The following is a 226,452-nucleotide window of genomic DNA, read 5'->3' on the forward strand; positions in this document are numbered from 1 at the left end:
ATGACGGATGATACGATTTCCGAAGTCGACCGCTTGCTTGCGGATAAGGAAAAGGAAATCATGCAGGTCTAACTTAGGCCTGGTTTGCCGCCATATTCCGGCGGCCAAAGGAGCCGCATAGAATATGGTGAACCCCGAGCTTGCAATCATCCCTCAACACGTTGCCATTATCATGGATGGCAATGGACGCTGGGCCAACAAGCGCGGGCTTCCTCGTACGGTCGGACACAGCAAGGGCGTCGAAGCGGTTCGCGAAACGGTGCGGGCTGCCGGCGACGCAGGCGTCAAATATCTGACGCTCTTTGCGTTTTCTTCGGAAAACTGGAGCAGGCCCGAAACCGAGGTGAGGGATCTCCTCGGTCTCCTCCGGCGCTTCATCCGCCAGGATCTGGCCGAATTGCACCGCGAGAATGTCCGCATACGGGTGATCGGCGAACGCGAGAAGCTGCGCAGCGACATCCTTCCGCTTCTTCTCGAAGCCGAGGAAACGACAAGGTTCAACACGGCACTGACGCTGGTCATCGCCTTCAACTACGGTGCGCGCGACGAGATCGCCCGTGCGGTCGCCATGCTCGCCCGGGACGTCGAGGCCGGTGTCCTCAAGGCTTCCGAGATCGACGCGGACAAGATCAGCGCAAAGCTGGATACCGCCGGTATTCCCGATCCGGACCTCATCATCCGCACCAGCGGCGAGGAGCGGCTTTCGAATTTTCTGCTCTGGCAGGCGGCCTATTCCGAACTTGTCTTCCTGCCGGACTACTGGCCCGACTTCGATCGGAAACTCTTCCTCGACGCCCTGAAGATCTATGCCTCCCGCGACCGGCGCTTCGGCGGCCTGTCGAACAAGACGATAGCAGTGGGTGGTTGATGAGCACTGAACTGAAGCGCCGCATCGCATCCGCGGTGGTTCTGGCGGCCGTGGTCCTGGCGGCCACCTGGTATGGCGGCCTGGCCTTCCGCATCTTGGCTGCAGCCATGGCGGTCCTGATCTATTACGAATGGTCAACGATCACGCGGGCCGCCGAGCGCGATTTTCGTGCGAACGCCTTCGGCTGGGCCGCGATTTTTCTGATCGCCATCGACCTGGTGGTCGACGAAGGTGCGCTCTCGGTGCCGATTCTCGGCGGCGCTGTAGTCACCGCCCTTCTTCTCGTGCTGCTGCGCAAGGGCAGCTGGTGGCTGCCGGGCGGCATCTTCTACGCAGGCTTGAGCGGGATCTCGCTGGCGGCGATCCGGGCCGAAGACCAGGCGGGGTTCGTTGCGACACTCTTTATCTTCGCGGTCGTCTGGGCGACCGATATCCTCGCCTATTTCGTCGGCCGGGCGCTCAAGGGGCCAAAACTTGCGCCGCGCATTTCGCCCGGCAAGACCTGGTCCGGTGCGATCGGCGGCACGGTGTCGGGCGTGGTCGCAAGCTCCGTCCTTACGCTCGGCGTCTTTTCCCGGCTGTCGATCTGGACGGTGGCGATCGCATTTCTGCTTTCCGTCGCGAGCCAGATCGGCGACCTGTTCGAATCCTTCATCAAGCGCCGGTTCGGCGTGAAGGATTCCAGCCACCTCATTCCGGGGCACGGCGGCGTCATGGATCGCGTCGATGGCCTCGTTTTCGCCTGTTTCGCGGCGTTTCTGCTGACGCTTGTTTATACGGCCATGACGGGCCATCTTGATGTATCGGTCGCAGGCTTCCTCTTCGGGTTTTGAGGCCTGGGCGGCCGGTACAATGTTGAAACGGAAATTTTGATGGCCATCCTCAGCTTCCTTACCGGCTATATCATCCCCTTCGTGCTGGTCCTGTCCCTGCTCGTCTTCGTGCATGAGATGGGCCACTATCTTATTGGACGCTGGTGCGGCATCCGGGTCACTGCCTTCTCTGTCGGCTTCGGACCGGAGCTTGTCGGCTTCACCGACAGTCATGGCACCCGTTGGAAGCTCTCGGCGATCCCGCTTGGCGGCTACGTCAAGTTCTTCGGCGACGAGGACGCCGCGAGCCTGCCGGATGCGAGCGGCCTTGCGGGCATGAGCGAGGAAGAAAAGGCTCAGACGCTGGCCGGCGCCAAGCTGTGGAAGAGGGCCGCCACCGTCGCGGCCGGCCCGATCGCCAATTTCATTCTGGCGATTGCCATCTTCGCCGTCCTCTTCAGCGTTTATGGCAAGGTCGTCGCCGATCCCGTGGTCGCCGAAGTCCAGCCGGGAAGTGCCGCCCTTGCGGCCGGCGTTGAGCCCGGCGATCGGCTGGTGGCGCTCGACGGCTCGCGCATCCGGACTTTCGACGATGTACGGCGTTATGTCAGCATCAGGCCGGATACCCCGATCGTCGTGACGGTCGAGCGGAACGGCCAGGACCTCGATCTGCCGATGGTGCCGAAGCGCTCCGAGGTCACCGACCAGTTCGGCAACAAGGTCGAGCTCGGCCTGATCGGCATCGTCACCAACGAACAGCGCGGCAATTTCCGCATCGAGATGTTCACGCCGCTGCAGGCGGTTGCCGAAGGCGTCACCGAGACCGGCCATATCGTCACCGGCACCTTCCGCTATATCGGAAACCTCGTGACCGGGCGGATGAAGGCTGACCAGCTCGGCGGGCCTGTCAGGGTCGCCCAGGCGTCGGGCCAGATGGCGACGCTCGGCTTTGCGGCGGTGGTCCAGCTGGCGGCGGTTCTTTCGGTCTCCATCGGGCTCTTGAACCTCATGCCTGTGCCAATTTTGGACGGCGGTCATCTCGTCTTCTACGCGATCGAGGCCATCCGTGGCCGACCGCTCGGCTCAGGTGCGCAGGAGATCGCCTTCCGCATCGGGCTTGCGATGGTTTTGAGCCTCATGGTCTTCGCGACCTTCAACGACATCAGCAATCTGATCGGTTGATGTCCTTCAAATCGTAAAAAGAAACTGTTTATTCACCATGTTTCCAACAGTTGCGTGGCCATTGGGTCACGCAAGGGAAGTAAGTAAACAGAAATTAACGCGATACCTTGCTTGTAGGTCAAAAGAAGGTAAAACGACACACGTGGCCGGAGTCGGGCACCACCCGCCGAGGGACAACGGGAAAAGGTAAGAATTGAAATGAAGGCTGGTTCAAAGTTTTTGAACGCAGTGTCGGCGTTTGCGCTGTCTGCTAGTGTTGTTGCATCGGGCGCAGGTGTACTGGTACTTGCTTCCGCACTTTCTGCCGAAGCGGCGGTTATCCGGAGCGTTCAGGTCCGCGGCGCACAGCGCGCCGGCGAGGAGGCTGTCCGTTCCAATCTGACCATCCGCCCGGGTGTCAACTTCTCCAATAACGACATCGATGAATCGGTCCGCAAGCTCTATTCGACCGGCTATTTCTCGGATGTCAAAATCAGTGTTTCCGGCAGCACGCTGGTCGTGTCGGTGAGCGAGAACCAGCTCATCAACCAGGTCGTGTTCAACGGCAACCGCAAGATCACGGACGACAAGCTTCAGGCAGTCGTTCAGACTCAGCCGCTCGGCCCGTACAATCAGGCATTGATCGACGCAGATATCCAGCGTCTGCGCGAAGCCTATCGCGCCATCGGCCGCAGCGACGTTCAGATCACCACCCAGACCGCTGATGTTGGCCAGGGACGCGTCAACCTTGCTTTCGTCATCAACGAAGGTGACCGCACCAAGATTGCCGACATCAGTTTCGCTGGCAATCAGGCTTATGGCGATGGCCGCCTGAAGTCGGTGCTGATCACCAAGGAATCCGGTCCGCTGTCCTTCCTGACCCGCAAGGACGTCTACAGCGAGGACAAGCTGCGCGCCGACGAGGAAGCGCTGCGCCAGTTCTATTATAACCACGGTTACCCTGACTTCCGCGTCATCTCGTCGGAAGCGGTGCTCGATGAATCGAGCAACAAGTACAATATCAGCTTCACGGTCGAGGAAGGCCAGCGTTACGAGTATGGCAATGTCTCGGTAGAATCCACGGTCGAGGGCATCAGCGGCCAGGACCTCGAAGGTCTGGTTCAGACCCGCGCCGGTAGCGTCTATAACGCCCGCGAAATCCAGAAGTCGATGGAAGCGATCTCCAAGCGCGTCGCCGCGGCCGGTTATCCGTTCGCTCGCGTCACGCCGCGCGGCGACCGCAACATGGAAAACCACACGATCGGTGTTTCCTACCTCGTCGACCAGGGCGAGCGCGCCTATGTCGAGCGCATCGAGATCCGCGGCAACACCCGCACGCGTGACTATGTCATCCGCCGCGAATTCGATTTCAGCGAAGGCGATGCCTTCAACCAGGAAATGATCTCGCGCGCCAAGCGTCGCCTTGAGGCGCTCGGTTATTTCACGACCGTCAATATCTCGACCTCGCAGGGCACTTCGCCTGACCGCGTCGTCATCGTTGTCGATGTCGAAGACCAGCCCACCGGTTCGTTCGGTATCGGCGCCGGTTACTCGGCGGGCGGCGACGGCTTCCTGCTCGAAGCTTCGATCGAAGAAAAGAACTTCCTCGGCCGCGGCCAGTTCATCCGCGTCGCAGTCGGCGGTGGTCTCGATGAGGCCCGCAGCTACAACCTTTCGTTCACCGAGCCCTACTTCCTCGGTTATCGTCTGGCGGCCGGTTTCGACCTGTTCAAGAGCAAGACCTCTTCGAACGAGTATTACGACTACGATGAGCAGGGCGTCACCCTGCGCGTAACGGCGCCGATCACCGAAGATCTGGCGACCACGTTCCGTTACACCTACAAGGAAATCCAGTACGATAACGACGGTGCCTTTGGTACCGATGGCGTCCCTGGCACCGCAGACGATAACCTTTCGTCGCCCTACATCTCGATGATCGACCAGGGCAAGTTCGTTCAGTCGTCGATTTCGCAGACGCTGACCTACAACACGCTCGACAGCCAGACGCTGCCGCGCGAAGGTCTCTACGCGACGATCACGCATGAATATGCCGGTCTCGGCGGCGACTCCGACTTCTACAAGATTTCCGGTCGTGCCCGTTATTTCCAGCTTCTGTCGACCGAAGCTGACCTGATCGGCTCCATCGCAGTGGGTGCCGGCCATGTGGTTTCCACCGGCGACAATCTGCATGTCTTCGACCAGTTCACGATCGGCGGTCGCCAGATCCGTGGCTTCGAGAACGATGGTATCGGTCCGCGTACCGCCGATCACGGCGATGCGCTCGGCGGCACGACCTACTTTACGGCCTCTGCCGAAATGTCGATGCCGATGCCGGCTATTCCGGAAGACTTCGGCCTGCGTGCTGCCGTCTTCGCCGATGCCGGTACCCTTTACGGCAATGATGTCCCGCTCGGCACCAGCACCGCGCAGGGCACCAGCATGAACTGGCGCGCTTCCGTCGGTGCGGGTATCATGTGGGCGTCGCCGTTCGGCAACATCCGCTTTGACTACGCGCATCCGGTCATGAAGGAAGACTTCGACGAAACCCAGGAATTCCGGTTCAGCATGGCGAACCAGTTCTGATCATTTCCGCTCGCGGTTGCGAGCGGAAATCTGTTCTGGAGCTTTAGCTTTATGGACCACAATGAATTCTTTCCGCCCCATGATGGCGTGAGCCTGCGCGAGTTGGCCGCCCTTCTTGGGGCTGAACTGCTTGATGGCAGCGCCGGCGATCGGTTGATCCGTTCCGTTGCACCCGTCGCGCGGGCCGGCGAGGGCGAGATTTGTTATATCCTGTCCCGGAAAAGCCGTCACGAACTGGAAAGCTGCAAGGCTTCCGCGATTATCTGTGATACTGCGATCCGTTCGATCATTCCGGCCCATATCCCGGTTCTGCTGACCAAGACGCCGCACACTGCGTTTGCCCAGGCCGGTGCTATCCTGCATCCGGTGGCGATGCGGCCGTCTCCGATCACTTCGTTTCCCCCGGGCATTTCGCCCGCCGCGTTCGTGGATCCGACCGCCAGGCTCGAACCCGGCGTCGAAATCGAGCCCATGGCCGTGATCGGCGCGCGGGCGGAGATCGGCACAGGCACCCGCATCGGCGCCGGAACCATCATCGGTGCCGACGTCAGGATCGGCCGCGATTGCACGATCGCCGCCGGCGCGAGCGTGGTCGCGGCTCTCATCGGCAACGGCGTGATCATTCACAATGGCGTCCGTATCGGCCAGGACGGCTTCGGGTTTGCGCCGGGTCCGCGCGGCATGCTGAAGATCGTCCAGATCGGCCGCGTCATCCTCCAGGACAATGTCGAGATCGGCGCCAACACGACGGTCGACCGCGGCGCCATGGACGATACGGTCATCGGCGAAGGCACCAAGATCGACAACCAGGTTCAGGTTGCACACAACGTGCGCATCGGCCGCCATTGCGGCATAGCCAGCGGCGCCGGCATAGCCGGTTCGACGCGGATCGGCGACGGTGTATTGATCGGCGGCGCATCCGGTATTAATGGACACATCTCGATTGGAGACGGCGTGCAGATCGCCGCGATGAGCGGTGTGGTGGGAGATATTCCCGCCGGGGCGCGTTATGGCGGTATTCCCGCCCGCCCGATGCCGGATTTCCTCCGCGATACCGCGGAAGTCTTGATGCGTTCGGATGAGCGGGCGAAACGCAGAGGAGAAAAGAAGAATGACTGATGAGACCAAGCCGGTGCTCGGCGCGGCCGATATTCAGGAAATCATGAAGCTGCTGCCGCACCGCTATCCTTTTCTCCTGGTCGATAAGATCGTCGAGATCGACGGGGACAATTCCGCGATCGGCATCAAGAACGTCACCGCCAATGAACCGCATTTCACCGGGCATTTCCCGGAGAAGCCGATCATGCCGGGCGTGCTTCTGGTCGAGGGCATGGCGCAGACTGCAGGCGCCATCTGCGCCAGGAAAGAAGGCGAGGGCGGCAATCTCGTCTACTTCATGACCATCGACAATGCCCGCTTCCGCAAGCCGGTTGTGCCGGGCGACCGGGTCGAATTCCACGTTACCAAGCAGAAACAGCGCGGAAATATCTGGAAATTCCATTGTGACGCAAAGGTGGACGGCGTACTTGTTGCCGAAGCCGATATCGGCGCAATGATCCGGCGCAAGGAAGAAGAATGAGCAGCATTGCAGCAAGCGCGCGCATCCATCCGTTAGCATTGGTCGAGGACGGCGCCGTCATCGGCGAGAACGTCGTCGTCGGCCCGTTTTCGCATGTCGGCCCGCGCGTAGTGCTGAAGGATGGCGTCGAACTGCTGTCGCATGCCGTGGTGAGCGGTCGCACCGAGATCGGCCGCAACTGCCGTATCTTTCCGATGGCGATCATCGGCGGTGTTTCTCAGAGCCTTCATGAGGCGGGCGAGGATTCGACCCTGACGGTCGGCGACAATTGCGTCATGCGCGAAGGCGTGACGATGAACTGCGGCACGGTCGGCGGCGGCGGCAAGACGGTGGTCGGCAACAACTGCCTGTTCCTCGCCAATTCGCACGTTGCGCATGACTGTCAGCTCGGCAACGATATCATCATGTCGAACAACGTCATGCTGGCCGGGCACGTCCACGTGGCGGATCGGGCGATCCTCGGCGGCGGCTGCGCCGTGCATCAGTTTACCCGCATCGGCCGCCAGGCTTTTATTGGCGGGCTTACCGCCGTCAATTACGACGTCATCCCCTATGGCATGCTGAACGGCAATCCGGGGGTCCTCGGTGGCCTGAACGTGGTCGGCATGACCCGGGCCGGCGTCGAGCGCGCGACGATCCATACCGTCCGCCGCGCCTTCAAGCAGATCTTCGAGGGCGAGAGTAACATCCGCGCCAACGCGGCGGCGATCCGCAACGACTACGCCGATTGCAAGGAAGCGATGGAAATCCTCGATTTCATCGCGGCCGAGAGCGATCGTGCCATTTCCTCGACCTTCCGCGGCAAGGGCTGATCCCACATGGCCGGCCTCCCGAGCCTTGCGCCGAAGGGCCGGCTGGCAATCATCGCCGGGAAGGGCTTCTTGCCTCTCTATGTGGCAAAAGCCGCACAGGCGGCCGGTGAAGCGCCTCTGATCGTAGCGCTCGCAAACGAATCCGATCAGAGCTTCGATGGTTTTGAAGCGGTCTCCGTCGGCGTCGGCGATCTTTCGGCGATCGAACGCCTGTTTCGCGACAAGGGCATCACCCGTGTCATCCTGTCGGGCGGCGTTGCCCGAAGGCCCGACTGGCGCGACATCCATCCGACCTTCCGCACGATCCTGAAAGTCCCCTCGGTTGTCCGCACGCTTCTTTCCGGCGGCGACGATTCGGTGCTGCAGATGGTCATCAAGCTCATCGAGGCGATGGGCTGCGAAGTGCTGGGCGCCCACGACATCGTGCCCGGCCTGCTTGCAAGGACCGGACCGCTTGGCGCCCATGCGCCCTCCGAGGACGATCGCCGCGATATCGACCGGGCGTCCGAAGCCGCCAAGCGTCTCGGCGAGCTCGATATCGGCCAAGGCGCGGTCAGCGTCGGCGGACGTGTCGTGGCCTTGGAAGGCGTCGAGGGCACCGACCGGATGCTGGAGCGGGTGACGGCATTGCGCGCCGAGGGCCGCATCTCCGCCCGCCGCAAGGGCGTGCTCGTCAAGCTCTGCAAACCGCAACAGGATATGCGTGCCGATCTGCCGACGATCGGCCCGTCGACCATCGAAAACGCCATCAAGGCCGGTCTCGCCGGCATCGCCGTGGAGGCGGGCCGCGCCTTGGTGCTGGAAGAAGCGAAGATGATTGCCGCGGCCGATGCTGCCGGTATTTTCGTCTGCGGCATCGATCCCGGCCTGCCGCAAGGAGGATTGTGATGGTCAAGACCTTGAAGGTCGGCGTCATAGCCGGCGAAGTATCCGGCGATCTTCTCGGCGGCGATCTGCTTGCGGCCCTGAAGGCAGCTCATGACGGCCCGGTCGAACTCGTCGGCGTCGGTGGCGAGGCGTTGGAGGCACAAGGCCTTACCTCGCTCTTCGACTTTTCCGAACTGTCGATCATGGGGCTGACACAAGTGATCGCCCGCTTGCCGAAGCTGATCAAGCGGATTAGCCAGACGGCGGCCGCCATGATTGCAGCCAGGCCGGATGTGCTGATCATCATCGACAGCCCCGATTTCACCCATCGGGTCGCCAAGAAGGTGCGCGCTGCGCTGCCGGACCTGCCGGTCGTCAACTACGTCTGCCCGAGCGTCTGGGCGTGGAAGGAATATCGCGCCAAGGCGATGCTTCCCTATGTCGACCATGTCCTGGCTGTGCTGCCGTTCGAGCCTGAGGCCATGAAGCGTCTCGGCGGGCCGGAAACCACCTTCGTCGGTCACCGTCTGACAGCCGACCCGTCGCTCCTCAAGGTCCGCGGCATCCGGGCCGGGCGCCCGGTGAAGGAGCCGGGGGAAGAAAAGACGATCATGCTTCTGCCGGGCTCCCGTTCGGCGGAGATCAAGGTGCTGCTGCCGATCTTCGGCGAGGCGGCCCGCGAGTTCGTTGCGCGCAACGGGCCGACCCGATTCGTGCTGCCGACGGTTCCACGGCAGGAAAAGCTGGTGCGCGAGATCGCCGCCGGTTTCGAGATCAAGCTTGAGATCACCGCCGATGCGGACGGCAAATGGGCGGCCTTTGCCGAGGCCGATGCAGCACTTGCAGCCTCCGGAACGGTGATCCTCGAACTCGGCCTGGCCGGAATCCCGGTGGTTTCGGCCTACAAGGCCGACTGGCTGATCACCATGCTCGCAAAACGCATCAAGACCTGGTCCGGCGCCCTGCCGAACCTGATCGCCGATTATGTCGTCGTGCCGGAATACGTCAACGAGGTGGTGCGGCCGGCAAGCCTCTGCCGCTGGGCCGAGCGGCTTTCGGCCGATACGATGCAAAGGCGCGCCATGCTGGAGGGCTTCGACCTCACCTGGGAGCGCCTGCAGGTGCCCGTGCCGCCGGGCGAAGCGGCCGCCGGCATCGTTCTTCAGGTTCTGGACACAAAAAAACCCGGTCGTCTCTGACCGGGTTTTTTTGTTGGGTGTCGCTTGCGGATTAACGCTTGGAAACCGGGATGTAGTCCCGCTGCGCTTCACCGGTATAGAGCTGACGCGGGCGGCCGATGCGCTGCTGCGGATCTTCGATCATTTCGGCCCACTGGGCGATCCAGCCGACGGTACGGGCGAGAGCAAAGAGCACGGTGAACATGGTGGTGGGGAAGCCCATCGCCTTCAGCGTGATACCCGAATAGAAGTCGATATTCGGGTAGAGTTTCTTCTCGATGAAATACTCGTCGGTGAGCGCGATGCGCTCGAGTTCCATCGCGACCTGCAGGAGCGGATCGTCCTTGTGGCCGAGTTCGCCGAGCACTTCATGCGTGGTCTTCTGCATGATCTTGGCGCGCGGATCGTAGTTCTTGTAGACGCGGTGACCGAAGCCCATCAGGCGGAACGGATCGTTCTTGTCCTTGGCGCGGGCGATGTATTCCGGGATTTTGTCGACCGAGCCGATTTCCGTCAGCATGTTGAGCGCTGCTTCGTTGGCGCCGCCGTGGGCCGGGCCCCAGAGGCAGGCAATGCCGGCCGCGATGCAGGCGAACGGGTTGGCGCCCGAGGAACCGGCGAGGCGGACCGTCGAGGTCGAAGCGTTCTGCTCGTGGTCGGCATGCAGGATGAAGATGCGGTCCATGGCGCGCGACAGCACCGGGTTGACCACATACTCTTCGCACGGAACGGCAAAGCACATGCGCAGGAAGTTCGACGCATAGTCCAGGTTGTTCTGCGGATAAACGAAGGGTTGGCCGATATGGTACTTATAGGCCATTGCGGCAAGCGTCGGCATCTTGGCGATCATGCGCAGCGAAGCGACCATGCGCTGGTGCGGGTCGGTGATGTCGGTCGAGTCATGATAGAAGGCGGACAGAGCCCCGACGCAACCGCACATGACGGCCATCGGATGGGCGTCGCGGCGGAAGCCGGTGAAGAAGCGGCTCATCTGCTCATGCACCATCGTGTGATGGGTCACGCGATAGTCGAAGTCCTTCTTCTGCGCAGCGGTCGGCAGTTCCCCGTAAAGCAGCAGATAGCAGGTTTCCAGGAAGTCGCCATGCTCGGCCAGCTGTTCGATCGGATAACCGCGATGCAGCAGGATGCCCGCGTCGCCGTCGATATAGGTGATCTTGGATTCGCAAGACGCCGTCGAGGTGAAGCCCGGGTCGTAGGTGAAGGTGCCGGTGTGTTTGTAAAGAGCGCCGATATCGACCACGTCCGGACCGATGGTGCCCGACTTGACCGGCAGATCGACTTTTCTGTCACCGATTACCAGATTTGCGCTTGTATCCGTCATGCTGATCCTCCAACCTTTTGGCGGCATGGCGCCCAAAAAGCGCCACAAGAATTAAGCGTCCACAGTTTAGCTATATGATCCGAAAGCTGATGCCAAGCTGTCGTGACGGCATTTTGTGCAGCGCGAAAAAATATTGGGCAGCGGCTTTTGCTTGGATGTCCAACTTCCTGTTGCAGGCCTTTTTCGCGCCTCGGAATTCCCGATATTTAACCGTTGGTTGACGGCCGGGGAGGAAGCGCGCAGGTTGCATTGCCGCATGTCTGGCGGTTGGGCGAACAGAGCGTTTCATGCCGGAGGAAGATGCATTTCCGACGCATGCCGAGGCAGGGAAGCTGATATCCCGGCCGCCGGATCTCCGCATAAACGGAGGAGCATCCGACTCGGTCAAGGTCCGGGACCTAGCCGAGCTTTTTCCCGCGATCGAACGCAGCCCGCCGGTTCACACGTCAGACGGGTCCGTTCGCCGCTCGACGATCCGACGCCTCGACCGGCTGCGGCGCCGTCTCCCGGTCATGCTGGAAGAGGAGACGGTCTATGGCCATGGCTTCCTTTTTCTGCCCGTTATCGTCGGGGCAGGGGCCGCCTGTTGGTTTGTGCTGCCGCAGACCCCGGCTTTCTGGCCGTATTTCCTTCTTTTTTGCGTCTGCGCGATCTTTGTTGTCGTCTCGCGCTACCGGTCCGGTGCCACGCACCTGTTGCCGCTCGCTCTCGCACTCTTTCTCGCAGGCATGATGCTGGCGCAGTTCGAGACCTGGAGGCGGCCCACCGTCATTCTCGATACGCCGGTGACCACCGAGCTTGCCGGCGTGGTCGAGCGCAGGGAGATCGACGCCCAAGGGCGATGGCGTTATATCGTCCGCATCGAGCGGACCTCCAATCCGCAAGTCAGGCGCCCACCGCAGCGTGTATCGCTGCTCGCAAGGTCCCGCCATGAGCCGGCCCAAACCGGCGAGACGATCAGCGGCCGCGCTCGCATTTCACCCCCGTCCGGACCCGCCTTGCCGGGCCTCAACGACTTTGCCTTTTCTTCCTATTTCGACGGCATCGGTGCGGTCGGATTTTTCTATGGAGCGCCGAAAAAGCAGGCTGCTGTCCAATCAACCCGGAGCTGGATTGCGGAGGTCGAAACCCGGCTTTTCGATCTGCGCAGCGCAATCGCAACCCATATCCGGGTGACCGTGCCCGGAGATCCCGGCGCCTTTGCCGCGGCGATCGTCACCGACGAGCGCCGGGCAATTTCCGAAGACACCACCGAGGCGTTGCGACTGTCGGGCCTCGCCCATATCGTCGCCATTTCGGGGCTGAACATGGCGCTCGCCGCCGGCATCTTCTTTGTCGGCGTGCGCACGGTGCTTTCCGTCTTCACGGGCTTCGCGCAGGCCTATCCGGTCAAGAAGATCGCAGCACTCGGCGCGCTGATGATGGCGACGGCCTATTACCTGATCTCCGGTTTCGGCGTTTCCGCCGAGCGGGCCTATATCATGATGGCGATCATGCTCGTCGCGGTGCTTTTCGATCGGCCATCGATCAGCCTGCGCAATGTCGCGCTGTCCGCCCTGGTCATCATCGCCATGTCGCCCTCGGAAATATTGGGGCCGAGCTTCCAGATGTCGTTTGCCGCCACCGCCGCCCTGGTCGCCGGCTACGCACTCTGGAAACACAGGGCAGAACGCCGCGATCCCGAACCTCTGCCACTCCATCACCCCGTGGTGACGCCGGTGCTGGCATCCTGGAATTTCGCGGCCGGCATCTTCGTGACGTCGCTGATCGGCGGCATCTCGACCGCCATGTTTTCGGTCGAGCATTTCCACCGTATCGCCACCTACGGCCTTGCCGCCAATCTCGCCGCCATGCCGATCATCTCCTTCGTGGTCATGCCGGCGGGGCTGGCCGGCATGCTGCTGATGCCGTTCGGCCTCGATGCGCCCTTCATGAAGCTCATGGGCCTCGGCCTGGAGTGGGTGATCGCCATCGCCAAACACGTCGCCGCCTGGGGCGGCGATGTCGGCATAGGGCGACAGCATCCCTGGTTCCTAGCTGTCTCGACGGCAGGTTTCCTGCTGCTGACGCTCATGAGGACGAGACTGAGGCTGATAGGCCTGCCGCTGTTGGTGACCGCTCTACTGCTTTCCTGGCAGGAGCGGTCGATGTCCCTGCCGGATATCCTGATCTCGGAAGACGGGGCGATGGTAGCACTTCTAGACGGAGAAGGGGTCGCCACCAATCGCGCCCGCCCGCCCGACTTCGTCTACGGCCAATGGAAAAGGGCGCTTCTGCTCGGCGATCCGACCAAGCCTGAAATGTCGCCATCCAGGGACAAGCCACCCGACGACAAGCCGCCCGGCGACAAGCCGCCCGGCGAGAGAACCAAAGAGCGCCCCGAACTGACCCCGCAGCAACTCGAAACGGCAAAGTCGAGGATAAAACAGGCGCCTGCCGGCCGCTTCACCTGCAAGCCGACGGCCTGGTGTGCGGCAAGCACGGGCAAGGGCATCGTTATCGTTGTCGAGGACGGCCGTTATGCGGGTGCCGCCTGCGACGCCGCCAGTCTTGTCATTGCGCCGCGTGCCCGCTTCGACCAATGCCGGTCCGGCGCCCTGATGATCAACGGTGCCACGCTTCGCAAGACGGGTGCCCTGGAGATCTCCCTCAACGGCGCGACCGACATTCGGCGCTGGCAGATCCGTGCCGCCATGGCGGGCGCAGATCGTCCCTGGAGCCGGCACCGCCACTATGATTGGCGAAGCCAGGGTTTCGATAGTTCATTGCCGGAACCGCTCCGGCAGATGATCAGTGATACCGGCGGATGAGGCCGACGAGCTTGCCCTGGATCTTCACCCGGTCCGGCCCAAAGATGCGGGTCTCATAGGCTGGGTTGGCGGCTTCGAGGGCGATGGAGGCACCGCGGCGGCGGAAGCGCTTCAGCGTCGCTTCCTCGTCGTCCACCAGCGCCACGACGATGTCGCCCGGATTGGCCGTATTGCTGTTGCGGATGATCACGGTATCGCCGTCGAGAATGCCGGCCTCGATCATCGAATCGCCCTTGACCTCGAGCGCATAATGTTCGCCGGAACCGAGCATCTCGGCAGGCACGGCGATGTCATGCGTGTTGTTCTGGATCGCCGAGATCGGCACGCCGGCAGCGATGCGGCCCATGACCGGAACGGTGGTGGCGTTCGGTGAATCGTCGTTGGCGGCGGGTTTCTGAGGCGCCGCGACCGGCTGCGGTTTGCCGAGGCTGCCCTCGATGACGCTGGGCGAAAAACCGCGCCGTGGCTGCATGCTCGGCGAGTAGGCTTCCGGCAGCTTGATGACTTCGAGCGCCCGGGCCCGGTTCGGCAGGCGGCGGATGAAGCCGCGCTCCTCGAGCGCGGTGATCAGGCGGTGGATGCCGGACTTGGACGCGAGGTCGAGAGCATCCTTCATTTCATCGAATGACGGCGGGATGCCGGATTCCTTCATGCGTTCGTGAATGAACAGAAGCAATTCCTGTTGTTTGCGCGTGAGCATCTTTTGGCACCCTCAGAGTCGGAAACAAATCCAGAACGGACACTATATGTTCCATATGTGTTCTGCAAGTCCCTAAATTTCTGTGAAGTATGATGATTTTTTCTTCATAGATGCGTGCCAGATATCTCGAGCCACACCACTTGCGCGGCGCGAGCCCGCTGCCAAAGTAGCTTTGCGATTCCAATTCCGGGGGCCCTCGCGTGAATGCAAGACCAATCGATCATCTCGTGCTGCCGGTGGCGGGACTTACCGCTGCGCGTTCCCGGCTCACGAAGCTTGGTTTTACAGTTGCGCCCGACGCTTTTCATCCTTTCGGCACAGCCAATGCTTGCGTGTTCTTCTCGGATGGCAGCTACCTGGAGCCGCTGGCTCTTGCCAATCGCCGTCATGCAAGCGCTGCCGCCAAACGTGGCAACGTTTTTACCGCACGCGATCTGGCCTTCCGCAAGGGACGCGACAGGCAGGGCTTCTCGGCGCTCGTTGTCGCCACGCGCGACGCGATGGCCGATCACGCGCGTTTCAAGATGCGCGGCGTCTCGGCAGGCGACGTGCTGGAATTTTCCCGCGGGATGACCTTGGCCGACGGTTCCGAAACCCAGGCGAGCTTCCGGCTGGCTTTTGCCGGTGATGACCGGGCGCCCGACTTCCTGATGTTTTCCTGCCAGCGGATCAATCCCCTGCCGGCCGATCGCGGCGAACTGGAGCACCATTCCAATGCGGTCATGGGGCTGAGCAAGATCATCCTGTCGGCATCGGCGCCCTCCGATTTCGCACCCCTGGCCGAGCAGGTGCTGATGACGAAGGCCAAGCCAGAGGCTGCTTCGCTCGAGCTTGCGGCGGCAAATGCCCACATTCGCATCCTGCAGGATCACGAACTCGAGGCGGAATTCGCCCTGCCGCCGACGCCGGGTGCCGAGGGGCTGCGCGGCCGGGTGATCATCTTCAAGACGGCCGATCTTGCCGTGACAGAGATCACCCTTGCTGCTAATGACGTCGCATTCGTCCGCCGGGAGGGCCGTGTTCTCGTCTCGGCGGCGCCCGGCCAGGGTGTTTTGTTCGGCTTCGAGGAATAGGTTCATGGAAGTTACCGCAAATTCCAGCGTCTCCGTCGGCGAGGGAGACGGCAAGGTGGTTTTCGCGCAGGACGCAAAACTGTCGCTGATCGCCGGTCCCTGCCAGATGGAAAGCCGCGACCACGCCTTCATGATGGCAGGCGCGCTGAAGGAACTCTGCGGCAAGCTCGGTATCGGCCTCGTCTACAAATCCTCCTACGACAAGGCCAACCGCACGTCGATTTCCGGCAAGCGCGGCATAGGGCTCGAAACCGCCATGGAAATCTTTGCCGACCTCAAGAAGGAGTTCGGCTTTCCGGTCCTGACCGACATTCACACGGAAGAGCAATGCACCGTCGTGGCGGAAACGGTAGACATCCTGCAGATCCCGGCTTTCCTCTCCCGCCAGACGGACCTGCTTGTCGCAGCCGCCAGGACCGGCCGCGTCATCAACGTCAAGAAGGGCCAGTTCCTGGCGCCCTGGGACATGAAGAACGTGCTTGCCAAGTTCACCCAGAGCGGCAATCCGAACGTGCTGCTCTGCGAGCGCGGTGCTTCCTTCGGCTACAACACGCTGGTCTCCGACATGCGCTCGCTGCCGATCATGGCGTCGCTCGGCGCTCCGGTCATCTTTGATGCGACGCATTCGGTGCAGCAGCCGGGCGGGCAGGGCGCTTCGACCGGCGGCGACCGCACCATGGTGCCGGTGCTGGCGCGCGCAGCCGTCGCGGTCGGTGTCGCCGGCGTCTTTCTGGAAACCCACGAGGATCCGGACAACGCGCCCTCGGACGGCCCCAACATGGTGCATCTGAAGGACATGCCACGGCTGCTCGAAAAGCTGCTCGCGCTCGATGCCATCGCCAAGGCGGCTTGAGCCCGCCCACAAAAAGCGCGCAAACTGCTTCGATTGTAATTTTCGTGTCATTGATTATGAGACATTTTCAGTGACCTCGTGACGTCAAGTCCAAACCCAGGGAGAGACCCTTGACCGCCATCACCGATATCATCGCCCGCGAAATTCTCGACAGCCGCGGCAATCCGACCGTCGAGGTCGATGTCTATCTGGAAGACGGTTCGATGGGCCGCGCGGCCGTTCCGTCGGGCGCCTCCACCGGCGCCCATGAAGCCGTTGAACTGCGTGACGGCGGCAAGCGCTATCACGGCAAGGGCGTCGAAAAGGCGGTCGAAGCCGTCAACACCGAGATCTTCGATGCGATCGGCGGTTTCGATGCCGAAAGCCAGATCCATATCGACAAGACGATGATCGCGCTCGACGGCACGCCGAACAAGTCGCGCCTCGGCGCCAATGCCATCCTCGGCGTCTCGCTCGCCGTCGCCAAGGCTGCCGCCGAAACGTCGGGCCTGCCGCTCTACCGTTATGTCGGCGGCCCCAACGCCCATGTCCTGCCGGTGCCGATGATGAACATCATCAACGGCGGCGCGCATGCCGACAACCCGATCGACTTCCAGGAATTCATGGTCATGCCGGTCGGCGCCGATACGCTGAAGGACGCCGTGCGCATGGGCTCGGAGATCTTCCACGTCCTCAAGAAGGAACTGGCGGCCCAGGGTCACAATACCAATGTCGGCGACGAAGGCGGTTTCGCACCGGGCCTGAAGAGCGCGTCGGAGGCCCTCGACTTCATCATGAAATCGGTCGAGAAGGCCGGTTACACGCCTGGCGACGACGTTTGCCTGGCGCTCGATTGCGCCTCGACCGAATTCTTCAAGAACGGCAAGTACGAAATGGAAGGTGAGGGCCGCACGCTCGAGCCGGAAGCCATGGCCGATTACCTGGCCGAGCTTGCAGCCAAGTACCCGATCATTTCAATCGAAGACGGCATGGCCGAAGACGATTGGGCCGGCTGGAAGTACCTGACCGACAAGATCGGCGCCAAGTGCCAGCTCGTCGGCGACGACCTGTTCGTCACCAACTCGGCGCGCCTGCGCGACGGCATCAAGATGGGTGTCGCCAACTCCATCCTCGTCAAGGTCAACCAGATCGGCTCGCTGTCGGAAACGCTCGATGCGGTCGAGACGGCACACAAGGCGAGCTATACCGCCGTCATGTCGCACCGTTCGGGCGAAACGGAAGATTCGACCATCGCCGATCTTGCCGTCGCCACCAATTGCGGACAGATCAAGACCGGCTCGCTGTCGCGTTCCGATCGGCTGGCCAAATACAACCAGCTCATCCGCATCGAGGAAATGCTGGGCCCGCAGGCCGTTTATGCCGGCCGCGGCATCCTGAAAGCCTAAGGCTTTTCGATCCGATATTTGCCATGAAAGCCCGCGCCAAAAGCGCGGGCTTTTTCGCGTCATGATTCTGGTCAACGATTGCTTAAGCAAGTTCTGCGAATTTGAAGCTCTGTTTCGGATCTGATTTGAGATCCCGTAAGCGTGACAAGGCGTTAGAGCGGCATGTGGACAAAGCATCATAAGAAAAGAAAATTCGGCCGTTTTGTCCTTCCCGCCATCACAGTCGCGTTTCTGTCCTACTTCGGTTATCATTCCATCCATGGCGACCTCGGTCTGATCGCCACGGAGGAATTCGAACGTCAGCGGCAGGCCCGCGCGGGCGAACTCGCCAAGCTGACCGCCCGGCGCGAAACGCTGGAGCGGCAGGTTCAACTGATGAGCGACGGTTCGCTCGACAAGGACATGCTGGACGAGATCGCCCGCTATCAGCTGAATATTTCCCGCGGCGACGAAATCGTCATCTTCAACAACTACTTCTAAATTAACCCGATTTCGGTTAATTTTACATTTCTGTAACCTATTCAATAGGTTGCGCGGAATGTGAGCCATGCATTTATGGCATTGCTGGGGCAGCTTTTCTTGCCTATGGTACGCCCCGACACCAGAGTGGGAATCTGGCGATACACGTCAGGGCGTAATCTCGCTCTCAACGCAGAACTCAAAGGGAGGGATGAATGGCGCCGACCAAGACCGCGTCTGTATCCGGCCGCAAACCAGCGGCAAAGTCTGCAATCAAATCGGCCTCGAAAGCCTCCGCCAAGGAGTTTACGGGCAAGAACACCCCGGATTTCGGCAAGGATCAGGATCTTCACGCCTATCGTGAAATGCTGATGATCCGTCGTTTCGAGGAAAAGGCCGGCCAGCTCTACGGCATGGGCTTCATCGGTGGTTTCTGTCACCTCTATATCGGCCAGGAAGCTGTCGTCGTCGGCATGCAGATGGCGCAACAGGAGGGTGACCAGGTTATCACCGCCTATCGCGACCATGGGCATATGCTGGCAACCGGCATGAGCGCGCGTGGCGTCATGGCCGAGCTCACCGGACGCAAGGGCGGCTATTCCCGAGGGAAGGGCGGCTCGATGCACATGTTCTCCAAGGAGAAGCATTTCTACGGCGGCCACGGCATCGTCGGCGCCCAAGTTTCGCTCGGAACCGGTCTCGCCTTCGCCAACAGGTATCGTGGTAATGACAGCGTCTCGGTCGCCTATTTCGGCGATGGCGCGGCCAACCAGGGCCAGGTCTACGAGAGCTTCAACATGGCGGCCCTCTGGAAGCTGCCGATCGTCTATATCGTCGAGAACAACCGTTATGCGATGGGCACCTCGACGGCTCGTGCGACGGCGCAGTCGAACTACTCGCTGCGTGGTTCCGGCTTCGGCATCCCTGGCATCCAGGTCGACGGCATGGACGTTCGTGCCGTGAAGGCCGCCGGCGACGAGGCGCTCGAGCACTGCCGCTCCGGCAAGGGCCCGATCATTCTCGAAATGCTCACCTACCGTTATCGCGGCCACTCCATGTCCGACCCGGCGAAATATCGCTCCAAGGACGAAGTGCAGAAGATGCGCTCCGAGCACGACCCGATCGAGCAGGTGCGCCTGCGCCTCATCGAAAAGGGCTGGGCCACCGAGGACGAGCTGAAGGCGATCGACAAGGATATCCGCGACGTCGTTTCGGATAGCGCCGATTTCGCCCAGGCCGATCCGGAGCCGGATCCGTCCGAGCTCTACACTGACATTCTGCTCTGATCGCGGGGAGGGAACCCAATGCCAATCGATATCCTGATGCCCGCGCTTTCTCCGACCATGGAGGAAGGCACGCTTTCCAAATGGCTGAAGCAAGAAGGCGACAAGGTCACGTCCGGCGATGTCATCGCTGAAATCGAGACCGACAAGGCGACCATGGAAGTGGAAGCCGTCGATGAAGGCGTGATCGGCAAGCTGCTGATCGCTGCCGGCACCGAAAACGTCAAGGTCAACACCAAGATTGCGGTGCTCCTGCAAGATGGCGAGAGCGCCGATGCGATGAGCGCGGAAAAGCCGGCGGCACCTGCCAAGGCTGACGCGGACACACCGGCTGCAACGTCCGACGCCGCAGGCGGCAAGGCCCGCGAAGCAAGTGAAGAGACGCCTGCCGCGGCCAAGGTCCCGGCCCAGCCCAGGGCCGAGGCTGCCGCCGATCCGGATATCCCGGCCGGCACCGAAATGGTCATGACCACCGTTCGCGAAGCGCTTCGCGACGCGATGGCCGAAGAAATGCGCCGCGACGAGAACGTCTTCGTCATGGGTGAGGAAGTCGCCGAATACCAGGGCGCCTACAAGATCACGCAAGGGTTGCTGCAGGAATTCGGACCCCGCCGCGTGGTCGATACCCCGATCACCGAACACGGCTTTGCCGGCGTCGGCGTCGGCGCCGCCATGGCGGGCCTGAAGCCGATCGTCGAATTCATGACCTTCAACTTCGCCATGCAGGCGATCGACCAGATCATCAATTCGGCCGCCAAGACGCTCTACATGTCCGGCGGCCAGATGGGTGCGCCGATCGTGTTCCGTGGCCCGAACGGTGCCGCCGCCCGCGTCGGCGCGCAGCACAGCCAGGACTATGCCACCTGGTACAGCCAGATCCCGGGCCTCAAGGTCGTCATGCCCTACACGGCTGCCGACGCCAAGGGCCTGCTGAAGGCCGCCATCCGCGATCCGAACCCGGTCGTCTTCCTGGAAAACGAAATCCTCTACGGTCACCAGTTCGAAGTGCCGAAGCTCGACGATTTCGTCCTGCCGATCGGCAAGGCGCGCATCCACCGCAAGGGTAACGACGTCACCATCGTTTCCTTCGGCATCGGCATGACCTATGCCGTGAAGGCGGTCGCCGAACTGGAAAAGGAAGGCATCGACGTCGAGTTGATCGATCTTCGCACGCTGCGCCCGATGGACCTGCCGACCGTCATCGAGTCGGTCAAGAAGACCGGCCGCCTCGTCACCGTCGAGGAAGGTTATCCGCAGAACTCGATCGGCACGGAAATCGCCACCCGCGTCATGCAGCAGGCTTTCGACTATCTCGATGCGCCGATCCTGACGATCGCCGGCAAGGACGTTCCGATGCCTTATGCGGCCAATCTCGAAAAGCTGGCGCTGCCGAATGTCGGCGAAGTCGTCCAGGCGGTGAAAACCGTCTGCTACAAATAAGGGGAGGATGTTTCGATGCCGATCAACATCACCATGCCTGCCCTGTCCCCGACCATGGAAGAGGGCAATCTTTCCAAGTGGCTCGTCAAGGAAGGCGACAAGGTCAAGTCCGGCGACGTGCTCGCCGAGATCGAGACCGACAAGGCGACCATGGAAGTCGAATCCGTCGATGAGGGCACCGTTGCCAAGCTCGTCGTTGCGGCCGGTACCGAAGGCGTCAAGGTCAACGCGCTGATCGCCATTCTTGCCGCTGACGGCGAGGATGTCTCGGCTGCCGCCTCTTCGGGCGGTGGTGCTTCTCCGGCTCCGAAGGCCGAGGCTGCTCCCGCCCCGAAGGCGGAAGCCGCTCCGGCTCAAAAGGCGTCCGAACCGGCTCCTGCAGCCGCAGCGCCGGCTCCGGCATCTTCGGGTGGTGCAAGGCCCTTTTCTTCGCCGCTCGCTCGTCGCCTCGCCAAAGAAGCCGGCCTCGATCTTTCCACCGTGTCGGGTTCCGGCCCGCATGGACGCGTCGTCAAGGCCGATATCGAAAAAGCTGTCGCTTCCGGTGGTGCCAAGCCTGCACCGGCCGCCGCTGCACAGGCTGCTGCCGCACCGGCGATCGCCAAGGGGCCGGCAGACGATACCGTCCTCAAGCTTTTCCCCGAGGGTTCGTACGAGCTTCTGCCGCATGATGGCATGCGCAAGACGATCGCCTCGCGCCTCACCGAGTCGAGCCAGACGGTTCCGTCCTACTTCGTCTCGATGGATTGCGAGCTCGACGCGCTGATGAAGCTGCGCGCCGAGATCAACAAGTCTTCGCCGATGAAGAAGACCGACAAGGGCGAGGTTCCGGCCTTCAAGCTGTCGGTCAATGACTTCATCATCAAGGCGATGGCGCTCGCGCTGCGCGATGTCCCGATGGCGAATGCTTCCTGGACCTCGACGGCCCGCGTGCTGCACAAGCATGCAGACGTCGGCGTGGCCGTGTCCATCCCCGACGGGCTGATCACCCCGATCGTCCGCAAGGCCGAAACGAAGACGCTCTCCGCCATCTCCAACGAGGTGAAGGATCTCGCCAGGCGCGCCCGCGACAAGAAGCTGAAGCCGGAGGAATACCAGGGCGGCACGACATCCGTGTCCAACCTCGGCATGTTCGGCGTCTCCAACTTCACCTCGATCGTCAACCTGCCGCAGGCTTCGATCGTCTCGATCGGCGCAGGCGTCGAGAAGCCGATCGTCAAGAACGGTGAGATCAAGGTCGGCACGGTGATGACGGCAACCTTCGCCTTCGACCACCGCGTCATCGACGGCGCGCTCGGTGCGGAACTCGCGTCCGCCTTCAAGCGCTACATCGAAAACCCGATGGCGATGCTGGTGTAACAGTTTTCTCTCGCCCTTGCGGAGAGGTATCCGCAAGGGAGGGGAAGCGGAGACATATCCATGAAAACGGTTCTGTGCTTCGGCGACTCGCTCACCTGGGGTTTCGACCCGGAAGGACCCGGCCGGCATGCGTTCGAGGACCGGTGGTCGAGCGTCCTCGCTGCTGCGCTCGGTCCCGGCGTGACGGTCATCGCCGAGGGCCTGAACGGCCGCACGACGGGTTATGACGATCATCTTGCCGACTGCGACCGCAACGGCGTCAAGAACCTCCCGACCGTGCTGCATACTCACATGCCGCTCGATCTGGTGATCATCATGCTCGGAACCAACGACATGAAGCCGATAATCGCCGGCACCGCCCATGCGGCGCGTGCCGGCGTTCAGCGTCTCGTGGGGCTGATCCGCCACCACGAATATTCGTTCGACTACGATGCGCCGGATATCCTGATCGTTTCGCCGCCGCCGCTCTGCGACACCGCCGATCCGATTTTTTCGGCGATCTTCAAGGGCGGCGTCGAGCAGTCTTCGATGCTTGCCTCGCTTTACCGCGACCTCGCCGACGACCTCGGCTGCGGCTTCTTCGATGCGGGTTCGGTCGCCAGAACGACGCCGATCGACGGCGTGCATCTCGATGCAGAAAATACCCGAGCCATCGGACGCGGCCTCGAGCCCGTCGTCCGGATGATGCTGGGGCTGTAGAACAAGATTTCCCGAGGCGGGCCGCTTGGAGCTGGCCCCCCAATGAGAAGGCAGGAAAGCAATGGCTCAATCCTACGACGTCATCGTTATCGGTTCCGGTCCCGGCGGTTATATCGCCGCCATCCGGGCATCCCAGCTCGGGCTGAAGGTCGCCGTCGTCGAGCGCGAGCACCTCGCCGGCATCTGCTCCAACTGGGGCTGCATTCCGACCAAGGCGCTGTTGCGCTCGGCCGACGTCATGCACACCGCGAGCCATGCGAAGGACTACGGCCTGACGCTGGAAGGCACGATCAAGCCGGACGTCAAGGCGATCGTCGACCGCTCGCGCGGCATCGCCCACCGCATGAACAACGGTGTGGGCTTCCTCTTCAAGAAGAACAAGGTCGATGTCATCTGGGGCGAGGCAAAGCTTTCGAAGCCCGGTGAGGTCGTCGTTTCGAAGACCACCAAGAAGCCGGTCGAACCGATCGGCCCGATCCCGAAGAATACGCTGGGCGAGGGAACATACACCGCCAAGCACATCATCATTGCGACAGGCGCCCGTCCGCGCGCGTTGCCGGGCATCGAGCCGGATGGCAAGCTGATCTGGACCTATTTCGAAGCGATGAAGCCGGAAGAGATGCCGAAGTCGCTGCTGGTCATGGGCTCGGGCGCCATCGGCATCGAATTTGCGAGCTTCTACCGCACCATGGGCGTCGAGGTCACCGTCGTCGAAATCATGAGCCAGGTCATGCCGGTCGAGGACGCGGAGATCTCTGCGCTCGCCAAGAAGCAGTTCGAGCGTCAGGGTATGAAGATCCTGCTCGAAGCCAAGGTCGCCAAGGTCGAGAAGGGCGCCAATTCGGTCACTGCGACGATCGAACTGAAGGACGGCAAGACCCAGGCGATCACCGCTGACCGGATGATCTCCGCTGTCGGTGTCCAGGCCAATATCGAAGGCATCGGCCTTGAGACCCTGGGTGTGAAGACCGACCGCGGCTTCATCGTCATCGACGGTTACGGCAAGACCAACGTGCCCGGCCTCTATGCGATCGGCGACGTCGCCGGCCCGCCGCTGCTCGCCCACAAGGCCGAACACGAAGCGGTCATCTGCGTCGAGAAGATCGCTGGCCTTCCCAACGTTCACCCGATGGACAGGCTGAAAATCCCGGGCTGCACCTATTGCCATCCGCAGGTCGCCTCGGTCGGCCTCACTGAAGCCAAGGCGAAAGAGCAGGGCCGCGACATCCGCGTCGGCCGCTTCCCGTTCGTCGCCAACGGCAAGGCGATCGCGCTCGGCGAGGACCAGGGCCTCGTCAAGACCATCTTCGACAAGAAGACCGGCGAACTCATCGGCGCCCACATGGTCGGCGCAGAAGTCACCGAACTGATCCAGGGCTTCGTCGTCGCCATGAACCTGGAGACGACGGAAGAGGAACTGATGCACACGATCTTCCCGCATCCGACCATTTCCGAAACGATGAAGGAAAGCGTTCTCGACGCCTATGGCCGGGCGCTGAATGCCTGATTGACGTTAGAGGTTTGGATATCCCCTCACCAACAAAATCTAAGACTTAGCTTCGCTAAGATCTTGATTTTGTAACCTCTCCCGCAAGGGGAGAGGTCGGGGCGCCGAGTTTGCGGCACGGTTATCTCTCCCCTTGCGGGAGAGAAAGCAATTTCGAAATCTTAGCGTAGCTAAGTTTCAGAAATTGCAAGTGAGGGGGTAGGCGGCATATCTGGATTCTGGATCAGGCCATTACCATATTTGAGTTTTCGAAACGGGGGTTCTCATGGGTGTAGGTTGGATTGCGGCGATCATCATCGGCGGCCTGGCGGGTTGGCTCGCCGGCAAGCTGATGGATGTCCGCTTCGGCATTTTCATGAACATCGTCATCGGCATTGTCGGCGCGGTGCTCGCCAACGGCATCTTCAACAGGTTCAACATCCATGTTGCAGACGGATGGCTGGGTTACCTGGTTGCGGGTTTCATCGGCTCCTGCATTTTGCTATTTATCGCCAAACTCGTCAGGCGCTGACGGTAGCCGCGCTTTAAGCGGTTGAAAGCAGGTATCTATGGTCACCATTCTCGACACGATCGCATCCGGCGATGAAAAGCGCGTCCGTCATCCGGAAAAGGCGCATCGTCCCGATACCGAGATCATGCGCAAGCCGGAATGGATCCGCGTTCGCGCCCCGGTTTCCAAGGGTTATCAGGAAACCCGCGCGATCGTGAAGGAAAACAAGCTGGTGACGGTCTGCGAGGAAGCGGGCTGCCCCAATATCGGCGAGTGCTGGGACAAGAAGCACGCCACCTTCATGATCATGGGCGAGATCTGCACCCGCGCCTGCGCCTTCTGCAACGTGGCGACCGGCAAGCCGAACGCGCTCGATATGGAAGAGCCCGAAAACGTCGCCAAGGCCGTCAAACAGATGGGCCTCTCTCACGTGGTCATCACCTCCGTCGACCGCGATGACCTGGCCGACGGCGGTGCCGAGCATTTCGAGAAGGTGATCTGGGCGATCCGTGCCGCGTCGCCGGCAACGACGATCGAGATCCTGACGCCCGACTTCCTGAAAAAGCCCGGTGCGCTGGAGCGCGTCGTCGCCGCCAAGCCGGATGTGTTCAACCACAACATGGAAACCGTGCCGGGCAATTATCTGACGGTGCGCCCCGGCGCCCGCTATTTCCACTCCGTCCGGCTGCTGCAGCGAGTGAAGGAGTTGGATCCGACCATGTTCACCAAGTCCGGCATCATGGTTGGGCTTGGCGAGGAGCGCAACGAAGTGCTGCAGCTGATGGATGATCTGCGCACCGCCGACGTCGATTTCCTGACGATCGGCCAGTATCTGCAGCCGACCCGAAAGCACCACAAGGTAGAAAGCTTCGTCACGCCGGAGGAGTTCAAGTCCTACGAGACCGTGGCCTATTCCAAGGGTTTCCTGATGGTGTCGTCCAGCCCGCTGACCCGGTCTTCGCATCACGCCGGCGACGATTTCGCTCGCCTCAAGGCTGCGCGCGAGAGGAAAGTCCTGGCCGCCGCCGAGTAGGGCGGCAGCCGGTTCCGGGCTCTTATTCGGCTGCCTGGATCTTTTCGCTTTTGTCCTGGCCGCGTCTTCGTTCGCGCAGCGTGAACCTGTGGCCGCGCGCTTCGGCCTTAGCCATTTCAATGAGATAGACGAGCATGGGGAGCTGGTTCATGTCTGCAAGCTGCTTTGCGGATTCGAGCAGCTTTATCATCTGCGAGAAATCGTCCATGGATGCCTCTTTCGGCTGCGCCCGGTCTGCTGTCGGTTGATTATACCAAATGTACGCAAGCTTGCGACTCTGGATCACTACAACCGGATGGATGCTACATTAAATCTTATTAATCTGAATGCCATCTGACATCAACAAATGACCGGTGGTTGAACCGGTCCCTCAGACTTCCGTGTCAAAACTCTGTCACAATCGCATTCGGCGATCTCTATAGCGCCGTCTGTTTGACATTGAAATCCTCCTGTCGTCATCGGAAGTTACCGCCAGTCACGATACTGAAAGCCTGATTCACGGGAGAGCATGATGGATATGGAATCCGGCGTGAATGCGATCCGTTACGTGGGAATTGCCGAGGCGGCAGACAAGATCCCCGAGGCCGATCGAATTCTGGTCATCGGCTGTTCCGGCGGCGGTAAGTCGACGCTGTCGCAGAAGATCGCCCGCCGCTACGGGCTGGCCTACATCTCGATCGATCGGGACGTGCTCTGGCTGCCGGGCTGGGTGCAGCGGGACAAGCCCGAACAGCACCGCCTCATCGCAGAGTTGGTCGCCGGCGAACGCTGGATCATGGACGGCACCAATACCTCCACCTTCGACATTCGCGTGCCGCGCAGTGACCTTGTCATCTGGGTGCGCATGCCGCGCTGGCTGTGCATCTGGGGAATTTTAAGCCGCTGGATCATGAACAGGGGCCGCACCCGTCCGGAAATGGCGCCGGGTTGCCCGGAAAAGATGGAGTGGCAGTTCTTCCGATTCGTATGGACCTGGGAGAAGGTCTATGGTCCGCGCGTGCTTGCGGGGTTGGCATCGCACGCGGCCGGAAAGCCGGTTCTGATGTTGAAATCGAGATCCGAGATGCGCGAGCTTCTTGATCTTATCGGACCGGACGCTTAACTCGGGAACATGCCAAAGTTTGAAATCCGCCGTCCCGTCAAGCACAGCGCTGAAAAGATGTACGCGCTCGTTGCCGATGTCGAAAAATATCCGCAATTCCTGCCGCTCTGCGAAGCGCTGACCGTACGTTCCTCCAAGGAGCGCGACGGCAAGACGCTTCTCGTGGCCGACATGACGGTCGGCTACAAGGCGATCCGAGAAACCTTCACCACCCAGGTGCTGCTCAACCCGGCCGAGCGGATCATCGACGTGAAATATATCGAGGGGCCGTTCAAATATCTCGACAACCGCTGGAGCTTCGAGCCGGTAGCGGGCGGTTCCCCGAATGCCGGCCCGGAGGGGTGCATCGTCCATTTCTACATCGATTACGAGTTCAAGAGCATGATCCTCGGCGCCCTGATGGGCTCGATGTTCGACCGCGCCTTCCGCATGTTCGCCGAAGCCTTCGAGACCCGGGCCGACAAGATCTACGCCTGAGCAGCCACCTCGGCCAGCATCGCGAGCGCGGTACGCACCGTCGCAAGCCTGACCTCCGTGCGGCCGATATCGCCGTACCGCATTTCCCGGTGCAGGATTTTCCCCGAACGGCTTTTCGCAGCTAGATGTACGAGACCGACCGGCTTTTCCGCCGATCCGCCGCCCGGACCGGCAATGCCCGTGACTGCAACCGCCACGCTCGCCTGCGAGCGATAGAGCGCCCCATGCACCATCTGCAGCGCCGTTTCCTTCGACACCGCGCCATGCGTCGCGAGCGTGGTCTCCGCCACCCCGAGCATGTCCACCTTCGCCTGGTTCGTATAGGTGACGAAACCGCGATCGACGACGGCGGACGATCCGGAAATCTCCGTCAGCGCCCCGGCGATCAGCCCGCCTGTGCAGGATTCGGCGGTCGCGACCATTTTTCCGCGCGCCGCGAAATCGGCAACGATCTGTCGGGCCTGGTCCTCGATATCGGCGGGAAACAGGCTCACGCGGCGTCTCCGCGGTAAACGACGGTCGCCGTGGCGATCGCGGCGATGCCCTCGCGGCGGCCGATGAAGCCGATCTTCTCGTTGGTGGTCGCCTTGACCGAGCAGCGGTCGATCGAAATGCCGAGAATCTCGGAGAGGGTTTCGCGCATCGCCTGGCGGTGCGGGGCGATCTTCGGCGCTTCGGCGATCAGCGAAATATCGGCGTTCATGATCGTGCCGCCGCGTTCGCGGACGATCTTTGCCGCATGGTCGAGGAAGATCTTTGACGGCGCACCGCGCCACTGCATGTCGGACGGCGGAAAATGGTCGCCGATATCGCCGGCGCCGCAGGTGGCCAGCAGCGCATCTGTCAGGGCATGCAGCGCGACATCCGCATCCGAATGGCCGCTGAGCTTCTGGTCGTGTGGAATGAACACGCCGCAGAGCGTCACCCCGTCGCCGGGCTCCAGCTGATGCACGTCATAACCATTGCCGGTGCGGACATCGGGGAGGGTGGTCGAAGACCCGGTCTGCGAGAGCTTTTCGTCGGCCATGGCGATATCCCGCTTCACGGTGAGTTTGATATTGTCGATCGATCCTTCCACCAGCGTCACCGGCAGGCCGGCCCATTCGGCGATCGAGGCGTCATCGGTGAAATCCTCGCGGCGCAGCGCCGCCGCCTTTTCATGGGCGGTGCGGATTTCGGAGAGAACAAAGCTCTGCGGCGTCTGCGCGGCATAAAGCCCGGCGCGGGGTACGGTTTCGTGCACCAGTCCGTCTGGACCGCCGCGCTTCAGCGTGTCGCTGACCGAAACGGCCGGCAGCACGCCGTCCTGCCCCTCGTCGAGCGCCTGCGCCACCCGCTCAAGCACGCCGTGGTCGATAAAGGGCCGCGCCGCGTCGTGGATCATCACGTGGGTCGCCTCTGTGCCGGACAGGGCGCGCAGGCCTTCATAGACCGAGCGTTGCCGTGTTTCCCCGCCGAACGTGGTGATCAGCCCGGCCGCTCCCTTGACGCCGACGGTTGCCGCCGCGAACAACGCCTCGTCGTCAGGGTGGATGACCACGACGATCGGGCCGCTGCGGGGCCAGGTCAGAAACCGCTCCAGCGTATGGGCGATGACCGGCTTGCTTCCGATCCGCCGGTACTGTTTGGGGCCGTCCTCAGGGGAACCGGCCCGTTCCCCGCGGCCCGCGGCGACGATGACGATACCGATTGTCTTGGGACCGATTGTCATGGCTTTGTCGTCCCCGACCCGTAATTCGTTTTGGATTGACAGGCGCAGAACTATAGGACCAAAAGCCTGAATTCCAGCATGGCGCTCAAAAATAACGCAGTTCCGGAATTGCTCTTGGCAAACGTCCGAGACATGAATAAAAATAGTGCAACTATCTCATGTGCCCGAAAGATCATCATTTGAGTTTCCAAGATCTTGCCAAGCCTTTTCAGATCGGGCCTGTCGCCATTCGCAATCGCGTCGTCCTGGCGCCGATGTCCGGCGTCACCGATCTGCCGTTCAGGCGGCTTGCCTGGCGCTATGGCGCCGGGCTCGTCGTGACGGAAATGGTCGCCAGCGGTGAACTCATTCTCAACCGCGGCGAATCATGGGCGCGGCTCAAGGGCGCCGGCATCTCGCCGCACATGGTGCAGCTTGCCGGCCGTGAGGCGCAGCCGATGGCGGAAGCCGCGAAAATCGCTGCCGACAACGGCGCCGATATCATCGACATCAACATGGGGTGTCCGGCCAAGAAGGTGACGGGCGGTTATTCGGGCTCAGCGCTGATGCGCGATCCCGATCACGCCCTGTCCATGATCGAGGCGACCGTCAACGCCGTCAGCGTGCCGGTGACGCTGAAGATGCGGCTCGGCTGGGACGAAAATTCCATCAATGCGCCCGAGATCGCCCGCCGTGCGGAACAGGCGGGCATCCAGCTGGTGACCATCCACGGCCGCACCCGCATGCAGTTCTATGAGGGCAGGGCGGATTGGGATGCGATCCGCCAGGTGCGCGACGCGATCTTCATCCCGCTGATCGCCAATGGCGACGTCGAATCGCCCGAGGACGCTCAAGCTATCCTGGCGCGCTCCGGTGCCGATGCGGTCATGGTCGGCCGCGGCGCCCAGGGACGGCCCTGGCATGTCGGCTGGCTCGCCGGCCACGCCGCGCCGTCGCAGGCCGAAATCGCCGACCTGGTCATCGAACATTACGAGGCGATGCTGGAACTCTACGGCCGCGAGGCCGGCCTCCGCCACGCGCGAAAACAGCTCGGCTGGTATCTCGACCGCTTCGCGGGCGACCTGCCCGCCACAGAAAAGGCCGCCATCATGATTTCGAAAGACCCGGCCGATGTCTCGCGCCGGATGATTGCAGCGCTCAGCGGCCAACCCGTCGACGCTCAGAAGGAGGCCGCATGAGCAAGTCCCCGGCGCAGGATGCCACGATTGGCAACGCGCTCGCCATGGCTGTCCTCAACTCGGTGCAGAACCCGGTGATATTGGTCGATGCGGCAGGCAAGGTCGCGTTCGCGAACTGGGAGGCGGAGGCTTTCTTCGGCGCCAGCGCCCCTCATCTCGCCAAGAACAAGATCTCCACCTTCATCCCGTTCGGCAGCCCGCTTCTCGCCCTGATCGACCAGGTGCGCGAGCGTAAAGCGCCCGTCAACGAATACCGTGTCGACCTGTCTTCGCCGCGTCTCGGCCAGGACAAGCTGGTCGATCTCTATGTCGCGCCCGTGGTCAGCGAACCAGGCTCGGTGGTCGTCGTCTTCCAGGAGCGGTCCATGGCGGACAAGATCGACCGCCAGCTCACCCATCGCGCCGCCGCGCGTTCGGTGACGGGTCTGGCCTCCATGCTCGCCCACGAGATCAAGAACCCGCTCTCGGGCATCCGCGGCGCCGCCCAGCTTCTGGAAAGCGTCGTTCCCGACGACGACCGGGCGCTGACCCAGCTGATCTGCGACGAGACCGACCGGATCGTCTCGCTGGTCGATCGCATGGAAGTCTTCTCCGACGAACGGCCGGTCGATCGCATAGCCCTCAACATCCATTCGGTGCTCGATCACGTGAAGGCGGTCGCCAAGGCCGGCTTTGCCCGCAAGATCAAGATCTCCGAAATGTACGACCCGTCGCTGCCGCCGGTCTTTGCCAACCGCGACCAGCTGGTGCAGGTCTTCCTCAACCTCATCAAGAATGCGGCCGAAGCCGTCGGCGATCAGCCGGACGGCGAAATCATGCTGACCACCGCCTATCGCCCCGGTATCAAGCTTTCGGTCGCTGGCACCCGGGACAAGATCTCCCTGCCGCTCGAATTCTGCGTCATCGACAACGGACCGGGCGTTCCGACCGATCTCGTGCCGCATCTTTTCGATCCCTTCATCACCACGAAGACGAACGGCTCCGGCCTGGGCTTGGCCCTGGTCGCCAAGATCATCGGCGGCCATGGCGGCATCGTCGAATGCGACAGCCAGGCGCGCCGGACGATATTCCGTGTTCTGATGCCCATGCACAAGGAAGAGGCCATGGACGGCCGCGCCTTGAACTCCACAGGAAACGTAAAATGACTGCCACGATCCTTGTCGCCGACGACGACGCGGCCATCCGCACGGTTCTGAACCAGGCCTTGACCAGGGCAGGCTACGAAGTACGCATCACCTCCAATGCCGCCACCCTGTGGCGCTGGATTTCGGCCGGCGAGGGGGATCTCGTCGTCACCGACGTGATCATGCCGGACGAGAACGCCTTCGACCTTCTGCCGCGCATCAAGAAGGCGCGGCCCGAGCTCCCGGTGCTCGTCATGAGCGCCCAGAATACCTTCATGACGGCCATCAAGGCCTCGGAAAAGGGTGCCTACGACTACCTGCCGAAACCGTTCGACCTGACCGAGCTGATCGCCATCATCGGCCGGGCGCTCGCCGAGCCGAAGCGCAAGCCCGCTCGCCTCGACGACGACATGCAGGACGGCATGCCGCTCGTCGGCCGTTCTGCCGCCATGCAGGAAATCTACCGTGTCCTCGCCCGTCTGATGCAGACCGACCTGACGCTGATGATCACCGGTGAGTCCGGCACCGGCAAGGAACTCGTCGCCCGCGCGCTCCATGACTATGGCAAGCGCCGCAACGGTCCGTTCGTGGCGATCAACATGGCCGCCATCCCGCGCGACCTGATCGAATCGGAACTTTTCGGCCATGAGAAGGGCGCGTTTACCGGCGCCCAGAACCGCTCCACCGGCCGCTTCGAGCAGGCCGAGGGCGGAACCCTTTTCCTCGACGAAATCGGCGACATGCCGATGGACGCCCAGACCCGTCTCCTGCGCGTCCTGCAGCAGGGCGAATACACGACCGTCGGCGGCCGGACGCCCATCCGCACCGATGTCCGCATTGTCGCGGCAACCAACAAGGATTTGAAGCACCTGATCAACCAGGGCCTCTTCCGCGAGGACCTCTATTACCGCCTCAACGTCGTGCCGCTGCGCCTGCCGCCCTTGCGTGACCGTGCCGAGGACATTCCGGACCTCGTTCGACACTTCATGCAGATGGCCGAGAAGGAAGGGCTGGATGCCAAGCGTTTCGACAGCGAAGCGCTGGATCTGATGAAGGCCTATGCCTGGCCGGGCAACGTGCGCGAGCTGGAAAACCTCGTTCGCCGCCTGATGGCGCTTTATCCGCAGGAGGTCATCAGCCGCGAGATCATCGAATCGGAGCTGCGCTCGGATGTTCCCGACAGCCCGATCGACAAGATGGGCACCCGCAGCGGTTCGCTCACCATCGCGCAGGCCGTGGAAGAAAACATGCGCAGCTATTTCGCGAGCTTCGGCGAAAATCTGCCGCCGCCGGGTCTCTACGATCGTGTCCTGACGGAGCTGGAATATCCGCTCATCCTGGCGGCGCTGACGGCCACCCGCGGCAACCAGATCAAGGCGGCCGATCTCCTCGGCCTCAACCGCAACACGCTTCGAAAGAAGATCCGGGAACTGGGCGTCTCGGTCTATCGCAGCTCTCGTGGCGCTTGATGGTTAGTTTGTTCCCGACTGCTTGACAGCTTCCGCTCATCGTTGCATTTTCGCCACATTGCGTTGCTTAAAGGTCACGCAGGGTTTGGTGAATGCTCGACGGAGTGGCGGCCGTCGATGGGGGTAGGCCAGCCCTTTTCTGGAAAGTGGCTGTCGCTTCGCCCGGTCTGACCGGGTTGGATCGATCTCCCGCGAGGGTTTTGGGGATCGGAGTGGATTCGATGACGGAAGGCGTAACAGCGCCGATGGCCGAAGACGAGCCAGCGGTGTCAGTGCAGGATCGGCGCGCGTCGTTTGCGCTCCCCGGCCTTCTGCTCGCCGGCGGAGCCTTGATCTGCGCGTCGGTGACGCTGTTCATCCTGCTCGGCCTGACGCCGATCGCCCCGACCACCAATGTCGTGATCGCCTCGGCTGCGCTGAATTCGCTTTTCATCCTCGGCCTGATGTATCTGATCGCCCGCGAGATCGTCCGGCTGGTGAAGGCGCGCAACCGCGGCCGTGCCGCCGCCCGCCTGCATGTCCGCATCGTCGTGCTGTTTTCGATCGTGGCGATCACGCCGGCAGTTCTGGTGGCGATTTTCGCGAGCCTCACGCTCAATGTCGGCCTTGATCGCTGGTTCTCGCTTCGGACGCAGTCGATCGTGCAGTCGTCCCAGGACGTCGCCCGCGCCTATATGCTCGAGAACGCCAGCTATCTTCAGGGTCAGACCGTGTCGATGTCGAACGACCTCGAGCGCAACCGGCCGATGTTCTATCTCGACCGTACGGGGTTCGTGGACTTGATGACCCGCCAGGCGCGGGGTCGCGGGATGCTCGGAGCCTTCCTGGTGCGCGAGGACGGTCAGGCGATCGTCCAGGCGGACATCAAGACGGAAAAGCCGTTGCCGGCGATCCCGGAGGATGCGCTGAAAACGGCGGCGGCCGGCCAGCCGACGCTGATCCCGCCAGGCGTCACCAACCTCGTTGGCGCCGTCATCAAGCTCGACGCCATTCCCGGCTCCTATCTCTATACGATCCGCGCCGTCGACCCGAAGGTCATCTCGGCGATGCGGCTGATGGAGGAGAACACCGCCGAATACCAGGCGATGGAAGCCGGCCGCACATCGCTGCAGATCGCCTTTGCGGTGCTCTATCTCGGCTTCGCGCTGATCGTGCTGCTCGCGGCGATCTGGACGGCGATCGCGGTCGCCGACCGCATCGTCCGGCCGATCCGGCTGCTGATCAGCGCCGCCGACAGCGTGGCGACCGGCAATCTCAATGTCGTCGTGCCGGTGCGCGCCGCCGACGGTGACGTCGGCAGCCTGTCGCGCACTTTCAACAAGATGATTTCGGAGATCCGCAGCCAGCGCGACGAGATACTCGAGGCCAAGGATGAAGTCGACGACCGCCGCCGGTTCATCGAGGCGGTGCTGTCCGGTGTCACCGCCGCCGTCATCGGCGTCGAGGAAGACCGCCGCATTACCATCGTCAATCCGTCGGCGGAGCATTTCCTTGGCGTTCCCGCCGAACAGCTGATGGGCGAGAAGCTTGAGGATGTCGCGCCCGAGATTGACCACGTCCTCACCGAGGCGCGCACCAGAGCGCGCGGCGAGTTCCGTAAGCAGGTGAACCTGATCCGCGGCGGCAAGGAGCGGACGCTGTCGGTTCAGGTCACCCGCGAGGAACAGCGCGCCGCGCACGATTCTTATGTGGTGACGCTAGACGATATCACCGATCTCGTCATCGCCCAGCGTTCGACCGCCTGGGCGGACGTTGCCCGCCGCATCGCCCACGAGATCAAGAACCCGCTCACCCCGATCCAGCTTTCGGCCGAACGCCTCAAGCGTCGCTACGGCAAGCAGATCGCCGAGGACGACCGCGCCGTCTTCGACCAGTGCACCGATACGATCGTGCGCCAGGTCGGCGATATCGGCCGCATGGTCGACGAATTCTCCTCCTTTGCCCGCATGCCGAAACCCGCCAAGGAAGAGGCCGACCTGCGCGATATCCTGCGCGACGCGATCTTCCTGCGCGAGATGGGCACGACCCATGTGGATTTCATCCGCGAGCTTGGCGACGAGCCGTTGAAGGGCATGTTCGATGCGCGCATGCTCGGCCAGGCCTTCGGCAACCTCATCAAGAACGCCGTGGAGGCGATCGAGGCGGTCCCGAGCGATCAGGAGCGCGACGGCCGCAAGATCAAGGTGCGCTCGGTCTATGACGAGGAGCGCGACACCTATGTCGTCGATATTATCGACAACGGCAGCGGCCTGCCGACCGAAAACCGGCACCGCATCCTCGAGCCCTACATGACCATGCGCGACAAGGGCACGGGTCTGGGGCTCGCCATCGTCAAGAAGATCATTGAAGAACACGGCGGGCAGCTCGAACTGCACGATGCTCCCGCCGATTTCGATCATGGCAAGGGCGCCATGATCAGGGTGCTGCTGCCGCATCTCGAACAGGTGGCGGTGCCGGGAACGGATAATAACAAGGAATTGGCTTATGGCGTCTGATATTCTGGTCGTAGATGACGAGGCGGATATTCGCGATATCGTTTCAGGTATTTTGTCCGATGAGGGCCATGAAACCCGCACGGCCCACGATAGCGACAGCGCGCTGGCAGCGATATCCGATCGCGTGCCGCGGCTGGTTTTCCTGGATATCTGGATGCAGGGCTCCAGGCTGGATGGTCTGGCGCTGCTCGACGAGGTCAAGAGCCGGCACCCCGATTTGCCCGTCGTGATGATCTCTGGCCACGGCAATGTCGAGACCGCTGTTTCGGCGATCAAGCGCGGCGCCTTCGACTTCATCGAAAAACCGTTCAAGGCCGACCGGCTGATCCTGATCGCCGAGCGGGCGCTCGAAAACTCCAAGCTGAAGCGCGAGGTGACCGAACTCAAGAAGCGCACCGGCGACGCGGCTGAGCTGGTCGGCACGTCGGTTGCCGTCTCGCAGCTTCGCCAGACGATCGAGAAGGTCGCGCCCACCAACAGCCGCGTGATGATCCTCGGCCCCTCCGGCTCCGGCAAGGAACTGGTGGCACGGATGATCCACAAGCGTTCGTCTCGCGTGACCGGTCCGTTCGTGGCGCTGAACGCTGCGACGATCACGCCTGATCGCATGGAGATGGCACTTTTCGGTACCGAGGGCGCTCCCGGCCAGGCGCGCAAGATCGGCGCACTGGAGGAGGCGCATCGCGGCATCCTTTATCTCGACGAAGTCGGCGAAATGCCGCGCGAGACGCAGAACAAGATTCTTCGCGTGCTTGTGGATCAACAGTTCGAGCGCGTCGGCGGTTCGAAGCGCGTCAAGGTCGATGTTCGCATCATCTCGTCGACCGCCTACAATCTCGAAAGCCTGATCGCCGACGGTTCGTTCCGCGAGGACCTGTACCATCGTCTCGCCGTCGTGCCGGTCAAGGTGCCGGCGCTGGCCGAACGCCGCGAGGACATTCCTTTTCTGGTCGACATGTTCATGCGCCAGATTTCCGAACAGGCCGGCATCCGCCCCCGCAAGATCGGCGAGGATGCCATGGCCGTCCTCCAGGCCCATGACTGGCCAGGCAATATCCGCCAGCTGCGCAACAATATCGAACGGCTGATGATCCTTGCCCGCTCCGATGGTCCGGATTCGCCGATTTCCGCCGACATGCTGCCGACCGATCTCGGCGACATGCTGCCGAAGGTTTCCGCCAAGGGCGATTACCACATCATGACGCTGCCGCTGCGCGAGGCCCGCGAAATGTTCGAGCGCGACTACCTGATCGCCCAGATCAACCGTTTCGGAGGCAACATTTCCCGCACCGCGGAATTCGTCGGCATGGAGCGCTCGGCACTCCACCGCAAGCTCAAATCGCTCGGTGTTTGACATATGAAGGTGATCATCTGCGGCGCGGGACAGGTGGGCTACGGCATTGCCGAGCGGCTCGCCCAAGAGGACAATGACGTCTCCGTCATCGATACCTCGGCGACGCTGATCGCTGCGATCACCGAGACGCTCGACGTCAAGGGCTACGTCGGCCACGGCGCTCATCCGGACGTGCTGGAAAAGGCGGGCGCCAAAGACGCCGACATGATCATCGCGGTGACCCTCTATGACGAGGTCAACATCGTTGCCTGCGAAGTCGCGCATGCCCTGTTTTCCGTGCCCACCAAGATCGCCCGCATCCGCGCCCAGAACTATCTGAAGCCGGAATATGCCGACCTCTTCAGCCGCCAAAACATGTCGATCGACGTGACGATCTCGCCGGAAATCGAGGTCGGCAAGATGGTGCTGCGGCGCATTTCCTTTCCCGGCGCCACCGATGTCGTAAAGTTCGCCGACGATCACATCACCATGGTGGCGATCGAGTGCATGGAGGACTGCCCGGTCGTCGCCACGCCCCTGCACCAGCTCTCCGATCTCTTTCCGGACCTGATGGCAACCGTGGTCGGCATCGTCCGGGGCGGCGTCCTGACCGTTGCCCGCTCCGCCGATGAGCTCGAAGTCGGCGATCTCGCCTATGTCATCTGCCAGCGCGAACACATCCGCCGCACGCTCGGCCTGTTCGGCCACGAGGAGCAGGAGGCCCGCCGCATCGTCATCGCCGGCGGCGGCAATATCGGATATTACGTCGCCCGCACTATCGAGGAACACCAGCCGAGGACGCGGCTGAAGATCATCGAGAGCGACCGCGAGCGGGCGCTGGTCGTCTCCGAGCAGCTGCGCAATACGATCGTGCTGCACGGTTCGGCGCTCGACCAGAATATCCTCACCCAGGCCGATATCCAGGATACCGACCTGATGATAACCCTCACCAACAGCGACCAGATCAACATCCTTGGCGCGGTCCTGGCGAAATCGCTCGGCTGCAAGTCGAACCTCGTGCTGATCAACTCCACCTCGTTCCATCAGGTCACCGACGCGCTCGGCATCGACGCGCAGATCAACCCGCGTGCGGTAACGATCTCGCGCGTGCTCCAGCATGTCCGCAAGGGCCGCATTCGTTCCGTCTATGCGGTGCAGAACGGCGCTGCCGAGATTATCGAGGCCGAGGCGCTCGAAACCTCGCCGCTGGTCGGCCGGCCGTTCCGCGAGCTCGACCTTCCGGACGGTATCCGTGTCGGCGCGATCTACCGCGGCGAGGCCGTCATCCGCCCGAACGGCGATACCAAGATCAAGGCGCGCGACCGGGTCGTGCTCTTTGCCACCGCCGAAGCCGTGCGCCATGTGGAGCAGCTTTTCCGCGTTTCCATCCAGTATTTCTGACCAGCATTTCCGAAAAGAGCAGGGGATATCGATGTCGAGAATTGCCTATGTGAACGGACAATATGTTCGCCATTCCGACGCCGCGGTGCATGTGGAGGATCGCGGCTTCCAGTTCGCAGACGGCGTCTACGAGGTCTGCGAAGTGCGCCACGGCATGATCGTCGACCTGACCCGCCACCTCAACCGCCTCGACCGGTCGCTGGGTGAACTGAGGATGGCCGCGCCGATGGGCCGCGCGGCACTCACCTTCGTCATCCGAGAAGTTCTCCGCCGCAACCGGGTGAAGAACGGCATCTTCTACCTGCAGGTAACCCGCGGCGCTGCCCGACGCGACCACTACTTCCCGGCCGAGGGCACGCCGCCGACCGTCACGATCACCGCCAAGAGCACCGATCCTTCGGCCGCCGCAAAAAAATATGCCAGTGGTATCAAGGTCATCACCCTGCCTGAGAACCGCTGGGACCGCGTCGACATCAAGACGGTCGGCCTGTTGCCGAACGTGCTTGCCAAGCAGCAGGCGAAGGAGGCCGGCGCTCAGGACGCCATCTTTATCGACCGTTCCGGCATCGTCATGGAAGGTGCCTCTTCGAACGTCTGGATCGTCACGCGGGATGGCGAGCTGGTCACCCGGCCGGCCGAACACGGCATCCTCAAGGGAATCACCCGCACGACCCTCATCGATGTCGCCAAAAAGCTCGGGCTCAAGGTGGTCGAGCGCGAGTTCAAGACGGAAGAGATGCTGGCGGCGCGCGAGGTCTTTTTCACCTCCGCCACCGGGATCTGCGTCCCGATCGTCGAAATCGACAACAAGCCGGTGGCCAATGGCCATCCGGGCACGGTATCGTCAAGTATACGCGACACCTTTTTCGACGTTGCGGAAAAGACGGCGATTTGATAGTCAAACATCGGGGAAGGGAAAGCACGGGGCGCTTTCCGCTTGTCTTTTATCAAGCTTGATCATGATCCGGCTCCGGGCCGGCAAAAAAGAAAGAAGCGGCGCTATGGCGGAACGTTCTCAGAACCTGCAGGATTTATTTCTTAATACCGTTCGCAAGCAGAAGATTTCCCTGACGATTTTCCTGATCAACGGGGTCAAGCTGACAGGTGTCGTGACCTCTTTCGACAACTTCTGCGTCCTGCTTCGCCGTGACGGCCACTCTCAGCTCGTGTATAAGCACGCGATCTCGACCATCATGCCGGGCCAGCCCATGCAGATGTTCGAAACCGAAGAGAATGCGGCCTAACAGGACAGAACAGATTTCAAATCGCGATACGTCTAAAGAATCCATGGTCCCGGAGGCTGAAAAGCGCCGGGACGATATGCGCGCACTCGTCATCGTGCCGGTCCTCAAGCAGGCACGGTCGAAGGCGGGGCAGGGCGACTCTAGCCAGGCACCCGCGCCGCAGCGCTCCAACGAAGCCCGCCTCGAAGAGGCGATCGGCCTTGCCAAGGCAATCGACCTGGAGATCGTACAGGGGCTGATCGTACCGATCAGCCAGCCGCGCCCGGGGACGCTGATGGGCAGCGGCAAGATAGAGGAAATCAAGGCGCTGCTCGACGAGCACGACGCCGGCCTCGTCATCGTCGATCATCCGCTGACCCCGGTGCAGCAGCGCAATCTCGAAAAGGAATGGCAGGCCAAGGTCATCGACCGGACCGGCCTGATCCTCGAGATCTTCGGCCGCCGCGCTTCCACGAAGGAAGGCACGCTGCAGGTCGATCTGGCGCATCTCAATTACCAGAAGGGCCGCCTGGTCCGCAGTTGGACCCACCTTGAACGCCAGCGCGGTGGTGCCGGCTTCATGGGCGGCCCCGGCGAAACCCAGATCGAGGCCGACCGCCGGCTGCTTCAGGAACGCATCGTCAAGCTGGAGCGCGAGCTCGAACAGGTCGTGCGCACCCGCCAGCTTCACCGCGCCAAGCGCCGCAAGGTGCCGCACCCGATCGTGGCGCTGGTCGGTTATACCAATGCCGGCAAGTCGACGCTGTTCAACCGCATCACCGGCGCCGGCGTGCTTGCCGAGGACATGCTGTTTGCGACGCTCGATCCGACGCTGCGCCGCATGAAGCTGCCGCATGGCCGTACGGTCATTCTCTCCGATACGGTCGGCTTCATCTCCGATCTGCCGACCCATCTTGTCGCCGCCTTCCGCGCCACGCTGGAAGAGGTGCTGGAAGCCGATCTCGTCCTGCATGTGCGCGACATGTCCGATCCGGACAATGCCGCTCAGGCCGGCGACGTCATGCACATCCTTGCCGATCTCGGCATCGACGAGAAGGAAGCGGCCGCCCGCATCATCGAGGTCTGGAACAAGATCGACCGGCTCGACCCGGAAGCCCATGAGGCGATCGCCGAACGCGCCATCGGCCGCGAGAACGTCATGGCGGTCTCGGCGATCACGGGCGAGGGCGTCGAGCCCCTGATGGACGAGATCTCGAAACGTCTCTCCGGCGTTCTCACAGAAACCTCGATCACCATTCCGCCGGAAAAGCTCGGCCTCGTCTCCTGGGTCTACAGCAATTCCGTCGTCGACGGCCGCGAGGACAACGAGGACGGCTCCGTCACCCTGGATGTCCGCATGTCCGAGGCCGAGGCAGCCGAACTGGAGCGCAAGCTCGGTAATGGCCTGAAACCGGACAAGGAAGACTGGGAACGATAGGAGCGCTCTGGGCGCAACTTCGCACTTGCCGGCAGCGTCATGATGTTGCCGGTTTTTTGCGGTGCAACATGAGCCGACGAGGACGGCCACGATTCTTGCGGTATTATCATCCGCGGGCCAGCAAAAACGGGTTTCGCGATGATACAAAATCCACCGAGGGAAGAGACCGGAGCACACCTGGACTACCTGGATGGGTGGAGAGGTATTGCGGTACTCTTCGTGATAGTGGGCCATTTCTGGATCGATGATTTCTGGCCTGGCGTCAGTACCTTCGGGGTGGACCTGTTTTTCGTTCTGTCCGGGCGGTTGATGTCGGAAATTCTGTTCGTCAAGCGGGCAGAACTGCCGACCTTCTTTTTCAGGCGTTTCTCAAGAATTTATCCGGCGCTCTTCGCGTTCGTCGTCATCACGACCCTTGCCTTCCAGGGCACCGAGATTTCGCACGGCCCTGTCGCGGCATTGCTGGCGCTGACGTTCACGATCAACTACGCGATGGTCTATACCCATCCGGTGGCGTTGCTTGATCACCTGTGGTCGCTATGCGTCGAAGAACATGCCTATGTTCTTCTGGCGGGCGTCGCCTTCCTGTCGCGCCGCAGACTGTTTCCGGTCGGGGCTCTGATCGTCGCACTCGGCGCTGCGGCCATGCTGAACGGCATCATCCGCACGGAACTCGGCGCAAGCGTTCTCTATACCCACTGGCGCAGCGACGTCTCCGTGGCAGGCATATTCATTGCCGGCGGTCTCTGGCTGTTCCTGCGCAACCGCCAGGCTCCCTGGTGGGTTTCGCCGCTGGCGCTGCTGGTTGCGGTCGTGGCGAAGGGGATGCCGTTTCACGTCCTCTCCTTCGGCCTGTCGACCGTCATGCTGGCACTATCGATCACCACGATCGACAGCGCGGCGCCGGTGTTCCGCAAGATGCTGTCGGCCAAGGTGCTCACCTATGCCGGACTGTGGTCCTATTCGCTTTATCTATGGCAGCAGCCCTTCTACAAGCTTTACCGCGAGGGCGCGGCACCGACCCCAATACTGCTTCTGGCCGCCGTGGCGACCGCACTGGCGAGCTTCTACCTCGTGGAGAAACCCTCACGGAGGGCGCTCAACCGCCTTTTCCAGGGCCGGGCGGCAAGACTCGCGGCCACCGAGCGGATAGCCTGATAACTCGGCGCTCCGTTCTGCGCTGCGGGTGACGCCAATTCTTCGGGATCGGGAGCGGTTGCCTCCCTGCCGCTTGCGGGATGGATATATCCGCCAGGCAGTGTGGACTCTTAAGCTACACGGACGCAGGAAACGTAGTTTCCTGCGACTTGGAAATGAGACGCCGCATGGACCTTGGCTAAGGTGCGAAGATCACGTTCGAAGATAGTCTTCAAGCGCCGGCCCCTGGGAACATTCCCGGCAAATACGTCCCGTCTTCCTGAAGCTCCATGGACCGTTCCTGAAGCCAGAACAGATATTCGGTAGCCGAGGTCGTCGTTCTGTCGCCATAGCCTGCCTGAAACGGATATTTGTCCGCCTCGCCGCTGCGGATCAGCAGGCTGATATAGTCGATCCGGGGTCTGATATCTTCCTTGAGAAGGGTCGCAACGTTGACCTCGTTGATCACGTTGTTCTTCACGACAGGGGCGTAGAGATCGGGATTTGTTTCGCTCCGCGCCCGCAGGTCGGCAAGCTCCTGCGCTGCGTTCGTCTTGAGCGCCGCGAGATCGGCCATCATTTCCGCGGTTGGCTCGATTAGAATGCCCCTTGCAATGAGCTCCTCTCTCGACAGGGCAAAAACCCAGCCCACCCCCTGCGGTCCCGGTTTCCATATTTCCGGATCAGGCGTCCAGCCGGAATGATCCTGGTTTTTCAGCTCCTCGATCGTAACGAAATTGACCTGCATTTCTCTTCTGGTGCGCATTCTCTGTTGCGCAAGCCGTTCACTCACCAGACCGTCCAATTGGCCACTCGCTTCCAGGGATCGCGCGAGCTTCAGCTTCTCCTCATCGGACCAGGGCCCGGGCGCCACGAGGGCCGCCTTGGCTTTCAGAGCTTCTTCCGGGTCGTCGATACCCTCCCGTAATCGCGCTTTGAGGACTTCCGCCGTTTCGATCCGCTGTTCGTCCGCAACGAGCTCCTCCTCGCTGTAGCGATTAAATGCCGCCTCCATGAGGGCGGCTTTCAGCTCGTTCTGCGAGGCACCGTTCGCGATTGCAGCATTGACTTTCTGATCTCTTTCTTCGCGAGATTGAGCGGAAGCGGACGGTGGCGGCGAACGGAGGTTCTGCCGATAATCGGTCGTCGCTGTAAACAAAGCTGTCAAGGCAACCAATGGATCGTCCTCCTGCGTGAAATGGTGGCGCCGGTGATTCCAGCGCCACTACCCTAGATGGAAACAACTTGCGCGAGACTTGACTCCATTTCCCGTTGCCGTGCGGAATCCTTCCGAATAACCCATCACGCGCCCAGAAATATCCGGTCGACAAACAACTTTATGCCCAATGCCACCCGATCGAATGCTGCTTGTCCAAGCTCAAACAGTTTCGCCGCGTTGCCACGAGATATGATAAAGACTGCCCGTAACTATCGAGCCGTGATCGCGCTCGCCGTAACAATCTTATGACTCAAATAAAGCTCCACACCTCCTAGCCGATCTGCCGCTCGATCGCCTTTGCCGCCTGCCAGAGCTCTTCCATGCGTTCCAGCGTGGCAGCTTCCAGCGTCTCATTCGATTGTTGAAGAGATGTTTCTATATAATTGAACCGTCGCCTGAATTTTGTATTCGTGCCGCGAAGCGCCTCTTCCGGATCGGCTTTCACATGCCGGCCGATATTGACCAGCGCGAAGATGAGATCGCCGAGTTCGTCGGTAACCTTGTCCTGGTTTCCGTTGCGCAGAGCTTCGCGCAGTTCCCCGATCTCCTCCTCGATCTTGTCGAGGATCGGTTCGGCCGCCGACCAGTCGAAGCCGACCTTTGCCGCCCGCTGCTGCAGCTTCAGCGCCTCGGTCAGCGCAGGCTGGGCGCGGTGGACGCTTCCAAGGTATCCGAGCTTGAAATCCTCGGTAATGCCGCGATGCGCCCGCCGTTCGGCTCGCTCGCGCTTCTCCTCAGTCTTGATGTCGTCCCACTGCACTTTCACCGCGTCCGGCGTCGCGGCATCCGAGACGGCGAAGACATGCGGATGCCGGCGGATCATCTTTTTGGTGATCGCCTGGACGACGTCGCCGAAAGAGAATTCGCCGGCTTCCTCGGCCATGCGGGCGTGGAAGACCACCTGCAGCAGCAAGTCGCCCAACTCCTCGCAGAGATCGTCCATGTCGTTACGCTCGATCGCATCGGCGACCTCATAGGCCTCCTCGATCGTATAGGGCTTGATGGTCGAAAAATTCTGTTCGAGGTCCCAGGGGCAGCCGGTGACGGGTGTCCTGAGCGCCGCCATGATCTCGATCAGCCGCGAAATATCCTTCGATGTTTCCATCTTCTTGTCCTTCAATGCCGGATGTCAGGCGAGCGGAATGGTGTTTTTGTCCTTGCCGGACTGGTAGACGCCGGAAAGCCCGTCATATCGGGCTTTGATCCGGCTGGTCTGGGTCTTGAGACCGGCACGGAGCGGCTCGTCTTCGCTCTCGACGAGATCGGCAATTGCGTAGGAATGCCAGAAGGCATTGTTGCGCCGGTAACCGCCGGGCTCCAGGCCGAAAACCTCTTTGAGGATCTTCAGGTCATGCGGGATGGCGAAGGCGTCGCGCGAATCTTCGTGGCTGAAAAAATAGTAGAAATTGTCGAAACCGGCCCAGGTGATCGCCGACATGCACATCGTGCAAGGTTCGTGAGTCGAGAGGAAAATCAGGTCTTTGGTGGGAAGATCTCGTGTGGTTTCGTAAAAGCGCTTCAGCGTGTGCACCTCGCCGTGCCACAGCGGATTTTCGAGCTCGTTGTTGGTTTCGGCAATCACCAGCGACAGATCGGATCTCTTGAGGATCGCCGCGCCGAAAACCTTGTTGCCGGCGGCGACGCCTTTTTCCGTCAGGGGCAGGATGTCGTTTTCGATGACGTCGAGAAGGCGGGCGGCGATTGTCATGGGAACTCTTTATGGCAAGGTGTCTAGGCAGTTTATGGCGCGGAACGAAAGGATCGGGGCAAAAAACACTGTAGTCTACAGAAATACTGGAGAAATATCGTCTGTGGTGGCTTTTGCTCAAGAACCGGTTGATCGTAAAACAGAAATACCGGCTCCCAATCCACTTCGCATATCCATTCCTTCAATTCCGCCGTCTTATTGTGGATATTGCTGTCATATGATTCAGGATACCCGCATGTCTCCAAGCCAACAACGCCTGTCGGTCTTTCCGGCATTCTTCCGCGTCAGCGGACGGAGCGTTGTCGTGTTCGGCAATGGCGACGAAGCCTATGCCAAAGCCCGGCTGCTGCGCAACACCGATGCGGAGATCGTTGCTTACGTCTCCGCACCCGATGAGGACTATGCCGGCTGGCTGGCCGCTCAGGGCATCAACACCATTCGTTCGGATTTTTCGCCGGATCAGCTCGCAGATCAGGTCAAGGGCGCGGTGATGGTGTTTGCTGCAACCGGCGATGCCGCGCTGGATCGTGCGATCGTCACTGCCGCCCGCGCCGAAAAGGTACCCGCCAATGCGGTCGATCAGCCGGATTTCTGCGATTTTTATACACCGGCCCTCGTCAACCGCGCACCGGTCGCCATCGCCATCGGCACGGAAGGTGCCGGACCGGTGCTCGCCCAGATGATCCGCGCCCGCATCGACCAGATGCTGTCGCCGTCGCTCGGCGTTCTCGCCCATCTGGCCGCTGAATATCGGGATGCCGCCGAACGTTTGGTGCCCCGCGGCGTATCGCGCCGGATCTTCTGGCGCCGCTTCTTCTCGGCCGATGTCGCAAGTGCCGTCGATGCCAACGATATCGCCGCCGCCCGCCGCTCGGCCAATGCGCTGCTGTCGACCACTGGACGCGCCGCTGGCCATGTCTGGCTGGTCGGCGCCGGTCCGGGTGCCGAGGACCTTTTGACGCTGCGTGCCCAGCGTGTGCTGATGGAAGCCGATGCGATCGTGTATGACGCGCTGGTCCCGCAGGCGATCGTCGACATGGGCCGCCGCGATGCCGAGCGCCTGTCGGTCGGCAAGCGCAAGAACTGCCATTCGAAATCCCAAGACGAGATCAACAGGCTGCTGGTCAGGCTCGGCCGCGAAGGCAAGCGCGTCGTCCGCCTCAAGTCCGGCGATCCGCTGGTCTATGGCCGCGCTGGCGAGGAAATGGCGGCACTCCGTGACGCCGGCGTCACTTACGAGATCGTACCGGGCATCACCTCCGCCTTTGCCGCAGCCGCCGATTTCGAACTGCCGCTGACGCTGCGCGGCGTCGCCTCGTCGCTGATCTTCACCACCGGCCATGACCTCACCGGCGACGTTCTGCCCGATTGGGCAAGCCTTGCGATTTCCGGCGCGACGATCGCCGTCTATATGGGCCGCACGGTTGCTGCCTCCGTCGCCGAACGGCTGATGGGCGCCGGCCTTGCCCCGGAAACCACCGTCGCCGTGATCGAAAATGCCAGCCGAGCCGACCGCCGGCTTTTCCACGGCGTTCTTCACGAACTGCCGGACCTGGAAGCCCGCGACGATCTTTCCGGCCCGGTCATGGTGATCATCGGCGAAGCCGTCGCCGGTGCGAATTTCGAAAAGTCCGAACCGCTTTCCCATGGTAAGATGCCGGTTCGCGAGGAAATGGAACAGACAAGATGACCGACAAGGTTCTGACCGCCAACCGCCTTTCCGATGGCATCGCCGTCTGGCTCGATGCGAACGGCCAATGGGTGGAAAACCTGCAGGACGCGATCGTCGCGCGCCATCCCGAGGCCGTGGCCTCGCTGGAAGCGATCGGCAAGCGCGATTTTGCGCAGAACCTGGTTGTTGACGTCGCCGTCATCGACGTGCAGGAGCAGGACGGCAAGCTCTGGCCGCTGCGTCTTCGCGAACGTATTCGTGCCCAGGGCCCGACCATGGAATATGCTGCCGGATATCGCCCCGCCGATCCGGCCTTCATCGCAGTTTGAGGAAGTCATGTACCGTTACGACGAATTCGACCACGCTTTTGTTTCGAGCCGCGTGGAGCAGTTCCGCGATCAGGTCGGCCGCCGCCTCGCCGGTGAACTGGCCGAGGATGCCTTCAAGCCGCTGCGCCTGATGAACGGGGTCTACCTCCAGCTTCACGCCTACATGCTGCGCGTCGCGATCCCTTATGGGACGCTGAATGCCAGGCAGATGCGGATGCTCGCCCATATCGCCCGCAAATACGACCGCGGTTACGGGCATTTCACCACCCGCCAGAACATCCAGTACAACTGGCCGAAACTCTCCGACACGCCGGATATCCTGGCCGAGCTCGCGAGCGTCGAGATGCATGCGCTGCAGACCTCGGGCAATTGCATTCGCAACGTCACCGCCGACCATTTCGCAGGTGCTGCCGCCGATGAAGTCGCCGATCCACGCCCTTACGCCGAAATCCTGCGCCAGTGGTCCTCCGTCCACCCGGAATTCTCGTATCTGCCCAGAAAGTTCAAGATCGCCGTCACCGGCGCCGAGCGCGACCGCGCCGCGATCCAGGTGCACGACATCGGCCTGCACCTGAAGAAGAACGAGGATGGCCAGATCGGTTTTGCCGTCTATGTCGGCGGCGGGCAGGGCCGTACCCCGATGATCGCCAAGAAGATCAAGGATTTCCTCCCCGAGGAAGACCTGCTCTCCTACACGACCGCGATCATGCGCGTGTACAATCTGCACGGCCGCCGCGACAACAAGTACAAGGCGCGCATCAAGATCCTCGTCCACGAGACCGGCGCCGAGGAACTGGCTCGCCAGGTGGAGGAGGAGTTCTCCCATCTGCAGGGAACCGAGCTGAAGCTCCCGGAGAAGGACATCCAGGCGATCGCCGCCTATTTCGCGCCGCCGGCTCTTCCCGACCGGGCCGAAGGCTGGCCGCAGCTTGCCGGCTGGAAAAAGACCGACGAGAATTTCGCCCGCTGGGTCGATCAAAACGTCAAGCCGCACAAGCATCCCGACTACGGCATGGTGACCATCTCGCTGAAGCCGATCGGCGGCATTCCGGGCGACGCCTCCGACGTGCAGATGGACGCGATCGCCGATCTGGCGGAAGAGTTCGCCTTCGACGAGATCCGCATCAGCCACGAGCAGAACGTCATCCTGCCGCATGTGGCGTTGGCCGATCTCGAGCCGCTTTACCGGGCGCTGGTCGCCCATAATCTCGCGACCGCCAATGCCGGGCTGATCACCGACATCATTGCCTGTCCCGGGCTGGACTATTGCGCGCTGGCGAACGCCCGTTCGATCCCGCTGTCGCAGGAGATCTCCACCCGCTTCGGGTCGCCGGAGCGCCAGGCCGAGATCGGCGAGCTGAAGATCAAGATTTCCGGCTGCATCAATGCCTGCGGCCATCACCATGTCGGCCATATCGGCCTGCTGGGCGTCGAGAAGAAGGGCGCCGAGCTCTACCAGATCACGCTCGGCGGTTCCGGCGACGAGAACACCTCGATCGGCGAGATCATCGGCCGCGGTTTCGAGCCGAACAAGGTGACCGACGCGGTGGAAACCATCGTCGATACCTATCTCGGCCTTCGCACCTCGAAGGAGGAGACCTTCCTCGAAGCCTATCGCCGCGTCGGGCCGCAGCCGTTCAAGGAAGCGCTCTATGGCGGCGCTGCGGCGGAGGCGGCGTGATGACCCAGGAGCCAAGAATCTGGAGAGAAACCGGCTTCGTCGACAACGACCCCTGGGTGATCGAGACCGAGGAGGTGAAGGCGACCGAGGACCAGAAGGTGCTGCTGCCGCTCGACGAGATGATCGCGCGGGCGGAAGAGAGCAACGATGTCGGCCTCGGCGTGCTGATCCGGCCGGCGGACGACGTGCGCAAGCTCGAACCCTATCTCTACCGCATCGAGATCGTCGCGGTGGATTTCCCGGCCTTCAATGACGGCCGCGCCTTTTCGCATGCCTCGCTGCTGCGCGACCGGCTTGGCTACAGGAACGAGCTGCGCGCGGTCGGCGACGTGCTGATCGACCAGGTGCCTCTGATGCTGCGCTGTGGCATCGACAGCTTTTCGGTGAAGAACGCCACCGCGCTGAAGCGGCTCGAGGAGGGCCGGCTGCCGGGCATCGCCGAACACTACCAGCCGACGGCCCGCCACGCCGAAAAGGGCGAGGGTTACAGCTGGCGCCGCCGCACCGTGACGGCCTGAGGCCGGGGAACGACCGGCCGAAAGGTGAATTTCCCGCACATATTTTCTGAAAGGCCCGCGACAAAGGCACGCGGATGCCTTCAAATGCGGGACCAGATGGTATATTTCGCTTTTGCGAAGAACGACGAGACGAAGAGACCGATAGGCATGAACGCTCCAGCAAAGACGGAAGAATTCGCAGTGGCCCAGGTTCAGGCAAAGATTCCGGACGGCGTTTATGCCGAGACGGTGCTCGCCGTCGAGCATTATACCGACCGCCTGTTCCGCTTCCGCATGACGCGGCCGGCCGGTTTCCGCTTCCGTTCGGGCGAGTTCGCGATGATCGGCCTGATGGTCGGCGACAAGCCGGTCTACCGCGCCTATTCGATCGCCAGCCCGGCTTGGGACGAGGAGCTCGAATTCTTCTCGATCAAGGTGCCGGACGGTCCGCTGACCTCGCACCTGCAGGCGATCAAGCCGGGCGACACGGTGCTGATGCGCAAGAAGCCGACCGGCACGCTGGTGCTCGACGCGCTGACGCCCGGCAAGCGGCTCTACATGTTCTCGACCGGCACCGGCATCGCGCCCTTCGCCAGCCTCATCCGCGACCCCGAGACCTACGAAAAGTTCGACGAGGTCATCCTCACCCATACCTGCCGCGATATCGCCGAGCTGAAATACGGTTTCGACCTGGTGCACGAGATCAACAACCACGAATTCCTGCACGAGATCGTCGGGGACAAGCTCAAGCATTACCCGACCGTGACCCGCGAGGATTTCAAATATCGCGGCCGCATCACCGACCTGATCGAGAATGGCAAGCTGTTCACCGATCTCGGCGTCCCGGCGCTCGACCCGGAAGTCGACCGCGGCATGATCTGCGGCTCGACCGCGATGCTGAAGGACACCAAGGACCTGCTCGAAAAGGCCGGCCTCGTCGAAGGCTCCAACAACAAGCCCGGCGAGTTCGTCATCGAACGGGCGTTTGTAGGGTGAGGAACGGTCGGGCGCAGCCCGAGCAATCGATCCAGTGAATCGATTGCAGTGACGAACGCCGCGAGCCAAAGCGAGTGGCCGGGGGGCGGTGCGGCATACGCGGCCCCTGCACCACCGGCGCGGCGCCGCTGGTTTCCTGATACAAGGACAGGACTGAGGGAGGCCCCGCCCGCGCCAAACCGCTCCCTACTGCCCCAGCAGGTCGCGAAGGCTCCAGGGTTCGTCGCCGGACTGGTCGGCGATGTCGTCCACCTTCCAGCCGCCGTTTTCGCGCACCAGCGTATAGAAGAGCGTTGCCGACAGCTTGCCGTTGCGGAAGGACACTTCCAGCTCCGCCGTGTTGTCGAAGACGATCGGCGGGGAAAGCTGGATATTGCTGGCGACGCCATCCTGCCCGGCAAGGATTGGATCGAAATCCACCGCCTCGCCATTCGCCGTCAGGCTCTCGTTGAGCGCATCGGAAAAATAGGCCGAATAGGGCGAGGGCGCATCGTCCTCGGCCGGGTCGATCGTGTCGGCATAAAGGGATTTGATCAGCGCCTGCGGCGACTTGTAGACCCGCGCCTCGGCGCCGGCCGCAGCCAGCAGGGAAAACAGCAGTCCAAAGACGATGGCCGGCATGCGCATGGATGGTTTCTCGTATTGTAGGTAAGACGTGCGACAGAGAGGTTAAGCCAATGTGTAGCGGCAATGAGCGAAGAAGCAATAACGTTTCCTCACACCGCTCATATCGTACGTCCCTTCGGTTTTGGTTTTCCACCAGGGGAGTAAAGAAGGCCCCTTGTATAAACGCTTTAGGCTGTGAAGATCATTCCCAGCCACCGCCCCGCGGTGCTATCCTCCTCAAGCTTCGTTTCCAGGGAGATTTAGCAATTGTCTTCAGTCAAGTGCTACGTGGGTATTATGTCGATCTCGTATTTCGAAGTAATAAGGTGAGTTAATATTATGGCAGTAGTTTTGCGCTCTTCTCCGGATCTTTCTACCAATTCAGCCAGCTTTGACGAAATCGCGCGTTGGCATTTGCACTGTCTGAATGCTCATTCGGAAGATATTTCTATAGATCTTTCTGCAGTTCGCTGGATTGACGCTCATTTGTCGTCAGCTATCCTCTGCGTCATTCGCAAGATGCAGTTGAGGGGCAACCGCGTTGTATTTACCAATGCCTCACCTCGCATAACGGACATCATGACCAGAAATGGATTATTTCAGTCTGACAAAAAAACTGACTCCGGAACGGTGATCCCGCTCACTTCCTTTGGGAAGGCGGAGGGGATTCAGTATTCAAACTTCATTCGGCAGCATATGCGCCGCATGAAGTTTCCTCAAATGACTGATGCTTTGCGGGGTAAAATTTACGAGGGGCTAGATGAGGTTTTTATCAATGCCTCGATCCATTCCCATCTCGATACCGAAATATTTACGTGCGGACAATTCTTTCCAAAGTATGATCGAATCGATTTCTCAATTACGGATGGGGGTATAGGTATTCGTGGCGCTTACATGCGTACGTTTGGCACCAACATAACAGCAGCCGCAGCCATTGATTGGGCAATGGCTGATGGCAACACCACTAGGATAGGAGACATCCCCGGTGGTCTCGGCCTAAAAATCTTGCGCCAGTTCATCAACCTAAATCAGGGAAGGTTTATTGTGGTGACAGGAAACGCATTTTGGACGGAGCAAAATGGGGTCACCGACCGAAAGCAGATGGCTTCAGATTTTCCGGGGACCGTGGTCACAATTGAAGTCAATACGGGTGATACAAAGACTTACGAGCTTGCGAAAGCTCCCGACCCTTTAAACCTATGGTGATTGAAATGGCCGACGTTACGATAAGGATATCGGAGATTGTAGGCTCGGGAGTGTGTGTTACAAGCGAGGACGGTCAGAGAGTTTACCTTGCGCTTTACGATGCTTTCAATGCTGGCAAGCGGGTGAAATTGTCGTTTTCTGGCGTGACGCGCATGACCACAGCGTTTCTCAACGCTGCCGTTGGACAACTTTACGGCGAATTTTCAGAGGCTGACATTAGGAGTAAGATGTTGCCCCCGCTGGACGCTGAATCGTGGCATCTTGTCCGGCTGAAGTTAGTAATTGACCGCGCCAAGCAGTATTTTTCCAACAAAGAAAAATATAATAAACTTCTTCACGCCGGTATGGGGTTGGTAGAGGATGACTATAGTTAGTTTTGAAGCGGCAAGAAATCTGGAAGGCGTTAATATATTTGTTGATACTAATGTATTGCTATTTGTAGATGGTGCGCATGCATTTGAGGACCGTGAAAGAGCGTATTCAGATATCTATTTTCATCTAGGGAAAAAGAATAAGCTATTTACATCGGAAAAATGTCTAGGCGAGTTTTCAAACAGGCTAACTAAACTCTATTACGATATGGACAAAGATTCCGATCCCCAAATTGGGGACTTCAAACGATATCGGAAATCAAAGGAATTTTCACAGTCTATGGAATGTATTTACGATGCTACGTGTCAGTTCCTTGATGATCTTGAGATAATAAAATCATACGAAAATATTGACATTAAAAACGCTTTTCTGAACGTTAAAACTGGGCTGATTGACTATCCAGATATAGTGGCGGCTCGAATTTGCTTAAAGGATGATATGTATTTTTTCTCCGACGATGGCGACGCAATATTTTGCAAAGGTCTTAAGGTGATTACAAATAACCGGTGGGCCTTATCCAAAATCAATACTAGACACAATATTGAGTGTCTCTAGTCTAAAAGACGGGAATATCTGATCTTGGGAGTAGTGACATACTACCGCCCAGGCCGCCCCGTCTTCCCCTTCGTCCGGCTCTTCCGCTTCTGCTCGCCCGCATCCTCATAACTTCCCGCGCCGACCTTGCCGCGCACGAGGGGGCGAGGGTCGTCGGTGGATCCTCGGGTCAAGCCCGAGGATGACGGCGTTGAGGTTGCCGATGACGGCGGAGAGGTTGAGGATGACGGTTTTGGCGGAACCTTGCCGGTGACCGGTTTTTCGGTGCGGCCGACGGTCATTTCGTCGAGGTCGTTCTTGCGGAACAGCGATGGCTTGGCGGGTTCGGCGATGTCGCGGCCCATGTCGTCGAGGTTGGGTTTGGCGAAGAGGGAGGTCGAGGGTGTGGTTTCCCCCTCATCCGCCCTTCGGGCACCTTCTCCCCCTTGGGTAGAAGGGGACTCGCGGCGAGGTTTTGCTCCGCTTTTGCCGTTCCCGGCCTTGCCACTGCCGCCTTCGACCGCCCTGGCTTCGTCTCTCGCGATCGGGTCGTCCATGACGGCGAGTTCGGCGGCCTTGAGGCGTTTGATTTCGTCGCGCAGGCGGGCGGCCTTTTCGAAGTCGAGGTCGGCGGCGGCGTCGCGCATCGATTTTTCGAGCGCGTTGAGATGGGCCTGCAGATTGTTGCCGACCAGGTGGCCGCCATCCGCAAAACCCTTGCCGGAGACGCCGGAAATGTCGGCGCGGACGTGGTCGCGCTCGTAGACCGAGTCGAGGATATCGGAGATCCTGGCCTTCACCGATTCCGGCGTGATGCCGTGCTCGATATTGTAGGCCATCTGCTTTTCGCGGCGGCGGGCGGTTTCGTCCATGGCGCGCTGCATCGAGCCGGTGATCTTGTCGGCATAAAGGATGACCTTGCCGTCGACGTTTCTCGCGGCACGCCCAATGGTCTGGATGAGCGACGTCTCCGAGCGCAAAAAGCCTTCCTTGTCGGCGTCGAGGATGGCGACGAAGGCGCATTCGGGAATGTCGAGGCCCTCGCGCAGCAGGTTGATGCCGACCAGCACGTCGAAAGCGCCCAGGCGCAGGTCGCGGATGATCTCGATACGCTCCAGTGTGTCGATGTCCGAGTGCATGTAGCGGACGCGCACGCCCTGTTCATGCAGGTATTCGGTCAAATCTTCGGCCATGCGCTTGGTGAGCACCGTGCACAGCGTGCGATAGCCCTTGGCGGCGGTCTCGCGGATTTCGCCGAGCACGTCGTCGACCTGGGAGCGGGCGGAACGCACTTCCACCGGCGGGTCGATCAGGCCGGTGGGGCGGATCACCTGTTCGGCGAACACGCCGCCGGATTGCTCCATTTCCCAGTTGCCGGGGGTGGCCGAGACGGCGACGGTGAGCGGCCGCATCGCATCCCATTCCTCGAAACGCAGCGGCCGGTTGTCCATGCAGGAGGGCAGGCGGAAACCGTATTCGGCGAGCGTCGCTTTCCGGCGGAAGTCGCCCCGGTACATGCCGCCGATCTGGCTGACCGAGACATGGCTTTCGTCGATGAACAGCAGGGCGTTGTCGGGGATGTATTCGAACAGGGTCGGCGGCGGCTCGCCGGGATTGCGGCCGGTGAGGTAACGCGAATAGTTCTCGATGCCGGCGCAGGAGCCGGTCGCCTCCAGCATCTCGATATCGTAGCGGGTGCGCTGTTCCAGCCGTTGCGCCTCGAGCAGGCGGCCGCCCTTTTCCAGCTCGGCGAGCCGGTGTTTCAGCTCCTCCTTGATCGACTTGATGGCGCCGTTCAGCGTCGGGCGCGGGGTGACGTAGTGCGAATTGGCGTAGATCTTCACGGATTTCAGGTCGCCGACCTTGTGGCCGGTGAGCGGATCGAACTCGGTGATCGCATCGATCTCGTCGCCGAACATCGAGATACGCCAGGCGGCATCTTCCAAGTGGGCCGGGAAGATTTCAATGGTGTCGCCGCGCACGCGAAAGGAGCCGCGCACGAAATTGATGTCCTGGCGCTTGTATTGCTGGGCGACCAGGTCGGCCAACAATTGACGTTGATCCAATCGGTCGCCGACCGACATCTGGAAGGTCATCGCCGTATAGGTCTCGACCGAGCCGATACCGTAGATGCACGAGACCGAGGCGACGATGATGCAGTCGTCACGCTCCAGCAGCGAGCGGGTGGCGGAGTGGCGCATCCGGTCGATCTGTTCGTTGATCGACGATTCCTTCTCGATGAACGTGTCGGAGCGCGGCACATAGGCTTCCGGCTGGTAATAATCGTAATAGGAGACGAAATATTCCACCGCGTTGTCCGGGAAGAAGTTCTTGAACTCGGAATAGAGCTGGGCGGCCAGCGTCTTGTTGGGCGCGAGGATCACGGCCGGGCGCTGGGTCGCCTCGATCACCTTGGCCATGGTGAAGGTTTTTCCCGAGCCGGTGACGCCGAGCAGCACCTGGGAGCGCTCGTTGTCGTTGATGCCCGCCACCAGGTCGCGGATGGCGGTCGGCTGGTCGCCGGCGGGCTCGTAATCGGAGGACATGCGGATGGTGACGCCGCCCTCGGACTTTTCCGGCCGGGCGGGGCGGTGCGGCGTCCACAGCTTGCCGTCCTTGAACAGCGGATTGCCGCTCTCGATCAGCGCCGACAGCGCTTCGACCGTGGCGGTGACCGCGCCGGCGGCGAGGTTCTCGGCATCCTCCAGCGACGTATCCATGCCGGCGACCGGATTGAGCCCGGCGCGGGCGCGCGTCTTCGGATCCGACGAGGCGCCGATCGACACGCCGCGGGCGGTCTTCGAGGCAGTGGTGTTCTTGGCCGTCGTCGGCGCGCTCTTCTGGGCGGCCTTGATGGCCTCCTCACGCGCCGCGATCTCTATTCTCTTGCGATGCTTGCCGGCCTTGGAGGCTATTTCTCGCTGCGTCTCGACGCCGGACGCTTCCGCCTCCGCCTCGAGCTGCTTCACCCAGTCGGATACGCTGCCTTGCAGAGGCGCGCCCTCGAACGACGATTGCGGGGCCTCCTCGAAACCGTTGTGATTTTTCGGGTTCGAGGCGGGCGATTTTTTCGGTGATCTGGCCATGCCGCGAATATGGAGAGACTCGTCGCGAAAGTGAAGAGGGGCAGGTCACAAAACGAGTACAAAAGGGAAACGGATTTTTGGGGCAAGACGGCAAGCCGCCGGCGTTCGTCGGCCCTGAAGCCTATTGCTTGAAGACATTCCCGCGGTGCCATTCAAGATAGTGCGGATGAGGCCGAAGCCGCTTCTCCGACGGAACTCTTGCTATCATGTCGCTGACAAGGAGATGGGACACATCCGCGTTCAGTTGCCGCGAGCAGAGTATCCGATACTCGTCCGAAAGCGACAACAGACCACGGTCGAACATCCAATGGACGGTGCCGGAGAGCGCGATGCCGTTCTGCACGGAATCGTTGCCTCCACGTTCTACCGGAATGATATGAGCTGCTTCAACTTCGGGGCGCCCACCGCCGTTGATGAGGCGTAGGCCGGTAAAAGCACATGTTCGGTCGTAGATTTTGCGTACATGTTGGCGGAACTTCGCCTCCCGGAATGGACGGTTGATGGTCTGCGAGATGATTGGGCGCTCATAGGCGCCTGCCAGATAGGGCGCTTGTTCCGGCTCTTCCATCGCGTCCGGTGAGTGGGCTCCATCGATCGAGTCGGTCCGTTGCGGCCATTCGTCTGGGTCAGACAATCCAGTTGCGACAATGGCTGCGAATTCTCGATCCTCAATAAGTCTTACGGCTTGGACACTTCGGCCGCTGTTGATCGAGCCGTCAGGCATGACGAGTTTTTTCTCGAAGCCGCCCTGCTCGACGTAGCCGATTGGCCTGTCGAAATCCATGTAGCCAGAGAGGAACGCATAGTGATGGTCAGGCGTATCCGGATCGGGTTCAACGGCAACGACCTGAGAAAGGCCGGAATAATAGCGGCTGCCCATCCTGGGGATCGGGCCGTAGTAGACAATCCAGTCCCCGACAGTTTGGAGCACCCTGGATAAGTACATCTTCGGAAAGTGATATTGGACTCCGGTTACATCCTTATAGGCGCTATCGGGCTTGTGATAGAAAATGGCTTTGACCATACCGTGTCCATACCTGATTGAGCCAAACCTATCGTTAGGTTCCGGCCAACCTCAAGGGCTTGTTATGAGGTTTGGACAGTTTTCCTACGCCACCTGGCGCTGGGTGACGGCGCGGCGGCTTTCGATCCAGCCGGGGATGCGTTCGGCGGGCATCGGGCGGCCGAAGAAATAGCCCTGGGCGAATTCGCAGCCGAGCGCTTTCAACGCCTTGGCCTCCTCCTCGCTCTCGACGCCCTCGACCACTACTTCCATCGACAATGCCCGGCCGAGCCCGGCCATGGCACCGACGATTTCCTGGTTCTGGCGGCTGAGATGGACGTTGGTGATGAAGCGCCGATCGAGCTTCAGCCGGTCGACCTTGAGCGCCACCAGATAGGCAAGCGAGGAATGGCCGGCGCCGAAATCGTCGACGGCGAGCTTGTAGCCGGATCGCTCGATGCGCTTCAGCTGCTCGCCGGCAACCAGCGTATCGAGGATCGCCTCCTCGGTGATCTCGATCTCGAACAGCGCCGGATCGATGCCATGGGCCGAGGTGATGCAGTCGAGCACGTCGGTGACCGAATAGAGGTCGAACTCGCGCGGCGAGACGTTGATCGCGACGGTCGCCCGCGGCAGGCCCAGCGCGGGCAGCCGGGTCAGCAGGCCGCAGGCGGCTTCGGCGATGGTCGCGGTCAGCCGGTCGGCAAGGTTGGCGGCCTGGGCTGCGGCGACGATTTCCGGCGGCGCGATCGGTCCGAGATAGGGATGGTGCCAGCGCACCAGCGCCTCGAAACCGGTGATCTCCTGGGAGGCAAGGTCGACCTGCGGCTGGAACCAGGCTTCAACGTCGCCGGCATCCAGCGCGTCGGCGAGTTCGTGTTCGATCTGGTTCTGGCGGTCGGCCTGGGAGCGGAAGGCGGGCTCGAATTCCCGCCACTGGCGCCGGCCGCCGTCCTTCGCCCTGTAGAGCGCCATGTCGGCGCTGATGAACAGATCTTCGGCGGTATCCGCATGCAGCGGGAAAAACGCAAGTCCGATCGAGGTGCCGACCACGGTCGGCTGGCCCTCGAGCATGACCGGCTGCCGGCTGCGATCGAGGATGCCTGCCGCCAGGTCACGCGCGAGTTTCCCCGCATCGGAGCCGCCGAGAATGATCGCGAACTCGTCGCCGCCGAGCCGGGCGATGGTGCCCCTGCCGTCGACGGCCGAGCGCAACCGGTCTCTGACCTCGACGAGGAGAGCATCGCCGGCGCTGTGACCGAGCGTATCGTTGACCGTCTTGAAGCGGTCGAGATCGAGGATGAGGAGGGCCAGTTGCTCCTCCGCGGCGCGGGCGGCGGAAATTCCGGTATCGAGGGCGGTATTGAAGGCGGCACGGTTGGCAAGCCCGGTCAGCGGATCGCAATTGGCCAGCACTTCCAGCCGGTAGTTGGCGCGCAGGATGTTCGAATTGGCACTGGAGAGGGAATCGGCAAGCGCCGTCGCCTTCAGTTTGCCGAGCACGTTGCCGACGAAGGTCGCCTCGCTGGTGCGGCTGCTGCGGATCAGCACCATCGTCAGCGCCACGACGTCGATGGTGAGGAGCCAGCCGCCGGCGCCGCCGCTGACGGCAAGCGAGGCCATCACCGAGATGTTGGGCGGTATCGCGAAGGCGAGGGAAACGGGGTTGTGTCCGACGCCCATCAGGACCGCGCCGGTCGCCATGCCGCACATGATCAGATAGAGGCCGCTATCTCCGCCGAGCGCATTGAAATCGGGCACGGTCAGCGGAAGAGCCGCCCAGGCGAGGCCGCTGACGAGCGCTCCGAAGGTCAGCACATCCAGCGCCTGCTGCGGAGCATGTTCCACGGTTTCCCAACGCGTCAGGATCGAGGCCAGGACGACGCGCAGGACCAGGCTTGCGATCACCGCCGTGAACCAGAGGCCGGCCGAAAAGGTCAGGCCACGGTCGATCGTGGTAACGAAAAGCGCCGAAGCGGATATCGCGGCATTGGTGGCGAGCGTCGAGGTCAGGCGCTCAAGCATGGTCGAAGCCTGTGCCCGCTTCACGTCCAGTGCGAGGGCCGGGTCGATTTGACCTGTTCTGAGTTCGGCTTCCATCGATCTGCTTGTGCTGGAGTTCCTATGCCGGCAGTATCCAATGGCGGCGATAAGAAAGTCTTGCATTCGAGGGATCTTCTTCAACCCAACCGGGTTATCCTGAATGAAAAGGTAATCGGCCGTTCGTCGCGCCTCAATATTGGGCGGATGCCCTTGGATTGTTCCGATAGCCCGGTAGTGCCGTAGATTCGATTTCTCCCGTAGCGCTGGAACTTCCGTCGCTGTCACGAATTACAAATTGTCCATGTCACGAAATGGCCGCAATTCCTGTTGGTTTCCACCACATTTTTTCGGGACTCTGAGGGGGTCCAACGAGGAGTGATTCAATGGCTCTTCCCACCCCGACCCTGGCCGCCATCCGGTACGGTTATGGTCTTCGTCCCGGCGAAGAGCCGCCCCGTGATGTCGAGGCGCTGCTGGGACAGATCGAGGAAGGGGCTTCCGGAAAGCCCCGTTTTCCGCGCGAGGGTATCGCCGGCCGGCTCGACACGGCAACCCGTGTCGTTTCGCTCCTCGCCGCCGAGGCGAAAGCCCGCAGGGCCGGCAATCCGAATGACGACGTCCGCAAGGCGACCCAGAGCGAGGCGCGGCGCATCTACCGGCAGGATGCGATGGCGCGGCTTGCCCAGGCGATCCATTCGCCGCTCGGCTTCTATGAGCGCCTTGCGAGTTTCTGGGTCGACCATTTCTCGACCAGCGTAATGAAGTCGCTGCCGATGCGGATGATCGTGCCGCTCTACGAAGCGCAGGCGATCCGTCCCAATCTCGGCGGTTCCTTCAGCAGGCTGCTGTCCGCCGCCATCCTGCATCCGGCCATGCTGATCTATCTCGACCAGGACCAGAGCGTCGGGCCTGACTCCGTTGCCGCCCGCAAGAACGGCCGCGGGCTCAATGAAAACCTCGGCCGCGAGCTGCTCGAACTCCACACACTGGGCGCCGGCAGCGGCTATACCCAGGAGGACGTGCGTGCCGCGGCGCTGATCCTGACGGGACTTTCCGTCGACAATCGCGCCATGCAGGTCGTCTATCAGCCGCGGTTCGCCGAGGCGGGCCCCGTCAACCTGCTCGGCCGGACCTATCGGGACGACGAAGGTGACGGTCAGGACCACGTGCTGATGCTCGAAGACCTGGCCGCCAACCCGAAGACCGCGCAGCATGTCTGCGGCAAGCTCGTCCGCCACTTTGTCGCCGACGACGCGCCGGCGGAAATGGTGGCGGCGATGGTCGCCGCCTGGACGAAGAGCCGCGGCAATCTGTCCGAGGTTTATCGCGCCATGCTCGCCCATCCGCGTGCCTGGTCGGATCCCGGCCGGAAGATCAAGCAGCCGTTCGAATTCGTGGTTTCCGGTTTCCGCGCGCTCGATCTGCCGGAGAGGAATTTCGGCAATCTGCTGCGCGACATGGACGACGGCGATGAAGACGAGAGCCCGGTCCAGAAAGCCATGGACCTGACCGGCATGGCGGCGAGGGAAGACACCAAGAAGAAGGCAGGGCGCGCCAATGCCCTGACGCTCGGCGCCCTGCAGCGCATGGGCCAGCCGATCTGGCAGCCGCCGAGCCCCGCAGGTTTTGCGGACGAAGCCGGCGTATGGCTGACCCCGAGCCAACTGAGCGAGCGGATTTCATGGTCGCGAATGGTCGCGCGCATCTTCGGGCAGAAGATGGAACCTTCCGTCTTCCTTCAGGCCGCACTTGCCGATGCCGCGCATCCGGAGACCAGCAGGATCATTGCGCAAGCGCCCAACAAGGTTCACGGCATCACGATGGTGCTGGCGTCCCCTGAATTCAACAGGAGATAGGAAATGAGCTTTCAACACGGCTTTCCTTTGTCTCGCCGCGGTTTTCTGGCCGGCGCCTGCTGCGCGGCGGGGGCCTCCATCATAACGCCGGTGAGTTTTGCTGCGATGCCGGGCGACAACCGGTTCGTGACGATCATCCTGCGCGGCGCCATGGACGGGCTCGATTTCGTCCAGCCATACGGCGATCCTGCCTATGCGGCGCTGAGGCCGAAGCTGGGCTTGAGGCCGGATACCGGCCTCATCGATCTCGACGGTTTCTTCGGGCTCAATCCGGCGGCCTCCGCGCTGATGCCGTTGTGGCAGGCGGGCGAGCTCTCCTTCGTGCACGCGGTCTCGACGCCCTATCGGGACCAGCGCAGCCATTTCGATGGCCAGGACATGCTGGAGACCGGCGGCAACGGCAAGGGCGAGCGCACCGGCTGGCTGAACCGCACGCTCGCGGTCATCCCACGCTCGAACGCCCGCAAGGCAATCGACATCAATACCTCGATGGAACTGATCCTCAGCGGTCCGAACGAGGCGGATTCCTGGTCGTCCCAGAGCAATTTCGCGCTTGCCGAAGACGAGATCGCCTTTCTAGACCGCCTCTATGCCGGCGATCCGGCGTTTGCGAAAGCCATGGAGGAGGCGAAGAAGACCGACATATCGGCGGACTCTCTTTACGCCGACAGCAAGCGTGGCGCGGGTATTGCCGACATCGCGCGGCTTGCCGGCGGCATGTTGCGCGAGGACTACCGGATCGCCAGCTTCTCGATCAACGGTTGGGACACCCATGTGGGCCAGCAGGGGCAGTTCAGGAAAGCCGTCGGCGATCTCTCGACCGCGATCCTCACGCTGAAGGCAGCGCTCGGCGAAGACGCCTGGAAGAAGACCGCCGTGCTGGCGATGACCGAATTCGGCCGCACGGCACGCGAAAACGGCACCAAGGGCACCGACCACGGAACCGGCGGGCTTGCGGTGCTCGCCGGCGGAGCGATCCCCGGCGGCAAGGTTTTGGGCAAATGGCCGGGGCTTTCCGAAGACAAGCTGCTCGACCGCCGTGACCTGATGCCGACCGGCGACGTGCGCGAGGTCGCTGCCGCCATGCTCTACAGGCAGTTCGGCATCGAGCCGGACACTCTCACCGCCAAGGTCTTTCCCGGCCTGAGTTTCGATACGTCCTCGGCCTATCTGAGGGGGTAGGCGGGCGGGGTTGCGCTATGTCAGGATGTCGTAGACGCGAAAGATCCAATAGAACTGGTAGGCGAGCGCGAAGATGACGAATGCCGCGTGGTAGCGCCGGTCGGTGGTGATCGCGGCGATGATGCCGAGCACGATATAGACCGCGGTGCGGGCTGGATATTCGTAGCCAAGCGACAGGAAATAATCCCATCCCTTCAGCGCCGTATCGATGATGTCGGTGACGAGCATTGCCGCCAGGAAACCGAAGAACCAGGTCCGCCGCGACAGGAAGTAATGTTCGTAGCTGTCGTAATCCTGCATCGAGGTCGGAAAGAGCAGGGCGCAGAGGAAGAAGAACAGCGCGCAAAAGGCGATCAGGAAGAGATAGGCTGCAAAACCGATGACCGGCAGGGCGTGCAGCCGGTATTCCCACCACCAGAAATGCACCAGAAACAGGAACAGGAACGCCACCCAGCCGAGATGGACGGGGTAGATGCGGGCGGCGCGCGGATGCTGGACGATGCCGGCGAGGCCGTTTAGCAGCCGCGCCAGGCTGAGGCTCACCACCATGCCCATGACCACGCGGATATGCGTGAAGGTTTCGGCGGCGGTTACGGCGGCGTCCATCGCTGTTCCTCGCTTTATTCCTCGGCCGGCACCGGAACCGGGCGGCCCTCCTCGTCGAGAGCCACCATGATGAAGGTCCCTGCGGTGACTTTCTCGATCATCCGGTGGCGCGCCCGCTGCGCCCAGGCTTCCACCATAAGGGTGATTGACGAGCGGCCGACGCGGGTGATCTCCGTGTAGATGTTCAGCGTGTCGCCGATCTTGACCGGCAGTTCGAACGCCATTTCCTTGACCGCCGCGGTGACCACGCGGCCGCGGGCGCGTTCGGCGGCGCGGATGCCGCTCGCCAAGTCCATCTGTGCCATCACCCAGCCGCCGAAAATATCGCCGGCCGCGTTGGCATCCGCCGGCATTGCCAGGGTGCGGAGCGTCAGTTCGCCGGTCGGCTTGGCTTTTTCGGTCATCGTCATCTCTCTTTCGAAGTGGTTTGCAGGGCGACTCCTCCCGCCGCGAGACTAACCGGACGCGAGGAGGAAGGAAACTCCGATAAAAAGCGCTTCAAGATCAATAATTTAGACTGAACTAATGCGCGTTCGCCGCGATTTGTGAGGGCTTCACCACCTGGTAACCAACGACCGTTAGAATTTAAGGCGAATTGCACATAAGGGGGGTCCCATGCAACGTCTCGCCATTTCCTGGCGCCTTTATAGTCTCGTGCTCCTGTCGCTCGTCATTCTTGGCGGCGCCATGACCTTCAGCCTGTTCCAGAGCTACGCCTCGTCGGAACGGGAACGGAAGGCGGGCCTTGCCCAGATGAACGATGTGGCGCTGACAGTGCTCAAGAAATACCAGGCTCTCGAGACTTCGGGTGCCATGACCCGCGAGCAGGCCCAGAGCGAGGCCAAGGCCGTCATCTCGGTCATGCGTTACGGCGAAGGCAGCGGCTATTTCTGGATCAACGACATGCATCCGCGGATGATCATGCATCCGATCAAGGCTGAGCTGAACGGCAAGGACCTGTCGAACGACAAGGATCCGAACGGCAAGTTCCTGTTCGTCGAGTTCGCCAATACGGTCAAGGCGCAGGGCAAGGGCTTCGTCGATTACTACTGGCCGAAGCCCGGCGCCGAGCAGCCGGTCGAGAAATATTCGCACGTCGCCGGTTTCGCCCCCTGGGGTTGGATCGTCGGCACCGGCGTCTATGTGGACGACCTGCACGCCATGTTCCGGCGCGACGCGATCAACTTCGCCTCGATGTTCGGCATCGGCGCGCTGGTGCTGATCGCCGGCGCCACCTTCGTGGTCAAGACGGTTACCGGCCCGATCGGCAAGATCAAGCAGGCTCTGCAGTCGATCGCATCGGGCGAGGCGCGTGTCACCGTGCCTTGCACCGAACAGAACAACGAGATCGGCGAAATGGCCCGGGCACTCTCCGTGCTGCGCGATTCGGTCGACGAACGCGCCCAGTTGCAGGCACGCGAGGCCGAACAGGCCCGCATGATCGCCAGCGAACGCTCCGACAACGAGCGCACGATGACGGCCGCCGCCGACCGCCAGGGACGCGCGATCAGCGAGCTCGGACGGGCGCTCGAGGCGTTGGCCGGGGGCGATCTTTCCGTGGCGCTCTCCGATATCGGCGAGGATTATGCGAAACTCCGCCACGACTTCAATGCCGCGGTCAGTTCGCTGCATCAGGCGATCGCGGCGATTTCCGAGACGAGCCTTGTCGTACGCGACAGCGCCTCGGACATTTCCGGAGCGACGGGCCATCTGTCCAAGCGCACCGAACAGCAGGCGGCGGCACTCGAAGAGACCGCAGCAGCGCTCGACGAGATCACCGCAACCGTCCGCACCGCGTCGGAGCGGGCGGTCGAGGCCCGTACCATGGTCAGCGAGACCAAGGACAGCGCCGGCCGTTCGGGCGAGATCGTCCGCAATGCGATCGACGCCATGGGCCGGATCGAGGAGAGCTCCAACCGCATCAACCAGATCATCTCGGTGATCGACGAAATCGCCTTCCAGACCAACCTGCTGGCGCTGAATGCCGGCGTCGAGGCGGCGCGGGCAGGCGAGGCGGGACGCGGTTTTGCGGTCGTGGCGCAGGAAGTGCGCGAACTGGCGCAGCGCTCCGCCAATGCGGCCAAGGAGATCAAGACGCTGATCAGCAATTCCGCCCGCGAGGTGGAAGGCGGCGTGGCGCTGGTGCGCTCCACCGGTGATGCGCTGGTCGAGATCGCCACCCTGGTCGAGCGGGTCAACGCCCATGTGGACACGATTGCGACGGCCGCCCGCGAACAGGCGACCGGGCTTCAGGAGATCAATTCCTCCGTCAACCATATGGACCAGATGACCCAGCAGAACGCGGCGATGGTGGAGGAAACCACCGCGGCGAGCCAGACGCTTGCCGAACAGAGCCTGCACCTGCAGGGCCTTCTTTCGGCCTTCAGGCTCGCGGACGGCGGCCGTGGGGCGACCTCCGGTCATGTGTCGCGCGCCCGCGCCGCCTGATCCGCACTGATCACTGCTAAGAAACAGAGGCCGCCGGCGCGACAAGCCCGGCGGCCTTTTGATGCCGGCCGCATTGACCTGGGTCAAATACGCGGGCCTCCGTTGTCCCTAACGCTGGGGCACCTTCAACGGAGAATATGATGACGAGGATCGTGATCATCCAGGGACACCCGGACGCCTCTGAGCCGCATCTCTGTCATGCGCTGGCCGACGCCTATGCCAGGGGAGCCGAGGCCGGCGGGCATACGGTCGAACGCATCGAACTCGCCCGCATCGGCGTGCCCTTCCTGACCTCCCAAAAGGAACAGCAACACGGGACGCTCAGTCCGCCGATCCACGACGCGCAGGTGAAGATCAGACGGGCGGATCATCTCGTCTTCGTCTATCCGCTCTGGCTCGGCTGCATGCCGGCGCTGGTCAAGGCGTTCCTGGAACAGGTGGCGCGGCCGGGCTTTGCCTACGATACGTCGCGGGGACCGTTCGACAGCGGCCTTCTGAGCGGCAAGTCGGCGCGGGTGGTGATCACCATGGGCATGCCCGCCTGGTATTACAGGGTCGTCTACGGCTGCCACAGCCTGAAGGCGCTGAAAATAGGCATCCTGCATTTCGCCGGCATCCGCCCGGTACGGGCGACTTTGGTGGGCAAGGTCAATGCCGGGAATTTCGATGGCGCGAAATGGGTCGCCGGAATGGCGGCCACGGGAAGGCGAGCGTCCTGAAACGATCGCAAATTGCATCGAAAGGTCACGAAAGGGCCTTGATTTCTCAAAGGTTCATTTACCGACTTTGCCTAAACTCCATGCGTGTGTCATTTCGGCACCGGAAGAGTGGCAACTGGTATGGCGTATGCTCCCCTTTCTCGGCGGGTGATCGGCTCGTTGATCATCCCGACAATGCTGGCTGCCTGTTCCGCCGGGGATCTCGTTCCGCCCGCGCCGATCGACAATGGCCGGGTCGGGGCGATCCAGCCGATGCGCGACATCCCGGGCGAGCGGGTTTCCCAGCAGGCTTATCCGACGAGCCCGGCCCCAGTTTCGCAGGCAAGCGGTGTCGACTACGCGAACACGCCAAACCTCGCCGGCACCGGTTACCCCAATTCGGCCTATCCGGGTTCCAGCGCCAATGACGGCAGCCATTACCTCCGGGCACCGGCCCAGGTGCAGTCCGCGCCCCCGAATGCGCCCTTGAACGCACCCATGGCGCAGCAGCCATCCGGCGCCCGCCAAGGCCGCCTGCCGATGATCGACAGCGACGAGGCGATGCAGCAGCAGGCATCAGTCGCAGGCCGCAACACGACCCGCAATGCCGGGCCGATGACCATTCCGGAAGGGGGCGTCAACATCGACGCCGAACTCGGTTTCGGCCCCGACGAGAGCGACGTGACGGGACTTGCCGAGGAGGAGGATTCCGATATCGCCGAAGGTGTCGGCGACCAGCCCGTCGTCGACGGCATCGGCACCGACAATCCGCGTGCTCTGCAGCCACGCCGCCAGCCGATCTCGCAGCAGATGCCCCAGTCCATGAACGACGACCGCGTGCTCGTGCCGCCGAAACGCCAGGGCGCCGGCCTGCAGGGCGACCTGACGAACAACGAGATGACGTGGAGCGATGGGTCGCGCGTCATTCCGCCAAGCAGGGCGCCTGCCGGCAACCAGCAGGTGGCGATGCTGCGGCCCAACAATCCGATGAACGACAGCGGCCCGATGAGCCAACGCGACATGCCCTGGCAGCGCGATGTGATGCCGCGGTCGGAGGTGAGCTGCCGCGCGGAACTGAAGCGCCTCGGCGTCGAATTCGACGACCGGCCGCCCATCGACGCAGGCCCGAGCTGCAGGGTGCCTTATCCGGTAAAGCTCTCCGGCCTGTCCGGCAATATCGACGTCAAGCCGGCGGTCACGCTGAACTGCCAGACGACGCTCGCCTTTGCCAAATGGGTCAGGAACGAGCTCGCCCCTTCCGCCCGTTACCGCTATCTCACCGGCATCCAGAAGATCGTGCCGATGGGCGGTTATTCCTGCCGCCGGATGAACAACAGCAATCAGCGCAACAACCCGATGTCCGAGCATGCCAAGGGCAACGCCATCGACATCGGCCAGATCGTGCTGAAGGACGGCCATGAGATCGACGTGCGCAAGAAGGGCCTGTTCTCGATGCGCGAAGGCGGTCTCCTGAAGGCGGTGCGCAACGACAGCTGCAAATATTTCAACACGGTGCTGGGTCCCGGCAGCAATGCGGAACACTGGAACCATTTCCACTTCGACCTGCGCTCCCGCAGGAGCGGCAAGCGCTACTGCAACTGAGGTTCGACGATGGCCGATGCCGACATGCTCCGCAATCTGGCCCTCTCCCTGGAAGGGACCTCCGAAGCGCCGCATTTCGACAGGGCGGCGTTCAAGGTCCGGCGCATCTACGTGACGCTGGCGGCCGATGGCCTGACCGCGAATTTCAAGTTCACGCCGGACGAGCAGCAGATCAAATGCGAGATGCTGCCAAACGCCTTTTCGCCGGTCCAGAACGCCTGGGGCCGTCAGGGATGGACGACGGCTGTCCTCTCGGAATTCGAAGAGCCGGATCTCCGCGATGCGCTGGAAACGGCGTGGCGGCATGCGCTTCCCGGCAAACGCCGCGCCTGAACTGCCCCGGCCCGATACACCCGAGACAAGGGGCAGCGGTTAACCTGTGGACATTAATCGACCATAAACCATATCCGGCAACGAAACTGGAACCATAAGCGGCGGCGACGCAAGAGTGACGACGCCGCAGTCCGCCCCCCGCGGCCTTACCCCTACTGCGGCAACGGGACCCGGCGCGCTGACCAAGCCCATGGCGCGCCGGGTCTCACTCGAGCACCATTCCGGGTCGGCTTGATCCACACTTCCAAAAAGAAAGCCGGCTCAGGGAGCCGGCGAGGGTGGAGGTGGGGCTCGCGGGGAGGAGCCGTGCTTCCGGTTACGCAAGAACTTATACTTGAAAACAGTACACATGCGGCAAGCGGAAATGAAAAGGACTAAAACGCTCTGGTCATGACGGTCGCGCGAGAGGTTACGTGCGGCGTAAAAGGCGGGACCGTTGCTTGCCTGGTGGGGACAATGCTGTAAGAACGTCACGGGAAAATGACAGCGGCAGTGGATGTGTCTCCCTCTTCCGACCCGATGTCCTTCCGACCGATGTCGGACCGGAGACCGAATTTGACGATCGCAGCGCTTTTCCCCTTCATCCTGGCACTTCTGGCCGGCGGCGCGGTTGCTGGAATTCTCGCCGGCATGTTCGGAATCGGCGGCGGTGCGATCCTGGTGCCGATCTTCTTTCATGTCTTCGGGCTGCTCGGCGTTCCCGAGGACGTGCGCATGCAGCTGGCGCTCGGCACGTCGCTGGCGATCATCGTGCCCACCTCGATCCGCTCCTATATGGCGCACCGGCAGCGCGGCGCGGTCGATACCGATCTCCTCAAGGGCTGGATCGTCGCGGTGCCCCTCGGCACGCTGGTTGCAACCGTTATCGCCGCCAAGGCGACCAGCGCGGAATTGCAGCTGATCTTCGCGGTCATCGCCCTGGTGCTCGCCTTCCGGATGATCTTCAATCGCGCCAGCTGGAAGCTTGGCGACGATCTGCCGGGCAATCCCGTCAAATTCCTGGTCGGCACCGGCATCGGCATCCTGTCCGGCCTGATGGGCATCGGCGGCGGCATCCTCAACAACACATTCATGACCCTCTACGGCCGTTCGATCCATCAGGGAGTGGCGACCTCCTCGGGCGTCGGGGTGCTGATTTCGCTGCCGGGGCTCGCCGGTTATCTCTGGGGCGGCTGGGGGAGGCCCGGCCTGCCGCCGTTTTCGACCGGCTATATCAACTGGCTGGCTGTGGCTCTGCTGATCTCGGTCACGCTCTACATGGCGCCGATCGGTGTGCGGCTTGCACATGTGATGTCGAAGCGGCAGCTCGAAATAGGCTTCGGCATCTTCCTGATCGTCATCTCGGCGCAGTTCTTCATGTCGATTATCCTCTGAAACCGTCAGCAATATTCTTCCACAAGGGATGGTTTCGAAGGTTTGCGTGCCTATATTCGCGGCGCATCCCGCAAATCGATTCCTTGAGAAGACCGTCCCGCATGGCCTCCGTTGTTTCCATAGATAAACTCACCAAGACCTACGAGAACGGGTTCCAGGCGCTGAAGGGCGTCGACCTGGAGATCGAGGAGGGCGAGATTCTCGCGCTTCTCGGCCCGAACGGCGCCGGCAAGACGACGCTGATCTCGATCATCTGCGGTCTCGTCAATCCTTCGACCGGCAAGGTGCTGGTCGGCGGCCACGACGTCATCAGGGACTTCCGCCAGACGCGTTCGCAGATCGGGCTGGTGCCGCAGGAGCTGACGACAGACATGTTCGAGACGGTCTGGAATACGGTGAACTTTTCCCGCGGCGTTTATGGCAAAAAGCCGAATCCGGCGCTCGTCGAAAGCATCCTCAAGGAGCTGTCGCTGTGGAGCAAGAAGGACAGCATGCTGCGCGAGCTTTCGGGCGGCATGAAGCGGCGGGTGATGATCGCCAAGGCGCTCGCCCATGAGCCGAAAATTCTTTTCCTCGACGAGCCGACCGCCGGCGTCGACGTCAACCTGCGCCGGGAGATGTGGCAGCTTGTCGAGAAGCTGCGCGCGAGCGGCGTCACCATCATCCTCACCACCCACTATATCGAGGAGGCGGAAGAAATCGCCGACCGGGTGGGCGTCATCAACGGCGGCAAGCTGCTGCTGATCGAAGAAAAAGCGGCGCTGATGAAGAAGCTTGGCCGAAAGCAGCTCCGGCTCGAACTGTCGGAGCCTCTGAAGACGCTGCCTGAAAGCCTGAGCGCCTACAACCTGACGCTTTCCGAAGACGGGACGGCGCTGGTCCACGAATACCAGGGCGAGGAAGGGCAGGGCACCATCGCCGCGCTGCTGTCGACGCTTGCCGCGCAAGACATCCATTTCCGCGATCTTTCCACGCGGCAGAGCTCGCTCGAGGACATTTTCGTGGCGCTGGTGGGACAGAAAGTCGGAGAAGACGCATGAATTTCGAAGCGATCAAGTCGATCTATGTCTTCGAGATGGCTCGCTTGCAGCGCACCCTGCTGCAGAGCGTCATCTCGCCGGTCATCACCACCTCGCTCTATTTCATCGTCTTCGGCACCGCGATCGGTTCGCGCATCCAGACGGTCGAGGGGGTTTCCTACGGGTCGTTCATCACGCCCGGCCTGATCATGCTGACGCTTTTGACGCAATGCATCAGCAATGGTTCGATCGGCATTTATTTCCCGAAATTCACCGGCACGATCTACGAGATTCTTTCCGCGCCCGTGGCGATGACCGAGATCATCATCGGTTATGTCGGTGCGGCCGCGACCAAGGGGCTGATCATCGGCGCGATTATCCTCGCCACCGCCTCCTTCTTCGTCGAAATCCGGATCGCACATCCGTTCATGATGGTGCTTTTCCTGGTGCTGACGGCGGTCACCTTCAGCATGTTCGGCTTCATCATCGGCATCTGGGCGAAGAATTTCGAACAGCTCAATATTATCCCGATGCTGGTGGTGCCGCCGCTGACCTTCCTCGGAGGGAGCTTCTATTCGATCAACATGCTGCCGCCCTTCTGGCAGACGGTCAGCCATTTCAATCCGGTCCTCTATCTCGTCTCGGGCTTCCGCTGGAGTTTCTACGAGATCGCCGACGTCAATCCGATGATCAGCCTCGGCATGATCGGCCTGTTCCTGGTCATCTGCCTGTCGATCCTCGGCTGGATCTTCAAGACGGGTTATCGGCTGCGCAACTGACCGCAGCCGATAACGGTTTGAAGCGGGCTCAGCCCTGGCTGAGCTGGACCTGGCGTCCTCCGCGCATGACCATCACCGATGCACCGAGGATGGATGCGATGCCGAGGAAGGTCATGACGCCGAGCGGTCCCTGGGCGTCGATCAGGAGACCGCCGAGCACGGCACCGCTGGATATGGCGATCTGGAAGGTCGTCAGCAGCAGGGCGCCGGCGCTTTCCGCCTCGTCGGGCGCGGCCCGGGTGATGTAGCTCTGGATGCTGACCGGCAGGGCGCCGAAGGCAAAACCCCAGAGCGTGATGGCAACCGCTGCCGCCGCCGTCGAGGCCCCGAGCGTGACGAGAAGCACGGCGGACACGGCGATCAGACTGGAGGCGAAGACGACCCCAAGCGTGGAACTGCGTTCGGTGATCATGCCCCCGGCGATATTGCCGAAGAAGCCGCCGATGCCATAGGCGAGCAGGACGAGCGAGACCATCTCGACGTCAAGCCGCGGAACGTCTTCCAGATAGGGGCGGATATAAGTGAAGCCCGCGAAATGGCCGGCGACGATGAGCAGCGTCGCGATTAGGCCGACCCGGATCTTCGGCCGCTTGAGGACCTCCGCCAGCGTGCCGAGCCCGGCATGGCCAGCAGGCGGCAGCGAAGGGACGGTAACGGCCTGCGCCAGCAACGCCAGCACGCCGACCGCGCCGGCGAGCACGAAGGCCGCCCGCCAGCCGAGGGTGGAGCCGATATAGGCGCCGAGCGGTGCGGCCATCACGGTCGCCACCGAGACGCCGGTGAAGATCATCGCCATGGCGCGCGGCAGGTGGTTCATCGGCACGAGCCGCATGGCAAGCGCCCCGGCCATGGCCCAAAAGCCGCCGAGCCCGACGCCGAGCAGGACGCGCGACACGAGCAGTACGGTCAGTCCGTTGGCAAGGGCGGCCAGTGCGCAGGAGAGGATGAGAAGGGCGGTCAGCCCGAACAGCGTCCAGCGGCGGTTGAAGCTGCGGGTGCCGATCACGACAGCGGGGCCGGCGAATGCTGCGACGACGGCGGTCACCGTCACCGTCTGGCCGGCGACGCCGGGACTGATGCCGAGATCTGCGGAGATGGGCGTGAGCAGGCTCGCCGGCAGGAACTCTGCCGTCACGAGGCCGAAGACGCCGAGGGTGAGCGCGATGACCGCGTCCCACCGGGCCTTGGCCGATGTGTTCGGGGACGATGTGTTGCGCACGACATCGTCCTCCTCGAAAGTGCTGTCAGTCATGGTCATGTCCTGTCTTGGGAGGTGGCACGGCGGACCGTACCGGGAGGATGGAGCAGACTTAGGCGTGACAGCCTGTACTTTCCATGCTAGAAAATCCGATATGCTTGACCGTTCGTCCAAAGAAACGCCATTAGGCGTCTCCGATCCGCTCACCGAGATGCTGCGCGGGTTAAGGCTCGACGGCGTCGAATACGGGCGCTGCCGGCTCGCCGAGCCCTGGGCGACCTCCTTCCCGGCGCAGGAGGCGGCACGGTTCCATTTCATTTCGTCTGGCAACGCATGGCTGCAGACGCCGTCTGGCGAATGGCTGCAACTGCGGCCTGGCGATGCGGCCCTCCTGCCGCGCGGCGATGCACATGTGATCGCAAGCCTCCCGGGCCTGGCCCCGCTGCCCTTCGACCGGTTCGGGCGCAAGGAAGTCTGCCAGGGCGTGTTCGACGTGCAATGCGCCGATGCCTGCGGCGGCACCGTGGCGCTGACCGCCTCGATGCGCTTCAACATCGACAAGCTGCATCCGCTGCTGCAACTGATGCCCGAGACAATGCTGACCAGCGATCTCGCGAGGAACGAGCCGTCGATCCCGCATCTTCTCGATGCCATGGCGCGCGAGGTGGACATGGACCGCGTCGGCGCCGGTGGTATTCTCGCACGGCTCGCCGACGTCCTGACCGCCACGCTGATCCGCACCTGGGTCGAACATGGCTGCGGCGACACGACCGGCTGGATTGCCGCGGTGCGCAATCCCGAAGTCGGCCGGGTGCTGGCCGCCATTCATCTTCAGCCCGACCGTGACTGGAACATTGCCTCGCTTGCCCGGCTGATTGGCGCTTCCCGGTCGGGTTTCGCCGAACGGTTTCTGCGCGTGGTCGGCGAAACGCCGGCGCGCTACGTGGCACGGGTGCGCATGCACCAGGCGCGGCAATGGCTGCGCGACGGGGAGCGCGTCGCGACGGTCGCCGAACGGCTCGGCTACGATGCCGAGGCCTCCTTCAGCCGCGCCTTCAAACGCATCATCGGAACGCCGCCGAGCCACTTTCGGAAGAATGGCGGCGAGGGCGGGGGCATCCGGGATTTCGGCTAACGTCAGTCCCGCAGCCTGAGCTCGTCGGTCTGCATCTGCAGGGAGCCGAGGGTGGAGAGGAAGCTCATGCCGAGCAGGCTTTCGCCGAGCCGTCCGTCTTCCGCCACCATCGCCCGGACGTTTTTGCGCACGATCGGGCCGATGGAGATCTCGTCGAGGCGGACGGGCGCTGCCATCGCCCGGCCGTTGGCGGTCATCACGCTCACTGAAAAATCGAGGCTCTGCGGATTGAGGCCGATGGCGCGGGCATCGTCGTAGGAAAGCACGACGGTGCTGGCGCCGGTATCGACCAGCATCGGCAGGACCTTGCCCTGGACGCTGACATTGGTCTGGAAATGGCTGCCCCGGGTCTTGTGAATGATGACTTCGTTGAAACCTTCGCTCGTCGTCGAAATCACGGCCGTTCCGGGCAGCAGGCCCGCGGTCACCCGGGCGGCAATATTGCGGGCGTCGGCGCGGTAGAGATAGGCGGTGACCAGCGCAAGGATGATCAGCAGCCAGAGGGCGATGTTGCGCAGCACCTCGCCGGCATTGCCGCGCCGGCCGGCGAGAATCCCCGCGGCGAGCAGGCCGGCGATCGGCAGGAGGTAGATGATCTGGCCGAAATCGCTGTTGTCGATGCCGAAGGTCTGCCCGGCATCGTGGTTGAAGATCAGGAACGCCAGGCCGATGCCGAGGACGATGAGGATGCCGGTCAGCGCGTTCATGCCGTATCGCGTTCCTTGGTTTTCCGCTGCGCCAAAAGCTGCCGGCGCGTCTCCCGCCTTGGCTTTCGCTCCACGGTTTCGAGCCGTGCGGGCAAGGCTTCCATCAGCGCACGACGCTCGATATCCGTATAGTCCATCCAGGCGGCGATCTCGTCGCGCGTCCGTCCGCAGCCGAAGCAATAGCCGGTCTTGAGGTCGATCGAGCAGACAAGGGTACAGGGCGAAATCATGCCTCAGTATATCGGGGTTTCACGCGGCAAGAGCAAGAGTGGCGAGCATGGCGATCTCGCTCAATTGTTGAGTAGCGCCGATCGTATCGCCCGTATGGCCGCCGAGTTTGCGGCGCACGAAACGGGTGAAACCGAACCCGGCGAGTGCCGCAACGATCAGCGACAATAGGACCTTCGGCAGGCCGAGAACGGGAACGAGCAGAACGAGAGCGATGGCGGCGCCGGTAAACAGCGCGATATTGCGGGCGCCATCCTCCGGAAAGCCGGCGCCGGCAGCGACGCCGCTTTCCCGCGCCGACGGCAACGCGCGCCAATGGGCGACCATCACCGCGCGGCTGACGGCGGCAACGGCAAGCACGGCGAGCGCCGCCGTGACGGCGTCCTGCCGAAACAGTGCCGCAAGCGCCGACGCGCGCAGGCCAAAAGACAGCACCAGCGTCACGACGCCATAAGCGCCGATGCGGCTGTCCTTCATGATCAGAAGCGCGTGGTCCTTGTCGCGCCCGCCGCCGAGACCATCCGCCGCATCCGCAAGACCGTCCTCGTGGAGTGCGCCGGTCAGAACCGTCAGCGCGGCAAACGAAAGCAGGCTGACGAGCAGCGGATCGCCGGACTGCAGGAGGAGGAGAACGAGCGCGGGCAGGGCCGCGACAATCAGCCCTGCGACGGGAAAGGCCCGCACGGCCCGCGAGATCGTGCCGTCATGGCCGCGGAAGAACCGGTCCGGGACCGGCACACGGCTGAGGAACCCGACCGATCGGGCGAGGTCCGCGATGAATTCCGTTGCGTTTGGCAGTTGTTCCTCCGTCTCGACCCGACTATGAGTTTGCTCACACAAGCGCGATTTGCGGGAAAAGACAAGTTTTCCCGCCGATATGCGAGACCGAGATACAAGAGAGACTTTCATGAGCGTGAGCGGCCTGCCTTTCGATGATTTCCGTGTCCTGCTGCAGAACCTTCCCGGACCGGATCCGCGGGCCTTGGTTGCGGCGCGCGAGCGCGATGCGCAGCTCACCAAGCCGCCGGGTGCTCTCGGCCGCCTCGAGGAAATCGCCTTCTGGCTTGCCGCCTGGACGGGCCGGGCGCCGGCCGTCAATCGGCCGCTTGTGGCAATCTTTGCCGGCAATCACGGCGTGACCCGCCACGGCGTGACCCCTTTCCCGTCGTCGGTGACCCAGCAGATGGTCGAGAATTTCGCAGCCGGCGGTGCGGCGATCAACCAGATCTGCGTCACCCATGACCTCGGCCTGAAAATCTTCGATCTGGCGCTCGACTACCCGACCGGTGACATCACCAGCGAGGCAGCCCTGTCCGAGCGCGACTGCGCCGCGACCATGGCCTTCGGGATGGAAGCGATCGCCGGCGGCACCGACCTTCTCTGCATCGGCGAAATGGGCATCGGCAATACGACGATCGCTGCCGCCATCAACCTCGCGCTTTATGGCGGCGAGGCGGAGGACTGGGTCGGTCCCGGCACCGGGTCGCATGGCGAATTCATGGAGCGCAAGATCGCCGCGGTGAAGGCTGCCGTCGAATTCCACAAGGACCACCTGAGCGATCCGCTGGAAATCCTGCGCCGCCTCGGCGGCCGCGAGATCGCCGCGATCGCCGGCGCCATCCTTGCCGCGCGGGTCGAAAAAATCCCGGTCCTGCTTGACGGATACGTGGTGACGGCAGCGGCATCGATCCTCAAGGCCGCCAATCCGGCAGCGCTCGACCACTGCCTTATCGGACATGTCTCCGGCGAACCGGGACATCTGCGTGCGATCGAAAGGCTCGGCAAGACGCCGCTTCTGGCGCTCGGCATGCGGCTCGGCGAGGGCACCGGTGCGGCACTTGCGGCCGGCATCGTCAAGGCCGCCGCCGCCTGCCATTCCGGCATGGCGACCTTCGAGCAGGCCGGCGTCAGCAACAAGAGCCACTGAGCTCCGATGGAAAAGACGCCGCTCGACAGCAATATCGAAAGGGCGACCGGCATCCGCCGGGTGATCGCGGCATTCCGCTATTCCATGCAGGGGCTGGTGCGCCTGTGGCAGGAGGAAGCCTTTCGCCACGAGGTGATCGCCTGCGCGGCGGCCATCGTCCTGTTTGCGATCGTCGGCGCCGGCGCGCTCGACTATTTCGTTCTGGCCATCCTGATGCTGGTGCTGTTTGCGGTCGAATCGCTGAACACGGCGATCGAGGAACTGGTTGACCGCATCTCCCCGGAAATCTCCACCGTCGGCCGCCACGCCAAGGATCTCGGCTCGTTCGCCGTGTTCTGCCTGCTCTGCGCCAACGGGTTTTTCGTGGTTTATGTGGTGGTCGGGAGCTTGTGGGGATAACCACCCGTTACAGTTGGTCCGGCATCGATGATGGGTCACGTGCAGCGTGGCGTATGCCGACCACAATGATCTCATCATCGCCGGGCAGATAAAATATGAGATATGGGTAAGGCGTCACCGCCACCCGCCGCATCGGTTCAAGGCTGGTGCGCATACCGGTCAGCGGATACTCAGAGAGATTGCTCAAAACCTGCTGAATCCGCGCGCCCACATTGCGGGCGCCTTCCGGTGAATGAGCGGCTAGATAACTGAGGACATCCTCAAGTTCGATGGCGGCTTCAGGGGTGAAGCGGATCGTCACTGCGCGTATTTCGACCAGATGGCCTGAACCTGCTCGGTTGGCGCAAATTCACCCCGAGCGGCCTGGTCCAGCGATTTGGCGAAACTGGCTTCCTCTTCGGGAGTGAGCTGATGCACCGGCTCGTCTTTGCTCACGAGCCTAAGCATGACGCGGGCGATCTCATCCTGCATTTCGGCAGGGAGTTCCTTGGCTGCTTCGATGGCGCGGTCGAGAAGTTTGGTCATGGCCGCATTATGCACCGAAACCAGCCGGTGCAAAAGAGGCCGCTCGCCTCAGGCGAGGCTCTTGCGGCGGCGGGCGACGGTCGGCAACGGCGGGCCACGCTTTACGTGTTTAGCGCGGTGACGATTGGCCATTACTAACTTTTGCGAGATGTGTGGCGGAAGCGCTGAATGATGATTTCGTCAGCACCAACCCGGTAATAGACCGTGTAAGGATAGGGTTTGAGAAAAAAGCGGCGGGTGTTTTTTCGCGAGGTGACGCTGCCCGCGAATGGCTGCTCGCTCAAAAACGTCAATGCTTCGCGGATACGCGCCGCGACGTTGTCTGCACCTTGTGGAGAATGGTTGCCGATATAGGAGATCGCCTCGTCGATTTCGCGGAGAGCTCTGGTCGTATAACGAAGCTTCACAGGCGGTATTTGGCCCACATCGCGCGGACGTCCTCTTCCGTCGCGATCTCTCCGCGCTCAATTTCGCGATCGGCCTCTTCCAGGTCGGCCTCTTCCTCCGGCGTAAGCTGATAGACCTCCCCGCCATCCTCACCCATGAAGCTCAGAAGAATCGCGGCGATCTCATCCTGCATTTCGGCAGGGAGTTCCTTGGCTGCTTCGATGGCGCGGTCGAGAAGTTTGGTCATGCTTCGCATTATGCACCGAAACCAGCCGGTGCAAAAGAGGTCGATCGCCTCAGGCGAAGCTCTTGCGGCGGCGGGCGACGGTCTGTGCGTCGGCAACCGCCGGCACGCTCTGCAGGACGCGTGTCGCTGGCAGGATGGCGATCGCTTCGGTGCCTTCGCGCAGCTTGGAGCGCAGGATGAACTGGCCGTCGTGCTTGGCAAGGATCGCCTGGACGATCGGCAGGCCGAGGCCTGTGCCCTGTTCGGCGCTCTTGATGGCAATCGAGCCCTGGCCGAAGGCCGAGAGCACGACCGGGATTTCCTCTTCCGGAATGCCGGGTCCGTTGTCCTTGATCGCCACATACTGGCCGCCGCCGGCGGTCCAGCCGACCTTGACGGTAACCTCGCCGCCCTGGGGCGTGAATTTGACGGCGTTCGAAAGCAGGTTCAGGAGAACCTGGCGCATCGATTTTTCATCCACCCAGACCTGCGGCAGATGGGGCTCGAACTGCTGGCTGATCGAGATGTTCTTGGCACTGGCGCGCAGCTGCACCATGCCGATGCAATCCTCGGCGATCTCCAGCAGCGACAGCGATTCTTCGGCGAGATCGTAACGGCCGGCCTCGATGCGCGACAGGTCGAGGATCTCGTTGATCAGGTTGAGGAGATGCTGGCCGGAACGGTGGATGTCGCCGGCATATTCCTTGTAGGTCGGATTGGCGAGCGGCCCCAGGACCTCCGAGCTCATGACTTCGGAGAAGCCGAGGATGGCGTTGAGGGGCGTGCGCAATTCGTGCGACATGGAGGCGAGGAACCGGGACTTGGCAAGGTTTGCCTCCTCGGCGCGGCGGCGGGCCTCGTCCGACATGGATTTGGCCACTTCCAGCTCTGCGATCAGGTCGTCCTTTTCGGACTGATAGGACATCAGCGTCAGGTTGGAGCGATAGAGCCGGTCGGCGATATAATGGAAGAAGACGACCGCGGTGGCGCAGATCGCCGTCATGCCGATATCGAGCACATTGCGCGACAGGACGGCGGTGGCGAGCAGCGCCAGGATCATCGGCAGGAAACCGAACAGCACGCCGAGCCGCAGCATGAAACTGCTCATCGCGGTGATCGAGATCGCAAAGAGGAGGACGGCGCCCTTGTAGAAATAATAGCTGTCGCCGGAACAGGCATTGCAGTTCTGCAGCGCAAACAGTGCCCAGCCGGCACCGACGATCATCTGCGCGGCGAGCAGCCTGCGGCGCCATTTCTGGACCTCGGTCGAGGCGATGTCCGCGCGGCTCGCACGGCGGGCGAGCAGCACATTGATCGCATGGACGCTGAACATCAGCAGCGCCCAAGCAAAGAGATTGGCGTTCGGATTGAGGTAGATGCCGATCGCCGTCACCACGACGATGAAGATCGGCATGACCGATGCGCCCTGCAGCACGGCATTGACGTGCATGGCAATCATATCGCGGTCGAAGATCTGATTGCCCTGGGAGCTGGACTGCAGGCGTTCACGCGTGGCGCGCACGGCTTTAGAGACGGCCTTGTTGCGGTGGCCGCGCGAGCGATCAACGATGTTCTTGTCGGTCGATGTGCTGACGCCGCTACTCATGGCCACTGAACTGATACCCCGGGTGTTGAGAGAGTATGTCCAAATCCTTAAGAGAGTACTGCCGGGAAAGGTTTTGTTTGCCATTTTCCTGAAGCTTCCGTTTTCCAATAAGGCTGGATTGTGGCTCGAACGTTCAGGGTTTTTCGCGATGGCGCGTTTCTCGTGGCCTTCTTCATCCTTCTGGTGCTGATCGCCGCCAAGCTGGACGAGGCGGCCGATAGCGTCGTGCATGGCCCGTTCCATGTGATCGACGGCGATACGCTGGCGGTGGGTGGCGAGCGCCTGCGGCTGCAGGGCATGGATGCGCCGGAACTCGACCAGACCTGCGAAGACGGTCGCGGCAGGCCATGGGCCTGTGGGGAAGAGGCGAGACGGCTGCTGATGCGCCTCGTCGCAGGCGGTGAGACGGAATGCCTCGGTCGCGAGCGCGACAAATATCGCCGGCTCCTGGTGCGCTGCCGTTCAGGCGCGACGAGCGTCAACGGCACGCTGGTGCGGCAAGGCCTCGCGGTCGCCTCGGGGCGTTATGCACAGGAACAGGTGGCAGCGCGGCGCGAACGGCTGGGGCTGTGGGCCGGCCCGTTCGAAAGCCCGCGCGATTGGCGCACCAGCCGCGGCATGATGGACGATTCAAGCGTGGTGGAGGCATTTTGGGATTGGATGAAACGGGTGACAGGCTGGCAGTGAACAGGGATGATATCGCCGACGGCGAGGAGGATATCGGCGGCCTGGCCGGCGCAATCGCTGCCTGTCGCATCTGTCGCGACGCGCCCGCGAAAGGCGAGGGTGACCGGCTGCCGCATGAGCCGCGGCCGGTCGCCGTGCTGTCGAAGACCGCGAGGGTGCTGATCGCCGGCCAGGCGCCGGGGCTTCGGGTGCACGAGAGCGGGCTGCCGTTCAACGACGCTTCCGGCAACCGCTTGCGCGACTGGATGGCAGTGACCCGCGAAGAGTTCTACGATCCGCAGAAGTTTGCGATCGTGCCGATGGGCTTCTGTTTTCCTGGCTATGATGCCAAGGGCAGCGACCTGCCGCCGCGGCTCGAATGCGCGCCGTTCTGGCGCGCCAGGGTAATCGCCGCCATGCCGCAGATCGAACTGGTTCTGGCGGTCGGCAGCTACGCGCAGGCCTGGCATCTGGGGAGCCGGCGACGCAAGGGCATGACGGAAACGGTAGCGAACTGGCGAGACTATGTTTTCGCCAACCAGGGGCCGAGGATACTGCCGCTGCCGCATCCGAGCTGGCGCAATACCGGCTGGCTCAAAAAGAATCCGTGGTTCGAGGCGGATCTGCTGCCGGTGCTGCGACAGCATGTGGATAGCTTGATACGAGAAACAAATTTCGGTTAACTGCCGCGAATTCGGTGTATAACGAAAAATCATTTCGAAAGGACTCTGATGGACCGCCTCGACCGTAAGATACTGCGCATTCTGCAGGAAGATTCCACTCTCGCCGTCGCGGACCTCGCGAAGAAGGTCGGCCTGTCGACCACGCCTTGCTGGCGCCGCATCCAGAAGATGGAAGAGGATGGCGTCATCCGTCGCCGCGTGGCGCTGCTCGATCCGGTCAAGGTCAATACCAAGGTCACGGTGTTCGTCTCGATCCGCACTGCCAGCCACTCGATCGAATGGCTGAAGCGGTTCTCGGAAGTCGTCGTCGATTTCCCGGAAGTGGTCGAATTCTACCGCATGAGCGGCGACGTCGACTACCTGCTGCGCGTCGTCGTGCCGGACATCGGCGCCTATGATGCCTTCTACAAGCGCCTGATCGCCAAGATCGAAATCCGCGACGTTTCGTCGGTCTTTGCGATGGAGCAGATCAAGTACACGACCGAACTGCCGCTCGACTACATGACGCTGGACAACCAGAAGTCAGGCGAAGAATAGTTCGCCGTTTGGCGGATTGGGATCATTTTCTGGCAGGACGGGCTGAGTTGAAACGGCCCGTTTGGTTTTATCTGGGTTTCATCGAAACAGATGGAGCTCGACATGCAGGACCAGGCCAAGGCCAATAAAGCGATCATCCGCGGATATATCGAAGAGATCTGGAACCGCGGTCTGATCGAGCGCTTCGGGAATTTTTTCGCAGCCGACTATCAAGAGGCCGCCTATTCGCCGGCCAGCGCGGAAGGGCATTGCGCCATGGTGGCGGTGCAGAAGCGGATCATGCCGGATGCGGTCTGGGCGATCGAGCGGATGACTGCCGAGGACGATGGCGTCATGTGCGAGCTGACATTGCGCGGCACGCACCAGGCGGCTTTCAAGGGCGTCGAACCCTCCGGCAATCCCATCCGCGTGCGCGCCTACCGGACCTTCGTCCTGACGGACGGCAAGATCGTCCATCATTCCGCATTGCTCGACACCACCGAACTGCTAAAGCAGATGCGGGGACAGCAGGCGGCATAGGGCAAGTCCGGCGGCGATGGCGACGATTTCTCATGCCTATCATCGGGTGTTCGACGAGCCGTTCGAAATCGAACGGGCCTTCGATGCCGATTACCTGCTTTACGCCTCGACCGGCACCTTCGTTCTCGATATCGGCCACCGCCGCTGGATGCTGCCACCACAAAGGGCGGCGCTGATCGCAAGGGGAACGGTCATCGCGGTGCGCAGCAAGGGGCTGGCCACGGCGTCCTCTGTTCTGTTCGGCGATAGCGAATTCGATGCGCCGCTGCCGATCTGCCGGGTCTTCGGCCTTTCCGATCTGGCGCGGCAGATGATCCTGTATGTCATGCGTTGGGATTCCGGGCGCCCTTCATGCGATGAAACCGCGAATGCCTTCTTCAAGGCGCTTGCGTCCGTCGCGCGGGATCTGGCTGCGGAGGAGGACGAGACGTGGTTGCCGAAACCGCAGTCGCCCGGCATGGCGGTCTCCGTCGCGCGGATGCTGGAAGATCTCGACCAGGATCCTGATTTCGGCTCCCTTGCGGAGGCTGCCCGACTTTCGGAACGGACGCTGGCACGAAAATTCGATGCGGAGCTCGGCATGAGTTTTCGCGATTTCCGGCATCGGGCGCGGATGGTGAGGGCCAAGGAGATGCTGCTCGCCGGCCGGGAGTCGATCACCGAAATCGGCCTCGCTTGCGGGTTCGAAAGCACGAGTTCCTTCATCAAGGCGTTTCGGACCTTTGCGGGCGCGACGCCGCGGCAATACCGGATGGGTAAAGCCGGCTAGGCCCTCAGTCGCGCCAGAAGCTTCTCGCCCGACAATTCCTTCACCGCATCCTTGCCGATCCAGCGGGCGGTCTTGTCCGGCGAGGCGGCGAGCTTTTCGGCAAGTGCCAGGGCAGGGACGTGGCAGGTTCGGTTGCGCTTGCCGATATTGCGGAGCGCCCAGTTGACCGCCTTCCTGACGAAATTGCGCGGGTCGGCGGAATGCGCCTCGATCAGCGGCAGATAGCCGACGAAGGTGTCGTCCGGCTCCTGTTTGCGGTGCACGGCGGCGCCGGCGATCATTGCAAAGGCGGTGCGGCGGACGAATTCGCGGTCGTCCGCGGCGAAGTCGGCAACTAGGTTCTGCCAGAACGGTGTCTCGGTCAAAAGGTCGGCGGCGGTGTCGACGATTTCCCAAGAGGCAAATTCCTCCGCCCATCCGCGCGCCTCGGCCGGAGTCAGCGCTGCGGGATCGGCGGTATAGATCGCCAGCATGCGGGCTTCGCGGATGCCGGTGCGCCAGAGGTCCAGCGCCCGGCCGTGATCGCGTTTGACGGCCCGCGCGATCTTCTGCATCTCGGGATTGGAGATGCCGATCGCCCGGTCAGTGACGATGCCGAACCGGGCCATCCCTAAAATGTTCTCCTCCGAGCGCAGCGTTTCGAGATGCGTAATGATCCCGGCGACGTCGGAGGAGGGGCCGATCATGGGCGGCCTATTTCTTTTCGAGCCGGGCGAGCAGCGAGGATGTATCCCAGCGCTTGCCGCCCATCGCCTGGACGTCGCCGTAGAATTGGTCGACGAGGGCCGTGACCGGCAGCTTGGCGCCGTTGCGACGGGCTTCGGTCAGCACGATGTCGAGATCCTTGCGCATCCAGTCGACCGCAAAGCCGAAATCGTATTTGCCGGCATTCATCGTCTTGTAGCGGTTTTCCATCTGCCAGGAGCCGGCTGCACCCTTGGAGATCACCTCGATGACCTTCTCGATGTCGAGGCCGGCCTGCTTGCCGAAATGGATCGATTCAGCGAGCCCCTGGACGAGGCCGGCGATGCAGATCTGGTTCATCATCTTGGTGAGCTGGCCAGCGCCTGCCGGACCCATGAGGCCAACCATGCGGGCATAGGCGTCGATCACCGGCCTGGCCTTTTCGAACGTCGCCTCGTCGCCGCCGCACATGACGGTGAGGACGCCGTTTTCGGCGCCGGCCTGGCCGCCGGAAACCGGCGCGTCGATGAAGCCGACGCCCTTTTCCCGGGCCGCGGTATCGAGTTCGCGGGCGACTTCGGCGCTGGCTGTCGTATTGTCGATCAGGATCGCGCCCGCTTTCATGCCGGCGAGAACGCCTGTCTCGGTGATTGTCACCGAGCGGAGATCGTCGTCGTTGCCTACGCAGACGAATACGAAATCGGCATCCCTGGCCGCTTCCGCCGGCGTCGCTGCGGCCTTGCCGCCGAACTTCTTCGCCCAGTCCTCGGCCTTGGCAGCCGTGCGGTTATAGACGGTGACGTCATGGCCGCCCTTGACCTTGAGATGCCCGGCCATGGGATAACCCATCACCCCGAGACCGATGAACGCCACTTTCGCCATGCTGAACCTCCAGAATTTTGTTGCCAGAGGATTAGAGCAAAGCGGACCTCCGGAAAAGCGCAGTTCGGTGAAAAGCGCAGATTTCGATCGGCGGTTCCGTTGGCCGGACACTGAAAATTGCCAAGGATTGGCTCAGAACGGCTTGATGACCGCGAGCGCGACGATGACGACGACCGAGCCGAGGACGATCGGCAGGCCGGCGCGCACGAAGGCCGGCGGATCGAGATGTGGATCGGCTTCCATGCGGCGCATCCAGGCGCCCTGCATGCCGTGCAGCGCCGACAGCATGAGGACGATCAGGAACTTGAAGCCGAACCAGCCGGAAGTATAGAAACCGTAGCCGAAGGCGAGCCACAGGCCGAAAAGCCAGGCGCCGCCGAGTGCGGCCGTGGTGACGGTGCGGTCGTATTTCCTGAGCGCCGAGATGACGCCGGTGCGGATGGTCGGCGGCACCATGCCGATGACGAAGGCGTTGATCAGCATGCCGCCGATCAGCAGGAAGTCGGACAGAATGTGCAGGGCCTTGATGACGAAATACAGCATGGTCAACTCCAGATCATGGCTTCGGTGAAGCCCAGTTCGGCAAAATCTTGTTTTCTCAATTGGTCTTCGCCCATGCAGAAGAACTCGTCGAGCTGCGGCGGTTGAACGGTGGTTCCCGACAGCATGGCGTGAACCTGGCCGCGATGATGGATCTGGTGCTGGAAGAGATGCATCAGCAGCCGATCGGCAGGTTCGACCTGCACGAAGGTGCGCCGGGGAATACGGATGTCCTCGGCGATCGTTTTCTCATCCAAGCTTCGACAGTGGTCGATGAGGCGGCGATCGGCGGCACGCTGCTCGCGATCGAGATCGGCGAAGAGCGGGCAGGGAATCTCCGGCTCGAAGGCGGCGGGGCCGAGGCAATCGCCTTCGAGCGCGCTGATATAGAGCCAGTCGACGGTCAGGATATGGTTGAGCGTATGGATGATCGACGGGAAGAAGCTGACCCGCATCGCATCCAGCTCTTCGCGCGAAAGCTCTCCGCAGGCTTTCAGCAGCCGGTGGTTGGCCCATGCGTTGTTATAGGCCTGGGCAAGAAGATAGCGCTGCGGCGTCATCCGAATCCCTCCGTTGCGGAGGCAAACTATCGATGAAGAGGGACGATGAGAAGATGGCTCGCGAACACTAGGATGATTTCACTTGGTCGCTGTCGGCGCCTGTCACGACCTGTGACGGCGCCGAGAATTGCCATTGCGCTCTCAACCTGCGATCACGACTTTACAATCAGCCGCGCGATCACCAGATGGCCCGGCGTCGGATTGCCGTCCTGCATTCGGACGTTGATGTCGGAGATTTCGAGAAGCTCGAAGCCGGTGGCGGCGAGGCGTTCGCGGACATAGGTTTCCGAATGGGCGAAACGCTGGTGCGGACCGACGATGTAGGGCCGGCCGGCAAAGCTCTCGTCGGGCAGGGTCTCCGAGGAGAAGACGAACAGGCCGCCGGGAGCCATGTTTTCTGCCGCGCCGAAGAACAGCGGTTCCAGCGCGCCGAGATAGGGCAGCACGTCGGTGGCGGTTACCAGGTCAAAGGGCTCATCGTCATTGTCTTCGAGGAAATCCTCGACTTCGGCCACGTAAAGCGTCTCGTAGAGATCCTTTTCGTGGGCGATTTCAACCATGTTTTCGGAAATGTCGATGCCGGTGATGTCGTCGACCATGTCGCGCAGCGTGCCGCCGGTAAGCCCCGTGCCGCAGCCGAGATCGAGCATCCGCTTGAACGGCCCGAGCTTCAGCTCCTGCAGGCGCTGGCGCACGATTACCGGCACGGCATAGCCCAACTGCTCGACGAGAATGTCCTCGAAGCTTTCGGCGTGCTGGTCGAACAGGGTTTCCACATAGGCGTCCGGCGCCTTGGGGGGCGTCTCGCCGCGGCCCATGGCTGCGATGCGCACGGCGGCACCGCCGTGGTCCTCGGGATCGAGTTCGAGCACCTGCTCGTAGGCCTTGACGGCAGCATCGATATCGCCCGCCTTTTCCAGCGCCAGCGCGCGGTTATAGGCCTCTGCCAGGGCTTCCTCGTCGATCTTCTTCATGGCCAGCGTCCTTCTTTTTGCAAGCGGCTTTAAGCCGCTGGCCGGCATTTGTCCATCAGGGGGAACGCGGCGGGTGCTCATTCGTTGAAAAGTCAAAGTAGAACAGCTTTTTGAGAACCACCTCCGGGAGAAGGTCATGCCAGCCGATGAGGGCAAGAGCGTGCTGGAGCAAAACGTCGAGCGGCGCGCGCCGTCGCTGCCGATGACCTCCGCCGAAAAGGCCAATGTGATCATCCACTATTACCGCGGCGAACTCGGGCGGATGACCAGTTGGCGCGACCGCATCGACCGCACCTCGAACTGGTCGATCACGGTGGTGGCGGCGCTCCTGTCGGTCTCGCTGTCGACGCCGACATCGCATCACGGCGTGGTTCTGTTTGCGATGCTGCTGATCTCGTTGCTTCTCCTGATCGAAGCACGGCGCTACCGTTTCTTCGACGTCTACCGCGCAAGGGTTCGCAAGCTGGAACGCCATTATTTCGCGCAGGCGCTTTATCCGCAGGCGGACCTCAAGCCCGACTGGGCACAGGCGATCGCCACGAGCCTGCGCAATCCCTGTTTCCTGATCAGTTATCGCGAGGCGCTTTTTCGCCGGGTGAGGCGCAACTACGTCTGGATGTACGCCATCCTGCTGATGGCGTGGCTTCTGAAGATCTCGACGCCCAAACTCCTGCCCAACGATACTGAGGCGGATGTCGTCTTTTCATGGTCGGAGGCGGTCAACAACGCCGCGCTCGGTCCGCTGCCGGGATGGAGCGTGATTGCGCTCGTCGCGGTCCTTTATGCTGCCGTGATTTTCTCAGCCCTGCATCGCGAGCCGGACGACGGCGAATTCGCCCATGGCGAAGTCCACGTCTGAAACGCGAGGCCGCTGTTTCCTAGTGCAGGATGATCTCGCCCTTGACGGCCCGCCACTCGCTGGCCGAGATCAGCTTGCGATGGACATAGCGGACGGAATGCAGCGGCCCGTCGAGCTTCTCCTGCCAGAATTTGAGAAAACCGTTCATCTCCGGGAAGTCCGGGGCGAGGTCGTAGTTCTGCCAGACATAGCTTTGCAGCAGGGCCGGATGGTCCGGCAGGTGGTAGAAGATCTGGGCGGTCGTCAGCCCGTAGCCTTTCAGCATCATTTCCATTTCAGACATGCAAGCAGTTCCCGTTTGTTGTTTCGAACTGACGTCGTTGCGTCATTCGATAGGAGAACATGCCATGTTTAACCGAAGCTTTACAATTGCGCCTTAAGAGCACATTTGTGATAATTTTCAGTATGTTAGCAGCTATGAATTCCGAGTGCTGCTAACGCTTCAGATGGCGCGTCAGGCGCGCCTCGATAAAGGCCCAGAGGTGCCGCAGCGCTTCGACGATGGCGAGATAGAAGATCGCCGCCCATAGATAGCTCTGGTAGTCGAACGTGCGGGAGAAGGCATAACGCGTCTCGCCCATCAGGTCGTAGACGGTGACGATCGCGACGACGGCCGATCCCTTGATCAGAAGCACGATCTCGTTGCCGTAAGGGCGCAGTGCGACGATCAGCGCCTGGGGCAGGATGACCTTGCGGAAGGCGTTGCGTTTCGAAAGGCCGAGTGCGGCCGCGCCCTCGTGCTGGCCGCGCGGCACGCTTTCGATCGCGCCGCGCAGGATCTCCGCCTGATAGGCAGCGGTGTTGAGCGTCAGCGAAAAAAGGCCGCAATACCAAGCTTCGCGAAAGAACCACCAGAGGCCGACGGATTCGAGCTGCGGGCGGAAACTGCCGAGCCCGTAATAGATCAGGAAGAGCTGGGCGAGCAGCGGCGTGCTTCGAAACACGTAGACATAGGCGTAGGCGATGGCGTTCAGCGCCTTGTTACTCGACATCCGTGCAAAGGCGATCGGCGCCGACAGGACGGCACCGAGGACGACGGCGAGGCCGACCAGCGAGATGGTGGTCCAGAGGCCGTGGAGGTAACGCGGGCCGTAGCGCAGGAATTTGTCCTCGTTCCAGCCATTGATCATCATGAAGGCAAGCGCGATCGCAAGGGCCGCCCACACCACCAGCACGACGATGCCGGCAATGCGCGCCGGCGCCAGCGGTTTTTCGATCAGGGCCGGAGGCGCGCGGGGCGGGATCAGTTCCTTGACGTAACTCATCGATGCCCCTCCGAACGTTTCGCCCAGCGCTCGACGAAGCCGAGGCCGACGGACGAGATCATCGCGAGGATCAGATAGAGCAGGCAGGCGATGCCGTAGAAGAAGAAGGCTTCCTTGCTGACGCGCGCCGCAATGCCCGTCTGGCGCAGGATGTCGGCAAGCCCGATCACCGAGACATAGGACGTGTCCTTGAGCAGGATCAGCCAGAGATTGGTAAGGCCGGGCAGCGCGATGCGGATGAGCTGCGGCAGGATGACGAGAAGCATGGTGCGCGAACGGTGTAGACCGAGCGCATCGCCTGCCTCGTACTGGCCACGCGGGATCGCCCTGAACGCCGACAGCATGACCTCGGAGGAATAGGAGGAGAAGACGACGGCGAGCGCCGCCATGCCGGCGATGAAGGCGTTGATCTCGACGCGCCCGGCATAGCCGAAGGAAGCGAGCACAGCCTGGATGAGGATCTGCAGGCCGTAATAGACGATGAACAGGGTCAGCAGTTCCGGCAGGCCGCGGAAGATTGTCGTGTAGATGCCGGCGGCAAGCCTCAGCAGCTTGTCCTCGGACTGCGCCGCCAGCGCGATCAGGAAGCCGATGATCAGCCCGACGGGCAGGGTGGCGAGGGCGAGCGTGATCGTCACCTTGACGCCGAAGGCGATCTCGTCGCCCCACCCGGCCTCGCCGCAGGCAACGATGCTACCGGAACCGAAGAGTGAAAAAAGCCCGACAGGCCCGCAAAGCGGATCAAGCACCGAAAAGAGGGCGGAAAAGAATCCGCTCATAAGGTCGTTTTCCCCTGCGGCCTTTTTGTGTGCCGCTTTTGTCTTGTGTTACGCCATTAAAAAGAAAAACGGCGGAAGGGCAAGCCTCCCGCCGCGCGGTAACCGGGTTCTCCGGTCGATTACTTGCCGTAGGCGTCGAAATCGAAATACTTGTCGTTGACGGCCTTGTACTTGCCGTTGGCGCGGATCGCGACGATGGCGGCCGAGAACTTGTCGGCAAGCGCCGTTTCGCCCTTGCGGACCGCAATGCCCGCACCTTCGCCATTGATCTCGACGTCGATCGGCAGGGTACCGAGGATCTTGCAGCATTTGCCGGCATCCGACTTGACCCATTCCGACAGCACGACGACATCGTCGATGACGGCATCGATGCGGCCGTTGGTGATGTCGAGCTTGTATTCGTCAGCTGTGGGATACAGCTTCAGCTCCGAGTCGGGCATATGCTTTTCGGCATAGTTCGAATGGGTGGTGGAGCCCTGCGCGCCCATCGTCTTGCCCTTGAGGCCGGCGGCGGTCGCTTCCTTGATCGGCGAATCCTTCGGGACGGCGATGGCCGGCGGCGTGTTGTAGTATTTCTTCGAGAAGGTGACCTGCTCCTTCCGCTCGGGGGTGATCGACATTGAAGCGATGATCGCATCGAATTTCTTCGACTGCAGCGCCGGAATGATGCCGTCCCAGTCGTTGGTGACGAAGGTGCAGGTGACCTTCATCTCGTCGCAGAGCGCCTTGGCGATATCGACGTCGAAACCGGTGAGCTGACCGTTGGCTTCCAGGTTGTTGAAGGGCGGGTAGGCGCCTTCGGTGCCGATCACGAGTTTCTCCTGAGCCATCGCCGAACCGGCGAAAAGCGACAGGGCAGCGATCGAGGCGGCAGCAAGGAATCGGGTGGAGATGTTCATTTTGATCCTCTCTGTTGGCAACCTGCGGTGTTGGTCTTTTTCGGCCGCAGGGAGACGGGGCACGCATGCAGGCGGGCTCCGAGTGGATTTTTAGATACCTGCTCGGGAAAAATTGCAACGGCATTTTACGTGCACGTCTGGTTGCCACCAGCTGATGAACAACACATTCATGCGAGGTTCAGGCCATCCGCAACAGGCTGCAACGGAACCATTTTGGTGCAATACAGTTGAGCCGCCGCGTAAGTCCGCCGAAAAAGGCAATAAAGGACGCGCATGAAAGGGATGACACCCTAGAAGAGGAAATGTCCATGTCGAAAAAATTCAGACTGTTCGCCAGTGTCGCAGCACCTTTCGTGTCGCTGCCGCTGATGCTTCAGCCGGCCGGTGCTGTCCCCTTGAAACCCGCTATGGAGACGAGACCCGCCGTTGAGGCCGCCCAGATGCCGGGCATCGTCGAAGTCCAGCAGCAAATCATTGTCCCTCCGGAAGGGCAGGAAGGCGAGGGGCGTCCGCGCCGCAAGTTAAAGCCGGAGGAGCAGCAGGCCCCGGCCGAACGGCCGCAGGCCCCGCCTCAGGCTCAGCAGCAGGAACAGCCGCAGCGCCAGCGCAAGGCTGAGCCGGAAGCCGCCCCACGCGAAGCAGCACCTCGCCAGGCTCCGCAGGCCGAGCGTCCGGCAGCCGAGGCGCCCGCCCAGGAGCGTCCGCGCCGTCAGCAGCAGGAGACCGGCCAGGGTCAAGGCGGAAACGACGCCCAGCCGCGCCGCCAGCGCGAGCAGGCGACACCCCGCACCGAGCCGCCGGCCGCAAGGGAAGCCCAGCAGCCGAAGGCAGCTCCTGCAGAAAAGCAGGCCGAAACGCCGAAGCCGGAACGGCCGGCAACCAATCGCGCCGCAACCCCGGAAGCAGCACCTGAGGCGCCCGTGCGCCGCGACGCCCAGCAGCCGAAGGCAGCCCCGACCGAGAAGCAGGCCGAAACCCCCAAGCCGCAGCCGCCTGCGACCAATCGTGCCGCGACGCCGGAAGCGACACCTGAAAAGCCGGCCATCGGCAATGCCCAGCAGCCCAAGGCAGCTCCCGCTGAAAAGCAGGCCGAAACACCAAAGCCGACACAGCCACCGGCTACCGATCGCGCTGCGACGCCGGGAGCAGCGCCTGAAAAGCCGGCCAGCGGCAACGCCACCGGCCAGGCGCCGGCTCAGGTCCCTGGACAGGCTCCGGGCACCGGAACCGCGCAGGACAGGCGCAACCAGCAGCCGCCGGCAAATGGCCAGGCCGCTCCCGGCCAGCCGCCTGCCGGCGAGATGCCGCGCCGTCAAACCACCGAAGGACAGCCAGTGGTGCCTCAGGGCCAGCCGGTGCCGGGCCAACCGCAGGGCCAGCAGGCGACCGGAGCCCAGCCGGGCACCCAACCGACCGCGCCCCAGACGGCGACCACGCCTCAGCAGGTCGAACGCGCCAAGGAACTTGCAAAGGATCCGGCTGCGGCCAAGAGCGGCGAGCAGGTCGTACTGCCCGTTCAGAACGGGGCAGCCGTGCTCGACAGCGCCAAGGAGGCACCCTCTGCACGTCCGCCGCGGGATGGAGAGCGTCCGCGCCGCCAAGCTCCGCAGCAGGCCGACCAGCAGCAGCTTGCACCGCCGAAAACCGACGCAGAGGCTCAGGGCAGCACGCGTGCCACCCGCGAGCAGCTGCAGGAATTTCGTCAGCTGTCGGAAGAGCGCGGCCAGCGCCTTGACCAGCGTCCGCAGTTCGAACGGCCCCGCGGTTGGGATTTCCGCGACGCAGCGGGCCTCGGCGGCAGCCGTGACCGTAACGGCGGTCGCGACCGGGATGGCGGCCGGGTGATCATCTCGATCGACAACCAGACCGTGGTTCGCCATGACGACAGCCGTCGTTTCTACAACGATCGCGATCGGGCGCCGCAATACGAGCAGCTCCGCGACGGCCGGGTGCGCGAAGTCATCGTGCGCGACGACGGTACGCGGATCGTCACCGTCCGTAACAGCTATGGCGAGATCGTCCAGCGCTCGCGTATCGTCAGGGGCGGCGAGGAATACGTCCTCTATTACTCACCGGAGCTGATGGATAACCGCCGTGGTCGCGACTACGTCTGGCGCGATCCGGGTGACGACCTGCCGCCGATGCGGCTGAGCGTGCCGCTGGACAACTACATCATCGACACCTCGACCGAGCCGGACCGGGATTATTACGAGTTCCTGGAACAGCCGCCGGTCGAGCGGGTCGAGCGGGTCTATTCGATGGACGAAGTGCGCTACTCCGCCCGCATCCGGGACAAGGTGCCGCGTATCGACCTGGATACGGTCACCTTTGCCACCGGCAGTGCCGAAATCCCGATGAACCAGGCGAGTTCGCTGCGCAAGGTCGCAGACGCGATCAGCAAGGTCCTGAAGCGGGATCCTTCCGAAACCTTCCTGATCGAAGGTCATACGGATGCCGTCGGTGCCGACGACAGCAATCTCGTCCTCTCCGACGAACGCGCTGAAAGCGTTGCCCGGGTGCTGACCGACGCATTCGGCATCCCGCCGGAAAACCTGGCGACGCAGGGCTACGGCGAACGTTACCTCAAGGTCCGCACCGACGGACCCGAACAGGAAAACCGCCGCGTGACCGTGCGCCGCATCACACCGCTGGTCAAACCGGTCGCTTCGAACCAGTAAGGTTCAGGCACCTCGAACCAAAGCCGCCGGAGCGATCCGGCGGCTTTTTGCATCTTGAAATAGTGCGCTGAATGCACTATTTTTATGGCGTCGCGGGGATAGGTGATGCCGACAATCATAAAACTCGGAAATCTGAAGATTCAGATTTTTGCCGGCGATCATCATCCGCCACATTTTCATATCGTTACGCCGGATCACGAAGTCCTGGTCCGCCTATCGGACCTGGAAATTCTTGCAGGCTCCATCGACCGGCGAAGCCTGGATCGCGCGTTGGTTTGGGTACGGGAAAACAGGAAGGTGTTGAATGAAGCCTGGGAGCGCCTCAATGAAAGGTGAGGAGATTGTCACCGTTGGTGGGCCTTTGCCGAGGATAGCGGACGCTGATGCGCTGGAAGGGCGTAAGGTGAGGATAGTCTGGGAAGATGGAGAGACGAAGGTCGTCGATCTGGCGCCCGCACTGGAAAGCCGCCGCATCTACATTCCGCTTCGACAGGACGATGATCTCTTCCGGAAAATGCGGGTTAGCGAATATCGCAACGCATTGGAATGGCCGGGGGAGGACCTTGAATTCTCAGCCGTATGGCTCGCCGCGCTACCGCCAGTCACATTCGACAACGGTGATTTTCGCAACGCTATGGATGAGCTCGGCATGACATTGGACGGGATGGCGTCGGCCCTGGAGATCTCGCGCCGGCTCGTCGCCGACTACCGTAAGAACAAGCCTATTCCTCGCCACGTCGCACTTGCTACGCGCTATCTTGTAGAGCATCAGGGCAAGGCCTAGGGGGAAGCCCCGTCACCTGTGCGATGAAATCGGCGATCGCGTTCGTATCGTCGAGGTCGAAGACGGGGATGGTGGCATCCGGGACCGGGTGGTCGGCGGCAATCGCGACGATGTGGGGATCGCTCGGCGCCAGCGGTTCGCGGTTGTTCGCCTCCAGGCGGCGGGCTTCGATCTTCGGGACGGGCTCGCGTTTGTAGCCCTCGATCAGCACCAGATCGCAGGGGGCGAGGCGGGAGAGGATTTCCTCGAAGCTCGGCTCCGGCGCACCGCGCAACTCGTGCATGATCGCAAAGCGGGTACCGGAAACGATCGCCACTTCGTGGGCACCGGCCTGCCGGTGGCGGAAGGAATCAGCCCCCACCTTGTCGATGTCGAAATCGTGGTGCGCGTGCTTGATCGTCGAGATCGCGTAGCCGCGGCGGGTGAATTCCGCCACCAGCCGCACTGCCAGGCCCGTCTTACCGGAATTTTTCCAGCCGGAAATGCCGAAGACGCGGGGAGGGGTCATGAAAGCTCCTCGGCGAAACGACGCGCCTCTTGAAGATCCTCGGGCGTGTTGATGTTGAAGAAGGGATCGAGCAGCCCTTGCGTCGTCTCGACCATCGGGAATTCGGCGGTCACCACGCGGTGACGCTCGAGGAACGCCTTGATCCGCCGGTTGTCGGGGTCGGAAAGCCAGGTTTCCAGATCACTGGTGATGGAAACCGGCCAGAGCCCGAAGACCGGATGATCGCGGCCGTCGGAGGCGGCGATGACGATCGCGTTTGGATCGCCCGCCTCAGCTCCGAGCCGACGCGCGAGATCGGCGGGTACGAAGGGGCTGTCGGAGGGGACGGTGAGGAGATGGGTTGCTCTGACGCCGCGGGCCTGGATGTCTTGGAGGCCGGCGAGCACGCCGGCAAGCGGGCCGACCTGGCCGGGAACAAAGTCCGGCAGCAGGCGCAAGCCGAGCGGATTGGGGAAACCGATCGGCGCGTTGAGGGTGATTTCCGAGACCTGGGGCAGGAGCCGCCGCACCACATGACCGAGGATCGTGTCGCCGCCGATGGTGAGAAAAGCCTTGTCGGTGCCCATGCGGCTCGATTTGCCGCCGGCAAGGACGAGGCCCGGAGGCCGGATGGGGGGAGCCGCGGGCGTGGTCATCAGTCCTCATCCTTCGTCGGGATCGCGCCTTCGCGGCGGTCGATCTGCCGGACATAGGCGGTGGCGACGAGCGCAAGGATGGTCGTGACGCCCATGACGACGAGAAGCGGCATCGCGCCGCTCTCTTCCTTGAGTAACGCCGCGGCAAGGGTCGACAGCGCGGCGCCGCCGCCGACGGTGATCGCACCGCCGAGGCCGGAAGCGGAGCCGGCGAGGTGCGGCCGCACGCTGACGATGCCGGCATTGGAACTCGGCAGGGTGAGGCCGTTGCCGACGCCGGTCAGTGCCAGAGGCGCGAAGAAGGCAAGCGGCCAGGGCGCTTCCGCAACGAGGAACCCGGCGGTGATGAGAACGCCGACAAGGCTGACCAGGCTGCCGGAGATCATCATGGTCATCGTGCCGAACTGGCGGGTATAGCGGCCCGAAATGAAGTTGCCGATCATGTAGCCGGCCGCAATCAGAAAGAACTGCACACCGAGCATGGTCGGCGACAGATGATAGATCGCCGTGCCGACGAAGGGCGCTCCGCCGAGGAACGAGAAGAACACGCCGGAGGAGAAGGTGGAGGTAAACGTATAGCCCCAGAAGCGCCGCGAGCGGAAAAGGTCCGGCCAGCTGCGGAATTGGGCGGTGAAGCTGGCGGCCGGCGTGTGGTTCGTCTCGCCCAGGTCGGTAAAGACGAGCGTCAGGGTCAACAGGCCGAGGCCGAGCATCAAGGCGAAATTCGCCTCCCAGCCGAACATGTCGTTGAGCGCGCCGCCGATCGTCGGGCTGATCATTGGCACCAGCGACATGCCCATGGTCACATAGGCGATCATCGAGGCGGCGTTCTCCATCGGCACCGTATCGCGGATGATCGCGCGCGGCAGGACGAAACCGGCGACCACCGCGGTCTGCAGCAGCCTTCCGATCATGAAGACGGTGACGTTTGCGGCCATCAGGCAGATCACCGTGCCGACCAGCATGATCAGGATGCTGCCGATCATCACGCGGCGGCGGCCAAAAAGGTCGGAAAGCGGACCGAGCACCAGCTGCAGCAAGGCGGTACCGGCGATATAACCGGAGACGGCGAGCTGCATGACGGCATAGTCGGTGCCGAAATGGATGGCCATGGCGGAAAGCGACGGCAGGAAGACATTCAGCGAGAGGGCGCCAAGTCCGGCGCAGACGACGAGCGTCAGGATATGAGGCGGGGTTCGTCTATCCAGAAATCGGCTTTGCTGCACGTCTTGTCCTTTCACGCCTGCCTTTCGGCCCTTTCAATCCGGCCCTTCCTCAGGCCGGCGGGGCGGCGGCTGCCTTGCCGGTGGCAATGCCCTGCCGCTTGCGCTCGCGATAGAAAGTATAAAGGCCGGAACCGATAACGACTGCCGCGCCCACCAGCATATAGGCGTCCGGACGTTCGCCGAAGGCGAAAATGCCAATGACCAGAGCCCAGAGCAGGCCGGTATAGCGGAAGGGCGCGATGAAGGAGATCTCGCCTGTCCGCATCGACTGGATGACCGCCTGGTAGCCTGCGAAGACCAGCACGGAAGCAATTGCCAGATGTCCCAGCGCATAGGTGCTGACCGGCTGCCATCCGCCCATCGGCACGATCAGGATTGCCCCGAGAACCGTGTTGGCGAGGGACGTGAAGAGTGTCACCGTCAACGAAGGGATGTCCGCCTGGATGCGCTTGGTGGTGAGATCGCGGCATGCCGTAAAACAGCAGGCGACGACGGCGAGCAGGGCTGCCGGCGTGAAGCCTTCCGGACCCGGGCGGATGATGATGAGCACGCCGAGGAAGCCGATGCCGATCGCCGTCCAGCGCCGCCAGCCGACGGGCTCGCTCAGGAAAAGGGCCGCCCCCAACGTCACGGCAAGCGGCAAGGCCTGCATGATCGACGAAATGGCGGCAAATTCGATATGGGCAAGTGCGGAGAGGAAGGTCAGGGTGGCGCCGAGCTCGAAGAAAGTGCGCAGCAGCACCAGCGGATGCATGACCGCCTTGGCCGACAGGGTCACGCCCATGTAGCGGGCGACACAGTAGATCAGCAGTGTCGCCATGACGCCGCGCACTGCCATGATCTGGGGGATGCTGAGCTCCGGGGTGACCGACTTGACCAGCGCGTCGTTGCAGGTGAAAGCCGCCATGGCGAGCGACATGAACAGTGCGCCCCGCGAATTTTCAGACCATGCCATCTGCGAGATTCCTCCGGTACCGGTCTCTTAAAGCAACGGCTTACGCGTCGCCAGCCCGATTGCCTCCCGGGCGGTACTCTTTTGGGTAGCGGCGGGAAATTCCGATATCCGATACAGTGTAATAAAACGAAATGTAAGGGTCCCGAATTAACCGTTGTTCAACCGAATTTGACCATTGTGAACCCATTCATTCCCGCATGAGGCTGGGATCGTGCCGTTGCCGTTTCGCGATGCCGCAGACGCGAAAGTCGCATCTGGTTTGCAGTTGGGGGAAAAATGTCTTTCATCGATCGTCTTCTTCAGAGCCGCAGGATCGTCACCAAGGTCCTTCTTTTCGTCATCCCGCTGGTGCTCTTGATCGCCGGCGTCGGTCTTGCCGGTTATTATACGGCCAGCATGCTGAACGGCCATATGACGGTGACGCGTGCGACGATCGAAAACATCGGCGACTTTGAAAATCTCCAGGCGGTCCTTCAGGAATTCAACAGCAAGCCCGACAATGCATCGCTTGCGGCCTTGAAGGCTGCGATCGACAAGCAGGAGAGCGGCGTCCGCGTGCTCGGCGGGCTGCTCGTGACGGCCGGGGACCGCGAGCGCATCGCCGTGGTGACCGGGCTTGCGCCCAAGATGCGCGCCGATACGGACGTGCTCTGGAAGATAAAGCAGAGGCGAGACGAAAACGCCGCAGCGCTCGACGACAGCATCGATAATGTCCGCACCGTCGCGACAGGGGTCTCGGATCAGGTCGCCAACGTCCGCAAGCAGTTCGAAGGCAAGGAAAAGTTCGCCAAGGGCATGGTGCTGGAAGCCTACGCCTACAAGGCGATCGCCGAACAGATCGGCGAGCTTCGCAATTCCGTCAAGGAGACCGGTACCGACGACGGCGCGATCAGCACTGCCGACATGTATCTCGGCATTCTGGACAAGGCGTTCCAGGAGGTGCAGGCCTTCCTCACCCCGAACGGCATCAAGCAGCTGAAGCCGATCAACGACGCGATCAGCGCACTTGCCGCCACCATCAAGGGCAATCAGGAGGTTCCGGAAAAGGCGAAGGCGGTGCGTGACACCGTTGCCGGCATGGAGAAATTGCAGGCGAAAATGGAGGCGGAAGTCACCAGCAAGGCCGGCAACGCGGCCAGCCGTTTCGCCAGCATCGAGGGCGAGGTCGCGAGCCTGCGCACGCTTCTCGACCGCAGCGCCGAATCGCTGCGCCTGATCGACGCCATGCAGCTCTACGTCGAGCGGCTGCGCGCCAACCAGACGGAGGATGCGCGCAAGGTCGTCCTCGACGTCATGGCAAAGCTGAAGGCCGCCAGCGGGGAAGTGTCCGAACTCGCCAGAAATCCGGCCATGCGCGAGTTCTCGACGACGCTTCAGCCCCGCCTGAAATCGATCGAGGAGGATACTGCCAAGCTTCTGTCCATCGCCGCCGACTGGAAAAAGGCGCGCGCCGCCGCCGGCGAAACTCTGACGGGCGGCATGGCCGGCCTCAAGAATTTCGTCGCCCAGGCCCAGGAGGTCGGCAAGGAAGACAGCGAACGGTCCGCCCAGCTGTCGCTGATCGCCATGGTGGTCGGCACGCTGCTTGCCATTGCCGGTGGCCTGATGCTGGTGGAAACGCTGCGCGGCCCGCTGCGCCGCGTCACCGAAGTGATGAAGCGGCTCGCTGACGGCGACCTCGAGGTCAAGATCGAAGGCCGCGAACGTGGCGACGAAATCGGCGACATGGTTCGCTCGGTCACCGTCTTCCGCGATGCCGCGGTCGAAAATGTCCGTCTCGAGCAGGATGCCGCCGCAGCCCGCGAGCTCTCGACCGCCGAGTCGGAGCGCCGCGCCTCTGAGCGTGCCCGCATTGCCGGCGAGCAGCGCCAGGCGCTGACCGCACTCAACGACATGCTCGGCAAGCTTGCCGAGGGCGACCTCGAGCGCAGCATGGACGAAAACCTGCCGGAAGACTTCATCGAGATGGCGCGCACCTACAACCAGGCTGTCGAGGCGCTCCGTGCCACACTCGCCGACGTGCGCTCGACCGCGGAAGAGATCGACGGCGGCACCGGCAATCTCGCCGCTTCGGCGGACGATCTTGCCCGCCGCACGGAACAGCAGGCGGCAGCGCTCGAACAGAGCTCGCGCGCACTGCGCCATCTGAGCGAAATCGTCCGCTCGACGGCCGAAAGCGCCAAGCAGACATCCGTCTCGGTCAACGAGACGGAAGATTTCGCGGTCCGCTCCGGCGAGGTCGTATCCCGCGCCGTCGACGCCATGGGTGAGATCAGCCGTTCTTCCGAAAAGATCGCGACCATCATCGGGGTTATCGACGAGATCGCCTTCCAGACCAACCTGCTGGCGCTGAATGCCGGCGTCGAGGCGGCGCGGGCCGGCGAGGCAGGCCGCGGCTTTGCGGTCGTCGCCCAGGAAGTCCGCGAACTGGCGCAGCGTTGCGCGGGTGCTGCCCGCGAAATCAAGGGCCTCATTTCGGCAAGCTCGACTCAGGTCAGCAACGGCGTGCATCTCGTCGAGGAGACGGGTACGGCGCTCACCGAGATCATCACGCACATCACCGATGTCCGCAAACTGGTGTCCCAGATTTCGGCGGCCACCGGCGAGCAGTCGACCGGCATCAACGAAGTCACCAAGGCCGTGCAGGAGGTCGAGCTGATCACCCAGCGCAACGCGGCGATGGTCGAGGAAAACAACGCCGAGATCCACGGCCTGCGCCAACGTGTGGAGACGCTGTCCGAGAAGATCGAGCGCTTCAAGACGCGCGATCCGAACATCAGCTTCCATGCCGGCGCCAACGAACGCCGGGGAGGCTTCCGTCGCAGCGACGCTGCCTGAGGCCTGGACAGTCAGGCAAGCGCCGAGACCGTTTCGAGGAAGCGCTGCCCGATCGCAGAAAGTCGCGGTTTCAACCAGGACGCCGCCATCGGCAACGATGGCGGCGTCGGCGTGACTGGCCGGAAAACGACGCCGGGACGCGGCAGGCGGGACAGGCCGCCCGTGACGAACCCCATTCCGACCCCCGCCGCCACCAGGCCTGCAAGTGTGGTCATGGGCGTAACCTCCTGCACGATGCGCGGGCTGATGCCCTGGTCCCGGAAGAGAGCGATCACCCTGTCGTAGATGCTCGGTCCGATGGAGCGGGGTGCGAGGAGGAAGGGTTCGTCGGCGAGGTCGGAGAGCCGGATCTCGGTTCGGATCGCAAGCGGGTGGCTTTCCGGCAATGCCAGGACCAGAGGCTCGGCCGGCAGTTCATGGATCGCGAGTTCCGGATTGGCGAGCGGCGGATGCAGGACCGCAAGATCGATCGTTCCCGTCATCAGTGCGGATTCGAGCGACGGGGAATTGAGCTCGACAAGCTCTATCTCGACCTGCGGATAGCGCTTCCGGAATGCCTGCACCGCTTCCGGCAGGATGCCGTAGAAGGCGATGACCGTGAAACCCAGCCGCAGCCGACCGACTTCGCCGCGAAAGGCTCGTAAAGCCTGCTGCCGGGCGACTTCGGCATTTTCGATCGCCCGCCGGGCGGGTTCGAGGAACGCCTGGCCGGCCGGCGTCAGCGCGACGCTGCGGCGATCGCGCGCAAAGAGGTCCGTGCCGATCTCCAGCTCGAGGGCGCGAATGCGCTGGCTGAGCGAGGGCTGGGTGAGGTGCATCCTCTCGGCCGCCCGACGGAAATGCAATTCTTCGGCGACCGCCACGAAGCAGGCCATGGAGCGTATATCCATCGACATTCCTGATGTGTTTTGCCTATCACAGATGATGGAATTCCGATTGGAACTCTATCAGAGTGGACCCTATCCTCCCTTCAGGCAATAGGCGGCAGATGTCGCCGCTTCTCGGAAGGAGAATGGATCATGAAGGCTTTGTTTTTTCTCGCAGGCACAGCCCTTTCGTTGGTTACCGTGGCGCCCGGTACTGCTGCCGCACAATCGGCGGATATCCTGGGCGCGATCTCGGCCGGTCGCGTCGCGGTCATCTCCGACGGCGACTATTTGGCGCGCACCTATGCCGATTCCGTACTGGCTCCGAAGGAGGCCGGGCACAGGGACGTGCTCACCATTCTTTCGATAGCCAATGGTCGCGAGACGAGAGGTTCGCTCCTCGTCTCGAACTCTGTGACGGCGGCGCCCGAAATCCTGGAACTGACGCCGGACGGGCGCACGGCTTTCTTGACCGAACGGTTGGGCGGCCGGCCGGATGGCGGCGGAACGGTCAGAGATCTGCCGCCCGGCAGGCGGCTGTTTGCCGTCGATCTCTCCGACCCATCCACGCCGAAGCTTGCCGATACGGTGGAGATCGGCATCAACCCGGAGGCATTGGCCGTCAGCCCCGACGGGCAGCGGGTGGCGATCGTCTCCAATACCGCCGATGCGGCCCTGCTTCAGATCGTCGAATTTGCCGATGGCCGATTCGGCGAAGTCGCCCGCTTCGACCTGGCTGAACTCGGCATTTCCGGATCGCTGGATGCTCCGCGGGGCGGCGTGACGGCCACCAATGTTCAATGGCATCCTTCCGGGCGGTTCCTGGCGGCCAATATCAACACGCAGAACCGCGTTGCGTTCTTCGAATTTTCCGATAGCGATCAGGAGCCTGCCTTGCAAGCCTGGGGCAACAGCGTGGAGGTGGGCAGGGATCCCTTTGTTGGCCGCTTCACGCCGGATGGCCGCCATTATCTGACATCGAACTGGGGGCGCGATTTCACGGCGACCAGCCTAGAAGGCCGCGTCCCGAATGCGTCCTCCACCATGAGCGTGGTTCGGCTGGCGGATCCCGAGGCGTCCGAAGCCCGGCACAAGCGGTTGATGACGGTCGATACCGGCGTTTCGGCCGAAGGAATGGCGGTGAGCCCGGATGGCCGGCTTGTTGCGACGATCAATATGCGCGGCACATCCTTTCCGCCCGGGTCTCCGCGTCATGGCCGCGAGGCGGCCGTATCGCTTCTGACGTTCGATTCGGCCGCGGGCAGGCTGCACAAGGTTGGCGACTACACGTTCGAGGGCGTTTTACCCGAAGGCGGAACCTTCGACCTGGCGGGCGATCACCTTCTCGCAACCGTTTTCGAGGGACATGAGGGTGCAGGCCCCGGGGCCGGCGCAGGGCTTGAAGTCTTCAGGGTGATCAGGGGCGATACGCCGTCGCTGCGACGGATCGGGCGGGTGACCTTGCCGCACGGAGTGCATCATGTCGATATTTCGCGATAACGGCGGGCGGCGGCAGCGGTCGCCGGCGCGGATATCACCCGCCGGTGACGCTCATGTGGCGGGCGACGGCGGGGCGCTTGTGGGTGCGATCGATGATGAAATCGTGGCCCTTGGGCTTGCGGGTGATCGCTTCGTCGATCGCGGCCGACAGGTAGCCGTCGTTTTCGGAGGCGCGCAGCGCCGTGCGCAGGTCGGCCGCGTCGTTCTGGCCGAGGCACATGTAGAGCGTGCCGGTGCAGGTGAGACGCACCCGGTTGCAGCTCTCGCAGAAATTATGGGTCATCGGCGTGATGAAGCCCAATCGGCCGCCGGTTTCCTTCACTTCGACATAGCGGGCGGGGCCGCCGGTCTTGTAGGGGATCTCGGTCAGCGTGAACTGCTCTTCGAGATCGGCGCGCAGCTTGGAGAGCGGCAGATACTGGTCGGTGCGGTCCTCGTCGATCTCGCCCATCGGCATGGTCTCGATCACCGTCATGTCCATGCCGCGGCCATGCGCGAAACGCAGCATGTCGGCGATCTCGAACTCGTTGAATTCCCTCAGCGCCACGGCATTCAGCTTGATCTTCAGTCCGGCCTTCTGGGCGGCGTCGATGCCTTCCATGACCCTGTGGTAATCGCCCCAGCGGGTGATCGCCTTGAATTTTTCGGGGTTCAGCGTGTCGAGCGAGACATTGATGCGACGCACGCCGCTGTCATAAAGCTCGTCGGCATATTTTGCCAGCTGCGACCCGTTGGTCGTCAGCGTCAGTTCGTCGAGAGCGCCGGCCTTGACGTGCTGGCCGAGCTCGCGCACCAGAAACATGATGTTCTTGCGCACCAGCGGCTCGCCGCCTGTGAGGCGGATCTTGCGGACGCCCTTGGAAATGAAGGCGGAACAGAGCCGGTTCAGCTCTTCAAGCGTCAGCAGGTCCTTTTTCGGCAGGAAGGTCATGTTTTCCGCCATGCAATAGGTGCAGCGGAAATCGCAGCGATCGGTGACCGAGACGCGCAGATAGGTGACCGCACGGCCGAACGGATCGATCATCGGTGCCTGGTCGGCGATGATCGGGGCTGCTCCTCCAACCGGTCCTGCGAAACTGTTCACGTGATAATCTCCCTTACCCGGAAAGTGGGGGTTTCGAGCCGTCGCGTCAAGTGTATGACATCAATCCAGATAGTACAGCGACGGACGCAAAACCGCTTGCGGCGAAACGCCGTAGCTCATAATCCTCCGCCAGGCATATGACAATCGGGAGCCTGAAAAGCATGAGCGACATCTGGCCGACGGAACTTAGGGTCTCCAAGGACCGCCACACGCTGAACGTTACCTTCAGCGACGGCGCGGCTTTTCCACTGCCGGCCGAAACGATGCGCGTGCTGTCGCCTTCGGCGGAAGTGCAGGGGCATGGTCCCGGCCAGAAGGTCACCGTGCCCGGCAAGCGCAATGTCGGCATTGCGGCGATCACGCCGGCCGGCAACTACGCGGTGCGAATCCGCTTCGACGACGGCCATGACAGCGGCATCTTCACCTGGCCATATTTGCGCGAACTCGGCGAACGCGGAGCCGAGCTGTTTGCCGACTATGAGCGCGATCTCATCGAGAAGGGCCTCTCCCGCGATCCGCCGCAGAGAACGCGGTAGGCGTCAAGCGGTGGTCAGGCCGGTTCGCGGCTGTCCTCCCGGATTTCCGACTGCAGGGTGACGATCAGCCGCTCCATGGACTCCGCCATCGCCATGCATTGATCCAGCGGCTCGGAGGAGAGCGTCCGCTCGATCAGCGCCGTCTGGATCGCCATCGCCTTTTCCGTCACCGAGCGGCCTTCCCGGGTCAGGTAGAGGCGCAGCACGCGCTTGTCCTTCGTATCGCCGCGCCGCTCGATCAGCCCGCGCTTTTCCATCTGCGGCAGCGCCATGCTCATGTTGGAACGCCCCACCAGCAGTTTGTGGGCGAGTTCCTGCTGGGAGATTCCCTCGAACCGGTAGAGATTGATCAGGATGTCGAGATGCGGCGGCTTGATGTCGAGTTCGGTGAGTTCGCGGGTCAGCACGGTTTGCATCAACTGGCAGGCGCGGGCGACGGCAATCCAACTGCGAAAACGCGGATGATCCCAGGGGAGGGATTGATTTTTGTTCATCATTGTACTTTATTGTTCAGCATTGAACATTATTGGGTTTTCTCACTATGCCATCCTTTGCACTCAAGGTCATCCGTTTCGGATTTGCCGCCATGGGGCGGCCTTTCCCCAATACCACAGCCGGGCTCGCCTTTCGGCTCTTCTGCCTGACGCCCTCGCGCCGTCCCAAGGGCGGCAAGGCGAGGGCGATGGAGGATGAGGGACGGGAGCGGCTCTCGGCCGCCCAGAAGATCCCGCTCGCCGTCGGACGCTCGACGGTGATGGCCTATCGCTTCAACAGCGACGGGAAGCCCGGCCGCCCTCGTTACCTGGTCGTGCACGGCTGGGGCTCCAATGCCGCCTATATCGCCGCGCTGCCGGCGGGCCTGGCCGAAACCGGCGCCGAGGTCGTGGTACTCGATTTTCCCGGCCATGGGCTTTCCAGCGGCCGCAGCCTCAACATGCGCCAGGCCGTCGAAGCGATCGTTGCGGCGGAGAGCCGGTTCGGCCATTTCGATGCGGCGGTCGGTCATTCGTTCGGCGGTGCGAGCATGATGCTCGCCGCCGGCGGGGTGATGAGGCAAGTCGGCTCGATCTCTCCCTCGAAACTGGTGGTTGTCGGCGCGCCAAGCCATATCCACTGGCTGTTCGACGATTTTTCGCGGATGGTCGGCCTGCCGTCGCGCGTCAAGGCGCAGCTGATCCGGCGGGCGGAAAAGGTAGCCGGCGCATCGCTCGACGACTTCGACACGGTGGCAAGCGCGGCGCGCTTGGGGACGCCGCTGCTGGTCGTGCATGCCGAGGAGGACAAGGAGGTCGCGGCCGACCACGCCCGGCGTTTCGAGGGGCTTGCCACGGCACGGCTCGAATGGGCGAACGGGCTCGGGCATCGCCGCATCGTCAGCGACCGCGGCGTGATCGAGACCATTGCCGCCTTCCTGACGAACGATCGCCGGCCGCTGTGCGAAACCTCCATCGCCGCCAAGCCCGGCAACGACGCCGCTGCTTGATCCACAGGGGACGTCATCATAGTGTCGCCCGCGCGGGCTAAGGCCCGCCGATACCAGAGGGGCGAACCATGACCATCGTCACATCCGTCGAAGAACTGAAGGCGATCTATGACGGCGTCTCGGAGGCTTCGCTCGCCAAGGTAACGAAGACGCTGACCCCTGAATACCGGCAGATGATCGAAGCCTCGCCTTTCCTCGCATTCGCGACCGTGGGGCCGGAAGGGCTCGACTGCTCGCCGCGCGGCGATCTTGGCGGGGCGGTGCGTATCCAGGACGATTCGACGCTGCTTCTGCCCGACTGGCGCGGCAACAACCGTATCGATTCGCTGATCAATATCGTGCGCGACCCGCGCGTGGCTTTGATGTTTCTGATACCCGGCTCGAACACGACGATGCGCATCAACGGCCGCGCCGTGATCTCGGTGGAGCCCGCGCTGCTCGAAAGCTTCGAGATGGACGGCCGGCATCCGCGCAGCGTCACGGTGATCACCGTCAACGAGGTCTATTTCCAGTGCGCCCGCGCCCTGATACGCGCCGAACTCTGGAACCCGGAGCATTTCGTCGATCCGAAGAACCTGCCGACGCCCGGAACGCTGCTGAAGGCGGCCAAGGCCGACTTCGACAGGGAGACCTACGACCGGGAATGGCCGGAGCGCGCCGCCAAGACCATGTGGTAGACGCCGCACCGGCGTTTTCTTCGTGAAGAAGACATGCCTGGTCGCCGTCCTCATGGACATTTCCAGCGCCCAAGGCGACAATCGAATCGACCCGCCATAGGGGACGGGCACGGGGGATTTTATGAAGTTTGGAACCGGCTTTGCGGCGGTGGTCCTGGCTGCGACGATGTTCGGCGCCCAAGCGGCGCGTGCGGACCAGTTGATCGAGGAATATACGGCCTTCATCGGCGAGGACGATCTGTACAATTCCAACAATGTGCGCCTGCAGGAGCCCTGGCAGATCGTCCGCCAGGACCGCGCGAATTTTCATCGCTTCGGCGTCTCGCAGCGCGGCGACCAGAGCGACAGCTTCTTCGACGATGCCGGCAATCGGGAACTCGTCGAGCGCATGATCAGCCGTGGCACCATCGATCGGGCCGCCCGCAACGCCGTCGTCCGCGGGAATGTCATGATCAACGTGCAGATCTTTCGAGGGCCTCGCGGCGATTACGTCAATGTCCTGGTCTACTGACAGGCCGTTCCTCCGGGCCGCAGCCGTGATGCTGTCGGTTCTCGTCTGCGGCCCGGGCGAGGCGCGCGAATTGCGCCTGGAGGAAAAGATCGCGGCCCTCGTGAAGGCCTATCCCGACATGATCGCGGCCAGCCGCGACGGCAGGCTGATCATGAAGGAGGGTGCCCCCATTCCGATCGACGACGGGATCAGGCGCAGTCATGTGCAAATGCTGGCCGAGGGCGATGTCGAGGACAGCCTGTCTCAGGCATATCGGCCCGGCTCGTGCGAATACCACCCGCCGGTCGATTCCGATCCGGGTCGTATCCGCAGCGACGAATTGATGAAGCGCCTTTATGGCGTGAGCGCCAATGCCGTGCAGTCGAACCTCGTGCCGGTCGCATGGTTCGGAGAGACGTTGCGCGTCACCAGCCGTAACGGGGTCGACAAGGCGCTCGCCGCAGTCCGGGATGAGCTTGCTGCCGACCCGGGCCTGAAAACCTACCTGACGCCGTCGGCCGGCGTCTTCAACTGGCGCAAGGTTGCGGGACAGGCCAATCTCTCGGTCCACAGTTTTGGTGCGGCGATCGATCTCAACACGAAACACGCCGATTACTGGCTGTGGTCGGGAGGCAAGCCCGGCAACGTGCCGAACTACAAGAACCGCTTTCCGATGAAGATCGTCGCGGCGTTCGAGCGCCATGGCTTTATCTGGGGCGGTCGCTGGTATCACTACGACACCATGCATTTCGAATACCGCCCGGAACTGCTGGCCATCGCCGGCGCCGCAGGCGTCTCGGCCTGCGACTGAGGGAAATCTACTTCCTGTAGATCAGCCAGCTCTTGCCGACATAGTCCTTCTTCATGCTGTCATCAAAGAAGATCGAGCGGTTCCGGCCGGAGTTCTTGGCGTTGTAGAGGGCCGTATCGGCATTGGCGTAGAGTTCTCCGGGATCGCTCGCCTGCGAGGCCATCGCAAAGCCGAGAGAAATGGTGACCGGGCCGTAGTCGATGCCGGAGCGCGAATTGCGGAAGATGCGGGTTTCCAGCGCGCGGCGGACCCGCTCGCAGATGATCACCACCTCTTCCGGCGTGTTGCCTTCGACTATGATCGCGAATTCCTCGCCGCCGGAGCGGGCGACGAAGACATCCTTGCGGACGTTCGAGCGGATCACGGAAGCAACCGTCGCGAGGATCTTGTCGCCGACCGGATGGCCGTAGCTGTCGTTGATCTTCTTGAAGTTGTCGATATCGGCCAGCACCAATGCGGTGACCGGCAGCAGGGCCGTATTGTCGTAGGTCGCCGCAAGGCGCTCGTCGAAGGCCCGGCGGTTGGCGATCCGGGTCAGCGAATCGGTGTTGGCGATACGCTTGTATTCGTCGAGTTCGCGGCGGACCTGGTCCATTTCCTGCGAGCGCTGGACGACGCCGCCGACGGTCTTTTCGCCGTGCGCCATGGTGCTGCCGGTTGCCTCGCTCAGGAGCGCCAGCGCGCTGGTCAGCAGGTCGTTGGAAAAATTGCTCTTCGAGTTGATCCGCTGAGCGGTTTCTCCAAGCAGCTTGCCGTAACTCTCGAGCGAGTTCTGCTCCTGACGCAGCAGCTTCAGGAGCGCGTCGAGTTCGCCAAGAATCCTGGTATGGGCGTCTTCGATGACGGCCACCTGGCCGGTTCCAAGGTAACGATGCGAAAGCGCGTCCAGCTCCTCCTGCGTGGCACGGCTTCCGAGCCCCGCCAGATCACGGGTCAGGTCGGGATTGGAACCGATATAGGCCTCGTAAAAAAGCTGATAATTGCGAGGGATCGGGGCGACGCCCATCGATCGCACCGCGTAGATGATCTGGCCGATCAGATCGCTAGATTGCGCTCTCGGCGCCGTTGCCGTCGTCATCGACGATCCCCACTAGATCCCACCTGTATGCTATAAAATGAAGTAGTATGTGAAAAATGTTCGAAAAGAATTAAGGGGTGCGAGCTGAAGAGCTTATTCTTAAATTTATTTCGCATTTCTGAAATACCCGATTTTCCCTCAAAACTAATGGGTTTACAGACTTCGAGCCCGAAAAGATATTCACCTGTAGAATGTTGATATATTGTCGGAATTAACCAATGTAGGCTGACCGAAAGAGAAAGCCCGCTAATCGGGAGGCGGGCTTGCTGGTTATATTGTAAATCAGGTCCCCTTATTTGGGACCGATCATGTTTTCAGGGCGGACATACTGGTCGAACTCCTCGTTCGTCAGGTATCCGCCGCCGACCGCTTCTTCGCGAAGGGTCGTGCCGTTCTTGTGGGCTGTCTTGGCGATCTTGGCGCAGATGTCGTAGCCGAGCCTGGTGTTAAGGGCGGTGACCAGCATCAGCGAGTTTTCCACGCCGCGTCTGATATTGTCTTCCCGGGCTTCGATGCCGACCACGCAATTGTCGGTGAAGGAGACCGCGGCGTCGCCGAGCAGCTGCACCGACTGCAGGAAATTGTAGGCCATCATCGGATTGTAGACGTTGAGCTCGAAATGGCCCTGGCTGCCGGCGAAGGTGAGAGCCGCATGGTTTCCGAAGATGTGGGCGCAGACCTGGGTGAGTGCTTCCGACTGGGTCGGGTTGACCTTGCCCGGCATGATCGACGAACCCGGTTCGTTTTCCGGCAGCGACAGTTCGCCAAGGCCCGCACGCGGGCCGGAGCCCAGGAAACGGATGTCGTTGGCGATCTTGAAGAGAGCGGCGGCGGCGGCGTTGATCGCGCCGTGCGCAAACACCATCGAGTCGTGCGAGGCGAGTGCTTCGAACTTGTTGGGGGCCGTGACGAAAGGCAGGCCGGTGATCTTCGAGATTTCCTCGGCGACCTTTTCGGCAAAGCCGACCGGGGCGTTGAGGCCGGTGCCGACCGCTGTGCCGCCCTGGGCGAGCTTGGAAAGCGCCGGCAGCGTCAGTTCGATATTGGCGATCGCCGAGCCGACCTGCGCCGCATAACCGGAAAATTCCTGGCCGAGCGTCAGCGGGGTGGCATCCTGCGTGTGGGTGCGGCCGATCTTGATGATGTGGGAGAAGGCCTTGACCTTCACTTCCAGCGCTTCGTGCAGCTGCTTCAGCGACGGGATCAGGTGGCGCACGATGGTTTCGACGCAGGCGATGTGCATGGCCGTCGGATAGGTATCGTTCGACGACTGGCTCATGTTGACGTGGTCGTTCGGATGCACGGGCTTCTTGGAGCCCATCACGCCGCCGAGCATTTCGATCGCGCGGTTGGAGATTACTTCGTTGGCGTTCATGTTCGACTGGGTGCCGGAGCCAGTCTGCCAGACGACCAGCGGGAAATGGCCGTCGAGCTTGCCGTCGATGACTTCCTGGGCCGCTTCGACGATGACCTTGCCGATCGAAGCGTCGAGGCCGCCCAGTTCCATATTGGCGCGGGCGGCGGCCTGCTTGACGATGCCGAGCGCACGCACGACCGCGAGCGGTTGTTTTTCCCAGCCGATCTTGAAGTTGCCGAGCGAGCGCTGCGCCTGGGCCCCCCAATAACGGTCGCTCGCCACGTCGATCGGGCCAAACGTATCGGTTTCGGTGCGGGTCGATGCCATCTTCGCTGCCTCTTTTTGCTCGTGGTCGCTGCCGGTGTCCTGAAAGATCAACAACGCGTTACCGCGTCGGAGCCGGCCGGCGGCATTACTATACGATTGGTGAACGTCTGCAAGCCGGCCGAACAGGCTTTTTGGCAGGCTTTTGTCGTGCCTTTTATGACACGGAGCGCGGAATTATACAGCGGAATCCGCCCTCTGACCGGGTGCTTGTCGATGGTCGTCAGTAAAAATTTAACGAATAGTTTCTTAACCTTCCGGCTGCGCACCGATGCTGTTTCCGGCGGAGCCGAAACCCGCCGGCCGCTCGGGCGTTTCTTTCCATCCCTCACGCGATCGGTTAGATGGCGTGATATATATTCGAGCCCGCGGATCAAGACGCGGATGCAGGTGACGGGGACGACATTGCAGTACAAACACAAAAGAACTTCGATCGCATTGGCGCTCGTCTCCGGCATCTCGATGTTTACCGGTGCGGCCGTTCCCGCACATGCCGTGACACTTCTCGATCTCTTTCGCGGCGGTCCCGGCGCGGAGCGGGCAGGGCGGCACGATAACGGCCTGCCGGGCGTCGGCGGCAATTCCGGCATGCCGACCGAGCGCAGCCTCGCCGATCCCGAGCCGCTACCGAAAGTCTCCGGTCCTCGATATTACACCTATAAGCCGGATGCCGAGCGGGCCGTGAAGACGACCGCATTCGCTGCAGCGTCCGCGACGGACGGTACGCGCCTCATCGCCGAGGCCAAGGTTTCGGCGCCGGCGGAAATCGCGACCGCGCTCGAAGCCTTCTACGGCAAGGCCGCAGAGCCTCTCTGGGTCACCGCCGGCGACGTCAACGAGAAGGCGAGGGGCGTGCTGTCGCTCTTCGAGCGGGCCGGCGAATACGGGCTGGAACCGGCCGACTACGTCCTGCCGGTCCCGGCGCTGACCACGGCAAGCGTCGCGGCCCCGACGGATGCGGCGGCCCCCATCAATGTCTCCGCAACGGCATCTGCGCCGGTTTCCGCCGCCGACAGCCACGACCGCGCGCTGATGCAGTTCGAACTGGCGCTGTCGGAAAAGGTGCTGACGTTCGCCCAGGACATGATGCGTGGCCGTATCGACCCGAACAAGGTGTCCGGTTACCACGACTTCAAGCGCAAGGACGTCAAGCTCCCGCTCGTCCTGCCTTTTGCGCAGACCGGTACGGATGTCGCGGCCTACCTCGAAGGCCTGGCACCGCAGAGCCCTCAATTCCAGGCGCTGAAGGCCGAGCTTGCAACGCTGCGTGCCGCAGCGGCCAATGACGGCCCGCAGATCTCGCTGCCGAGCGACATTCTCCTGAAGCCGGGCAAGAGCAGCGCGGATATGGCGAGCATCATCGCCGCCATCCAGCACACCGGCTCGGAAGCGCTGAAGACCAAGCATGCGGCGACGCTGACGGCCTATCAGCAGACCCCGGACTACACGCCGGAACTCGTCGACGTCGTGAAGTCCTTCCAGGCGGAAGTCGGTCTCAAGGCCGATGGGGTCATCGGCAATGCGACGGTGCGCAAGATGGTCGGCCATACGTCGAAGGACAAGATCGAGAAGGTCGAAGTCGCCATGGAACAGGCGCGCTGGCTGCCGGACGATCTCGGCCAGCGTTACGTCTTCATCAACCAGCCGGCCTTCACGGTCTATTACCATGACCGTGGGGCGGAACAGTTTTCGATGCGCGTCGTGGTCGGCAGCAAGTCCAACCAGACCTATTTCTTCCAGGACGAAATCGAAACCGTCGAGTTCAACCCCTATTGGGGCGTGCCGCAGTCGATCATCATCAACGAGATGCTGCCGCACCTGCGCCAGGATCCGAGCTACCTCGACCGAATGGGTTATGAGGTGTCGGTCGGCGGCAGGGCGGTCTCGTCGAGCAGCATCAACTGGTTCGGCTCCACCGAGAAGATCTCCGTGCGTCAGCCGCCGTCGGGTGACAACGCGCTCGGCGACCTGAAGATCCTGTTCCCGAACAGCCACGCGATCTATATGCATGACACGCCCTCGAAGAGCTTCTTCCAGCGCGACATGCGGGCGCTGAGCCACGGCTGCGTGCGTCTTGCCGAACCGCGCAAGATGGCGGCCGCCGTACTCGGCACCACGATCGACGACGTGAACGGACGGATCGCCGCCGGCGAGAACGTCTCGACCAAGGTGCCGGTCAGGATCCCGGTCTACGTCGCCTACTTCACCGCTTGGCCGAACAAGGACGGCAAGGTCGAGTATTTCGACGACGTTTATGGCCGCGACGATGCGACGGTGAAGGCTTTCGTGGCAACCACCAAGGTCCGGGCGGCCCAGAGCTGAACTTTGAGCTGAGAACGAGTTTCGGATTGCAGAAGAAGGCGGCCTCCGGGCCGCTTTTTATTTGGCAGCCGCCAGCCGCGTCACGTCGGCGGAAATCAGCGTTTCCACCATACCCACGGTTAGCTCGTCATAACCGCCGATCACCTGATCCGGGTTGAGTGTATCGACTGCGACGTCGGAATAACCGAAGGTCACGGCGACGGAGGCAATGCCGGCATTCTGTGCGGCAAGGATATCGTTGACGCTGTCGCCGATCATGATGCTCGTCGCCGGATTTCCGCCGGCCCGTTCGATCGTACCGAAAATGTGCCGGGCATCCGGCTTGCGGACGGCGAAGGTATCGCCGCAGGTCATCGCGACGAAGCGATCCAGGAGGCCGAGCTTTTCGAGAAGCGGGAAGGCGAGCCGTTCGGACTTGTTGGTGCAGACCGCGAGCCGCATCCCGGCTGCCGACAGGCGATCGAGACACGCGACGACGCCGTCATAGGGGCGGCTTCTGCCCGGCATCTCCGCCTCGTAATGCTCCATATAGCGATCGAACAGCCTGGCCGCCGTCGGCTCGTCGAGCGGAACCCTGCGAAGTTCGAAGGCGCGGCGGATCATCACGCGCACGCCCTGGCCGACGAGATGGGTGAGGTCCTCGAACGTCACTGGCTGGAGACCGATGTCCTCGATCGTATAGTTGAGGCTGTCGATAAGATCCGGTGCGGTGTCGATCAACGTGCCGTCGAGGTCGAAAATGACGAGTGGAGCGGTCAATGGAACCTCGTGAGCGTCGTTCGGGAGATGCCCCGGATTAAGCAATGCTGCCGTGAAAAGCAAATATGCGAGATTCGCCCACCTTCGTAAAACCCATGGCTTCGTAAAACCCGCCGCGAGGGGACTTTCGTTTGTGGGGAGAGGCGTGTAAACAGCGGGTCGGCGAAAACAGCGGGGAGCTTTTGGCGGATGGACGCCCGGGAAATGAAAGTCAAGGCGGCGCAAGCGGCACTGGCCTATGTCGAGGACGGCATGCGGCTGGGTATCGGCACCGGTTCGACGGCGGACGAATTCGTCAGGCTACTTGCCGAAAAGGTCCACGGCGGCTTCAAGGTCGAAGGCGTGCCGACATCCGAGCGCACCGCGAGGCTCTGCGTCGAGCTCGGCATTCCGCTGAAATCGCTCGAAGAGCTCCCGGAACTCGATCTGACGATTGACGGTGCCGATGAAGTCGATGCCAACCTGACCCTGATCAAGGGTGGCGGCGGTGCATTGCTGCGCGAAAAGATCGTCGCCGCGGCTTCTGCCCGCATGATCGTGATTGCCGACGAAAGCAAGCTGGTCGATATGCTCGGAGCCTATCCGCTGCCGATCGAGATCAATCCTTTCGGCCAGACAGCGACGCAGATTGCCATCGAAAAGGCCGCTTCCCGGTTAGGATTGACCGGTGAATTGAAGCTGCGCAAATCGGGGGCTGAAGTCTTCACGACAGATGGCGGCCACTACATTTTCGACGCATCTTTTGGCCGCATTCCTGATGCAGACGCACTGTCGGCGGAGCTTAATTTCATTCCCGGTGTCGTGGAACACGGGCTGTTCATTCATATGGCGTCCTTAGCGATCATTGCCGGTGAGGCTGGAGCGCGGACGCTTGAGGCGAAGTAAACTAGGAGCAACCAACTCATGATCAGATTCGCGCTTTTCGGCCGTGCCGCCGCTGTGGCCATCCTCTTCTCCGGCGCCTTCACGGTATCGGCTCGCGCGCAGGAAGTTTCGGAAGCCCAGCTTGCCGCTGCGCGCGATGCGATCGCGTCGCTCAACGTCACGGATCGTTACGACAATATCCTGCCCAACCTGGCAGAGCGTCTGAAGGCCCAGTTCATCCAGGCCTCCCCGAACTTCCAGGGCCAGATCTCCAACGTCGTCGACGAGCAGGCGCTCGTGCTCGCGCCGCGCCGCGCCGATCTCGAGAAGGAAGCGGCGACCATCTACGCCAAGAGCTTCTCGGTCGATGAACTGAAGTCGATTTCCACCTTCTTCAACACCGAGACCGGCAAGAAGCTGCTGACCAACCAGCCGCTCGTCAGCCGTGAACTGACCAAGGCCGCTGAAATCTGGGCAAACGGGATTTCCCGCGACCTGACCAACCACAGCTCGGAAAAGCTGCGCGGCATCATCGACGCAAATCCGATCCAGGCGCCGGTCGTCGATCCGGCTCCGGCGGAAGCACAGGCCGCTGCACCCGCGCCGGCAAAGCCTGCCACTCCGCCGGCCCCTGCCAAGCCCGCTGCTGCGCCTGCGGCCAAGCCCGCTGCTCCGGCAGCTACCGCTCCGGCCAAGCCCGCCGCCCCGGCTGCCAAGCCGGCCCCGGCCCCAGCGCCGAAGCCCTGATAACATCGTCGGCCCGTCGAATTTTAAGGAAGCCCGGAGCAATCCGGGCTTTTCCTTTTGGGCCTCTCATCCCTATATGTGAGCCACATCCAGCCGCCTGCTCTCAAGGAGAATACCATGACCGCCTATGACTATGATCTCTTCGTGATTGGCGGCGGATCGGGCGGCGTGAGGGCGGGCCGCGTGGCGGCATCGCTCGGCAAGCGGGTGGCGATCGCCGAGGAATATCGTTTCGGCGGCACCTGCGTCATTCGCGGCTGCGTGCCGAAGAAGCTCTTCGTCTACGCATCGCAATATCACGAACATTTCGAGGATGCGGTCGGTTACGGCTGGGAAGTCGGTGCGAGCACGTTCGACTGGAAGAAGCTGATCGCCGCCAAGGACAGGGAGATCGCCCGCCTCGAAGGCCTCTATCGCAAGGGTCTTGAAAACAACGGTGCGGAAATCCTCGAGACCCGCGCCGAGCTGGTCGATGCCCATACGATCCGGCTCGTGAAGACTGGCAGGACCGTGACCGCCGAAAGGATCGTCATCGCTACCGGCGGCGCGCCCAACCCGCATGCGGCGCTGCCCGGCCATGAGCTCTGCATCTCGTCCAACGAAGCCTTCGATCTGCCCGAGCTGCCGCGCTCCATCCTGATCGCCGGCGGCGGTTATATCGCCGTCGAATTCGCCAACATCTTCCACGGCCTCGGCGTCGACGTGACGCTGATCTATCGCGGCAAGGAGATTCTTTCGCGCTTCGACCACGACATGCGCCAGGGCCTGCACAAGGCGATGGTCGAGAAGGGCATCCGCATCGTGCTGACCGATGTGATCGAGGAGGTCACCAAGGCGCCAGCCGGTGGGCTTGTTGCCAGGACCCTGAACGGCGAGACGATGGCCGTCGACACCATCATGCTGGCGCTTGGGCGCGATCCGAATACCAAGGGTCTGGGCCTGGAGGCCGCGGGCGTCGAGATGAACGAGCGTGGCGCCATCATCGTCGACAGATATTCCCGCACCAGCGTGCCGCATATCTATGCGCTCGGAGATGTCACCGACCGGGTACAGCTGACGCCCGTGGCGATCCACGAGGCGATGTGCTTCATCGAAACCGAGTACAAGGATAATCCGACCGCTCCGGACCACGATCTGATCGCCACCGCCGTCTTCTCGCAGCCGGAGATCGGCACGGTCGGCCTGTCGGAAGAGGAGGCCGCCAAGCGCTATCCGGAGATCGAGGTCTACCGTGCCGAATTCCGGCCGATGAAGGCGACGCTTTCGGGACGGTCGGAGAAGATGATCATGAAGCTGATCGTCGAGACGGCAAGCCGCAAGGTGGTCGGGACTCACATCCTTGGCCACGACGCCGGCGAAATGGCACAGCTTCTCGGTATTTCGCTGAAGGCCGGCGTTACCAAGGATGGTTTCGACCGCACCATGGCCGTGCATCCGACGGCGTCCGAGGAGCTCGTCACGATGTACAATCCGAGCTACCGGGTGAAGAACGGCGAGCGCGTCTGACGCGCCCGCGGCTTTGGCGCCGGGTTAGCTGGTGATCCGGGGCGCGCTGACGATCTTGTGGAAAAGGGTATTCATGGCGTCCGCAATGCCCTGTTCGAGCGAGACCTCGAAGAAATAACCGGGGCTCGCGCATTCCTTCATCTTCGTGGAAATGCTGTCATCGAACGGCTTTACCCACTTTTTCCAGAAGTCATTGCTTTGTAGCGGCAGGTAGGTGGTGTAGAGCACCGCAATTCGGATGTTCTTATCCTTTAGATCCTGACAGAATTTCGTATCGATAGGCTCGATACAGCGGCCCGCCGTGTTCGTCACCAGACCTTTGGTGCAACCGTTCGGTTTGTAGCTGTCTCCCACACCATCGGCCACCAGGAAGACAATCTTCTGGCGGTCGGCCTTGCTCGTGCCGTTTCCCGGGAGGCCATACACTGGCTTACTGAGGATCTCATTCCCAATGCGCGTGAGAGCATCATCAAAGCTGGTTTGTTGATCGCCGTTGTAGTTCTGCTTTGGAATGCTCATCAGCTTGATCTTTTCAGTCGCCTCACCGACCGTAGTGAGGTTTTCGTTCAGTTCGGCGACCTTGAAGAGCATTGCGTCCTGCGCCCGTTCCCCGAAGGTGTAGGCCGCCATGCGAAACTGGCCGGGCACGGTCTGCGTATCCGTTGCCGTTTTCATCAAAGTTTCGGTTGCTTCGGCGACGACATCGATACGAATGGGGATGCCGTTCTGCTTGGCGACGTTGTAATAGCTGTTTGGATCTTCCTTTCCATCCTCGGAGACGATATGGCAGGCAAAGGCGCACTCTTTGTTGTTGCCCTTGCTATCACCGTTGCGAGTTGCGTATTTCATGTCGTCGATGGCTTGCAATGTCGCCCCAACGCCCATCGAAGGCGTGTTGTCGAGCAGCATGTAGAAGTCGAGGAACGACGGCGTCTGGTATTGCGCGGTGGCCTGGCCGGAAACGGTGATGTCGTCCTTGCCGAGGATCGTCATGAAAGTGGTCGGCAAGGTCGCGCTGAACGATACGCGCGAGGTCAGGATGCCGTTGTTCTTCGCGACCGCGATATCGACGTTGACCGGCAGGGTGGAAAGCTCGCCGGACATCTGACCGAGAAAGATGCTTCGGGCCTCGGCCGGATCGAGCGCCACGCTTCCGTCGCCTTGCAATTGCATCGCCTGAGCGACGGCCTTCGATTTTTCAGCGATCGCGCCGACGGCGGCCGCATCGGCCGCGCCGACGAGTTGCTGCTTGACGGTCAGCGCGTGGCCGAAATCGAGCGCCAGGCCGGCCGTTCCGATCAGCGGAACCAGTAGAAAGGCAGTCATGACGCCAAAATTGCCGCCGCGATCCTTCCAGAAACGTGTCATCGGATGCATCGCCTGCTCCCCAGCAAGAAAACCCTGCAGGAACGTCGCGCAAATTCGTGAAATTGTGGCTAAGAACGGGATTAAAATTCAAGGCATGTCCTGATTTCATACTGCATACGATCCGCCCGGGTACGGCGTCAGCTTGATATTCGTGGCCTTTCGCGGGGGACGGGCCGGCGGTGAAGGCGGGCAAAACGGCTATGCAACGCCGCTGTTAAGGTCTATAAGCCGCCTCGATTTTAAAGACTTGCCCGGCAGAAGATGGCCGAGGCTGAAACAGGTGAGCGAGATGGCACAGAATTGGACCCCGAGCAGTTGGCGGCAAAAACCGATCCAGCAGCTCCCGGAATTCCCGGACAAGGCTGCGTTGGCAGCGACTGAAGCTCAGCTCGCCACCTTTCCGCCGCTCGTGTTTGCCGGTGAGGCCCGCCGGCTGAAGAAGCAGCTCGCCAGCGTCGCGGAAGGCAATGCCTTCCTGCTGCAGGGCGGCGACTGCGCAGAAAGCTTCGTCGAACACGGTGCGGACAACATCCGCGACTTCTTCCGTTCGTTCCTGCAGATGGCGGTTGTCCTGACCTATGGCGCCCAGCTTCCGGTCGTCAAGGTCGGCCGCATCGCCGGCCAGTTCGCCAAGCCGCGCAGCAATTCGCACGAGACCCAGGACGGCAAAACGCTGCTCACCTATCGCGGCGACATCGTCAACGGCACCGAGTTCACCGAGGCGGCCCGCACGCCGGATCCGGAGCGCCAGATGATGGCTTACCGGCAGTCGGCGGCGACCCTCAACCTGCTGCGCGCCTTCGCGATGGGCGGCTACGCCAATCTCGAAAACGTCCACAAATGGATGCTCGGCTTCGTCAAGGATAGCCCCCAGGGCGAACGTTACCGCAAGCTCGCCGACCGTATCAGCGAGACCATGGACTTCATGACGGCGATCGGCATCACCTCGGAAAACCAGCCGAGCCTGCGCGAGACCGACTTCTTCACCAGCCACGAAGCGCTGCTGCTCGGTTACGAAGAAGCGTTCACCCGCGTCGACTCCACCTCGGGCGACTGGTATGCGACGTCGGGCCACATGCTGTGGATCGGCGACCGCACCCGTCAGCTCGACCATGCACATGTGGAATATTTCCGCGGCATCAAGAACCCGATCGGCCTCAAGTGTGGTCCGTCGCTGCAGCCCGACAACCTGATCGAGCTGATCGACGCGCTCAACCCGACGAACGAAGCCGGTCGTCTGACGCTGATCTGCCGTTTCGGTTACGACAAGGTCGCCGACGCGCTGCCGAAGCTGATCCGCGCGGTCGAGCGGGAAGGCAGGAAAGTCGTCTGGTCCTGCGATCCGATGCACGGCAACACGATCACGCTCAACAACTACAAGACGCGGCCGTTCGACCGGATTCTGTCGGAAGTCGAAAGCTTCTTCCAGATCCATCGTGCGGAAGGCACCCATCCGGGCGGCATCCATATCGAGATGACCGGCAAGGACGTCACCGAATGCACCGGCGGCGCCCGTGCGGTTTCGGCCGGCGACCTGCAGGACCGCTACCACACCCATTGCGACCCGCGCCTCAACGCGGACCAGGCCTTGGAGCTCGCCTTCCTGCTCGCCGAGCGGATGAAGAGCGGCCGCGACGAAAAGCGGATGGTCGTCAACGGCTGAACCGTCGCGCAGCATTGTTGAAATCGAAGAAGGCCGGCGTCACCGCCGGCCTTTCTGCATCTTGATATGGCTTCCGTTGATGATCATCATCAGCGGAATAGATTTGACCTCGCGGCCCGCGCTCGCAACACTCGGCCGTCGTTTCGTCGAGGATGGTGCATGGAGCAGAAGAACAACGGTCGTTGCCTGTGCGGCGCGATCCGATTTGAGACGGTGGGTCCGCTGCGGACGGTCACGGCCTGCCATTGTTCGCAATGCCGCCGCCAGACCGGGCTTTATTACGCGGCGACCAGTGTTCGCGTTGAGAACATGACGCTCGAAGGCGAGGAGGTGCTCAGCTGGTATCGCGCCAGCGACGAGGCGCGGCGCGGTTTCTGTTCGCAATGCGGCTCCGCGCTGTTCTGGCAGGCAGAGGGTGCGGCAAGCATTTCGATTCTGGCGGGCGCTTTCGACCAGCCGAGCGGGCTTGTCATGGGCGAGCATATCTATTGCGCCGACAAGGGGGATTTCTACCAATTGCCGGAGGACGGCGTGCCGCATTATCCGGGCGATCGTCCCGCATCCGCCTGAATGACAAAAAACTCTCGGAACGACGTTGCCGCCGTCTGCTGCGGACGTTAAATCGGTACCATGACCCAGGATATAAGCCAGACACTCCGTATCGCCGTTGCCCAGCTCAACCCGACTGTCGGCGATATCGCCGGCAACCTGGCGCTGGCCCGAGAAGCCCGAAAGGATGCGGCCCGCGAAGAGGCGGATCTTATCCTGTTCACCGAGCTCTTCCTGTCCGGTTATCCGCCGGAGGACCTCGTCCTGAAACCGGCTTTCCTCAACGCCTGCCTGAAGGCGGTGGAGGAGCTTGCGGCCGATACGGCAGACGGCGGCCCCGGCGTCATCATCGGCTTCCCGCGTCAGGGCGCGGAAGGCCGGCACAATTCGATCGCCGTGCTCGACGGCGGCAAGGTGATCGCAGTGCGCGACAAGATCGACCTGCCGAACTATGGCGAGTTCGACGAGAAGCGGGTCTTCATCGCCGGCGAGATGCCAGGCCCGGTCAATTTCCGCGGCGTCCGGCTCGGCATCCCGATTTGCGAGGATATCTGGGGCGATCTCGGCGTCTGCGAGACGCTCTCGGAGAGCGGGGCGGAAATCCTGCTCGTGCCGAACGGCTCGCCCTATTTTCGCGGCAAGGTCGACATCCGCCATCAGGTCGTTCTGAAGCAGGTGATCGAGACCGGCCTACCGATGATCTATGCTGCCCAGCTCGGCGGCCAGGACGAACTGGTCTTCGACGGCGCAAGCTTCGGCTTCAACACCGACAAGTCGCTCGCCTTCCAGATGAGCCAGTTCGAGCCGGCCGTCGCCGTCACCGAATGGAGACGGATTGGCGAGACCTGGCATTGCGCCCGCGGGCCGATGGCCCGCATTCCGGAAAAGGAGGAGGCGGACTATCGCGCCTGCCTTCTGGGCTTCCGCGACTACGTCAACAAGAACGGCTTCAAGTCGGTCGTGCTCGGCCTCTCCGGTGGCATCGACAGTGCCATCTGCGCGGCGATCGCCGTCGATGCGCTGGGCGAGGAGAGGGTGCGCACGGTGATGCTGCCCTACCGCTACACCTCCGAGGATTCGCTGAAGGACGCGGCCGATTGCGCCAAGGCGCTCGGCTGCCGCTACGACATCGTGCAGATCGCCGAGCCGGTGGACGGTTTTTCGTCGGCGCTGGCCGACCTGTTCGAAGGAACCGAGGAGGGGATCACCGAGGAGAACCTCCAGAGCCGCGCGCGCGGCACGATCCTGATGGCGATCTCGAACAAGTTCGGCTCGATGGTGGTGACGACCGGCAACAAGTCGGAAATGTCGGTCGGCTACGCGACTCTCTACGGCGACATGAATGGCGGCTTCAACCCGATCAAGGACCTCTACAAGATGCAGGTCTATGCGCTGGCCGCCTGGCGCAACGAGCACCTGCCGCCGACGGCTCTTGGCCCGAGCGGCGAGGTGATCCCGAAGAACATCATCTCCAAGGCTCCGTCCGCGGAACTCAGACCCAACCAGACCGACCAGGATTCGCTGCCGCCCTATCCGGTGCTCGACGATATCCTCGAATGCCTGGTCGAGCTGGAAATGGGGACCGAGGAGATCGTTGCCCGCGGCCACGACATCGCAACCGTTCACCGGATCGAGCACCTGCTCTATCTCGCCGAATACAAGCGGCGCCAATCGGCGCCGGGCGTCAAGATCACCAAGAAGAACTTCGGCCGCGATCGGCGTTATCCGATCACCAACCGTTTCCGCGATCGGTAGGAGAGGATCATGGCCCTGCGCAGCTCGGTCGAGATCTTCAATATCCGGACGAGGATGATGCGGGTGGTCTGGCAGACGGAAGCCCTGTTCGAGGCGCCCAACTGGTCGCCCGACGGGCGCTACCTGATGCTCAACAGCGAGGGGCTGATTTATCGTCTGTCACCGGAGGGTGATGATGGACCGGAACTGGTCGATAGCGGCTTTGCCCGCCAATGCAACAACGACCACGGCATTTCGCCGGACGGTTCGCTGATCGCCATTTCCGACAAGGTAGAGTTCGGCAAGTCGGCGATCTATGTCCTTCCCGCAGGCGGCGGCGTGCCGCGGCTGGTGACCCAAAACCTGCCGTCCTACTGGCATGGCTGGTCGCCGGACGGAAAAAGCTTCGCCCATTGCGGCATCCGCGGCGACGAGTTCGACATCTATACGATCGGCATCGAAGGTGGCGCAGAGACGCGGCTGACCTTCGGCGAGGGCCGCAACGACGGGCCGGATTTTTCGCCGGATGGAAAATGGATCTATTTCAATTCCAGCCGCACCGGATTGACGCAGATCTGGCGGGTTCCGGCCGCCGGCGGCGTGGCCGAGCGGATCACCGATGGCGGTTACGGCGACTGGTTCCCGCATCCGTCACCGAAGGGTGACAAGATCGTCTTTGTCTCCTACGACGCCGATGTCTTCGACCACCCGCGCGATCTCGACGTCCGCGTCAGGCTCATGGACATGGACGGCGGCAATGTCGAAACGCTGTTCGAGCTTTTCGGCGGGCAGGGCACGATGAATTCGCCGAACTGGTCGCCGGATGGCGATGAGTTTGCCTATGTGCGCTATTTCCCCGTCGCATGAGTGCCTTGCGCGGAGGATAGCGTAAGGGCATAACCGATCCTGTCAGGTGCCGGCGACAAGCCGGAGAATCGGGAATCCGGGGTGGAACCGGAACGTGCCCAACGCTGTGAGGTGGACGCTCGGCCGCAGGATATGAAAGCCACTGGGAAACCGGGAAGGCGGCGGTTGAGGCGGATGAAGCCAAGTCAGAAGACCGGCCTGACAAGATAGACCAGCCCGCGCGGACGGCGGAAAGGTTTCGGACCTCTCCTTGCTTCTGAAAGGCAGGGGAGCGACGGCATTGTTGGGGACAAACGATGCAGCCTGATCCTTTCGCGCATGCCTTGCTGCCTGCCGGTGAATTTTCGAAGGCCGAGCGTGCGGCCGTCTACCGGGCGATCGAGACGCGCCGCGACGTGCGCGACCAGTTCCTGCCCGATCCGCTGCCGGACGACCTGGTAAGGCGGCTGCTTGGCGCCGCGCATTCGGCACCCTCGGTCGGCTTCATGCAGCCCTGGAATTTCATCCTCATCCGCGATCAGGCGGTACGGGAGGCCGCCCGGGCTGCCTTTTCGCGTGCCAATGACGAGGCCGTGGAGATGTTTGCCGAGGAAAGCCGCGACCTCTACCGCAGCCTCAAGCTCGAAGGCATCGTCAAGGCGCCGCTGTCGATCTGCGTCACCTGCGATCCGGATCGTGCCGGCCCGGTCGTGCTCGGCCGCACCCACAATCCGCGCATGGACGTCTATTCGACCGTCTGCGCCGTGCAGAACCTGTGGCTTGCGGCAAGAGCCGAGGGCGTCGGTGTCGGTTGGGTCAGCATTTTTCGCGAGGAGGACGTGCGTGCACTGCTGGGCATTCCCGACTGCGTCGAGATCGTCGCCTGGCTGTGCCTTGGTTATACCGACCGGCTCTACGCCGAGCCGGAATTGGCGCTCAAGGGCTGGCGCCAGAGGTTGGCCCTGGATGAGCTGATCTTCCAGGATCGCTGGGAGAACCGCTGATCACTGCTGCGGCTGCGGTCCTGCCGATTTCGGATTGCTGAGGTCGATATCCGCTTCGGGCAGGAAAGCCGGCCCGACAGTGCGCACCTTCTTGTTTGGATCGTATGGCCGCTCCGGCGGCGGCGTGAGCACCGGCGGCTGGAGCGCGGCCTGCGGCTTTTGCGGGCGGGTCTGCAGTTTGGTAATCCCGGAATAGGGTTGCTCTTCTCTCGGAAGTTCGATGCCCGGCACCTTTCGGCGGTCGTCGACAACAGGCGGCAGCGGCTCGAAGGAGGGGATGCAGCGCTGTTCGCGAATGGCGGCGAGAATGGCATTCCGCTCTTCCGAGGGCAGGATCATCTGCCGCGAACTGTTCCGTTCCGCCGCCAGCGCGTCGCGGCTCTGCTCCATTCTTTCCAGCGCATCCCGCATCTGGCCGCAGACCTCGGCATTCGGGCCACCCAGAACCACGACGCTGCCATTGCCGCAGCCGGCTCGGCGCATGTCGACCCGCAATTCCCGGATATCGGTATTGTATTCGCCAAGCTGCTGGGCGTAGCTGCGCGCCGCAGACGTGTTGCCGATGATCTGCGGGCTGTTTCCAAGTTTCCGGTAAAGGGCTGCACAAACGGCAGGGTCCCCCGCCAGCGCTGCGGCAGGCAGAAGCAAGAGCGGTATGGTCAGCAGGCCGCGAAGCGGTATCGGCAATTCCGGCATCCTCTCCTAATGGGAGATGGCATCATGGAACGTGCCGGTTGATAATCTCATAAAGCCGCGATCACCGCACGGTGAAATCGATCCCAAGCGCCGTTCGGGCCCCCGAACGGCGCTCGCGCCAAAGCACGAGAAGATGGCAACTCAGGATTGAATCTGCAGATTTGGCTGCGAGGCTTCCACGACGGCGAGCGCCGCCATGTTCACCACGCCGCGAGACGTCACCGAGGACGACAGGATATGCGCCGGCTGGGCCGCCCCGAGAAGAATCGGGCCGACATGCAGAGCGTCCGTGAGGTTGCGGACCAGACCGAGCGAGATGTTTGCCGCATCGAGATTCGGGAAAACCAGCAGGTTGGCTTCGCCGGTCAGCGAACTGTCCGGCATGGCCCGCTTGCGCAGTGTTTCCGACAATGCCGAGCCCCCCTGCATTTCGCCGTCCACTTCCAGCTCCGGCGCCCGCTGGCGGACCAGCTTCAGGGCAGCCCGCATCTTCTGGGCGCTTTCCGAATCGCGCGAGCCGAAATTCGAGTGGCAGATCAGCGCCGCCTTCGGGGCGATGCCGAACCGGCGGATTTCCTCTGCCGCCAGAATGGTGATCTCGGCGATCTCCTGCGCGGATGGATTGTAATTCACGAACGTGTCGGTGAAGAACATCGCGCCGCGCTGGGAGATGACTAGGCTGAGGCCCGAGAAGGCACAGACGCCCGGCCGCTTGCCGATGATCTGGTTCACGTCGCTGAGATGCTTGTCGTAACGTCCTTCGACGCCGCAGATCAGCGCGTCCGCATCGCCGCGCTTGACCGCCAGCGCACCGATTACCGTATTGTTGGTGCGCACGATGGTGCGCGCCGCTTCCGGATTGATGCCTTCGCGGCCGACCAGGGCAAAATATTCATCGACATAGTCGCGATAGCGCGGATCGTCTTCCGGGTTGACCACGGCGAAATCGACATTCGGGCGGATCCGGATACCGAAACGGGCAAGCCGCGCCTCGATGACCGAAGGACGGCCGATCAGGATCGGGGTTGCCGTCTTTTCCTCGAGCAGAACCTGAGCGGCGCGCAGCACCCGTTCGTCCTCGCCCTCGGCGAAGATTACCCGGTTCTTTTCGGAAACCTTGGCGGCGCTGAAGATCGGCTTCATGACGAAACCGGAGCGCCAGACGAAGCGGTTCAGCTGGTCGAGATAGGCCTCGAAATCCTGGATCGGCCGCGCGGCGACGCCGGTCTCGGCCGCGGCCTTTGCGACCGCAGGCGCAATGCGCAGGATGAGGCGTGGATCGAAGGGCGAGGGGATCAGATAGTCTGCGCCAAAAATCGGCGACTCGCCGGAATAGGCGCGCGCCGCGACGTCGGAGACTTCCTCGCGCGCAAGCGCCGCGATGGCCTTGACCGCCGCCATCTTCATTTCCTCGTTGATCGTCCGGGCGCCGCAATCGAGCGCGCCGCGGAAGATGTAGGGGAAGCACAGCACGTTGTTGACCTGGTTCGGGAAGTCCGAACGGCCGGTGCAGATCATTGCGTCGGGACGGGCGGCGCGGGCAAGCTCGGGCATGATTTCCGGCGTCGGATTGGCAAGCGCCATGATCAGCGGCTTTTCGGCCATCTGTGCCAGGAGTTCGGGCTTCAGTACACCGGCGGCGGACAGGCCGAGAAACACGTCGGCACCGCCGATGCTGTCGGCAAGCACTCGCTTGTCGGACTTCTGGGTGTAGATTTCCTTCCACTCGTCCATCAGCGTATTGCGCCCGTCATAGACGAGGCCTTCGATGTCGTGGACCCAGATATTTTCTTTCTTCGCGCCGAGCGAAACGAGGAGATGCAGGCAGGCGAGTGCCGCGGCACCCGCGCCCGATGTCACGATTTTTACGTCGGCGATGTTCTTTCCGGCGAGTTCCAGCCCGTTCAGGACCGCGGCGGCGACGATGATCGCCGTGCCGTGCTGGTCGTCGTGGAAGACCGGGATGTTCATTTTTTCGCGCAGCCGGCGTTCGACCTCGAAACACTCCGGCGACTTGATGTCTTCGAGGTTGATGCCGCCGAAGGTCGGCTCAAGCGCCGAAACGGTCGAGACCATCGCCTCGATGCCGGGGGCGTCGATCTCGATGTCGAAAACGTCGATGCCGGCGAATTTCTTGAAGAGGACGGCCTTGCCTTCCATGACCGGCTTGGAGGCCAGCGGACCGATATTGCCGAGCCCAAGCACGGCCGAACCGTTGGAGACGACGGCGACGAGGTTGGCGCGGGCGGTATAGTCCGCAGCCAAATCCGGGTTATCGCGGATCGCCAGACATGGGGCTGCAACGCCCGGAGAATAGGCAAGCGCCAGATCGCGCTGGTTGCCGAGCGGCTTGGTCGCCTGGATCTCCAGCTTGCCGGGCCGCGGGTAGCGGTGGAAGAACAGCGCCTGCTCGTCGAGATCGCCGCTGACCGGCATGGCCGGCGACTTCGGTTTGTCCTGCGCGTTCATGTTTCCTCCTGGCTTGCTTGTTCTGTCTTTGAGGGGTCGAAAGGAGAGACCCCTCATTACATCAAACGACCCAAAGCAACAGCAGCTAATTTGCGGTCATCGCGGAAATTGGAACATGGGCGCTCCGGCGCGGGGCGCACCTTTCCCGGTCCCTGTCATCATCCTGAAACACGAGTCTGGTTTTGAAGCCAACAGAAGCGGCAGCGAAAGGACGACTTCGTGACCGGTGAGATGGATACAAGACATTTCAGAACGCTCTTCATTTCGGACGTTCATCTGGGCTCCAAGGCAGCCCGAACGGACTTCCTCCTGGATTTCCTGCGCTATCATGAAGCGGATACCATTTTCCTGGTCGGCGACATCGTCGACGGCTGGCGGTTGAAGCGCAACTGGTATTGGCCGCAGGGCTGCAACGACGTGGTCCAGAAGCTGCTGCGCAAGGCGCGCAAGGGCACCCGCATCGTCTACATCCCCGGCAACCACGACGAATTCCTGCGTTCCTTCCCGGGCACGCATTTCGGCGGCATCGAAGTCGCCGAGCGCGAAATCTACGAGATGGCCGACGGCAAGAAATACCTGGTCCTGCATGGCGACGAATTCGACGTCGTGGTCCGCAACGCCCGCCTGCTCGCCTATCTCGGCGACTGGGCCTATGACGCGGCGATCGTCATCAATATCGGGCTGGCCGCCATCCGCCGCCGCCTCGGCATGCCATACTGGTCCTTCTCCGCCTGGGCCAAGCTGCAGGTCAAGCACGCGGTCAATTTCATCGGCGAGTTCCAGCGGGTCGTCGCCGACGAAGCCCGCCGCAACAATGTCGATGGCGTCATCTGCGGCCATATCCATCACGCCGTCATGGAGGACATCGACGGCATCCACTACGTCAATACCGGCGACTGGGTGGAAAGCTGCACGGCAATTGCCGAGAATTTCGACGGCACGCTGGAATTGATTTCCTGGCAGAACATGGCCGCCACGGCGGAAATCAAGTCCTTGCCGGCGCCGCAATCCATCGAGGACATGCGGGCCGCCTGAGCGGCCTGCAACAGATGGACGGGCCTGCCAGAGGGCTATATCTTGCCATAGGCAGGCACAGGGGTGTGTGTTAGGTAAGCTGAAACTTCAGCAACCCACCCGTGAAATCGTGATTCCCTCAAATACGGCGCAGACAGCGCCCCGGTTCTTCCAGTTGCGCTGTGCGATCGCCTATGGGGCGCCGCTCGGGGTGAACGGAGTGATTCTGCCCTATCTGCCCGTCTGGCTCGACGGGCTTGCCTTTACCGAATTCGAAATAGGCCTCGTGCTCGCAGCCCAGCTTTTCCTGCGCGTGGCTGCCGCCCCGGTTGCCGGCCTGCTTGCCGACCGGATGACGGAACGGACCCTGATGCTCGCCTGGTCCGGCGCGTTGTCGTTGTTGACGGCATTCGCCATGTTCTTCACCCGCGACTTCTGGCCGGTTCTCATCGTCATCGCCGTTCAGGCGGCGGTCTTCGCGCCCTATGCGCCGATCGTCGAATCGATCGCCGTCAGCGGGGTCCGGCGCTGGGGTTTTCAGTATGGTTCGATGCGCGTCTGGGGATCCGTCGGCTTCGTGGCCGTGGCGCTCCTCGTCGGCGAACTCCGAGGCTTCTGGGGTTTCCAGGCTATTCCGTGGGCGATAGTGGTCGGTTTTCTCCTGACCGTCGCCGTTGCCTTCGCGGCTCCGAAGCTCGGCCGGGCGGTTGCAAGGCCGGACCCGGACAGGATGCCTCAGCCAAGCTCGCTCAGAAGGCTCGACCTGCACGTGCTGATGATCGGCGCGTCGGTGGCGCAGGCAGGGCACGGCATGTTCTATACGTTCGGCACCATCCACTGGCAGCAGATCGGGTTTTCGAGCGGCTCGATCGGCGTCCTGTGGAGCGCGGCCGTCGTGTCGGAGATCATCGTTTTTTTCGCAGCGGGCTGGATCGCCAGACGGATTTCTCCCTGGACGCTGATGCGGATCGGATGTGCGGTCGCGGTGGTCCGCTGGACGCTCTTTCCGATGCCGCTCGACTTCTGGGGATATCTGGCGCTGCAGGCCACTCACGCCTTCACGTTCGCCTTCGTCCATATCGGCATCCAGCATCGGCTGGTCGAGGCGGTGCGCGAAGACCAGGAAGCCTCGATGCAGGGTGCCTATGTCTTCTACAACGGCGTCTTTCTTGCGCTTGCGACGGTGCTTTCCGGCGTACTCTACCGCCAGTTCGGCCCGACGAGCTATGTGGCTATGTCGGTTCTGGCGCTGGTCGGCCTGTCGATCATCGCGCTTGCGGCAAGACTTCAGCCCCAGAGGGTCGCCTCCGGCGGATAGACGAGGGAACCCTCGTAGCGCAGCCCGCCCGGCCGGTCGCGGGCCAGCAGCAGCGGTCCGTCGAGATCCGCATAGTCCGCATCCTGGGCAAGCAGCACGGCCGGCGCCATGGCGAGCGACGAGCCGACCATGCAGCCGATCATCACGGCAAATCCGAGCCGCTGTGCTTCCGCCTTCATCGCCAGCGCCTCGGTCAGTCCGCCGGTCTTGTCGAGCTTGATGTTGACCGCGTCGTACCGGTCGCGAAGGCTTTCCAGGCCCTCCGTGGCATGTACGCTTTCATCGGCGCAGATGGAAACGAGGCGGTGGATACGGCCAAGCGCCGCATCCTGGCCGGCGGGCAATGGCTGTTCGATCAACGACACATTGATTTCCGCGGCGATCGCCATGTGGTGGGCAAGGTTTTCCTCGGTCCATCCTTCGTTCGCATCGACGATGATCCGCGCGGCCGGTGCTGCGTCGCGAACGGCCCTCAGCCGCGCCTCGTCGTTGTTCGTTCCGAGCTTGACCTTGAGGAGCGGACGTTGCGCGTTCCTTGCAGCTTCGGCCGCCATGTCCTCCGGTTCGCCCAGCGACAGTGTGAAAGCGGTGACGAAGGGTTTGCGGCTGGTGGCGCCGATCATATCGGCAACGCGCTGCCCATTTAGCTTCGCCTCGAGGTCCCAGAGAGCGCAGTCGACGGCATTTCGCGCGGCGCCGGGCTTCATCCGCCTCTGCAGTTCTGCACGGCTCAGGCCGGCGCGGATGGCATTCGCGACCGATTCGAGCTCCGCCATCACGCCCTCCAGGCTCTCGCCGTAACGCTTGTACGGCACGCATTCGCCGCGGCCGGAAACGCCGTTTTCACTGACGACGCAGGTGATGACTTCCGCCTCGGTCTTGGAGCCGCGGGAGATCGTGAACGAACCGGAGATTGGAAACGTCTCTATTGTGGCTTCGAGGTGACGGCTCATGGTTTTACGCGTCCCGTTGTGGCAAATCCCTATGACGCAGCTATATTGCCGGTCTCGAAAGTGCGATCAACCGCATCGTATTGAAACTTCTGACAAGCTTAAGCGCGAAAGAAACACGTGACGTTCCAGCCAGCCGAAATCAAGGCCGAAAATATGCCCGGCGATGGCGGTGAACGATACGTATTGGCCGGCGAATGGCGCGGCCCGACGATAGCACCTGTGCTCAAGGAGTTCGAGCGGTTCGAAAATGCCGCAAACCGGGGCAAGGTGGAGATCGATCTTTCCGGGATCACCGGCGTCGATACAGCCGGTGCCTGGCTTATCCGGCGGCTGATGACCGCCAAGGGCGGGCAGGGCGGAGAAGCGGCCCTGGTGGGCGGCGAAGGCCCCATCCGGGAACTGATCGGCGTCTTGCCGGAACACGTTCCTGCGCCGCCTGCGGACGGCGGAGCTAAGGGAAACCTGTTCGAACGCCTGTTTGCTCCGGTCGGCCAAGTGATGGTCTCGCTCGGCGGCGATTTCTACGCAGCCATGCATATTCTCGGCTCGGCGGTTCGCGGTGCGCAGATGAAATTCGGCCGTGGTGCCGGCGTGTCGCCGGCCTCGGTCGTCACCCATATCGACCGCATGGGCGTGCGCGCGGTGCCGATCATCGTGCTGATGTCCTTCCTGATCGGCGCTATCATCGCCCAGCAGGGCGCCTTCCAGCTCCGGTATTTCGGGGCCGAGATTTTTGTCGTCGATCTGGTCGGCATCCTGCAGCTTCGCGAGATCGGCGTGCTGCTGACCGCGATCATGATCGCCGGCCGTTCGGGCAGCGCCATCACCGCCGAGATCGGGTCGATGAAGATGCGCGAGGAGATCGACGCATTGACGGTGATCGGTCTCAATCCAGTCGGCGTGCTGATTTTTCCGCGCCTCGTGGCCCTGACCGTGGCGCTGCCGCTGTTGACGATCATCGCCAACTTTTCGGCCCTGTTCGGAGCGGCCGTCGTTGCTCTTGCCTATTCCGGCATCACCTTCGATACCTATCTGTCGCGCCTCCATGAGGCGATCGACCATACCTCCGTCGCCTCGGGCATGATCAAGGCGCCGTTCATGGCGCTGGCGATCGGCATCGTTGCCGCCGTCGAGGGCATGAAGGTCGGCGGCAGCGCCGAATCGCTCGGCCAGCACGTCACCACCTCGGTGGTGAAATCGATCTTCGCCGTCATCTTCATAGACGCGATGTTCGCCCTTTTCTATTCGGCGATCGATTTCTGATGGAGAACGGTTTGGAAGAGGTGCCGCAGACCGCGATCAAGGACAAGTCGAAAGGCCGGCAGGTGGTGCTGTCGGTCCGCGACCTGACCGTCGGCTTCGGCGACAAGCTGGTGCTCGACCATCTGAATCTCGACATCTATCGCGGTGAGATCCTGGGTTTCGTCGGCGCGTCCGGCACGGGGAAATCGGTGCTGATGCGCACCGTTCTCAGCCTTCTGCCGCACCGTTCCGGCACGATCCACATTCTCGGCGCTGACTACGACACGGTTTCGGAAGACGAGCGCATGGCGCTCGACACGCGGCTCGGCGTGCTCTTCCAGCACGGAGCGCTGTTCTCGGCCCTGACGGTCAAGGAAAACATCCAGCTGCCGATGCGCGAATATCTCGATCTGCCGCAGTCGCTGATGGACGAACTCGCCTATCTGAAGATCGAGATGGTCGGCCTGCCGCCTGACGCCGCCGACAAATATCCATCCGAACTCTCGGGCGGCATGATCAAGCGCGCTGCACTTGCCCGTGCCCTGGCGCTCGATCCGGACCTCGTTTTCCTCGATGAGCCGACCTCCGGCCTCGATCCGATCGGTGCCGCCGATTTCGATGCTTTGATCGCCAGGCTGCGCGATACGCTGGGCCTGACCGTCTACATGGTGACCCACGACCTCGACAGCCTCTTCTCGGTCTGCGACAGAATTGCTGTGCTTGGCGAGAAACGGGTCTTGGTCGAGGGTACGCTTGAGGATATGTTTGCCTGTGACGATCCATGGGTAAAGTCCTATTTCCGCGGCAAGCGGGCGCGGTCAGTCGTGGTCCAAGAAAAGCAGCCTGCGGCAGAAGTAGAAGAGTGACGTAATCTATGGAAACCAGAGCCAACTACGCCCTTGTCGGTTTCTTCACCTTGCTGGTGATCGCTGCCGCTTTCGGCTTCGTCTACTGGATGGCGCAATCCGGCCGCGGCGGACCGATGGCCGACCTGGCGATCCGCATCCCGGGTTCGGCGAACGGCCTGTCGGTCGGCTCTCCGGTTCGCTTCAACGGCATTCCGGTCGGTTCGGTGCGCAGCCTCACGATCGACCCGGACGACCCCCGTTATTCGATCGCCTTCACCGAAGTGCGGGCCGATGCGCCCGTCTATCAGTCCACCCAGGCCGCACTCGAAGTGCAGGGCCTGACGGGGGCCGCCTATATCGAGCTTTCCGGCGGCGCCAAGGGGGAGGAGAACATCCTCCAGAAATCGATCGAGAACGGCCGGCCAGCCGTGCTGATCGCTGAGCAGTCGAGCGTCACCAATCTGCTCGCCACCGCCGACAAGATCCTCGACCGGGCAGACGCGGCGATCAGCGATATTCAAGGCTTCGTCTCCGACGCGCGAGGTCCGCTGACCCAGACAATCCGCAATGTGGAAACCTTCACCTCGGCGCTGGCCCAGAATTCCGACAGCATAGACAAGTTCCTGAACAGCCTCTCGACGCTTTCGACGACGATCGACCGGGTCTCCGGAACGCTGAACTCCACGCTTGCAGCCGCCGAACGGCTGGTGAGCGCGATCGATGCGGAAAAGATCAATGCCGTGGTCTCCAATACGGAGCGCGCCACGCGCAATATCGCCACGGCCTCGGATAAGTTCGACGACCTGGTGACCAATGTCCGCAACGCCGCGGCCAATTTCGAGAAGGCGGGAGCGGACGCCCAGGTTCTTCTGAAGCGCGCCGATACCGTGCTGGGTGCCGTCAATACCGACCAGGTCGCGACGACGATCCGCAATATCACCGCCGCCTCCGAGGACGCCCGCCAGACCATCGGCTCAGCCCGCAGCGTGGTCGACAATTTCGCGCACCGCAAGGACGATATCGACCGCGCGATCGGCGATTTCACCGATCTGGCAAAGAAACTCAATGACGCTTCGAGCCGTGTCGACGGCATCCTCGCCAAGGTGGACGGGCTTGTTTCGAGCGACGATTCGCAAGGCCTGTTCGCCGAGGCGCGCAAGACGCTGGAATCCTTCCGCACCGTTGCCGACAACATCAATGCGCGGGTCGGGCCGATCGCCGACAACCTGTCGCGATTTTCGGCAGGCGGCCTGAGGGACATCCAGACGCTGGTCAACGATGCGCGCCGCACGGTGCAGTCGCTCGACCAGACGATCACCAATTTCGACCAGAACCCGCAGCGGCTGATTTTCGGCGGCGAGACGGTGAAGGAATATGACGGCAGAACGCGGCGGTAGGCGGGGCATTTTCAGTGATGGAAAGAGTGGGATTTTGATGACCGGTTCTGAGGTTCTGATGCGACGCGCGGCCCGTGCCCCGGTTCTGCTTGCGCTGCCGCTTGTCGCGGCGCTGTTGGGCGGCTGCGGCAGCAAGGCCAACAACGACACGTTCGACCTGTCGATCACCCCGTCCGGCCAGGGCGTCTCTGCCCGCAACCGACAGATCCTGGTGCCCGAACCGACGGCGCTGAAATTGCTGAACAGCGAACAGGTCGTGGTGCGCGTTTCAGCTTCCGAAATCCAGTATCTCGCCGATTCCCGCTGGGGAGACCGCCTGCCGGCGCTCGTCCAGTCTAAGCTGGTCGAGGCCTTCGAGAATTCCGGTCGCCTCGGCGGCGTCGGCAAGCCGGGGCAGGGCCTCGCGATCGACTATCAGGTCGTGACCGATATCCGCGCCTTCGAGGTCACGGCCGGCAGCCCGCGTCTGGCCAACGTTGAAATCTCGGCAAAGATCCTCAACGACCGCAACGGCACCGTGCGCGCCCAGAGCGTGTTCAAGGCAACCGCACCGGTCTCGGGCGCCGAGAACCGCGATTTCATCGAGGCCCTGGATCGCGCCTTCGCCAAGGTCGGCGCCGAGATCGTCGACTGGTCGCTGAAGTCGATGTGATGCTCGCAGGACGTTTTGGTTTCGGCGGTAGGTAATACCTTGGCTCGCATCGAATCAGCTTGCGGTCGCTGATCCGCCTTGGAACCGGCTGGCAATCGACTCCGCGATCTAAAAAATCAGGTGTTGAAGTTATGGATGACCACGGCAGAACGATGATAGTCCTTGACCGTGGCTCGTCGCGCTTCCAATTCAGGGCTGGTGCGCTGATCTGGTCCAACCGGCATATCCTGATTCACCGCGCCGTGAGCGATCCCTTTTGGGCTTTGCCCGGCGGACGCGTCGAATTTCACGAGGCAGGTGCCGATGCGTTGGCGCGCGAGATCGAAGAAGAAATCGGCTGTGAAGCCCGCATCGGGCCACTTCGCTTCGTGATCGAAAACTTCTTTGAGCTCGGCGGTCGAAAAGCTCATGAGATCGGCTTTTATTTCGAGGCTGAACTGTCTCGGCCCCTTGCTTTCGACGAACGCGAGATCATCCATCGCAGCCGTGACGGTGAAACCGATCTGGAGTTTCGCTGGGTGCTGCCGACGCTCGATAACTTGGACGCGTTTGACCTGAAGCCTCTGCCCCTCCGCAGCCTTCTCACCGCGATTCCGGAAGAGATGAAGCATATCGTTCACAGGGATGGACCGGCCATCTAGAAGCCCGTCGGGAATGATAGCTTTCCCGGTCCTTGGGGACGCTGCCCGTCCCGGCAACTCAAGATTTCTGAACCTGCACCGATCCGCCAACAAAAAAGCCGCCCCGAAAGGCGGCTTTAAACTTCGCGCGGTTCCGATCCGGTTCTTAGTTGAACCGGCCGGCGGCATGGGCCAGCATCGTGTAGACCTTGCCCGTGTCCGAGGTGAGGTAGCTCTGGGTTACCGTCTTGTCGCGGTCGGTGCGGGCGACGTCGGCGAGCAGCTTTTCGAAATCGGCGATATAGCGGTCGACTGCGGTCCGGAATTCCGGTTCGCGGTCGTACTTGCGCTTGATCTCGTCGAAGGTCTGCTGGCCCTTCAGCGTGTAGAGGCGACGGGTGAAGACGTCGCGCTCGCCGCGCTGGTAACGCCGCCACAGGTCGACCGAGGCGTCATGGTCGATCGCACGGGCGATATCGACCGACAGCGAATTCAGCGATTCCACCATATGGCGCGGGTTGCGGTTGTCGCCGTTGCCGCGCGGAGCGGGGGCCGGTTCGGCGGCACGTGGTGCCGGCTGCGGCTGCTGACGGGGTGCCGGCGGTGTCTCCGCCACTTCGTCGCGCGATGCGCCGCGCAAGAGGTCGCTGATCCAGCCGCCATCGGTGCCACGTGGCTCCGGTGCACGGGCGACGGGCGCCTGTGCCTGGCGATCGAGCGGCAGCGTGCCGCGCAGGGCGTTTCCGGCATAGGGATCGTTGCGTGGCGCAGGCGGAGCCGGCTGCGGAATGGCTGCGGCGGCAGGCTGAGGACGGGCAGGAGCCGGCTGCGGAGCAGGCGCCTGGCGTGGTGCCGAAGGCTCGGCAATCTCGAAGTTCTGCGTCGAGCGACCGACCAGAGCCGAGATGTCCTGCAGCGCCTTGATCTGCTCGGCGACGGCACGCCGCATGGCGGCGGCACTTTCCTTGGCTTCTTCCGGCAGGTCGAAGGCGCCACGCTTGAGTTCGGTGCGGGTCGTATCCAGCTCGCGGCGGATATCCTGCGCCGAGCGGCGGATTTCGTCGGTCGCGCCGGCGAAGCGGTTGATGGCTTCCTCGACCGATTCCCGGAGCGTGTCGCGCAGCTGTTCGGCGGCGCTGCCGGAGCGGGTGGTGGCATCCGACAGCAGTTGCTCGACGTCGCTGAGCGACTGCGAAATGCTGCCGCGCATCCGTTCGGAAAGGTCGCGGGTGCGCTTCTCGGCGTCAGACAGCGTCGTCTCGATGGCGTGGTTGGCGTCGCTGCCGGCGCTGATCAGCGCTTCGCGCATCGCATCGGCGGTAACTTCGGCGCGATGCTGGGTTTCCCCGAGCGTCCGGCCGATATCGGCAAACGAGGCATGCAGGCTTTCGCGAAGCCGCGAGCCGACCTGCAGCGAACGTTCTTCCGCCCGCTCGAAAGCGCCATCGACCAAGGTCGTCAGGCTGCGCATCGTCGTCTCGATTTCCTCGGAACGCTTGACCAGGCCGGTCGACAGGTTGCGCAGTGCATTCTGGCGTTCGTCCAGCGTGCTGACGAGATTGGACTGTGCCGCACCGAGGAGCTCGGATGCTTCGACAAGCACCCTCGAGTGGTCGTCAAAACGGCCGACGAGGCTGCTGACCTGCTCGAGCGTATTGCCGAAGACGTCCGACATACGGCCGATATTGTCTTCGAGCATGCGGGTCGAGCCGGAAACGATGTCGGCGGAGTTGGTTGCCGACTGAACGAACCGGTTGGCCGTGACGCTGAGCTTGCGGTCGGCTTCCGAAAGGTGATGGGCGACGGCATCGGCGGTGCTGCCGAATTCCTTCGCTGTCTCCTGGACCATCGCCGAAATGTTCGAATTGCTTTCCGCCAGCTTGTCGATGAGGCTGTTGACGCTGGCCGACAGGCCCTGTTCGACGTGACGCATGGTGCCGGCGGCACTCTCGGTCCGCTGCGTAATGGCGGCGAGCGTCTCGTTGGTCCGCGCGGCGATCGCGTCGACAAGCGCCGAGTTCTCGTTGCGAATGCGCGCCGTCGATTCTTCCGTAGCGGAGGAAAGCCGCGCGGTCGTCTCTTCCGCGGCGGAGGAAAGCCGTGCCGATGTTTCTTGCGCTGCGGCCGAAAGAAGCTCTGCACCCTGCTGGGCAGCGGTCGTCATCTGTTCGATGGCGGTTCGGCCGGTCGCGGCATATTCCTCGACCATGGGCTTTGCCTTTTCATCGAGAAGGCGTGCCAGTTCCGCCGAGCGGCCGGCGAGCATGGAGTTCAGGTCGCGGGCGCGGGCGTCGAGAGCCGAGTGGATGGCGTCGCCGCGGGCCGCGAGTGCCCGGTCGACGGCGTCCATGGCGGTGTCGAGCTGGTTTGCCGTATCGGCGAGCGTGGTGCGGATACCGTCGCCGCGCGAGTCGAGCGCTTTCTGTGCTTCGTCCAGCGCCTCGGAGATTGCCGTGACCTGGCGCTTCACCAGGCTGTCCGCCTCCGCGACCTTGTGGACGATCGCATTGCCGGCTTCCGAGAAGGCAAGCGCTACGGTTGCCGCCTGGCCGGCAAGCCGGTTCTGGGTTTCCGAAATCCGGCCGACGATCTGGGTCGACCGTTCCTCGATCGCCTTGGTGAATTCGGCGTTGCGGTTGGTGAGTTCCTCGGTGAACTCGGCACCGGCACGCGCCAGCACTTCGGCGGAGCGGGTGGCTTCGCTGTCCATGCTCTGGGCCGCGGCGCCGACTGCTTCGCGCAGTGTCGAGGCAAGGCCGACGGCCTTGCTTTCGATGGTCTTGGTGACGTTGTCGAGACCGATGGTCAGCGCGCGGTCGATCGTGCCGAGGCGTTCCTCGATACGGGCGGTGCGGCCATCCATGGTCTCGGTGATGCGGTCCGAAGCCTCGACGGCGACACGTTCCAGATCGGCCGTGCGGTTGGTGAGCGTGGTGGAAAGATTGACGCCGGCCTCGTCGACGAGCTGGGCCGCCTCGAGGATTTCGCCCCGGATCCGGCCTTCGAGCCCACCGAACGTCGTTTCGATGCGGCTGCCGGTTTCTTCGAGCGCGCCCTGAACCCCGCCGACCGTCTGACGGATGCGGTTGGAGAAGGCGTCGGCCGAGCGGCCGATTTCGCTTGCGGCATCGGAAAGCCGGACGGCGAGCGTACCGACATTGTCGCGCAGACGTTCTTCGAGAGACTGCCCCGCGGTGTCGATAGCGTCGCGCAGCGCGTTCTGCTGCGTTTCGAGCGACATTTCCAGCATTCCGGCGCTGGCCGCGATCGAGGTTCCGAAGGAGGTGACCTGATCCTGCATCAGGTCGCCGATCTGGCTCTGGGCGTCGCTGAGCGTTGTCGTGAGCGACTTCGTGCGTTCGTCCAGGGTGTCGCGGATCTGCTCGTAACCGGAACCGAGCGTCGTTTCCAGCTGCTGGTGACCAAGGCCGATGGTTGCGGCGATACGCTCCTGCGTCGAGCCGAGAACGGCTTCGACACGCTCCAGTCCGTCCGCCATGCCCGTTTCGAAACGCTGTGCGCCGGTTGCGAGCGCGGTCTCGATGCGGCCGCTTGCGCTGCCGACGGTTTGTTCGAGGCGATCGCCGCCGCTTTCGAGAACGCGGGCGATCTCGGCCGTCCGGTTTTCGAGCGACAGGTCGAGATTGAGCTGGTTATCGGCATAGGCGTTGCGGATCGCTTCGGCGCGGGCCGCGAAGGATTGCTCGATGCGGACATCGGCATCGATGAAGGTGTTGGCGATCGCCGTCGACTTTTCGTCCAGCATGCTGGCGAGGCGGTCTTCGCCAAGCGCGAAGGAGGTGGCGATTTCCATCGACTTGTCGTCGAGGATTTCTGCGAGCCTGTCCCGGTTGACGCCCAGCGCCTCGTTGATTTCCGAGCTACGGCGGGCCAGGTCTCCACTCATGCGCTGTTCGGTTTCCGAAAGTGCGCGGGTGATGGAATCCGACTTCTCGTCGAGCATGCCGGCGAGACGATCTTCGCCGAGCGCGAAGGACGTGGCGAGTTCCATCGACTTGTCTTCGAGGATTTCGGAAATCCGCTCGCGGTTGGTATCGAGCGACGTCTGCATTTCGGAAGCGCGCCGGCCCAGCTCGTCACCGAGCTGCCGTTCGCTGGCAATGAGCGTGCGCGAGATGTGTTCCGACTTTTCGTCGAACATGCCGGCGAGCCGTTCCGGTGCGCCGGACATCAGCGTTTCGATCGCACTGGCTTTCTGGCTCAGCACTTCGGTCAGATGATCGTGGCTGCCGGAAAGGGCAGCGACAATGGCGCCCGAGCGGATGGCTAGGCTCTGTTCGAACTTTGCCTGGTTTTCCGAAAGCGTGCTGAGAAGGCTGCTGCTGCGGTCGGCGATCGTTGTTTCGATGTCCTGACGAGCGTTGGCAAAGCCGGCGTGAAGTTCGCCGGTGCCGGATGCAAACACGTCCTTGAGCTCGCCGGTGCGCAATGCAAGCGCGTCCTGAAGCTCGGTGGTGCCCGTCCCGAGCACGCCGTGCAGTTCCCCGGTGCCCGAGGCGAGTACGCCCTGGAGTTCGCTGGTGCGCGTCGTCAATACGTCCTGGAGCTCGGTGGTGCGTGTTTCCAGTGCTTCGTGGAGTGCGCCGGTGCGCGTGGTGATGACGTCCTGGAACTCGCTGGTGCGTGCTTCAAGGGCTCCCTGAAGTTCCTCGGTGCGCGAGACGAGCACGGACTGGAGTTCGCTGGTGCGTGTTCCGAGTACATCCCGAAGCTGGCTGGTCCTGGATCCGAGGACGTCCTGGAGTTCCCCGGTGTGCGTCACGAGTGCATCCTGGATTTCGGTGGCGCGGGAGGCCAGCGTATCCTGAATTTCAGTGCTGCGGGCCGACAATGCGTCGGACAGCTCGCGCGAGCGGCTTCCGAGCATGGCATCCAGCATTTCCTGGCCGGTGCCGAGCGTCGTCTCGAGTGCGAGCGACTGGTCGGTCAGCGAGGAACTGATGCGCTCGACGCTGGACGAGAGGATGTTTTCGATCGCATCCGAACCGCTTGCCACCGTCTCGTTGATGCGGGCGAGGCTGTCCATCAGCTTGCTGTCGAGCGTGCCGGCGCGCTGGTCGAAGGCGGAGGTGAACTGCGAGATGCTGTCGTCGAAGGTCGTGCTGAGCAGGCCGACGGTCGTCTGCAGGCGCTCTTCGAAGAAGCCGGTGCGCATGTCGAGGTCGAGGACAACGTCTTCGACCGTGCTTTGCAGGTTCTGGCGGAAAGACGAGCTCTTTTCTTCGAGCGAGCTGTTGAGGGCCGCAAGGATGCCGCCGAGCGAACCGGTGAGCGTCTGTTCGCTTTCGGCAAGTCCGTCAGTGATTTCCTTCGTGCGGGCCAGCAGCGTCTCGTTCAGCTGGCGGGTGCGGTCCGCAAGCGCCGCGTTGAGCTTTTCGGTATTGGCGTCGAGAGAAGAGGCGCGCGTCTGGAATTCGTTGAGAAGCGCCTGGCCGCGCTGAGACAGCACGGTATTGATCGCATCCATGCGCTCGTCGAACTCGTGGGCGAGCGCGAAACCGGAGGAATTGAGCGTCTGCAGCAGGTTTTCGGTCTTGGTCGTCAGCAGGCTGCCGAGTGCTTCGCCGGCGGCGTTGGACTTCTCCATCAGCGCCGCGCCGCGCGTCTCGATCATCGACGCAAAGGCTTCGCCGGATGTCGCCAGGCGAATGGAGATTTCTTCGGTCGCGAGCGACAGCTCTTCCTTGAGCTGATCATGCGCTCCGACGATCGACGAACGGATGCGCTCGGCGTGGTTGACGATCGCGTCGCGTTCGGCGCCGAGTTCGTGGACGAGGCCGCGAACCCGCAATTCGTTGTCGGTGAAGCTCCGCTCCAGCGCATTCACTTCCGAATGGACGAGCGTCTCGAGCTCGGCGGCGCGGGCGATGGTGCGCTCGATGCCTTCGTTCATCGCCGAGACTTCGCGGCGCACGGCCTGGCCGACGCTCATGATTCGCTCGGAGGCGACGGTTTCCGGATCGGACAGGCGTAGCGCAACCTCGGCCATCGAACGGGCGGCGGTTCTCAGATCCTGAGCGCGGGCCATCATGATCGCGAAGGCGAAGAACAGCATGATGGGAATGAGGATACAGACCGCCAGCGCGACGATGCCGGGCGCCGCGAGAACGCCTTCGACCGAGGTAATCTGCCAGAGCTGGTTGCCGTAGATCATCTGCCCGAGCGCGATGCCGCCGATTGCCCAGAGGATCGAGACGATCACCGCATTGCGGATGGACGAGCGCATCGCGCCGCCTTCCAGCGTCCGCAGGATCGCAGTCGAACTGCGTTTGCCCGCATCGTTGGCGGGCTGGAACGTGGGGGATTTGGCAGCGGTCTCGGTGGCTGCCGATCTGTATGATTCGGCGGCATCGTCCTGGTACTGGGTCTGACGCGGTTTGTTAGTGTCTGGCACTCTGGCCTCCGAGGCATGGGGCACTGATCTTTGGCGCGACTGATCATCGTTGAAGTTGATTTTTAGGGCATCTTCCAACGCCTGGAACGCCGTCTCATCGATCGACTCGCTGCTAGGGTTCTTTGCCATGCGGTTACGCCTCGTTACATACTCGCCCGGCAAATCCCATCTGACGCGCTGCCGCCCGCAGACCGACAGATGGAACGCTGCCTGCCGGAAACTCTCCACCCACAAAGCGGATTTCCAGTTTCCTATTCATTTTCAAGTCGGATGGCCGTTCTTTCAAACGGATGATAATGAAAGCTTACCAACCTACCATCCGGGGCAAAAGGACGATATTCCTCGCCACCTTAGGCGTATTGTAGTGGCACATTCGGCCACCCTGCACAATTATGACGCCTGCCTTCGAATGATGCTGTGGAATGTTGTTAACAGAATTTAAACCATACGAAGATGCAAAACTCCTAAAATCCCGGGAGCTTAGCAGAAATTAACCATATGGGAAGAAACCGGCCCAGATTGTGCCGGAATTTAACGGGATAGCTCCGATTGGCCCGCACAATTCGGGACATTATCAGAAGAGCAACAGGGAAAACAGGTTCACGGCAATGGCAGCGGTCAGTATCGCGTTCGAAGCTCCAGAAACGCTGAGGGGTGGTTGCCCTTCCCAGTCCCGTCCGATCGATCTCGTTCATCTCGCGACACAGACGATGGGCGACAAGACCCTCGAAATCGAAGTGCTCCAGATGTTCGCGCGCCAGGCACGCCGCGCACTGCATGACATCGCAAGCGCCGACAGCGCTTATGTCGTCGCAGCCGCGCACCGCCTGAAGGGTGCGGCCAGCGCCGTCGGCGCCTTCAAGGTTTCGACCGCTGCCGAGCGTCTTGAAGACAACGCCTCCGACGCCTCGTTGCGGGCCGCTGTCGCTGCCGCCGTCGTCGAGGCCGAAAACTTCATCAACAAGCTCTGCCGCTGAGCGATTCGCCGAATCGGTACGCAAGGGCGCCGATTGAACAGCCGGCGGCGCCCGAAAATGTTGACTGCGCGGGGGTTTTATCGGAAGACAGCGCCCTTAAATAGTGTGCCCTGACCCTTCAACATCCCGGATTTCCCTATCATGACGAAACTGACCATCGTTGCCTTTGACGGAACACGCTTCGATATCGAAGCCGAGCCGGGCTCCACGGTTATGGAGAATGCGGTTCGCAATTCCGTTCCCGGCATCGAGGCCGAATGCGGCGGTGCCTGCGCCTGCGCCACCTGTCATGTCTATGTCGACGAGGCCTGGACCGAAAAGGTCGGCCCGCCGGCTCCCATGGAGGAAGACATGCTCGACTTCGCCTTCGAGGTGAAGCCGACCTCGCGCCTCTCCTGTCAGATCAAGATCAAGGCGGATCTCGACGGACTCGTGGTCAATGTACCCGAGCGTCAAGCCTGATCGCGACCTGATCGTCGCTCTGCCAACACGCCTGTCTCAGATGTTTCCGGGAAAAAAAAAGCCTCGCTCCGCAAAAGCGGCAAGCGAGGCCAGGCGGGCGCATCACCAGCAGGGGAGGGAGGAACCACCTGCGGCTTGAAGACGCGCCAGGAGAACTGAAACACCGGAAACCAAACTCGGGAACACCTGAAACAACCGCGTCCGACACATCGGTTCGAAAACCGGAAAGGTACGCTGATCCTGCGGCTATCTACCTCATGTGCCTCGTTTTTCGAAGCGTTGGTAGGTAAGCTATGTCTTAGGTTGTATCCGAGATTCCTATTTTAGACTATCACCATAAATCACCCGTTATTGACGAGGGATGGCGCAAGCTCCGCAAAAGCCTGGATGCGGTCGGTCGGGCTGATCCACGCCAAAAAGCGGATCAATTGCCGGATCGCTTCAGGCGATACTGCAGCAGCCGAATCATCCGCGAGTCGAAATTGGCCGCCTCGATCTGGTCGAACCGCAGCTGCTCCCGGTCATGCGCCTCAAGAACACGGCGGGTCGTCTCTGCCACCTGTCTTTCCAGTGCATCGCAGGTTCTGTTGGCGGGGAGGCCAAGCAGTTCCCGTTCGAGCTGGCGCGCGTGGTTGCGGGCGATTTCCGCATGCCGCTCCTCGTGGCGCTTGATGTCCTTCGACAAAGTATCCCAGATGAAGCCGAGATCGGCGGTGGCACGGCCGCGATTGCCCCAGCGCGGCAGGATGATGTGGGTTCGAAGTGTCACACGCGCCCCGCCGACCGAGCAGCGCCCGCCCTTTTCCACATACGTGACGTCGCCGCCGAACTTGATTTCGGTGGCGCCGGGATGGCGATGGCCGGTGCTGCGGGTGAGAGGGCCGCGGTTTTCCAGTTCCTTGTCGAGGTCCTCGGCCGTGCGGCCGCCGATCCGGAAATAGGAATAGGTCTTGTTGATGATCGGTTCTGCCATGGCCGTCGCAGGGATCGTGCAGAGGAGAAGAAAGACACCGAAAAACCGGCGGACTCTGCGCATGGAGAACATTCTATGGCCTGCGACGTTGAACTTATGGGGACCTTGGGGCATAGCCAGCCTGAGCGCAACACAAAGGCATCAAATTTTGCGTTACCCTTCGAAAGACGGCCGGCCGGTGATATCGCAGCGCAACAGCACCTGGCGTGTCGGGCGGGGCCGTGTCCTTGAACTCGGTCGCCAAGGCCAGGTTATGGCGATCATCAACATCACCCCCGATTCCTTTTCCGACGGTGGAAACTACGCAAACATCGATGCCGCGGTGTCTCACGCCGTTTCCTGTGTCCGCGACGGCGCCACTATCCTCGATATCGGCGGTGAGTCGACACGGCCCGGCGCCGCCGAGGTGACCGCGGCGGAAGAGCAGGACCGCGTCCTGCCGGTGATCGAAAAGCTCGCCGCGGAGACCGATGCGCTGATCTCGATCGATACCTACCGCGCCGAAACCGCCCGCCTGGCGATGGCGGCGGGTGCCCATATCATCAACGACGTCCATGGCCTGCAGCGTGAGCCGGAGATCGCGACCGTTGCGGAGCAAACATCGGCTGGCGTCTGCATCATGCATACCGGCCGCGGTCGCGAACAGGAAAAGCGGCCCGATCGCATCGCCGACCAGGAGTTTTTCCTGCGGCAGTCTCTCGAGATCGCTCGCAACGCCGGCATTTCCGACGAGGCGATCGTGCTTGATCCCGGCTTCGGCTTTGCCAAGGATCGGGACGACGACATGGAATTGATGGCGCGTTTTGCCGAACTGCATCGGCTCGGTTTTCCGCTGCTCGCCGGCACCTCGCGCAAGCGGTTCATCGGCGCCCTGACGGGACGGGAAAAGGCGAGCGAACGTGACGTCGGCACCGCCGCGACCACGGCGATCCTGCGCCTTGCGGGGGCGTCGATCTTCCGCGTCCACAACGTTGCCGCTAACCGCGATGCGCTGGCGATGGCCGACGCGGTTCTCGCCGCAGCCTCCGCTTACAACGCTAGAGAGGGCCTTTGATGGCGACCTACACGATCACGCTGAAGAACTGTGCGTTCTACGCCAAGCATGGCGCTTTCGAGCAGGAGGCCACGCTCGGCCAGCGTTTCTTCATCGACGTCATCATGGACGTCGAGGCGGACGAGGCACTCGAAAACGACGATGTCGCGAGCACCGTGCATTACGGCATCGCCTACGAAATCGTCGAGAAGGTGGTGACCGGCCACCGCCGCAACCTCATCGAGACGCTCGCCAAGGACATCGCCAAGGCGCTCTGCGCCTGGTCGCCGCAGATCCGCCGGGCAGAGATCGCCGTGCGCAAGCCGAGCGTGCCGATCCCCGGCATCCTCGATTATGCGGAGGTGCGTGTTGAGCATTTCGCCTGAAAAGACGTTCGAGGTCGCGGCTCTCGGGCTCGGCGGCAATATCGGCGATCCGCCGTCGTCCATGGCCGAGGCGCTCAGGCAGCTCGATGCGCGCGAAGACTGCCGCGTTCCCGCCGTCTCGAAACTCTATTCGACCCCGCCCTGGGGCAAGACCGATCAGGCGGATTTCTTCAACTGCTGCGTTCTGGTGGAGACTTCGTTGGAGCCGGAGGACCTGCTGGACGTCTGTCTGTCGATAGAGCGCGGTATGAAGCGCGTTCGCCTCGAGCGCTGGGGACCACGCACCATCGATATCGATATCCTGACCTATGGGACGCGGGAACAGAGAAGCGAAAAACTGGAAGTGCCGCATCCGCGCATGACCGACCGCGGCTTCGTGATGATGCCGCTCGCAGATATCGCCCCGGATCTTCTGGTGAAGGGAAGGAAAGTGCGCGACTGGCTTGGTGGAGCCGACACTGCCGGCATCAAGGTCGCGCGCGACAGCCAGGACTGGTGGCAGGGCGCCTGAGGCGCCCCTTGGTGTCTTATTGTTGGATCGAGCCGACGGCGATCGAATCCATGTCGCGGTCGAGGCTGAGCCCGATCACCGGAACCATCTGGTCTTCGACCTTGATCGAGATGGTGATGTTCATCTTGTTCTCGCCGCGCAGGCTCGCGACCATCGCGCCGTTGAGCTGATTGCGGTTGATGCCCATGACGACCTTGTCGCCGCTGACCGAACCGGAAATGATGTCGAGCCCCTTGCCCTCGGCGCCGTCCAGGAACTTGCCGGTGTAACCTCGGCCGCTCTGGGTAATCGTTGCCGACATCGGCTGCTGAAACACGCCAACGCGGCAGGTTCCATCGAGCTTGATGCCGACATTGCTGTCCGGAACGGAAGCGCCCGTGAGGTTGCAGCTGAATTTGGTGCCCTTGTACTTGCCGGCGACGATTTCGCCAGGGCCTTTCCAGACGCCCGCGACCGACTGGAAGAAAGCCTTGTCACGTGGAGCGGCCTCGGCCTGCGGCGCCACGGCGGAGGTGGCCGCGACAGTCAGAATGGCGAACCCGCCAAGAAGCGAAAAGAAGCGCGAATACATGAACTTTCCCCTGACGAGCAGCAACTTTAAGTGTCCCGTAATTTAGGGTGGAATGGTTAACGAGTGGTGACGATGGCCGGGTTTGAGCCATGGTCGGACACCCTATTGTTCATCTTTTCGCCCGCCGACGGTCGCGATATCCGAGATGAAATCGCCGATCCCGGGCCTTTTGACCGCCCGGAAGGGCAGCGGCCGGCACAGATCCATAGCGGCGATGCCGATTCGCGCGGTCAGCAGGCCATTGATCACGCCTTCGCCCAAACGCTTGGACAGTTTCGAGGCGAGGCCGTGTCCCAGAAGCTGTTGCGCGACACCGTCGCCGACGGCGATCGAACCGGTCACGGCGAGATGGGCGATGACGTCCCGCATCAGCCTCAACAGCCCAAGCGTGCCCGGCCTGCCGCCGTAAAGCTCGGCCATGGCGCGAATCAGTCGCGTCACTTCGAAAAGCACATAGGCGAGATCGACGATGGCGCGCGGGCTGACGGCGGTGACGATCGAGACACGTTTGGACGATCCGAGAATGAGCGCGCGGGCCTTGCGGTCGAGCGGCGCCAGGAGTTCCCGTTCGGCTAGTTCGATAAGCTGCGGGCCGTCGATGATCTCGTCTTTCGTCGCATCAAGGTTGGCGCGCCCCTTGGCCGTCTCTGCCCGGTGACTGAGGATCTTGGTGAGCGCGGCGACGACGGTGCGCGCAGCGGCAGGGCGAGGGGAAAGGACCGCCTCTTCCGCCTGGGCCTTCAGGGTCTGGACGGCGGAGAGCCGCATCATGCCGAAGATTTCGCGGCCGACGACCACGGCAACGGCGACAAGCCCGATGGCAAGCGCTGTGAGCGCCGCATATCCCAGCCAGTCGGCACGGGTGAACAGGTCGCGGATAACGCTATCGGCCCACAGGCCGAAGGCGAGCGACAGGAAGGTGCCGAAAGCGGCCGTCGCCAGGTTGACGAACGAGAATTTCTTGCGCGCCCGCGGTTCGGCGACCGGGATGGCTTCTGCGGCGAGTTCGGGCGGCGTCACGAACGGATCCTGTTCGTCGGGCGTCACCACGACGCCGTCCTCGAAGCTGCGCGGGCTGCGGCGAGGGACAGGCAAGGTTTCGTTTCGGGCAGCGCTTTCCTCTTCGACCGAGAAGGATGCGGGTCGGCGCTTGCCGTTCTGAGGTGATTCGGGCGGTCTCATGCGAGGCGATCTCCGAACAGGAACTGCATGGCGCGGTCGAGCCGGATATGCGGCACGGAGAGCTTCATGCCGCCATTCGCCTCTTCCAGCGCCGGCGGGCGAAAGCGCACCACGTTGATCTCCGGAAGCTCCGCGTGGATGGAATCCAGCTGTTGAAAGAATGCTTCAGGATCTTCCGGCAAATCACCGGGAAATATGGCAGTTTTCTTGTTTCCGTCAAAACGTTCGCCGTTGATCATCTCGCCCGAGATAGGCGTGCCGACGATGACCGGCAGGAGATGATTGTCTTCCTTGACGGTCGCCTCGCGGGTGGCGCGCACCGATGCGATCGCCATGACCTCGATGCCGGCGCCGGCCATTCCGATCCGCTGCACGGCGCGATCGACCAGCCGGCCGGTGAGCCGTTCCAGGCGATCATGGCTTTCGTGGTGCAGGTGGTCCGCCTTGGTGGCCGCGACCAGGACCTTGTCGATCCGGCGGCCGATCAGGGAGGAGAAGAAACTGTTGTGGCCCGGACGGAAACAGGCGAGCACGTCGGTCAGCGCCCGTTCCAGATCCTGCACCGCTTCAGGCCCGCGATTGATCGCCTGCAGCGCGTCGATCAGCACGATCTGACGGTCGAGCCGCGCGAAATGCTCACGGAAGAACGGCTTGACCACGACGTTCTTGTAGGCCTCATAGCGGCGCTCCATCATCGCCCGCAGCGAGCCCTTCGGCGCTTTGGTCTCGGACATGTTCGGCAGCGGCGCAAATGTGAGCGCCGGCGAGCCTTCGAGATCGCCGGGCATCAGGAAACGGCCGGGCGGCAGGGTCGAAAGCGATCGTTCGTCCGCCTTGCAGGCCTTGAGGTAGCCCGCAAAGGCTTCCGACAACCGCCTCGCGGTCATTTCGTCAGCCGGAGCGTCCGCATCGATGCCGTTTGCGAGGGCGAGCCATTCCCGCGACAATTCCTCACGGATGCCGGTTCCGGCAAGGGTTACGGTATTGTCGCTGAAGGTGCGAAAATCCTGCGCCAGCAGCGGCAGGTCGAGCAGCCATTCGCCTGGATAGTCGACGATGTCGATCGACAGCCGGCCGCGCGAAAACATCCGGCCCCAGCCGCTGGCGCTCTGGTAGTCGAGGGTGATGCGCAGTTCCGAGATGGCGCGGGTCGAATCCGGCCAGATGCGGTCGCGCACCAGTGCCTGGATGTGATCTTCGTATTGGAAACGCGGGATGGCGTCGTCCGGCTGCGGCTCGAGCCGCACGGCGGAAATCCGGCCGGACCGGAACGCCTCGAAGAGCGGCAACCGGCCGCCGTTCAGGAGATTGTGGACGAGGGACGAGATGAACACGGTCTTGCCGGCCCGCGACAGGCCGGTCACGCCGAGCCTGATGGTCGGATGCACGAGGCCCGAGGCACGGTCGGCGAGATTGTCGAGCGCGATGCGCGCGTCATCCGAGAAGCTGGTAAGCGAAGGCGGCAAGGCGTCGTTCCGGGTCCAGAGTTTACGCCTATATAGGAAGCCGGAGCGAGGCCGCAAAGCCGTCGCCTGGCTCCAGTTCAGGCCGTCAGGAAATCGGTCAGTGTCCAGGCTGCATCCGAGCCGGCGACAAAACCGCGATAGTCGAGCACGGCGAGGCCGGCAGGAGGATAGCCGCCGGGGATGACCGCCACCATCTGGTCGGCGCCGATCAGCCCTTCCAGCACTTCTTCCATGGTCGGGTTGTGGCCGACGAGCATGACCGAGTTGCTGTCCCGCTGTCCGCCAAGAATCGCAAGGTAGGTGCCGAGCGAGCCGTTATAGAGTTCGTCGATGAAGACAGGCTCGATCTCCTCGCTGATCGCGCGGCGGATCGCTTCGGCGGTCTGGCGGCATCGCGTGGCGGTGGAACTGAGAAGGATATCAGGCCTGTAGTTGCGATCGGCAGCCTTGTCGGCAACGATCTCGGCCTGCGCAAAACCCTGATTGTCGAGAGGGCGATCGAAATCGTGCTGTCCCGGCTCCGCCCAGCCGGATTTGGCATGGCGCAGCAGGTAGATGCGGGAAGGAGGAGGAGTGATCGTCGTCATGCCCGGCACCGCTAGTGAGAGGATGGAAGCGATGGGTAGCCTTTCGGCACGAGACTCGTCAACTGCCGCAGATGTTCTGAAATAGCCTGGCCCGGTGCAGCCTCCTGTGGAGAAGAGTTTCGGACATTCAGAATAAAAGCTTAAAAAATAGCCGTTTAGCGGATTTTTATGACAGTTTTAAAAAAGCCTTAATACTGAGCGCGAGGCTTGAATCCGGATGGGAGGATAGGATATAGAGCGCCGCATGAGATGTTCTTCAGGAGAATCGCGTTGAGTGAGAAGATCGATCTTAGCAATTATGTGCTCTCGGAAAACGATGAGTTCATGAATGCAAATCAGAAGGCGTATTTCCGGGCAAAGCTTATCGCCTGGAAAAACGATATCCTGAGAGAAGCGCGCGAAACGCTGGGTCACCTGGCAGAAGAGAGCGCCAACCACCCGGATCTCGCCGACCGGGCTTCCTCCGAAACCGACAGAGCTATCGAGCTTCGAGCCCGTGACCGCCAGCGCAAGCTGATTTCCAAAATCGATGCCGCCTTGCAGCGCATCGAAGATGGCACCTACGGTTACTGCGAGGAAACGGGCGAACCGATCGGTCTCAAGCGTCTCGACGCTCGTCCGATCGCCACGCTGTCGATCGAGGCACAGGAACGCCACGAGCGCCGCGAAAAGGTCTATCGGGACGAATAATCCGCCCGATCAGTCGAAAACGAATTCAAGGCACGGTTTTCCGTGCCTTTTTTCTTGGCGGAAAATTCAATCCTCGCGCCGGCTCACTTGTCGCGGGTGCCCGCTCACTTGTCGCGGGTGACGGACATCTCACCGAAGATGCGGGCAACTTCCGACTGCAGGCTCGGTTCCGGCGTGGCGCCGGTGACCGGCGGGACGCCGGGGTTCCTCGGCTGTATCTGCCGATTCGGCTGGGGGATGACGGCGGTCTCGCGGGCCGCAAGGTTGTTGGCCATTTCCTCTTCGAGAATCCGTTCAAAGTCGCTGCCGAGCTGTTTCGGCTTGTCGGCGGCCGATTGCAGGGCAGGCGGCACGATCGCAGCGCTGACCGGCACGGCGCGCGGCTCGGGTGCTTCCTGGAAGACCCGCCCACGGGCGGCGTCGAGCACGTCGGCCGCGTCGTCGAAAGCCGGAACCTGGGCTGGGGCAGGAGCCGGAGGCGGCGGAGGTGCAGCAGCAGCTGCCAGTGCCGCGATCGGCCGCAACTGTTCGGATTTTACCTCCGGGGCTTGACGGGCCGGCGGTTCGATCCTGGGGGCGGCAGCCGGCTCGGGAGCTGCTGCGTTGTTTGCCGGGGCAGGCGATGCAGGCCGCGGCGCCAGTGTACCGCTCATCGGTATCGGTCCCGTAGTGGGAGCCGCCGGCGGGGCGGCGCGCGGCGGCACGACGCTTTCCCGGGCCGGCTCGACGCGCGGTTCCGGAGCCGCGGGACGCGGGATCGGGGCAGGGCGTGGTTCGGCAACGGCAGCCGGTCGGGCTTCCATGGCGGCTGCGGCTTGAGCGGGAACCGTCATGTCCATCGGCTGGAACCGGCTGGCCGCTGTTGCCGGCATGGCATGTGCCGCCGTCGATATTCCGCTTTCGATGACGATATCGGTCGGTCCGCCGATCATGATCAGGTGCTCGACCCCGTCGCGGCGGATGAGAACAAGGCGACGCCTTGCATCGACGGCTGCCGCATCCAGGACCTGAAGCCGCGGCTGGCGGTTCTTGCCGCCGCGCACGAAGGGCGAAGGGCCGGAACGGCTGCGGATGAGCCAGAGCACGCCGATCAGGACGAGAAGCCCAACGCCGACGCCGACGACTGCGATCACCAGGCGGCCTCCATAGGCGCCCATCAGCTCTTCGAACATCTCTTGCCACTCCTCATATGAACGCCGCGGTAAAAAACGACTTTTTTCCTACCGAAGCAAGCTGCTAACTGTCACTGTCCCGCGCTGAAAAACAGCGTAGAAAAGCAAAGATAGGTCACTCCGCCAAACTGTCCCGGGTTTTGTGGCGAAGCAGAGCTTTTTGCTTAACCTGCAACTTGCTAATAAGGAATCGCGGGATTCCCGATCCCTGAATGTTCATGGCCGCAGCGCCGGTCGAAATGCGAGGAATTGATGACGAAGTTGCAGCAGAGCGGCAACTACGAGGCGCCCCTGGTGGAAAAAGGGACGCGTGGCGGCACCATCATCCGCATCGTTCTCCTGGCGCTCGTTCTCTGTGGCGTTGCCGCCGGATTCGTGCTGTTTCAGCATGCGCTCGACAACGAACTGGTGCTCGGCCTGCTCGGCATTCTCGCCATGGTCGGCATCTTCTTCCTGGTGTCGTCGATCATCGGCCTCGTCGAGGTCATGCCGCAGTCGCGTTCCGACGAGCTGGCCCGCGGGTTCCTCGCCAACCATCCCGACGGCATTCTAATCACCGACGCCAAGGGCCGTATTCTCTACGCCAATGCCGCCTATGGCCGGATGACCGGCGCGACCAAGGCGAGCAACGTGCAGTCGCTCGAGGCGCTTCTGTCCAAGACCCGCGAATCGACAGAGGCGCTCTACCGGCTGACGACGGCTCTGCGCGAAGGCCGGGAAGGCCATGAGGAGTTCCGGCTTCTCCAGCCGATCGGGCGGACGACCGGCAACGGTTCCGGTGCCCACTGGTACCGTCTCAAGGCACGGCTGCTGACGCCCGCCGACAGCCGCAAGGGCCAGCTCGACATCTGGCAGATCACCGACATTACCTCGGAACGCGACGACCAGGAACGGTTCTTCCGCGAGCTGCAGAACGCCATCGACTATCTCGACCACGCGCCCGCCGGGTTCTTCTCCGCCGGCAAGAAGGGCGAAATCTTCTACCTGAATGCCACGCTTGCCGAATGGCTCGGCATCGACCTGACCAAGTTCGTGCCGCGCTCGGTGACGATTGCCGATCTGGTGGCGGGCGAGGGCATGGCGCTGATCCAATCGGTGCAGGCCGCACCCGGGCTGAAGCGCACCGAGACGCTCGACCTCGACCTGCGCCGCGCCAACGGCCAGAGCCTGCCCGTGCGCCTGGTGCACAATGTCAGCGCCACCCGCGACGGCGCGCCGGGCGAAAGCCGTACCATCGTGCTGGCACGGCCAAAGGGCGGCGAGGGCGACCAGTCGGCTTCCGCGATGCGCTTCACGCGCTTCTTCAACAACACGCCGATGGCGATCGCCTCCGTCGATGGCGAGGGCAGGATCCTGCGCATCAATGCGCCGTTCCTCAAACTGTTTGCCGGCGTCGTTTCCCGCGACGACGTGGATGCCGGTATCGAACTCGACCGCATCGTTCACGACAATTCCCGCCAGCATCTGATGCAGGCGATTGCCGCTGCCAAGGACGGGCAGGGCGATATCGCCCCGATCGATTCGCGCCACCCGGGTGACGAGAACCGCTATGTGCGCTTCTATGTGAACGCCGTGATCGACGAGAGCGACGAGGCACCGGAAGAGGCCGCGATCGTCTACGCCGTCGAGACGACCGAGCAGAAGGCGCTCGAAACCCAGATGGCCCAGACCCAGAAGCTCAATGCGGTCGGCACGCTGGCGGGCGGCATCGCCCACGACTTCAACAACGTCCTGACGGCGATCCTTCTGTCCTCCGATCACCTTCTACTGCAGGCCCGCCCATCCGACGCGAGCTTTGCCGATCTGATGGAGATCAAGCGCAACGCCAACCGCGCCGCCGTGCTGGTGCGCCAGCTGCTCGCCTTCTCGCGCAAGCAGACCATGCGGCCGGCGGTGCTGAACCTCACCGACGTCGTCGGCGATCTGCGCATGCTGGTCGACCGGCTGATCTCCGGCACCAATGTGAAGCTCGAAGTGGACTACGGCCGCGATCTCTGGCCGGTGCGCACCGACCTGTCGCAATTCGAGCAGGTACTGATCAACCTCTGCGTCAACGCGCGCGATGCCATGCCCCAGGGCGGCACGATCCTGATCAAGACCCGCAATGTATCCGCCGAGGATGCCGGTGGTTTCAACCAGGCGGATCTGCCGGCCGAAGATTTCGTGATGGTCGAGGTTTCCGACACCGGCACGGGCATTTCGCCCGAAATCATGGACAAGATCTTCGAACCGTTCTTCACCACCAAGGAAGTGGGCAAGGGCACCGGCCTCGGCCTCTCGATGGTCTACGGCATCGTCAAACAGTCCGGCGGCTATATCTATCCCGAATCGGAAGTCGGACGCGGCACGAGTTTCCGCATGTTCCTGCCACGCCACATTCCCGAAACGCCTGTCATCGTCCAGGACGCTACCGCAACCGGTACGCAGGCGCAGCCGGCCGTTATCGCGCCTGTCGTGTCGACGCCCGCTTCCGACGACCTCGACCTCACGGGAAAGTCGGCGGTCGTGCTGCTCGTCGAGGACGAGGAGGCCGTCCGTCGCGGCGGCAAGCGCATGCTGGAAACCCGCGGCTACACCGTGCACGAAGCGGGTTCCGGCACCGAGGCGCTCGACATCATGGAAGAGCTGCAGGGTAAGGTGGATATCGTCGTCTCCGACGTCGTCATGCCTGAAATGGATGGGCCGACGCTTTTGACCGAGCTGCGCAAGATCTATCCGGACATGAAGTTCATCTTCGTTTCCGGCTATGCCGAGGATGCGTTTGCCCGCAACCTGCCGGCCGATGCCAAGTTCGGCTTCCTGCCGAAGCCCTTCTCGCTGAAGCAGCTTGCCGTGGCGGTCCGGGAAATGCTCGATTCGGAGTGAGAATCGGATCATCTCTCATGAATTTCAAACGCCGCGATTTCCTCGTCAAATTGCGGCGCAGCTTTGATTTCAAACGGGAATTTTCCACACCCCGGCGGGCGTGAACATCATGAGAACGAAATCGAAATATCTATTTCGACTCAATCTCTTGGGCGACCCTTGCCAAATGAGAACAAAATAGGTACATCACCTTTATCGGCTGCTTCATTGCGTGCGCGGCGGCAATAACCTAAAGGTGGGACCAGATGGCACAGAATAGTTTGCGGCTCGTAGAGGATAAAGGCGTGGACAAGAGCAAGGCGCTGGAAGCGGCATTGTCGCAGATCGAACGGTCCTTCGGTAAGGGATCGATCATGAAGCTCGGTGCGAACGAGAGCATTGTCGAAATCGAGACGGTTTCCACCGGCTCTCTCAGCCTCGATATCGCGCTCGGCATTGGCGGCCTGCCGAAGGGCCGCATCGTTGAAATCTACGGTCCGGAAAGCTCCGGCAAGACGACGCTTGCATTGCAGACGATCGCCGAAGCCCAGAAGAAGGGCGGCATCTGCGCCTTCGTCGACGCCGAACATGCGCTCGACCCGGTCTATGCCCGCAAGCTTGGCGTCGATCTCCAGAACCTTCTGATCTCGCAGCCGGATACCGGCGAGCAGGCGCTTGAAATCACTGACACGCTGGTCCGTTCCGGTGCCGTCGATGTCCTCGTTATCGACTCGGTTGCGGCACTGACGCCGCGCGCCGAAATCGAGGGCGAAATGGGCGACAGCCTGCCGGGCCTCCAGGCACGCCTGATGAGCCAGGCGCTGCGCAAGCTCACCGCTTCGATCTCCAAGTCGAATACGATGGTGATCTTCATCAACCAGATCCGCATGAAGATCGGTGTGATGTTCGGTTCCCCCGAAACCACCACCGGCGGCAATGCCTTGAAATTCTACGCCTCGGTTCGCCTCGACATCCGCCGCATCGGCCAGGTCAAGGAACGCGAGGAAGTGGTCGGCAACCAGACGCGCGTCAAGGTCGTCAAGAACAAGATGGCGCCTCCCTTCAAGCAGGTCGAATTCGACATCATGTATGGCGAGGGCGTTTCCAAGACTGGCGAACTGGTCGATCTCGGCGTCAAGGCCGGCATCGTCGAGAAGTCAGGCGCCTGGTTCTCCTATAACAGCCAGCGCCTCGGCCAGGGCCGCGAGAACGCCAAGACCTTCCTGCGCGATAATCCGGAACTCGCCCGCGAGATCGAGACGTCGCTCCGCCAGAATGCCGGCCTCATCGCCGACCGTTTCCTGCAGAATGGCGGCCCGGACGCTGACGACGGTGACGTGGCTGCAGATATGTAAGCCTTCCCGCCGCACTCGGAGTTTTCTCCGGCTGATTGCTTTTGAACCGGTCGCGCATGGAAAGATGTGCGGCCGGTTTCTCGTTCGGTTAGGCGGTGGGGCGGCTGGACAGTTGGGGGTGTGGGCGATACAAGCCTTTGGTTTTCGAATAATAGGACCGCATCCGGCGGTAAAAAGGGCGTAGCATGAGCGGCGTGAATGAAATCCGGTCGACCTTCCTCGACTATTTCCGAAAGAACGGGCACGAGGTCGTGTCCTCAAGCCCGCTGGTGCCGCGCAACGATCCGACGCTGATGTTCACCAATGCCGGCATGGTTCAGTTCAAGAACGTGTTCACCGGTCTTGAGAAACGCCCCTATACGACCGCGACGACGGCTCAGAAATGCGTTCGCGCCGGCGGCAAGCATAACGACCTCGACAATGTCGGTTATACGGCTCGTCACCACACCTTCTTCGAGATGCTCGGCAATTTCTCCTTCGGCGACTATTTCAAGGCGAATGCGATCGAGCTTGCCTGGAACCTGATCACCAAGGAGTTCGGCCTCGACGCCAAGCGTCTCCTGGTCACCGTCTACCACACCGATGACGAGGCTTTCGACCTCTGGAAGAAGATCGCCGGTCTTTCGGACGACAGGATTATCCGCATTCCGACCAGCGACAATTTCTGGGCGATGGGCGATACCGGTCCCTGCGGCCCGTGCTCGGAAATCTTCTATGATCATGGCGACCATATCTGGGGTGGCCCTCCCGGTTCGCCGGAAGAGGACGGCGACCGATTCATCGAGATCTGGAACCTCGTCTTCATGCAGTATGAGCAGCTGACGAAGGAAGAGCGGATTGACCTGCCGCGCCCGTCGATCGACACCGGCATGGGCCTGGAGCGTGTTGCGGCCGTCCTCCAGGGGCAGCACGACAATTACGATATCGACCTGTTCCGCGCGCTGATCTCAGCCTCGGAAGAGGCGACCGGGATCAAGGCGGAAGGCGAGCACCGCGGCAGCCACCGCGTCATCGCTGACCATCTGCGCTCCTCCGCCTTCCTGATTGCCGACGGCGTCCTGCCCTCGAACGAAGGCCGCGGTTATGTGCTCCGCCGCATCATGCGCCGCGCCATGCGCCACGCGCAGCTTCTCGGCGCCCGCGATCCGCTGCTCTGGAAACTGCTGCCGGCGCTGATCCAGCAGATGGGCCGCGCCTATCCGGAACTGGTGCGTGCGGAATCGCTGATTTCGGAAACGCTGAAGCTCGAGGAAAACCGTTTTCGCAAGACGCTGGAGCGCGGGCTTTCGCTGCTGTCGGACGCGACGAACACGCTTCACAAGGGCGATATGCTCGATGGCGAAACCGCCTTCAAGCTCTACGACACCTACGGTTTCCCGCTCGATCTGACGCAGGACGCTTTGCGCGCCCGCGAAATCGGCGTCGATATTTCCGGTTTCACCGACGCCATGCAGCGCCAGAAGGCGGAAGCCCGGTCGCACTGGACCGGTTCCGGCGACAAGGCGACGGAAACGATCTGGTTCGAGCTCAGGGAAAAGCACGGCGCGACCGAGTTCCTCGGCTACGACACTGAAACGGCCGAAGGCGTGGTGCAGGCGATCGTCCGCGACGGCAAGGCTGTCGATAGCGCCTCCGCCGGCGAACAGGTACAGGTCGTCGTCAACCAGACACCGTTCTATGGCGAATCCGGCGGCCAGATGGGCGATACCGGCGTAATCTCGACCGACAATGGCAAGCTGAATGTCTCGGATACCCAGAAGAAGGGCGAGGGCCTGTTCGTCCACATCGCGACCGTCGCTGAAGGCACGTTGAAGGTCGGTGATGCGGTGGCGCTGACGGTCGATCATGTCCGTCGCTCGCGCCTGCGTTCCAACCATTCGGCCACCCATCTGCTGCATGAGGCGCTTCGTGAAGTGCTTGGCACCCACGTGGCCCAGAAGGGTTCGCTGGTGGCGCCGGAGCGGCTGCGTTTCGACGTCTCGCATCCCAAGCCAATGTCGGCCGAGGAGTTGCAGAAGGTCGAGGACATGGCAAATGCCATCATCCTGCAGAATGCACCGGTCACGACACGGCTGATGAGCGTCGACGACGCCATCGCCGAGGGTGCCATGGCGCTGTTCGGTGAAAAATACGGCGACGAAGTTCGTGTCGTTGCGATGGGCAAAGCGATCGAAGGTCCGAAGGCCGGCAAGCCCTATTCGGTCGAACTCTGCGGCGGCACGCATGTCAACGCGACCGGCGATATCGGCCTTGTCCGCGTTCTCGGCGAAAGCGCGGTCGGCGCCGGCGTTCGTCGCGTCGAGGCGGTGACGGGCGAGGCTGCGCGGGCCTATCTCGCTGAGCAGGATGAGCGCGTGAAAACGCTCGCCAGCGCCTTGAAGGTGCAGCCGGCGGAATTGGTGTCGCGCGTCGAAGCGCTGATCGACGAGCGCCGCAAGCTCGAGAAGGAACTGGCGGATGCCAAGCGCCGGCTTGCGATGGGCGGCGGGCAGGGCGGTTCGGCCGGCGATTTCAAGGAGATCGGCGGCATCAAGTTCATGGGCAAGGCGCTCGACGGCATCGATGCCAAGGACCTCAAGGGCCTGGCGGATGAAGGCAAGGCGAGCCTCGGCTCCGGCGTCGTCACCTTGATCGGTGTTTCGGAAGACGGCAAGGCAAGCGCTGTGGTTGCGGTCACGCCGGATCTGGTCGAGCGCTTCAGCGCCGTGGATCTGGTCCGCATCGCATCCGTGGCGCTTGGCGGCAAGGGCGGCGGCGGCCGTCCTGACATGGCCCAGGCCGGTGGACCCGATGGCGCCAAGGCCAATGAGGCGCTCGACGCGGTTGCAGCCGCTCTCGACGCCTGACGACAAACACCAGAAGCGGGCATAGCCCGCTTTTCGGTTTCAAAGGAAGACCAATGGGCGTGACGGCCAAGATCGACGACGAGCTGGACGAGGTCGAAAACGGCCTCGTGCCGGCGCTCTTTAGGGATGCGCCGAGTTCGGTCTCGTTCAACAAGCTGCGCAAGCGCCTGCTCCGGCAGGTGCGGCAGGCCTTCGACGATTTTGGCATGCTGAACGGCCAGAAGCGCTGGCTGGTCGGTCTCTCCGGCGGCAAGGATTCCTATTCGCTGCTCGCCGTGCTGCTCGATCTGCAATGGCGCGGCCTGCTGCCCGTAGAACTCCTGGCCTGCAATCTCGACCAGGGCCAGCCGAACTTCCCGAAGCATATATTGCCGGAATACCTCGCTTCGATCGGCGTGAAGCACCGCATCGAATATCGCGATACCTATTCGATAGTGAAGGAAAAGGTCCCCGAAGGCGCCACCTATTGTTCGCTCTGTTCCAGGCTGCGGCGCGGCAACCTCTATAGGATCGCCCGCGAAGAGGGCTGCGATGCTCTGGTGCTCGGCCATCACCGGGAAGACATACTCGAAACCTTTTTCATGAACTTTTTCCATGGCGGCAGGCTCGCGGGCATGCCGGCAAAGCTCTTGAACGACGAGGGCGACGTGATGGTGCTCAGGCCGCTTGCCTATTGCGCCGAGGACGATCTGGCCAAATTCGCCGCCGCCATGCAGTTCCCGATCATCCCATGTGATCTCTGCGGCTCGCAGGATGGCCTGCAGCGCAATTCCATGAAGGCGATGCTTGCCGATATTGAGGCCCGCATGCCGGGCCGCAAGGATACGATGCTGCGAGCGCTCGCGCACGTGAACCCGTCGCACCTGCTCGATCCGAAACTCTTCGATTTCTCCGGCCTGCAAGCCACTCAAAGTCTCTGAATTCCTCCCCAATCCCGTCTTCCCGCACCAATCCCCCAAGAGACCACGTCATGACCCTTCCGCTCGACATCACGAAGCTTGCCGATCTTCTGCGCCTTGCCGCCAAGGCGGAAATCCTGCCGCGTTTCCGGCGGCTCGGCAGCGGCGACGTACGTTCGAAGAGCGAGCCGTCCGACCTCGTAACCGAGGCCGACGAGGCCGCCGAGCGGATGATCCGCCGCGAGCTCGAAGCCTTTGCGCCCGGCGCGCTCTTCGTCGGCGAGGAATCGGTGGCGGCCGATCCGTCCCTGCTCGCCAAGCTCGCCGATGCGGAATTCGCGGTGGTCGTCGATCCGGTCGACGGCACCTTCAACTTCGCCTCGGGCATCCCGGCCTTCGGGGTCATGGCCTCCGTCGTCTGGAAGGGCGAGACCGTCGCTGGGATCATCTACGATCCGATGGGCGACGACTGGGTCATGGCGGAAAAGGGCGCCGGCGCGTTCATGAGGCGGCCGGACGGCGAGGCGATCCGGCTTTCGGTCGCCGACGCCCGGCCGATCGAAGCCATGATCGGCATGGCATCGCCCGGATATTTCTTCGGCGGCGAGCGGGAACGGATCCTCGGCAACCTCGCAAAGGTCCGGTTCTTCGCCAACTATCGTTGTTCGGCCCATGAATACCGCACGTTTGCCGGCGGCCATGTGCAGTTCGTGCTCTACAACAAGCTGATGCCCTGGGACCATCTGGCCGGCACGCTGATCGGCACGGAGGCTGGCGGTTACGTGGCGCGCTTCGACGGCTCCCCTTACATGCCGCACCATGTCGACGGCGGCCTGCTGCTCGCCACCGACAAGGAAAGCTGGCAGATGCTGCGCAACGAGATCATCGGCCACTGAAATAGCGGCCATCAACAAGAAAAAAGGCCGGATTGCTCCGGCCCTTTTCCGTTGGGGACTGTAACTCAGATCTTCGGATTATGCGGCTGGAAGAGTTTTCCCTTTTCGCCGATCAGCACGAAGATCAGCCCGATGATCGAGACGGTGAAGAAGCCCACGACCAGCGGCAGTGCCGTACCGTCGAAGGCCTGGCCGATCGCGACGCCAATCAGCGCGCCGCCGACCGTGCTCATGAAGCCGAGGACGGCGGACGCCGTTCCGGCGACATGGCCAAGCGGCTCCATGGCGAGCGAATTGAAGTTCGAGCCGATCCAGCCGAACTGGAACATGGCGAGCCCGAAGAACACGATGAAGATCACGAGCGGCATGGGTTGAGGCCCGAAGATCTGCACGAGCATCCAGACGAACGTGATGCCGATAAAGCCAAACAGCGAGCCGTGTGAAAGGCGCCGCATGCCGAAACGCCCAACAAACTTGGCGTTCAGGAAGGATGCGGCAGACATGAACACCGCCACGCAGGCGAAGACCACCGGAAACCAGACGCCGACGTCGTAGATCCCGACATAAATCTGTTGGGCCGAATTGATGAAGCCGAACAGGGCGCCGAAGATGAATGTGCTGGCAATCGTGTAGCAGAGGGCGAGGCGATTGGTCAGAACCATCTGGAAGGCGTGCAGGATAGAGGAAATGGTGAAGGGACGCACATCGGCCGGATCGAGTGTTTCCGGAAGGCGCGAATACATCCAGAAGCCGATGCCGAGCGCGGCGACTGCCATGAACACGAAAATCAGGTGCCAGTTGCCGAACAGCATGATCACCTGGCCTGTTGCCGGCGCGATGACCGGCACGACCATGAAGACCATCATGATCAGCGACATGACTTCCGCCATGGCGCGACCACCGTATACGTCGCGCACGATCGAAATGGAAATCACCCGTGTTGCGGCCGCTCCGGCACCCTGGATGAAGCGAAGGGCCAGCAGCGCTCCGAACGATGGTGCGACGACGGCGCCGACCGCGCAGACGAAATAGAGGCCGAGGCCGAAGAGCATCGGGTTCCTGCGACCGAAACGATCGGAGATCGATCCGTAGATGATCTGCGCAGCGCCGAGGCCGAAGAGATAGGCTGAGACTACATATTGCCGATGGTTCTCGTTGACGACGCCGAGCGAGGCGCCGATCTCCTGCAGGCCAGGGAGCATGATGTCGATGGCGAGCGAATTGATGGCCATCAACATCGCCATCATCGCGATGAATTCGACCCGGCCCATGCCGCGCAGGCGGTCCGGGGCCGTTTGTGAAGGATTGGTCACAGCAGCTTCCTAAAAACAACGTGAAAGGCGCCGTTGGGAGCGGCGCCTTGAAAATATCTTATAAAAATCCCGGACCGGAGCCCGGAAGATCTCAGGCCGCGCCGCGGACGCTGATGCCCTGTTCCTGCAGGTGAGTCTGCAGTTCGCCGGACTGGAACATCTCGCGGACGATATCGCAACCGCCGATGAATTCGCCCTTGACGTAAAGCTGCGGAATGGTCGGCCAGTTGGAATAGTCCTTGATGCCCTGGCGGATTTCCGCATCGGCGAGCACGTTCACGCCCTTGTAGTCCAAACCGAGATAGTCGAGGATCTGCACGACCTGGCCCGAGAAACCACACTGCGGGAACTGCGGGGTGCCCTTCATGAAGAGAACCACGTCATTGGTCTTCACTTCGTTGGCGATAAAATCGGTAATTCCGCTCATGTCCTATCCTTTCACATGCGGTTTCAAGGGCCGCTGCGCTGCGTCATCTGCCTTAAATAGCAACGTGGCATCGGGAATTCCAGCGGAATAGTCCATCGGAAAGCGCTTATTGCCTCGCATGACTGCCGTTTAACCCATCGACCAAGTCCATTGGCGTCAGCGGCTGCGCTGCTTGCTGCGGCTTGCCGTCGTGCGCCGGCGGCTCACCTGTTTCGTCGCCGGCTTCGCCGTGCGTCTGCTTGTGGTCTTGGTGCGTGCAGTCTTCCTGGCGAAACGCCCGGTAGTGGCCGAGCGGATCTGCCGCTTCTTGCGTTTGGCGGGCGTGCGGCCATGCGATTTGCCGAGAAGTTCCTTCAGGGCAGTTTCCACGAGGCCGGTAACGATCTCCTTGATCAGGTCAGCCATCGCTCACTCCGCTGGAGCCGAAGTCTGTAATGCCAGCGCGTGGAGCACGCCGCCCATATTGCCCTTCAGGGCCTCGTAGACCATCTGGTGCTGCTGCACCCGGCTTTTTCCCCGGAACGCTTCCGCCACCACTTCCGCAGCATAATGGTCGCCGTCGCCAGCAAGATCCCGGATGGTGACCTTGGCACCGGGAATGCCGGCCTTGATCAGGTCTTCGATTTCACCGGGTCTCATAGCCATGATGTCATCCCTTTTCTCTCCGCGGGACTCAAAACCGCGGAACCTTTTGTCAGGATACACTGCCTCAAAGCTGCTCTCCGGTCAAAGCTGGATCGAACAGCTCCGCCTCAATGGTGCAAGAATACGTGTTTCACCCTATGGAGGCTGGCTTTGGCCCGGGTTCTGAGCGGTGGAAGATGCTGGGTGCGGGAGAAGCGGAAAAGCCAGATCGAGCTCAGGGTGAGGATCATGAAACCGTAGGATTCGATGCTCTCCTCCATCACGACGATATCGAAATGCTCGGCAAGTTGGCTGCAGGCGAGAACGCCGGCAACCAGGGCCAGCGGCCAGGAAAGGCGCGGGTGAACGGCTCGGAGAAGGCCTCCTCTATGGCGATATTCGAACACGATCGTCGCGATCAGCAGAATAAGTGCGGCCGCGCCGATAATAATCGGCAGCCAGGTCTTCGACACGCAATAAACTGTCACACTGTCGCGGCATATTGGCATCTCGCGCATGAAGAAGACGATGGAGATGCAGGCCGTCGTGATTGCGACGAAACGGGCCAATATCCGCGTCCCCAATGCCGCCATGACGGCAAAAAGGGCGGTGATGGCAAGCGAAGCAGACTGAATGTCTTCGATGGGGCCGTCTTCATTGAAGATGTCGTAGGTGGTCATACCCATCTTCGAAAAAACCATCCAAGCCAGAACGTTCAGGCAAAGGGTGATGATCAGTGCATCGAGCCAGATGCGCTTGTAGTGCCAGGTCGGGCCCGATGACCTCATCCAGGTCAAAATCGGCATAAGCATTTTTGCGCGCTTACTTTCCTATTTCAGAAAACCGCAATGCTTATCGGGATAGCCCGAGTCCATCAATCCCCCGCGCTTCAACTTTTGTGCAGCTGTGCAAACAAACCGCGATCTGGAAACCGCGGCCTTGTCAGCAAGCTGATCCGGATGGTTACGCCATGAAGGCTGGGAACCAGCTTTCATGGGCCTCTGTGAGCTGCGGCACCGCGATGCTGACGAGGTCGTCCACCACCAGGCTGTCGCCGGCTACCGTGCCGAGCGTGCGGAAGGGCACGCCCGCGCCTTCAGCATTCGCTTGCACGAAATTGGCGAGGTCAGCTGGCACCGCGATCACATAGCGGGCCTGGTCTTCGCCGAACAGCAGTCCATGGGCCGGGCCGCGCTGTTCCTTGAGGCTGACCTTCATACCCTTGGCCGACGCCATCGCCATTTCGGCAAGCGCGATCGCAAGACCGCCCGAGGAAATGTCGTGGCAAGCGGTCACCTGGCCGTTGCGGATGAGCGAGCGGACGAAATCGCCGTTGCGGCGCTCGGCCTTCAAATCGACTTCCGGCGGCGGGCCGTCGATCGTGTCGAGAATGTCGCGCAGATAGACCGAAGAGCCGAGATGGCTGCCGTCCGTGCCGATCATGATCAGCTTGTCGCCGACGTTGGCAGAACCGATCTTCGCCATCTTCTGCCAGTCGGGCAGCAGGCCGACGCCGGCAATGGTCGGGGTCGGCAAGATCGCGACGCCGTTGGTCTCGTTGTAGAGCGACACGTTGCCGGACACGATCGGGAAATCCAGCGCCCTGCAGGCCTCGCCGATGCCCTTGATGGCGCCGACCAGCTGGCCCATGATTTCCGGTTTTTCCGGATTGCCGAAATTGAGGTTGTCGGTGGCGGCGAGCGGCTCGGCGCCGGTAGCGACGATATTGCGCCAGCATTCGGCGACCGCCTGCTTGCCGCCTTCGAACGGATCGGCTTCAACATAACGGGGCGTGACGTCGGACGAGAAGGCGAGCGCCTTGGTCGGATGGCTTTCGATGCGCACGACGCCGGCATCGCCGCCCGGACGCTGCAGCGAATTGCCCTGGATCAGCGTGTCATACTGTTCCCAGACCCAGCGGCGGCTGGACTGGTTGGCCGAACCGATGAGCTTCAACAGGGCCTGGTTATAGTCAGCGGGTGCCGCGACCTGCGAGGCGGGCAGGGGTGCGCGAACATCCGACTGGACCCACGGCCGATCGTATTCCGGAGCCTGGTCGCCGAGATCCTTGATCGGCAGGTTGGCGACTTCCTCGCCCTGATGCAGGACACGGAAGCGCAGGTCGTCGGTGGTCTTGCCGACGATCGCAAAATCGAGGCCCCACTTGACGAAGATCGCCTTGGCCTGCTCTTCCTTTTCCGGCTGCAGCACCATGAGCATACGCTCCTGGCTTTCCGAAAGCATCATTTCGTATGCCGTCATCCGGTCCTCGCGCACCGGCACCTTGTCGAGGTCGAGTTCGATGCCGAGATCGCCCTTGGCGCCCATTTCGACGGCCGAGCAGGTGAGGCCGGCTGCACCCATGTCCTGGATGGCGATCACCGCGCCGGTCGCCATCAGTTCGAGGCAGGCTTCCAGCAGGCACTTTTCGGTAAAGGGGTCGCCGACCTGAACGGTCGGGCGTTTCTCCTCGATGGATTCGTCGAATTCGGCCGATGCCATCGTGGCTCCGCCGACACCGTCGCGGCCGGTCTTGGCGCCGAGATAAACGACCGGCAGACCGACGCCCTTGGCTTCCGACAGGAAGATGGCATTCGATTTGGCAAGCCCGGCCGCAAACGCGTTGACCAGAATATTGCCATTGTAGCGCGGATCGAACTCCACTTCGCCGCCGACCGTCGGTACGCCGAAGGAGTTGCCGTAACCGCCAACACCGGCAACGACGCCGGACACAAGATGTTTGGTTTTCGGGTGATCGGGCGCGCCGAAGCGCAGAGCGTTCATGGCCGCGATCGGGCGGGCACCCATGGTGAAGACGTCGCGCAGGATGCCGCCGACACCCGTCGCCGCGCCCTGGTAGGGCTCGATATAGGACGGGTGGTTATGGCTCTCCATCTTGAAGACGACGCAATCGCCATCGTCGATGTCGACGACGCCGGCATTCTCACCCGGCCCCTGAATGACGCGCGGTCCCTTGGTCGGTAGCGTTCGCAGCCACTTCTTTGAGGATTTGTAGGAGCAATGCTCGTTCCACATGGCCGAGAAGATACCGAGCTCCGTGAATGTCGGCTCGCGGCCGATCAGATCGAGAATCCGCTGATATTCGTCGGGCTTCAGGCCGTGCGAGGCGACGAGTTCGGGGGTGATCGCGATACTATTCGGGATGGTCATGATCTTCTCTGGATTGAAGGGCCAAGCTCTTGGCGCTCTTTAACCTATGTCGCAATGCGGCGCGACAGGAAAATACTGCCATGCGGCGGTACGGCGTGGCGGCCGGAAAACAAAAAGCGCCGGAAAACCGGCGCCTCAGTTGGAAAATACGCGATCTGGATCAGAACTTGTAGCCGACCGCGATGCCTGCGTAGGAGAGGCCGTCGTTGTGATCGCACAGATCGGCGTTCGAAGAGTGCTCGACAGTCGCAAGGACGCGCCAGTTGTTGGTGATATTGTAACCGAGACCGAGCGACTCATGGAAGAGCACATGGCAGCCGAGCTTCGGACCATCGTTCGGCTTGTCGAGGTTGCCGTTGTTGAAGGCGCCGCCGAAGCCGAGGTCGACGAAGATCTTGTCGGTGATCGGTGCCGTCCAGGTGAAGCCGGCAAAGACCTGGCTCGCTTCGCCCGCCGTCGACACGATCGCGCCGATATGGACGCGCGGACGTAGCATGTGGTCCACGAAGCTCTGGGCATGGCGCTGGTCGAAGGGGTCGAAGAAGACTGTGGCGGACGGGAATGCGCCCTTCTCGAACGTGCTCTTGCTCTGGATCGAACCGGAAACGCCGATTCGCACTTCATCGAACAGCCGCTCCTGCGCAACGGCAGTAGAAGACAGCGTCGACACCGCCAGGATTGCACCGACCACGGATCCGAAAATTGCCTTGTTCATTCCATCGCCCTCATACGCGCCGCGATTTTCTGCGGCTGGCGCGATCCCGATACGGGCCGCCCGCTTCTCGATGACAAAAGTGGTACAATGACGGGTAGCGCCCGTCCAGCGCCGGTTCACTGACCGTCATGACTTGTGGCGAAAAAACGCAAAGATTCGGGCGGGCCGGTGCAGAGCTGCAACAGATTGTTTACAGAGATGTAAATTCAAATGGTTAATATCAGCAGCCGCTGGCGCCACCGGCCCAGCGGAGCACATCGCGCTTGATTCTTTCGCCTTCCGGGCCGCCCATCATCGGACCGAACGCGTCGAGACGGGCAGGGTTGCCCTCCGCCTGGACCACCAGCATCGGGCGCGATTCGGGACTGTTGCGCGGCACGGCGAGAATGCGCGGCCGGCCGGAGAAGGAATTGAGTTCCGGTGCCAGCCGATAGGGCTTGAAGGCCGCGTCGCCCGACTTGAACCAGCAGCTATTGGCGGCGAGCGCCACGCGTTCCATCGTCGGCAGCGCCGCACGGTTCGCCGTCACCGCTGCCGGACGTTCCGTTTGGCAGGCGGAAAGCGCTATGCCAAGGGCGGCGAGAGGAAATGCAGCGAGCAGGCGACAAGTGAACGGCATCAAGCGTCCTGACGTGGCTTTCGATCGTACTGGGATCGATCGGGATAAGATGAAGGTTCAGGCGGTCGCGGCGATCACATCGAGCGCCGAGGCGAAAATCCCGCGCCCGTCATTGCCGCCATGGGCGGCTTCGATCAGGTTTTCCGGATGCGGCATCATGCCGAGCACGTTGCCGCGCGTGTTTATGACGCCGGCGATGTCGTTCAGGGAGCCGTTCGGGTTGGTGCCTTCCGCATAACGGAAGACGATTTCGCCACGATCTTCCATGCCGGACAACGTCTCCGCATCGACGAAATAGTTGCCGTCGTGATGGGCGACGGGGCAACGGAGCACCTGGCCCTTTTCATAGGCCCGGGTGAAATCCGTGTCGGCATTGACCACTTCGAGCTTCACTTCCTTGCAGACGAATTTCAGCGAGGAATTGCGCATCAGGGCACCGGGCAGCATGCCGGCTTCAACGAGGATCTGGAAACCGTTGCAGACGCCGAGCACCTTGACGCCCTTGTCTGCCTTGTCCCTGATCGCCTGCATGACCGGCATGCGGGCTGCAATCGCTCCGCAGCGCAGATAGTCGCCATAGGAAAAACCGCCCGGAATAACGATGAGGTCGACATCATCCGGAATGTCGGTCTCGGTCTGCCAGATGGTGATCGGCGCCTTGCCGGAAATCTTGGTGAGGGCGGCGATCATGTCGCGATCGCGATTGAGACCGGGAAGCTGAACGACGGCGGATTTCATGGGTGCGGTTCAAACCTTGCCTGGGCCTCGGCGAGCTCGCGCAATTCGAGGCGGTTTTCGATACGGTCAAGTCGGTTTTCAATATGCCCAACCGTGACGCGAAGATTATTCACATCCCCTTGGAGAACGTGAAGTTGTCCTCTCAAGGTCATGTGGTCGGCTCGCAATTCACCAATCGACAGCTCGACTTTATCAAATCGCTGATGAATCTTCTTAAGAAGCTCATACATCAATTCACTTGTGATCTCGGCCATCACTCGCTCCGCAACCTTCAGTCGAGAGCGATACTATAGTTCTCAATCACAGTGTTTGCCAGCAGCTTCTCGCACATGGCCTTGAGGTCCGCCTCGGCCTTCGCCTTGTCGGTGCCCTCGAGTTCAAGGTCGAAGACCTTGCCCTGGCGCACATGGCCGACGCCGGAAAAGCCGAGACTGCCGAGCGCGCCTTCGATGGCCTTGCCCTGCGGATCGAGAACGCCGTTCTTGAGCGTGACCGTCACGCGTGCCTTGATCACAGATCCAACCCCCAGATTACTTGACGAGAACCGGCCCGGTGCCGCGGACGGGTTCGTTCTCATTGATGATGCCGAGACGCCGCGCGACTTCCGAATAAGCTTCCACAAGCCCGCCCAGATCCTGCCGGAAACGGTCCTTGTCCATCTTTTCCCTGGTTTCGATATCCCAGAGGCGGCAGCTGTCCGGCGAAATCTCGTCGGCGAGAATGATGCGCATCATGTCGCCTTCGAACAGGCGGCCGCATTCGATCTTGAAATCGACGAGCTGGATACCGACGCCGAGGAAAAGCCCGGAGAGGAAGTCGTTGACGCGGATGGCGAGCGCCATGATGTCGTCGAGTTCAGCGGGGTTCGCCCAGCCGAAAGCGGTGATGTGCTCCTCGGAGACCATCGGGTCGGCGAGTGCGTCGGACTTGTAGTAGAACTCGATGATCGAGCGCGGCAGGACCATGCCTTCTTCGATGCCGAGGCGGGTCGAGAGCGATCCGGCGGCAACGTTGCGCACCACGATCTCGAGCGGAATCATCTCCACTTCCTTGATCAGCTGCTCGCGCATGTTCAGCCGGCGGATGAAATGCGTCGGGATGCCGATCTTGTTCAGATGGGTGAAGAGGTATTCCGAGATACGGTTGTTGAGAACGCCCTTGCCGTCGATGACGTCATGTTTCTTCTTGTTGAAGGCGGTGGCGTCGTCCTTGAAAAACTGGATCAGCGTGCCGGGCTCGGGGCCTTCATAAAGGATTTTGGCCTTGCCTTCGTAGATACGGCGGCGACGGTTCATGATTCTTGTCTCATTGTTGGCGCCCCTGGGCGGACGCAATGGATGATGTTGAGCGGTCCCTTATCGGAAAAGAACGGGTTTCACAATGCGGGCCTCCAAACCTTTGTGGGCGAGGGGTTGCGAAGCGCAACCAGGAATCAGTGAGCTTCAGATTACACGGGTTCTCGAAGGTTTTGCTCTAACAACTGGGGGCGCCCGGGCTGAAAGGGCGGTAATGAACAGGAAATCAGGGAGGCTCCGCAGGACTTAGCCACCAAATTGCGTCATGATTTCGACGCGGCCGGTATCGCAATTCCAGGCGGGGAGCTGTTGATTGGCGATGCCGGCCCTGCCGCCAGACGAGGCCAGGGTGCGCGGACAAAGATCATCCCGGCGCCGGTTGCCCTGACGCGGAATTCGCATTCGTCAATTGCCGGCCACGATTCCGCTTCCGTCTCTGCCGGAATCGACATCCCGCCGATTGCGCTCCGCTCCTCTTTTGATTATGGGGGTTCCCATAAAGTTCACTTTGGGAGACCCGAGATGAGTGGCCTCAGCGATCGCGAAAAAGCCTTTGAAAACAAGTTTGCCCTGGACCAGGAATTGAAGTTCAAGGCGCTCGCCCGCCGCAACAAGCTCGCAGGCCTCTGGGCAGCCGGCCTGCTCGGCAAAACAGACGCTGACGCTTACGCGAAGGAAGTCGTGGTTGCCGATTTCGAGGAAGCGGGCGACGAGGATGTATTCCGCAAGCTGCGCGGCGATCTCGATGCCGGCGGCGTCTCCATCTCCGACCAGGATATCCGCACCAAGATGGTGGAGCTTCTGGCTCAGGCGATTGAGCAGATCGAGAACCAGTAACCAGCTTATTCTCAACCTGATATGAAAGCTGCGTCCCGTCGGGCGCGGCTTTTCTTTCTGCCCATCAAGGTGGGGTTCTCAGCTGTCTGCGGGGTGCCGCTTGCGGCTGTCGGACTGCGGGTTTTCGCCGGGGCGCCAGCGGCCGGAAAGTATGAAATCCGGAATGCTACTGCGCGGCATCGGCCTTGCCAGCGCATAACCCTGCAGGATGTCGCAGCCGAGATCGCGCAGGATGCGGATCTGTTCCGTGGTCTCGACGCCTTCCGCGACAACCTCAATATTCAGCGATTTGCCGATCTCGATGATCGATCCGACCATCTTCCGTTGCTTTTGCGACTGGGAGACGAGACGAACCAGTTCACGGTCGATCTTCAGCGCACGCGGATTGAGCCGCAGGAGGCCGATGATCGAGGCGTGGCCGGTGCCGAAATCGTCGATCTCGATCTCGATGCCGAGCTTCCTGATGCGCGCCAGATTCCTCAGGACATCCTCGTCGCAGTCGTCGAGGAAGATCGATTCGAGCAGCTCGAAGGATACCGTGCCAGGCTCGATCCCGAGTTTCCTGAGCTTGCGCGACAGCGAAGCATCGCGCAGCCGCCGGTAGGAAACGTTGACCGAAAGTTTTGGGATCGGAAGGCCTTGCGCACGCCAGTCCCGGAAATCGGCAAGCGCCTTGTCGAGAATGGTCCCGTCGATCACCGAGACGACGTCGAGTTCCTCGGCCATATCGAGGAACTTGTCGGGAGACAGCATGCCGCGTTCCGGGTGCATCCACCGCGCCAGCGTTTCCACGCCGGCGATCTCCAGCGTCTGCGCATCGAACTGCAGTTGATAATACGGAATGAACTCGTCGCGCTCGAGAGCAAGAAGGATCTCGTCGGAAATGCGCTTGGTGCTGATGATCTCGTTCTGTGTCTCGGCAGAGAAGAATTCATGCCGGTTGCGGCCCCGGTTCTTGGCCCGGTAGAGCGCGATATCTGCATTCAGGAGAAGCTGTCTCGCATCCACATCCGCTCCCGTATGGCAGGCGATACCGATGCTGGCGCCGAAACGGCAGTCGTGGCCCTCATAGGATACCGGCTTGCGCAACTCCCTGATGATGCGGTCGGCCAGATGCGAGAGCTTGCGCGGCGATCCTTCGAATTTCGACAGGATGACGAACTCGTCGCCGCCGATACGGGCGACGAAATCTTCCTTGCGGATCGTGCCTTTGAGAACTTTCGCCACATGCTTCAGCATCGTGTCGCCGGCACTGTGGCCGAGCGTGTCGTTGATCTGCTTGAAGCGATCGAGGTCGATATGGAGGATGGCGATGCCATGTTGGTCGCGGGCGCATTCCGCCGCCACGCGATCCAGCATCTCGTCGAGATAACGCCGATTGGGGAGATCGGTCAGGTAGTCGTGCATCGCATTGTGCTCGATGCTGCTGCGCGCGGCTTCGAGTTCGCGGTTGCGCGCCTCCGCAAGGGTCTTTGCCCGTTCCAGCTCGCGGTGAAGCGTCACGTCGGCCGTGACGTCCCAGTTGGCGCCGACCATCTTCTGGTGACCGTTACCGTCGATGAAGGACATGGTGCGGGTGCGTATCACACGTTCGGAGCCGTCCCGCAGTATCACCCGGTATTCATCGAAAAAGCGTTTGCCCTCCTCGATATTGTCGAGAACATTTGCCTGAACGCGTGCGGCATCGTCCGGGTGCAGGAAGCTCTCCCAGAGCCCACCGATCTTCACTTCCTCGCTCTTTTCCAGCCCGTAGATCCGGAACATCCGTTCGTCCCATTCAACCGCGCCGGTGGAGAAATCGGATTCGTAGACGCCGATGCCGGATATTTCGAGCGCCATGTCGAGCCGCCGCGACATCTGCGCCGTTGTTTCCTCCGCGGCCTTGCGGGCGGTGACGTCCGTGTCCGTGCCGACGACGCGGGTCGCCTTGCCGTTGGCGTCCCATTCGACGCAGGCGCCCCGGCATTCGATCCAGACCCAATGCCCTTGCTTGTGGCGTTCGCGATAGTCGAAGACGGCGTAGGCGGGATCCCCGGCGATCTGCCGCTCCATGACATGGATGACACGCGCATGGTCGTCCGGATGGACAAGCTTGAGCCATTCCTCGGTGCTGGCCGCCAGCGGGTCCTCCGCCGACATCCCCCGAATCTGCCGCCACACCGGCGAGTAATATTTCTGGCCGGTCGCGTAATTATGGTCCCAGACGCCCGAGACGGAGCTGACCAGCGCGTTGTCCCAGCGGCTTTCGCGTTCGGCAAGTTCTTCGAACTGCCGCCTTTGGTCGGTGATGTCAGTCAGGTGGGCCGCAAACAGACACCGGCCTTTGAAATTCGTTCCGAGTGGCGTGACGGTCGCCACCACCCATCGCTGAGAGCCGGCCGGGCTCACGATGCGCAGTTCCAGACGTTCTGCTGAGGAATCGATATTCAGGCCCTGGATCGCCAGGGGGACCTTGGCTTGGTCGTCGGGATGCAGGAGGGCCGACAAGGCAGTCGGTAGCCGGCCCTCGCCGATCCATTCGCGTTTGAATGTGCTGTTTGCGAACAGCAGCACGGCGGCATGATCGATGATGGCAATCGGGAAAGGAGCCGCCTGAAATACCGTCTCAAGAACGCCGATCTCGTCTCCGGGGCCGGAGTCCAGTAGGCGTGAGAGAACATTTGACGGCATCGGCACAGCCTGGCGCGCTAGAAAACGAGCGCGCACCTTAGCAAGTGTCAATTAAGTCCAGCTTAAAAATGCTGTTCGAATTGACGCACCCCAAAATTAGGGGCCAGCGCCCATTCCGTCCTATTTTCAAGGCTTGAGGCGACTGAGAAACTGGGCAAAAACCATTGTGCCTTCCGGCCAAGGGCCATGGCCGGAATCCTGGTTGATATGGCCGGCTTCCCCGGCATCGACCAGCATCGAACCCCAGGCGGAAGCGATGTCGTCCGCATGTTCGTAGGAGCCGAACGGATCGTTGCGGCTTGCGACCGTCAGGGACGGGAAGGGGAGCGGATCACGCGGGTAGGGGCCGAAGGTCTGCAGGTGCCTCGGTCGGATGGAGGGATTGTCCACTTCCGGCGGGGCCACGAAAAAGGCGCCGACCACGGGTTTCGTGAACAGCGGAACGGCGTGAATGACGGTCGGGATGCCAAGCGAATGGGCGACGATGACGACGGGCCGCGTCGCACGGTTCACCTCTTCGGCGACACGTGTGACCCAGTCCTCGCGCACCGGCTTCGACCATTCCTCCTGCTCGACCCGGCGGGCCGTTGTCAGCTTCTGCTCCCAACGGGTCTGCCAGTGATGCGGCCCGGAATTGGTGTAGCCGGGGACGATCAATATATCTGCTTCGGATGCCTTCATGGCGCCTATCTGTGTTCGCAGAGGGTCAAGATCAAGCCTCGCCGAAGACCCGGCGGAAGATCGTGTCCACGTGTTTGGTGTGATAGCCGAGGTCGAATTTTTCGCGCAGGTCCTCTTCGGAAAGTGCGGCACGGACTTCCTGGTCCGCCAGCAGCTCCTCGAGAAAATCCTTGCCTTCTTCCCAGACCCGCATCGCGTTGCGCTGCACGAGGCGATAGGCGTCCTCGCGGGAGACCCCGGCTTGCGTAAGGGCAAGCAGCACCCGCTGCGAGTGAACAAGCCCACGGAACTTGTTCATGTTCTTCATCATGTTCTCAGGGTAGACAAGCAGCTTGTCGATCACGCTGGTCATGCGTGCCAGGGCGAAATCGAGCGTTACCGTCGCGTCCGGGCCGATCATGCGCTCGACCGAGGAATGCGAAATGTCCCGCTCGTGCCAGAGCGCCACATTCTCCATGGCCGGCAACGCGTAGGAGCGTACCATGCGGGCAAGGCCCGTCAGGTTTTCGGTCAGCACCGGGTTGCGCTTGTGCGGCATGGCCGACGAGCCCTTCTGGCCCGGCGAGAAAAACTCTTCCGCTTCGAGGACTTCGGTGCGCTGCAGGTGGCGCACCTCGATCGACAGCCGTTCGATCGACGAGGCGATCACACCCAATATCGCGAAATACATGGCGTGACGGTCACGCGGAATGACCTGGGTCGAGACCGGTTCCGGCTTCAGGCCAAGCGCTGCGGCGACGTGTTCCTCGACGCGGGGGTCGATGTTGGCGAAGGTGCCGACGGCGCCTGAAATCGCACAGGTGGCGATTTCGTCGCGGGCTTCGAGCAGGCGCGTCTTGTTGCGGTCGAATTCCGCATAGGCCTGGGCGAGCTTGACGCCGAACGTTGTCGGCTCCGCGTGTATGCCGTGGCTGCGACCGATCGTGACGGTGTCCTTGTGCTCGAAGGCGCGACGCTTCAGCGCTTCGAGCAACTTGTCGATATCGGCAAGCAGCAGGTCCGTGGCGCGCACCAGCTGCACGCTGAAACAGGTGTCGAGCACGTCCGAAGACGTCATGCCCTGATGGATGAAGCGGCTGTCGGGACCGACGAATTCGGCGAGATGGGTGAGGAACGCGATGACGTCATGCTTGGTGACGGCTTCGATCTCGTCGATGCGGGCAACGTCGAACGTGGCCGAGCCGCCCTTTGCCCAGATCGTCTCCGCTGCCGACTTCGGGATCACGCCAATCGCCGCAAGCGCATCGCAGGCATGTGCCTCGATTTCGAACCAGATGCGGAACTTTGTTTCGGGCGACCAGATGGCGACCATTTCGGGCCGCGAGTAACGGGGGATCATGGGCTTGTCGTTTCCTTCACGAGTGTCGGCTGCGCTGTAGCAAGAAGCGCGGCGAAGCTCAAGTTTTTGAGGCAATCAAACAGGATTAGGGCGCTGTCTTGACCGGAACGGCGATCCAGCGGCCGTTCTGGCCCTCGAAACCGGCGCTGAGGACCATGATCAACGCGACTTCCACCGGAGCGCCTTCGAGCGACGAGCCGCTGACGACACCGGCGAGCCGGTAACTGGTGACGCAACCGCGCGAAGCCGGAATGCGCTGGTCTTCGTGAACCACGTCGTTGACGGGCTTCCCGTTCCGCTCGGTAAAGCGAAGGCGCAAGGAGACCGTCTTTTCGACTATGCCTTCACATTGCGGCCCGAGCGGTTGCGGGACCTCGTCGAGGACAAGCGTATTGGCTTCTCCGACCGGCGGTACGGCCGGAACGCTGCGATAGCGCAGCTGATGAGGAGCGTTGCCGATCTCGGTGATGGGGTTGAAAGCGACCAGTTCACCTGGATGATTGGCGAGCTCGTGGGTTTCGATCATCACATCTGCGTCGTTGTGCACCTGCCAGCGGGCCTTGGCGATCGTCGCTCCATCCTGTTCCAGCCGGACCCGGTATGGCGTTCCCGGCAGGTAGGTATCCTTGTTGAGGTCGAGCGCGTAGATATTGGCATAGGGGAAGCCGGATCCGTCCTGGATGCCGTATTCCTCGAACGCGAAAACGGCGCCGTCGGAGGAAAAGCCGATCGGGCGGACGCTTGCGATATCGGCTGCGGATGTGGAACCGGCGAACAACATCGCCGCAAGTGCCGGAACCGAAGATCGCAAGGCTGATATCATCTGCGTCCGTCCTCCGCCGCAGCTTTCAACCGCGCGATGTTCTCACGATAGGCCGCGATTCCTTCGCCTTTGTAAACCGCAGATCCGGCAACGAAGACATTGGCGCCCGCAGCGGTCGCCGCGCCGATCGTCTCGGCGGTAATGCCGCCGTCGACTTCCAGCTCGATCGGCCGGCTGCCGATCATCGCCTTGGCGGCGCGAATCTTGTCGGTCATCGCGGGAATGAACTTCTGGCCGCCGAAGCCCGGATTGACGCTCATGATCAGGATCAGGTCGATATCGTCCAGCACGTTTTCGATCGCCGAGAGCGGCGTTGCCGGGTTGAGCGTGACGCCGACCTTCTTGCCGAGCGAGCGGATCGTCTGAAGCGAGCGATGCAGGTGCGGCCCGGCCTCGACATGCACGGTAATGCCGTCGCATCCGGCCTTGGCGAAGGCTTCGAGGTAGGGATCGGCCGGCGAGATCATCAGGTGGCAGTCGAAAAAGGCGGTGGTGTAAGGCCGCAGCGACTTGATGACGTCGGGACCGAACGAGATGTTCGGCACGAAATGCCCGTCCATCACGTCGAGATGGACCCATTCGGCTCCCGCTTCGACGGCGTCACGCACTTCCTGGCCGAGCTTTGAAAAATCGGCCGCGAGAATCGACGGGGCGATGCGGATCGGCAGGGCGGTGGCGAGCGTCATGGGTCGAAAGTCTCCGGTTGTCGACGGTCCCTCTAACATTGCGGCGTGGGCGGAACAATCGTCAGTCTGTCGCCGGACGCGAGAGGATGAACGTGGATCCACGCCATTCGAGCAGGCGGAACGGATTGTCCCTCCGTTCATGACCGCGATCGAAGGCAATCGGGCCGATCACGGTATTGAAGGAGCGGCTGCCGATCGCCTGTGCCAGGGGCTGGCCTGCCGCCGCGGTCACCGCCTGGTGAACAAGTTCGGTCGCGGCATAGGCCGGCAGCAGATAACCGTCCGCATCGATATTTTTCGCGCGCAGGGCTGCGACGGCCGTCGCCGCGGAGGGCAGGGTGGCATAGTCGGGGAGGGCGACGGCCAGGACGCCCTCGCGCAGAGGAACCGGACGGTTGGCCGCACGCAAGTTATCGCCGCCGAGCAAGGTGAGGGGAAAGTTTTCCGAAGCGCCGTCGCGGGCGATGATCGCCATGTCATTGCGGTCGCCGCCGACGAATACATGGCTCGCGCCCGCCTTGGCGAGACGGCGCACCAACGCCACCTGCTGCTCCTGACCGGGTCGGAACGTGTCGGTGAAGATCGGCGTGATGCCCATCGGTTCGAGGCGCTGACGGATGGCGCTGGCGAGCTCACGGCCGTAGATCGTACCGTCCTCGACCAGCGCGATCGGCTCCGCCTTCCAGATGCTGAGGATGGTTTCGGACAGTTTCTCCGCCTCGTCGCCTTCGGCTGGCGCCATGCGGAAGAACGGCCAGCCGTTGCGCAACGTGTCTTCCATCAGGATTTTCGAGCGCACCGAGACGGTAATGGCCGGGATCTGTGCGGCCTTCAGCAGCGGCAATGCGGTGGAGAGCGTCTCGACGCAGAGGAAACCGATAGCGGCGGACACTTTCGCGTTGGCGAGGCCCTTGGCGGCGGCAGCGCCGCCGTTTTCATCGCAGCTTTCGTCGATCTCGACGACGGTGTCGCCGCCCGCCTCCGCTGCCGCGCGTGCGCCCTGAAAGACCTGGGTGCCGAGCGGTGCGTATGGGCCGGAGCGCGGCGCGACCACCCCGATCACTGCCGCCGGTGCCGATCCGCATCCGAGAAACGAAGCCAGCAGTCCGGCGATGATGAAACGTCGTGCTGTCATGTTTTTCCTGGGATTCTTTCTTGAAGCGACATTTAGCTTTCTGATCGCAGCCGTCAAAGAGAATCGGCTTGTCGAAGTAAAAAGCCGCAACTCCGGTGGACATCAAGGTTTTTTGCCACCATATCTCAAAGAGTAATGCGGGACTGACAGCAGTCCCCGATGCCTTTCAAGAGATGCCTTTGACGGACCAGCCTTTCCTCGATCCCGTCCACTACCGGAACGGCATGGCACGATATGCTGGCCACGTCCAGGTTGTAACGACGGAATTCGAAGGCGTGCGGCGCGGCGTGACGGTGACGGCAGCCTGCTCGGTCTCGGACAACCCGCCGACCGTGCTCGTCTGCCTGAACGGCAGCAACGCGAGCAATGCCATCTTCGAGAGGAGCGGCGTCTTTGCTTTGAATTCGCTGGCGGCGCATCATCAGGCGCTGGCAACGGGGTTTGCCGGCCTGAGCGGCATTCCCGCCGAGGAGCGGTTTGCGCTCGGAAATTGGAAGACGCTGGTGACCGGCGCTCCGGTGCTGGCCGACGCCGTCGTCAGCTTCGATTGCCGGCTGACCGACATAAAACGAGTTTCGACCCATTTCGTCATGTTCGGCGAGGTGAAGGCCATGCATTTCGGCGAGGCGAACCCCTCGCTCATCTATCTGGATCGCGGCTTTCGCAGCTTATAGGATGCCGTTTGAAAGGGTGTGATTATGCCTGAAGGAAAAACGAGCGCTCTACCGACCTCGATCGACGAGACGATCGCGCTTTTGGGCGCCGAAGATTATCTTGCCGGACGCTCGCTCGGCACGGTGATCTTCCTGGCGCTGAAGATGAAGCGCCCGCTCTTCCTCGAAGGCGAAGCCGGCGTCGGCAAGACCGAGATTGCCAAGACGCTGGCCAAGGCTCTGAACCGGCCACTGATCCGGCTGCAGTGTTACGAGGGCCTCGATATCTCCTCGGCGGTCTACGAGTGGAACTATCCGGCCCAGATGCTGGACATCCGGCTTTCGGAGGCATCGGGCGTCAAGGATCGCTCGCGCATCGAGGCGGACCTGTTTTCCGAACGCCACCTGATCCGCCGGCCGGTGCTGCAGGCGCTTGGCCAGCCGGGTGGTCCGGCGCCGGTCTTCCTGATCGACGAGCTCGACCGCACGGACGAGGCCTTCGAAGCCTTCCTGCTGGAGGTGCTTTCGGACTTCCAGGTGACGATCCCGGAGCTTGGCACGATCAAGGCCGAGCAGCCGCCGATCGTCATCATCACCACCAACCGCACCCGCGAGATCCATGACGCGTTGAAGCGGCGCTGCCTGTATCACTGGGTCGATTATCCGGATGCGGCACAGGAGCTGGAGATCATCCGCCGCAAGGTGCCGCAATGCTCGGAAACCTTGTCGCGGCAGGTGGTTGCCTATGTGCAGAGGCTGCGGACAGTCGATCTCTTCAAGAACCCCGGCGTTGCCGAAACCATCGACTGGGCGACGGCGCTGACCGAGCTCGACCGGATCGCCCTCGATCCGGAAACGATCGCCGATACGCTCGGCACGCTCTTGAAATATCAGGACGATATCGCCCGCATCAAAGGCGGTGAGGGCGAACGGGTGCTTTCCGAAGTGAAGGCCGAACTTCTGGCAGCAGGATAGGGGCCATGGCAGGCTTGAGCGACGACGGAATGATCGTGCCCCCGGTTTCGGCCGGCGTTGCAGGGTTCGGTCTGGGGAGGTCTGGTGATGAGGGCCGGCTCGCCGACAATCTCGTCTATTTTTCCCGCGTATTGCGTCGTGCCGGGCTGAAGACCGGGCCTGCCGCTGCCGGCGACGCGATTGCCGCGGTCGATGCGATCGGCATCGGTTCGCGCGAGGAATTCCACGCGGCGCTGTCGGCCGTCTTCGTCAAGCGCCATGAGGACCAACCTGTCTTCGACGAGGCCTTTCGCCTGTTCTGGCGTTCCCGCGATCTGGTCGGCAAGATGATCGCGATGATGTCGCCCAAGGCTGCCGACAATCGCGAGAGGGAAAAGCAGAAGGCCGGCGCCACCCGCGTCAGCGAGGCGCTGACCGCCGATCAACCGGAGACCCCGAACCGCAAGAAACCGCCGGAGATCGAAATCGACTCCCGCTTCACGACCTCTGCCGGCGAAATCCTCAAGCGCATGGATTTCGCCCAGATGAGCGCGGCCGAACTGGCCGAGGCCCGGCGCCAGCTGGTCAAGCTCGCTCTGCCCCTGGACAAGGTGGTGACGCGGCGGTTCCGGCCGTCCGGCCGCCCGCCGAGGATCGACCCGCGCGCCACCATGCGCCAGGCGATGAAGAGCGGCGGCGATCTCATTTTGCCGCGGTTCCGCCAGCGAAAGACGGCCCCGCCGCCGCTGGTCGTGCTCGCCGATATTTCCGGCTCGATGAGCCAGTACACCCGGATCTTCCTGCATTTCCTGCATGCGCTGACCGAAAAACGCACCCGGGTACATACCTTCCTGTTTGGCACTCGGCTGACCAACGTCACCCGCCAGATGCGCCGCCGCGATCCCGACGAAGCATTGTCGGGCTGCACGGATGCGGTGCGCGACTGGTCCGGCGGAACGCGGATCGGCGCGACGCTTGCCGAATTCAACCGGCTCTGGTCCCGCCGCGTGCTGGGGCAGGGCGCCGTCGTGCTGTTGATCACCGATGGCCTTGAGCGGGAGGGCGTCGAGGAACTGGCAAGGGAAATGGACCGGCTGCACCGTTCCTGCCGCCGTCTGATCTGGTTGAACCCGCTGTTGCGCTTCGATGGTTTCGAGGCCCGGGCGCGCGGCGTACGCGCCATGCTGCCGCATGTGGACGAGTTTCGCGCCGTCCATAACCTGCGCTCGCTTGCCGATTTGGCGATTGCATTGTCGGATGATCATACAAAGGCCGCGGACCCGCGGCGCTATTTGGACATGAGGAGGGTCGCATGACTGTTTCCGAAATTCTGGACCCGTTGCTGACCGCCGAGAGCTGGAAGCAGGCCGGCCGCAACGTGGCGATTGCAACCGTGATCGAGACCTGGGGCTCGGCTCCGCGGCCGACCGGCAGCCATCTCGTCATCGACGGCGAGGGCAATTTCGAAGGCTCCGTCTCCGGCGGCTGCGTCGAAGGCGCTGTGATCACGGAGGCCATCGACGTGATCGACAGCGGTGCGCCGAAAATGCTGGAATTCGGCGTTGCCGACGAGACCGCGTGGCGGGTCGGCCTGTCCTGCGGCGGCCGGATCCGCGTCTATGTGGAAAGGCTCGGCTGATGCAGCTCGAGGTACTGACGAAACTCAACGCCGCCAGGCGCTCCCGCACGGCTGCCGTAGTCGTCACCGATCTTGCCAGCGATGACACGCGGGTCGTCCTGGAGGGCGAGGCCGCCTCCGTTCCGCTTGACGAGGAGATCGCCAAGACGTTTCGCAACGGCAAGGCGGGAACTGTCGAGGTCGAAGGCCGGTCGCTGTTCCTCAACGTGCACCTGCCGCCGCCGCGCATTGTGGTGATCGGCGCAGTGCATATCAGCCAGGCGTTGGCACGACTGGCCCCAGTCGCCGGATATGACCTGACGATCATCGATCCGCGCACGGCTTTTGCGACCGAGGAACGTTTCGAGGGTGTCGAGCTGATCGCCGACTGGCCGGAAGACGTGTTGAAGGATCATCCCCTGGACGCCTATACGGCACTGGCGGCCGTTACCCATGATCCGAAGATCGACGATTTCCCGCTCTCCGAAGCGCTGCGGGTCGGGTGCTTTTATGTCGGCGCGCTCGGCAGCCGGAAAACCCATGCGAAGCGTGTGGAGCGGCTGAAGGAAATGGGCCGCACCGACAACGAGATCGGCCGTATAGCCGCTCCGATCGGCCTCGACATCGGGGCCGCGAGCCCTGCCGAGATCGCGCTCGCCACGCTGGCCCAGATCGTCCAGGCATTCCGCCGGCGCGATCTCGTCACCGCGGGGTGACGCCATGAGATATGGGACGTTCGAACTCGGCGAAGCTGAAGGCGTGGTGCTGGCACACAGTATCAGGCTGGCCGCCGGCCGCATGTCGAAGGGGCAACTTCTCTCGCGGGAGGATATCGCCCGGCTTTCGGAAGAAGGCGTCGCATCCGTCGTCGCGGTCCGGCTCGATCTCGGCGACATGTTGGAGGACGACGCGGCCCAGGCGATCGCCGATGCGATCGAGCCGGACAATCTGCGTTTCTCGGAAGCGACCACCGGCCGCGTCAACATCTATGCCAAGGTGGATGGGCTTTTTGTCGCCGACAAGACCGTGGTGGACGCCCTGAATCGCATCGATCCGGCGATCACGCTCGCCTGTCTTGCCGATCATGTGGCGGTGCGCGCCGGCGACATGGTGGCGACCGTCAAGATCATCCCGCTCGCCGTTGGTGGGGCAAAGGTCGCGGAAGCCGTGGCACTGCTGGCAGAATCGGTCGCCTTCGAGGTAAAGGCCTTCAGTCCCCGTGCGGTGACGCTGATCGCGACGGAGCTTGCCTCGCTGAAAGTGTCGGTCATGGACCGCACCGCCAAGCTGCTGGAGCAAAGGCTCGCGCCGTCCGGTAGTCGGCTAATAAAAGAGATCCGCATTCCCCATTCCGCCGAACGCCTTACCGAGGTTCTTCAGCGGCTTCGGCTGGAGGAAATTAATGAGCCGGCTATGATTGTCGTCTTCGGCGCCTCGGCTGTGGCCGATCCTGACGACGTCATTCCCGCCGCCATCCGCCGCGCGGGCGGTGAGGTGGATCAGGTTGGCATGCCTGTCGACCCCGGCAATCTCCTGGTTCTCGGGCGGATCGGCAAGGTTCCGGTGCTGGGCGCGCCGGGCTGCGCGCGTTCCCCGAAGGAAAACGGTTTCGACTGGGTGCTGAACCGGCTGATGGCCGGCGAGACGCCGACCTCCTTCGATATCACCGGCATGGGCGTCGGCGGTCTGTTGATGGAGATCCCGACCCGCCCGCGCCCGCGCGATGCCACGGCGGAAAAGGCGGCGACATTGTCTGTCGGTGCCCTGATGCTTGCTGCTGGCCAGGCGCGGCGCATGGGCAAGGACGGGCCGCACAAGCTGCTCGCCGAGTTCGACGGCATTCCGCTTGTCCGCCGCACCGCCGGTATCCTGCTGGCCTCGCAGGCCTCGCCCGTGGTCGCCGTGACCGGTCATCGGCGCGACGAGATCGAGATCGCGCTGACCGGCCTCGATATCAGTTCTCAATTCAATCCGGACTACGCCTCCGGCATGGCAAGTTCGCTGGTTGCCGGTTTCTCCAATCCGGAACTGGCCCAGAAGGACGGCATCCTGGTCATGCTGGCCGACATGCCGTGCGTCACCACGGAGCATCTGAACATGCTGATCGCCGCCTTCCGGCAGGCCGGCGGCGGTGTCGTGGTCCGTTCGGTCTCGGACGGAAAGCGCGGCAACCCGATCATTCTCCCGCGAATCGCTTTCGATGCCGTATTGCGGCTGGAAGGCGATGTCGGGGCTCGGGCGATCATCGAAAACTCCGGACTTTCGGTGATCGACGTGGATATCGGTCCCGCCGCGCATCTGGACGTGGATACGCCGGAGGCGGTGACGGCCGCCGGCGGGATTTTGAAAAGGTAGGCGAATGGACAATTCCGACATCGAGGAAATGTTCGAGGGGCTCGGCCCGGTCTCGATCCGCCGCATGTTCGGCGGCAAGGGCATCTATCACGATGGTTTGATCGTCGCGATCGATCTGCGCGGCGAGATCATGCTGAAGGTGGATGCCGTCAGCGCACCGGAATTCGAAGCGGCTGGCGCCAGGCAATGGTCTTATGAGGGAAAGAAGGGGAAACCGGTGCTGATGCCCTATTGGTCGGTGCCGGAAGACGCTTTCGACGATCCCGACGAGATGCGCAAATGGGTGCGGCTCGCATTCGACGCGGCCGTGCGCGCCAACTCCAAATCCTGAAATTCGACCCTGAGTGCTAGATTTCGCATCTTGCCCGACAGGGTCCGAAGCACATACCGTTCACCGCATATTGAGGGACGTCGGCCGCCGAATCTCTCGGCAAGCTTGCATCCGGAAATTCTGTCAAAATGATTTCATCAAGTCGACCGCTTCGGTTCTCCGGAGCGGTTTTCGTTTGCACTCATTTTGGGAGATATGAAAAGGCCCTGGCAGAAAAGGCAGAAAGCGGCTGAGGCGGGTTGTGAGGGTCGAACCAGCCGATGTCCGACAGTTTGTCGGGCTCGGTGAGCGAAGGTTCGCCGGTGAAATCCTTGGTGACGTAGATCAGCGACACCCAGTGCTGCCGGTCGGCCTCGATGATCTCTTCGGCCATGCAGAGAAAATCGACGTTGCCGATGGTGAGGCCGGTTTCTTCCTCCGCCTCGCGGCGGGCGGCTTCCGAGGAAGGTTCCATCGGATCGACCTTGCCGCCGACAATGTTCCAGAAGCCCGCTTCCGGCGCCTTGAGGCGACGGCAAAGCAGAACCTTGCCGTCGTCGCGCAGAATCACCAGCCCAGCACCGACGCCAAGGAAATCAACGCCGGGCGTAAGCACGGAAGTATTAAGCCTTGCCGCCGTTTGCGACGATCAGCATGAAAGCCGGAATATCGTCGCCGAAGCCGATCGGGGTAGGGCCGTCGTCGTGATCGCGGTGGTAACGCTGGCGACGCTCGCGATTGTCGTCGTTTGCGGGTGCCGGGGCAGGTGTCGGCCGCGAGTTGCGGTTGCCGCCACTGTTCTGCGGCTTCCTGTCTGCCTTGCGTTCCGGTTTCACGGTTTCCACCCTAGCTTCCACAAATGCCTCTTCGACTGCTTCAATCGGATTATCTTGAATCTTCGTGTCAGCCTTGTGACTCGAATCCCCGCGCCCAGAATCAGCACGTCCCGAATCGCTTCGTCTGCCGCGGCCGCGCTCCTTATCACGATCCCGGCCCTTGCGACCACCACGTTCGCTCTCATGGCTTTCCATCGGCGCCGGAAGGGCGGAAATGTCGCCGTTCAGCCATTCGATCTTCTCGTTGATGAGATTCTCGATGGCAGCGAGATATTTGGTGTCGGAGCGGGTGACGAGGGTAAACGCGCGGCCCGAACGGCCGGCGCGGCCCGTCCGGCCGATGCGGTGGACATAGTCTTCCGCATGGATCGGAACGTCGAAGTTGAAGACGTGGCCGACGTCCGGCAGGTCGAGGCCGCGCGCGGCGACGTCGGAGGCGACCAGCAGCTGGATATTGCCGTCGCGGAAATTCTGCAGCATCGTCGTGCGCGAACGCTGGTCCATGTCGCCATGCAGCGCGCCGACCGAGAAGCCATGCCGCTCGAGCGAACGGAAAAGGTCGGCGACGTCGACCTTGCGGTTGCAGAAGATGATCGCGTTCTTCAGATCGTCCTGGGCCTTGATGAGATCGCGCAGCACGGCGCGCTTCTCATAGTCCTTGTTGTGCGAAGCGACGAGGCGCTGCGTCACGGTCTTGGCGGTCGACGAAGGCTTGGCGACTTCGATCCGTTCCGGGTTCTGCAGGAAGCGGTCGGCGAGCTTCTGGATCTCCGGCGGCATGGTGGCCGAGAAGAACAGCGTCTGCCGGGTGAAGGGGATCATCTTGGCGATCCGCTCGATATCCGGGATGAAGCCCATGTCGAGCATGCGGTCGGCCTCGTCGATGACGAGGATCTCGACGCCGGTCATCAGCAGCTTGCCGCGCTCGCAATGGTCGAGCAAGCGCCCGGGCGTGCAGATCAGCACATCGGCGCCACGTTCCAGCTTGCGGTCCTGGTCGTCGAAGGAAACGCCGCCGATCAAAAGCGCGACGTTGAGCTTGTGGTTCTTGCCGTATTTTTCAAAATTTTCGGCGACCTGGGCGGCGAGTTCGCGGGTCGGCTCGAGGATCAGCGTACGCGGCATGCGGGCGCGGGCGCGGCCCTTTTCCAGAAGCGTCAGCATCGGGAGAACGAAGGAGGCCGTCTTGCCCGTGCCGGTCTGGGCGATGCCGCAGATATCGCGGCGCTGCAGAGCATGCGGGATCGCCCCTGCCTGGATGGGCGTGGGGATCGTATAACCCGCGTCTGTGACAGCGGAGAGGACTTTCTGGCTCAGGCCAAGATCAGCAAATGTGGTCAAAGGGAATTCTGTTTCCGTTCCGGTTCTGTACGAACACTATGGGAGTCGATGCATGGCTGCTCGACAACTGGCCCGCGACATAGGACCAAAATGTCCAAAAGTCAAGGAAAGCAAGGCGATTGGCCACCGGATTGGTGAATGAAGATGCTCGCGGGGCAAGCCGGCTATCGTTCCGCCGGCAAAGGATTGCCTTTTGGCCGACAGCTTACCTTAATTGAGGTAGGTGGTGAGCTTCATGCCGGCATTGAGGAAGTGCACGGGATCGATGGGATTGCCGTCACGGCGGACCTCGTAGTGGACGTGCGGGCCGGTGGAGCGGCCGGTCGAGCCTGCCTTGCCGATCACGTCTCCGGCAGCCACTTCGTCACCTTCCTTCACCAGGATTTTCGACATATGGCCGTAGCGTGTGGCGATGCCCTGGCCATGGTCGATCTCGACCATGTTGCCGTAACCGCTGGTGAAGCCGGCCGAAACCACCTTGCCGGCGCCGGTGCTTTTCACGTCGTCGCCGGTCGAGGCTTGAAAATCGATGCCCGCATGCAGCGCAAGCCGGCCGAGGAATGGATCGATGCGGTTGCCGTAGCGGCTGGTGACCGGACGGCCGGGGGCGGGATTGCCGAAGGGCAGATCGCGCGCCGTCTCGCGCACGGCTTCCAGCCGGCTGAGCGCGGCATCGAGTTCGTCGAGCGAGGCATCGAAGGCACCGATCTGGGTTTGCGGTGCGACATAGGGGCCACCAACGCCGCTCGTGGCGTCTTCCGTCACCTTGTCTGCGGATGCCACCTCGACGCCCGTCCGCTTCAGGATTGCGGCGATCGCATCTGCGGTTTCCGAGGCGCCCGTCGTCAGGTTGGCGATCTTGGCAATCTGTTCCTTCTCGATGTTCTTCAGCGACAGCGTCACTCTGGAGAAGACCCGATCGGCCCTGTCGGCGATGTTTTCGCGCAACGGCGCATAACCAAGCGCGGTCGACGTCTGGAGCGGCGTGGCGGAGGTTTCGCCGGAGAGGAGTTTCTCGATCGCCTTGACGCCACCGCTGCCACCGGAAAGCGAAGCCTGGCGTTCCTTGGCCGGTGGCTGAAGCACGGTCGGCGTCGGTGTTTCCGGCGTCGTGAGACCGGACTCCTCGGCGCGGTTCAGAAGAGAACCAAGTTTGCCGTGGCGCGAAAAGAGGGCGTTCTGCTGTTCCAGCAGCTTCTCGACTTTCTGCTCGACCACCTGCTGGTCGAGAAGCTGGCGCGAGGTGATGCGGTCGAGCTGAGCGCGCAGCGCGGCGATCCGATCCTCGTAATCGTGCTGCATGCGAGCCTGCCGCGCCATGGTCGCGCCGATCAGGTCGTCGCGGATGACCAGATAGGAGGTGGCACCGAGATAGCCGATCGCGAAAACGCCGAGAAAACAGAAGGTCAACGCGGCCATCCAGGGCCGGATCGTCATGTGGCGGATCTTTTCACCGCTGGCGAAAATGAGAACGTGCTGAGGCGCCCGCTTCCCAAACACCCGGTTTTCGGTTCCCTTCGCCACGCGGATCTCCCGGAGATGCGACTCGGTCCGGCCGCTGTTCCCATTGTCGGGATTACACATGGATATGGTTAACGAACGCTTTAATCGAGGCGTTCAGGCGTAGCTGGTGGAGGTCAGCGACCTGTAGAATGATGGCGTCAAGCCCGCCTCGGCCCGGGCGAGATCGTTGAACGGTGCCTTGAGCGATCCACGGAAATTGGCGCGCACCAGCTGCTGGAAAGTCGCGGCCGGATCCTTGCGCTCGCGGGCGCACAGAAAGCGGAACCATTTCGCGCCGATCGCCACATGGCCCTTTTCGTCATTGTAGATCACGTCGAGAACGGCTGCACTTTCGAGATCGCCGGTCTCGCGCATCTTCGCCTGCAGCGATGGCGTTACGTCGAGCCCGCGGGCTTCGAGAATGAGCGGCACGACGGCGAGGCGGGCGGTGAGGTCGTTGCGGGTGGAATGGGCCGCCTGCCAGAGACCGTCATGGGCGGGCATGTCGCCATAGTCGGCGCCCATGTCGTTCAGCCGAGCCCGCACCATCCGGAAATGTTTGGCCTCCTCGAAAGCCACCTGCATCCATCCGTCGAAGAAGGAGTTCGGCACCGGCTCGGTCGCAAAGCGGGCGACGATGTCAAGCGCCAGGTCGACGGCATTGAGCTCGATATGGGCGATCGCATGCAGCGTCGCGATACGGCCGTTGACGGTGTGCAGCGAACGTTTGCCAACTGCCTTCGGCGGCACCAGCTCGGGCTTTGCCGGCCGGCCGGGCCGCTCGGGCAGGGGCGGATCGAGCGGCGAGCGGAGCGACAGCCGCCGCTCGAACCAGCGGGTGGCGGTCTCCTGCGCCAGCCGCGTCTTGATATCGAGATCGGCCGACAGGATTGCCGCCGTTGCGCCGCCCCGAAGCGACGTGATCGAAAACTCGCCCGCCATCGATGTCTCCTGCCTTACAACGCCTTGAGGCTTTCTAGCACCTCCTCGGCATGCCCTTTTACCTTCACCTTCGACCAGATCCGGGCGATGCGCCCGTCGGCACCGATCAGGAAGGTCGTGCGTTCCACACCCATATAAGTGCGGCCATACATGCTCTTCTCCTTCCAGACGTCGTAGAGATTGGCAAGGGAAGTGTCTTCGTCGGCCGCGAGAATGACCGAAAGCGCGTGTTTCTTGGCGAACTTGTCATGCTTCTTGACGCTGTCGGGCGATACGCCGATGACCGGCGCACCGGCCTTTTCGAAATCGGCTAAAAGGCCCGTAAACGAGATCGCCTCCTTGGTGCAGGCCTCGGTGTCGTCTTTGGGATAGAAGTAGAGGACGACGGGTTTTCCCGAAAAAGCCTTGAGGGAAACGGTGCCGCCGCCGTCGCGTGGAAGTTCGAAGTCCGGTGCGATGTCGCCAATGGTCAGGTTGGCCATGGATTTCCTTTCTTTCGCCGGTATCGTGAGTGATATTTGCCGCAATCGGTATATATTCGCCCGAGCGACGTCCAGAGCGGTCGCGCCCGGTCCGAATACCATTGCAGAAAGACGAGTCCTCAGCCTGATGTCGGAAATTCGCGGAGAAAGGGTCAGTTTCAGCCGGAAAGAACTCGTTCCGCTGCATGAATTGCCTTCCGCACAGGTCGAGGATCCGATCATCGTGCACTGCCCGCTGCCAAGCCGGCGGGGCAGGCGATTCGGCAAGACTGTGCTGCTTTTCCTCCTGCTGGTGTTTCTCGCGATCGGCAGCGCCGTTTTCGCGATCGAGGGCGGCATGGTCGACAGCACACTTTCGTCGCGCGCCCAGAGCGCCATCAACAACGCCATCGGTCCGCGTTACGTGGCCACAGTCGGCTCGACCGCCATCCGATTCGATTCGAGGTTGCGCCTTGCGCTGGAGGCACGCGACGTCGATATCGTCGAACAGGCGACCGGCCAACATCTGAGCCGCGCGGGCGCCATGCGCATGGCGGTCGATCCGCTGGCGCTTCTCGGCGGCCGGGTGTCGATCAAGCATATGGAGGCGGAACATATCCGTCTCGACACCGCGCAGTTGCCCTCCGGTGATCCGTTGCCGATCTCGGAAGTCCGCATCGACGCCATGCCGGCGCTGCTGGAAGAGATTTTCCAGCGTCTCGACGAAGCCCGCGCGCTCATCGAGCGAACCGGGACGGGCTCCGTCAGCATCGCCGGTATCGAAATCCTGCTGCCGGCAGCACCCGGACGCAAGCCGATCGCGCTGGTCGTCGACGATCTCGAGCTGACGCGCAGCGCCGAAGGAGAGGTCGAGATCAACGGTGCGATCAGCCTCAACGGTCGCAAGGCGGTTCTCGTGGCAGCCTCGAAGACCGTCGAGGGGGTCACCTCGTCACTCTCGGCCAAACTGACGGGCCTCGAGGTGACATCTTTCATGTTGCAGCGAACCGAGGATGGCCGGCCGCGCGAGGGGATCGAGGGCTCCCTCGATCTCGATCTTTCGGCGGTTCGCTCACGCGAGGCCGTAAAGCCGGCTATCACCGCGACCCTTCGCCAGTCGCCCGGCCACTTCTATTTCGACGGCATCCAACAGACCTTGAGCGGCGCCAATATCAACGTCGCCTACGACTTTTCGAAGAATTCTATCGAGCTGCTGAAATCCGATGCCCGTTTTGGCCCGACCATCCTGCCGTTCACGGGCGCCATGATCGATCTCGACAGGCTCAACCCGGACGACAAGCGTCCCGGTTTCGGCCTCGACGTTCTGATTAGCGGGGCGACGGCCGTCGGCGCCACGACAAGCGAGCAGCCTGCGCGCTTCGATCTCAAGGCGAACGGGCGTTACCTGTGGGCGGATCGCGAGCTTCAGTTCGATGAAATGGCGGTTTCCAGCCCCCTTGGCCGCATGGCCGGCTCCCTGAAGGTACGGTTCGGCAACCAGTCTCCAGAGATCAGTTTCGGGGCGCAGCTGCCGCATATGGAAGTGACCGGGGTCAAACAGCTCTGGCCGTTCTGGATGGCGCGGAAACCGCGCGACTGGGTGATGGACAATATGTTCGGCGGCACCATTACCAACGGTTCGATCGCCGTCTTCATTCCGGCCGGCCGGATGAAGGGGCCTGGCATTCCGATGGAGCTCGACAAGAACGAGCTGCAGATCGGCTTTGATCTCGCCAATGCCCGGATCAACCTGCCAGGCGACGTGCCCCCGCTGCGCGATATCGACGGCCGCTTTGATTTGAAGGGCGAGGTGATGCAGGTCGATGTCGCGCGCGCCTCCTCCTTCTTCCCGTCCGGTCGTTTCGTCGCCGTCGAAGGCGGCCGGTTCTCGATCCCGTCCACCTATGCCAAGCCTTTGATGGCCGACCTTTCGCTCAAGATTGCCGGACCTGCCGACGCGATGACCGAGCTTGCGAATTTCCGGCCGATCAACGCGTTGAAGGGGACCGAATTCAAGCCGGAGGATTTTACCGGCCATGCGCGCGTCGATCTCAAGGCCCACATGGGGTTGATCCTGGCGCACAACCCGCCGAAGCCCACCTGGAACGCCCATGTCGCTCTCGAAGGCGTCGATCTCGGCCCGCAATTTTCAGGTCGCAAGATCGGCGATCTGGATGGCATGCTCGACATCGACAACCTGACGGCACGGCTCAGCGCCAAAGGAAAGATCGATGATGTGCCGGCCGATATCACGCTGGTCGAACCCGTCGGTCCGGGCTCTCCGACGAAGCGCGAGCGGATCATCAAGACCGTTCTCAACAACGATCAGCGAGAAAAACTCGCTCCCGGCCTTTCCGATGTCATTGATGGGACGGTGACGGCTCAGCTGACGCGGATCGACGAAAACCGTCAGACAGTCTCGCTCGATCTCAGCCGGGCGACGCTTTCCATCCCGTGGCTCGGCTGGACCAAGGGCGGCGGCATTCCAGCAAAGGCGCAGTTCGAGCTGTCTGACACCGGAGGGCGTTCCGATATCCGCAACTTCGAACTCTCCGGCGACGGTTTTGGCGCACGCGGCAGCTTCGTGCTCAATGGCGGGAGCCTGACGTCGGCGGACTTCTCGCATATGCAGCTCTCGCCGTCCGACAATTATGCGGTGAGCGTCAAACGCGCCAAGGGTAATTTCGACGTCTCGATCAGCGGCTCCGTCGTCGATATGCGACCTGTCGTCACCAAGATCCGCGGAGGCGGAAAGAGCGGCAGCGGCGCCAAGCGCGGTGACGACGATACGAGCAACGCCACCGTGCGCGGCAAGCTCGACCGCATGATCGGCTTCAACGACCAGACCCTCTCGAACGTGTCGTTCCTGTTTTCAAGCCGCGGCGGCAATATCTCGACGGCCGATTTTTCCGGCTCGACGGAAAGCGGTCAGGCGGTCGTCAGCGAGATGAATGCAGGCGACACGATCTCGATCACCAGCGGCGATGCGGGCGCTATCATCCGCTTCATGAACCTCTACGACAACATGCGCGGCGGGCTCCTGAACCTGCGCCTGAAGGCGCAGGGCGATGCCTGGACCGGTGCGATCGACCTGCGCAATTTCGCGCTGGTCAACGAAACCAAGCTCCAGTCTCTCGTGGCGACGCCGGATCAGGAAGGCCGCAGCCTGAATACGGCCACGAAAAAGAACATCGATGTCAATTCGGCAAAATTCCAGCGCGGTTTTGCAAGCCTGCTTTATCGCAATGGCTCGTTCGCCATAGAAAACGGCGTGGTGCGCGGCGAGCAGATCGGTGCGACCTTCCAGGGCCTGGTGCGCGATTCCAAGGGCAATATGGAGATGACCGGGACATTCATGCCGGCTTACGGCCTGAACCGACTTTTCGGCGAGCTGCCGCTGATCGGCGCCATTCTCGGCAATGGCCGCGACCGCGGCCTGCTCGGCATCACCTTCAAGCTCGAAGGCCCGTTCGAAAAGCCGAGGCTGACCGTCAACCCGCTGTCGCTGATCGCGCCCGGCATTTTCCGCCAGATCTTTGAATTCCAATAAAAAGGGCCGCGAAAGCGGCCCGTTTCAATTCATTGCCGAGGAGAGCGGTTTCAGGCCGGGCGCACCAGGATGTGCTTCTTCTTGCCGAGCGAGAGCTTGATGATGCCGTCGCCGGTGATCTCGCCCGTGCCGATGGTCATGCGTTCGTCGCTGACGGCCTGGTCGTTGATGCGCACCGCGCCGCCCTGGACGTGACGGCGCGCTTCACCGTTCGAACCGGCAAGACCGGCGCGCACGATCAGCGACAGGAGGCCGATCCCCGCTTCGAGATCGGCGGTGGGAACCTCGACCGACGGCAGGTTTTCGGAAAGCCCGCCTTCCTCGAACGTCTTGCGGGCGGTCTCTGCCGCTTCTTCCGCCGCTGGGCGACCGTGCAGGATGGCCGTGATCTCGGTTGCGAGGATCTTCTTGACCTCATTGATCTCCGAGCCGCCGAGCGCTGAAAGTCGCGCGATCTCGTCCATCGGCAGCGTCGTGTAAAGCTTCAGGAAGCGCGGGACGTCGGCATCCTCGGTGTTGCGCCAGTACTGCCAGAAATCATAGGCCGACAGCATATCCGGGTTGAGCCAGATGGCGCCAGTCGCCGACTTGCCCATCTTGGCGCCGGAAGACGTGGTCAGGAGCGGCGAAGTCAGCGCGAAAAGCTGCTGCGTCCCCATGCGGTGACCGAGGTCGATACCGTTGACGATATTGCCCCACTGGTCAGAGCCGCCCATCTGCAGTCGGCAGCCGGTCCGCTTGGCCAGTTCCACGAAGTCATAGGCCTGGAGGATCATGTAGTTGAATTCCAGGAAGGACAGCGACTGCTCGCGATCGAGGCGCGTCTTGACACTTTCGAACGACAGCATCCGGTTAACCGAGAAGTGCCGGCCGACGTCGCGCAGGAATTCCAGGTAGTTGAGGCTGCGCAGCCAGTCCGCATTGTTGATCATCAGCCCATCCTTCGGACCTTCGCCATAGGCGAGATAGTTCGAGAAGACGCGCTTGATCGAAGCAATATTGCCTTCGATCGTGTCAATGGTCATCAGCTGGCGGGCTTCGTCCTTGAACGAGGGGTCGCCGACCATGCCGGTGCCGCCGCCCATCAGCGAGATCGGCCGGTGGCCGGTCTTCTGCATCCAGTGCAGCATCATGATCTGGATCAGGCTGCCGGCGTGCAGGCTCGGCGCCGTGGGGTCGAAGCCGATATAGCCGGTGACGATTTCCTTGGAAAACAGTTCGTCGAGCCCGGTCTCGTCGGAGACCTGGTGGATGAAACCGCGCTCGTCGAGCGTGTGGAGGAAATCGGACTTGAACCTGGACATGATCTAACTCTGGCAGGGTGGGGTTTTGGGATATGTGGCCGCGCCTCTAGCACTGTTTTTGCCGGTAATCACTTCAAAAGTGATGTTGGGTGTGATCAGCGGGACGAATGGGCGGCGGCCAGCAAGGGACCATGCAGTTCCCGAGACGCAATAGTGAGTGCAAGAAGGACAGGTTATGCATTAACGGTTTCTTGTTTCATAGGCTTTTAACATCCGGCCCGGACACGGTAACCGGGTGGTGTGCAGGTCTCCTGCACTGATGGGCTGATGAACGGGGCTGCCTTTTTCCTCGCGGTGAATTTTATCATCGCCATATGCTTCGGCGCGGTTTTCGTTGTGGTTTCCACGCGCAGCCGCTCGCGGACGGCTGCGCTCTGGTTTGCCGCCGCTTTTACCGTCGCCTCGCTCTCGTCAGTCTGCGAATTGCTGGTCGCCTATGCGTATCTCACGAAATTCTGGGCAATCTGCGCCTTCGCATCGGTGCTCGCCGGCATGACCTTGCTCAGGATCGGTATCGGCACTCTCTACGGCGGGAAGATCGCGCCCGTCTGGGCGGGCTGTTTCCTGGCGGCGGGCATCTGCCTCGACCTGCTGATCTACGACCTGCCGCGCGGAACGGCCGCACATGCCTTTTCCTACCAGACACCGTTTGCATTGGCGCTCCTTTCGAGTGCGGCGGCCATTTTTTCATCGACCCGCCGGCTGGCGATCGATCGGGCGCTTGGTTATCTGCTGCTGGCGACCGGCCTGCATTTCTTCGCCAAGGCGAGCCTTGCGGTGATTGCGGGGGCGGGCACGACCGCCAAGGATTATATCGGCACCAATTACGCGCTGATCTCGCAAAGCTCGACGGCGGTGCTGATGGTCGCGGTCGGATTGACGCTGCTGTCGGTTCTGGTCCTGGAGATCATGGCGCACGAGCGCAGCAATTCGGAAAAGGATGCGCTTTCAGGTCTCGCCAATCGCCGCGGCTTCGAGAATGGCGTCAAGGCCGCGATGGCGCTGGCGCCGAAGGCCGCGCACGCGGTCATTATCTGCGATCTCGATCATTTCAAGCGCATCAACGACACCTATGGCCACCACGTCGGCGACCTTGTGATCCAGGCCTTCGGCGATCTGTTGCAGACAAGTGCTGCCAAGAATGCGGTGGTCGGCCGTATCGGCGGCGAAGAATTCGCGATCTTCCTCCCGAGCACGACGCTCGACATGGCGACACTGTCTGCGCAGGCGCTCAGGGGCGGGACGATGGAGATGGCTGTAAGCGGGCTTGCGCCCTCCTTCGCGGTAACCGCGAGTTTCGGCGTGGCGGAGCTTGCGCCGGGTGGCGATCTTGCAGGGGCGATGCGGGACGCCGATGCCGCTCTCTACGAAGCCAAGCGCTCCGGCCGCAACCGCGTCAGGCAGGCGCCGCACATCGGCTCTCCGCAGCCGAAATCGATCAAAGCCGTCAAATGAAAATGGCCGCCGAGGCGGCCATTCCGGTAGTTTTTTACCAACAGTTCTGGAAAACGATCAGCGAATACGCTTGGCCGCCGGTTCCGGCACCAGTTCGCCGTTGAGGCGACGGTCGAGATAATCCTCGCATTCGGCCATCAGCGTGTCCACCTGAGCGTTGAAGAAGTGATTGGCGCCCTCGACCATCCGATGGGTGATCAGGATGCCCTTCTGCGTCTTCAGTTTTTCCACGAGCCCGTTGACGTCCTTTTCGGGCGCCACCTTGTCGCTGTCGCCGTTGATGATCAGGCCGGACGACGGGCAGGGGGCGAGGAACGAGAAGTCGTAGATGTTAGGCTGCGGCGCGATCGACATGAAGCCCTCGATCTCCGGCCGGCGCATCAGGAGCTGCATGCCGATCCAGGCGCCGAAGGAATAACCGGCGACCCAACAGCTCTTCGAATCCGGATGCAGGCTCTGCACCCAGTCGAGCGCGGAGGCCGCATCCGAAAGTTCGCCGGCGCCATGGTCGAATTCGCCCTGACTGCGCCCGATACCGCGGAAATTGAACCGCAGCGTGGTAAAACCGCGCTTCTGGAACATGTAAAAGAGCTGGTAGACGATCTGGTTGTTCATCGTGCCGCCAAACTGCGGATGCGGGTGCAGGATGATGGCGATCGGGGCGCTCTTTTCCCTGGATGGCTGGTAACGACCTTCAAGGCGGCCGGCTGGGCCGTTGAAAATGACTTCGGGCATCGGTACTCCGGTCAATATGTTCAGGTTCTAGACGAGTATCACGTCGAGTTGGACTTGACGAAGCCGCTCAGCTTTTCTAAAACTCAGTTTAGAACCATTCGAAACTTTGGGCTGCATGCTGGATGCGCGCCCGATGCGATGTCTCTTACGGCAAGGCCGACGGAAATTTCAAGAAAAATGCGGGTCCCCGTCCGCCCCATCTGTAATTCAACATCTATCTAGAAACGGAAGCCGATCAGGCAATGGCGCTGAACCGCACATATCTGGACTGGAACGCGACGGCGCCCTTGAGCGCGCCGGCCCGCGCCGCCATGCTGGATGCGCTGCAGTTGCCGGGAAATGCCTCGTCGGTTCACGGCGAGGGCAGGGCGGCACGCGCCGCAATTGACAAGGCGCGCCGGCAGGTGGCGGCGCTGGTCAGTGCAGAGCCTGCGCATGTGACGTTCGTCAGCGGCGCGACGGAAGCGGCCAATCACGTCCTGACCCCGGATTTCCGCATGGGCCGGGCGCCTTTGGCGATGGGCCGCGTCTATGTCTCTGCGATCGAGCATCCGGCGATCCGCGAAGGCGGTCGCTTTGATCCGGCCCAGGTGACCGAAGTGCCGGTGACGCCGGCGGGTATCGTCGATCTTTCCGCACTTGAGGCGCTGCTGGCCGAACACGACGGCAGCACCGGCATGCCGATGGTCGCCGTGATGCTGGTGAACAACGAGACTGGCATCATCCAGCCCGTGCGGGAAGCGGCGGCGATCACCCATGCCCATGGCGGCCTGATGGTGGTGGACGCCGTGCAGGCGGTCGGCCGCATTCCGGTGGACATCAATGCGTTGGATGCGGATTTCCTGATCCTGTCGTCGCACAAGATCGGCGGTCCGAAGGGCGTCGGCGCGCTCGTCTCGCGCGGCGAAGTGCTGATGCCGAAACCGCTGATCCGCGGCGGCGGCCAGGAAAAGGGCCATCGCTCCGGCACCGAGAATTTCCATGCCATCGTCGGGTTCGGCGCGGCTGCCCAGGCAATGCGCGAAAACCTTCATGACCGCAATGGCGCGATCGAAGAGTTGCGCAACCGGCTGGAAGCGGGAATGCGCAAGGCGGCGCCCGATGCGATCATCCATGGCGAGGGAGTTCTGCGCGTAGCGAATACCTGCTTTTTCACTTTGCCGGGGCTGAAGTCGGAGACCGGCCAGATCGCTTTCGATCTCGAAGGCATAGCTCTGTCCGCCGGCTCCGCCTGCTCGGCCGGAAAGGTTGGCGAAAGCCATGTTTTGACGGCGATGGGGCATGATCCGAAGCTCGGTGCTCTGCGGATTTCGCTCAGCGCCGACACGACGGAAGATGATATCGCGCGGGCGCTGGCCGCCTTCGCAAAGATTGCCGGCCGGCGAAAACCGGCGGGCGAGGCGGCGTGACCGCTTTCAAAATTGCGCATGCGCAAATTTCCGCTTGCCAAAAGGTGTGAAAACCGCCTTCTGGCGCCTACATAAGGGAGGCAATTGTCCCCCGGATTGATGACAAGAATTGCCGGAATTTGAACCGGCAAGAATTGGAGTATGAACATGGCTGCCGTGCAGGAAACAATCGATCAGGTTCGCCTAATCGATGTGGACCAGTACAAATACGGTTTTGAAACCGTCATCGAAGTGGACAAGGCGCCAAAGGGTCTTTCGGAAGATATCATCCGTTTCATCTCGGCCAAGAAGCAGGAGCCGGAATGGATGCTGGAATGGCGTCTCGACGCCTATCGTCGCTGGCTGACCATGGAAGAGCCCACCTGGGCACGCGTCGAATATCCGAAGATCGACTTCAACGACCTCTACTATTATGCCGCGCCGAAAAGCAGCGCCGGCCCGAAGTCGCTCGAAGAAGTCGATCCGGAACTGTTGAGGGTCTACGAGAAGCTCGGGATTCCGCTGCGCGAACAGGAGATTCTGGCTGGCGTCGAGACGCCCCGGGTCGCCGTCGATGCCGTCTTCGACTCCGTCTCGGTCGTGACCACCTTCAAGAAGGAACTGCAGAAGGCCGGCGTGATCTTCATGTCGATCTCCGAGGCAATCCGCGAACATCCTGAGCTGATCAAGAAATACCTGGGTTCGGTCGTTCCGACCTCGGACAATTTCTATGCGACGCTGAACGCTGCCGTGTTCACCGACGGTTCCTTCGTGTTCGTGCCGAAGGGCGTGCGGTGCCCGATGGAGCTGTCCACCTATTTCCGCATCAACGAAAAGAACACCGGCCAGTTCGAGCGCACGCTGATCATCGCCGAGGAAGGCGCTTACGTTTCCTACCTCGAAGGCTGCACGGCTCCCCAGCGTGACGAGAACCAGCTCCACGCCGCCGTGGTCGAACTGATCGCCCTCGACGACGCAGAGATCAAGTATTCGACGGTGCAGAACTGGTATCCGGGCGATGCCCAGGGCAAGGGCGGCATCTACAACTTCGTCACCAAGCGTGGCGATTGCCGCGGCGCCCGTTCGAAGATTTCGTGGACGCAGGTGGAGACCGGTTCGGCGATCACCTGGAAATATCCGAGCTGCATTCTTCGCGGCGACGATAGCCGCGGCGAGTTCTATTCGATCGCCGTTTCCAACGGTTATCAGCAGATCGACAGCGGCACCAAGATGATCCATCTCGGCAAGAACACGTCGAGCCGCATCATCTCCAAGGGCATTTCCGCCGGCAATTCGAACAATACCTATCGTGGCCAGGTGTCGATCAACCGCCGGGCTTCCAATGCCCGCAACTTCACCAATTGCGATTCGCTCCTGATCGGTGACCAGTGCGGTGCTCATACCGTGCCCTATATCGACGTGAAGAACGCATCGGCACAGATCGAGCACGAAGCGACGACCTCGAAGATTTCCGAGGACCAGAAGTTCTACGTCATGCAGCGCGGCATTCCCGAAGAGGAAGCCATCGCCCTGATCGTCAACGGCTTCGTCAAGGACGTCATCCAGCAGTTGCCGATGGAATTCGCCGTCGAGGCCCAGAAGCTGATCGGCATCTCGCTCGAGGGCTCTGTGGGCTGATGGCCCGCTGTCCGAATATCGCGCATTGACGCGTCACCGAATAAATCCGGAAGGATAAGAAACATGCTTGAGATCAAGAACCTGCACGCCCGCATCGCCGAAGACGGCACCGAGATCATCCGCGGCCTGAACCTCACCGTGAAGGCCGGCGAAATTGCCGCCATCATGGGCCCGAATGGCTCCGGCAAGTCGACGCTCTCCTACATCCTGTCGGGCCGCCAGGATTACGAAGTCACCGAGGGCGACATCCTCTATAACGGCGAGAGCATCCTGGAACTCGACCCGGCCGAGCGCGCCTCCAAGGGCATCTTCCTCGCCTTCCAGTACCCGCTCGAAATTCCGGGCGTCGCCACCATGCAGTTCCTGAAGGTGGCGATGAACGAGCAGCGCAAGGCGCGCGGCGAAGCGGAACTGACGACGCCGGACTTCATCCGCCGCGTCAAGGACGCCGCCGACAAGCTGAAGATCGACCAGGCCATGCTGCGCCGCCCGCTGAACGTCGGTTTCTCCGGCGGCGAAAAGAAGCGCGCCGAGATCCTCCAGATGGCGCTGCTCGAGCCGAAGCTTTGCATCCTCGACGAGACCGACAGCGGCCTCGACATCGACGCGCTGAAGATCGTCGCCGACGGCGTCAACGCGCTGAAGTCGCCGGACCGTGCTACCATCGTCATCACCCATTACCAGCGCCTGCTCGACTACATCGTGCCGGACACGGTTCATGTGCTCTACAAGGGCCAGATCATCCGCTCCGGCGACAAGGCGCTTGCGCTTGAACTGGAAGAGAACGGCTATGCCGATATCATCGGAGAAGCGGCTTAAGCGGCCCGAAGGGAAGGATGTTGTCATGAACATGCAGACGACAAGCCGCCTCACGGCTGCGGAAACCGCGCTGGTCGAAGCCTTCGGCGCGCAGATCGGCGAACTGCCGGGCAATGGCGCCGTGATCGGCACGCGGGACCGGCTTCTGGACGATCTCAAGAAGGCCGGCCTGCCGACCCGCCGCATCGAGGCCTGGCATTATACCGACCTCAAGAACCTGCTGCGCATCCTGCCGGACGCCGCGACCGTTTCGGCAATCGATCCGGCTGCGCCTCTGGTCGAGGGCTCGAAGGTCCTTTCGATCCTGCAGGGTACTGCCGATGCGAAAGCCGCCGTTGACGGTGTCGAGATCGCGCTCTTCAGGGACAGGCTCGCTGACGGCTCGGCCGCGGCCGGCCTGACGGCGCTCGACAAGGACGACGCGATCGGACGCATCAACGGCAGCTTCGTGCGCGATGGTTATGCGATCGCCGTTCCGGCCAATACGGAATTGGACGCGCCGATCGAACTGCAGGCCCTGCACGGCGCCGGCCAGGTCCATACGCGCTTCCCGGTCTCGTTCGGCGCCGCCTCCAAGGCGACGATCATCGAGCGTCACCGGTCGGTGGCTGAAGGTTCGGCGCTGGTGTCCTCGATCAGTGACATCGCGCTGGAGGACGGCGCTGACATCACCTGGATCATCCTGCAGCAGCAGGCTGCAGAGGACACCCATCTCGGCCAGATCCGCGTAAAGCTCGGCACCGATGCCAAGCTGCGCCTTTTCGTCATCAATGCCGGCGGAAAGCTGGTGCGCCAGGAACTGCGCATCGACGTGGCCGGCGAGGGTGCCGAACTGACGCTGCGCGGCGTCAACCTGCTTGGCGGCGAAAGCCACACCGACGTCACGCTGGTTCTCGGCCACAACGTGCCGAACACCAACTCGACGGAAATCATCCGCAACGTCGTGTTCGACCGCGCCAATGGCGTTTTCCAGGGCATGATCCGGGTCGCTCCGGATGCCCAGAAGACAGACGCCAAGATGTCCTGCAACACGCTTCTGTTGACCGACGATGGCGGGTTCTCGGCCAAGCCCGAGCTCGAAATCTTCGCCGACGACGTGGTCTGCGGCCATGGCGCGACGGTTGCCGATATCGAGAGCAGCCATCTCTTCTACCTGATGGCGCGCGGCGTTCCGGAAAACAAGGCGCGGGCCATGCTGGTCAACGCCTTCGTTGCCGAGATCGTCGAGGAACTCGAGGAAGAAAAGCTGGTCGAGGCGCTGGAAGGCGTCATCTCGGCCTGGCTTGAAAAACACGCCTGAGAAGGGGCCTGATATGGACCAGAATGCACCCTCGACGACCTACGATGTGGAAGCGATCCGCCGGGATTTTCCGATCCTGTCGACGATGGTGCACGGCAAGCCGCTGGTCTATCTCGACAACGGCGCCTCTGCCCAGAAGCCGCAGGTGGTGATCGACGCGATCAGCCACGCCTATTCCAGCGAATATGCGAACGTCCATCGCGGCCTGCATTTCCTCTCGAATGCCGCGACCGAAGCCTATGAGGCGTCGCGCGAAAAGGTGCGCCGGTTCCTGAATGCCGGTTCGGTGGACGAGATCGTCTTCACCAAGAATTCGACCGAGGCGATCAACACGGTCGCCTACGGCTGGGGCATGCCGAATATCGGTGCCGACGACGAGATCGTCGTGACGATCATGGAGCACCATTCCAATATCGTGCCCTGGCATTTCATCCGCGAGCGGCAGGGCGCCAAGCTCGTCTGGGTGCCGGTCGACGACGAGGGTGCCTTCCATATCGAGGATTTCGAAAAGTCTCTCACCGAAAAGACCAAGCTGGTCGCCATCACCCATATGTCGAACGCGCTCGGCACCGTGGTTCCGGTCAAGGAAGTCTGCCGCATCGCCCATGAGCGCGGCATCCCGGTCCTGATCGACGGCAGCCAGGGCGCCGTGCACATGCCGGTCGATGTCCGCGACATCGATTGCGACTGGTACGTGATGACCGGGCACAAGCTTTATGGTCCGTCCGGCATCGGCGTGCTGTATGGAAAGTCGGACCGGCTGAGGGAGATGCGGCCGTTCCAGGGCGGCGGCGAGATGATCGTCGACGTCACCGAGGATATCGTCACCTACAACGATCCGCCGCATCGTTTCGAGGCGGGTACGCCGCCGATCGTCCAGGCGATCGGGCTCGGTTATGCGCTCGACTACATGGACAAGATCGGCCGCGCCGCGATCGCCCGTCATGAAGCGGATCTTGCCGCTTACGCGGCGGAACGCCTGCGCGCCATTAACTCGCTGCGGATCATCGGCAATGCGCCGGGCAAGGGCGGCATTTTCTCCTTCGAGCTTGCGGGCATCCATGCCCATGACGTCTCGATGGTGATCGACCGCAAGGGCGTGGCGGTCCGCGCCGGCACCCATTGCGCCATGCCGCTCTTGAAGCGCTTCGGCGTCACCTCCACATGCAGGGCATCGTTCGGCATGTATAATACCCGTGCCGAAGTGGATGCGCTGGCCGATGCGCTCGACTACGCGCGAAATTTCTTTGCTTGAGGACTATTGCCATGGCCGCCGATGAAACGGAATTGAAGTGGGACGCCCGCGAAGGACTGATCCAATCCGCTATTCCGGCCGATGAGTTGGCGCGACTGAGCGACGACGTGATCGGAGCGCTGAAAACGGTCTATGATCCGGAAATCCCCGCCGACATCTTCGAACTCGGTCTGATCTACAAGATCGATATCGAGGACGACCGCATGGTGAAGATCATGATGACGCTGACTGCGCCAGGCTGCCCGGTCGCCGGCGAAATGCCGGGCTGGGTGGAAAATGCTGTCGGCGCCGTCGAAGGCGTGTCCGGCGTCGAAGTCGAGATGACCTTCGATCCACCGTGGACGCCGGAGCGCATGTCCGAAGAAGCCCAGGTGGCTGTCGGCTGGTATTGATCGATTAATCGGTCGGTACTACATTTGAATCGTGAAACACCGGACCTTGAATCCGTGTGCGGAAGGAGAATGAGCCCATGGGCTTCGCCATTATGACCATGACCGATGCCGCGGCGACGCGCGTCAAGCAGCTCGTCGCCAATTCCGGAACGGAGGCCAAGGGCCTGCGCGTCGGGATCAAGAAGGGCGGCTGCGCCGGCATGGAATACACGGTCGATCTCGTCACCGAGCCCAATGCCAAGGACGACATGATCGAGCACGACGGCGCGAGCGTCTGGATCGAGCCTTCCGCCGTGCTTTATCTTCTCGGCACCCAGATGGATTTCGAAGTGACGCAGATGCGCTCCGGCTTCACCTTCGTCAATCCGAACCAGACGTCCGCCTGCGGCTGCGGCGAATCGGTCGAGCTGAAGCCTGCGGATCTCGCCGCGCTCGCAAAGCAGCGCGAAGCCGAAGTCCACGCCTGATTACCTTCATGAATTCGTCAGATAGGCGAGGAGCGTCTCCATCGCTCTTCGTGCCGCTTCGACGTCGCCCGCCCGGATGGCGCGGATGACGGCGACATGCTGGGTCACCGCCTGATCCAGCCGTTCGATAGAGGCCGTCGAAAACCACCGCCGCCGCGTATGAGTCTGGAGCGGTGCCAGCGCCGAGGTCAGGAACCGGTTGGGGCAGGCCTCCTCCAGAACCTCGTCGAAGCGCTTGTCAGCATCCAGGAAGCCGTGAATGTCACCGGTCGCCGCAGCGGCACCCATTGCCTTGGCGCAGTCGAGGAGGGCGCTGCGTTGCTCATCGCTGGCATGTTCCGCCACCAAGGCTGCTGCAACCGGTTCAAGCTGGCGTCGCACCTGCATGATGCTGTCATGGTCGCTCTCGATGATCTCGGTGACCTGCAGCCCGACGCGCGGGCGCACCCGCATCAATCCCTGCCATTCGAGTTTCTGGATCGCTTCGCGCACCGGTGTGCGGCCTTGGCCCGCAAGGCCGATGAGCTGCTTTTCCGTAACCAGCGCGCCGGGCGGCAGCTTCATGGTCACGATCAGGGCTTCAAGCCGGTGATAGGCCTGTCTGCTGAGCGATTCTGCTTCAGATGCCATGGGGTATCCTCTCTGATATATCAGAAGGTGACATGTCGCATTTGGGATGGCAAGCCGAGTTGATATATCAGTCTGCGGTATACAGTTGGTCGTCACCGCCCCTGGCGGCCAGAGGCGCGATGCTCATTCGTGACGAAGCGCTTCGATCGGATTGAGCTGCGCCGCACGCCGGGCCGGGAAATACCCGAACACCATGCCGATCGCCGCCGAGAAGGCAAAGGCAAGCAGGATGATCGTCGGGCTGGCGACGAAGGGCACGCCGAGGAAGCTGACGACGCCATAGGCAAGCGCAAGGCCGGTAACGATGCCGCTGACGCCGCCGAAGATCGACAGCATCACCGCCTCGACGAGGAACTGGGTCAGCACCTGCCGCTCAAGCGCACCGATCGCGAGGCGAATGCCGATCTCGCGGGTGCGTTCGGTGACCGAAACCAGCATGATGTTCATGATGCCGATGCCGCCGACCAGCAGGCTCACGGCCGCGACAGCGCCGAGCAGACCGGTCAGCAGCACCGTCGTGCCGGTCATCGCCGCGGCGATCTGCGACATGTCGTTGACCGAGAAGTCGTCCTCGCGGCCGATCGCGATCCTGCGCCGTTCGCGCAGCAGGCTTTCGACGTCCGACTGGACCTTTGTGGTCGCCACACCATCCTGCGCCGACAGGATGATGCTGCTGATCGTCGTCGTGCCGCCGATCCGCCGCTGGTGGAGTTTCAAGGGCATGATGACCGTGTCGTCCTGGTCGTCGCCCATGCCGGACTGGCCCTTGACGGCAAGCACGCCGACCACCGGGCAGGCGACATTGCTGACGCGGATATTCTGCCCGACCGGATTGGCCGCGCCAAAGAGTTCCTTGCGCACGGTCTCGCCGATGATGCAGGCAGCCTGGCTGCCACGATCCTCGTTGGCGAGGAATGACCGGCCGAGCGACAGATCCCAGTCCTGGGCGATCAGATAATCGTTGTTGGTGCCGATCACGCTGGATGAATGGTTGGCGCCGCCGGCAATCACGGTCGCCGTGCCGCGGTTGACGGGCGCCACGGCGCGAAGCCCGGCCACCTGTTCCTGGATAGCCAGGACATCCTTGTCGTTGAAGCGCTTGGCCTCGCTGCTGGCACGTCCCGGTCCCCACTGGCCGGGGCGGACGAACAGCGTGTTCGTGCCGAGGCGGGAAAGTTCGGCCTGCACCTTCGCCGTCGTGCCGTTGCCGACCGTCACCATGGCGATGACCGCCGCAACGCCGATGACCACGCCGAGCACGGTGAGGAAGGAACGCAGCATGTTTCGGCTGATCGCACGCCAGGCCAGTTTCGCCGTCTCAAAGAACATGGTCGTGCTCCTTCGCCTGCGCGTGATCCGAGGCGAGATGACCGTCGACGAAGCGCAGGAGCCGCTTGCCATAGGCGGCGATGTCCTCCTCATGGGTGACCATGATCACGGTAATGCCGTTGTCGCGGTTGAGCCGGGTAATCAGCTCCATGATCTCTGCGCTGGTCCTGGTATCGAGATTGCCGGTCGGTTCGTCGGCGAGCAACACGGCGGGATCGGTGACGATGGCGCGCGCGATCGCCACGCGCTGCTGCTGGCCGCCCGACAGTTCCTGCGTCGTATGGCCCTCGCGCCCCTTGAGGCCCACCTGTTCCAGTGCGATCATCGCCCGGCTGCGCCGTTCGCGGTGGTCCATGCCCCGATAGACGAGCGGCAGTTCGACATTTTCGACGGCGGATGTACGGGCGAGAAGGTTGAACCCCTGGAACACGAAGCCGAGCATGTGACGCCGCAGCAGCGTCAGCTGGGCGCGGTCGAAGCCGCCCGTTGGAATACCCTGGAACAGATATTCACCGGATGAAGGCACGTCGAGCCCGCCGATGATGTTCATTGCCGTGGATTTACCTGAGCCGGACGGACCCATGATCGATACGAACTCGCCCGCCGTGATCGACAGGTCGATATGATCGAGCGCACGGATCGTCGCTTCGCCGTGCCCGTAGAACTTCGAGACCTGCCTGAAGGTGATGATGGGAGGGAGCGTCATCAAAACCCTCCTCAGCTCGCGCGGGCGACGGCGTCCGTGATCAGCAGATCGCCTTGCTTGACCTCGCCGGATTTCAGCACCGTGAACTGCCCGTCGGTCGGGCCGGTCTCGACCTGAACCCGTGTCGGCACGCCGGCGCGCAGCACCCAGACGGCACGGCCTGCACTCGAGGCATTGTCGCCACTGCGATTGCCGCGCGGCCGGGGCGGTGCGAAAAGCCGGGTGAGGAAATTGCCGCGGCTGCGCGCCGTCGTCGGCGGCGAGTAGCGCAACGCCGCGTTCGGCACGAGGAGCGCGTCGGTGACCGATTGCACGGTGATGTCCGCAGTTGCCGTCATGCCGGGACGCAGCAGCAGGTCGGCGTTGTCGACCGTCAGGATCGCCTTGTAGGTGACGACGTTGGAGACGGTTTCGGAGGCGAAGCGCACCGCCTGGATGGTGGCCGGAAAGTTGCGATCGGGATAGGCGTCGACCGAGAATTTCGCCGACTGTCCTTCCTGGACGTGACCGACATCCGCCTCGTCGACGGCGACCTGCAGTTCCATGCGCTTCAGGTCGCCGGCGATGGTAAAGAGCACCGGCGCATTGAGCGAGGAGGCGACGGTCGCGCCCGGATCCACGTCGCGGGTCAGCACGATTCCATCGATCGGCGAAACGATCCTGAGCTTCAGAAGATTGAGCTCCGAGAGCCGCAGATTGGCTTCGGCGGAAAGAACCGATGCCTCGTTGACGGCCTTGGTGGCGAGCGCCGAATCATAGGTGAATTTCGCCGCGTCCAGCTCCTGCTGGGTCGAAATGCGGTTGCTGACCAGGCCGGTCAGGCGGTCGAGCGAATTTTTGGCCGAGGCAGCTTCCGCTTCGGCCTTCAGCACGTTGGCCCTTGCTGAAGCCAACTGGGCGCGGGCGCTCTGGACATCCGCCTCCTGCTTGTTGGTGTCGAGTTCGGCGAGCACGTCGCCCTGTTTCACCGCGCTGTTGTAGCTGACATTGACCTTGCGGACAGTGCCGGACAATTCGCTCGATATGTCCACCTGATCGGTCGGCTGGACCGAGCCGGTCGCCGTGACGATGACCGAGAGGCCGCCGCGCTTTGCCGGCTGGGTGGTGTAGTCGTAGCGCGGGCCGCTGCTGCCGAAATAGCTGTAGGCGCCTGCCGCGGCGGCAACGACAACAACAAGGACCGTCGGCCAGACCCAGCGGCGCTTCTTGCGCTGGTTTCCCGAAGTGGCCAGGATCGCGGCGAGATCGGGCGTGCCGCTGGTCTTTGTTGCCGGGTCGGGGCTGTTCTGCACGTTCAACGGTCTGTCCTTTGCTGGGTAGCGATACAACCGGGACTAAATCTCCCGCTGCGCCGTCCTGCGGCGCAAATCCGCCGGAAGCGTGGTCGCCGGAGGGAATTCTTCTGCTCTCTCAATGACATGAAACCGGAGATGATAAAACTTAAATATCGGTAACCTGGGGATCGTAAGAATAATTTCAGTTTCGCCATAGATTTACAGTCTAGTAATAGTAATGGTGCGTAAAAACACGGGTATAATGTCGGTATTATGGTTGGAAAATTCTCTGTGTTGGCTTGGGCATTCGCAGCTATTCTGAAGACCCGCGGCGTCCGCTACGCCGTCGATGATCTTGTGTTTACCCTGGCCAATAAAGCCAAAGGTACACTCGATCGGAAAGCGTGGGCAGCCGTTCCGGCCGTTCTCCGCGAGTGGCCTGTTTTGTGACAGTCTCTCAATTTCGAAGAGCATGCATCGATATTCCCATTCATGCGTTGTCGAAACGCAGAGAAGGAGATTTCCCATGATCGATGCTGCAAGAATCAAGGAACACGCCGAAGTCATCGGCGCGGATGGCGCCCATGTTGGAACGGTCGACCACGTCGAAGGCGGCCGTATCAAGCTGACGAAGAAGGACAGCGGCGCGGGCGGCCATCGAGGCCACCATCACTTCATTCCGCTGGAACTGGTCGCCGATATCGAAGGCGACAGAGTTCGTCTTTCGGCAGACGGCGATGTCGCGGTGACATTCGAAGAAGAAGAGGGCGGCAAGGCCGTTCATTGATCGGTTAGACATAAAAAGGCCGGCGCCTGGAAAGAGGCGCCGGCCTTTTCGTATTTCGGATCCTAATTTTACCGTGTCGAGATCACTGTGTCGAACCTGGAACGCCGAAGCGTTCCGGCAGGAAGGCGGTCTCTGCCGGAGGGCCGCTCAGGCGATCCGATTTCGTGCTGGCGGTCGGTCCGGCGGGATGCATCAGAAGAGCAACGACAAGGCCGCCCGCGATGGCGGATCCCAAGGCAATCAGGACATTCTGGGCGCTCATGACTACAGCTCCTCCATAGCCTGACAACCCCGGAAAAACAGGAAGGTTCCGGCCTCACGCCATCGTGTCAGTTCTGGGCTGAGAGTTCCGTGGGTGAAGCCATGATGTCGCCACCGCCAAGCGTCTGGTCGGCATATTTGAATGCCAGGATGCTGAGCACCGAAACGATCATGACCACGAATATAATGCGCATAAAGACGCTCCTTCGGCCGGGCAAACGTCTTCCGTCTGCGAAGGTTCCGGTGGTGCGGAACTCGTCGCCGCGTTGGAGGGGAGTGTGGGCCTGACCAAACGACCGCCGCCCGGTCGCGACAACCGGGCGGCGCCGAGAAGATAGGGCGAGGCCGGGTTCAGCCGATCGAGAAGGGAACCGCGACGAAGGTCTGGTTCTCGCCGCGCTGGATGAGGAGCAGGACGGACTTGCGCCCGGATTTGCCGGCTTCCGCGACCGCCGTCTTGGCTTCCTTCGCCGATTTCACGGGCTGCTGATTGATCGAGACGATGATATCTCCGGCCTGCAGGCCGGCGTCGGCAGCCGGCTTGTCGGGGGCGACGCTTTCGATCACGGCACCGTTTTCCCGACGCGGCAGGTTAAGCGCCTCGCGGATATCCGGCGTGAGGTCGGCAAGGCCGATGCCGATGGTCGGAACGCGCTGGGCACCCTGCATGGGCTTGTCGCCATTCTCGGCCGAAACCTGCTGCTGGTCGGGCTCATTGCCGCCAACCGTGATGCTGAGATTGCGGTTTTGACCCTGACGCCAGACCGTCAGGCCCTCCTTGGCACCGGGCGTCAGGTCGGCGACCATGCGCGACAGATCCCGCGGCGACTTGATCTGCTGGCCGCCGAGCGCGGTGATGACGTCGCCGGTCCGGATACCCGCCTTGGCGGCCGGCGTGTCGTCGTTGACATTGGCGACCAGCGCGCCTTCCGGCTTGTCGAGGCCTATGGCGCTCGCCACATCCGCCGTCACCGGCTGGATCTGCACCCCGATGAAGCCATGCTCGATCGAGCCGTCCTTCATCAGCTTGGCGACGACCTTCTGGGCCTGGTCGGACGGGATGGCAAAGCCGACTCCGACGCTGCCGCCGTTGGGGGAATAGATTGCCGTATTGATACCGACGACCTTGCCTTCGAGATCGACCAGCGGGCCGCCGGAATTGCCATGGTTGATCGGTGCATCGATCTGGATGAAATCATCATAGGGGCCGCTATGGAGATCGCGGCCGCGGGCCGAAACGATGCCGGCGGTGACGGTCGTGCCGATGCCGAACGGATTGCCGATCGCCAGTATCTGGTCGCCGGCATTGAGCTTGTCCGAATCGCCCCAGGCGATCGTCGCCAGCGGTTTTGGCGCGTTGATCTTGATGACGGCAAGATCGGATTTCGCGTCGGCGCCGATCAGCTTGGCGGGCACTTCGGTGCCGTCGTCAAGCGTCACCTTGATTTCGATCGCATTGTCGATCACATGATTGTTGGTGACGATGTAACCGTCGGCCGTGACGACAAAGCCGGAGCCAAGGGCTTCAGTCGGGGGAGCCTGACGCTGCTGCGGCATATGGCGCGGCATGGGGATGCCCTGCTGGCCGAAGAACTGCCGGAACTGCTCGTCGAACGGCGAATTGTCGTCCAAGGGCGAGCTGTCGTCCGAAGCGACGTTCTGCGCCTTCATCGTGGTGGTGATGGTGACGACGGCCGGTTTGTCGGCGGAAACGATCGGTGCGAACGAACCACCCGGAGCGACGACGCCGGAAACGGAGCCGGCAGCAGCCGTTGCCGTGGTTGCCGCATGCGCCGCATTGGTGCCGAGAATGACCGGCACGGAGAGCGGGACCGCAACGATGGCGGCGCCAAGAAGTGCCGCGATCCGATGTCTGCGAAGGATATTTGACATGGAGGTCTTCCTTTCAATCTGCAGCCCTTGCGCCGGGAGGCGGCGCATTGGGGCGAAGAGGATCGAAGCCGCGCGGTGAGCGCGGCCGATCGGTTGGGGTTCTGAAGGTTTGCGAAGCTGAAAAGCCGGCTTTGGAGAAAGCCGTCGCATCGGAAAACCGGTTCACGGGACGGCGGGTGAAGCGGCTTCGAACGCCTCGCTATCGAACTCGATCGCCGGGCGGTCCGGTGAGGTGCATGACCGGGCAGGGCGCCGGCGACACGGGGGAAAGGTGGTTTATTGGGACGAGCGAGCGCATATCTGAGCTCCACCTTCGGCAAACGGTTGTGAAACTGGCTCTGCCGTCACGACCTCTCCGGCCGTCGGCAGCATTCAGTCTTGAAGACAGAATTACGCCCCGAAGCCTCGAAGGTCAGCTTAATAATAAATAAGGTTTGGAAGGCCTCATCTGCCGAATTTTAGGCCAAATGCTCCGCTCCAGAGATATCCTCGATCTCACGAAATCAGATATTTCAAGGGCTTAGCGCCGGCCCCGAGTTTTCGCCCGCCCGCGATTTGCAGCCGCAAACGTGACCTGACTGTAATGAATGGCATCCGCTCTGAAGATGAGCAAATTGTAATGGGTGAGGCGGGGCTTTTTCGATGCGTTTGAGCGTCCCCGATCCAGGACCGGATCTAGAAAAGGACGGCCGACGTGATCTCGTGGCAGCGACGTGACGTCAATCGGTCGCCCGACCCCGTTCTAAAGTTAACGGCAGTCGCGTCCTGATCGGCTTGTGACAGACCGGCTGGACTTCGTCCACCCACATTGTGACGAAGCAGGCGCAGCGATTCCACCCGCCACTGCAAAACGAGGCGGCGCACGGAGCCTTGGCCCAAGCGCACCAAACCACTGCAATCGCATTGGTGCCGTTTAAGTGTATGACTTAATTTGAGTATGGTGAGAGCGTCGGGGTTCGAACCCGAGACCTACTGATTAAAAGTCTATGTGAGCATGAGCTATATTGTTGATTTTATGTGTTTATTTTGTATCAAAAACGGGCTGTGCGAGAGAGTGTGCGTGTGAGATCTGTCATCCGCTGGCAATCCTCATCCCGAAATGCTCGGATTGAGTAGCGCTCACAGATTCGAGAAAGGCTGGCAGGATCGATCCCTGATTTTCCAAAAGTGCGAAATCCGGCTTTTGAAGCGCATAGCGTCCAAGATGGTGCCAAAGATTTTACCTGCCACCATCTTTTCGCTGATCGTTCAGCGACTTAGAGACATCGAGCACGAATAGAGTCGTTTTTTCCGAAATCTTCGTCGGTGAACGTTCTGGGATAGCTTTCAACATTGCTGTGGCGCTCTCGGGGCGCCCATTTTCGCGAATACCCGGCGGATTCATACCGGGTACGTCGCCAAACCATATGACAAGATAAATTCCTCTTCCGTTTGCTCGATAGTGCCTAGAATAGTTTCCTTCGAGTTGCACACTTGCGGCCGTCCAAATTTCTCCATGCCATTGTCCCTTGATCTCGATCGGGAGGTCAATCGCGCCGATTGTGCACAACAGGTCACAACGGGTGTCGGATGGCATAGTACCCTCAGTGTGGACGCGAATACCCAACTTCTCTAGGTGGGGCTCGATATGCGTCGCTATGAGGTCGCGACAGTAATTCTCCCGATGGGGAACGGTGTTGTCCCAGAACGGCCTGACAGCGTTAAAGCTACCGTTCTGCAGTCTATCTTGCATGGCATGAAGTTGGTCCGCCACCAAGGCTTGCAGGTCTTCTATCGTCTGCGGAGCGCGGCCCAGCAGTATATGGCGCACGTCCTTGAGCGTGTGATTTGACCAATCGGCTTCAGCCATGGCGCGGGTATGTTCCGCTAGGACGTGGCGCATATTATCAATGTGGTTGCCTAACTTGCCGCTGGCCACCAGACGCTCAAGTTCGGATTGGGCTTCCTCCGTCACAATTTCTCCAAGACCGGCGATACATGCCGCAAGGAAGCGCGCGCTTTCGTACGGAGTATTTTCGCCCCATCCCGACTGCGGCATTCCCACCAGAGGAAACCGGAAGGCATAAGTCTCAATAAGAAAGCTCAGTTGGGATACAGATATCTGGCTGGCTAGTGTTTTCGTTTCTCCGGAGAGCATTAGGCGAATAGCCGACAAAGTGTCGACTTCCGTGGTCGCTAAAGTTCTTATTGTCTGCCCGAAGCGTTGGAAATCTACGAGAAATGCGACCGCACACCATAGGTCTCGGTGATCAGGAGTAGGCCAAACGTTTGCCTGCAATTTCATGGCTACCAGATCTGACAGGGCAGCACGATCGGAAAGGTTCAAAGCTGCTTTCAATATGTGCCTTAGTGACTGATCGGACATCTCGCCACTTCTTGCCAGCCATTCAATCCCGAGTTCTGAGGCTAGTGCTGTAAAGCGCTCAGCGCTCAAGACTTCATTCAGACCTGAAACGTGAGCGTTGCCCCGGAATAGAAGCGGCTCGATCGTGTCCTTGACAAAGGACTTCATCTCGGCCGTTTCGGAAAACACCAACCGGGTCAACGTTTCTTCAAGGCCAGGTAGATACTTCTCTTGGGAATAGAGTCCCCATTGGCATGCTGCTAAAGCGCAAATCAGAGTCTCTCGGGGCAGAGATGCTACGTCACCACCTTGCGATTGCCTCAATGCGCAGCCCACTAAAGCTATCTTTTCGAGAAAGTAACGCTGTTTCTCTTCAGCCTCGAGAGTGGCGATGGCACGAGGCGTTGGAAGATCATTTCGCAGGCACGCCGCCGCGATTCCCTGCAGGGCCGCTTCCACGTTCTCTGAGCCGACCATCCATTCGACGCGGCGGATGGGGTCGTCAATGCTATTTACGTCTGTGAAGAGACCCATATAGGCGGTCGCTACATCATAGAGTGCGCTAAGATGACGTCCCTCCCGCACTTCCTCTTTAATGGTTGCGAAACTGCGATATCGGGCGCTATTTTGCCGTTTCTGCTTTGTTTCCCAGCGCCGCTGCCTTTGTTCCTGCTCCCGTTCCCACGATGGTGGCGGCCGATTGGTTATCTCGTCAAGGATGGTCTGAAGCTCAGGACGGCTTTCCGCCTGCTGCCGCGCGACGGCTTCAGCTTGGCCTATGAAGCTTTGGTTGAGGAAAATCCATTCAACTAGGTTTCTCCACCGTTCGATAAAGTCATTGAGCTGAGACGCTCGCTTGGCAAGATCTTCCAGGTGAAAGGCAATATCGCTCTCTTGAAATGTAAGGCCAGCTCCCATCTCGCTGAGATAAAAGCTTGTCATCCGACGCTCGGCGGCGTTTTCTGTATCCAGTGCCAAAGTTTGTATTTGCCGACGAATATCGGTTCGCTGGCTAAAATATTGTAGGCTAAATGCAGGCCAATCCTGTGCCCGATATTGGTAACGGGTCACATGTCTTAACCATTCCCAGAGTTCCTGTGCACTTGGTTGACCACCTTTTTCAATGTAGACTTTAAGTGCATCGAGGAGACGTTCCTCGGCTTTACGATCCAGCTTACTGCGATCATAACGCTCATGCGGCAGCTTTCCTGAATATATCGGTATTGCGGAAGCAAGCTGCTCCGGTGACATTCGCGGTAGCAGACGGTATGCAATTCCCAGATGAAGGTTTTGCGAGAGTTTCTCGTTCACCTCGTCGTAAGCGTTCGTTATCGCGGCAATTTCCGCTCCCTCAAAAAGCTGGGGGTGGTCTATGGCGATTTCCACGGCCATGCGCGCCGAACCATGTTCAGCGCTTGCGATCAGCTTTAGAGCAAGATCATGCCAATCCTCGGAGAGGCTATCAGTTTCCAGGGCGGTTAGGGCACGATCCCGGACCACGTAAGGGGTATTCTCGCTGAGTACGACGTTGCGTAGTTCATCGCGGATGGTTGCAACAAACTCCGTCCCCTTTAGAGATTCCAGGATAACTGTTGTTAGCTGGTAGGGAACGTCTGGATTTCCCATCAGCTCGACGATCTCATCACGAAGCTCGGGTCTGGCGAGGCCTCCGCCAACTTGGCCTTCCCAGTCTTCACTACGAAAATAAGGGTCCATTGCCGCTAGATTCTGTAGTTGCTTTAGCAGATCCCGCGCCTGCTCAACGGAATATTGTTGAACGTCGCCATAGCGGAAGCAACCATAGGGGTCGTGCTCGACTAGGCGTTCGGTAACGTCTCGCTCCAGCGTTGCAAGCCAAGCATGCACGCCGCGCAAGGAGACGGGGACGTTGCCACCCTTGTAGAAAAGCGTTTCTAATCGGCGGATTGAAAGTGTTCCATCACGCAAACGATCGGAAAACCACCTTGCTGCAAGATATTCGGCTATAGTTCGATGATATGGTTCGACGTTTCCTGGTGCCGACGATACGAAAAGGAGAGACGAAGCAGCTGCCTCAATATCGGGGAAACCAACCGCATCGCTTGTGAGGTCACCTATCCTAGTGAACAACTTTTGATCACGCCCATCAACGTTTACGCCTCGCTTTCCTGACAATAGTAATTGAGCGCAAATAAATCCGGTAACTGATAAAATGTCGTCGACCGAAGGGCGTTTTGGATTGAGCGACTGGTGAATTTCGTTCTTTTCGGTTGCGAAGCTTTCGCAAGCGCGCTGATAAAGTTCCGTTTTAGAGCGAGGCCATCCCCCTTCCGCTATCGCCGCAAGAAGGAGGATAAGAGCCTGGGGATTTCTGGCTAGGTCGGTAACGTTTCGAGTTTCTGCCTGTTGCAAGAATGTTTGCCCGCCCGCGGCATAGCTGCCAACCGCGTCGACCACCGCAACAATCTCAGCATCATTTAGCGGTTGAAGGTGGCCGACTATTGGTTTCTTCCCAAACCAGTTCTGGACCATGCGCTCATTTTGGATGTCTGCCCAATCAGCTGCACGACATGTCAGGATGAAGGTGGAGGTCTTTTTCTCTTCAAGTCGCCTCAGGATCGACAGCAACGGAGATCCCGAACCATCACCCGGTGTTTCATCCAGGCCGTCTATTACGGGATTGTACTCGGGGAGATTTGAGGCTGGAGAACCAGTCGCCAGTAGGTCTGCGGTGAAATACGCCTTTCCCGGCATGGCTGCCAAGGCCTTGGCGGTTTTGGTTTTGCCCGCACCGGGCTCGCCGAGAAGAATTAAAGGCGCGTCAAGAGAAGCGAATTCATCCTCGGAAAGGATCTCTGTTTCGCCATTTGGCCTAGCTATCTGAATGCGACGCGGAACATAGCTCATTACGGCATAATGCTCGCTCCGCGCGTATTGAGCAAACTACACAGCGTTATTTCCCCAGAAAATTGATCACTGCGAAACGAGGTTCCAGTTAATTTGATTCACTGGGGTTACCCAGGATTTTGCACTTACAATGTCTCCGCTCCTCAAGCCACTTGCCGGTCTTCAGTGTCAGCTCCGTCAGCTTTGCCGCTCAACGCGTGCAAAAAATCCGCAGCGCGCTGCGCATGGGCGGCAGCAGTGAAGATCGCCCGCTTGTCTCCCTTAAGGACCGCCAGCCAATTGCCGATATAGGCCGCGTGGTCCTCCCGAACTTCGGGCGTGATATTGAGGTCGGCGCAAAGGAAGGCGCTGCCGAGCTCGGCCACCAGTTCCTCGGCGGCATAACCCTCGTCACCCCAACGCTTGCGGCCAAGGTCGCGGGCGAGGCGGCTCTTGTGCTTCGTCGCGTGAATTTCTTCATGGGCCAGCGTGGCGTAATAGCTTTCGGCGTCCCTGAACGTTTCAAAGAATGGCATCTGCACCCGGTCAACGCTTTCAGAATAGAACGCGCGGTTGCCGCCATGGCTAACCTCGATGCCGGTGGCGGCAAAGAAGGCCTCCGCATCGGCAAGGCGCTGCACTGGGTCAAGGATCGCCTGCGCCGGTCTGCTGTACTGTTCCGGCAATCCCTCGATCTGCTCGACGTTGAAGACCATGTATCCCTTCATGAAGGGAATATCGCGCTCGACCTCTTCCCCGCTCGCCTCGTCGGTCTCGCTGCGGTGAAGCGTGCTGGCATAGACGACAAGGCTGCCCTGTTCGCCCTTCCTGACATACCCGCCAAGCTCCGCGCACTGCTTGTAGGTCATCCAAATCGGCGCGGCATACCCCTTGGTGACCGCCTCCGACCAGAGCATGATCGTGTTGATGCCGCGATAGGCGACACCGTTCGCCCGCAACGGCCTCGTGATCCGGCCTGCCGCATGTTCGGCGTTCCATGGCCGCATCCACGGCCTAACGCCTTTTTCCAGGTCGGCGACAATGTGGTTGGTGATCTTCTCGTAAATGTCCTGTTTCATGGGAAAGCCTCGCTTTTCAGGGGTTGAACCTGCGAAGCTCTTTTCTTCAAAGCCGCGCATGAACCCTTGGCCAGCGCCGAGCGTCCAACCTTAAAAGCCCGCGTCAGCGGGTTGGACGTTCGACCGAAAGAACGGGGCTCCAAAGCTTCACCGCCCAAGGGCGGGACGTTCCGACAACACGGGAGGCCAGCCCAGCGCAGCGGCTGGCCGAATGGGGCGGGCCGGAGGAACTGAGGCTATTGGAAAATGCCCCGGTCGTCGGTGTAAGCTGGAAAAAGGGTGCCCTGCGCGCGATAGCGCGACAGATATTCAGGCGGCTGAGGATCGGCCGCCGCCGTAGAACTCCTGCCGTGCATCGTTACCCGCAAGGGCGGAAATCGAATGACGGATTGTTCGATCTCGGTCCGCAGAACCGGATGCAGGCTGATATGCGTCGTAACGTCGGCCTCCACCCATGATGCCGTCGCCGGAACCGCCATCTTGCAATCAAAGATGGCTATGACATTATGACTTGGGCAACTGGGGGACGGGCATATGAATGACATGTTCGAGCGCGACCTGACGCGGCAGATTGTCGCCGATACGGCACCAGAGGAACTCGAGTTTTTCGACGAAATCGTAACTTCCGAGGCGGCTGGGCAAGTGCCGGGAGAGAGCTTTCTCGGATTTGGCGGTGGCGACGCGGGTATGGTGATGCTCACGAGTTTCCTTCTTACGATTGGAAAAGAAATCGTCGAGTTTGTCTGGGAGAATGGAAAGGACGCCGCAGGCCAATTTGTGAGGGATTCCTCTCAGACCGTTCGAGTTGCTCTGCAGCAAAAGCTTGACAAGTGGCTGAAGGACAAGACGAAAGGGAAGGCTCCCGTCGTCCTCCAAAAGGATAGCATACTGTCATTGGCGCGGAGAGTGGAGGTCGCCGGGCGCGACATCAAGGCGTCCCAGGATAACATCGTAAAAATCAACGAATGGATATTCGCCAAGTTCGGAGAGGAGTGATGGCGGAAAAAGCGTTCAATCCTAACGCTTTGCCTAGTGCGACCAATGTCAGATTCGTCCTACTCGCCGCTACCGTAACGCTAATGGCGCTCTGGTATGGAAACGAAGTGCTGGAAGGTCTTCAGTTCTTAAACATTTTCAATCAGCCCTTGAACGTGGTTGCCTCGGCGCTGATGGTGATTTGTGTTTGGTTGCTTGCGGTTGGCGTCTATCTTGCCCATCCCCTGTTCTGCAAATCGCGGTTCACCAGCAAACTTGTAGTGGCTCCCGGAGAACTTCAGGAAGAGATTGCCAGCGCCGCTGCAAACATTGGGTTGCGCAATGTGACGGTTCTGGTGGACGACAACATTCGAAATTTTGATGCGATTGCCTACGGCTACCCTTTTAGGCGGCGCGTCCTTCTGGGCAAAGGAAACGTCATACAGTTTCGAAAGCGGCCGGACATCTTTCGAGCGAAACTACACCATGAGATGTCCCACATCAGAAATCACGACGTTGACACTGGCTTTTTGGCCATCGGATTTCTGTTTGCAGCCGCTGCTCTCGTCATGGCTGTAGCAGTCTACTGGACTGCGAACTTCATCCGCTTCGCCTTCCTGTATTATCAAGACGAGGTCTACACCGTACGTGAGCCATGGTATTTTGTATTGGCGAATGGTGTACCCCTGCTTGTTGTCGGCGCGATGTGGATAGCAGCATTGTGGCTGGAGCACCGCTCTTTTATCCGCGCTCGCGAGTTTATGGCAGATGCCGAAGCCGCGCATTGCTGCGACGTTGCTGCCGTACAAGCGGCCTTGGGACAGGGTGAGGCCGCAATTGGGAAGGTCCATTTTTTAGAGCGGCTGCGCGGATTGATCCGAGCTCATCCGACTAGGATTCAGAGGGCGGCAGCTGTGGTCGAATACAGAGAGGCGGGATTTCCTACGCCAAGCCTATTTTTCACTGCGGGCTACCTATTCTCCATCATCGATAGTCTCGCTGAAGTCCTTCGCGCAAAATATGCTGCTGACGACTCTGTCGACGCGTGGTCTTGCGATGGTGCAGGATGTATCACCAAACTTGTCGGCATTATTGCCGAGGACAATGCTTACCTTTTCGTGACAGGTGTTGGTCTCATCCTGATCGATGCAGTAATCATACTCTCGATTGCGACGCTTCTCCGCGGAGCTCTTCAAGCCAGGCTTACCCAGCGGACGTTGTCGAATTACTGCTTCGCTTGTTTGAAGATCGTAATCGCGCTGGGAATCGGATATGTGGTCGGCGACGTGATTGACCCGTTCTACTTCAAATCGTTGCTCGAAAGTGGATTCTCGGGATGGGTACCATCATACCCAGAGGGTGCCCTTAATATTGCTTTAGATTTCACCATTAGTCTTTTTTTGGTATCCACACTTATGTACTGGCTCGCCGGCTATCTCCTCAGTGGCACAAGGAAGAAGCGCGTCTCAGAAACGCAGTGGATACTTTTCTGCGGACTTGCCATTATGACTGTCGCGCAGCTGTTCACGGGTTTTTGGGCAACTCTCGTGTTGTGGGATGTGATCAAGGACCCTGCCGACAATGACGAGCGGCTCGCCATCGTCGTAGGCGCATTCGGGGGCTTTGCTCTTTGGGCAGTCTTAGCGATCGCAGTCGCCTACTCCATCCGGGGCGGGATTTTCCGTCGTTTGGAATCAGCAACTGTCGTCGGCGTAAGAGGCTCCTAGTGCGCAACTGGTTGGCTTCCATCGCCCTAGTTGGTGTAGCAAGTGGAATGGGAGCCTACCTGGGGCATCCCGTTCATGTACCGACAAACTGTGCCAAGCGCGGGACGCTCCGTTCAATTGACGACGGTCCCAAGACAACGATGGAATTTATCAACGCGGGGACTAGGCCTGTGCGCGTTGCATCCATTGGAACTGAAGGAGTGGAGGCGATTTTAGGTACCATCCGTCCCAAGATGAAGGCTCTATACCAGAGCAGCCCAGGACACATTTGGATGATACGTGACACGAATGGTGACTGCCTGGGACTTTTCAGAGGTGACAGCCGCCGTGCCGTCGTCACGCCAGCCGAATAGTTGGCCGAGAAAAAGCCGGTAGTCCGTTTGAGCATATCGGAAGTCTTAGAACAAAGCGGAAAGATCGCGCCGACCATCCACCACCCGCACGATTTCGACCGTATGGATATCGCCCTCGTCGGTGTCCGGCAGGGTCTCATAGAGGATGACATAGGGCGCTTCGACCAGCATCCGCGCGGTACGGAAGATTTCCGGATGACGCTCACCCAGGCGGGGGTGCTGGATCAGCATTTCCGCCTTGTACCGGAAATTGGCGAAATACCGCTCCGCGCTTCGGGGCTGGTCTTTACCGATATCGACGTAGATTTTCTTGACGTCGGCACGGGCCTTCGGCGTCCAAACAAGTCTAGCGGGCATCGGTCGTGGCAGCCGCTAATTCCTCGCGCGCTTCGTCCAATACGGCATCAAAATCCGCATCGACGGCCGGGCCGCTCGCCTTGCCTTCGGCCCACATGGCGCGCAACTTAGCGATGTCCTCGCGCTTCTGCATCCACTTGGCCGACCAGTCGCGCATAGCTTCGCGGACGACCTCGCTTCCGCTGGCATAAGCCCCACTCTGCACGGCGTCGCGCAACAGCTCGGCGTGCTGCGGCGTCATTGAGACGCTCACTTTTTCAACATTGGCCATGGTTCACCTCCATCTGCTTATGGTAGTAATTATTACTACCAACTGACATGGACGGCAACAATTATGAAAGGGCAGGGGAATGTGCCTGATCGCATAGGTGCCTGCGGCATTATAAGAGCTTGCCCCCTCGACCAGCAGCAAATGCGCCCATCAGATTTGCGGTAGAGGAGCCTCCACCACCTCCAAACACCAGCGTGTAGCCTTGAAGAGCTAAGCCTTTCAGCTCTTCAAGTCGCTCGTCTGCGTGAGTGACTACATGGCCAGCACCTGTTCCCACCAGGCGAATGTTTTCAAGGAGGCTGTCGGATGCCATACTCTCGACAAACTGGGCAATTTCGAACGACACAGTGCCTATGTCGGCAAGGAACCCCGGCGAGGGGATGCTGACTTTCAGCGTGGCGGTCCCCACAATCGGTCCCTTCGTGGAGTTGATGCTGACGAATGCGTGTAGACGGTTGTCGGGTGACCGAAGAACCACATGGCTCATGCCGAGATGAGGTAGTGGGCCGTCAGCTAGTCCATATTGCCGGAGTGCCTTCGTGAGTTTGCCATTTGCATTGGCGACAAAGTCAAACTCGCTGTCAAAGATGTGTTTGGCGTCCTCTTTCAGGAAGGCGCTGAGCGTAAAGGGTTCGTCGGGCGCGATCTGCCCGCTTTCTCTCATCTGCTGAAATATCCGTGCATGAAAAATGAGTTCAACGAGGTAGCGGGTGAGGGTGATGGCGTTGACCTCCCGCACCTCCTCAAAACCATAGATTCTCAATAACGGCAGGTCGGCTTGCTGACAGATAGAGTTTTTCAAGTCGTCGTTGGATGAGCCATGACCGGGGCCATCGAACTCAATAGCGACAACCGCCTTTTGATCTTCATCGATCAGCACGAAATCGAAGTGGGCTTGAAGCGCGTAAGTTCCCGAAGCTCGCGAATCCAGTTTCTCGATTTCTACGATATCGGCAATTCGTACCTTTTCGTGCAATTCGGCGCCATGGCGCTCAATAGCCGAACGGATTTGCTGCTGAAGCCGATTTTCACTGTGGTTGCGGAATTTACGAAGCATACGGCAGTGTAGCCGTTCGCTGGAGAGGAGGCCAGTTTCGAGGCTACTTGCCTGTTTCATATGAGATGCTTGCCGATCGTCGGCGGACGTCGATTTTTTGAATCTGTGCTTCGATCCAATCTCCAAGCTTTTCAACTTCGGCGACCGCAACGTCGAGGCTTTCTTTGGTGATTGTGACCTGTGGGGCGAGCCAGGTTCCGGGGTCTGCCCCGTCATTCATCCACGTTTCGAGTTCGGAATCGTTGGCGAAAATGAGGTTGCGATGCTTCGTGAGCGTAGGAGGATCATATCGAGCGCTAAGAGCCCACAGCGAGTCACCGTGCTGCACCCGGTTCCGCGTCAGGACTATTTGCTCAATCACATCGAAACGTACAGGGCACTTGGCCCAATCAATATCGAGGGCTTTGCCTAACGCCATTTTGTAGGCGGCAATAAAGCCGTTTTTCTTGGCCGTCGCTTTTTCTTCCTCGCCCAGGTGGAATTCCACCTGCCGTTCCAAGGCTTTTAAATAGAGCTTCAGGGAGTCGGACAGCAGTGATACTGCCGATCGGCCAACGATCTGCACGCCCTCATCCGCTTCGATCCACTCCTCCAGGAATGCCGGTTCGCCATACTCGGGATCGAAGGACGGCGGCGGCTCGTCATATGGGTGTTCCTCGGCATCGATCTTCCGACAGATCTCGCAGAAGGGTTCAATGCCCGTGGCATAGTAGCGACGGATAAAGCGTGTACGACGACGGAGAAAGAATGCAGCGTCGATGACTATTCTCCTGCTTTTCCAGCGGTTTGCTCTTCAATGTCCGCTATGTCGGCTTCGGGGGTGGCCAGCCCTACGTCCTCGGCCAGCACTTTTTCCATCGCTTCGGCTTTCAGCCAATCGACCCAGCGCTGCAGGAATGCCCGATAGTCGGCCATTCCAATACGGAGGAAGTAAAGTTTCCTTGGGTTGGTGGACCTGTCGGTGCTGACGAACGCAAAGCGCTGCACCGCGGCGCCAGAGGGGGAGCGGCCGTGCTTATCAAGATAGAGGACACCCCCATGGGCGAGAGCATTGCGGAGGATTCTGCAGAAATGGTCGGTCGACAAATTCTTAGCCGCCTCGATCGCATCGGGAGCGTCAAGTTGTTCCGCGATATCGTCGGGCAGGCCGCAGACAGCTAGGTTTGGAAAGCCGGATCCTTTTTCGAGCGACGCGTATTGCCATGGGCCCGTGAAAAAACCTGCTAGGTGGACTCTAGCTTCGAGATTGATGGCTTGACCGACCGCGTCTGCAAGTCCTGGATTAATCACTGCATCATCCATATGACCTTTTTGCTTGGCATTCAGAATACGTTCGACGGGCAGGATGACCATTGGCATCGAGACGGAAAGCAAAAACGTTGCCTTCAACGGAAGCTTGGTTCCCTCGGAATTGCCAAGCTGGTCATACAATTCACGAAGAAGCTGATGGGCCCGCTTGGGCACATCCAGACTGAAGTGTGTCGGGTTTCCCATTTGCAGCATCTCCTCGGTCTTGGTTTGTGGATGGTTAGAACAAAGCGGAAAGGTCACGCCGGCCGTCCACCACCCGCACGCTTTTGACTATATCGATATCACCTTTGTCGGTATCGGGTCTGGTCCCGCAGAAGATAGCTTACGGCGCTCCGACCGGCATTCGTTTTGTCATCTCTGTCTCGATGGCCGCGAGGCGGGTTTCGAATTCAGAGGCCAGAGCATAATTCTGGCGCAGATCAGCGATCCATCGCGCGGCATCGTCTTCTGCACCGAGCGTCTCCCCTAATATTTCGGCTACGAGTATCTGCATCTCCAACCAATCAGGATTCCGGGACGCCAGTCCCTCGGTGATTTCGAACGCAGTACGGTGTTCCTTCTTCAGCAGAAAGCACATTGCCAAGTGACGGGACGCCTGATCATGGCCGGCCGTGGCGATCGATCCATTGCAGCAACTATCGATGAGAGCTGCGCCCAAGGGAGATTGATCGCGCCCATCAATCTCAAGCGTCACCAGAAGGCAGATGCCGACATAGTCACTTGTTTGAACGAGTTTCTTCAGTGTCGCCGTCAGATTCTCATCGCCTTTCAAAAAGGGGATGCAGAGCATTTCAATCTTGACTTGAAGGGCGCCGTAATTGCTTTCAAACGGCCGGGATAGTGACCCTATGCCGGGACTGCTGAGAATGCTGGCGAAGGCGAGCAGGCAAACCAACCGCTCGGACTCGGTCATGGAAGCTATCAATGACTCTGCCAGTGTGTCGTAGTCTGCTCCCGTCTGCCCTCTATTGTTCGTGCGGAAAAGGCCTTCGGTCTTCACGAACGTCTTAAATAGTGCAAGTGCGGCTTCAAGGCGGACTGGCGAGCTTTTAGAATGGGCCTGAGCCTTCAAAAATCCTTCTACCGACGCGTGGGGAGCACTCCCGATCTCCCCGAGTGCGTGGCAGATTCGCCATTGCCTGGATAGGGAAGTGCTATGACCGTGGCGGACGAGGAGTTCCGCAAGCGGATAGGGCCAACCATTTCGGCACGCCAACATGAGTCCAAGGACGCCAGCGAAATCAGAATCTGAAAGCTCGCTCGATAGCGTCGAGGAAATAAATTGGTGGGCTTTACGGACTTCGTGCGACGATCGGCGGTATCCCGAAGGGAGAGTTTCAACTTCCTCAATCGTCTCAACGGTCAGTGAACCTGCAAAGGCGCCCCAGAAAAAATGGCGGGCCTCGTCTCTTTGGGTGCCATCACCGTCGAGCCAGCGGGTCAGGTTCTCTCGGTAAGCCTCTTCGTCATCTATCGCGAGAGGGTCGGGTGGAAGCCGTGGGGCGGTGACGTTGTTACCTGCGTAGGGTACTGCTGGCGTGCGGCTGGCACTCACGCCGAAAATTCTCTGACCGTCAGCGGCGTACATTCGCAAGAAGATGATGCTGTTGCACGTCTTGGTGAATGTCGCGCTGATGCGCCCATAGAAGCTGAGGGCTTGTTGGAAGTCGTAAGCGTCAAGATCAGCAATGAGAGACGAGACTGTATGAGCATCGCCGATTTCGAGATGGGCGCCAATGGTATCGCGAATAGCTCGTGCTGATTGGAGACGAGTCTGAAACTTCGAAGTGGCAACAAAGTTGTCAATTGGGGCGGAAGACTGGCCGCTAGCCGTAATCAACTTATCGAGTCCGTCCATCATCTGAGGCGCGCCGGGGGAGACGGGCCGCGTTACAAGGCAGTCGCAAAAGCTGACAAGATCGGTGATGATCCGCGCCTTTAGAATACGAGCAATCCGAGGGTAGTCGGCCAGCCTCTCAAGGAGATCGCTTTGGAAGGCGACCCAACGGCGGATCAAGGCCAGTTGCCCCGCGCGGGCATGCACCGGGGTGGTATTTAAAACCGCTACCGCGTTGTTCCGCGTCATGGCTAGCGGGTCGGTCCCCACCTCAGTCCAATTCCGGCTGTCTGCAGCACGTTGGTACTGACGAAGAGCCTCGACGAGGGAGGAGTCCGTGAGTTCCGGCGGATTGGTTAAAGGGAGATACCCCGGTATGTTTAGGCTTGCGAGATTTCGGTATATCTCCTCGGCTCCATCGACAAAGAAGCTGATCTTGACGATTTCGATATCGTTCCAGAGTTCGATACGCTTGCCGAAATCGAAATCCTGGACGTGCGCGCCGAGCCGGTGCCTTGCAACCTTGAAATATTCCTCGAATTCGGTCGCGTAGGATTCCTTGGTTTTGTGAAAACTGCGCGCGTCAAAGCCTGCCTGAATGAGCGGCTTACGGAGGCCGCGTGCATGCTCAATGAAGTTTTCCGTCCTGACAAGGATGTGACGCGTGAGGGTGCGCGCCATAAAGGGGTCGGTGACGTGCATCGCCAGATGAAACGCCAACCTGATCTCATCGACGATGAAATTGAGTTTCTCTAGTCTTACGGAAATCATAATGGGCAAACTCTTTCGGGTGGTACCGGCAAGGTGTGTGAAATATATATCCGAGATGCGCTGGTCATCGCTTCGTTACATGACAGTTACATGGCGTACCTAGGATTGCAATTTTTGACATCTAAAGCATTGAAAAACTTGGTCGGGGAGATAGGATTCGAACCTACGACCCTCTGGTCCCAAACGCCAGCATGACGATATTCCGAGAATATAGAAATATATATTGCGTTGTAATTGCGTCATTTTTTCTAATATATAGACATCATTACTTCACTTTCCATGTAACATTTGCTATAAATCCGTTACATGGAAGTTACATGAAATGCCGCAATTATTTCTTACTGATGATATTGTTTTTTCTGCGCATTGCCCCGAAGGGAAGGACCAGGAATTATATTGGGACTATGCGATCACCGCGAACGGCCAGGTCCGCAACGGTTCCGTCTCCGGCCTCGGTCTCCGCGTCACGGCGTTGGGCCACAAGTCCTTTGTTCATGCCTTCGAGTTCAACGGCAGAAGGCGCCGTAAGGTGCTCGGTTCGACCACCCTGTACAGTGTGGCATCGGCCCGTCTGGCGGTTATAGCACGTGGGCAGCAGCTCGAAGTGGGAAAAGACCCCGATCTTGAACGGGTCGATACGCGCCGCAAGCATTTCATGACGGTCCGTGAGGGGATCGACCAGTATTGGGAAAGCCATTTAAGCACCCTTTCCGAAAAATACCGCGACAGCTTCACCACGTTTGTGGCGTCCTGGCTAAAACGAGAGCCGCGGGCCGTTACTCGACGCGGCAAAAATAGGCGGGGATACAAGGATTTCGGCACAATGTTCGCTGACCGGCCGATCGCCGCCATCAAGCCGCTGCATATCGAGGAATTCCTGAAGCAATTTACGTCGCACTACGTGTTCAACAACGCACTCCAGCACGTCCTGGCTTTCTATAACTGGGCCATCCGCATGCAACTGGTGGATATGCGCAATCCGTGCAGCCCGATCCGACCCCGTAAGCTGATCCGCCGCCGCCGCGACTACACGACCGAGCAGATCCGGCAAATTGCTGCGCATATTTTCTACCCGGTTTTGGCGGCTCCGCCGGAGATCGACAATCTCTCCGGATTCGCCAAGCGGGACATGGCGCTCGTAAAAATCCGGGTCGAAGGCGCCAACGAGCAGATGCTTGAACTCTGCAACTACATGGGCATTCTCTTTCTGACGATGGCACGGCCAAGCGACCTTAACTCGGCAAAGTTTGAGCATTTCGATCTCGAAAAGCTGATCTGGCACAAACACAACACCAAAGGCATCAAGCTTTCCCGCGCCCTATATGAATACTCCTTCCGCTCGGTACCGATCCACAGCCGGGCAGCCGAAATGGTCCAGGCGCAGCGCCTGCGGTGGCCGGAGGCGGAACTGGTATTTCCGTCCCATACCGACTCCACTCAAAAGCGCGACAACTTCCGCAAGGGGCTTGCTCGCTTCAAAGCTCTGCCTGGCGTCCCGGATTATTTCCAATTGTACGACCTGAAGCGGATTGCGATTTCACTCATGCTGACGGGGCAGGGGGTCTCCCACGAAGCCATCTCCCACTACGTCGATCACAAGGGAAACCTAGAAACGACCATGATCTACGATCTGGGCCTGGTTGACCCCCTGCGACCGGTCACGGAGAGGCTTGGTGTCCTGTTGGGCGTGGGATGAAGTTCGCCTTGCGGCAAAGGCTGACTTTGCCACACTCATGACAAGCGGCAGGTATGGGCCGGAGGCAGACTGGCGGGTTAGGGGCGCTGCGCATCGATAGCTGCCGTTGATTGGCGAGAGGACTGGCGGCAGCACTCGCACAGCAGAAGTGGGTCGGTAACGCCGCTTAGATCGCACCCAATACCCCAAGACTGCAAACGAAGTGCCCAGTTAATCAGCGAGTAAATCATCACTTCATCTGTATCGCTTGGCACGCCTATGCTAAGTTAGGAAGTAATGTAGCCATCCTAAGCTCAAGGTGAGAAATGGTTCGATATCAAGATCTCTCTCGAGAACAGGCCGCTGCGGTGGGTGCGCGCATTTTGCTTAGGCTGCCCGCCGTAATGGAGATCTCCGAATTTGCTGACCGAGATGGTGTCGAAGCATATTTCAAGGCTCTCCTGAGTCTCGCCAATTACCTCGTAGGGTCTGCGATCGGGAATCAGAACTCCAAAGGGGTCGAAGATTTGGCCGCGCTAAAATCCGTCCTAGACGACGCCGCCTTCCTATCAGAGCGATCAAGGATTTCGGCCGAAGCGCCGCGACTTATCGCCATCGCCGCTGGCGCACCGGGTCACGTCGAGTATTTCCACGCGCCGGGCCTCCACGAACGCGATCGGCAAAACCCGGAGATCACAATGTCGGTCGAAATGGCCGCCGAGGCTCTGTCGAGGATCGGCATGACGCGAGA

The 226,452-nt window shown here is 61.6% G+C and carries 212 protein-coding genes, 2 pseudogenes and 1 riboswitch (2 of these 215 running past the window's edge); of the genes and pseudogenes, 120 read left to right on the forward strand and 94 right to left on the reverse strand.

Annotated features, from left to right (window positions below; genetic code table 11):
- The 10 genes from frr to lpxB all read left to right on the forward strand — a co-directional run.
- Positions 1 to 72 carry the final stretch of a ribosome recycling factor gene (gene frr, locus C5J26_RS07900; RefSeq protein WP_046606279.1) on the forward strand. 486 nt of this gene lie to the left of the window's left edge, so 72 of the gene's 558 nt are visible here — the last part of the coding sequence; its start codon lies off the left edge, out of view; its stop codon occupies positions 70 to 72.
- Between the two features lie 52 nt (positions 73 to 124).
- Positions 125 to 868: an isoprenyl transferase gene (locus C5J26_RS07905; protein ID WP_105401247.1), complete on the forward strand. Its 744-nt coding sequence runs from the start codon at positions 125 to 127 to the stop codon at positions 866 to 868.
- Positions 868 to 1,701, forward strand: a complete 834-nt coding sequence (locus C5J26_RS07910; RefSeq protein ID WP_105401248.1) for a phosphatidate cytidylyltransferase — start codon at positions 868 to 870, stop codon at positions 1,699 to 1,701. Before C5J26_RS07905 ends, C5J26_RS07910 begins: the two co-directional genes overlap by 1 nt.
- A gap of 39 nt (positions 1,702 to 1,740) precedes the next feature.
- Positions 1,741 to 2,862, forward strand: a complete 1,122-nt coding sequence (gene rseP / locus C5J26_RS07915; protein ID WP_105401249.1) for an RIP metalloprotease RseP — start codon at positions 1,741 to 1,743, stop codon at positions 2,860 to 2,862.
- Positions 2,863 to 3,060: 198 nt separating this feature from the next.
- Positions 3,061 to 5,424, forward strand: a complete 2,364-nt coding sequence (gene bamA / locus C5J26_RS07920; protein ID WP_105401250.1) for an outer membrane protein assembly factor BamA — start codon at positions 3,061 to 3,063, stop codon at positions 5,422 to 5,424.
- Between the two features lie 51 nt (positions 5,425 to 5,475).
- A complete protein-coding gene (lpxD, locus tag C5J26_RS07925) occupies positions 5,476 to 6,543 on the forward strand; it encodes a UDP-3-O-(3-hydroxymyristoyl)glucosamine N-acyltransferase (protein WP_105401251.1) in 1,068 nt (355 codons plus the stop codon).
- Complete coding sequence (gene fabZ, locus C5J26_RS07930) at positions 6,536 to 7,003, forward strand: 3-hydroxyacyl-ACP dehydratase FabZ (RefSeq protein WP_046637708.1); 468 nt, start codon at positions 6,536 to 6,538, stop codon at positions 7,001 to 7,003. Before lpxD ends, fabZ begins: the two co-directional genes overlap by 8 nt.
- The gene (gene lpxA, locus C5J26_RS07935) at positions 7,000 to 7,815 is read left to right on the forward strand and encodes an acyl-ACP--UDP-N-acetylglucosamine O-acyltransferase (RefSeq protein ID WP_105401252.1); all 816 of its coding nucleotides are present in this window, start codon (positions 7,000 to 7,002) and stop codon (positions 7,813 to 7,815) included. The genes fabZ and lpxA overlap by 4 nt, the downstream gene beginning before the upstream one ends.
- A 6-nt stretch (positions 7,816 to 7,821) precedes the next feature.
- On the forward strand, positions 7,822 to 8,703 hold the full coding sequence (locus C5J26_RS07940; RefSeq protein WP_105401253.1) for an LpxI family protein: 882 nt from the start codon (positions 7,822 to 7,824) through the stop codon (positions 8,701 to 8,703).
- A complete protein-coding gene (gene lpxB, locus C5J26_RS07945; protein ID WP_105401254.1) occupies positions 8,703 to 9,881 on the forward strand; it encodes a lipid-A-disaccharide synthase in 1,179 nt (392 codons plus the stop codon). Before C5J26_RS07940 ends, lpxB begins: the two co-directional genes overlap by 1 nt.
- 31 nt (positions 9,882 to 9,912) lie before the next feature.
- Here lpxB and gltA read toward each other — a convergent pair whose 3' ends face one another.
- Positions 9,913 to 11,202, reverse strand: a complete 1,290-nt coding sequence (gltA, locus tag C5J26_RS07950) for a citrate synthase (RefSeq protein ID WP_046637704.1) — start codon at positions 11,200 to 11,202, stop codon at positions 9,913 to 9,915.
- A 287-nt stretch (positions 11,203 to 11,489) separates the two neighbouring features.
- Between gltA and C5J26_RS07955 the strand changes: the two genes are divergently transcribed.
- Entirely contained in the window at positions 11,490 to 14,012 is a 2,523-nt protein-coding gene (locus tag C5J26_RS07955) for a ComEC/Rec2 family competence protein (protein ID WP_105401255.1), read from the forward strand.
- On the opposite strand, the gene lexA is transcribed toward C5J26_RS07955, so the two are convergent.
- Positions 13,993 to 14,712 carry a transcriptional repressor LexA gene (gene lexA, locus C5J26_RS07960; protein ID WP_105401256.1) on the reverse strand — a complete coding sequence of 240 codons (720 nt, stop codon included), beginning with the start codon at positions 14,710 to 14,712 and terminating at the stop codon, positions 13,993 to 13,995. The two genes, C5J26_RS07955 and lexA, sit on opposite strands and share 20 nt — an antisense overlap.
- A gap of 200 nt (positions 14,713 to 14,912) precedes the next feature.
- On the opposite strand from lexA, the gene C5J26_RS07965 reads away from it, so the two are divergent.
- The 11 genes from C5J26_RS07965 (at position 14,913) to lipA (ending at position 26,293) form a co-directional block, all read left to right on the forward strand.
- Entirely contained in the window at positions 14,913 to 15,785 is an 873-nt protein-coding gene (locus C5J26_RS07965) for a VOC family protein (protein WP_105401257.1), read from the forward strand.
- A gap of 4 nt (positions 15,786 to 15,789) precedes the next feature.
- Positions 15,790 to 16,638 carry a 3-deoxy-8-phosphooctulonate synthase gene (gene kdsA, locus C5J26_RS07970; RefSeq protein ID WP_105401258.1) on the forward strand — a complete coding sequence of 283 codons (849 nt, stop codon included), beginning with the start codon at positions 15,790 to 15,792 and terminating at the stop codon, positions 16,636 to 16,638.
- Positions 16,639 to 16,748: 110 nt separating this feature from the next.
- The gene (gene eno / locus C5J26_RS07975) at positions 16,749 to 18,023 is read left to right on the forward strand and encodes a phosphopyruvate hydratase (RefSeq protein ID WP_046669297.1); all 1,275 of its coding nucleotides are present in this window, start codon (positions 16,749 to 16,751) and stop codon (positions 18,021 to 18,023) included.
- Positions 18,024 to 18,185: 162 nt separating this feature from the next.
- A complete protein-coding gene (locus C5J26_RS07980) occupies positions 18,186 to 18,503 on the forward strand; it encodes a septum formation initiator family protein (protein WP_046669298.1) in 318 nt (105 codons plus the stop codon).
- Positions 18,504 to 18,697: 194 nt separating this feature from the next.
- Positions 18,698 to 19,768: a pyruvate dehydrogenase (acetyl-transferring) E1 component subunit alpha gene (gene pdhA, locus C5J26_RS07985; protein ID WP_046669299.1), complete on the forward strand. Its 1,071-nt coding sequence runs from the start codon at positions 18,698 to 18,700 to the stop codon at positions 19,766 to 19,768.
- An 18-nt stretch (positions 19,769 to 19,786) separates the two neighbouring features.
- Positions 19,787 to 21,205 carry a pyruvate dehydrogenase complex E1 component subunit beta gene (locus tag C5J26_RS07990; RefSeq protein ID WP_105401259.1) on the forward strand — a complete coding sequence of 473 codons (1,419 nt, stop codon included), beginning with the start codon at positions 19,787 to 19,789 and terminating at the stop codon, positions 21,203 to 21,205.
- Between the two features lie 15 nt (positions 21,206 to 21,220).
- The gene (locus C5J26_RS07995) at positions 21,221 to 22,564 is read left to right on the forward strand and encodes a pyruvate dehydrogenase complex dihydrolipoamide acetyltransferase (RefSeq protein WP_105401260.1); all 1,344 of its coding nucleotides are present in this window, start codon (positions 21,221 to 21,223) and stop codon (positions 22,562 to 22,564) included.
- Positions 22,565 to 22,624: 60 nt separating this feature from the next.
- Positions 22,625 to 23,263, forward strand: a complete 639-nt coding sequence (locus C5J26_RS08000) for an SGNH/GDSL hydrolase family protein (RefSeq protein WP_046637694.1) — start codon at positions 22,625 to 22,627, stop codon at positions 23,261 to 23,263.
- 61 nt (positions 23,264 to 23,324) lie between these two features.
- Complete coding sequence (gene lpdA, locus C5J26_RS08005) at positions 23,325 to 24,770, forward strand: dihydrolipoyl dehydrogenase (RefSeq protein ID WP_105401261.1); 1,446 nt, start codon at positions 23,325 to 23,327, stop codon at positions 24,768 to 24,770.
- 265 nt (positions 24,771 to 25,035) lie between these two features.
- Positions 25,036 to 25,281 carry a GlsB/YeaQ/YmgE family stress response membrane protein gene (locus C5J26_RS08010; RefSeq protein ID WP_046630581.1) on the forward strand — a complete coding sequence of 82 codons (246 nt, stop codon included), beginning with the start codon at positions 25,036 to 25,038 and terminating at the stop codon, positions 25,279 to 25,281.
- Positions 25,282 to 25,318: 37 nt separating this feature from the next.
- Positions 25,319 to 26,293: a lipoyl synthase gene (gene lipA / locus C5J26_RS08015; RefSeq protein ID WP_037087242.1), complete on the forward strand. Its 975-nt coding sequence runs from the start codon at positions 25,319 to 25,321 to the stop codon at positions 26,291 to 26,293.
- 22 nt (positions 26,294 to 26,315) lie between these two features.
- On the opposite strand, the gene C5J26_RS08020 is transcribed toward lipA, so the two are convergent.
- On the reverse strand, positions 26,316 to 26,501 hold the full coding sequence (locus C5J26_RS08020) for a hypothetical protein (RefSeq protein WP_037087239.1): 186 nt from the start codon (positions 26,499 to 26,501) through the stop codon (positions 26,316 to 26,318).
- 300 nt (positions 26,502 to 26,801) lie between these two features.
- Here C5J26_RS08020 and C5J26_RS08025 point away from each other — a divergent pair, with 300 nt between their 5' ends.
- Both C5J26_RS08025 and C5J26_RS08030 read left to right on the forward strand, forming a co-directional pair.
- Positions 26,802 to 27,395 (forward strand): AAA family ATPase, encoded by a 594-nt coding sequence (locus C5J26_RS08025; RefSeq protein WP_245441118.1) that lies wholly within the window; start codon positions 26,802 to 26,804, stop codon positions 27,393 to 27,395.
- Between the two features lie 9 nt (positions 27,396 to 27,404).
- The gene (locus C5J26_RS08030; RefSeq protein WP_105401263.1) at positions 27,405 to 27,872 is read left to right on the forward strand and encodes a type II toxin-antitoxin system RatA family toxin; all 468 of its coding nucleotides are present in this window, start codon (positions 27,405 to 27,407) and stop codon (positions 27,870 to 27,872) included.
- Here the strand turns inward: C5J26_RS08030 and C5J26_RS08035 are convergent.
- Together C5J26_RS08035 and C5J26_RS08040 are read right to left on the reverse strand one after the other, a co-directional pair.
- Entirely contained in the window at positions 27,863 to 28,366 is a 504-nt protein-coding gene (locus C5J26_RS08035) for a CinA family protein (RefSeq protein ID WP_105401264.1), read from the reverse strand. The two genes, C5J26_RS08030 and C5J26_RS08035, sit on opposite strands and share 10 nt — an antisense overlap.
- Complete coding sequence (locus tag C5J26_RS08040) at positions 28,363 to 29,583, reverse strand: bifunctional 2-C-methyl-D-erythritol 4-phosphate cytidylyltransferase/2-C-methyl-D-erythritol 2,4-cyclodiphosphate synthase (protein WP_105401265.1); 1,221 nt, start codon at positions 29,581 to 29,583, stop codon at positions 28,363 to 28,365. Before C5J26_RS08040 ends, C5J26_RS08035 begins: the two co-directional genes overlap by 4 nt.
- A 158-nt stretch (positions 29,584 to 29,741) precedes the next feature.
- Between C5J26_RS08040 and dusB the strand changes: the two genes are divergently transcribed.
- From dusB to C5J26_RS08090, 10 genes are all read left to right on the forward strand, one after another.
- Positions 29,742 to 30,761 carry a tRNA dihydrouridine synthase DusB gene (gene dusB / locus C5J26_RS08045; RefSeq protein WP_105401266.1) on the forward strand — a complete coding sequence of 340 codons (1,020 nt, stop codon included), beginning with the start codon at positions 29,742 to 29,744 and terminating at the stop codon, positions 30,759 to 30,761.
- Positions 30,758 to 31,906 (forward strand): nitrogen regulation protein NR(II), encoded by a 1,149-nt coding sequence (locus C5J26_RS08050; protein WP_105401267.1) that lies wholly within the window; start codon positions 30,758 to 30,760, stop codon positions 31,904 to 31,906. The genes dusB and C5J26_RS08050 overlap by 4 nt, the downstream gene beginning before the upstream one ends.
- Positions 31,903 to 33,354: a nitrogen regulation protein NR(I) gene (gene ntrC / locus C5J26_RS08055; RefSeq protein ID WP_037087225.1), complete on the forward strand. Its 1,452-nt coding sequence runs from the start codon at positions 31,903 to 31,905 to the stop codon at positions 33,352 to 33,354. The genes C5J26_RS08050 and ntrC overlap by 4 nt, the downstream gene beginning before the upstream one ends.
- A gap of 221 nt (positions 33,355 to 33,575) precedes the next feature.
- Complete coding sequence (locus tag C5J26_RS08060; protein ID WP_105401268.1) at positions 33,576 to 35,849, forward strand: PAS domain-containing sensor histidine kinase; 2,274 nt, start codon at positions 33,576 to 33,578, stop codon at positions 35,847 to 35,849.
- Positions 35,839 to 37,203, forward strand: a complete 1,365-nt coding sequence (locus C5J26_RS08065; protein ID WP_105401269.1) for a sigma-54 dependent transcriptional regulator — start codon at positions 35,839 to 35,841, stop codon at positions 37,201 to 37,203. Before C5J26_RS08060 ends, C5J26_RS08065 begins: the two co-directional genes overlap by 11 nt.
- Before the next feature lie 3 nt (positions 37,204 to 37,206).
- A complete protein-coding gene (trkA, locus tag C5J26_RS08070) occupies positions 37,207 to 38,583 on the forward strand; it encodes a Trk system potassium transporter TrkA (RefSeq protein WP_046669312.1) in 1,377 nt (458 codons plus the stop codon).
- A 31-nt stretch (positions 38,584 to 38,614) separates the two neighbouring features.
- A complete protein-coding gene (locus C5J26_RS08075; RefSeq protein WP_105401270.1) occupies positions 38,615 to 39,478 on the forward strand; it encodes a D-amino-acid transaminase in 864 nt (287 codons plus the stop codon).
- 106 nt (positions 39,479 to 39,584) lie between these two features.
- Complete coding sequence (gene hfq, locus C5J26_RS08080) at positions 39,585 to 39,827, forward strand: RNA chaperone Hfq (protein ID WP_007757453.1); 243 nt, start codon at positions 39,585 to 39,587, stop codon at positions 39,825 to 39,827.
- Between the two features lie 43 nt (positions 39,828 to 39,870).
- Positions 39,871 to 41,244 carry a GTPase HflX gene (gene hflX / locus C5J26_RS08085; protein ID WP_206051164.1) on the forward strand — a complete coding sequence of 458 codons (1,374 nt, stop codon included), beginning with the start codon at positions 39,871 to 39,873 and terminating at the stop codon, positions 41,242 to 41,244.
- A 138-nt stretch (positions 41,245 to 41,382) separates the two neighbouring features.
- Complete coding sequence (locus tag C5J26_RS08090; protein ID WP_105401271.1) at positions 41,383 to 42,402, forward strand: acyltransferase; 1,020 nt, start codon at positions 41,383 to 41,385, stop codon at positions 42,400 to 42,402.
- A gap of 211 nt (positions 42,403 to 42,613) precedes the next feature.
- Here the strand turns inward: C5J26_RS08090 and C5J26_RS08095 are convergent, their stop codons facing one another.
- On the reverse strand, positions 42,614 to 43,558 hold the full coding sequence (locus C5J26_RS08095; protein WP_172723853.1) for a hypothetical protein: 945 nt from the start codon (positions 43,556 to 43,558) through the stop codon (positions 42,614 to 42,616).
- 107 nt (positions 43,559 to 43,665) lie between these two features.
- Between C5J26_RS08095 and C5J26_RS08100 the strand changes: the two are divergent.
- Positions 43,666 to 43,849: pseudogene (locus C5J26_RS08100) on the forward strand (IS5/IS1182 family transposase); the annotation flags it as partial.
- A 22-nt stretch (positions 43,850 to 43,871) separates the two neighbouring features.
- On the opposite strand, the gene mazG reads toward C5J26_RS08100, so the two are convergent.
- Entirely contained in the window at positions 43,872 to 44,705 is an 834-nt protein-coding gene (mazG, locus tag C5J26_RS08105; RefSeq protein ID WP_105401446.1) for a nucleoside triphosphate pyrophosphohydrolase, read from the reverse strand.
- A 24-nt stretch (positions 44,706 to 44,729) separates the two neighbouring features.
- The gene (locus C5J26_RS08110; RefSeq protein ID WP_105401273.1) at positions 44,730 to 45,308 is read right to left on the reverse strand and encodes a deaminase; all 579 of its coding nucleotides are present in this window, start codon (positions 45,306 to 45,308) and stop codon (positions 44,730 to 44,732) included.
- Positions 45,309 to 45,543: 235 nt separating this feature from the next.
- Between C5J26_RS08110 and cysG the strand changes: the two genes are divergently transcribed.
- The 5 genes from cysG (at position 45,544) to C5J26_RS08135 (ending at position 50,483) form a co-directional block, all read left to right on the forward strand.
- On the forward strand, positions 45,544 to 46,998 hold the full coding sequence (gene cysG, locus C5J26_RS08115) for a siroheme synthase CysG (RefSeq protein WP_105401447.1): 1,455 nt from the start codon (positions 45,544 to 45,546) through the stop codon (positions 46,996 to 46,998).
- Positions 46,995 to 47,309 carry a DUF2849 domain-containing protein gene (locus C5J26_RS08120; protein WP_105401274.1) on the forward strand — a complete coding sequence of 105 codons (315 nt, stop codon included), beginning with the start codon at positions 46,995 to 46,997 and terminating at the stop codon, positions 47,307 to 47,309. The genes cysG and C5J26_RS08120 overlap by 4 nt, the downstream gene beginning before the upstream one ends.
- A 7-nt stretch (positions 47,310 to 47,316) precedes the next feature.
- Positions 47,317 to 48,990: a nitrite/sulfite reductase gene (locus tag C5J26_RS08125; protein ID WP_105401275.1), complete on the forward strand. Its 1,674-nt coding sequence runs from the start codon at positions 47,317 to 47,319 to the stop codon at positions 48,988 to 48,990.
- Positions 48,990 to 49,508 carry a DUF934 domain-containing protein gene (locus C5J26_RS08130; protein ID WP_105401276.1) on the forward strand — a complete coding sequence of 173 codons (519 nt, stop codon included), beginning with the start codon at positions 48,990 to 48,992 and terminating at the stop codon, positions 49,506 to 49,508. Before C5J26_RS08125 ends, C5J26_RS08130 begins: the two co-directional genes overlap by 1 nt.
- A gap of 147 nt (positions 49,509 to 49,655) precedes the next feature.
- Positions 49,656 to 50,483 (forward strand): ferredoxin--NADP reductase, encoded by an 828-nt coding sequence (locus C5J26_RS08135; protein WP_105401448.1) that lies wholly within the window; start codon positions 49,656 to 49,658, stop codon positions 50,481 to 50,483.
- Positions 50,484 to 50,669: 186 nt separating this feature from the next.
- Here C5J26_RS08135 and C5J26_RS08140 read toward each other — a convergent pair whose 3' ends face one another.
- A complete protein-coding gene (locus C5J26_RS08140; protein ID WP_046637679.1) occupies positions 50,670 to 51,110 on the reverse strand; it encodes a DUF3828 domain-containing protein in 441 nt (146 codons plus the stop codon).
- 318 nt (positions 51,111 to 51,428) lie between these two features.
- Between C5J26_RS08140 and C5J26_RS08145 the strand changes: the two genes are divergently transcribed.
- The 3 genes from C5J26_RS08145 to C5J26_RS32585 are packed head-to-tail and all read left to right on the forward strand — an operon-like array spanning position 51,429 to position 53,222.
- Positions 51,429 to 52,295 carry an STAS domain-containing protein gene (locus tag C5J26_RS08145; RefSeq protein ID WP_172745780.1) on the forward strand — a complete coding sequence of 289 codons (867 nt, stop codon included), beginning with the start codon at positions 51,429 to 51,431 and terminating at the stop codon, positions 52,293 to 52,295.
- 5 nt (positions 52,296 to 52,300) lie between these two features.
- On the forward strand, positions 52,301 to 52,669 hold the full coding sequence (locus C5J26_RS08150) for an STAS-like domain-containing protein (protein WP_172745781.1): 369 nt from the start codon (positions 52,301 to 52,303) through the stop codon (positions 52,667 to 52,669).
- Positions 52,656 to 53,222, forward strand: coding sequence for a hypothetical protein (locus C5J26_RS32585; RefSeq protein WP_172745782.1), 567 nt, complete (start codon positions 52,656 to 52,658; stop codon positions 53,220 to 53,222). The genes C5J26_RS08150 and C5J26_RS32585 overlap by 14 nt, the downstream gene beginning before the upstream one ends.
- 41 nt (positions 53,223 to 53,263) lie before the next feature.
- On the opposite strand, the gene uvrB is transcribed toward C5J26_RS32585, so the two are convergent.
- The 3 genes from uvrB to C5J26_RS08170 form a co-directional block, all read right to left on the reverse strand.
- Positions 53,264 to 56,287, reverse strand: a complete 3,024-nt coding sequence (uvrB, locus tag C5J26_RS08160; protein ID WP_105401280.1) for an excinuclease ABC subunit UvrB — start codon at positions 56,285 to 56,287, stop codon at positions 53,264 to 53,266.
- A 121-nt stretch (positions 56,288 to 56,408) separates the two neighbouring features.
- Positions 56,409 to 57,311: an HNH endonuclease gene (locus C5J26_RS08165; protein WP_105401281.1), complete on the reverse strand. Its 903-nt coding sequence runs from the start codon at positions 57,309 to 57,311 to the stop codon at positions 56,409 to 56,411.
- A gap of 84 nt (positions 57,312 to 57,395) precedes the next feature.
- Complete coding sequence (locus C5J26_RS08170) at positions 57,396 to 59,390, reverse strand: bifunctional diguanylate cyclase/phosphodiesterase (RefSeq protein ID WP_172745783.1); 1,995 nt, start codon at positions 59,388 to 59,390, stop codon at positions 57,396 to 57,398.
- 326 nt (positions 59,391 to 59,716) lie between these two features.
- Between C5J26_RS08170 and C5J26_RS08175 the strand changes: the two genes are divergently transcribed.
- The gene (locus tag C5J26_RS08175) at positions 59,717 to 61,189 is read left to right on the forward strand and encodes a DUF1800 family protein (RefSeq protein ID WP_105401283.1); all 1,473 of its coding nucleotides are present in this window, start codon (positions 59,717 to 59,719) and stop codon (positions 61,187 to 61,189) included.
- A 3-nt stretch (positions 61,190 to 61,192) separates the two neighbouring features.
- Entirely contained in the window at positions 61,193 to 62,371 is a 1,179-nt protein-coding gene (locus C5J26_RS08180; protein WP_105401284.1) for a DUF1501 domain-containing protein, read from the forward strand.
- A 15-nt stretch (positions 62,372 to 62,386) separates the two neighbouring features.
- On the opposite strand, the gene C5J26_RS08185 is transcribed toward C5J26_RS08180, so the two are convergent.
- Both C5J26_RS08185 and C5J26_RS08190 read right to left on the reverse strand, forming a co-directional pair.
- The gene (locus tag C5J26_RS08185) at positions 62,387 to 62,977 is read right to left on the reverse strand and encodes a hypothetical protein (RefSeq protein ID WP_105401285.1); all 591 of its coding nucleotides are present in this window, start codon (positions 62,975 to 62,977) and stop codon (positions 62,387 to 62,389) included.
- 14 nt (positions 62,978 to 62,991) lie between these two features.
- Positions 62,992 to 63,381, reverse strand: coding sequence for an acyl-CoA thioesterase (locus C5J26_RS08190; RefSeq protein ID WP_046637759.1), 390 nt, complete (start codon positions 63,379 to 63,381; stop codon positions 62,992 to 62,994).
- A gap of 211 nt (positions 63,382 to 63,592) precedes the next feature.
- Between C5J26_RS08190 and C5J26_RS08195 the strand changes: the two genes are divergently transcribed.
- The 7 genes from C5J26_RS08195 (at position 63,593) to C5J26_RS08225 (ending at position 71,230) form a co-directional block, all read left to right on the forward strand.
- Positions 63,593 to 65,425 (forward strand): methyl-accepting chemotaxis protein, encoded by a 1,833-nt coding sequence (locus C5J26_RS08195; RefSeq protein ID WP_105401286.1) that lies wholly within the window; start codon positions 63,593 to 63,595, stop codon positions 65,423 to 65,425.
- Between the two features lie 137 nt (positions 65,426 to 65,562).
- A complete protein-coding gene (locus C5J26_RS08200; RefSeq protein ID WP_172745784.1) occupies positions 65,563 to 66,144 on the forward strand; it encodes an NAD(P)H-dependent oxidoreductase in 582 nt (193 codons plus the stop codon).
- Between the two features lie 120 nt (positions 66,145 to 66,264).
- Positions 66,265 to 67,725, forward strand: coding sequence for an extensin family protein (locus C5J26_RS08205; protein ID WP_105401288.1), 1,461 nt, complete (start codon positions 66,265 to 66,267; stop codon positions 67,723 to 67,725).
- Positions 67,726 to 67,734: 9 nt separating this feature from the next.
- Positions 67,735 to 68,058, forward strand: a complete 324-nt coding sequence (locus C5J26_RS08210; RefSeq protein WP_105401289.1) for an MmcQ/YjbR family DNA-binding protein — start codon at positions 67,735 to 67,737, stop codon at positions 68,056 to 68,058.
- A 534-nt stretch (positions 68,059 to 68,592) separates the two neighbouring features.
- The gene (locus C5J26_RS08215) at positions 68,593 to 69,432 is read left to right on the forward strand and encodes a sulfite exporter TauE/SafE family protein (protein WP_105401449.1); all 840 of its coding nucleotides are present in this window, start codon (positions 68,593 to 68,595) and stop codon (positions 69,430 to 69,432) included.
- Positions 69,433 to 69,533: 101 nt separating this feature from the next.
- A complete protein-coding gene (locus C5J26_RS08220) occupies positions 69,534 to 70,472 on the forward strand; it encodes an ABC transporter ATP-binding protein (RefSeq protein WP_105401290.1) in 939 nt (312 codons plus the stop codon).
- The gene (locus C5J26_RS08225; RefSeq protein WP_105401291.1) at positions 70,469 to 71,230 is read left to right on the forward strand and encodes an ABC transporter permease; all 762 of its coding nucleotides are present in this window, start codon (positions 70,469 to 70,471) and stop codon (positions 71,228 to 71,230) included. Before C5J26_RS08220 ends, C5J26_RS08225 begins: the two co-directional genes overlap by 4 nt.
- 28 nt (positions 71,231 to 71,258) lie before the next feature.
- Here C5J26_RS08225 and C5J26_RS08230 read toward each other — a convergent pair whose 3' ends face one another.
- The gene (locus C5J26_RS08230) at positions 71,259 to 72,482 is read right to left on the reverse strand and encodes an MFS transporter (protein ID WP_245441119.1); all 1,224 of its coding nucleotides are present in this window, start codon (positions 72,480 to 72,482) and stop codon (positions 71,259 to 71,261) included.
- 100 nt (positions 72,483 to 72,582) lie between these two features.
- On the opposite strand from C5J26_RS08230, the gene C5J26_RS08235 reads away from it, so the two are divergent.
- A complete protein-coding gene (locus C5J26_RS08235; protein ID WP_105401292.1) occupies positions 72,583 to 73,563 on the forward strand; it encodes an AraC family transcriptional regulator in 981 nt (326 codons plus the stop codon).
- A gap of 2 nt (positions 73,564 to 73,565) precedes the next feature.
- Here the strand turns inward: C5J26_RS08235 and C5J26_RS08240 are convergent, their stop codons facing one another.
- The 3 genes from C5J26_RS08240 to C5J26_RS08250 are packed head-to-tail and all read right to left on the reverse strand — an operon-like array spanning position 73,566 to position 75,296.
- Positions 73,566 to 74,270, reverse strand: a complete 705-nt coding sequence (locus tag C5J26_RS08240) for a TIGR02281 family clan AA aspartic protease (RefSeq protein ID WP_105401293.1) — start codon at positions 74,268 to 74,270, stop codon at positions 73,566 to 73,568.
- The gene (locus C5J26_RS08245) at positions 74,267 to 74,500 is read right to left on the reverse strand and encodes a DUF1289 domain-containing protein (RefSeq protein ID WP_105401294.1); all 234 of its coding nucleotides are present in this window, start codon (positions 74,498 to 74,500) and stop codon (positions 74,267 to 74,269) included. The genes C5J26_RS08240 and C5J26_RS08245 overlap by 4 nt, the downstream gene beginning before the upstream one ends.
- A gap of 19 nt (positions 74,501 to 74,519) precedes the next feature.
- Entirely contained in the window at positions 74,520 to 75,296 is a 777-nt protein-coding gene (locus tag C5J26_RS08250) for an adenosylcobinamide-GDP ribazoletransferase (protein ID WP_105401451.1), read from the reverse strand.
- Positions 75,297 to 75,405: 109 nt separating this feature from the next.
- On the opposite strand from C5J26_RS08250, the gene cobT reads away from it, so the two are divergent.
- Together cobT and C5J26_RS08260 are read left to right on the forward strand one after the other, a co-directional pair.
- Entirely contained in the window at positions 75,406 to 76,425 is a 1,020-nt protein-coding gene (cobT, locus tag C5J26_RS08255) for a nicotinate-nucleotide--dimethylbenzimidazole phosphoribosyltransferase (RefSeq protein WP_046669555.1), read from the forward strand.
- A gap of 6 nt (positions 76,426 to 76,431) precedes the next feature.
- Positions 76,432 to 76,824, forward strand: coding sequence for a diacylglycerol kinase (locus C5J26_RS08260; protein ID WP_105401295.1), 393 nt, complete (start codon positions 76,432 to 76,434; stop codon positions 76,822 to 76,824).
- 7 nt (positions 76,825 to 76,831) lie between these two features.
- Here the strand turns inward: C5J26_RS08260 and C5J26_RS08265 are convergent, their stop codons facing one another.
- The 5 genes from C5J26_RS08265 to C5J26_RS08285 all read right to left on the reverse strand — a co-directional run bounded on the left by C5J26_RS08265 (position 76,832) and on the right by C5J26_RS08285 (position 79,568).
- Positions 76,832 to 77,125: a type II toxin-antitoxin system RelE/ParE family toxin gene (locus C5J26_RS08265; protein WP_172745785.1), complete on the reverse strand. Its 294-nt coding sequence runs from the start codon at positions 77,123 to 77,125 to the stop codon at positions 76,832 to 76,834.
- Positions 77,122 to 77,349 (reverse strand): hypothetical protein, encoded by a 228-nt coding sequence (locus C5J26_RS08270; RefSeq protein WP_105401452.1) that lies wholly within the window; start codon positions 77,347 to 77,349, stop codon positions 77,122 to 77,124. The genes C5J26_RS08265 and C5J26_RS08270 overlap by 4 nt, the downstream gene beginning before the upstream one ends.
- Before the next feature lie 134 nt (positions 77,350 to 77,483).
- On the reverse strand, positions 77,484 to 77,756 hold the full coding sequence (locus tag C5J26_RS08275) for a type II toxin-antitoxin system RelE/ParE family toxin (protein ID WP_245441120.1): 273 nt from the start codon (positions 77,754 to 77,756) through the stop codon (positions 77,484 to 77,486).
- Positions 77,753 to 77,983, reverse strand: coding sequence for a hypothetical protein (locus C5J26_RS08280; protein WP_105401298.1), 231 nt, complete (start codon positions 77,981 to 77,983; stop codon positions 77,753 to 77,755). The genes C5J26_RS08275 and C5J26_RS08280 overlap by 4 nt, the downstream gene beginning before the upstream one ends.
- 49 nt (positions 77,984 to 78,032) lie before the next feature.
- Positions 78,033 to 79,568 carry a HAMP domain-containing sensor histidine kinase gene (locus C5J26_RS08285; RefSeq protein WP_105401299.1) on the reverse strand — a complete coding sequence of 512 codons (1,536 nt, stop codon included), beginning with the start codon at positions 79,566 to 79,568 and terminating at the stop codon, positions 78,033 to 78,035.
- Between the two features lie 162 nt (positions 79,569 to 79,730).
- On the opposite strand from C5J26_RS08285, the gene C5J26_RS33190 reads away from it, so the two are divergent.
- The 5 genes from C5J26_RS33190 (at position 79,731) to C5J26_RS08310 (ending at position 82,742) form a co-directional block, all read left to right on the forward strand.
- Positions 79,731 to 80,255: a thermonuclease family protein gene (locus C5J26_RS33190; protein ID WP_245441121.1), complete on the forward strand. Its 525-nt coding sequence runs from the start codon at positions 79,731 to 79,733 to the stop codon at positions 80,253 to 80,255.
- Positions 80,252 to 80,917, forward strand: coding sequence for a uracil-DNA glycosylase family protein (locus C5J26_RS08295; RefSeq protein WP_245441122.1), 666 nt, complete (start codon positions 80,252 to 80,254; stop codon positions 80,915 to 80,917). Before C5J26_RS33190 ends, C5J26_RS08295 begins: the two co-directional genes overlap by 4 nt.
- Positions 80,918 to 80,965: 48 nt before the next feature.
- Positions 80,966 to 81,454, forward strand: a complete 489-nt coding sequence (locus C5J26_RS08300) for an Lrp/AsnC family transcriptional regulator (RefSeq protein ID WP_046637655.1) — start codon at positions 80,966 to 80,968, stop codon at positions 81,452 to 81,454.
- A gap of 102 nt (positions 81,455 to 81,556) precedes the next feature.
- Entirely contained in the window at positions 81,557 to 81,973 is a 417-nt protein-coding gene (locus C5J26_RS08305; protein WP_172745786.1) for an ester cyclase, read from the forward strand.
- 16 nt (positions 81,974 to 81,989) lie between these two features.
- Positions 81,990 to 82,742 (forward strand): AraC family transcriptional regulator, encoded by a 753-nt coding sequence (locus C5J26_RS08310; protein WP_105401303.1) that lies wholly within the window; start codon positions 81,990 to 81,992, stop codon positions 82,740 to 82,742.
- Here C5J26_RS08310 and C5J26_RS08315 read toward each other — a convergent pair.
- The 5 genes from C5J26_RS08315 to C5J26_RS08335 all read right to left on the reverse strand — a co-directional run bounded on the left by C5J26_RS08315 (position 82,739) and on the right by C5J26_RS08335 (position 86,382).
- Complete coding sequence (locus C5J26_RS08315; protein ID WP_105401304.1) at positions 82,739 to 83,428, reverse strand: DNA alkylation repair protein; 690 nt, start codon at positions 83,426 to 83,428, stop codon at positions 82,739 to 82,741. The genes C5J26_RS08310 and C5J26_RS08315 overlap by 4 nt on opposite strands.
- Before the next feature lie 7 nt (positions 83,429 to 83,435).
- Positions 83,436 to 84,335, reverse strand: a complete 900-nt coding sequence (locus C5J26_RS08320; RefSeq protein ID WP_256386073.1) for an NAD(P)-dependent oxidoreductase — start codon at positions 84,333 to 84,335, stop codon at positions 83,436 to 83,438.
- A gap of 105 nt (positions 84,336 to 84,440) precedes the next feature.
- Positions 84,441 to 84,851: a CopD family protein gene (locus C5J26_RS08325; RefSeq protein WP_046630484.1), complete on the reverse strand. Its 411-nt coding sequence runs from the start codon at positions 84,849 to 84,851 to the stop codon at positions 84,441 to 84,443.
- A gap of 2 nt (positions 84,852 to 84,853) precedes the next feature.
- On the reverse strand, positions 84,854 to 85,408 hold the full coding sequence (locus C5J26_RS08330) for a DinB family protein (protein WP_105401306.1): 555 nt from the start codon (positions 85,406 to 85,408) through the stop codon (positions 84,854 to 84,856).
- Between the two features lie 152 nt (positions 85,409 to 85,560).
- Entirely contained in the window at positions 85,561 to 86,382 is an 822-nt protein-coding gene (locus C5J26_RS08335) for a class I SAM-dependent methyltransferase (protein ID WP_037082404.1), read from the reverse strand.
- Positions 86,383 to 86,518: 136 nt separating this feature from the next.
- Here C5J26_RS08335 and C5J26_RS08340 point away from each other — a divergent pair, with 136 nt between their 5' ends.
- Positions 86,519 to 87,241: a DUF2270 domain-containing protein gene (locus tag C5J26_RS08340; RefSeq protein ID WP_105401307.1), complete on the forward strand. Its 723-nt coding sequence runs from the start codon at positions 86,519 to 86,521 to the stop codon at positions 87,239 to 87,241.
- Between the two features lie 19 nt (positions 87,242 to 87,260).
- Here the strand turns inward: C5J26_RS08340 and C5J26_RS08345 are convergent, their stop codons facing one another.
- From C5J26_RS08345 to C5J26_RS08360, 4 genes are all read right to left on the reverse strand, one after another.
- Positions 87,261 to 87,524, reverse strand: coding sequence for an usg protein (locus tag C5J26_RS08345; RefSeq protein ID WP_105401308.1), 264 nt, complete (start codon positions 87,522 to 87,524; stop codon positions 87,261 to 87,263).
- Between the two features lie 151 nt (positions 87,525 to 87,675).
- Positions 87,676 to 88,506 carry an ABC transporter permease gene (locus C5J26_RS08350; protein ID WP_105401309.1) on the reverse strand — a complete coding sequence of 277 codons (831 nt, stop codon included), beginning with the start codon at positions 88,504 to 88,506 and terminating at the stop codon, positions 87,676 to 87,678.
- Entirely contained in the window at positions 88,503 to 89,285 is a 783-nt protein-coding gene (locus C5J26_RS08355; RefSeq protein ID WP_105401310.1) for an ABC transporter permease, read from the reverse strand. Before C5J26_RS08355 ends, C5J26_RS08350 begins: the two co-directional genes overlap by 4 nt.
- Positions 89,286 to 89,404: 119 nt before the next feature.
- Entirely contained in the window at positions 89,405 to 90,184 is a 780-nt protein-coding gene (locus C5J26_RS08360; protein WP_105401311.1) for an ABC transporter substrate-binding protein, read from the reverse strand.
- Between the two features lie 308 nt (positions 90,185 to 90,492).
- On the opposite strand from C5J26_RS08360, the gene C5J26_RS08365 reads away from it, so the two are divergent.
- The 3 genes from C5J26_RS08365 to C5J26_RS08375 all read left to right on the forward strand — a co-directional run bounded on the left by C5J26_RS08365 (position 90,493) and on the right by C5J26_RS08375 (position 93,646).
- Complete coding sequence (locus C5J26_RS08365; RefSeq protein ID WP_105401312.1) at positions 90,493 to 92,862, forward strand: OmpA family protein; 2,370 nt, start codon at positions 90,493 to 90,495, stop codon at positions 92,860 to 92,862.
- A gap of 105 nt (positions 92,863 to 92,967) precedes the next feature.
- Entirely contained in the window at positions 92,968 to 93,198 is a 231-nt protein-coding gene (locus C5J26_RS08370) for a DUF4160 domain-containing protein (RefSeq protein ID WP_245441123.1), read from the forward strand.
- Positions 93,188 to 93,646 (forward strand): DUF2442 domain-containing protein, encoded by a 459-nt coding sequence (locus C5J26_RS08375; protein ID WP_172724308.1) that lies wholly within the window; start codon positions 93,188 to 93,190, stop codon positions 93,644 to 93,646. The genes C5J26_RS08370 and C5J26_RS08375 overlap by 11 nt, the downstream gene beginning before the upstream one ends.
- On the opposite strand, the gene mobB is transcribed toward C5J26_RS08375, so the two are convergent.
- The 4 genes from mobB to C5J26_RS08395 are packed head-to-tail and all read right to left on the reverse strand — an operon-like array spanning position 93,609 to position 96,970.
- Complete coding sequence (gene mobB / locus C5J26_RS08380) at positions 93,609 to 94,154, reverse strand: molybdopterin-guanine dinucleotide biosynthesis protein B (RefSeq protein ID WP_105401314.1); 546 nt, start codon at positions 94,152 to 94,154, stop codon at positions 93,609 to 93,611. The two genes, C5J26_RS08375 and mobB, sit on opposite strands and share 38 nt — an antisense overlap.
- Positions 94,151 to 94,789, reverse strand: coding sequence for a molybdenum cofactor guanylyltransferase MobA (mobA, locus tag C5J26_RS08385; protein WP_105401315.1), 639 nt, complete (start codon positions 94,787 to 94,789; stop codon positions 94,151 to 94,153). The genes mobB and mobA overlap by 4 nt, the downstream gene beginning before the upstream one ends.
- Positions 94,789 to 96,015 (reverse strand): multidrug effflux MFS transporter, encoded by a 1,227-nt coding sequence (locus tag C5J26_RS08390; RefSeq protein ID WP_105401316.1) that lies wholly within the window; start codon positions 96,013 to 96,015, stop codon positions 94,789 to 94,791. Before C5J26_RS08390 ends, mobA begins: the two co-directional genes overlap by 1 nt.
- Positions 96,016 to 96,064: 49 nt before the next feature.
- The gene (locus tag C5J26_RS08395) at positions 96,065 to 96,970 is read right to left on the reverse strand and encodes a DMT family transporter (RefSeq protein ID WP_105401317.1); all 906 of its coding nucleotides are present in this window, start codon (positions 96,968 to 96,970) and stop codon (positions 96,065 to 96,067) included.
- 276 nt (positions 96,971 to 97,246) lie between these two features.
- Between C5J26_RS08395 and C5J26_RS08400 the strand changes: the two genes are divergently transcribed.
- Positions 97,247 to 99,808, forward strand: a complete 2,562-nt coding sequence (locus C5J26_RS08400; protein ID WP_105401318.1) for a methyl-accepting chemotaxis protein — start codon at positions 97,247 to 97,249, stop codon at positions 99,806 to 99,808.
- A gap of 11 nt (positions 99,809 to 99,819) precedes the next feature.
- Here C5J26_RS08400 and C5J26_RS08405 read toward each other — a convergent pair whose 3' ends face one another.
- Entirely contained in the window at positions 99,820 to 100,698 is an 879-nt protein-coding gene (locus C5J26_RS08405; RefSeq protein WP_105401454.1) for a LysR family transcriptional regulator, read from the reverse strand.
- 129 nt (positions 100,699 to 100,827) lie between these two features.
- On the opposite strand from C5J26_RS08405, the gene C5J26_RS08410 reads away from it, so the two are divergent.
- Positions 100,828 to 102,174, forward strand: a complete 1,347-nt coding sequence (locus C5J26_RS08410) for a hypothetical protein (protein WP_105401319.1) — start codon at positions 100,828 to 100,830, stop codon at positions 102,172 to 102,174.
- Positions 102,175 to 102,208: 34 nt separating this feature from the next.
- Here C5J26_RS08410 and moaA read toward each other — a convergent pair whose 3' ends face one another.
- Positions 102,209 to 103,198 carry a GTP 3',8-cyclase MoaA gene (gene moaA, locus C5J26_RS08415; protein ID WP_371681904.1) on the reverse strand — a complete coding sequence of 330 codons (990 nt, stop codon included), beginning with the start codon at positions 103,196 to 103,198 and terminating at the stop codon, positions 102,209 to 102,211.
- A gap of 221 nt (positions 103,199 to 103,419) precedes the next feature.
- Between moaA and C5J26_RS08420 the strand changes: the two genes are divergently transcribed.
- The gene (locus tag C5J26_RS08420; RefSeq protein WP_105401321.1) at positions 103,420 to 103,794 is read left to right on the forward strand and encodes a gamma-butyrobetaine hydroxylase-like domain-containing protein; all 375 of its coding nucleotides are present in this window, start codon (positions 103,420 to 103,422) and stop codon (positions 103,792 to 103,794) included.
- 14 nt (positions 103,795 to 103,808) lie between these two features.
- Here C5J26_RS08420 and C5J26_RS08425 read toward each other — a convergent pair whose 3' ends face one another.
- Complete coding sequence (locus C5J26_RS08425) at positions 103,809 to 104,288, reverse strand: MarR family winged helix-turn-helix transcriptional regulator (protein WP_105401455.1); 480 nt, start codon at positions 104,286 to 104,288, stop codon at positions 103,809 to 103,811.
- 47 nt (positions 104,289 to 104,335) lie between these two features.
- On the opposite strand from C5J26_RS08425, the gene C5J26_RS08430 reads away from it, so the two are divergent.
- From C5J26_RS08430 to C5J26_RS08445, 4 genes are all read left to right on the forward strand, one after another.
- Entirely contained in the window at positions 104,336 to 105,277 is a 942-nt protein-coding gene (locus tag C5J26_RS08430) for an alpha/beta fold hydrolase (protein WP_105401322.1), read from the forward strand.
- A 68-nt stretch (positions 105,278 to 105,345) separates the two neighbouring features.
- Positions 105,346 to 105,954: a pyridoxamine 5'-phosphate oxidase family protein gene (locus C5J26_RS08435; RefSeq protein ID WP_105401323.1), complete on the forward strand. Its 609-nt coding sequence runs from the start codon at positions 105,346 to 105,348 to the stop codon at positions 105,952 to 105,954.
- A gap of 121 nt (positions 105,955 to 106,075) precedes the next feature.
- A complete protein-coding gene (locus tag C5J26_RS08440; protein WP_046669606.1) occupies positions 106,076 to 106,465 on the forward strand; it encodes a hypothetical protein in 390 nt (129 codons plus the stop codon).
- Positions 106,449 to 107,255 carry a M15 family metallopeptidase gene (locus C5J26_RS08445; protein WP_105401324.1) on the forward strand — a complete coding sequence of 269 codons (807 nt, stop codon included), beginning with the start codon at positions 106,449 to 106,451 and terminating at the stop codon, positions 107,253 to 107,255. The genes C5J26_RS08440 and C5J26_RS08445 overlap by 17 nt, the downstream gene beginning before the upstream one ends.
- A gap of 7 nt (positions 107,256 to 107,262) precedes the next feature.
- Here C5J26_RS08445 and C5J26_RS08450 read toward each other — a convergent pair whose 3' ends face one another.
- Both C5J26_RS08450 and fumC read right to left on the reverse strand, forming a co-directional pair.
- Positions 107,263 to 108,333 (reverse strand): GGDEF domain-containing protein, encoded by a 1,071-nt coding sequence (locus C5J26_RS08450; RefSeq protein ID WP_105401325.1) that lies wholly within the window; start codon positions 108,331 to 108,333, stop codon positions 107,263 to 107,265.
- A 292-nt stretch (positions 108,334 to 108,625) separates the two neighbouring features.
- Positions 108,626 to 110,017 (reverse strand): class II fumarate hydratase, encoded by a 1,392-nt coding sequence (gene fumC / locus C5J26_RS08455; protein ID WP_105401457.1) that lies wholly within the window; start codon positions 110,015 to 110,017, stop codon positions 108,626 to 108,628.
- Between the two features lie 381 nt (positions 110,018 to 110,398).
- On the opposite strand from fumC, the gene C5J26_RS08460 reads away from it, so the two are divergent.
- Positions 110,399 to 112,336 (forward strand): L,D-transpeptidase family protein, encoded by a 1,938-nt coding sequence (locus C5J26_RS08460; RefSeq protein WP_105401326.1) that lies wholly within the window; start codon positions 110,399 to 110,401, stop codon positions 112,334 to 112,336.
- 57 nt (positions 112,337 to 112,393) lie between these two features.
- Here the strand turns inward: C5J26_RS08460 and C5J26_RS08465 are convergent, their stop codons facing one another.
- Positions 112,394 to 113,095: an HAD family hydrolase gene (locus tag C5J26_RS08465; RefSeq protein WP_105401327.1), complete on the reverse strand. Its 702-nt coding sequence runs from the start codon at positions 113,093 to 113,095 to the stop codon at positions 112,394 to 112,396.
- A 189-nt stretch (positions 113,096 to 113,284) separates the two neighbouring features.
- Between C5J26_RS08465 and rpiA the strand changes: the two genes are divergently transcribed.
- The 3 genes and pseudogenes from rpiA (at position 113,285) to gor (ending at position 116,212) form a co-directional block, all read left to right on the forward strand.
- On the forward strand, positions 113,285 to 113,980 hold the full coding sequence (rpiA, locus tag C5J26_RS08470; protein ID WP_105401328.1) for a ribose-5-phosphate isomerase RpiA: 696 nt from the start codon (positions 113,285 to 113,287) through the stop codon (positions 113,978 to 113,980).
- Positions 113,981 to 113,998: 18 nt separating this feature from the next.
- A pseudogene (locus tag C5J26_RS08475) lies at positions 113,999 to 114,577 on the forward strand (DUF2059 domain-containing protein); the annotation flags it as partial.
- A gap of 246 nt (positions 114,578 to 114,823) precedes the next feature.
- Positions 114,824 to 116,212 carry a glutathione-disulfide reductase gene (gor, locus tag C5J26_RS08480; RefSeq protein WP_105401330.1) on the forward strand — a complete coding sequence of 463 codons (1,389 nt, stop codon included), beginning with the start codon at positions 114,824 to 114,826 and terminating at the stop codon, positions 116,210 to 116,212.
- Between the two features lie 24 nt (positions 116,213 to 116,236).
- Here the strand turns inward: gor and C5J26_RS08485 are convergent, their stop codons facing one another.
- Positions 116,237 to 117,589, reverse strand: a complete 1,353-nt coding sequence (locus C5J26_RS08485; protein WP_105401331.1) for a TadE/TadG family type IV pilus assembly protein — start codon at positions 117,587 to 117,589, stop codon at positions 116,237 to 116,239.
- Positions 117,590 to 117,869: 280 nt separating this feature from the next.
- Between C5J26_RS08485 and C5J26_RS08490 the strand changes: the two genes are divergently transcribed.
- From C5J26_RS08490 to bluB, 5 genes are all read left to right on the forward strand, one after another.
- Positions 117,870 to 119,243 carry a class II 3-deoxy-7-phosphoheptulonate synthase gene (locus C5J26_RS08490; protein WP_105401332.1) on the forward strand — a complete coding sequence of 458 codons (1,374 nt, stop codon included), beginning with the start codon at positions 117,870 to 117,872 and terminating at the stop codon, positions 119,241 to 119,243.
- 159 nt (positions 119,244 to 119,402) lie between these two features.
- Positions 119,403 to 119,813 carry a GFA family protein gene (locus C5J26_RS08495; protein ID WP_105401333.1) on the forward strand — a complete coding sequence of 137 codons (411 nt, stop codon included), beginning with the start codon at positions 119,403 to 119,405 and terminating at the stop codon, positions 119,811 to 119,813.
- A gap of 60 nt (positions 119,814 to 119,873) precedes the next feature.
- Positions 119,874 to 121,547 carry an NAD+ synthase gene (locus C5J26_RS08500; RefSeq protein WP_105401334.1) on the forward strand — a complete coding sequence of 558 codons (1,674 nt, stop codon included), beginning with the start codon at positions 119,874 to 119,876 and terminating at the stop codon, positions 121,545 to 121,547.
- Positions 121,548 to 121,562: 15 nt separating this feature from the next.
- Positions 121,563 to 122,393, forward strand: coding sequence for a TolB family protein (locus tag C5J26_RS08505; RefSeq protein WP_105401458.1), 831 nt, complete (start codon positions 121,563 to 121,565; stop codon positions 122,391 to 122,393).
- A gap of 27 nt (positions 122,394 to 122,420) precedes the next feature.
- Positions 122,421 to 122,610, forward strand: a riboswitch (cobalamin riboswitch).
- Between the two features lie 79 nt (positions 122,611 to 122,689).
- On the forward strand, positions 122,690 to 123,376 hold the full coding sequence (gene bluB / locus C5J26_RS08510; protein WP_105401335.1) for a 5,6-dimethylbenzimidazole synthase: 687 nt from the start codon (positions 122,690 to 122,692) through the stop codon (positions 123,374 to 123,376).
- On the opposite strand, the gene C5J26_RS08515 is transcribed toward bluB, so the two are convergent.
- A complete protein-coding gene (locus C5J26_RS08515; RefSeq protein WP_105401336.1) occupies positions 123,377 to 124,072 on the reverse strand; it encodes a hypothetical protein in 696 nt (231 codons plus the stop codon).
- A 141-nt stretch (positions 124,073 to 124,213) separates the two neighbouring features.
- On the reverse strand, positions 124,214 to 126,541 hold the full coding sequence (locus C5J26_RS08520) for an NADP-dependent malic enzyme (RefSeq protein WP_105401337.1): 2,328 nt from the start codon (positions 126,539 to 126,541) through the stop codon (positions 124,214 to 124,216).
- Between the two features lie 231 nt (positions 126,542 to 126,772).
- Here C5J26_RS08520 and C5J26_RS08525 point away from each other — a divergent pair, with 231 nt between their 5' ends.
- Positions 126,773 to 127,576 (forward strand): UDP-2,3-diacylglucosamine diphosphatase, encoded by an 804-nt coding sequence (locus C5J26_RS08525; RefSeq protein ID WP_172717146.1) that lies wholly within the window; start codon positions 126,773 to 126,775, stop codon positions 127,574 to 127,576.
- A gap of 109 nt (positions 127,577 to 127,685) precedes the next feature.
- A complete protein-coding gene (locus C5J26_RS08530) occupies positions 127,686 to 128,873 on the forward strand; it encodes an MFS transporter (RefSeq protein ID WP_172745787.1) in 1,188 nt (395 codons plus the stop codon).
- Here C5J26_RS08530 and dgcA read toward each other — a convergent pair.
- Entirely contained in the window at positions 128,843 to 129,826 is a 984-nt protein-coding gene (gene dgcA, locus C5J26_RS08535) for an N-acetyl-D-Glu racemase DgcA (RefSeq protein ID WP_105401340.1), read from the reverse strand. The genes C5J26_RS08530 and dgcA overlap by 31 nt on opposite strands.
- 153 nt (positions 129,827 to 129,979) lie before the next feature.
- Here dgcA and C5J26_RS08540 point away from each other — a divergent pair, with 153 nt between their 5' ends.
- From C5J26_RS08540 to C5J26_RS08560, 5 genes are all read left to right on the forward strand, one after another.
- Positions 129,980 to 131,089: an ABC transporter permease gene (locus C5J26_RS08540; RefSeq protein WP_105401459.1), complete on the forward strand. Its 1,110-nt coding sequence runs from the start codon at positions 129,980 to 129,982 to the stop codon at positions 131,087 to 131,089.
- Positions 131,089 to 131,934, forward strand: coding sequence for an ABC transporter ATP-binding protein (locus tag C5J26_RS08545; RefSeq protein ID WP_105401341.1), 846 nt, complete (start codon positions 131,089 to 131,091; stop codon positions 131,932 to 131,934). Before C5J26_RS08540 ends, C5J26_RS08545 begins: the two co-directional genes overlap by 1 nt.
- An 8-nt stretch (positions 131,935 to 131,942) precedes the next feature.
- Complete coding sequence (locus tag C5J26_RS08550; RefSeq protein ID WP_105401342.1) at positions 131,943 to 133,313, forward strand: MlaD family protein; 1,371 nt, start codon at positions 131,943 to 131,945, stop codon at positions 133,311 to 133,313.
- A 37-nt stretch (positions 133,314 to 133,350) separates the two neighbouring features.
- Positions 133,351 to 133,965 (forward strand): ABC-type transport auxiliary lipoprotein family protein, encoded by a 615-nt coding sequence (locus tag C5J26_RS08555; protein WP_105401343.1) that lies wholly within the window; start codon positions 133,351 to 133,353, stop codon positions 133,963 to 133,965.
- 131 nt (positions 133,966 to 134,096) lie between these two features.
- On the forward strand, positions 134,097 to 134,606 hold the full coding sequence (locus C5J26_RS08560) for an NUDIX hydrolase (protein WP_105401344.1): 510 nt from the start codon (positions 134,097 to 134,099) through the stop codon (positions 134,604 to 134,606).
- Positions 134,607 to 134,751: 145 nt separating this feature from the next.
- Here the strand turns inward: C5J26_RS08560 and C5J26_RS08565 are convergent, their stop codons facing one another.
- Positions 134,752 to 141,000, reverse strand: coding sequence for a hypothetical protein (locus C5J26_RS08565; RefSeq protein WP_371681898.1), 6,249 nt, complete (start codon positions 140,998 to 141,000; stop codon positions 134,752 to 134,754).
- A 608-nt stretch (positions 141,001 to 141,608) separates the two neighbouring features.
- Here C5J26_RS08565 and C5J26_RS08570 point away from each other — a divergent pair.
- Together C5J26_RS08570 and C5J26_RS08575 are read left to right on the forward strand one after the other, a co-directional pair.
- The gene (locus C5J26_RS08570; protein WP_046667178.1) at positions 141,609 to 141,977 is read left to right on the forward strand and encodes an Hpt domain-containing protein; all 369 of its coding nucleotides are present in this window, start codon (positions 141,609 to 141,611) and stop codon (positions 141,975 to 141,977) included.
- A gap of 141 nt (positions 141,978 to 142,118) precedes the next feature.
- Positions 142,119 to 142,439, forward strand: coding sequence for a 2Fe-2S iron-sulfur cluster-binding protein (locus C5J26_RS08575; RefSeq protein ID WP_046638420.1), 321 nt, complete (start codon positions 142,119 to 142,121; stop codon positions 142,437 to 142,439).
- 424 nt (positions 142,440 to 142,863) lie between these two features.
- On the opposite strand, the gene C5J26_RS08580 is transcribed toward C5J26_RS08575, so the two are convergent.
- Positions 142,864 to 143,412 carry a DUF922 domain-containing Zn-dependent protease gene (locus C5J26_RS08580; protein ID WP_371673838.1) on the reverse strand — a complete coding sequence of 183 codons (549 nt, stop codon included), beginning with the start codon at positions 143,410 to 143,412 and terminating at the stop codon, positions 142,864 to 142,866.
- Between the two features lie 253 nt (positions 143,413 to 143,665).
- On the opposite strand from C5J26_RS08580, the gene folP reads away from it, so the two are divergent.
- The 3 genes from folP to folK are packed head-to-tail and all read left to right on the forward strand — an operon-like array spanning position 143,666 to position 145,342.
- On the forward strand, positions 143,666 to 144,466 hold the full coding sequence (gene folP / locus C5J26_RS08585) for a dihydropteroate synthase (RefSeq protein WP_371681899.1): 801 nt from the start codon (positions 143,666 to 143,668) through the stop codon (positions 144,464 to 144,466).
- A complete protein-coding gene (gene folB, locus C5J26_RS08590) occupies positions 144,466 to 144,831 on the forward strand; it encodes a dihydroneopterin aldolase (protein WP_046626632.1) in 366 nt (121 codons plus the stop codon). The genes folP and folB overlap by 1 nt, the downstream gene beginning before the upstream one ends.
- On the forward strand, positions 144,800 to 145,342 hold the full coding sequence (gene folK, locus C5J26_RS08595; protein WP_105401460.1) for a 2-amino-4-hydroxy-6-hydroxymethyldihydropteridine diphosphokinase: 543 nt from the start codon (positions 144,800 to 144,802) through the stop codon (positions 145,340 to 145,342). Before folB ends, folK begins: the two co-directional genes overlap by 32 nt.
- Before the next feature lie 16 nt (positions 145,343 to 145,358).
- On the opposite strand, the gene C5J26_RS08600 is transcribed toward folK, so the two are convergent.
- The 4 genes from C5J26_RS08600 to C5J26_RS08615 form a co-directional block, all read right to left on the reverse strand.
- A complete protein-coding gene (locus C5J26_RS08600) occupies positions 145,359 to 145,913 on the reverse strand; it encodes a hypothetical protein (protein WP_046667140.1) in 555 nt (184 codons plus the stop codon).
- 102 nt (positions 145,914 to 146,015) lie between these two features.
- The gene (locus C5J26_RS08605) at positions 146,016 to 147,095 is read right to left on the reverse strand and encodes a YcjF family protein (protein ID WP_105401347.1); all 1,080 of its coding nucleotides are present in this window, start codon (positions 147,093 to 147,095) and stop codon (positions 146,016 to 146,018) included.
- Positions 147,092 to 148,561: a YcjX family protein gene (locus tag C5J26_RS08610; protein WP_105401348.1), complete on the reverse strand. Its 1,470-nt coding sequence runs from the start codon at positions 148,559 to 148,561 to the stop codon at positions 147,092 to 147,094. Before C5J26_RS08610 ends, C5J26_RS08605 begins: the two co-directional genes overlap by 4 nt.
- Before the next feature lie 77 nt (positions 148,562 to 148,638).
- On the reverse strand, positions 148,639 to 149,148 hold the full coding sequence (locus tag C5J26_RS08615; RefSeq protein ID WP_105401461.1) for a histidine phosphatase family protein: 510 nt from the start codon (positions 149,146 to 149,148) through the stop codon (positions 148,639 to 148,641).
- A gap of 270 nt (positions 149,149 to 149,418) precedes the next feature.
- Between C5J26_RS08615 and dksA the strand changes: the two genes are divergently transcribed.
- Complete coding sequence (gene dksA / locus C5J26_RS08620) at positions 149,419 to 149,838, forward strand: RNA polymerase-binding protein DksA (protein WP_007771163.1); 420 nt, start codon at positions 149,419 to 149,421, stop codon at positions 149,836 to 149,838.
- 104 nt (positions 149,839 to 149,942) lie between these two features.
- On the opposite strand, the gene C5J26_RS08625 is transcribed toward dksA, so the two are convergent.
- Positions 149,943 to 151,010 carry a flagellar biosynthetic protein FliO gene (locus C5J26_RS08625; RefSeq protein WP_105401349.1) on the reverse strand — a complete coding sequence of 356 codons (1,068 nt, stop codon included), beginning with the start codon at positions 151,008 to 151,010 and terminating at the stop codon, positions 149,943 to 149,945.
- Positions 151,011 to 151,262: 252 nt separating this feature from the next.
- On the opposite strand from C5J26_RS08625, the gene cckA reads away from it, so the two are divergent.
- From cckA to C5J26_RS08650, 5 genes are all read left to right on the forward strand, one after another.
- On the forward strand, positions 151,263 to 153,875 hold the full coding sequence (cckA, locus tag C5J26_RS08630) for a cell cycle histidine kinase CckA (RefSeq protein ID WP_105401350.1): 2,613 nt from the start codon (positions 151,263 to 151,265) through the stop codon (positions 153,873 to 153,875).
- A 245-nt stretch (positions 153,876 to 154,120) separates the two neighbouring features.
- The gene (gene recA / locus C5J26_RS08635) at positions 154,121 to 155,209 is read left to right on the forward strand and encodes a recombinase RecA (protein WP_105401351.1); all 1,089 of its coding nucleotides are present in this window, start codon (positions 154,121 to 154,123) and stop codon (positions 155,207 to 155,209) included.
- 185 nt (positions 155,210 to 155,394) lie between these two features.
- Positions 155,395 to 158,055 carry an alanine--tRNA ligase gene (gene alaS / locus C5J26_RS08640; RefSeq protein WP_105401352.1) on the forward strand — a complete coding sequence of 887 codons (2,661 nt, stop codon included), beginning with the start codon at positions 155,395 to 155,397 and terminating at the stop codon, positions 158,053 to 158,055.
- 53 nt (positions 158,056 to 158,108) lie between these two features.
- Complete coding sequence (gene ttcA / locus C5J26_RS08645) at positions 158,109 to 158,975, forward strand: tRNA 2-thiocytidine(32) synthetase TtcA (RefSeq protein ID WP_105401353.1); 867 nt, start codon at positions 158,109 to 158,111, stop codon at positions 158,973 to 158,975.
- A 50-nt stretch (positions 158,976 to 159,025) separates the two neighbouring features.
- A complete protein-coding gene (locus C5J26_RS08650) occupies positions 159,026 to 159,850 on the forward strand; it encodes an inositol monophosphatase family protein (protein ID WP_105401354.1) in 825 nt (274 codons plus the stop codon).
- A 65-nt stretch (positions 159,851 to 159,915) separates the two neighbouring features.
- On the opposite strand, the gene C5J26_RS08655 is transcribed toward C5J26_RS08650, so the two are convergent.
- The 12 genes from C5J26_RS08655 to purC all read right to left on the reverse strand — a co-directional run bounded on the left by C5J26_RS08655 (position 159,916) and on the right by purC (position 168,752).
- Complete coding sequence (locus tag C5J26_RS08655) at positions 159,916 to 161,163, reverse strand: multidrug effflux MFS transporter (RefSeq protein ID WP_371681900.1); 1,248 nt, start codon at positions 161,161 to 161,163, stop codon at positions 159,916 to 159,918.
- Between the two features lie 91 nt (positions 161,164 to 161,254).
- Positions 161,255 to 161,590 carry a Grx4 family monothiol glutaredoxin gene (grxD, locus tag C5J26_RS08660; protein WP_007770088.1) on the reverse strand — a complete coding sequence of 112 codons (336 nt, stop codon included), beginning with the start codon at positions 161,588 to 161,590 and terminating at the stop codon, positions 161,255 to 161,257.
- Positions 161,591 to 161,746: 156 nt separating this feature from the next.
- Positions 161,747 to 161,995 carry a hypothetical protein gene (locus C5J26_RS08665; RefSeq protein WP_105401355.1) on the reverse strand — a complete coding sequence of 83 codons (249 nt, stop codon included), beginning with the start codon at positions 161,993 to 161,995 and terminating at the stop codon, positions 161,747 to 161,749.
- Positions 161,996 to 161,998: 3 nt separating this feature from the next.
- The gene (locus C5J26_RS08670; RefSeq protein WP_007770085.1) at positions 161,999 to 162,235 is read right to left on the reverse strand and encodes a BolA family protein; all 237 of its coding nucleotides are present in this window, start codon (positions 162,233 to 162,235) and stop codon (positions 161,999 to 162,001) included.
- Between the two features lie 107 nt (positions 162,236 to 162,342).
- Positions 162,343 to 163,026, reverse strand: a complete 684-nt coding sequence (locus C5J26_RS08675) for a hypothetical protein (protein WP_172745788.1) — start codon at positions 163,024 to 163,026, stop codon at positions 162,343 to 162,345.
- 151 nt (positions 163,027 to 163,177) lie between these two features.
- Complete coding sequence (gene purL / locus C5J26_RS08680; protein ID WP_105401357.1) at positions 163,178 to 165,385, reverse strand: phosphoribosylformylglycinamidine synthase subunit PurL; 2,208 nt, start codon at positions 165,383 to 165,385, stop codon at positions 163,178 to 163,180.
- A 160-nt stretch (positions 165,386 to 165,545) separates the two neighbouring features.
- Positions 165,546 to 166,100: an acyloxyacyl hydrolase gene (locus tag C5J26_RS08685; protein ID WP_105401358.1), complete on the reverse strand. Its 555-nt coding sequence runs from the start codon at positions 166,098 to 166,100 to the stop codon at positions 165,546 to 165,548.
- A gap of 220 nt (positions 166,101 to 166,320) precedes the next feature.
- Positions 166,321 to 166,719, reverse strand: coding sequence for a hypothetical protein (locus C5J26_RS08690; RefSeq protein ID WP_105401359.1), 399 nt, complete (start codon positions 166,717 to 166,719; stop codon positions 166,321 to 166,323).
- 57 nt (positions 166,720 to 166,776) lie between these two features.
- A complete protein-coding gene (gene purQ, locus C5J26_RS08695) occupies positions 166,777 to 167,457 on the reverse strand; it encodes a phosphoribosylformylglycinamidine synthase subunit PurQ (RefSeq protein WP_105401360.1) in 681 nt (226 codons plus the stop codon).
- Positions 167,454 to 167,711 carry a hypothetical protein gene (locus C5J26_RS08700; RefSeq protein WP_105401361.1) on the reverse strand — a complete coding sequence of 86 codons (258 nt, stop codon included), beginning with the start codon at positions 167,709 to 167,711 and terminating at the stop codon, positions 167,454 to 167,456. Before C5J26_RS08700 ends, purQ begins: the two co-directional genes overlap by 4 nt.
- A gap of 17 nt (positions 167,712 to 167,728) precedes the next feature.
- A complete protein-coding gene (gene purS, locus C5J26_RS08705; RefSeq protein ID WP_105401362.1) occupies positions 167,729 to 167,971 on the reverse strand; it encodes a phosphoribosylformylglycinamidine synthase subunit PurS in 243 nt (80 codons plus the stop codon).
- Positions 167,972 to 167,987: 16 nt separating this feature from the next.
- Positions 167,988 to 168,752, reverse strand: a complete 765-nt coding sequence (purC, locus tag C5J26_RS08710) for a phosphoribosylaminoimidazolesuccinocarboxamide synthase (RefSeq protein ID WP_046606788.1) — start codon at positions 168,750 to 168,752, stop codon at positions 167,988 to 167,990.
- Positions 168,753 to 169,274: 522 nt separating this feature from the next.
- Between purC and C5J26_RS08715 the strand changes: the two genes are divergently transcribed.
- The gene (locus C5J26_RS08715; RefSeq protein ID WP_105401463.1) at positions 169,275 to 169,589 is read left to right on the forward strand and encodes a DUF1476 domain-containing protein; all 315 of its coding nucleotides are present in this window, start codon (positions 169,275 to 169,277) and stop codon (positions 169,587 to 169,589) included.
- A gap of 78 nt (positions 169,590 to 169,667) precedes the next feature.
- Here C5J26_RS08715 and C5J26_RS08720 read toward each other — a convergent pair whose 3' ends face one another.
- From C5J26_RS08720 to C5J26_RS08745, 6 genes are all read right to left on the reverse strand, one after another.
- On the reverse strand, positions 169,668 to 172,259 hold the full coding sequence (locus tag C5J26_RS08720) for an EAL domain-containing protein (protein WP_105401363.1): 2,592 nt from the start codon (positions 172,257 to 172,259) through the stop codon (positions 169,668 to 169,670).
- Positions 172,260 to 172,385: 126 nt separating this feature from the next.
- A complete protein-coding gene (locus C5J26_RS08725) occupies positions 172,386 to 172,940 on the reverse strand; it encodes an alpha/beta hydrolase (RefSeq protein ID WP_105401364.1) in 555 nt (184 codons plus the stop codon).
- Between the two features lie 31 nt (positions 172,941 to 172,971).
- Positions 172,972 to 174,279: an adenylosuccinate lyase gene (gene purB / locus C5J26_RS08730; RefSeq protein ID WP_046606791.1), complete on the reverse strand. Its 1,308-nt coding sequence runs from the start codon at positions 174,277 to 174,279 to the stop codon at positions 172,972 to 172,974.
- A gap of 85 nt (positions 174,280 to 174,364) precedes the next feature.
- On the reverse strand, positions 174,365 to 175,102 hold the full coding sequence (locus C5J26_RS08735) for a DUF2259 domain-containing protein (protein ID WP_105401365.1): 738 nt from the start codon (positions 175,100 to 175,102) through the stop codon (positions 174,365 to 174,367).
- Positions 175,099 to 175,788, reverse strand: coding sequence for a ribulose-phosphate 3-epimerase (gene rpe, locus C5J26_RS08740; RefSeq protein WP_037082022.1), 690 nt, complete (start codon positions 175,786 to 175,788; stop codon positions 175,099 to 175,101). Before rpe ends, C5J26_RS08735 begins: the two co-directional genes overlap by 4 nt.
- A 61-nt stretch (positions 175,789 to 175,849) precedes the next feature.
- Positions 175,850 to 176,923 (reverse strand): ABC transporter substrate-binding protein, encoded by a 1,074-nt coding sequence (locus C5J26_RS08745; RefSeq protein ID WP_105401366.1) that lies wholly within the window; start codon positions 176,921 to 176,923, stop codon positions 175,850 to 175,852.
- A gap of 173 nt (positions 176,924 to 177,096) precedes the next feature.
- Here C5J26_RS08745 and C5J26_RS08750 point away from each other — a divergent pair, with 173 nt between their 5' ends.
- The 7 genes from C5J26_RS08750 to C5J26_RS08780 are packed head-to-tail and all read left to right on the forward strand — an operon-like array spanning position 177,097 to position 182,834.
- Complete coding sequence (locus C5J26_RS08750; protein ID WP_105401367.1) at positions 177,097 to 177,597, forward strand: flavin reductase; 501 nt, start codon at positions 177,097 to 177,099, stop codon at positions 177,595 to 177,597.
- A gap of 24 nt (positions 177,598 to 177,621) precedes the next feature.
- Positions 177,622 to 178,551 carry a MoxR family ATPase gene (locus tag C5J26_RS08755; protein ID WP_105401368.1) on the forward strand — a complete coding sequence of 310 codons (930 nt, stop codon included), beginning with the start codon at positions 177,622 to 177,624 and terminating at the stop codon, positions 178,549 to 178,551.
- A 29-nt stretch (positions 178,552 to 178,580) separates the two neighbouring features.
- Complete coding sequence (locus C5J26_RS08760) at positions 178,581 to 179,846, forward strand: VWA domain-containing protein (protein ID WP_245441128.1); 1,266 nt, start codon at positions 178,581 to 178,583, stop codon at positions 179,844 to 179,846.
- Positions 179,843 to 180,169 carry an XdhC family protein gene (locus tag C5J26_RS08765; protein WP_105401370.1) on the forward strand — a complete coding sequence of 109 codons (327 nt, stop codon included), beginning with the start codon at positions 179,843 to 179,845 and terminating at the stop codon, positions 180,167 to 180,169. Before C5J26_RS08760 ends, C5J26_RS08765 begins: the two co-directional genes overlap by 4 nt.
- Entirely contained in the window at positions 180,169 to 180,864 is a 696-nt protein-coding gene (locus tag C5J26_RS08770; RefSeq protein ID WP_105401371.1) for an XdhC family protein, read from the forward strand. The genes C5J26_RS08765 and C5J26_RS08770 overlap by 1 nt, the downstream gene beginning before the upstream one ends.
- A 4-nt stretch (positions 180,865 to 180,868) precedes the next feature.
- Positions 180,869 to 182,503 (forward strand): NTP transferase domain-containing protein, encoded by a 1,635-nt coding sequence (locus C5J26_RS08775; RefSeq protein WP_105401372.1) that lies wholly within the window; start codon positions 180,869 to 180,871, stop codon positions 182,501 to 182,503.
- A gap of 4 nt (positions 182,504 to 182,507) precedes the next feature.
- Positions 182,508 to 182,834, forward strand: a complete 327-nt coding sequence (locus C5J26_RS08780; RefSeq protein WP_046636385.1) for a TfoX/Sxy family protein — start codon at positions 182,508 to 182,510, stop codon at positions 182,832 to 182,834.
- A gap of 181 nt (positions 182,835 to 183,015) precedes the next feature.
- On the opposite strand, the gene C5J26_RS08785 is transcribed toward C5J26_RS08780, so the two are convergent.
- From C5J26_RS08785 to C5J26_RS08805, 5 genes are all read right to left on the reverse strand, one after another.
- A complete protein-coding gene (locus C5J26_RS08785) occupies positions 183,016 to 183,429 on the reverse strand; it encodes an NUDIX domain-containing protein (protein WP_105401373.1) in 414 nt (137 codons plus the stop codon).
- Between the two features lie 7 nt (positions 183,430 to 183,436).
- The gene (locus tag C5J26_RS08790) at positions 183,437 to 184,990 is read right to left on the reverse strand and encodes a DEAD/DEAH box helicase (protein WP_105401374.1); all 1,554 of its coding nucleotides are present in this window, start codon (positions 184,988 to 184,990) and stop codon (positions 183,437 to 183,439) included.
- Positions 184,991 to 185,200: 210 nt separating this feature from the next.
- On the reverse strand, positions 185,201 to 186,514 hold the full coding sequence (locus C5J26_RS08795) for a M23 family metallopeptidase (RefSeq protein WP_105401375.1): 1,314 nt from the start codon (positions 186,512 to 186,514) through the stop codon (positions 185,201 to 185,203).
- A gap of 93 nt (positions 186,515 to 186,607) precedes the next feature.
- A complete protein-coding gene (locus C5J26_RS08800) occupies positions 186,608 to 187,435 on the reverse strand; it encodes a ferritin-like domain-containing protein (RefSeq protein ID WP_105401376.1) in 828 nt (275 codons plus the stop codon).
- Positions 187,436 to 187,449: 14 nt separating this feature from the next.
- Positions 187,450 to 187,917, reverse strand: a complete 468-nt coding sequence (locus tag C5J26_RS08805; RefSeq protein ID WP_105401377.1) for a peroxiredoxin — start codon at positions 187,915 to 187,917, stop codon at positions 187,450 to 187,452.
- Between the two features lie 127 nt (positions 187,918 to 188,044).
- On the opposite strand from C5J26_RS08805, the gene C5J26_RS08810 reads away from it, so the two are divergent.
- A complete protein-coding gene (locus C5J26_RS08810) occupies positions 188,045 to 191,446 on the forward strand; it encodes an AsmA-like C-terminal domain-containing protein (RefSeq protein ID WP_105401378.1) in 3,402 nt (1,133 codons plus the stop codon).
- A 50-nt stretch (positions 191,447 to 191,496) separates the two neighbouring features.
- Here C5J26_RS08810 and tyrS read toward each other — a convergent pair whose 3' ends face one another.
- Positions 191,497 to 192,750, reverse strand: a complete 1,254-nt coding sequence (tyrS, locus tag C5J26_RS08815) for a tyrosine--tRNA ligase (RefSeq protein WP_105401379.1) — start codon at positions 192,748 to 192,750, stop codon at positions 191,497 to 191,499.
- A 267-nt stretch (positions 192,751 to 193,017) separates the two neighbouring features.
- On the opposite strand from tyrS, the gene C5J26_RS08820 reads away from it, so the two are divergent.
- The gene (locus C5J26_RS08820) at positions 193,018 to 194,205 is read left to right on the forward strand and encodes a diguanylate cyclase (protein ID WP_105401380.1); all 1,188 of its coding nucleotides are present in this window, start codon (positions 193,018 to 193,020) and stop codon (positions 194,203 to 194,205) included.
- A 57-nt stretch (positions 194,206 to 194,262) separates the two neighbouring features.
- Here the strand turns inward: C5J26_RS08820 and C5J26_RS08825 are convergent, their stop codons facing one another.
- Positions 194,263 to 194,940 (reverse strand): alpha/beta hydrolase, encoded by a 678-nt coding sequence (locus C5J26_RS08825; RefSeq protein WP_105401381.1) that lies wholly within the window; start codon positions 194,938 to 194,940, stop codon positions 194,263 to 194,265.
- Positions 194,941 to 195,182: 242 nt separating this feature from the next.
- Between C5J26_RS08825 and C5J26_RS08830 the strand changes: the two genes are divergently transcribed.
- The 7 genes from C5J26_RS08830 (at position 195,183) to sufA (ending at position 202,199) form a co-directional block, all read left to right on the forward strand.
- Entirely contained in the window at positions 195,183 to 196,349 is a 1,167-nt protein-coding gene (locus tag C5J26_RS08830) for a cysteine desulfurase family protein (RefSeq protein ID WP_105401382.1), read from the forward strand.
- Positions 196,350 to 196,496: 147 nt separating this feature from the next.
- Positions 196,497 to 197,966, forward strand: coding sequence for a Fe-S cluster assembly protein SufB (gene sufB, locus C5J26_RS08835; protein WP_105401464.1), 1,470 nt, complete (start codon positions 196,497 to 196,499; stop codon positions 197,964 to 197,966).
- Between the two features lie 63 nt (positions 197,967 to 198,029).
- Entirely contained in the window at positions 198,030 to 198,785 is a 756-nt protein-coding gene (gene sufC, locus C5J26_RS08840; protein WP_046667105.1) for a Fe-S cluster assembly ATPase SufC, read from the forward strand.
- 25 nt (positions 198,786 to 198,810) lie between these two features.
- Positions 198,811 to 200,085, forward strand: coding sequence for a Fe-S cluster assembly protein SufD (sufD, locus tag C5J26_RS08845; RefSeq protein WP_105401383.1), 1,275 nt, complete (start codon positions 198,811 to 198,813; stop codon positions 200,083 to 200,085).
- Between the two features lie 13 nt (positions 200,086 to 200,098).
- Positions 200,099 to 201,340 (forward strand): cysteine desulfurase, encoded by a 1,242-nt coding sequence (locus C5J26_RS08850; RefSeq protein ID WP_105401384.1) that lies wholly within the window; start codon positions 200,099 to 200,101, stop codon positions 201,338 to 201,340.
- Positions 201,341 to 201,351: 11 nt separating this feature from the next.
- Positions 201,352 to 201,732, forward strand: a complete 381-nt coding sequence (locus C5J26_RS08855; protein WP_038586774.1) for an SUF system Fe-S cluster assembly protein — start codon at positions 201,352 to 201,354, stop codon at positions 201,730 to 201,732.
- Positions 201,733 to 201,809: 77 nt separating this feature from the next.
- Positions 201,810 to 202,199, forward strand: a complete 390-nt coding sequence (gene sufA / locus C5J26_RS08860) for a Fe-S cluster assembly scaffold SufA (RefSeq protein WP_038542936.1) — start codon at positions 201,810 to 201,812, stop codon at positions 202,197 to 202,199.
- A 6-nt stretch (positions 202,200 to 202,205) separates the two neighbouring features.
- Here the strand turns inward: sufA and C5J26_RS08865 are convergent, their stop codons facing one another.
- The 4 genes from C5J26_RS08865 to C5J26_RS08880 all read right to left on the reverse strand — a co-directional run bounded on the left by C5J26_RS08865 (position 202,206) and on the right by C5J26_RS08880 (position 206,162).
- Positions 202,206 to 202,829 (reverse strand): GntR family transcriptional regulator, encoded by a 624-nt coding sequence (locus tag C5J26_RS08865; protein ID WP_105401385.1) that lies wholly within the window; start codon positions 202,827 to 202,829, stop codon positions 202,206 to 202,208.
- 123 nt (positions 202,830 to 202,952) lie between these two features.
- Positions 202,953 to 204,158: an ABC transporter permease gene (locus tag C5J26_RS08870; RefSeq protein ID WP_105401386.1), complete on the reverse strand. Its 1,206-nt coding sequence runs from the start codon at positions 204,156 to 204,158 to the stop codon at positions 202,953 to 202,955.
- A complete protein-coding gene (locus C5J26_RS08875) occupies positions 204,148 to 204,864 on the reverse strand; it encodes an ABC transporter ATP-binding protein (RefSeq protein WP_105401387.1) in 717 nt (238 codons plus the stop codon). The genes C5J26_RS08870 and C5J26_RS08875 overlap by 11 nt, the downstream gene beginning before the upstream one ends.
- A gap of 11 nt (positions 204,865 to 204,875) precedes the next feature.
- Positions 204,876 to 206,162, reverse strand: a complete 1,287-nt coding sequence (locus C5J26_RS08880; protein WP_371681901.1) for an efflux RND transporter periplasmic adaptor subunit — start codon at positions 206,160 to 206,162, stop codon at positions 204,876 to 204,878.
- 502 nt (positions 206,163 to 206,664) lie between these two features.
- Between C5J26_RS08880 and C5J26_RS08890 the strand changes: the two genes are divergently transcribed.
- Positions 206,665 to 206,925 carry a DUF2171 domain-containing protein gene (locus C5J26_RS08890; protein ID WP_105401389.1) on the forward strand — a complete coding sequence of 87 codons (261 nt, stop codon included), beginning with the start codon at positions 206,665 to 206,667 and terminating at the stop codon, positions 206,923 to 206,925.
- An 82-nt stretch (positions 206,926 to 207,007) separates the two neighbouring features.
- Here C5J26_RS08890 and C5J26_RS08895 read toward each other — a convergent pair whose 3' ends face one another.
- From C5J26_RS08895 to C5J26_RS08920, 6 genes are all read right to left on the reverse strand, one after another.
- The gene (locus tag C5J26_RS08895; RefSeq protein WP_105401390.1) at positions 207,008 to 207,187 is read right to left on the reverse strand and encodes a hypothetical protein; all 180 of its coding nucleotides are present in this window, start codon (positions 207,185 to 207,187) and stop codon (positions 207,008 to 207,010) included.
- 67 nt (positions 207,188 to 207,254) lie between these two features.
- The gene (locus C5J26_RS33515) at positions 207,255 to 207,380 is read right to left on the reverse strand and encodes a hypothetical protein (RefSeq protein ID WP_256386072.1); all 126 of its coding nucleotides are present in this window, start codon (positions 207,378 to 207,380) and stop codon (positions 207,255 to 207,257) included.
- Positions 207,381 to 207,537: 157 nt separating this feature from the next.
- Positions 207,538 to 209,079 (reverse strand): DegQ family serine endoprotease, encoded by a 1,542-nt coding sequence (locus tag C5J26_RS08900; protein ID WP_105401391.1) that lies wholly within the window; start codon positions 209,077 to 209,079, stop codon positions 207,538 to 207,540.
- Between the two features lie 1,219 nt (positions 209,080 to 210,298).
- Positions 210,299 to 214,309, reverse strand: a complete 4,011-nt coding sequence (locus C5J26_RS08910; protein ID WP_105401393.1) for an NACHT domain-containing NTPase — start codon at positions 214,307 to 214,309, stop codon at positions 210,299 to 210,301.
- Between the two features lie 143 nt (positions 214,310 to 214,452).
- On the reverse strand, positions 214,453 to 215,367 hold the full coding sequence (locus C5J26_RS08915; protein ID WP_105401394.1) for an ArdC family protein: 915 nt from the start codon (positions 215,365 to 215,367) through the stop codon (positions 214,453 to 214,455).
- A gap of 236 nt (positions 215,368 to 215,603) precedes the next feature.
- The gene (locus C5J26_RS08920) at positions 215,604 to 215,846 is read right to left on the reverse strand and encodes a hypothetical protein (RefSeq protein WP_105401395.1); all 243 of its coding nucleotides are present in this window, start codon (positions 215,844 to 215,846) and stop codon (positions 215,604 to 215,606) included.
- Positions 215,847 to 215,901: 55 nt separating this feature from the next.
- Here C5J26_RS08920 and C5J26_RS08925 point away from each other — a divergent pair, with 55 nt between their 5' ends.
- Positions 215,902 to 216,363 (forward strand): hypothetical protein, encoded by a 462-nt coding sequence (locus tag C5J26_RS08925; RefSeq protein ID WP_105401396.1) that lies wholly within the window; start codon positions 215,902 to 215,904, stop codon positions 216,361 to 216,363.
- A complete protein-coding gene (locus C5J26_RS08930; RefSeq protein ID WP_172745789.1) occupies positions 216,363 to 218,069 on the forward strand; it encodes a M48 family metalloprotease in 1,707 nt (568 codons plus the stop codon). The genes C5J26_RS08925 and C5J26_RS08930 overlap by 1 nt, the downstream gene beginning before the upstream one ends.
- 398 nt (positions 218,070 to 218,467) lie before the next feature.
- Here the strand turns inward: C5J26_RS08930 and C5J26_RS08935 are convergent, their stop codons facing one another.
- The 6 genes from C5J26_RS08935 to C5J26_RS08960 form a co-directional block, all read right to left on the reverse strand.
- A complete protein-coding gene (locus C5J26_RS08935) occupies positions 218,468 to 218,779 on the reverse strand; it encodes a type II toxin-antitoxin system RelE/ParE family toxin (protein WP_105401398.1) in 312 nt (103 codons plus the stop codon).
- On the reverse strand, positions 218,769 to 219,050 hold the full coding sequence (locus C5J26_RS08940) for a type II toxin-antitoxin system ParD family antitoxin (protein ID WP_105401399.1): 282 nt from the start codon (positions 219,048 to 219,050) through the stop codon (positions 218,769 to 218,771). Before C5J26_RS08940 ends, C5J26_RS08935 begins: the two co-directional genes overlap by 11 nt.
- Positions 219,051 to 219,159: 109 nt before the next feature.
- Positions 219,160 to 220,167, reverse strand: a complete 1,008-nt coding sequence (locus C5J26_RS08945) for a DUF2726 domain-containing protein (protein WP_172745790.1) — start codon at positions 220,165 to 220,167, stop codon at positions 219,160 to 219,162.
- Positions 220,151 to 220,672: a hypothetical protein gene (locus tag C5J26_RS32590; protein ID WP_172745791.1), complete on the reverse strand. Its 522-nt coding sequence runs from the start codon at positions 220,670 to 220,672 to the stop codon at positions 220,151 to 220,153. The genes C5J26_RS08945 and C5J26_RS32590 overlap by 17 nt, the downstream gene beginning before the upstream one ends.
- Before the next feature lie 197 nt (positions 220,673 to 220,869).
- The gene (locus C5J26_RS08950; protein ID WP_172745792.1) at positions 220,870 to 221,658 is read right to left on the reverse strand and encodes a hypothetical protein; all 789 of its coding nucleotides are present in this window, start codon (positions 221,656 to 221,658) and stop codon (positions 220,870 to 220,872) included.
- Between the two features lie 82 nt (positions 221,659 to 221,740).
- The gene (locus C5J26_RS08960) at positions 221,741 to 224,026 is read right to left on the reverse strand and encodes a hypothetical protein (protein WP_105401402.1); all 2,286 of its coding nucleotides are present in this window, start codon (positions 224,024 to 224,026) and stop codon (positions 221,741 to 221,743) included.
- Between the two features lie 322 nt (positions 224,027 to 224,348).
- On the opposite strand from C5J26_RS08960, the gene C5J26_RS32595 reads away from it, so the two are divergent.
- Both C5J26_RS32595 and C5J26_RS08970 read left to right on the forward strand, forming a co-directional pair.
- Positions 224,349 to 225,722, forward strand: a complete 1,374-nt coding sequence (locus C5J26_RS32595) for an integrase family protein (protein ID WP_172745793.1) — start codon at positions 224,349 to 224,351, stop codon at positions 225,720 to 225,722.
- Between the two features lie 383 nt (positions 225,723 to 226,105).
- A protein-coding gene (locus tag C5J26_RS08970; protein WP_172745794.1) for a hypothetical protein crosses the window boundary here: on the forward strand, positions 226,106 to 226,452 show its beginning. 625 nt of this gene lie beyond the right edge of the window; only the first 347 of its 972 coding nucleotides appear in the window; the start codon lies at positions 226,106 to 226,108; its stop codon lies off the right edge, out of view.

This window comes from Neorhizobium sp. T7_12 (assembly GCF_002968535.1).
Classification (GTDB): domain Bacteria; phylum Pseudomonadota; class Alphaproteobacteria; order Rhizobiales; family Rhizobiaceae; genus Neorhizobium; species Neorhizobium tomejilense.

Excerpts from the sequence above, each read along its gene's own strand:
- C5J26_RS07905 (WP_105401247.1), top strand. The coding sequence starts at position 125 with ATGGTGAACCCCGAGCTTGCAATCATCCCTCAACACGTTGCCATTATC.
- C5J26_RS07910 (WP_105401248.1), top strand. The coding sequence starts at position 868 with ATGAGCACTGAACTGAAGCGCCGCATCGCATCCGCGGTGGTTCTGGCG.
- rseP (WP_105401249.1), top strand. The coding sequence starts at position 1,741 with ATGGCCATCCTCAGCTTCCTTACCGGCTATATCATCCCCTTCGTGCTG.
- bamA (WP_105401250.1), top strand. The coding sequence starts at position 3,061 with ATGAAGGCTGGTTCAAAGTTTTTGAACGCAGTGTCGGCGTTTGCGCTG.
- lpxD (WP_105401251.1), top strand. The coding sequence starts at position 5,476 with ATGGACCACAATGAATTCTTTCCGCCCCATGATGGCGTGAGCCTGCGC.
- fabZ (WP_046637708.1), top strand. The coding sequence starts at position 6,536 with ATGACTGATGAGACCAAGCCGGTGCTCGGCGCGGCCGATATTCAGGAA.
- lpxA (WP_105401252.1), top strand. The coding sequence starts at position 7,000 with ATGAGCAGCATTGCAGCAAGCGCGCGCATCCATCCGTTAGCATTGGTC.
- C5J26_RS07940 (WP_105401253.1), top strand. The coding sequence starts at position 7,822 with ATGGCCGGCCTCCCGAGCCTTGCGCCGAAGGGCCGGCTGGCAATCATC.
- lpxB (WP_105401254.1), top strand. The coding sequence starts at position 8,703 with ATGGTCAAGACCTTGAAGGTCGGCGTCATAGCCGGCGAAGTATCCGGC.
- gltA (WP_046637704.1), bottom strand. The coding sequence starts at position 11,202 with ATGACGGATACAAGCGCAAATCTGGTAATCGGTGACAGAAAAGTCGAT.
- C5J26_RS07955 (WP_105401255.1), top strand. The coding sequence starts at position 11,490 with ATGCCGGAGGAAGATGCATTTCCGACGCATGCCGAGGCAGGGAAGCTG.
- lexA (WP_105401256.1), bottom strand. The coding sequence starts at position 14,712 with ATGCTCACGCGCAAACAACAGGAATTGCTTCTGTTCATTCACGAACGC.
- kdsA (WP_105401258.1), top strand. The coding sequence starts at position 15,790 with ATGGAAGTTACCGCAAATTCCAGCGTCTCCGTCGGCGAGGGAGACGGC.
- C5J26_RS07980 (WP_046669298.1), top strand. The coding sequence starts at position 18,186 with ATGTGGACAAAGCATCATAAGAAAAGAAAATTCGGCCGTTTTGTCCTT.
- pdhA (WP_046669299.1), top strand. The coding sequence starts at position 18,698 with ATGGCGCCGACCAAGACCGCGTCTGTATCCGGCCGCAAACCAGCGGCA.
- C5J26_RS07990 (WP_105401259.1), top strand. The coding sequence starts at position 19,787 with ATGCCAATCGATATCCTGATGCCCGCGCTTTCTCCGACCATGGAGGAA.
- C5J26_RS07995 (WP_105401260.1), top strand. The coding sequence starts at position 21,221 with ATGCCGATCAACATCACCATGCCTGCCCTGTCCCCGACCATGGAAGAG.
- C5J26_RS08000 (WP_046637694.1), top strand. The coding sequence starts at position 22,625 with ATGAAAACGGTTCTGTGCTTCGGCGACTCGCTCACCTGGGGTTTCGAC.
- lpdA (WP_105401261.1), top strand. The coding sequence starts at position 23,325 with ATGGCTCAATCCTACGACGTCATCGTTATCGGTTCCGGTCCCGGCGGT.
- C5J26_RS08010 (WP_046630581.1), top strand. The coding sequence starts at position 25,036 with ATGGGTGTAGGTTGGATTGCGGCGATCATCATCGGCGGCCTGGCGGGT.
- lipA (WP_037087242.1), top strand. The coding sequence starts at position 25,319 with ATGGTCACCATTCTCGACACGATCGCATCCGGCGATGAAAAGCGCGTC.
- C5J26_RS08020 (WP_037087239.1), bottom strand. The coding sequence starts at position 26,501 with ATGGACGATTTCTCGCAGATGATAAAGCTGCTCGAATCCGCAAAGCAG.
- C5J26_RS08025 (WP_245441118.1), top strand. The coding sequence starts at position 26,802 with ATGATGGATATGGAATCCGGCGTGAATGCGATCCGTTACGTGGGAATT.
- C5J26_RS08030 (WP_105401263.1), top strand. The coding sequence starts at position 27,405 with ATGCCAAAGTTTGAAATCCGCCGTCCCGTCAAGCACAGCGCTGAAAAG.
- C5J26_RS08040 (WP_105401265.1), bottom strand. The coding sequence starts at position 29,583 with ATGACAATCGGTCCCAAGACAATCGGTATCGTCATCGTCGCCGCGGGC.
- dusB (WP_105401266.1), top strand. The coding sequence starts at position 29,742 with ATGTGCCCGAAAGATCATCATTTGAGTTTCCAAGATCTTGCCAAGCCT.
- C5J26_RS08050 (WP_105401267.1), top strand. The coding sequence starts at position 30,758 with ATGAGCAAGTCCCCGGCGCAGGATGCCACGATTGGCAACGCGCTCGCC.
- ntrC (WP_037087225.1), top strand. The coding sequence starts at position 31,903 with ATGACTGCCACGATCCTTGTCGCCGACGACGACGCGGCCATCCGCACG.
- C5J26_RS08060 (WP_105401268.1), top strand. The coding sequence starts at position 33,576 with ATGACGGAAGGCGTAACAGCGCCGATGGCCGAAGACGAGCCAGCGGTG.
- C5J26_RS08065 (WP_105401269.1), top strand. The coding sequence starts at position 35,839 with ATGGCGTCTGATATTCTGGTCGTAGATGACGAGGCGGATATTCGCGAT.
- trkA (WP_046669312.1), top strand. The coding sequence starts at position 37,207 with ATGAAGGTGATCATCTGCGGCGCGGGACAGGTGGGCTACGGCATTGCC.
- C5J26_RS08075 (WP_105401270.1), top strand. The coding sequence starts at position 38,615 with ATGTCGAGAATTGCCTATGTGAACGGACAATATGTTCGCCATTCCGAC.
- hfq (WP_007757453.1), top strand. The coding sequence starts at position 39,585 with ATGGCGGAACGTTCTCAGAACCTGCAGGATTTATTTCTTAATACCGTT.
- hflX (WP_206051164.1), top strand. The coding sequence starts at position 39,871 with ATGGTCCCGGAGGCTGAAAAGCGCCGGGACGATATGCGCGCACTCGTC.
- C5J26_RS08090 (WP_105401271.1), top strand. The coding sequence starts at position 41,383 with ATGATACAAAATCCACCGAGGGAAGAGACCGGAGCACACCTGGACTAC.
- mazG (WP_105401446.1), bottom strand. The coding sequence starts at position 44,705 with ATGGAAACATCGAAGGATATTTCGCGGCTGATCGAGATCATGGCGGCG.
- C5J26_RS08110 (WP_105401273.1), bottom strand. The coding sequence starts at position 45,308 with ATGACAATCGCCGCCCGCCTTCTCGACGTCATCGAAAACGACATCCTG.
- cysG (WP_105401447.1), top strand. The coding sequence starts at position 45,544 with ATGTCTCCAAGCCAACAACGCCTGTCGGTCTTTCCGGCATTCTTCCGC.
- C5J26_RS08120 (WP_105401274.1), top strand. The coding sequence starts at position 46,995 with ATGACCGACAAGGTTCTGACCGCCAACCGCCTTTCCGATGGCATCGCC.
- C5J26_RS08125 (WP_105401275.1), top strand. The coding sequence starts at position 47,317 with ATGTACCGTTACGACGAATTCGACCACGCTTTTGTTTCGAGCCGCGTG.
- C5J26_RS08130 (WP_105401276.1), top strand. The coding sequence starts at position 48,990 with ATGACCCAGGAGCCAAGAATCTGGAGAGAAACCGGCTTCGTCGACAAC.
- C5J26_RS08135 (WP_105401448.1), top strand. The coding sequence starts at position 49,656 with ATGAACGCTCCAGCAAAGACGGAAGAATTCGCAGTGGCCCAGGTTCAG.
- C5J26_RS08140 (WP_046637679.1), bottom strand. The coding sequence starts at position 51,110 with ATGCGCATGCCGGCCATCGTCTTTGGACTGCTGTTTTCCCTGCTGGCT.
- C5J26_RS08145 (WP_172745780.1), top strand. The coding sequence starts at position 51,429 with ATGGCAGTAGTTTTGCGCTCTTCTCCGGATCTTTCTACCAATTCAGCC.
- C5J26_RS08150 (WP_172745781.1), top strand. The coding sequence starts at position 52,301 with ATGGCCGACGTTACGATAAGGATATCGGAGATTGTAGGCTCGGGAGTG.
- C5J26_RS32585 (WP_172745782.1), top strand. The coding sequence starts at position 52,656 with ATGACTATAGTTAGTTTTGAAGCGGCAAGAAATCTGGAAGGCGTTAAT.
- uvrB (WP_105401280.1), bottom strand. The coding sequence starts at position 56,287 with ATGGCCAGATCACCGAAAAAATCGCCCGCCTCGAACCCGAAAAATCAC.
- C5J26_RS08165 (WP_105401281.1), bottom strand. The coding sequence starts at position 57,311 with ATGGTCAAAGCCATTTTCTATCACAAGCCCGATAGCGCCTATAAGGAT.
- C5J26_RS08170 (WP_172745783.1), bottom strand. The coding sequence starts at position 59,390 with ATGGAAGCCGAACTCAGAACAGGTCAAATCGACCCGGCCCTCGCACTG.
- C5J26_RS08175 (WP_105401283.1), top strand. The coding sequence starts at position 59,717 with ATGGCTCTTCCCACCCCGACCCTGGCCGCCATCCGGTACGGTTATGGT.
- C5J26_RS08180 (WP_105401284.1), top strand. The coding sequence starts at position 61,193 with ATGAGCTTTCAACACGGCTTTCCTTTGTCTCGCCGCGGTTTTCTGGCC.
- C5J26_RS08185 (WP_105401285.1), bottom strand. The coding sequence starts at position 62,977 with ATGGACGCCGCCGTAACCGCCGCCGAAACCTTCACGCATATCCGCGTG.
- C5J26_RS08190 (WP_046637759.1), bottom strand. The coding sequence starts at position 63,381 with ATGACCGAAAAAGCCAAGCCGACCGGCGAACTGACGCTCCGCACCCTG.
- C5J26_RS08195 (WP_105401286.1), top strand. The coding sequence starts at position 63,593 with ATGCAACGTCTCGCCATTTCCTGGCGCCTTTATAGTCTCGTGCTCCTG.
- C5J26_RS08200 (WP_172745784.1), top strand. The coding sequence starts at position 65,563 with ATGATGACGAGGATCGTGATCATCCAGGGACACCCGGACGCCTCTGAG.
- C5J26_RS08205 (WP_105401288.1), top strand. The coding sequence starts at position 66,265 with ATGGCGTATGCTCCCCTTTCTCGGCGGGTGATCGGCTCGTTGATCATC.
- C5J26_RS08210 (WP_105401289.1), top strand. The coding sequence starts at position 67,735 with ATGGCCGATGCCGACATGCTCCGCAATCTGGCCCTCTCCCTGGAAGGG.
- C5J26_RS08215 (WP_105401449.1), top strand. The coding sequence starts at position 68,593 with ATGTCGGACCGGAGACCGAATTTGACGATCGCAGCGCTTTTCCCCTTC.
- C5J26_RS08220 (WP_105401290.1), top strand. The coding sequence starts at position 69,534 with ATGGCCTCCGTTGTTTCCATAGATAAACTCACCAAGACCTACGAGAAC.
- C5J26_RS08225 (WP_105401291.1), top strand. The coding sequence starts at position 70,469 with ATGAATTTCGAAGCGATCAAGTCGATCTATGTCTTCGAGATGGCTCGC.
- C5J26_RS08230 (WP_245441119.1), bottom strand. The coding sequence starts at position 72,482 with ATGACTGACAGCACTTTCGAGGAGGACGATGTCGTGCGCAACACATCG.
- C5J26_RS08235 (WP_105401292.1), top strand. The coding sequence starts at position 72,583 with ATGCTTGACCGTTCGTCCAAAGAAACGCCATTAGGCGTCTCCGATCCG.
- C5J26_RS08240 (WP_105401293.1), bottom strand. The coding sequence starts at position 74,270 with ATGAACGCGCTGACCGGCATCCTCATCGTCCTCGGCATCGGCCTGGCG.
- C5J26_RS08245 (WP_105401294.1), bottom strand. The coding sequence starts at position 74,500 with ATGATTTCGCCCTGTACCCTTGTCTGCTCGATCGACCTCAAGACCGGC.
- cobT (WP_046669555.1), top strand. The coding sequence starts at position 75,406 with ATGAGCGTGAGCGGCCTGCCTTTCGATGATTTCCGTGTCCTGCTGCAG.
- C5J26_RS08260 (WP_105401295.1), top strand. The coding sequence starts at position 76,432 with ATGGAAAAGACGCCGCTCGACAGCAATATCGAAAGGGCGACCGGCATC.
- C5J26_RS08270 (WP_105401452.1), bottom strand. The coding sequence starts at position 77,349 with ATGACCAAACTTCTCGACCGCGCCATCGAAGCAGCCAAGGAACTCCCT.
- C5J26_RS08280 (WP_105401298.1), bottom strand. The coding sequence starts at position 77,983 with ATGACCAAACTTCTCGACCGCGCCATCGAAGCAGCCAAGGAACTCCCT.
- C5J26_RS08285 (WP_105401299.1), bottom strand. The coding sequence starts at position 79,568 with ATGAGTAGCGGCGTCAGCACATCGACCGACAAGAACATCGTTGATCGC.
- C5J26_RS08300 (WP_046637655.1), top strand. The coding sequence starts at position 80,966 with ATGGACCGCCTCGACCGTAAGATACTGCGCATTCTGCAGGAAGATTCC.
- C5J26_RS08305 (WP_172745786.1), top strand. The coding sequence starts at position 81,557 with ATGCAGGACCAGGCCAAGGCCAATAAAGCGATCATCCGCGGATATATC.
- C5J26_RS08310 (WP_105401303.1), top strand. The coding sequence starts at position 81,990 with ATGGCGACGATTTCTCATGCCTATCATCGGGTGTTCGACGAGCCGTTC.
- C5J26_RS08315 (WP_105401304.1), bottom strand. The coding sequence starts at position 83,428 with ATGATCGGCCCCTCCTCCGACGTCGCCGGGATCATTACGCATCTCGAA.
- C5J26_RS08325 (WP_046630484.1), bottom strand. The coding sequence starts at position 84,851 with ATGCTGTATTTCGTCATCAAGGCCCTGCACATTCTGTCCGACTTCCTG.
- C5J26_RS08330 (WP_105401306.1), bottom strand. The coding sequence starts at position 85,408 with ATGACGCCGCAGCGCTATCTTCTTGCCCAGGCCTATAACAACGCATGG.
- C5J26_RS08335 (WP_037082404.1), bottom strand. The coding sequence starts at position 86,382 with ATGAAGAAGATCGACGAGGAAGCCCTGGCAGAGGCCTATAACCGCGCG.
- C5J26_RS08340 (WP_105401307.1), top strand. The coding sequence starts at position 86,519 with ATGCCAGCCGATGAGGGCAAGAGCGTGCTGGAGCAAAACGTCGAGCGG.
- C5J26_RS08345 (WP_105401308.1), bottom strand. The coding sequence starts at position 87,524 with ATGTCTGAAATGGAAATGATGCTGAAAGGCTACGGGCTGACGACCGCC.
- C5J26_RS08350 (WP_105401309.1), bottom strand. The coding sequence starts at position 88,506 with ATGAGTTACGTCAAGGAACTGATCCCGCCCCGCGCGCCTCCGGCCCTG.
- C5J26_RS08355 (WP_105401310.1), bottom strand. The coding sequence starts at position 89,285 with ATGAGCGGATTCTTTTCCGCCCTCTTTTCGGTGCTTGATCCGCTTTGC.
- C5J26_RS08360 (WP_105401311.1), bottom strand. The coding sequence starts at position 90,184 with ATGAACATCTCCACCCGATTCCTTGCTGCCGCCTCGATCGCTGCCCTG.
- C5J26_RS08365 (WP_105401312.1), top strand. The coding sequence starts at position 90,493 with ATGTCGAAAAAATTCAGACTGTTCGCCAGTGTCGCAGCACCTTTCGTG.
- C5J26_RS08370 (WP_245441123.1), top strand. The coding sequence starts at position 92,968 with ATGCCGACAATCATAAAACTCGGAAATCTGAAGATTCAGATTTTTGCC.
- C5J26_RS08375 (WP_172724308.1), top strand. The coding sequence starts at position 93,188 with ATGAAAGGTGAGGAGATTGTCACCGTTGGTGGGCCTTTGCCGAGGATA.
- mobB (WP_105401314.1), bottom strand. The coding sequence starts at position 94,154 with ATGACCCCTCCCCGCGTCTTCGGCATTTCCGGCTGGAAAAATTCCGGT.
- mobA (WP_105401315.1), bottom strand. The coding sequence starts at position 94,789 with ATGACCACGCCCGCGGCTCCCCCCATCCGGCCTCCGGGCCTCGTCCTT.
- C5J26_RS08395 (WP_105401317.1), bottom strand. The coding sequence starts at position 96,970 with ATGGCATGGTCTGAAAATTCGCGGGGCGCACTGTTCATGTCGCTCGCC.
- C5J26_RS08400 (WP_105401318.1), top strand. The coding sequence starts at position 97,247 with ATGTCTTTCATCGATCGTCTTCTTCAGAGCCGCAGGATCGTCACCAAG.
- C5J26_RS08405 (WP_105401454.1), bottom strand. The coding sequence starts at position 100,698 with ATGGATATACGCTCCATGGCCTGCTTCGTGGCGGTCGCCGAAGAATTG.
- C5J26_RS08410 (WP_105401319.1), top strand. The coding sequence starts at position 100,828 with ATGAAGGCTTTGTTTTTTCTCGCAGGCACAGCCCTTTCGTTGGTTACC.
- moaA (WP_371681904.1), bottom strand. The coding sequence starts at position 103,198 with ATGATCGATCCGTTCGGCCGTGCGGTCACCTATCTGCGCGTCTCGGTC.
- C5J26_RS08420 (WP_105401321.1), top strand. The coding sequence starts at position 103,420 with ATGAGCGACATCTGGCCGACGGAACTTAGGGTCTCCAAGGACCGCCAC.
- C5J26_RS08425 (WP_105401455.1), bottom strand. The coding sequence starts at position 104,288 with ATGAACAAAAATCAATCCCTCCCCTGGGATCATCCGCGTTTTCGCAGT.
- C5J26_RS08430 (WP_105401322.1), top strand. The coding sequence starts at position 104,336 with ATGCCATCCTTTGCACTCAAGGTCATCCGTTTCGGATTTGCCGCCATG.
- C5J26_RS08435 (WP_105401323.1), top strand. The coding sequence starts at position 105,346 with ATGACCATCGTCACATCCGTCGAAGAACTGAAGGCGATCTATGACGGC.
- C5J26_RS08440 (WP_046669606.1), top strand. The coding sequence starts at position 106,076 with ATGAAGTTTGGAACCGGCTTTGCGGCGGTGGTCCTGGCTGCGACGATG.
- C5J26_RS08445 (WP_105401324.1), top strand. The coding sequence starts at position 106,449 with ATGTCCTGGTCTACTGACAGGCCGTTCCTCCGGGCCGCAGCCGTGATG.
- C5J26_RS08450 (WP_105401325.1), bottom strand. The coding sequence starts at position 108,333 with ATGACGACGGCAACGGCGCCGAGAGCGCAATCTAGCGATCTGATCGGC.
- fumC (WP_105401457.1), bottom strand. The coding sequence starts at position 110,017 with ATGGCATCGACCCGCACCGAAACCGATACGTTTGGCCCGATCGACGTG.
- C5J26_RS08460 (WP_105401326.1), top strand. The coding sequence starts at position 110,399 with ATGCAGGTGACGGGGACGACATTGCAGTACAAACACAAAAGAACTTCG.
- rpiA (WP_105401328.1), top strand. The coding sequence starts at position 113,285 with ATGGACGCCCGGGAAATGAAAGTCAAGGCGGCGCAAGCGGCACTGGCC.
- gor (WP_105401330.1), top strand. The coding sequence starts at position 114,824 with ATGACCGCCTATGACTATGATCTCTTCGTGATTGGCGGCGGATCGGGC.
- C5J26_RS08485 (WP_105401331.1), bottom strand. The coding sequence starts at position 117,589 with ATGCATCCGATGACACGTTTCTGGAAGGATCGCGGCGGCAATTTTGGC.
- C5J26_RS08490 (WP_105401332.1), top strand. The coding sequence starts at position 117,870 with ATGGCACAGAATTGGACCCCGAGCAGTTGGCGGCAAAAACCGATCCAG.
- C5J26_RS08495 (WP_105401333.1), top strand. The coding sequence starts at position 119,403 with ATGGAGCAGAAGAACAACGGTCGTTGCCTGTGCGGCGCGATCCGATTT.
- C5J26_RS08500 (WP_105401334.1), top strand. The coding sequence starts at position 119,874 with ATGACCCAGGATATAAGCCAGACACTCCGTATCGCCGTTGCCCAGCTC.
- bluB (WP_105401335.1), top strand. The coding sequence starts at position 122,690 with ATGCAGCCTGATCCTTTCGCGCATGCCTTGCTGCCTGCCGGTGAATTT.
- C5J26_RS08515 (WP_105401336.1), bottom strand. The coding sequence starts at position 124,072 with ATGCCGGAATTGCCGATACCGCTTCGCGGCCTGCTGACCATACCGCTC.
- C5J26_RS08520 (WP_105401337.1), bottom strand. The coding sequence starts at position 126,541 with ATGAACGCGCAGGACAAACCGAAGTCGCCGGCCATGCCGGTCAGCGGC.
- C5J26_RS08525 (WP_172717146.1), top strand. The coding sequence starts at position 126,773 with ATGGATACAAGACATTTCAGAACGCTCTTCATTTCGGACGTTCATCTG.
- dgcA (WP_105401340.1), bottom strand. The coding sequence starts at position 129,826 with ATGAGCCGTCACCTCGAAGCCACAATAGAGACGTTTCCAATCTCCGGT.
- C5J26_RS08540 (WP_105401459.1), top strand. The coding sequence starts at position 129,980 with ATGCCCGGCGATGGCGGTGAACGATACGTATTGGCCGGCGAATGGCGC.
- C5J26_RS08545 (WP_105401341.1), top strand. The coding sequence starts at position 131,089 with ATGGAGAACGGTTTGGAAGAGGTGCCGCAGACCGCGATCAAGGACAAG.
- C5J26_RS08550 (WP_105401342.1), top strand. The coding sequence starts at position 131,943 with ATGGAAACCAGAGCCAACTACGCCCTTGTCGGTTTCTTCACCTTGCTG.
- C5J26_RS08555 (WP_105401343.1), top strand. The coding sequence starts at position 133,351 with ATGACCGGTTCTGAGGTTCTGATGCGACGCGCGGCCCGTGCCCCGGTT.
- C5J26_RS08560 (WP_105401344.1), top strand. The coding sequence starts at position 134,097 with ATGGATGACCACGGCAGAACGATGATAGTCCTTGACCGTGGCTCGTCG.
- C5J26_RS08570 (WP_046667178.1), top strand. The coding sequence starts at position 141,609 with ATGGCAGCGGTCAGTATCGCGTTCGAAGCTCCAGAAACGCTGAGGGGT.
- C5J26_RS08575 (WP_046638420.1), top strand. The coding sequence starts at position 142,119 with ATGACGAAACTGACCATCGTTGCCTTTGACGGAACACGCTTCGATATC.
- C5J26_RS08580 (WP_371673838.1), bottom strand. The coding sequence starts at position 143,412 with ATGGCAGAACCGATCATCAACAAGACCTATTCCTATTTCCGGATCGGC.
- folP (WP_371681899.1), top strand. The coding sequence starts at position 143,666 with ATGGCGATCATCAACATCACCCCCGATTCCTTTTCCGACGGTGGAAAC.
- folB (WP_046626632.1), top strand. The coding sequence starts at position 144,466 with ATGGCGACCTACACGATCACGCTGAAGAACTGTGCGTTCTACGCCAAG.
- folK (WP_105401460.1), top strand. The coding sequence starts at position 144,800 with ATGCGGAGGTGCGTGTTGAGCATTTCGCCTGAAAAGACGTTCGAGGTC.
- C5J26_RS08600 (WP_046667140.1), bottom strand. The coding sequence starts at position 145,913 with ATGTATTCGCGCTTCTTTTCGCTTCTTGGCGGGTTCGCCATTCTGACT.
- C5J26_RS08605 (WP_105401347.1), bottom strand. The coding sequence starts at position 147,095 with ATGAGACCGCCCGAATCACCTCAGAACGGCAAGCGCCGACCCGCATCC.
- C5J26_RS08615 (WP_105401461.1), bottom strand. The coding sequence starts at position 149,148 with ATGACGACGATCACTCCTCCTCCTTCCCGCATCTACCTGCTGCGCCAT.
- C5J26_RS08625 (WP_105401349.1), bottom strand. The coding sequence starts at position 151,010 with ATGTTCGAAGAGCTGATGGGCGCCTATGGAGGCCGCCTGGTGATCGCA.
- cckA (WP_105401350.1), top strand. The coding sequence starts at position 151,263 with ATGACGAAGTTGCAGCAGAGCGGCAACTACGAGGCGCCCCTGGTGGAA.
- recA (WP_105401351.1), top strand. The coding sequence starts at position 154,121 with ATGGCACAGAATAGTTTGCGGCTCGTAGAGGATAAAGGCGTGGACAAG.
- alaS (WP_105401352.1), top strand. The coding sequence starts at position 155,395 with ATGAGCGGCGTGAATGAAATCCGGTCGACCTTCCTCGACTATTTCCGA.
- ttcA (WP_105401353.1), top strand. The coding sequence starts at position 158,109 with ATGGGCGTGACGGCCAAGATCGACGACGAGCTGGACGAGGTCGAAAAC.
- C5J26_RS08650 (WP_105401354.1), top strand. The coding sequence starts at position 159,026 with ATGACCCTTCCGCTCGACATCACGAAGCTTGCCGATCTTCTGCGCCTT.
- grxD (WP_007770088.1), bottom strand. The coding sequence starts at position 161,590 with ATGAGCGGAATTACCGATTTTATCGCCAACGAAGTGAAGACCAATGAC.
- C5J26_RS08665 (WP_105401355.1), bottom strand. The coding sequence starts at position 161,995 with ATGGCTGACCTGATCAAGGAGATCGTTACCGGCCTCGTGGAAACTGCC.
- C5J26_RS08670 (WP_007770085.1), bottom strand. The coding sequence starts at position 162,235 with ATGGCTATGAGACCCGGTGAAATCGAAGACCTGATCAAGGCCGGCATT.
- C5J26_RS08675 (WP_172745788.1), bottom strand. The coding sequence starts at position 163,026 with ATGCTTATGCCGATTTTGACCTGGATGAGGTCATCGGGCCCGACCTGG.
- purL (WP_105401357.1), bottom strand. The coding sequence starts at position 165,385 with ATGACCATCCCGAATAGTATCGCGATCACCCCCGAACTCGTCGCCTCG.
- C5J26_RS08685 (WP_105401358.1), bottom strand. The coding sequence starts at position 166,100 with ATGAACAAGGCAATTTTCGGATCCGTGGTCGGTGCAATCCTGGCGGTG.
- C5J26_RS08690 (WP_105401359.1), bottom strand. The coding sequence starts at position 166,719 with ATGCCGTTCACTTGTCGCCTGCTCGCTGCATTTCCTCTCGCCGCCCTT.
- purQ (WP_105401360.1), bottom strand. The coding sequence starts at position 167,457 with ATGAAATCCGCCGTCGTTCAGCTTCCCGGTCTCAATCGCGATCGCGAC.
- C5J26_RS08700 (WP_105401361.1), bottom strand. The coding sequence starts at position 167,711 with ATGGCCGAGATCACAAGTGAATTGATGTATGAGCTTCTTAAGAAGATT.
- purC (WP_046606788.1), bottom strand. The coding sequence starts at position 168,752 with ATGAACCGTCGCCGCCGTATCTACGAAGGCAAGGCCAAAATCCTTTAT.
- C5J26_RS08715 (WP_105401463.1), top strand. The coding sequence starts at position 169,275 with ATGAGTGGCCTCAGCGATCGCGAAAAAGCCTTTGAAAACAAGTTTGCC.
- C5J26_RS08720 (WP_105401363.1), bottom strand. The coding sequence starts at position 172,259 with ATGCCGTCAAATGTTCTCTCACGCCTACTGGACTCCGGCCCCGGAGAC.
- C5J26_RS08725 (WP_105401364.1), bottom strand. The coding sequence starts at position 172,940 with ATGAAGGCATCCGAAGCAGATATATTGATCGTCCCCGGCTACACCAAT.
- purB (WP_046606791.1), bottom strand. The coding sequence starts at position 174,279 with ATGATCCCCCGTTACTCGCGGCCCGAAATGGTCGCCATCTGGTCGCCC.
- C5J26_RS08735 (WP_105401365.1), bottom strand. The coding sequence starts at position 175,102 with ATGATATCAGCCTTGCGATCTTCGGTTCCGGCACTTGCGGCGATGTTG.
- rpe (WP_037082022.1), bottom strand. The coding sequence starts at position 175,788 with ATGACGCTCGCCACCGCCCTGCCGATCCGCATCGCCCCGTCGATTCTC.
- C5J26_RS08745 (WP_105401366.1), bottom strand. The coding sequence starts at position 176,923 with ATGACAGCACGACGTTTCATCATCGCCGGACTGCTGGCTTCGTTTCTC.
- C5J26_RS08750 (WP_105401367.1), top strand. The coding sequence starts at position 177,097 with ATGCCTTTGACGGACCAGCCTTTCCTCGATCCCGTCCACTACCGGAAC.
- C5J26_RS08755 (WP_105401368.1), top strand. The coding sequence starts at position 177,622 with ATGCCTGAAGGAAAAACGAGCGCTCTACCGACCTCGATCGACGAGACG.
- C5J26_RS08760 (WP_245441128.1), top strand. The coding sequence starts at position 178,581 with ATGATCGTGCCCCCGGTTTCGGCCGGCGTTGCAGGGTTCGGTCTGGGG.
- C5J26_RS08765 (WP_105401370.1), top strand. The coding sequence starts at position 179,843 with ATGACTGTTTCCGAAATTCTGGACCCGTTGCTGACCGCCGAGAGCTGG.
- C5J26_RS08770 (WP_105401371.1), top strand. The coding sequence starts at position 180,169 with ATGCAGCTCGAGGTACTGACGAAACTCAACGCCGCCAGGCGCTCCCGC.
- C5J26_RS08775 (WP_105401372.1), top strand. The coding sequence starts at position 180,869 with ATGAGATATGGGACGTTCGAACTCGGCGAAGCTGAAGGCGTGGTGCTG.
- C5J26_RS08780 (WP_046636385.1), top strand. The coding sequence starts at position 182,508 with ATGGACAATTCCGACATCGAGGAAATGTTCGAGGGGCTCGGCCCGGTC.
- C5J26_RS08800 (WP_105401376.1), bottom strand. The coding sequence starts at position 187,435 with ATGGCGGGCGAGTTTTCGATCACGTCGCTTCGGGGCGGCGCAACGGCG.
- C5J26_RS08805 (WP_105401377.1), bottom strand. The coding sequence starts at position 187,917 with ATGGCCAACCTGACCATTGGCGACATCGCACCGGACTTCGAACTTCCA.
- C5J26_RS08810 (WP_105401378.1), top strand. The coding sequence starts at position 188,045 with ATGTCGGAAATTCGCGGAGAAAGGGTCAGTTTCAGCCGGAAAGAACTC.
- tyrS (WP_105401379.1), bottom strand. The coding sequence starts at position 192,750 with ATGTCCAGGTTCAAGTCCGATTTCCTCCACACGCTCGACGAGCGCGGT.
- C5J26_RS08820 (WP_105401380.1), top strand. The coding sequence starts at position 193,018 with ATGAACGGGGCTGCCTTTTTCCTCGCGGTGAATTTTATCATCGCCATA.
- C5J26_RS08825 (WP_105401381.1), bottom strand. The coding sequence starts at position 194,940 with ATGCCCGAAGTCATTTTCAACGGCCCAGCCGGCCGCCTTGAAGGTCGT.
- C5J26_RS08830 (WP_105401382.1), top strand. The coding sequence starts at position 195,183 with ATGGCGCTGAACCGCACATATCTGGACTGGAACGCGACGGCGCCCTTG.
- sufB (WP_105401464.1), top strand. The coding sequence starts at position 196,497 with ATGGCTGCCGTGCAGGAAACAATCGATCAGGTTCGCCTAATCGATGTG.
- sufC (WP_046667105.1), top strand. The coding sequence starts at position 198,030 with ATGCTTGAGATCAAGAACCTGCACGCCCGCATCGCCGAAGACGGCACC.
- sufD (WP_105401383.1), top strand. The coding sequence starts at position 198,811 with ATGAACATGCAGACGACAAGCCGCCTCACGGCTGCGGAAACCGCGCTG.
- C5J26_RS08850 (WP_105401384.1), top strand. The coding sequence starts at position 200,099 with ATGGACCAGAATGCACCCTCGACGACCTACGATGTGGAAGCGATCCGC.
- C5J26_RS08855 (WP_038586774.1), top strand. The coding sequence starts at position 201,352 with ATGGCCGCCGATGAAACGGAATTGAAGTGGGACGCCCGCGAAGGACTG.
- sufA (WP_038542936.1), top strand. The coding sequence starts at position 201,810 with ATGGGCTTCGCCATTATGACCATGACCGATGCCGCGGCGACGCGCGTC.
- C5J26_RS08865 (WP_105401385.1), bottom strand. The coding sequence starts at position 202,829 with ATGGCATCTGAAGCAGAATCGCTCAGCAGACAGGCCTATCACCGGCTT.
- C5J26_RS08870 (WP_105401386.1), bottom strand. The coding sequence starts at position 204,158 with ATGTTCTTTGAGACGGCGAAACTGGCCTGGCGTGCGATCAGCCGAAAC.
- C5J26_RS08875 (WP_105401387.1), bottom strand. The coding sequence starts at position 204,864 with ATGACGCTCCCTCCCATCATCACCTTCAGGCAGGTCTCGAAGTTCTAC.
- C5J26_RS08890 (WP_105401389.1), top strand. The coding sequence starts at position 206,665 with ATGATCGATGCTGCAAGAATCAAGGAACACGCCGAAGTCATCGGCGCG.
- C5J26_RS08895 (WP_105401390.1), bottom strand. The coding sequence starts at position 207,187 with ATGAGCGCCCAGAATGTCCTGATTGCCTTGGGATCCGCCATCGCGGGC.
- C5J26_RS33515 (WP_256386072.1), bottom strand. The coding sequence starts at position 207,380 with ATGCGCATTATATTCGTGGTCATGATCGTTTCGGTGCTCAGCATCCTG.
- C5J26_RS08900 (WP_105401391.1), bottom strand. The coding sequence starts at position 209,079 with ATGTCAAATATCCTTCGCAGACATCGGATCGCGGCACTTCTTGGCGCC.
- C5J26_RS08910 (WP_105401393.1), bottom strand. The coding sequence starts at position 214,309 with ATGAGCTATGTTCCGCGTCGCATTCAGATAGCTAGGCCAAATGGCGAA.
- C5J26_RS08915 (WP_105401394.1), bottom strand. The coding sequence starts at position 215,367 with ATGAAACAGGACATTTACGAGAAGATCACCAACCACATTGTCGCCGAC.
- C5J26_RS08920 (WP_105401395.1), bottom strand. The coding sequence starts at position 215,846 with ATGGCGGTTCCGGCGACGGCATCATGGGTGGAGGCCGACGTTACGACG.
- C5J26_RS08925 (WP_105401396.1), top strand. The coding sequence starts at position 215,902 with ATGAATGACATGTTCGAGCGCGACCTGACGCGGCAGATTGTCGCCGAT.
- C5J26_RS08930 (WP_172745789.1), top strand. The coding sequence starts at position 216,363 with ATGGCGGAAAAAGCGTTCAATCCTAACGCTTTGCCTAGTGCGACCAAT.
- C5J26_RS08935 (WP_105401398.1), bottom strand. The coding sequence starts at position 218,779 with ATGCCCGCTAGACTTGTTTGGACGCCGAAGGCCCGTGCCGACGTCAAG.
- C5J26_RS08940 (WP_105401399.1), bottom strand. The coding sequence starts at position 219,050 with ATGGCCAATGTTGAAAAAGTGAGCGTCTCAATGACGCCGCAGCACGCC.
- C5J26_RS08945 (WP_172745790.1), bottom strand. The coding sequence starts at position 220,167 with ATGAAACAGGCAAGTAGCCTCGAAACTGGCCTCCTCTCCAGCGAACGG.
- C5J26_RS08960 (WP_105401402.1), bottom strand. The coding sequence starts at position 224,026 with ATGATTTCCGTAAGACTAGAGAAACTCAATTTCATCGTCGATGAGATC.
- C5J26_RS32595 (WP_172745793.1), top strand. The coding sequence starts at position 224,349 with ATGCCGCAATTATTTCTTACTGATGATATTGTTTTTTCTGCGCATTGC.